The 230686-nt window shown below is 51.5% G+C and carries 189 protein-coding genes, 3 tRNA genes and 1 pseudogene (1 of these 193 only partly in view); 86 read left to right on the top strand and 107 right to left on the bottom strand.

All coding sequences use genetic code 11. The features are described 5' to 3' along the window. The 7 genes from HF324_RS09840 to HF324_RS09810 all read right to left on the bottom strand — a co-directional run. Nucleotides 1-1312, bottom strand: the beginning of a protein-coding gene (locus HF324_RS09840; RefSeq protein WP_168859683.1) for a PQQ-dependent sugar dehydrogenase. It extends 1781 nt beyond the left edge of the window; the window shows 1312 of its 3093 coding nt (coding positions 1-1312); its start codon is at nt 1310-1312; its stop codon lies beyond the left edge, outside the window. Between the two features lie 231 nt (nt 1313-1543). Beyond that, entirely contained in the window at nt 1544-3136 is a 1593-nt protein-coding gene (locus HF324_RS09835) for a RagB/SusD family nutrient uptake outer membrane protein (RefSeq protein WP_168859682.1), read from the bottom strand. A gap of 18 nt (nt 3137-3154) precedes the next feature. Continuing rightward, nucleotides 3155-6625, bottom strand: a complete 3471-nt coding sequence (locus HF324_RS09830) for a TonB-dependent receptor (protein WP_220101287.1) — start codon at nt 6623-6625, stop codon at nt 3155-3157. Between the two features lie 226 nt (nt 6626-6851). Next, nucleotides 6852-7895 (bottom strand): FecR family protein, encoded by a 1044-nt coding sequence (locus HF324_RS09825; protein ID WP_168859681.1) that lies wholly within the window; start codon nt 7893-7895, stop codon nt 6852-6854. Between the two features lie 145 nt (nt 7896-8040). Further along, a complete protein-coding gene (locus HF324_RS09820; protein WP_159456130.1) occupies nt 8041-8178 on the bottom strand; it encodes a hypothetical protein in 138 nt (45 codons plus the stop codon). 151 nt (nt 8179-8329) lie between these two features. After that, entirely contained in the window at nt 8330-8881 is a 552-nt protein-coding gene (locus tag HF324_RS09815; RefSeq protein ID WP_168859680.1) for an RNA polymerase sigma-70 factor, read from the bottom strand. A gap of 113 nt (nt 8882-8994) precedes the next feature. Next, nucleotides 8995-9876, bottom strand: a complete 882-nt coding sequence (locus HF324_RS09810) for an MBL fold metallo-hydrolase (RefSeq protein WP_168859679.1) — start codon at nt 9874-9876, stop codon at nt 8995-8997. 214 nt (nt 9877-10090) lie between these two features. On the opposite strand from HF324_RS09810, the gene HF324_RS09805 reads away from it, so the two are divergent. Continuing rightward, nucleotides 10091-12184 (top strand): heavy metal translocating P-type ATPase, encoded by a 2094-nt coding sequence (locus tag HF324_RS09805; RefSeq protein WP_168802306.1) that lies wholly within the window; start codon nt 10091-10093, stop codon nt 12182-12184. 26 nt (nt 12185-12210) lie between these two features. On the opposite strand, the gene HF324_RS09800 is transcribed toward HF324_RS09805, so the two are convergent. Further along, entirely contained in the window at nt 12211-12729 is a 519-nt protein-coding gene (locus HF324_RS09800; protein WP_168802305.1) for a DinB family protein, read from the bottom strand. A 143-nt stretch (nt 12730-12872) separates the two neighbouring features. Here HF324_RS09800 and HF324_RS09795 point away from each other — a divergent pair, with 143 nt between their 5' ends. Continuing rightward, on the top strand, nt 12873-13400 hold the full coding sequence (locus HF324_RS09795) for a DinB family protein (RefSeq protein ID WP_168802304.1): 528 nt from the start codon (nt 12873-12875) through the stop codon (nt 13398-13400). Nucleotides 13401-13569: 169 nt separating this feature from the next. Here the strand turns inward: HF324_RS09795 and HF324_RS09790 are convergent, their stop codons facing one another. Next, nucleotides 13570-14220, bottom strand: coding sequence for a hypothetical protein (locus HF324_RS09790; RefSeq protein ID WP_168802303.1), 651 nt, complete (start codon nt 14218-14220; stop codon nt 13570-13572). A gap of 132 nt (nt 14221-14352) precedes the next feature. On the opposite strand from HF324_RS09790, the gene HF324_RS09785 reads away from it, so the two are divergent. Next, nucleotides 14353-14769, top strand: coding sequence for a winged helix-turn-helix transcriptional regulator (locus HF324_RS09785; RefSeq protein ID WP_168859678.1), 417 nt, complete (start codon nt 14353-14355; stop codon nt 14767-14769). Here the strand turns inward: HF324_RS09785 and HF324_RS09780 are convergent. Next, a complete protein-coding gene (locus HF324_RS09780) occupies nt 14708-17083 on the bottom strand; it encodes an ABC transporter permease (protein ID WP_168802301.1) in 2376 nt (791 codons plus the stop codon). The genes HF324_RS09785 and HF324_RS09780 overlap by 62 nt on opposite strands. Nucleotides 17084-17292: 209 nt before the next feature. Between HF324_RS09780 and HF324_RS09775 the strand changes: the two genes are divergently transcribed. Beyond that, nucleotides 17293-18714: a S41 family peptidase gene (locus tag HF324_RS09775; protein ID WP_168859677.1), complete on the top strand. Its 1422-nt coding sequence runs from the start codon at nt 17293-17295 to the stop codon at nt 18712-18714. 6 nt (nt 18715-18720) lie between these two features. On the opposite strand, the gene HF324_RS09770 is transcribed toward HF324_RS09775, so the two are convergent. Both HF324_RS09770 and HF324_RS09765 read right to left on the bottom strand, forming a co-directional pair. Continuing rightward, nucleotides 18721-19209 carry a GNAT family N-acetyltransferase gene (locus tag HF324_RS09770; protein ID WP_168859676.1) on the bottom strand — a complete coding sequence of 163 codons (489 nt, stop codon included), beginning with the start codon at nt 19207-19209 and terminating at the stop codon, nt 18721-18723. A 79-nt stretch (nt 19210-19288) separates the two neighbouring features. Then, complete coding sequence (locus HF324_RS09765) at nt 19289-21703, bottom strand: ABC transporter permease (protein WP_168802298.1); 2415 nt, start codon at nt 21701-21703, stop codon at nt 19289-19291. 151 nt (nt 21704-21854) lie between these two features. Between HF324_RS09765 and HF324_RS09760 the strand changes: the two genes are divergently transcribed. Further along, nucleotides 21855-22598: a helix-turn-helix domain-containing protein gene (locus tag HF324_RS09760; RefSeq protein WP_168802297.1), complete on the top strand. Its 744-nt coding sequence runs from the start codon at nt 21855-21857 to the stop codon at nt 22596-22598. Between the two features lie 111 nt (nt 22599-22709). Further along, on the top strand, nt 22710-23549 hold the full coding sequence (locus tag HF324_RS09755) for a tetratricopeptide repeat protein (protein ID WP_168802296.1): 840 nt from the start codon (nt 22710-22712) through the stop codon (nt 23547-23549). A gap of 7 nt (nt 23550-23556) precedes the next feature. On the opposite strand, the gene HF324_RS09750 is transcribed toward HF324_RS09755, so the two are convergent. Next, on the bottom strand, nt 23557-24156 hold the full coding sequence (locus tag HF324_RS09750) for a DUF4974 domain-containing protein (protein ID WP_168802295.1): 600 nt from the start codon (nt 24154-24156) through the stop codon (nt 23557-23559). 579 nt (nt 24157-24735) lie between these two features. Between HF324_RS09750 and HF324_RS09745 the strand changes: the two genes are divergently transcribed. From HF324_RS09745 to bioA, 3 genes are all read left to right on the top strand, one after another. Further along, complete coding sequence (locus tag HF324_RS09745) at nt 24736-26685, top strand: LTA synthase family protein (RefSeq protein ID WP_168859675.1); 1950 nt, start codon at nt 24736-24738, stop codon at nt 26683-26685. Between the two features lie 185 nt (nt 26686-26870). Beyond that, on the top strand, nt 26871-29369 hold the full coding sequence (locus tag HF324_RS09740; RefSeq protein ID WP_168859674.1) for an ATP-binding protein: 2499 nt from the start codon (nt 26871-26873) through the stop codon (nt 29367-29369). An 18-nt stretch (nt 29370-29387) separates the two neighbouring features. Then, nucleotides 29388-30674 carry an adenosylmethionine--8-amino-7-oxononanoate transaminase gene (gene bioA, locus HF324_RS09735; protein WP_168802292.1) on the top strand — a complete coding sequence of 429 codons (1287 nt, stop codon included), beginning with the start codon at nt 29388-29390 and terminating at the stop codon, nt 30672-30674. Nucleotides 30675-30827: 153 nt separating this feature from the next. On the opposite strand, the gene HF324_RS09730 is transcribed toward bioA, so the two are convergent. The 5 genes from HF324_RS09730 to sppA all read right to left on the bottom strand — a co-directional run bounded on the left by HF324_RS09730 (nt 30828) and on the right by sppA (nt 35798). Beyond that, nucleotides 30828-31322 (bottom strand): DUF2911 domain-containing protein, encoded by a 495-nt coding sequence (locus tag HF324_RS09730; protein ID WP_168802291.1) that lies wholly within the window; start codon nt 31320-31322, stop codon nt 30828-30830. A gap of 212 nt (nt 31323-31534) precedes the next feature. After that, nucleotides 31535-32062, bottom strand: a complete 528-nt coding sequence (locus HF324_RS09725; protein ID WP_168802290.1) for an SRPBCC family protein — start codon at nt 32060-32062, stop codon at nt 31535-31537. A gap of 8 nt (nt 32063-32070) precedes the next feature. Beyond that, nucleotides 32071-32604 (bottom strand): SRPBCC family protein, encoded by a 534-nt coding sequence (locus HF324_RS09720; RefSeq protein WP_168802289.1) that lies wholly within the window; start codon nt 32602-32604, stop codon nt 32071-32073. A gap of 42 nt (nt 32605-32646) precedes the next feature. Continuing rightward, nucleotides 32647-33753 (bottom strand): ABC transporter permease, encoded by a 1107-nt coding sequence (locus HF324_RS09715; RefSeq protein WP_168802288.1) that lies wholly within the window; start codon nt 33751-33753, stop codon nt 32647-32649. A gap of 293 nt (nt 33754-34046) precedes the next feature. After that, entirely contained in the window at nt 34047-35798 is a 1752-nt protein-coding gene (gene sppA / locus HF324_RS09710; RefSeq protein ID WP_168802287.1) for a signal peptide peptidase SppA, read from the bottom strand. Nucleotides 35799-35884: 86 nt separating this feature from the next. Here sppA and folK point away from each other — a divergent pair, with 86 nt between their 5' ends. Both folK and HF324_RS09700 read left to right on the top strand, forming a co-directional pair. Then, nucleotides 35885-36379, top strand: coding sequence for a 2-amino-4-hydroxy-6-hydroxymethyldihydropteridine diphosphokinase (gene folK, locus HF324_RS09705; protein WP_168859673.1), 495 nt, complete (start codon nt 35885-35887; stop codon nt 36377-36379). A gap of 119 nt (nt 36380-36498) precedes the next feature. Beyond that, nucleotides 36499-37128 carry a deoxynucleoside kinase gene (locus HF324_RS09700; RefSeq protein WP_168802285.1) on the top strand — a complete coding sequence of 210 codons (630 nt, stop codon included), beginning with the start codon at nt 36499-36501 and terminating at the stop codon, nt 37126-37128. Nucleotides 37129-37134: 6 nt separating this feature from the next. On the opposite strand, the gene HF324_RS09695 is transcribed toward HF324_RS09700, so the two are convergent. After that, a complete protein-coding gene (locus tag HF324_RS09695; RefSeq protein ID WP_168802284.1) occupies nt 37135-38370 on the bottom strand; it encodes a BaiN/RdsA family NAD(P)/FAD-dependent oxidoreductase in 1236 nt (411 codons plus the stop codon). A gap of 130 nt (nt 38371-38500) precedes the next feature. On the opposite strand from HF324_RS09695, the gene HF324_RS09690 reads away from it, so the two are divergent. Next, nucleotides 38501-40945, top strand: coding sequence for an MG2 domain-containing protein (locus tag HF324_RS09690; RefSeq protein ID WP_168859672.1), 2445 nt, complete (start codon nt 38501-38503; stop codon nt 40943-40945). Nucleotides 40946-41111: 166 nt separating this feature from the next. On the opposite strand, the gene HF324_RS09685 is transcribed toward HF324_RS09690, so the two are convergent. The 3 genes from HF324_RS09685 to aspA all read right to left on the bottom strand — a co-directional run bounded on the left by HF324_RS09685 (nt 41112) and on the right by aspA (nt 45271). Beyond that, the gene (locus tag HF324_RS09685; RefSeq protein ID WP_168802282.1) at nt 41112-42275 is read right to left on the bottom strand and encodes a porin; all 1164 of its coding nucleotides are present in this window, start codon (nt 42273-42275) and stop codon (nt 41112-41114) included. 41 nt (nt 42276-42316) lie between these two features. Then, the gene (locus HF324_RS09680) at nt 42317-43657 is read right to left on the bottom strand and encodes an anaerobic C4-dicarboxylate transporter family protein (RefSeq protein WP_168802281.1); all 1341 of its coding nucleotides are present in this window, start codon (nt 43655-43657) and stop codon (nt 42317-42319) included. A 207-nt stretch (nt 43658-43864) separates the two neighbouring features. Then, nucleotides 43865-45271: an aspartate ammonia-lyase gene (aspA, locus tag HF324_RS09675; RefSeq protein ID WP_192023242.1), complete on the bottom strand. Its 1407-nt coding sequence runs from the start codon at nt 45269-45271 to the stop codon at nt 43865-43867. A 135-nt stretch (nt 45272-45406) separates the two neighbouring features. Here aspA and HF324_RS09670 point away from each other — a divergent pair, with 135 nt between their 5' ends. Next, nucleotides 45407-46510 carry a lipase family protein gene (locus tag HF324_RS09670; RefSeq protein WP_168802280.1) on the top strand — a complete coding sequence of 368 codons (1104 nt, stop codon included), beginning with the start codon at nt 45407-45409 and terminating at the stop codon, nt 46508-46510. Here the strand turns inward: HF324_RS09670 and HF324_RS09665 are convergent. Further along, nucleotides 46507-47049, bottom strand: a complete 543-nt coding sequence (locus tag HF324_RS09665) for a DUF8685 domain-containing protein (RefSeq protein ID WP_168802279.1) — start codon at nt 47047-47049, stop codon at nt 46507-46509. The genes HF324_RS09670 and HF324_RS09665 overlap by 4 nt on opposite strands. Before the next feature lie 192 nt (nt 47050-47241). Beyond that, complete coding sequence (locus tag HF324_RS09660; RefSeq protein ID WP_168859671.1) at nt 47242-48732, bottom strand: aminotransferase-like domain-containing protein; 1491 nt, start codon at nt 48730-48732, stop codon at nt 47242-47244. Between the two features lie 88 nt (nt 48733-48820). Between HF324_RS09660 and HF324_RS09655 the strand changes: the two genes are divergently transcribed. Further along, nucleotides 48821-49282 (top strand): carboxymuconolactone decarboxylase family protein, encoded by a 462-nt coding sequence (locus tag HF324_RS09655; protein ID WP_168802277.1) that lies wholly within the window; start codon nt 48821-48823, stop codon nt 49280-49282. Further along, complete coding sequence (locus HF324_RS09650) at nt 49279-49710, top strand: GNAT family N-acetyltransferase (RefSeq protein ID WP_168859670.1); 432 nt, start codon at nt 49279-49281, stop codon at nt 49708-49710. Before HF324_RS09655 ends, HF324_RS09650 begins: the two co-directional genes overlap by 4 nt. A 55-nt stretch (nt 49711-49765) precedes the next feature. Here the strand turns inward: HF324_RS09650 and HF324_RS09645 are convergent, their stop codons facing one another. Continuing rightward, nucleotides 49766-50971 carry a hypothetical protein gene (locus HF324_RS09645; protein WP_168802275.1) on the bottom strand — a complete coding sequence of 402 codons (1206 nt, stop codon included), beginning with the start codon at nt 50969-50971 and terminating at the stop codon, nt 49766-49768. A gap of 461 nt (nt 50972-51432) precedes the next feature. On the opposite strand from HF324_RS09645, the gene HF324_RS09640 reads away from it, so the two are divergent. The 4 genes from HF324_RS09640 (at nt 51433) to HF324_RS09625 (ending at nt 57650) form a co-directional block, all read left to right on the top strand. Continuing rightward, nucleotides 51433-51506, top strand: a tRNA-His gene (locus HF324_RS09640). A gap of 128 nt (nt 51507-51634) precedes the next feature. Then, nucleotides 51635-52210 carry a DUF445 domain-containing protein gene (locus HF324_RS09635; protein ID WP_168859669.1) on the top strand — a complete coding sequence of 192 codons (576 nt, stop codon included), beginning with the start codon at nt 51635-51637 and terminating at the stop codon, nt 52208-52210. A gap of 215 nt (nt 52211-52425) precedes the next feature. Next, nucleotides 52426-54999, top strand: a complete 2574-nt coding sequence (locus tag HF324_RS09630) for a TonB-dependent receptor (protein ID WP_168859668.1) — start codon at nt 52426-52428, stop codon at nt 54997-54999. Between the two features lie 167 nt (nt 55000-55166). After that, nucleotides 55167-57650 carry a TonB-dependent receptor gene (locus tag HF324_RS09625; protein WP_168859667.1) on the top strand — a complete coding sequence of 828 codons (2484 nt, stop codon included), beginning with the start codon at nt 55167-55169 and terminating at the stop codon, nt 57648-57650. 103 nt (nt 57651-57753) lie between these two features. Here the strand turns inward: HF324_RS09625 and HF324_RS09620 are convergent, their stop codons facing one another. Further along, nucleotides 57754-58407, bottom strand: coding sequence for a protein-L-isoaspartate(D-aspartate) O-methyltransferase (locus HF324_RS09620; RefSeq protein ID WP_168802271.1), 654 nt, complete (start codon nt 58405-58407; stop codon nt 57754-57756). A gap of 125 nt (nt 58408-58532) precedes the next feature. On the opposite strand from HF324_RS09620, the gene HF324_RS09615 reads away from it, so the two are divergent. Together HF324_RS09615 and HF324_RS09610 are read left to right on the top strand one after the other, a co-directional pair. Next, nucleotides 58533-60257: a phospho-sugar mutase gene (locus HF324_RS09615; protein WP_168802270.1), complete on the top strand. Its 1725-nt coding sequence runs from the start codon at nt 58533-58535 to the stop codon at nt 60255-60257. Between the two features lie 224 nt (nt 60258-60481). Beyond that, nucleotides 60482-61264 carry a DUF2279 domain-containing protein gene (locus HF324_RS09610; RefSeq protein WP_168802269.1) on the top strand — a complete coding sequence of 261 codons (783 nt, stop codon included), beginning with the start codon at nt 60482-60484 and terminating at the stop codon, nt 61262-61264. A 9-nt stretch (nt 61265-61273) separates the two neighbouring features. On the opposite strand, the gene HF324_RS09605 is transcribed toward HF324_RS09610, so the two are convergent. Then, the gene (locus HF324_RS09605) at nt 61274-61792 is read right to left on the bottom strand and encodes a phosphoribosyltransferase family protein (RefSeq protein WP_246269479.1); all 519 of its coding nucleotides are present in this window, start codon (nt 61790-61792) and stop codon (nt 61274-61276) included. A gap of 74 nt (nt 61793-61866) precedes the next feature. On the opposite strand from HF324_RS09605, the gene HF324_RS09600 reads away from it, so the two are divergent. The 11 genes from HF324_RS09600 to HF324_RS09550 all read left to right on the top strand — a co-directional run bounded on the left by HF324_RS09600 (nt 61867) and on the right by HF324_RS09550 (nt 72929). After that, the gene (locus HF324_RS09600; protein WP_168802268.1) at nt 61867-63189 is read left to right on the top strand and encodes a 4Fe-4S dicluster domain-containing protein; all 1323 of its coding nucleotides are present in this window, start codon (nt 61867-61869) and stop codon (nt 63187-63189) included. Nucleotides 63190-63212: 23 nt separating this feature from the next. Beyond that, nucleotides 63213-63992, top strand: a complete 780-nt coding sequence (locus tag HF324_RS09595; protein ID WP_168802267.1) for a (Fe-S)-binding protein — start codon at nt 63213-63215, stop codon at nt 63990-63992. A gap of 111 nt (nt 63993-64103) precedes the next feature. Further along, entirely contained in the window at nt 64104-64610 is a 507-nt protein-coding gene (locus HF324_RS09590; RefSeq protein ID WP_168859666.1) for a hypothetical protein, read from the top strand. Between the two features lie 263 nt (nt 64611-64873). After that, on the top strand, nt 64874-66286 hold the full coding sequence (gene miaB / locus HF324_RS09585; RefSeq protein ID WP_168802265.1) for a tRNA (N6-isopentenyl adenosine(37)-C2)-methylthiotransferase MiaB: 1413 nt from the start codon (nt 64874-64876) through the stop codon (nt 66284-66286). Between the two features lie 55 nt (nt 66287-66341). Next, entirely contained in the window at nt 66342-67592 is a 1251-nt protein-coding gene (locus tag HF324_RS09580; protein WP_168802264.1) for a sigma-54 interaction domain-containing protein, read from the top strand. Between the two features lie 16 nt (nt 67593-67608). Then, a complete protein-coding gene (gene lptE / locus HF324_RS09575; protein WP_168802263.1) occupies nt 67609-68130 on the top strand; it encodes an LPS assembly lipoprotein LptE in 522 nt (173 codons plus the stop codon). A gap of 217 nt (nt 68131-68347) precedes the next feature. Next, nucleotides 68348-69508, top strand: a complete 1161-nt coding sequence (locus HF324_RS09570) for a DUF8458 domain-containing protein (RefSeq protein ID WP_168802262.1) — start codon at nt 68348-68350, stop codon at nt 69506-69508. Nucleotides 69509-69513: 5 nt separating this feature from the next. Beyond that, on the top strand, nt 69514-69888 hold the full coding sequence (gene secG, locus HF324_RS09565; RefSeq protein WP_168802261.1) for a preprotein translocase subunit SecG: 375 nt from the start codon (nt 69514-69516) through the stop codon (nt 69886-69888). A 74-nt stretch (nt 69889-69962) separates the two neighbouring features. Then, nucleotides 69963-71006, top strand: coding sequence for an endolytic transglycosylase MltG (gene mltG, locus HF324_RS09560; RefSeq protein ID WP_168802260.1), 1044 nt, complete (start codon nt 69963-69965; stop codon nt 71004-71006). A gap of 118 nt (nt 71007-71124) precedes the next feature. Further along, complete coding sequence (locus tag HF324_RS09555) at nt 71125-72105, top strand: YihY/virulence factor BrkB family protein (RefSeq protein WP_168802259.1); 981 nt, start codon at nt 71125-71127, stop codon at nt 72103-72105. Between the two features lie 218 nt (nt 72106-72323). After that, entirely contained in the window at nt 72324-72929 is a 606-nt protein-coding gene (locus HF324_RS09550) for a redoxin family protein (protein ID WP_246269477.1), read from the top strand. Here HF324_RS09550 and HF324_RS09545 read toward each other — a convergent pair whose 3' ends face one another. After that, complete coding sequence (locus tag HF324_RS09545; protein ID WP_168802258.1) at nt 72930-75461, bottom strand: M14 family metallopeptidase; 2532 nt, start codon at nt 75459-75461, stop codon at nt 72930-72932. A 67-nt stretch (nt 75462-75528) separates the two neighbouring features. Between HF324_RS09545 and ggt the strand changes: the two genes are divergently transcribed. The 6 genes from ggt (at nt 75529) to HF324_RS09515 (ending at nt 85200) form a co-directional block, all read left to right on the top strand. Beyond that, nucleotides 75529-77235, top strand: coding sequence for a gamma-glutamyltransferase (ggt, locus tag HF324_RS09540; RefSeq protein WP_168802257.1), 1707 nt, complete (start codon nt 75529-75531; stop codon nt 77233-77235). A 117-nt stretch (nt 77236-77352) separates the two neighbouring features. Next, nucleotides 77353-77874, top strand: coding sequence for a DUF1572 family protein (locus HF324_RS09535; protein WP_168802256.1), 522 nt, complete (start codon nt 77353-77355; stop codon nt 77872-77874). 3 nt (nt 77875-77877) lie between these two features. Further along, nucleotides 77878-78300, top strand: coding sequence for a hypothetical protein (locus HF324_RS09530; RefSeq protein ID WP_168802255.1), 423 nt, complete (start codon nt 77878-77880; stop codon nt 78298-78300). A gap of 6 nt (nt 78301-78306) precedes the next feature. Continuing rightward, nucleotides 78307-79362: an aminotransferase class I/II-fold pyridoxal phosphate-dependent enzyme gene (locus tag HF324_RS09525; RefSeq protein ID WP_168859665.1), complete on the top strand. Its 1056-nt coding sequence runs from the start codon at nt 78307-78309 to the stop codon at nt 79360-79362. A 19-nt stretch (nt 79363-79381) separates the two neighbouring features. Then, a complete protein-coding gene (locus HF324_RS09520; protein WP_168859664.1) occupies nt 79382-80251 on the top strand; it encodes a TraB/GumN family protein in 870 nt (289 codons plus the stop codon). Between the two features lie 185 nt (nt 80252-80436). Further along, entirely contained in the window at nt 80437-85200 is a 4764-nt protein-coding gene (locus tag HF324_RS09515; RefSeq protein WP_168802252.1) for a translocation/assembly module TamB domain-containing protein, read from the top strand. A 78-nt stretch (nt 85201-85278) separates the two neighbouring features. On the opposite strand, the gene HF324_RS09510 is transcribed toward HF324_RS09515, so the two are convergent. Next, nucleotides 85279-86481: a bifunctional 3,4-dihydroxy-2-butanone-4-phosphate synthase/GTP cyclohydrolase II gene (locus tag HF324_RS09510; protein ID WP_168802251.1), complete on the bottom strand. Its 1203-nt coding sequence runs from the start codon at nt 86479-86481 to the stop codon at nt 85279-85281. A 400-nt stretch (nt 86482-86881) separates the two neighbouring features. Here HF324_RS09510 and HF324_RS09505 point away from each other — a divergent pair, with 400 nt between their 5' ends. Further along, on the top strand, nt 86882-90202 hold the full coding sequence (locus HF324_RS09505) for a TonB-dependent receptor (protein WP_168802250.1): 3321 nt from the start codon (nt 86882-86884) through the stop codon (nt 90200-90202). Nucleotides 90203-90242: 40 nt separating this feature from the next. On the opposite strand, the gene HF324_RS09500 is transcribed toward HF324_RS09505, so the two are convergent. After that, entirely contained in the window at nt 90243-90989 is a 747-nt protein-coding gene (locus tag HF324_RS09500) for an alpha/beta hydrolase (RefSeq protein ID WP_168859663.1), read from the bottom strand. Nucleotides 90990-91046: 57 nt separating this feature from the next. Here HF324_RS09500 and HF324_RS09495 point away from each other — a divergent pair, with 57 nt between their 5' ends. From HF324_RS09495 to HF324_RS09475, 5 genes are all read left to right on the top strand, one after another. Then, a complete protein-coding gene (locus HF324_RS09495; RefSeq protein ID WP_168802248.1) occupies nt 91047-91754 on the top strand; it encodes an esterase family protein in 708 nt (235 codons plus the stop codon). A 4-nt stretch (nt 91755-91758) separates the two neighbouring features. Continuing rightward, the gene (locus HF324_RS09490; RefSeq protein ID WP_168859662.1) at nt 91759-92841 is read left to right on the top strand and encodes a hypothetical protein; all 1083 of its coding nucleotides are present in this window, start codon (nt 91759-91761) and stop codon (nt 92839-92841) included. A gap of 81 nt (nt 92842-92922) precedes the next feature. Continuing rightward, the gene (locus HF324_RS09485; RefSeq protein ID WP_168802246.1) at nt 92923-94023 is read left to right on the top strand and encodes a carboxylate-amine ligase; all 1101 of its coding nucleotides are present in this window, start codon (nt 92923-92925) and stop codon (nt 94021-94023) included. Nucleotides 94024-94067: 44 nt separating this feature from the next. Beyond that, the gene (locus HF324_RS09480; protein ID WP_168802245.1) at nt 94068-94964 is read left to right on the top strand and encodes a type 1 glutamine amidotransferase; all 897 of its coding nucleotides are present in this window, start codon (nt 94068-94070) and stop codon (nt 94962-94964) included. A gap of 18 nt (nt 94965-94982) precedes the next feature. Further along, complete coding sequence (locus tag HF324_RS09475; RefSeq protein ID WP_168859661.1) at nt 94983-96179, top strand: hypothetical protein; 1197 nt, start codon at nt 94983-94985, stop codon at nt 96177-96179. On the opposite strand, the gene HF324_RS09470 is transcribed toward HF324_RS09475, so the two are convergent. The 4 genes from HF324_RS09470 to HF324_RS09455 form a co-directional block, all read right to left on the bottom strand. Next, the gene (locus HF324_RS09470) at nt 96176-96886 is read right to left on the bottom strand and encodes a hypothetical protein (RefSeq protein ID WP_168859660.1); all 711 of its coding nucleotides are present in this window, start codon (nt 96884-96886) and stop codon (nt 96176-96178) included. The genes HF324_RS09475 and HF324_RS09470 overlap by 4 nt on opposite strands. A gap of 235 nt (nt 96887-97121) precedes the next feature. Next, complete coding sequence (locus HF324_RS09465; RefSeq protein ID WP_168802242.1) at nt 97122-97304, bottom strand: hypothetical protein; 183 nt, start codon at nt 97302-97304, stop codon at nt 97122-97124. A gap of 45 nt (nt 97305-97349) precedes the next feature. Next, on the bottom strand, nt 97350-98153 hold the full coding sequence (locus HF324_RS09460) for a tail fiber protein (RefSeq protein ID WP_168859659.1): 804 nt from the start codon (nt 98151-98153) through the stop codon (nt 97350-97352). Beyond that, a complete protein-coding gene (locus tag HF324_RS09455) occupies nt 98150-98509 on the bottom strand; it encodes a hypothetical protein (RefSeq protein WP_168859658.1) in 360 nt (119 codons plus the stop codon). The genes HF324_RS09460 and HF324_RS09455 overlap by 4 nt, the downstream gene beginning before the upstream one ends. A 216-nt stretch (nt 98510-98725) precedes the next feature. Here HF324_RS09455 and HF324_RS09450 point away from each other — a divergent pair, with 216 nt between their 5' ends. Both HF324_RS09450 and HF324_RS09445 read left to right on the top strand, forming a co-directional pair. Continuing rightward, the gene (locus HF324_RS09450; RefSeq protein ID WP_168802240.1) at nt 98726-99841 is read left to right on the top strand and encodes a hypothetical protein; all 1116 of its coding nucleotides are present in this window, start codon (nt 98726-98728) and stop codon (nt 99839-99841) included. A 126-nt stretch (nt 99842-99967) separates the two neighbouring features. Then, nucleotides 99968-100354, top strand: a complete 387-nt coding sequence (locus HF324_RS09445; protein ID WP_168802239.1) for a RidA family protein — start codon at nt 99968-99970, stop codon at nt 100352-100354. 18 nt (nt 100355-100372) lie between these two features. Here HF324_RS09445 and HF324_RS09440 read toward each other — a convergent pair whose 3' ends face one another. From HF324_RS09440 to HF324_RS09425, 4 genes are all read right to left on the bottom strand, one after another. Next, nucleotides 100373-100669 carry a rhodanese-like domain-containing protein gene (locus HF324_RS09440; RefSeq protein WP_168802238.1) on the bottom strand — a complete coding sequence of 99 codons (297 nt, stop codon included), beginning with the start codon at nt 100667-100669 and terminating at the stop codon, nt 100373-100375. 46 nt (nt 100670-100715) lie between these two features. After that, entirely contained in the window at nt 100716-101522 is an 807-nt protein-coding gene (locus HF324_RS09435; protein ID WP_168802237.1) for a PASTA domain-containing protein, read from the bottom strand. Nucleotides 101523-101626: 104 nt separating this feature from the next. Next, nucleotides 101627-102616, bottom strand: coding sequence for a D-alanine--D-alanine ligase (locus HF324_RS09430; protein ID WP_168802236.1), 990 nt, complete (start codon nt 102614-102616; stop codon nt 101627-101629). A gap of 172 nt (nt 102617-102788) precedes the next feature. Further along, nucleotides 102789-103136: a 4Fe-4S dicluster domain-containing protein gene (locus tag HF324_RS09425; protein ID WP_168802235.1), complete on the bottom strand. Its 348-nt coding sequence runs from the start codon at nt 103134-103136 to the stop codon at nt 102789-102791. Between the two features lie 90 nt (nt 103137-103226). Here HF324_RS09425 and HF324_RS09420 point away from each other — a divergent pair, with 90 nt between their 5' ends. Both HF324_RS09420 and HF324_RS09415 read left to right on the top strand, forming a co-directional pair. Then, entirely contained in the window at nt 103227-104225 is a 999-nt protein-coding gene (locus HF324_RS09420) for an acyl-CoA reductase (protein WP_168859657.1), read from the top strand. Nucleotides 104226-104645: 420 nt separating this feature from the next. After that, a complete protein-coding gene (locus tag HF324_RS09415) occupies nt 104646-106223 on the top strand; it encodes a trypsin-like peptidase domain-containing protein (protein ID WP_168859656.1) in 1578 nt (525 codons plus the stop codon). A 337-nt stretch (nt 106224-106560) separates the two neighbouring features. Here the strand turns inward: HF324_RS09415 and HF324_RS09410 are convergent, their stop codons facing one another. The 3 genes from HF324_RS09410 to proS form a co-directional block, all read right to left on the bottom strand. Continuing rightward, a complete protein-coding gene (locus HF324_RS09410) occupies nt 106561-107322 on the bottom strand; it encodes a LytR/AlgR family response regulator transcription factor (protein WP_078672331.1) in 762 nt (253 codons plus the stop codon). Next, the gene (locus HF324_RS09405) at nt 107319-110243 is read right to left on the bottom strand and encodes a sensor histidine kinase (RefSeq protein ID WP_168802232.1); all 2925 of its coding nucleotides are present in this window, start codon (nt 110241-110243) and stop codon (nt 107319-107321) included. The genes HF324_RS09410 and HF324_RS09405 overlap by 4 nt, the downstream gene beginning before the upstream one ends. 167 nt (nt 110244-110410) lie before the next feature. Beyond that, nucleotides 110411-111886: a proline--tRNA ligase gene (proS, locus tag HF324_RS09400; RefSeq protein WP_168802231.1), complete on the bottom strand. Its 1476-nt coding sequence runs from the start codon at nt 111884-111886 to the stop codon at nt 110411-110413. Nucleotides 111887-112169: 283 nt separating this feature from the next. On the opposite strand from proS, the gene HF324_RS09395 reads away from it, so the two are divergent. Together HF324_RS09395 and HF324_RS09390 are read left to right on the top strand one after the other, a co-directional pair. After that, on the top strand, nt 112170-113204 hold the full coding sequence (locus tag HF324_RS09395; protein WP_168859655.1) for a hypothetical protein: 1035 nt from the start codon (nt 112170-112172) through the stop codon (nt 113202-113204). 210 nt (nt 113205-113414) lie between these two features. Beyond that, nucleotides 113415-114935 carry an OmpP1/FadL family transporter gene (locus HF324_RS09390; RefSeq protein ID WP_168802229.1) on the top strand — a complete coding sequence of 507 codons (1521 nt, stop codon included), beginning with the start codon at nt 113415-113417 and terminating at the stop codon, nt 114933-114935. Nucleotides 114936-115340: 405 nt separating this feature from the next. On the opposite strand, the gene miaA is transcribed toward HF324_RS09390, so the two are convergent. The 5 genes from miaA to HF324_RS09365 form a co-directional block, all read right to left on the bottom strand. Further along, nucleotides 115341-116186 carry a tRNA (adenosine(37)-N6)-dimethylallyltransferase MiaA gene (gene miaA / locus HF324_RS09385; protein WP_258539467.1) on the bottom strand — a complete coding sequence of 282 codons (846 nt, stop codon included), beginning with the start codon at nt 116184-116186 and terminating at the stop codon, nt 115341-115343. Between the two features lie 76 nt (nt 116187-116262). Continuing rightward, entirely contained in the window at nt 116263-116841 is a 579-nt protein-coding gene (locus tag HF324_RS09380) for an IS1096 element passenger TnpR family protein (RefSeq protein WP_168802228.1), read from the bottom strand. A 107-nt stretch (nt 116842-116948) separates the two neighbouring features. After that, nucleotides 116949-118385 carry a CCA tRNA nucleotidyltransferase gene (locus tag HF324_RS09375; RefSeq protein ID WP_168859654.1) on the bottom strand — a complete coding sequence of 479 codons (1437 nt, stop codon included), beginning with the start codon at nt 118383-118385 and terminating at the stop codon, nt 116949-116951. Between the two features lie 57 nt (nt 118386-118442). Next, a complete protein-coding gene (locus HF324_RS09370) occupies nt 118443-119012 on the bottom strand; it encodes an L-threonylcarbamoyladenylate synthase (protein ID WP_168859653.1) in 570 nt (189 codons plus the stop codon). Nucleotides 119013-119022: 10 nt separating this feature from the next. Next, nucleotides 119023-120150, bottom strand: coding sequence for a glycosyltransferase family 4 protein (locus HF324_RS09365; protein WP_168859652.1), 1128 nt, complete (start codon nt 120148-120150; stop codon nt 119023-119025). A gap of 85 nt (nt 120151-120235) precedes the next feature. On the opposite strand from HF324_RS09365, the gene HF324_RS09360 reads away from it, so the two are divergent. Next, nucleotides 120236-121048, top strand: a complete 813-nt coding sequence (locus HF324_RS09360) for a 2,3,4,5-tetrahydropyridine-2,6-dicarboxylate N-succinyltransferase (RefSeq protein ID WP_168802224.1) — start codon at nt 120236-120238, stop codon at nt 121046-121048. A gap of 112 nt (nt 121049-121160) precedes the next feature. Continuing rightward, nucleotides 121161-121244 (top strand) — tRNA-Leu (locus HF324_RS09355). Nucleotides 121245-121591: 347 nt separating this feature from the next. On the opposite strand, the gene HF324_RS09350 is transcribed toward HF324_RS09355, so the two are convergent. Continuing rightward, a complete protein-coding gene (locus HF324_RS09350) occupies nt 121592-122170 on the bottom strand; it encodes a hypothetical protein (protein WP_168859651.1) in 579 nt (192 codons plus the stop codon). Between the two features lie 246 nt (nt 122171-122416). Here HF324_RS09350 and HF324_RS33855 point away from each other — a divergent pair, with 246 nt between their 5' ends. Then, nucleotides 122417-122512 carry a hypothetical protein gene (locus HF324_RS33855; protein WP_168811525.1) on the top strand — a complete coding sequence of 32 codons (96 nt, stop codon included), beginning with the start codon at nt 122417-122419 and terminating at the stop codon, nt 122510-122512. Nucleotides 122513-122577: 65 nt separating this feature from the next. Beyond that, complete coding sequence (locus HF324_RS09340; protein ID WP_168802175.1) at nt 122578-123105, top strand: hypothetical protein; 528 nt, start codon at nt 122578-122580, stop codon at nt 123103-123105. A gap of 62 nt (nt 123106-123167) precedes the next feature. On the opposite strand, the gene HF324_RS09335 is transcribed toward HF324_RS09340, so the two are convergent. From HF324_RS09335 to HF324_RS09305, 7 genes are all read right to left on the bottom strand, one after another. After that, nucleotides 123168-124946: a UvrD-helicase domain-containing protein gene (locus HF324_RS09335; RefSeq protein ID WP_168859650.1), complete on the bottom strand. Its 1779-nt coding sequence runs from the start codon at nt 124944-124946 to the stop codon at nt 123168-123170. A gap of 102 nt (nt 124947-125048) precedes the next feature. Then, nucleotides 125049-126662: an alkaline phosphatase PafA gene (pafA, locus tag HF324_RS09330; protein WP_168859649.1), complete on the bottom strand. Its 1614-nt coding sequence runs from the start codon at nt 126660-126662 to the stop codon at nt 125049-125051. Further along, nucleotides 126659-127945, bottom strand: a complete 1287-nt coding sequence (locus HF324_RS09325) for a purple acid phosphatase family protein (RefSeq protein ID WP_168859648.1) — start codon at nt 127943-127945, stop codon at nt 126659-126661. Before HF324_RS09325 ends, pafA begins: the two co-directional genes overlap by 4 nt. A 13-nt stretch (nt 127946-127958) precedes the next feature. Beyond that, a complete protein-coding gene (locus HF324_RS09320; RefSeq protein ID WP_168859647.1) occupies nt 127959-129428 on the bottom strand; it encodes a SusD/RagB family nutrient-binding outer membrane lipoprotein in 1470 nt (489 codons plus the stop codon). Nucleotides 129429-129440: 12 nt separating this feature from the next. Beyond that, nucleotides 129441-132689 carry a SusC/RagA family TonB-linked outer membrane protein gene (locus tag HF324_RS09315; RefSeq protein ID WP_258539466.1) on the bottom strand — a complete coding sequence of 1083 codons (3249 nt, stop codon included), beginning with the start codon at nt 132687-132689 and terminating at the stop codon, nt 129441-129443. 116 nt (nt 132690-132805) lie between these two features. Next, nucleotides 132806-133774 (bottom strand): FecR family protein, encoded by a 969-nt coding sequence (locus HF324_RS09310; protein ID WP_168802170.1) that lies wholly within the window; start codon nt 133772-133774, stop codon nt 132806-132808. A 63-nt stretch (nt 133775-133837) separates the two neighbouring features. Further along, entirely contained in the window at nt 133838-134431 is a 594-nt protein-coding gene (locus HF324_RS09305; RefSeq protein ID WP_168859646.1) for an RNA polymerase sigma-70 factor, read from the bottom strand. Nucleotides 134432-134764: 333 nt separating this feature from the next. Between HF324_RS09305 and HF324_RS09300 the strand changes: the two genes are divergently transcribed. Together HF324_RS09300 and HF324_RS09295 are read left to right on the top strand one after the other, a co-directional pair. Further along, on the top strand, nt 134765-135664 hold the full coding sequence (locus HF324_RS09300) for an EamA family transporter (RefSeq protein WP_168802168.1): 900 nt from the start codon (nt 134765-134767) through the stop codon (nt 135662-135664). Nucleotides 135665-135666: 2 nt separating this feature from the next. Continuing rightward, nucleotides 135667-136206, top strand: a complete 540-nt coding sequence (locus HF324_RS09295; protein ID WP_168859645.1) for a prolyl-tRNA synthetase associated domain-containing protein — start codon at nt 135667-135669, stop codon at nt 136204-136206. A gap of 58 nt (nt 136207-136264) precedes the next feature. On the opposite strand, the gene HF324_RS09290 is transcribed toward HF324_RS09295, so the two are convergent. After that, the gene (locus HF324_RS09290) at nt 136265-136876 is read right to left on the bottom strand and encodes a hypothetical protein (RefSeq protein WP_168859644.1); all 612 of its coding nucleotides are present in this window, start codon (nt 136874-136876) and stop codon (nt 136265-136267) included. Nucleotides 136877-137072: 196 nt separating this feature from the next. Here HF324_RS09290 and HF324_RS09285 point away from each other — a divergent pair, with 196 nt between their 5' ends. Beyond that, entirely contained in the window at nt 137073-138485 is a 1413-nt protein-coding gene (locus tag HF324_RS09285; protein ID WP_168859643.1) for a baeRF3 domain-containing protein, read from the top strand. Nucleotides 138486-138506: 21 nt separating this feature from the next. Next, nucleotides 138507-139664 carry a zinc-dependent alcohol dehydrogenase gene (locus tag HF324_RS09280; RefSeq protein WP_168859642.1) on the top strand — a complete coding sequence of 386 codons (1158 nt, stop codon included), beginning with the start codon at nt 138507-138509 and terminating at the stop codon, nt 139662-139664. Nucleotides 139665-139670: 6 nt separating this feature from the next. On the opposite strand, the gene HF324_RS09275 is transcribed toward HF324_RS09280, so the two are convergent. Then, on the bottom strand, nt 139671-140708 hold the full coding sequence (locus HF324_RS09275) for a methyltransferase (RefSeq protein ID WP_168859641.1): 1038 nt from the start codon (nt 140706-140708) through the stop codon (nt 139671-139673). Between the two features lie 123 nt (nt 140709-140831). Between HF324_RS09275 and HF324_RS09270 the strand changes: the two genes are divergently transcribed. Together HF324_RS09270 and HF324_RS09265 are read left to right on the top strand one after the other, a co-directional pair. Further along, entirely contained in the window at nt 140832-142235 is a 1404-nt protein-coding gene (locus HF324_RS09270) for a tyrosine phenol-lyase (protein ID WP_168859640.1), read from the top strand. A gap of 229 nt (nt 142236-142464) precedes the next feature. Continuing rightward, complete coding sequence (locus HF324_RS09265) at nt 142465-143208, top strand: hypothetical protein (protein ID WP_168802161.1); 744 nt, start codon at nt 142465-142467, stop codon at nt 143206-143208. Here the strand turns inward: HF324_RS09265 and HF324_RS09260 are convergent. From HF324_RS09260 to HF324_RS09240, 5 genes are all read right to left on the bottom strand, one after another. Continuing rightward, nucleotides 143135-143758 carry a hypothetical protein gene (locus HF324_RS09260; RefSeq protein WP_168859639.1) on the bottom strand — a complete coding sequence of 208 codons (624 nt, stop codon included), beginning with the start codon at nt 143756-143758 and terminating at the stop codon, nt 143135-143137. The genes HF324_RS09265 and HF324_RS09260 overlap by 74 nt on opposite strands. A gap of 7 nt (nt 143759-143765) precedes the next feature. Further along, complete coding sequence (locus tag HF324_RS09255) at nt 143766-144743, bottom strand: SUMF1/EgtB/PvdO family nonheme iron enzyme (protein ID WP_168802159.1); 978 nt, start codon at nt 144741-144743, stop codon at nt 143766-143768. A 42-nt stretch (nt 144744-144785) separates the two neighbouring features. After that, nucleotides 144786-146198, bottom strand: a complete 1413-nt coding sequence (locus HF324_RS09250) for a COG3014 family protein (protein WP_168859638.1) — start codon at nt 146196-146198, stop codon at nt 144786-144788. An 83-nt stretch (nt 146199-146281) separates the two neighbouring features. Then, nucleotides 146282-146878 (bottom strand): penicillin-binding protein activator LpoB, encoded by a 597-nt coding sequence (locus tag HF324_RS09245; RefSeq protein WP_258539465.1) that lies wholly within the window; start codon nt 146876-146878, stop codon nt 146282-146284. A gap of 30 nt (nt 146879-146908) precedes the next feature. Then, nucleotides 146909-147373 carry a hypothetical protein gene (locus HF324_RS09240; protein ID WP_193114988.1) on the bottom strand — a complete coding sequence of 155 codons (465 nt, stop codon included), beginning with the start codon at nt 147371-147373 and terminating at the stop codon, nt 146909-146911. 122 nt (nt 147374-147495) lie between these two features. Between HF324_RS09240 and HF324_RS09235 the strand changes: the two genes are divergently transcribed. The 3 genes from HF324_RS09235 to HF324_RS09225 all read left to right on the top strand — a co-directional run bounded on the left by HF324_RS09235 (nt 147496) and on the right by HF324_RS09225 (nt 151723). Next, on the top strand, nt 147496-149034 hold the full coding sequence (locus HF324_RS09235) for an MFS transporter (protein ID WP_168862328.1): 1539 nt from the start codon (nt 147496-147498) through the stop codon (nt 149032-149034). Between the two features lie 37 nt (nt 149035-149071). Next, nucleotides 149072-150661: a serine hydrolase domain-containing protein gene (locus HF324_RS09230; protein WP_168859637.1), complete on the top strand. Its 1590-nt coding sequence runs from the start codon at nt 149072-149074 to the stop codon at nt 150659-150661. Between the two features lie 105 nt (nt 150662-150766). Next, nucleotides 150767-151723, top strand: a complete 957-nt coding sequence (locus HF324_RS09225; protein ID WP_258539464.1) for a bifunctional helix-turn-helix transcriptional regulator/GNAT family N-acetyltransferase — start codon at nt 150767-150769, stop codon at nt 151721-151723. Here HF324_RS09225 and HF324_RS09220 read toward each other — a convergent pair. Continuing rightward, nucleotides 151718-152425, bottom strand: coding sequence for a LytR/AlgR family response regulator transcription factor (locus HF324_RS09220; RefSeq protein ID WP_168859636.1), 708 nt, complete (start codon nt 152423-152425; stop codon nt 151718-151720). The two genes, HF324_RS09225 and HF324_RS09220, sit on opposite strands and share 6 nt — an antisense overlap. Beyond that, on the bottom strand, nt 152422-153444 hold the full coding sequence (locus tag HF324_RS09215) for a sensor histidine kinase (protein ID WP_168859635.1): 1023 nt from the start codon (nt 153442-153444) through the stop codon (nt 152422-152424). Before HF324_RS09215 ends, HF324_RS09220 begins: the two co-directional genes overlap by 4 nt. Nucleotides 153445-153683: 239 nt before the next feature. Here HF324_RS09215 and HF324_RS09210 point away from each other — a divergent pair, with 239 nt between their 5' ends. The 3 genes from HF324_RS09210 to HF324_RS09200 all read left to right on the top strand — a co-directional run bounded on the left by HF324_RS09210 (nt 153684) and on the right by HF324_RS09200 (nt 155772). Continuing rightward, complete coding sequence (locus HF324_RS09210; protein WP_168859634.1) at nt 153684-154505, top strand: DUF3108 domain-containing protein; 822 nt, start codon at nt 153684-153686, stop codon at nt 154503-154505. A 115-nt stretch (nt 154506-154620) separates the two neighbouring features. Continuing rightward, the gene (locus HF324_RS09205) at nt 154621-155064 is read left to right on the top strand and encodes an SgcJ/EcaC family oxidoreductase (RefSeq protein ID WP_168859633.1); all 444 of its coding nucleotides are present in this window, start codon (nt 154621-154623) and stop codon (nt 155062-155064) included. Between the two features lie 87 nt (nt 155065-155151). Beyond that, nucleotides 155152-155772 (top strand): LysE family translocator, encoded by a 621-nt coding sequence (locus HF324_RS09200; RefSeq protein WP_168859632.1) that lies wholly within the window; start codon nt 155152-155154, stop codon nt 155770-155772. Nucleotides 155773-155774: 2 nt separating this feature from the next. Here the strand turns inward: HF324_RS09200 and HF324_RS09195 are convergent, their stop codons facing one another. The 3 genes from HF324_RS09195 to HF324_RS09185 all read right to left on the bottom strand — a co-directional run bounded on the left by HF324_RS09195 (nt 155775) and on the right by HF324_RS09185 (nt 159251). Beyond that, complete coding sequence (locus HF324_RS09195) at nt 155775-157388, bottom strand: beta-N-acetylhexosaminidase (RefSeq protein WP_168859631.1); 1614 nt, start codon at nt 157386-157388, stop codon at nt 155775-155777. Nucleotides 157389-157452: 64 nt separating this feature from the next. After that, nucleotides 157453-158694, bottom strand: coding sequence for a beta-ketoacyl-ACP synthase II (gene fabF / locus HF324_RS09190; RefSeq protein WP_168859630.1), 1242 nt, complete (start codon nt 158692-158694; stop codon nt 157453-157455). Between the two features lie 11 nt (nt 158695-158705). After that, complete coding sequence (locus HF324_RS09185; protein WP_168802147.1) at nt 158706-159251, bottom strand: TetR/AcrR family transcriptional regulator; 546 nt, start codon at nt 159249-159251, stop codon at nt 158706-158708. A gap of 133 nt (nt 159252-159384) precedes the next feature. On the opposite strand from HF324_RS09185, the gene HF324_RS09180 reads away from it, so the two are divergent. Beyond that, nucleotides 159385-159468: transfer RNA gene (locus tag HF324_RS09180), tRNA-Leu, on the top strand. Between the two features lie 496 nt (nt 159469-159964). After that, a pseudogene (locus tag HF324_RS09175) lies at nt 159965-162091 on the top strand (TonB-dependent receptor). 53 nt (nt 162092-162144) lie between these two features. Here HF324_RS09175 and HF324_RS09165 read toward each other — a convergent pair. From HF324_RS09165 to HF324_RS09155, 3 genes are all read right to left on the bottom strand, one after another. Then, a complete protein-coding gene (locus HF324_RS09165) occupies nt 162145-165435 on the bottom strand; it encodes a right-handed parallel beta-helix repeat-containing protein (RefSeq protein ID WP_168859628.1) in 3291 nt (1096 codons plus the stop codon). A gap of 379 nt (nt 165436-165814) precedes the next feature. Continuing rightward, nucleotides 165815-166405, bottom strand: a complete 591-nt coding sequence (locus HF324_RS09160) for a TetR/AcrR family transcriptional regulator (RefSeq protein ID WP_168859627.1) — start codon at nt 166403-166405, stop codon at nt 165815-165817. A 5-nt stretch (nt 166406-166410) separates the two neighbouring features. Continuing rightward, nucleotides 166411-167991 (bottom strand): ABC-F family ATP-binding cassette domain-containing protein, encoded by a 1581-nt coding sequence (locus HF324_RS09155; RefSeq protein WP_258539463.1) that lies wholly within the window; start codon nt 167989-167991, stop codon nt 166411-166413. Nucleotides 167992-168238: 247 nt separating this feature from the next. Between HF324_RS09155 and HF324_RS09150 the strand changes: the two genes are divergently transcribed. The 3 genes from HF324_RS09150 to HF324_RS09140 all read left to right on the top strand — a co-directional run bounded on the left by HF324_RS09150 (nt 168239) and on the right by HF324_RS09140 (nt 169799). After that, nucleotides 168239-168400 carry a hypothetical protein gene (locus tag HF324_RS09150; RefSeq protein WP_168859625.1) on the top strand — a complete coding sequence of 54 codons (162 nt, stop codon included), beginning with the start codon at nt 168239-168241 and terminating at the stop codon, nt 168398-168400. Beyond that, a complete protein-coding gene (locus tag HF324_RS09145) occupies nt 168375-168602 on the top strand; it encodes a helix-turn-helix domain-containing protein (RefSeq protein ID WP_258539462.1) in 228 nt (75 codons plus the stop codon). Before HF324_RS09150 ends, HF324_RS09145 begins: the two co-directional genes overlap by 26 nt. A gap of 78 nt (nt 168603-168680) precedes the next feature. Further along, nucleotides 168681-169799, top strand: a complete 1119-nt coding sequence (locus HF324_RS09140) for an FAD-dependent monooxygenase (RefSeq protein ID WP_168859624.1) — start codon at nt 168681-168683, stop codon at nt 169797-169799. A 53-nt stretch (nt 169800-169852) separates the two neighbouring features. Here HF324_RS09140 and HF324_RS09135 read toward each other — a convergent pair whose 3' ends face one another. From HF324_RS09135 to HF324_RS09065, 15 genes are all read right to left on the bottom strand, one after another. Beyond that, nucleotides 169853-170266 carry a hypothetical protein gene (locus tag HF324_RS09135; RefSeq protein ID WP_168859623.1) on the bottom strand — a complete coding sequence of 138 codons (414 nt, stop codon included), beginning with the start codon at nt 170264-170266 and terminating at the stop codon, nt 169853-169855. A gap of 103 nt (nt 170267-170369) precedes the next feature. Beyond that, complete coding sequence (locus tag HF324_RS09130) at nt 170370-171413, bottom strand: M14 family metallopeptidase (RefSeq protein ID WP_168859622.1); 1044 nt, start codon at nt 171411-171413, stop codon at nt 170370-170372. After that, nucleotides 171410-172774, bottom strand: coding sequence for a DUF3526 domain-containing protein (locus HF324_RS09125; protein WP_168859621.1), 1365 nt, complete (start codon nt 172772-172774; stop codon nt 171410-171412). The genes HF324_RS09130 and HF324_RS09125 overlap by 4 nt, the downstream gene beginning before the upstream one ends. Before the next feature lie 10 nt (nt 172775-172784). After that, nucleotides 172785-174209: an ABC transporter permease gene (locus HF324_RS09120; protein WP_168859620.1), complete on the bottom strand. Its 1425-nt coding sequence runs from the start codon at nt 174207-174209 to the stop codon at nt 172785-172787. 1 nt (nt 174210) lies between these two features. Continuing rightward, entirely contained in the window at nt 174211-176502 is a 2292-nt protein-coding gene (locus tag HF324_RS09115) for a TonB-dependent siderophore receptor (protein WP_168859619.1), read from the bottom strand. Nucleotides 176503-176513: 11 nt separating this feature from the next. Then, on the bottom strand, nt 176514-177209 hold the full coding sequence (locus HF324_RS09110) for an ABC transporter ATP-binding protein (protein ID WP_168802125.1): 696 nt from the start codon (nt 177207-177209) through the stop codon (nt 176514-176516). A gap of 75 nt (nt 177210-177284) precedes the next feature. Continuing rightward, entirely contained in the window at nt 177285-177611 is a 327-nt protein-coding gene (locus HF324_RS09105) for a hypothetical protein (protein ID WP_168802124.1), read from the bottom strand. Between the two features lie 92 nt (nt 177612-177703). Continuing rightward, on the bottom strand, nt 177704-179545 hold the full coding sequence (locus HF324_RS09100; protein ID WP_168802123.1) for a carbon starvation CstA family protein: 1842 nt from the start codon (nt 179543-179545) through the stop codon (nt 177704-177706). A gap of 165 nt (nt 179546-179710) precedes the next feature. Further along, a complete protein-coding gene (locus tag HF324_RS09095) occupies nt 179711-180274 on the bottom strand; it encodes an AAA family ATPase (RefSeq protein ID WP_220101286.1) in 564 nt (187 codons plus the stop codon). Between the two features lie 18 nt (nt 180275-180292). Next, nucleotides 180293-181165 carry an ATP cone domain-containing protein gene (locus HF324_RS09090; RefSeq protein WP_168802121.1) on the bottom strand — a complete coding sequence of 291 codons (873 nt, stop codon included), beginning with the start codon at nt 181163-181165 and terminating at the stop codon, nt 180293-180295. Between the two features lie 152 nt (nt 181166-181317). Beyond that, entirely contained in the window at nt 181318-181989 is a 672-nt protein-coding gene (locus HF324_RS09085) for a GDSL-type esterase/lipase family protein (protein WP_168859618.1), read from the bottom strand. A gap of 19 nt (nt 181990-182008) precedes the next feature. Continuing rightward, entirely contained in the window at nt 182009-183412 is a 1404-nt protein-coding gene (locus HF324_RS09080) for a family 10 glycosylhydrolase (protein ID WP_168802119.1), read from the bottom strand. A 54-nt stretch (nt 183413-183466) separates the two neighbouring features. Then, entirely contained in the window at nt 183467-185143 is a 1677-nt protein-coding gene (locus HF324_RS09075; RefSeq protein ID WP_168859617.1) for a DUF5018 domain-containing protein, read from the bottom strand. Nucleotides 185144-185174: 31 nt separating this feature from the next. Continuing rightward, nucleotides 185175-186863 carry a RagB/SusD family nutrient uptake outer membrane protein gene (locus HF324_RS09070; protein WP_168802117.1) on the bottom strand — a complete coding sequence of 563 codons (1689 nt, stop codon included), beginning with the start codon at nt 186861-186863 and terminating at the stop codon, nt 185175-185177. An 18-nt stretch (nt 186864-186881) separates the two neighbouring features. Beyond that, nucleotides 186882-190067, bottom strand: a complete 3186-nt coding sequence (locus HF324_RS09065) for a SusC/RagA family TonB-linked outer membrane protein (RefSeq protein WP_168859616.1) — start codon at nt 190065-190067, stop codon at nt 186882-186884. Between the two features lie 574 nt (nt 190068-190641). Here HF324_RS09065 and HF324_RS09060 point away from each other — a divergent pair. Next, complete coding sequence (locus tag HF324_RS09060; protein ID WP_168859615.1) at nt 190642-191835, top strand: copper amine oxidase; 1194 nt, start codon at nt 190642-190644, stop codon at nt 191833-191835. Between the two features lie 49 nt (nt 191836-191884). Here HF324_RS09060 and HF324_RS09055 read toward each other — a convergent pair whose 3' ends face one another. The 8 genes from HF324_RS09055 to HF324_RS09020 form a co-directional block, all read right to left on the bottom strand. Continuing rightward, nucleotides 191885-192430, bottom strand: coding sequence for a gluconate 2-dehydrogenase subunit 3 family protein (locus tag HF324_RS09055; RefSeq protein WP_168802114.1), 546 nt, complete (start codon nt 192428-192430; stop codon nt 191885-191887). Then, nucleotides 192431-194131, bottom strand: a complete 1701-nt coding sequence (locus tag HF324_RS09050; RefSeq protein ID WP_168802113.1) for a GMC oxidoreductase — start codon at nt 194129-194131, stop codon at nt 192431-192433. A 30-nt stretch (nt 194132-194161) separates the two neighbouring features. Beyond that, nucleotides 194162-195001 carry an ROK family protein gene (locus tag HF324_RS09045; RefSeq protein WP_168802112.1) on the bottom strand — a complete coding sequence of 280 codons (840 nt, stop codon included), beginning with the start codon at nt 194999-195001 and terminating at the stop codon, nt 194162-194164. Continuing rightward, the gene (locus HF324_RS09040) at nt 194982-195737 is read right to left on the bottom strand and encodes a glucosamine-6-phosphate deaminase (RefSeq protein WP_168859614.1); all 756 of its coding nucleotides are present in this window, start codon (nt 195735-195737) and stop codon (nt 194982-194984) included. Before HF324_RS09040 ends, HF324_RS09045 begins: the two co-directional genes overlap by 20 nt. A gap of 23 nt (nt 195738-195760) precedes the next feature. Continuing rightward, on the bottom strand, nt 195761-196843 hold the full coding sequence (locus HF324_RS09035) for a Gfo/Idh/MocA family protein (protein ID WP_168859613.1): 1083 nt from the start codon (nt 196841-196843) through the stop codon (nt 195761-195763). 99 nt (nt 196844-196942) lie between these two features. Further along, entirely contained in the window at nt 196943-197758 is an 816-nt protein-coding gene (locus HF324_RS09030; protein WP_168859612.1) for a glycoside hydrolase family 16 protein, read from the bottom strand. A 39-nt stretch (nt 197759-197797) separates the two neighbouring features. Further along, the gene (locus HF324_RS09025; protein ID WP_168802108.1) at nt 197798-199333 is read right to left on the bottom strand and encodes a RagB/SusD family nutrient uptake outer membrane protein; all 1536 of its coding nucleotides are present in this window, start codon (nt 199331-199333) and stop codon (nt 197798-197800) included. A gap of 32 nt (nt 199334-199365) precedes the next feature. Next, nucleotides 199366-202443, bottom strand: coding sequence for a SusC/RagA family TonB-linked outer membrane protein (locus tag HF324_RS09020; protein ID WP_168859611.1), 3078 nt, complete (start codon nt 202441-202443; stop codon nt 199366-199368). 184 nt (nt 202444-202627) lie between these two features. Here HF324_RS09020 and HF324_RS09015 point away from each other — a divergent pair, with 184 nt between their 5' ends. Next, complete coding sequence (locus tag HF324_RS09015) at nt 202628-205501, top strand: ligand-binding sensor domain-containing protein (RefSeq protein ID WP_168859610.1); 2874 nt, start codon at nt 202628-202630, stop codon at nt 205499-205501. A gap of 257 nt (nt 205502-205758) precedes the next feature. Beyond that, complete coding sequence (locus HF324_RS09010; protein WP_168802105.1) at nt 205759-206076, top strand: putative quinol monooxygenase; 318 nt, start codon at nt 205759-205761, stop codon at nt 206074-206076. Here HF324_RS09010 and HF324_RS09005 read toward each other — a convergent pair. The 5 genes from HF324_RS09005 to HF324_RS08985 form a co-directional block, all read right to left on the bottom strand. Next, nucleotides 206031-206882, bottom strand: coding sequence for a helix-turn-helix domain-containing protein (locus tag HF324_RS09005; protein ID WP_168859609.1), 852 nt, complete (start codon nt 206880-206882; stop codon nt 206031-206033). The genes HF324_RS09010 and HF324_RS09005 overlap by 46 nt on opposite strands. Before the next feature lie 115 nt (nt 206883-206997). Continuing rightward, nucleotides 206998-208377 carry a SpoIID/LytB domain-containing protein gene (locus HF324_RS09000; RefSeq protein ID WP_168859608.1) on the bottom strand — a complete coding sequence of 460 codons (1380 nt, stop codon included), beginning with the start codon at nt 208375-208377 and terminating at the stop codon, nt 206998-207000. 195 nt (nt 208378-208572) lie between these two features. Then, nucleotides 208573-209796, bottom strand: coding sequence for a thioredoxin family protein (locus tag HF324_RS08995; RefSeq protein ID WP_168802102.1), 1224 nt, complete (start codon nt 209794-209796; stop codon nt 208573-208575). A gap of 75 nt (nt 209797-209871) precedes the next feature. Further along, entirely contained in the window at nt 209872-210498 is a 627-nt protein-coding gene (locus HF324_RS08990; protein WP_168859607.1) for a GrpB family protein, read from the bottom strand. A 69-nt stretch (nt 210499-210567) separates the two neighbouring features. Continuing rightward, nucleotides 210568-211434 carry a helix-turn-helix domain-containing protein gene (locus HF324_RS08985; protein ID WP_168802100.1) on the bottom strand — a complete coding sequence of 289 codons (867 nt, stop codon included), beginning with the start codon at nt 211432-211434 and terminating at the stop codon, nt 210568-210570. A 95-nt stretch (nt 211435-211529) separates the two neighbouring features. Here HF324_RS08985 and HF324_RS08980 point away from each other — a divergent pair, with 95 nt between their 5' ends. Then, nucleotides 211530-212357, top strand: coding sequence for an alpha/beta fold hydrolase (locus HF324_RS08980; RefSeq protein ID WP_168859606.1), 828 nt, complete (start codon nt 211530-211532; stop codon nt 212355-212357). Nucleotides 212358-212385: 28 nt separating this feature from the next. After that, nucleotides 212386-212880, top strand: coding sequence for a YdeI/OmpD-associated family protein (locus tag HF324_RS08975; protein ID WP_168802098.1), 495 nt, complete (start codon nt 212386-212388; stop codon nt 212878-212880). Nucleotides 212881-212889: 9 nt separating this feature from the next. Here HF324_RS08975 and HF324_RS08970 read toward each other — a convergent pair whose 3' ends face one another. The 4 genes from HF324_RS08970 to HF324_RS08955 all read right to left on the bottom strand — a co-directional run bounded on the left by HF324_RS08970 (nt 212890) and on the right by HF324_RS08955 (nt 216493). After that, nucleotides 212890-213462: a DUF4142 domain-containing protein gene (locus HF324_RS08970; protein WP_168802097.1), complete on the bottom strand. Its 573-nt coding sequence runs from the start codon at nt 213460-213462 to the stop codon at nt 212890-212892. Nucleotides 213463-213528: 66 nt separating this feature from the next. Next, nucleotides 213529-214239: a LytR/AlgR family response regulator transcription factor gene (locus HF324_RS08965; RefSeq protein WP_168859605.1), complete on the bottom strand. Its 711-nt coding sequence runs from the start codon at nt 214237-214239 to the stop codon at nt 213529-213531. Further along, the gene (locus HF324_RS08960; RefSeq protein WP_168859604.1) at nt 214236-215282 is read right to left on the bottom strand and encodes a sensor histidine kinase; all 1047 of its coding nucleotides are present in this window, start codon (nt 215280-215282) and stop codon (nt 214236-214238) included. The genes HF324_RS08965 and HF324_RS08960 overlap by 4 nt, the downstream gene beginning before the upstream one ends. Next, nucleotides 215279-216493 carry an acyltransferase family protein gene (locus tag HF324_RS08955; RefSeq protein WP_168802094.1) on the bottom strand — a complete coding sequence of 405 codons (1215 nt, stop codon included), beginning with the start codon at nt 216491-216493 and terminating at the stop codon, nt 215279-215281. The genes HF324_RS08960 and HF324_RS08955 overlap by 4 nt, the downstream gene beginning before the upstream one ends. Nucleotides 216494-216746: 253 nt before the next feature. Between HF324_RS08955 and HF324_RS08950 the strand changes: the two genes are divergently transcribed. The 6 genes from HF324_RS08950 (at nt 216747) to ric (ending at nt 222422) form a co-directional block, all read left to right on the top strand. Beyond that, the gene (locus tag HF324_RS08950; RefSeq protein WP_168802093.1) at nt 216747-217379 is read left to right on the top strand and encodes a DUF6000 family protein; all 633 of its coding nucleotides are present in this window, start codon (nt 216747-216749) and stop codon (nt 217377-217379) included. 150 nt (nt 217380-217529) lie between these two features. Further along, on the top strand, nt 217530-218930 hold the full coding sequence (locus HF324_RS08945; RefSeq protein ID WP_168859603.1) for a glycoside hydrolase family 28 protein: 1401 nt from the start codon (nt 217530-217532) through the stop codon (nt 218928-218930). Nucleotides 218931-218961: 31 nt separating this feature from the next. Beyond that, a complete protein-coding gene (locus tag HF324_RS08940; RefSeq protein WP_168802091.1) occupies nt 218962-219654 on the top strand; it encodes a GDSL-type esterase/lipase family protein in 693 nt (230 codons plus the stop codon). Between the two features lie 151 nt (nt 219655-219805). Next, entirely contained in the window at nt 219806-221104 is a 1299-nt protein-coding gene (locus HF324_RS08935; RefSeq protein WP_168859602.1) for a hypothetical protein, read from the top strand. 154 nt (nt 221105-221258) lie between these two features. Next, on the top strand, nt 221259-221648 hold the full coding sequence (locus HF324_RS08930) for a group III truncated hemoglobin (RefSeq protein WP_168802089.1): 390 nt from the start codon (nt 221259-221261) through the stop codon (nt 221646-221648). Between the two features lie 39 nt (nt 221649-221687). Then, on the top strand, nt 221688-222422 hold the full coding sequence (gene ric, locus HF324_RS08925) for an iron-sulfur cluster repair di-iron protein (RefSeq protein ID WP_168859601.1): 735 nt from the start codon (nt 221688-221690) through the stop codon (nt 222420-222422). Nucleotides 222423-222539: 117 nt separating this feature from the next. On the opposite strand, the gene HF324_RS08920 is transcribed toward ric, so the two are convergent. Next, the gene (locus HF324_RS08920) at nt 222540-223100 is read right to left on the bottom strand and encodes a hypothetical protein (RefSeq protein ID WP_168859600.1); all 561 of its coding nucleotides are present in this window, start codon (nt 223098-223100) and stop codon (nt 222540-222542) included. A gap of 235 nt (nt 223101-223335) precedes the next feature. Here HF324_RS08920 and HF324_RS08915 point away from each other — a divergent pair, with 235 nt between their 5' ends. Both HF324_RS08915 and HF324_RS08910 read left to right on the top strand, forming a co-directional pair. Then, complete coding sequence (locus HF324_RS08915; protein WP_168859599.1) at nt 223336-224160, top strand: ThuA domain-containing protein; 825 nt, start codon at nt 223336-223338, stop codon at nt 224158-224160. Nucleotides 224161-224280: 120 nt separating this feature from the next. Then, complete coding sequence (locus HF324_RS08910; protein ID WP_168859598.1) at nt 224281-224706, top strand: response regulator; 426 nt, start codon at nt 224281-224283, stop codon at nt 224704-224706. Here HF324_RS08910 and HF324_RS08905 read toward each other — a convergent pair whose 3' ends face one another. Beyond that, entirely contained in the window at nt 224707-225561 is an 855-nt protein-coding gene (locus HF324_RS08905; protein WP_168859597.1) for an AraC family transcriptional regulator, read from the bottom strand. A 109-nt stretch (nt 225562-225670) separates the two neighbouring features. Between HF324_RS08905 and HF324_RS08900 the strand changes: the two genes are divergently transcribed. Continuing rightward, the gene (locus HF324_RS08900) at nt 225671-226423 is read left to right on the top strand and encodes an NAD(P)H-dependent oxidoreductase (protein WP_168859596.1); all 753 of its coding nucleotides are present in this window, start codon (nt 225671-225673) and stop codon (nt 226421-226423) included. Between the two features lie 79 nt (nt 226424-226502). On the opposite strand, the gene HF324_RS08895 is transcribed toward HF324_RS08900, so the two are convergent. The 3 genes from HF324_RS08895 to HF324_RS08885 all read right to left on the bottom strand — a co-directional run bounded on the left by HF324_RS08895 (nt 226503) and on the right by HF324_RS08885 (nt 228470). Continuing rightward, nucleotides 226503-227252 (bottom strand): HvfC/BufC N-terminal domain-containing protein, encoded by a 750-nt coding sequence (locus HF324_RS08895; RefSeq protein WP_168859595.1) that lies wholly within the window; start codon nt 227250-227252, stop codon nt 226503-226505. Continuing rightward, complete coding sequence (locus HF324_RS08890; protein ID WP_168859594.1) at nt 227236-228060, bottom strand: HvfB family MNIO-type RiPP peptide maturase; 825 nt, start codon at nt 228058-228060, stop codon at nt 227236-227238. The genes HF324_RS08895 and HF324_RS08890 overlap by 17 nt, the downstream gene beginning before the upstream one ends. Nucleotides 228061-228134: 74 nt before the next feature. Then, nucleotides 228135-228470 carry a hypothetical protein gene (locus HF324_RS08885; protein ID WP_168859593.1) on the bottom strand — a complete coding sequence of 112 codons (336 nt, stop codon included), beginning with the start codon at nt 228468-228470 and terminating at the stop codon, nt 228135-228137. A 342-nt stretch (nt 228471-228812) separates the two neighbouring features. Here HF324_RS08885 and HF324_RS08880 point away from each other — a divergent pair, with 342 nt between their 5' ends. Then, nucleotides 228813-229544, top strand: a complete 732-nt coding sequence (locus tag HF324_RS08880; RefSeq protein ID WP_168859592.1) for a hypothetical protein — start codon at nt 228813-228815, stop codon at nt 229542-229544. A 74-nt stretch (nt 229545-229618) separates the two neighbouring features. Here HF324_RS08880 and HF324_RS08875 read toward each other — a convergent pair whose 3' ends face one another. Next, nucleotides 229619-230602 (bottom strand): LuxE/PaaK family acyltransferase, encoded by a 984-nt coding sequence (locus HF324_RS08875; protein WP_168802078.1) that lies wholly within the window; start codon nt 230600-230602, stop codon nt 229619-229621. Nucleotides 230603-230686 lie beyond the last annotated feature (84 nt).

Raw genomic sequence — 230686 nt, 5'->3', positions numbered from 1 at the left:
GCCATCCGAAGAAGCCCGGTTTTTTCGCCTGGTTGATTTCATCGAAGCTGAGCGTACTACCTTCCGCGGAAGGGACTTTGGTGTCCGGTCCTACATCGCCCCAGTACACGAAAGCATTTTTCATGTCTACTGAGAAGCGGTAAGGATTGCGGCATCCCATCACATAAATTTCCGGGCGGCCTTTGGAACCGTCTTTCGGGAAGAGGTTACCGTCAGGGATGGAATAGGTGCCATCCGGTTCCGGTTTGATACGCAGGATCTTTCCGCGCAGGTCCATGCTGTTGGCCGCACTGGCCTGGTCGTCTGACAGCTCGCGGCCCGCTCTTTCATCTACCGGCGTATAGCCGTGTGTCTCTTCTGCATTGGTATTATCACCGATAGACAGGTACAATAAATCCTGCGGCCCGAAGAACAGGTAACCCGCAGAATGGCAGCAATAGCGGCGCTGGGTAGGCACTTCCATCAATACTTTTTCGGAAGACATGTCCAGCGTATCGCCATGCAGTTCCAGCCGCACCAGCTTATTATACCATTTTTCGCCGGCAGGTGCATAATAAAAATACACCCAGTGATTTTTTTCGTAGTGCGGGTCCAGCGCAACGCCCAGCAAGCCGTCCTCAATACCGCTGAACACATCGAAGCGGCCGATGGTCTTTGTTTGCCGCAGGCGTGCGTCATACAGTTTTACCGCGCCTTTGCGCTCCACGAACAGCACGTTGCCGCCGGGCAGGATGGCCAGCTCCATCGGCTCATCCAGTCCGTGGTCCAATACCGTATAGGTGTAACGGCTAGTATCCGGCGGGGCAATAGTGAGGGTTTTGTTATAGTCCGGCCATGCATTGTTGCCTACGAGGTATCGGACTGCCGGTTGTATGGTTGCAGCCGTAGCTGTGGCAGGTACAATATACAGGCGGCCTTTATCCTGCTCCAGCGCTCTGCTCTCCGGCAACGTGTTCCATTCACGCAGCCAGGGCCATCCCTGTTTCACGGTACCGCTGTCTTTCACCGCGAGGATACCGCCGCCGCCAGCTTCCGCATACCGTTTCAACGCCGGTATGTCACGGTAGCCCAGGCTGTCCGTCAGCGAAAACGGTACGCATACTGCACTGAAATTCTTCAGGGAATCGTCCTGGAAATACTGTCTGTCTCCCGTAAACACGATCTGCCATCCTTCTTTTTGCCCTGCCTCCTGTAGTTGTTTTACCCAGGCGCTTTCTGTGTTTTTAGTGTAACATAAAATCCGGGTAACAGAACGCTTGGCCCCACATGCTGTAAGCAATGCGAGCAACACAGGCAACCATAGTTTTTTCATTTCTTTCGATTATAGAGTTCACTTATGACAATTACGAATTACGAATTACGAATTGGGGGCGTGTTTTACCGTAATAACCTGGTATTTGCCTTTACAGATAATAACCTGGTTTCTCCTTTACAGATAATAACCTGGTATTTGCCTTTACAGATATTTTCTTAACTGTTTTTCCAGGTTCATTTCAAGCCCTTGATTCATAGTCCACCCCAATTCGTAATTCGTAATTCGTAATTAATAACCGGGGTTTTGTTTAATGCCGCCGCCGGTGCGGTCTATTTCCTGTTGCGGTATGGGAAACAGGTATTTATTTCCGGAGGCAGGTGCTCTGAAGGCGCTGCCTTTACCGTTGGAATAAGGTCTGGTAGCATAGTCTTTCATGGTGGACACATAGATGTTCCAGCGCAGAAGGTCGAACACGCGGCCGTATTCGCAACCCATTTCCACGCGGCGCTCATGGCGCAGGGCTTTACGCAGGTCGTCTGCAGCCGTTACCGGCGGCAGTGGTGTGCCGGCGATCACCCTTTTACGGGACACTGCTTCCACATCAGTGTGGGACGAATTGCTGGCGCGGTTACGTACCATATTGATGTAGTTGGCCGCTTCCTGTTTGCTGCCACCGCTTTCGATCAGTGCTTCAGCGTACATCAGCAATACGTCGGCATAACGCACCAGGTGCATGGTCCAGGCATCGTTGCCCCATCCCTGCCCGCGGCGGTTGGCCGGCAGGAATACTTTACGGTTATGGTGACCGGTATTGGGATAGGAAGAGAAGTCCAGCGTTTCGCCGCCGGGGAACACATCGCCCTGATCGAGGACGGTGAAGAGGATACGCGGATCACCGGGTTCGTATTCATCCACCAGTGACTGTGTAGGACAATCGAAGCCCCATCCGCCCACACTGCGTGGAGAGCAGTAGATAGGCAGCGTGGTACCGTAGATAAAGGCGGCCGGATCGTCACCGAAGATAACCGGGAATACCGCTTCAGGGCTTTTATAGCCGTCTTTCAGGAACAACGCCTGGTATTGGGGATCGAGCGTGAAAGCGCTGGCGTCGATCACTTTTTTTGCTGCATCGCGGGCTTTGGCGTAGAGCGTCTTATCGTCTTCGGCAAAGAAGAGATAAGCACGGGCCTGTACCGCCCACGCTGCTTCTTTGGTTACGCGGCCCAGTTCACCGGCAGGAAGGTCCTTGCGGGAAGGCAGTGCGGCCTCATTACCCACCGCTTCCAGTTCATTGACGATAAACTGAAACACTTCATTGGATGCTGCGCGTACAATTTTGTTTCGGTCTTCCAGCTGCAGTGTTTTCGTCAGCAGGGGAACGCCGCCGAATATACGAACCAGGTCGAGGTAATAGTAAGCCCGCAGGAAACGTATTTCTGCGAGGTAACGGGCTTTGGTTTTATCGTCGAGCGGGTTGCCTTTATCATCCAGCAGTTGGGCTGCCGGCAGGCGTTCCAGTGCTACGTTGCAATTGCCGATGCCTTTGTAGCAGGCGCCCCATAGGCCGTTGAGCGTTTCGTTGGTTGCGAGCGAACGGCCCCAGCCCAGGTCTACCACAAAAGGACGGTCGTTGGCGTCTGAACCGCCTTTATCACTTTCGTCCGTGGCCATGTTGCCCAATTCGGCAATTGCGGCCTGGTATCCCCAGAATTCATAAAATCCGAGGTAACAGTTAACGACTGTCTTGAAGCCGGCGCCCGGCGAATTGTAAAAGTTTTCATCTGTTTGTTTTCCCAGCGGCGGCCTGTTCAGGTAATCCTTTGAACAGGAAACAGTCAGCAAAACCATCAACAACGGTAAAGTATATACGATCTTTTTCATTACAGACAGTGTTAAGGATTAAAATTTAGCGTTCACGCCTACCATAAAAGTGCGGGCCTGCGGGAAGTAGCCCTGATCGATACCGATCAGGCGCGGATCGGAGTTACCCATTTCCGGATCGAGGCCGCTGTAATTGGTGAAGGTGAACAGGTTCTGTGCACCTACGTATAACCGTAACTGTGGTATACGGGCGCGTTCCAGCCATTTTTCCGGGAAGTTGTAACCCAGCTGAATGTTTTTCAACCGCAGGTAGGAACCGTCTTCCACGAAGTAGTCCGACACGCTGCTGTTGAGCGCTGAATTGGAAGAGATGCGGAAATACTTGTTGGTAGAGCCGGGGCCGTTCCAGGATTTTTCCAGGAAGCCCTGGGGGGCATTGTACCAGCCGGTGCCGGACTCGGTATCATACCGCAGGATGTTCATCACATCATTGCCCTGTGATCCCTGCCAGAACATGCCGAGGTCGAAACGTTTGTAGTTCAGGTTGATGTTCAGGCCATAGACGAAATCGGGCCACGGGTTACCGATCATGGTGCGGTCGGCAGCGTCCAGTTTTCCGTCGGGGCCGGGCACGATGTTACCGTTGGCATCTACCCCGTTGATATCTTTAAAACGGATATCGCCCGGGCGGGAGCTGAGGCGCTGCGGGCTTTTGTCCACTTCTGCCTGTGTCTGGAAAATACCGTCTGTCAGCCATCCGAAATAGTAACCTACGGGTTTGCCTACTTCTGTTTTGCTGATCGTTTCGCCGAGGTGTGCGGTGGTATAGATAGGTTCTCCGCCGCCCATGCTCAGCACTTCGTTGCGGAAAGTGGATACGTTGAGGCGTACATTATACGAGAAGTCCCCGATATGATGGCTGTGCCCCAGTGATACTTCCCAGCCCTTGTTGACCATGCTGCCGGCGTTGGTCCAGAAATCCACCCTTGGGTATCCCATAGTGGTAGGTATGGGTACCACCACCAGCATATTGCTTACTTTCTTGTTATAGTAATCCACCGTCAGATCGAGCAGGCCATCCCAGAGGGTCAGGTCCAGCGCGAGGTCAGTCTGTTTGGAGGTTTCCCATTGCAGGCTGGGATTGGCCATGGTTTGCCGTTCTGCTCCCAGGTAACCTGTGCTGGTGTTGCCAAAAAGGTAACGGAAATAAGTGTTACCGTAGGTTGACAGATACAGTCCGCTGGTATTCACATACTGGTTGCCGATGGCGCCGTAGCTGGCTCTCAGCTTGCCGCTGGTCAGCCATTTCAGGTTAGCGTTTTTCATGAAGTTTTCTTCGGAGAAGCGCCAGGCGGCGGAAGCGGAGGGGAAGGTGCCCCAGCGGTAACCGTCGCCGAAGTTGGAACTGCCGTCCCGGCGCACATTAGCGGCCAGAATATAACGGTCCGCATATACGTAGTTGATACGGCCGAAAAACGACTGCAGGGCGCTGGAGTACGTAGAACCGGAAGCGCCGGGATTCATCGTGGCCGCATCGATGATACGCATGTCAGGCTCGTTGTTCACGATGTTCTGTTTGGAAGCGGCGTAAGACAATCCTTTTGTCAGTTCCGCGGAAATACCTGCCAGTGCTGTGATGTGGTGTTTACCGAAGGTCTTGTCGAAGTTCAGTGTATTCTCCCATACGAAATAGTTGCTCCAGCTGGAGCTGTTGCTGACGGTGTTATATGTGGCGTAATCAAATGAGTTCAGGAAGTAGGCCGGAGTGAATCCTTTGGAGAGGCCGCGTCCGAGGTCCATCCCGAAATTGCTGCGGAAAGTCAGCGGATCGATGATTTTCACATCCAGCGCTGCGCCGCCTTTGATGGCGATGCCTTCCCACACGCTCTGCTGCATACGCTCCACCTGGGCCACCGGATTGGGTTTGTTGGTAAAGAGGATACCGGCGTATTGGGAATAGGGGTTATTGGCTTCGTAGCCGGTCATGATACGCTGATAAAAAGCGGGGACGCTTTTCAGGTTATTGCGGTATACCGGTGTGATCGGGTCTGCCGCCATGGCGCTGAAAATGGTACCGGTGAAAGGGTTGTTCTCATCCACATTGCGACGGTTTTCATAGATCAGGCCGAAATTGGTGGTGAGTTTTACCCGGGAGCTGATATCGGCGGTAACGTTGGTGCGCCAGGAGAGGCGTTCGTAGTCAGATCCTTTCACGATGCCCTGCTGTTTCATATAGCCGGCGCTGGAAGCGTACACCAGGTTTTTGCCCGCGCCGCTCACGCCTACGTTGTAGCTCTGGACGGGAGCGTTCTGCTGAATAATTTCTTTCCACCAGTCGGTGCCGTCAGGACCGGAGTTATCGTTGACGAACTTCAGCACCTGGGCTACTTTTTCCGGTGTGTCGATATCTGTCGGCAGCGGAGCGCCGTCAGCTTTATAAGCCTGTGTTTTATATTTAATGAAGTCTGCTGCGTTAAGCATATGTGGCCGTTTCCAGGCGGATTGCCAGCCGGTGTAGGTATCCAGCGTTACGTGCATTTTGGTATCGTTACGGCTGCCTTTGCGGGTAGTGATGATCACCACGCCGTTGGAGCCCCTGGAACCGTAGATAGCGGCAGTGGAGGCGTCTTTGAGGATGTCCATCGCTTCGATGTCGTTGGGATTGAGCCATCCGATGTCTGTTTGCGGGAGACCGTCAACGATATACAACGGGGTATTGCTGCCACTGATGGAGCCGATACCGCGGATACGTACCACGGGGGCAGATCCGGGGCTGCCGCTGCTCTGTGAAACGGTTACGCCGCTCACCTTGCCCTGTAAGGCTTCCGCCGCATTGCGCACCGGCACGTTGCGCAGGTCTTTACTGCTGACGGAGCTGATGGCGCCCGTCACATCTTTTTTGCGCTGGGTGCCGTAACCGATCACCACCACTTCGTTCAGGCCGCTGGTAGATTCTTTCAGGGTGATGTTCATCAGCTGTTCGCCGGCGGATACCGGCACTTCCTGTGTGATGAATCCCATGTAGCTGATGACCAGTATAGCGCCCGGGCCGGCCTGCAGGGAGAAGTTACCGTTAACATCGGTGACGGCGCCCTGGCTGCCGCCTTTTACTTTTACGGACACGCCTACCAGTGGCACCCCTTTCTCATCGGCCACTTTACCGGCGACCCTGCCAGCCTGTTCTGATTTGGGGGAGATGACCACCAGGTTCCTGTCTACAATGCGGAAAGCCAGCGCGGAACTGTCAAGCATCCGCCGCATGACTTCAGCCAGCGATGCGTCCTTCACCTGCAGGTCTACTTTGCCCAGCTGCCGGATGGCGGTATAGTTATAGAAAAAACGGTAGTCGCTTTCCCGCTGGATCTTCGCAAAGATCTTATCAGCGTCCGCCTTCACAAAAGAGAGCGTGAATTTCGCCTGCGAAAAAACGGTGGCTGAAGCATGTAAACAGGACAATAACACCACAACAAAACATAACTTCATAATGAGGAGTAGTTTGACTGTCTGGCTGAGCGCATAGGAAGCCCCTCCAAATCTGCTTTTTTTCATAGATTTGTTTTAGAAAGGTTTGTAAAGAAGGGTGTAAGTGAAGTTTCTCAGGCTGACTTACCCCTGTAGATACACATAAGCCTTTTGGGGAAGAGCGTACCTCTTCCCTTTTTTATTCCGGATGAAGCTTATCTCATCCCTCATACATGCTTTCAGGTGACGCGTGCGTATAACAGTGTGTTCATTACAGGTGATTTTTGAGTTGATAAAATGTTGCGCTGATGTATTATCTGGACAGGTAAACCTGTTGCTGTACTATCCTATAATGGAATCCGGTGGTCATCTGCAACAGCCGCAGCGCCTTGTTGACATCCTCTTTTTCAAACACGCCGCTGAGTATTTCTTTCTTCAGTGTTTCGTCTTCAAAAACGATATTGACGTTGAACTGTCTTTCCATTTTACGGGCCACTTCCGCGAAGGTTTCATTCATGAACGCCAGCTTCTGGTGGCGCCAGGCTGTCTCCATGACAAGACCGGGATCCTTGCTGCTGGCCAGTTCCTGCACGCGGAAGCTGACATGTTGTATGCTGTCGTCTTCGTGGATAATGGTCTGTTGGTCGAGCGACAGCACCAGTTTTTCGCGGGGCAGCAGTACTACTTTTTTCTCGGGGCTGTTACGCATCATCACCTGTACTTTCCCGGTGATGACGGCTACCTCCGCTTTCTGATCGTCGCCATAAGCCTTCACATTGAAGGAGGTGCCCAGCACCTGGATAGCGAGATTATCGGAATGCACAATGAATGGTTTGTTATCATCTGCGGCCACATCAAAAAACACTTCACCAGTCACATTCACATCCCTGCTCTTGCCCGCGAAGCGCGCATCATAGCTGATTTGGCTGCCCGCGTTGATCCATACCTGCGTGCCATCCGGCAGCAATGCTTTGATAGTACTGCCCATCGGTGCACTGATCTGTTGCAGCGCCGGCGCTGCCGGTTTTTTCCGGGCCATCCGCCACATGCCTGTACCTGCAACCACCAATAGCACCGCTGCAGCGGCCCACCGGAAAGGACGCCTGGCAGACATGACCGGCGTTTCAGGCTTTTCGGGCGTTTGTGCTGATGTTTGCAGGACCGCTTCGATTTTCTCCCAACCGTCTCTTACGACGGCTGTGTCCTGCACCGGCGCCTCCACCGTGTCCAGCACGTTTTCCAGGAAACGGTAGTCCGGGTTTTCTGCCAGCAGCTGTTCCAGTTCTTCCAGTTCCGCCTTGCCTGCCGCTCTTCCGGCTTTCCGCGCCATCAGCTCCAGTATTCTTTCTGCTTTCATTGAATGGTTAGATAGTGTACCTGCGAAAAGGACACAGATAAAAACCGGTTTCCCTAAAAAGGAGGAAAAAAATTTGCGGCGGCTAAAAAGCAAAAAGGCCGATCCTGTCGGATCGGCCCATGTTGTTCGTTTTGTTTGTTTCGGTTTATACGAGACCGGTGGTTGTACACCAGAATGTATTTGGAGGAATAGTGGCTTTTTCGGCTTTCTTCTGGCCGGCTTCATTCAGTTTTACCAGTTTCATTTTGGTAATGTCGAGCTTTTTCTTTGTTTTCTTTTTCATAACAGACGGTTTAACGCGAAAAACATGGCGCCTACTCTTTTCTGAAGGTTTTCAGCTTTCCCTTGTCCCAATCTACAATGCAGGTTTCAGTGGCAGTGTAAAATCGATTTATCCGTCAATTTACAAAATATACCATGCAAAAATACCGCAGTCAGACGGTTGTGTGATGCAGGAAGGGTTGTAGCGAGGCCGACAGTTTTCTCAGCGCGATCATCAGTTGCGCGTCTACTGTTTTCGGTGAAATATTCAGGATACCGGCCACTTCTTTATAAGACAGCCCGTCTTCCTTCACCAGTTTGAAGATCATCCGGCATTTGGGAGGCAGCAGCCGGACGGCGGCTGCGATGGCGTTCTGCAGTTCGTGGGTGAGCAGGCGCTGCTCTGCGCCGGCGCAGAAACGCACCAGGGGCACCTGCACATTGTCCAGGTCGGCCTCCTCAAAAGGGTTGGCCGCCCGCAGCTGGTTTAACGCCGTATGTTTCACCGCCACATAGAGATATACCCTGATGTTGTCTATTTCATGCAGCGTATGGCGCCGCTGCCACAGCTTCACGAACACGTCATTGACAGCTTCCTCCGCCGGCTGATGCTGCTTGAGGAATGCCAGGGCAAACCGGTAAAGCGGGAACATCTGCTGCTGATAAAAAGCTTTAAATGCCTGTTGATCATCGTGAAATTGTATGCGGTGTAGCAGCTCCTTCATATTTCATCGTGCGTAAGCACAATATAAAAATAATTTATTAAACCAGAGTAGTTTTTAAATTATTTTTCTAAATAAAAAAGGATGAGCGGTTGGGAAAAGGCGGCTAAAACGAATTATTTGTTTACAGGAGTGTTATTCAGTATGTCCCTCACGGTTTGTCCGGGCAGCACCCGGAACACGGGGATATTCAACGCATGCCTTTCACACAGCTGCCGGATGCTTTGATCTATCTGCTCCGGCGCATACCGCGAAGAGAAATGCCCCAGTACCAGCTGCTGCACATTAGTGGCGCTTACCATCTCTATCACCTCCTCCAGCCGGCTGTGCAGGTTCTTATAGGAAGGATGTTCGATGACTTCGTCCCCGCCCAGGAAAGTAGCTTCGTGAATCAAAATTTCTGCGTCCTGCCAGGTCTCCGGGCTGGCGACCGGCGTATCCCCGGAATAGCAGAGAATATTACGGCGCACTTCCATCGTGGTCTTTTCCTTACCCTGCTCCTTGCCGATCCTTCGTATATCCTCCTGCGTTAGCCCCGCCAGTTCGGGCCGTAACTTGCGCCTCGTTTGCATCACCTTATACCCCAGGCTGCGCACAACATCAGGGGCGGCGCGTACATGTTCGTTCCGCAGCGGCACCACCAGTATGTCCTCCTTGATGCGGATTTCATCGCCGGGCGCTACCGGCATCCATACCGTGCCTGATACATGCGGGTCAAACCGTTTGCTGAAAGCTTCCAGCGCCGGGTAGGAACCTCCGTCCCTGGGGTAACAGATCACCGGAAAACCATCCCGTGCATTCAGCTGGTTGAGTTGTAACAAACCAGTCAGATGGTCCCTGTCGGCATGGGAAATAAATACATGGCTGATTTTTCTGCTTTTCTGCAACAAAGTGGCACTTACGCCGTCTCCCGCGTCCAGCAGGAGGCCCAGCTCTTCTACAAAATACCAGGTGGAAAACAAAGCCGTGGAATAGCCGGTAATCGTTAACGCTTTCATAACCCAAAGCTACGCATATTAACGACCGTTTTTTGCAACGACGGTGTAAAAATAGAATGGGCGGGCATCGGCGGAAATACTTAATTTTGTGCCATGCGGATCGTTCCTGTAATCATCCCGCATACCCTGATTATTTCCGTAAAACAAGCATTATTGAGACTGCCTGTGCGTTCCTGACGTGCAACAGCATTTTTGTGCCCATAAAAGCGTTATCATGAAAGAAAATATGACCGCAACGCCCACTGCTCCCAAACCGGCCCATGCCTGCGACGGCGGCCATCAACACAAGCCCGGAGAGAAACATGACCATAACCACGACCATGACCACGGTCACGCCCATACGATGATGATATTCGGTAAAAACACCGAACTGTATTTCAGCCTCCTGTGCGGCGCCACCCTGGCCATCGCCTGGATACTCGGACGTACGCTCGTACCCGCAGGCACCATGTCCGAAGGCGCATTGTTGCCCATCCTCATCGCCTCTTACGTTTTCGGCGGCTTCTACACCGCCAAAGAAGCCATCGAAACCATCTCCAAAGGTGGTTTTGAAATAGACTTCCTCATGCTGGTAGCAGCTGCCGGAGCAGCCATGCTCGGCAAATGGGAAGAAGGCGCCCTGCTCCTGTTCCTCTTCAGCCTCGGCCACTCCCTGGAACATTATGCCATGGAAAAAGCCCGTAAATCCATCACCGCGCTGGCCGACCTGGCGCCTAAAACCGCCCTGCTCAAAACCGGCAGCGGTACTAAAGAAGTAGATACCGCTGCACTGAAAGCCGGCGATATCATCGTGGTAAAACCCAATACCAAAATATCCGCCGACGGTATCGTTGTCGCCGGCACCAGCAGCGTGGACCAGGCGCCGATCACCGGGGAAAGCGTACCGGTCGACAAAACACCGGTCGACGATCCTTCTTCCGCCTTACAACAGGTAAAACAATTAAACGCCCGCAATAAAGTATTCTCCGGTTCCATCAACGGCAATGGCTCCCTCGAAATCATGGTGAGCCAGCCCGCCAGCGATTCCACCATCTCCCGCCTCGTAAAGATGGTCAACGAAGCCCAGTCCCAGAAATCGCCCACACAGCAGTTCACCGACCGCTTCCAGCGCATCTTCGTCCCGGCGGTACTGATACTGGTATTGCTTTTATGCTTCGCGTTCCTGGTGCTCGACGAACCTTTCAGCGCCAGCTTCTACCGCGCCATGTCAGTACTGGTGGCCGCCAGCCCCTGCGCACTGGCTATCTCCACCCCCAGCGCCGTATTAAGCGGCGTGGCCAGAGCGGCCCGCATGGGCGTGCTCATCAAAGGCGGCCGCCCGCTGGAAGACCTGGGCAACCTGACAGCCGTAGCTTTCGATAAAACCGGCACCCTCACGGAAGGCAAACCGAAACTGACGAACGTCCTCCCCATGAATGGCCACAGTGAAACCGATTTGCTGCAGGCAGCCGTAGCGGTGGAAGCCCTCAGCGATCACCCGCTGGCCAAAGCCATCGTTCGGGATGGTAAAGCCAAACTCGGCAATACCGCCTTTCCGGAAGCGCAACAACTGGAAGCAGTACTGGGAAAAGGCATCAAAGCCACCTGGCAGGGCGCACCGGTATATATCGGCAACCTCGCCCTCTTTCAATCACTCGATCAATACCACCCCTCTCCCGAACTGATCGCTGATGTGCAGGAACTGGAACGCGGCGGTCATACCACCATGGTGGTGCGAAAAGGGACCGTTTACGCCGGCATCATCTCTGTAATGGATACTCCCCGCCCCGAAGCGGCAGAAGTGCTTAAAACGCTTAAAAACGCAGGAATACGGCGTATGATCATGCTTACCGGCGACAACCAGCAGGTGGCCGACGCTGTGGCCAAACAAACAGGCCTGACCGACGCATGGGGCAATCTGCTGCCGGAACAAAAAGTGGAAGCCATCCAAAAACTGGCCCGCGATGAACATAAAGTCGCCATGGTAGGCGACGGCGTCAACGACGCCCCCGCCATGGCCAACAGCACCGTTGGCATAGCCATGGGCGCCGCCGGTTCAGATGTAGCGCTGGAAACGGCAGACATCGCCCTCATGGGCGACAAACTAACGCTCCTGCCCTTCGCCATCGGCCTGAGCAGAACAGCCAGCAGGATCATCAAACAAAACCTCTGGATGAGCCTCGGCATGGTAGCCATCCTCATCCCCCTCACCATTACCGGCATCGCCTCCATCGGCCCGGCAGTAATGGCCCACGAAGGCTCTACGCTGGTAGTGGTATTCAACGGACTACGGCTCCTCGCCTACAATAAAAAAATCCCGGGAAAATAAACCCCGGGATTTTTCCTTTATCACCATCAGGCATAATGCTTTCGCAAAAAAGCAGCGATCACCGTCAGGTGATGATTATCGTGTTCTGCTATGAAATACAATATGTCGGCCAGCGACATCTGCTGGCCCAAACGCGGATGCATCGCCCGCTTCTCCATATCAGCCGCGGAAAAATGCTCCACCTGTTTGAGGAAATTGTCCCGCACCTGCCGGAAATGATACACCAGCTCACTGATCGGGTACTGATTGTGATGCGCCTCCACTGTCGCCCTGTTTTCCGGGTCTGCCGCGGTCAGCGTCCTGCCCGCCAGCAAATCCTCCAGCCGCTTGTCATGCAGCAGCTCGATATCTGCAAGATGACCAATATGCTCTTTCACCGACCATTTGCCCTCATCCCGGATCTCCATGATGTCTTCCGGCACCAGCACCGTCATCTCATCCAGCCGCGGCGCCGTGGCCCGCAAACGCTCCATGAAAAAAGGAACATAGTCTGCCGTATGCCCCCACTGGAAACGGCGGTCCGTCCATTTTAATAATGCTGTCATAAATTAAAGCCTCCCGTATTGGTAACGCCTCACCAACGGAATTGTTGCCCCCTCTCCGTTCATAAATTTCTGTTTGCCCATACCACCCGAAGCTGTTACCTTCGGTCCATTATTCATCCCCAAAAAACAATTACAACAGCGTTATGAGAAAGCTACTCTCCGCATGGCTGATGCTGGCGTCCGTACAGGTATTCGGACAAACAGCCGCGCCTGATCTGAAATCTGTTTTACTGGCACAGCTCCGCAGTACCCACAACAGGGCGGAATGGTTCGTTCCGGCCAACACTGCCGTGGCCGGCCTCTCCGCCGAACAGGCCAACTGGAAAGACAACAGTGGCAACCACTCGGTAGGTCAACTGGTACAACACCTCGTTTTCTGGAACGAACGGCAGCTCAACAAATTCCTCGGAAAAGAAGTAAAAGACTTTAAAGGCGACAATAACGAAACGTTTGCCAACGTAGACAAAGCCAGCTGGGAAACAGCGGTAAAAAAACTGGACGAAATACTTACCGGGCTGGAACAATTCGTGGAAAAAGCGGATGAAAAAACACTCACCGCCGCAGCAGGCAACATCGCCAATATCTCCGCCCACAACGCCTATCATACCGGACAGATCATCTTTGTCCGCAAAGAACAGGGATCGTGGAACCCTGACAACGGTGTAAAATAATTACGAATTACGGATTACGAATTACGAATTAAAGTTCCGCTTATAGAGCGATTCATGAGTAACCGCGCTGACAGGGGCTCTCAATTCGTAATTCGTAATTGTCCTAAAGCCAGCTGTGAAAACGCCGGATAAACCAGCTTTTTATCCATTGGACCCACACAGCCGGATGCTATTTTCTGACCAGCTTGGTGATCACTTCGTGATTATAGTTGATCACAGACGGAAGTCCTTCCACTGAACTCGTTTTTGAAAAGGAAATGTGTGATTTCAATAACAGCGTATCTCCCTTCCAGCTCAATTTGGAAGCGATCGGCTGTCCGGTCATGGAACCCTCCATGCCGGGAAAAGAAGCCGTGGCGCCCTGCGAATACAGGGAGTCGTTGGCCCTCAGTTCGTAGGCTGCCTTACTTTCAGAAGGAGGCATGGTAATGCGCCATGGCATGTCCTGTGATGCCACCAGCTCACCGTTGATGTAAGTGGCATTTTTCACTTTTGAATCTATCGTATAACTGACGTCTTTGGACACCATCATACGTTCGTCGAACGTTACGGTACCTTTATTTTCGATGCTGATATAATCGGTGTTGGTGATTCCTTTTAGCGTATTACCCTCCAGATCGGTGGCAGCGGTGACCGACTGTCCTTTCAGCTCCACACCGGCGAACTTCCAGGTGCCCACCAGTTTATTACCGGACGGATTAGGATTAGTGCCCGGCGGATTTACAGTAGGGTCCGGATCAGGGCCAGCCATCGGACCTTTGGTACAGGAGGCAAACAACAAAGCGGCAGATACCGCAAGGAACAGATAGGTACGGGTCATCGGGTATTGGTTTAAACAGATAATACGACAAATCTAACACATATTACTTATAACGCATATTATTTCAGAAACAGAAATCTTACCGCGGGCAGAAAGCTTATGTTTATTTTTACGGACATTCATTTTATTATCATGAAAACAACTGTCAACCGCTATCCTGAGTGCGACTACAAAGGCAAGACAAGAGCCCTGAACGACGCCATGGAGCTCCTTCAGGGCAAATGGAAAGTATTGATTATTACGGTCCTCTGTTGCCGCGGACGGAAACGTTTCACCGAACTGCAGCAGGAAGTGGAAGGCATCAGCGCCAAAATGCTGACGCGCGAACTACAGGTCCTGGAGCTGAATCAGTTGGTGCAACGAACAGTTTGTTCCACCAAACCGGTGACGGTACAATATGAGATCACTCCTTACGGCAAAACGCTGGAGAAAATTGTCCTGCAGCTGATGGACTGGGGCCTTGGGCACCGCCGCCGTATTATGTCGGCTACATTGTCTGTAAGCTCTTTACCGGATTCCTCATCGCTGTGCGTACAGCCTGGTAGCTGACGGTGGCCAGCGCAATCACAACGGCCATACCTCCTGCCAGTACAAACACCCACCAGTGAATAGCCGTGCGGTAGCTGAACTGATCGAGCCAGTAAGCCATAATGCCCCATGCCAGCGGAAATGCGATCACTGCCGATAACATCACCAGCTTCAGGAACTCCACGGACAGCAGCCTGGCGATGCCTGCCACACTGGCGCCCAGCACCTTGCGGATACCGATTTCCTTAGTCCTTCGTTCGGCGGTGTAAGCCGCCAGCCCGAATAATCCCAGGCAGGAAATAACGATGGCCAGCGATGCAAATACTCTCGACAAGCGGCCTATCATCTGTTCACTGCTGAACATGGCATTGAACTGTTCATCTACGAAGCGGAAGGCAAACGGGTAACCAGGATTGTCCTTTGCCATCACCTGTTCTATTCCTTTCACCGCCTGCTCCGGGTCGGCTTTGGCTGCTATCCGGACATACATCATGCGGGGATCATTGTCGCGCTTGAAAAACGCCACCGGGTCCGGCTTGCCGTACATGTTTCCGTATACATAATCTTTCACGATGCCTACGATCCGGTAGGGGCGGTAGTTATTTTCTTCATCATCCGGTATCAGCAGGTTCCGGCCGATACTTCCTTCTGCTCCCATCAGGCGGGACAGCGATTCGGTGATCACAACGCTGAAGCTGTCTACCGCAGCGCCGGACAGGAAGTCGCGCCCCTGTGTCAGTTCCATGCCGGAGGTGAAAAAGAATCCGGGCGTTACGCTCCTGTGGGAGATCAGGAAACCGTTTTCCGGTGAACCGGGCCAGCGGAAAGCGTTGGTATTGTTGCCTCCGTATATGGTGGCATGGTCAGAGAGCGCTACATTTTCTATCAATCCTGTATTCAGCAGGTCCTGGCGAATAGCGGCAAAGTCCTGCCCCATCCTTCCGGTAACGTCCATTTCCAGCAGGTTGTCCTTGTTGTAGCCCAGCTTTCGTTGCTTCACATGTTCTATCTGCTGATAGATGATGATGGTGGAAACAATCAGTACAATAGACACCGTAAACTGCACTGTCACCAGTCCTTTGCGGATAAACGCCGCACTGCCGCCGGGTGTTTTGATGCCTTTCAGCACCTTCACCGGGTTAAACGAAGAGAGATACAGGGAAGGATAACTGCCGGCCACCAATCCGGTCACCAGCGCAATGGCCAGCAATGCCACCCAGTGCGCCGGATGCTGCAGCCCCAGCCCGATCTGTTTGCCTACCATGGCATTAAATGCCGGCAGCAGGAGGCTGATGACCGCCACCGCCAATACAGCCGCCAGCAAAGACATGAGCATTGCCTCCCCGATGAACTGTATCACCAGCCGGCCTTTCCCGGCCCCTAACACTTTGCGCACCCCCACTTCTTTGGAACGTTTCTCACTGCGTGCCGTCGCCAGGTTCATAAAATTGATACAGGCAATAAAAATGATGATCCATCCTATCACGGTAAACAGGCGCACATAGCCAATCCGGCCGCCTGTTTGCCTGCCATCCGTAAATTCATTCCGCAGGCGCCAGTCATTCATCGAAAACAGGAAAGGCGAACAAATAGCTTTCGGAAATTTCTCTTTCACATAACCCGCCAGCTGCCGGTTGAGCGCCGCTACATCGGCGCCCGGCACCAGCTCCACGAAACTATTGATCGCGTTGGCATCCCACGATGCCAGCGCTTTGTGCGCGTTAAGATAAGTCTGGAAAGGCGCCAGCCATTCAAACCGGAGGGTGGAATTCTGCGGCAGGTCTTTCAATACGCCCGTCACCATATATTCCTGCTGGTTGTCCATCTTCAGCAGCTTCCCCCGCACGTTGGCCGTTTGCCCGAAAAATTTACGTGCAGCCGTTTCCGTTATCACCAGCGAATTGGGTTGAGTAAAAGCGGATTGCGCATCCCCTTCCACAAAAGGAAAGGTGAACATGCTGAAAAGCGTGCTGTCTGCATACATCCCGGAACTATAATAAGCCGTCTGACCGTTGCTGAACATGGCGGATACTTCCCCCTCCGTAGTGCGGCAGGTGCGGGCTACGCCGGGGAACTCCGCCTGGATGGCCGGGCCCATCAATGCCGGGGTAGACCAGAAAGTACGTTTATAACCATCATACTGCCAGTGCTGTAAAACGGCATATAACCGGTCTTTCTTTTCGTGCATACTGTCGTATTGCACTTCGTCTTCCACCCAGAGGAAGATAATACCAGCACAGGCAATGCCTGTCATCAGCCCGAAAATATTCAGGAAGCTGTATACTTTATTTTTCCACAAGCTGCGGACAGCGGTCCGGATATAGTTGGTAATCATGCTAACCGGTTTTCCAATCGGATGCCAACAATAAATATATTAGTATCCAACAACATACATATTACACAATGTAAAAAATGTCCGCTTTTGAGACAAATTTTGTTCAATTGCGGATAGAAAGCCGGTAACGGCGCCGGCTACACGATCCTTTAAAGTTTCCCTAATTCACACCCTTTTAACAATCACTGTTTTTATATTGAAGTCAAAAAATGGTCCCTGCTATCCCCCTGCTGCCCCTGACCCTTTTTACGCTCCAGCCTGTAGCCGCCGACACGCCGTTGCGTTATCCCGCTGCCGCTGTTATCCGGTTGATAGATACGCTTTCCGGAAAGCTCGATGAAAGTCACCCCGGATATTACCGGTACCGCTCCAAAAGCAGGGTACAGCAGTATACCGATTCCCTGAAAGCCACGATCACGGCAGATTCGCTCACCACGCTGGAAATTTACCGCAAGGTAAAACCTTTTGTTTCCGCGATCGGTTGCCTGCACACGGGGCTGCAACTGCCACCGGCATATGTATCGCAACTGAACAGCCAGCCGAATTTACTGCCCTTACAGTTATTATTCGACGACAGGCAGGCAACGGTCACCACAAATTATTCGGCAGACAGCAGCCTGCTTCCCGGTGCCGTGATCACGGCCATCAACGGTAAAAGCATCCGGGATTTGCTGGCGGTACTGTTACCCGCCATTCCGGCTGACGGCTATAACCTGACCATGAAGTACAAAACATTGTATCACCAGTTTCCTTCCTGGTACCGCAGTATGATCGGGCCCGCCGGCACCTTTACACTGACGCTGTCCGATGGCCGTACCGTCATCATACCGGCTGCCCGGTTTGAGGAGCTGGCGCGCCCCGGCTTCCTGGAAGAACCCAGCCCCAGGGAAACGCTCAGTTTTACCCTGAAGGGAAAGACTGCCATTCTCACCATCCGTTCTTTCGCCGCATCGGACGTTAAAAGAACAGGACAACATTTCAGGAAGTATATCGATCGGGTATTTCTTCAGCTGCAGCAGCAAGGTATCCGGCAGCTGATCGTAGACCTCCGCGGCAACACCGGCGGCACCGATGGTAATGCCGTTTATTTCACCCGGCATTTTTTCGGGCAGCCATTCCGTTATTGGGACAGGATAGAAGTCACCCCAACGATAGCGGGGCAGATCAAAGGCTTTACCCGTCTTTTTTACCGGAAGCCTGCTCTCCGGGAAGGGACCTATCGTTGGAAAAAGTCCCCTGTCACCCGGGAGTTTGATTATTATACGCTGCAGCAACCGGCGCGGTCTGTTTATAACGGCAAGACCTACATCCTGACAGATGGATTTTGTATGTCTTCCTGCGCGGATGTAGCGGCTATTCTGTCATTTCACCGAAAAGCGGTTTTTATCGGGGAGGAAACCGGGGGCGGTTACCAGGGTAATACCAGCGGCATGATGCCGGTCGTTGAACTACCGCCCGTTTCGCTGTTGCTGACCGTACCGCTTCAGCAATATTATAATGCAGTAGATACGACGCTTCACCGGGGCCATGGCACGCCGCCGGACTATGCCGTGCCGTTGACGGCCAACGCTGTTATAAACGGCATCGACCAGCCTATGGAGCTGGCGCTCAGGCTGGCCGGTGCTATGTAGTTGTCATTATTGTGCAAGATAGGTGGGATTATCTCTCAGGTCCATCCGCATTTCAACCAGGTGTTTTTTGAATCCTGCTTTCTCGTATGCTTTTACTGCCGCTTCGTTGTCGGCATACACATCGAGGCGCAGTTCCAGTATGTCCTGCAGATAAGCCCATTCTTTCAGAAAAGCCACGATCCTGGCGTTAATGCCCCGGCCGCGAAAAGCCGGATCTACATACATGAAGCCAAGGCGGCCCTGTTTATCATGTTTGAGATATGGCCTGGATGCCGGCTCTATGCGGCAATAGCCGGAACCGACGATCTGTGTGCCCGCCACGGCCACGGCTACCTCGATATGATCGGCCGCTATAATCTGTGCGATGTCGTAATAATGAATGGTCCCGTCCTGCAAAGTGGGATCATAAGGCCTTTCCTCCGAGATAATGCCCTGCTCGAAAGTAAGCAGCAAGGGCAGGTCTTCCTTTACTGCCTTTCTTACGGTAATTTCCATATACGCTGATTGGATTTTTATACAGATAAACATTCACTTACATCATCGTAAATGTCGGATTTTATCTGTTGTGACCCAACTATTCAGACCGCAAACTATGCGCCGGGTTCACCAGCGCGGCGCGGATACTCTGGAAACTTACCGTCAGAAAAGCGATCGCCAGCACCAGGACGAACGGGATGGCGAACAGCCACCAGTACAGCTCTGTCCGGAAAGCATATCCTTTCAGCCATTGCGTAACACTGAACCAGGCCACCGGCGTGGCAATGCCGAAAGCGATCACGATCAGCACGGCAAATTCACGGTACAGCAACTGTACAATTTCAGGAACGGAAGCACCCAGTATCTTACGGATACTGATTTCCTTGGTACGCTGCACAATCGTGAAAGATGCCAGCCCGAACAAACCGAGACAGGCCACCAGGATGGCCAGCGCGGTGAAGATGCCGAACACTTTTCCAAACCGCTGGTCGGCCTTGTATTGTTCATCGAAATGCTCATCCAGGAAAAAATATTCAAAAGGACTGGCCGGGAAAAAAGTATTCCAGTTCCGCTGCACCGTAGCCAGGGTAGCGTTGAGGTTGTCCGCGGAAACGCCAACGGAAATATATCCCTTTACATCCGGCCGCAGGCGGAGAATGAGGGATTCATAGGCGTCATGCAGGGACTGCTGATGAAAATCTTCCACCACGCCGGCAATTCTCAACGTGTCTCCCCAGAAAAAAATAAGTTTACCGACGGCTGATTCCGGGTTATCAAAGCCCAGCCTGCGGATACCGGTCCTGTTGAATACTACGGCGCCTTCCGCTCCGTCCATACCGAAGTCACGGTCAAAATTACGGCCAGCCACCAGCTTCAGGTGATAGGAAGGTACAAAATCATAGTCCACGTGGATGGCCCGGAACTGTTTGCCCTCATTTTCGTTCTGCTCTATCAGGCGTATCCCCCCGACGTTCATGGAGGAAGCTTCACCCGGAACAATGGAAGACACCGTTACGCTACGGATATTGCTTTCCCGCATCAGTTGTTCTTTGAAAGCCTGTTGCTGCTGCATCCGGGTAGAATCCGTGTAAATGATCGGAGGTTTTATCACCAGCGTCTGTGCAATGTTAATGCCCAGCTGCTGTGAACGCATAAACTGTATTTGTTTAAAAACAGTGAGCATGCCTACCAGCAAAAACAGGGAAGCGGCGAACTGCACCACTACCAGAGATTTGCGCAGCGTGCTGCCCTGACGGGACGAGATCGCCTTGCCTTTCAGCACTACCACCGGTTTAAAACGGGAAAGCACAAACGCAGGATATAAACCAGACAGAAAAGAACCGGTAACGAACAAAGCCATCAATACGGTCCAGAAAAGCCGGTCATACAGTAATGAAAAAGAGAGCTGCTGACCTGTCACACTATTAAAAAGCGGGATAGAAAATACCACGAGGAACAGCGCCGTCACGACTGCCATCCCGTTCAGCATCACCGATTCGATCATAAACTGCGCCACCAGCTGAGACCGGCGGGAGCCAACGGCTTTACGCACGCCTACTTCCACCGCCCTGTTGATAGCGCGGGCCGTAGCGAGATTGATATAGTTGATCCACGCAATGCCGACAATAAACAAGGCGATCCCCATCAGCAAATAAACCGTGTTGCCCTGACCGTTAGTCTCCGCTTCCATCATCAGGTGGGAATACAGGTGAATATCCTTCAACGGCTGGAGAAAATATTTTGTAGTAAACTCTTTAGGTACGTCCTTGTAATACCTGTTCACCAGCGCAGGGAATTTTGCCTCCAGCTTCCGGGGATCGGCGTCCGCACGGAGCATCAGGTAAGTCAGGCAACCATCCCACTGCCAGGCCGTTTCGGGATTATCCGGCTTTACCATATCCAGGTAACTGGCATAGGAGTACATCGCTTCCGGCTTCAGATGGGTGTTGGATGGCATGTCTTTGTATACGCCCGTCACCTTGAAAACACGACGGTGATTTTCGCGAACGATTTTACCGATAGGGTCTTCGTTTCCGAACAATTTACGGGCGATGCTCTCCGAAAGCACGATAGTATTGGGCGCCGCCAGCGCCGTGGCAGGGTCGCCGCTGACAAGCGGCGTGGAAAACACCTTAAAATAAGCGCTGCTCGCCCAGTATACCGACGACACTTTTACGCTCCGTTGCCCGTCGTCCAGCAATACCTCCCGCTGTTTGACCAGCTTTACATAGTCTTCTATTTCAGGAAAAGCGTCCTTAAAATAGTTGCCTATTGCAAATGCGCCGGCGGCCCAGCTGGTGGTGAGTTGTCCTTTTTCATACCGCTCCTGCCGTACCCGGTAGATACGGTCTCCTTTTTCCTGCGACCGTTCATAGCTCAGTTCAAACGCCACGTATTGCAGGATCAGCAGGGAAGCGGCAATGCCGATGGCCAGCCCCATGATATTGATGACAGAAAACACCTTGTTGCGGCTGATATTCCGCCAGGCTATCTTGATATAATTTTTCAGCATAACAAAGAAATTCGCCCGGTGGGCTGCAATAAATCTGCCACCACCGGAAATCCTTATCCGGCGCGGCGTTACAGTGGGTACGCCAATCGGAAATGTTTCATTATCGCACACCTTCCGTCCGATAATGGACGTTTCTTTTTACCTTTATGACATGTACCGTCAATACAAACCACATCCGCTGCTGGAGCCCTATATCGACGCTTACTGGAGCGTTACTTCCGCAACAGGGTCGGCGGCTGTGGGCCGTATACTGCCCGATGGCTGCGTGGATATTATCTGCAATCTCGGCGATGCTGCCATAAGCGATGTCAATACACCGCAAGAGCAACTGCTGGCGTCGGAAAAAGCGTACCTGGTGGGCACGATGACGCGCTACGCCGACTCCTGTCAGCCCGGCATGACGCGCATGATCGGCATTCGTTTCAGGCCTGCCGCATTTAATTCCTTTTACCGCCTGCCGCTGCAGGACACGGCCGACGAATGCATCGAATTCGGCCAGGAACTCATTCCCCTGCTGCAAACGGCCGGCGATCATTTTGTTCCGGCGCTGGACCAATACTTGCTGGCGCGCGTTACCCACGCCTCCCGCGACATGCTGCCGCTGATAGACACCATCCGCCGGCATCAGGGCGTGATCCGGATCAGCGACCTGGCCCGCACCCATTTCCTGACGCCCCGTCAACTGGAACGGCAGTTCCTCAAACATACCGGCGTTACCCCAAAGGCCTTCGCCAATATCATCCGTTATCAGGCCGTACACCGGCATATCCGGAATAATCCCGGCAGCAGCCTCCTGCAGATCGCTTTCGACCACGGCTACTATGATCATTCCCATCTGACCAACGACATCCGCAAATACACCGGCAAAGTTCCCTCTATCATCATGGAAAAATAACGGGCAGAAAAAAAATCTGAAAATAATTGTCCGTGTTTAGAAGTGGTTAACAAATGCCAATTTGATTATCTGTAATCTTGCAGCATGGTTCATCGCTAAAAAACGGAGGATATGCCAGGGCTACCTTATTTCACGAAAGACGGCGACACATGGATGTTTCATCAGCCGGCAGTACTGGCCGCCTATCACGGCGAGCTGCTGTACGCCATGGACATGATGCAGGCAAGACCGCTGGCCGCAGAAAGAATATTCCGTAAAATCATCCACGCCTGCGGCCACAGCCATATCGACGCGCTGCTGTCACTGGCCGTAGTCCTCAACAGGAGCGGCCGCCATATAGAAGGGAACGCGCTCATACACAGGGCGCACCTGATTTGCATGGAGGCGCTGCCGGCGGATTTCCAGCCGGGCAGGGACCATATCTACTGGCACCTGCTCGAAAACCGGCCTTTTTTGCGCGCCATCCAGGCGGTCATACCCGAGCACATCAAAGAAAAACAATATGAACGGGCGCTGCATAAAATCAGTTTCCTGCTGAAGATCAACCCGCAGGACGACACCCGGGCCGCCGCCCTCCTGCCAGCCTGTTACATGCACCTCGGCCGTTATGAAGCTTACCTGCAATGGTATCAGCAACAGTCCGCCGGCGGTCATACCCTGGAAAATACCTTTTTCTCGTTCCTCGCCCTCTATAAACTGGGACTGGCCCCGCAGGCTAAAGCACGTTTCCTCGAAGCCCGCCAGGCATGGCCTCATATGGCAGACGAACTGCTCAAATCCAGCCATCAGTTTCCGGCAGATGAGTTTACCGAATACCAGCAGGAGATACCTTCCGGCAGCAGACAGGAAGCCTTCGTTTGCTGGCTGTCCTCCAGAGAGTTATGGCAAAAGGAAAAAGGATTAAAAAAATTTATACGCTCCGCCATCGGAGCGCCTGCAGGCCTCCCCTGATAACCGGTTACTGCGAAGCGCGGATATGGAGCGTAGAACCCTGGAAATAGTAATCCACGGCACTGCTGTATTTTACCACGTTCATAAACGCGTCCAGCGACTGGCATGGGTCCATGCAACCCGTAAACCGGCGCAAAGACATCTCCGGCTCATCAAAAATTACCTTGATCGCAAAACGTTTGTCAATCATTCCCCGGATCTCATTCAGAGAAGCATCGTGAAAAGTATACACGCCGTCCTTCCTTCTGGTTGCACCTGCCATCTGCAGCTCATGCGGGCCACGTAACGCCGCCCCCGCCCTTTCGTTAAAGGCCAGCTGACGGACCACCTCCTTTTCATGCCTGTTTTGCCACCAACCGCTCAGGCACAACCCCGCCAGGATGATGCTGATACATATGCCGGGTACGGTGTAGTTATACGATTTAGCCTCATCGCCCTGATTTAACTCATCCTCTATCGCCAGCCACCCGGCGCCGGCATCCGTTACATCTTTTTTCGGATCCAGCTTACCTTCCTTCATCAAACGCCGGTATTCCCGGGCCACCCTCCGTGCATTGGGTACCTGGTCCATCAGGTCAAACAGCTCTTTGGTTTCTTTGTCGCTCAAGGTCAAGTGTTTTTGAGTATCAAAACATCAGTGGTACCCGTACAGGCGTACCGGTTATCATCAGGTATAGTATAAAATGCAGACAATATGGGCCTGCCGGAATACACGGCATTATACCCCATAAACATCATACGGATAGTTCATGATAAGGGTTGTCATGGTAGTAAGGGATTCCATTTGTCAAATTACTCATCCTGTGTTTCCGGATAATCCTGCCGGAAACTTATATGCTACATGATCGTTGTGATTTATTTCAGGTATCTGATGATCGCCGGCCTTCCCTCCTTTCATTATCCTCCATTTCCGCCAGCCTTGTCCATGCGCCAGTACGTTGTCGTTTAAACTTCTTCCAAAGGTCTGTGATATAGCTGTGTTAGTATAAACGATAAATAATACCATCCGGATTTACTTTGATGAACATGATGCTTCTGACACACAACAAACTTATCATCATCCTGTAAAAAATACCATCAAATATAAATATCATAATCCATTCATATGTATTTTGATTTTGACGGTAACAATTTCTGCTTTTTCTTTCGGGGAACAGTGTACCTTTGCCGCCACATTTATACAGCCATGAAATCTGTCCAAAATCGGTATGCCGTCCTCTTCGGTTTTGCCGGCCTGTTCCTCGTACTATCCTTTTTAGTACGTACCGCGTTGTTAATCTGGGCTTTCCCGCAAGCGGGGCTTTCCATCACCGGTATCCTTTCCACCTATGCAAAAGGCTTCGTGTTCGATGCAGGCATCGCCCTCTTCTTCACCATCGCCTATGCCCTATACCTGTTGCTGCTGCCGCAAAAGCTCAACAACAGCCTCTTTAACCGCGTATTCACCTACACCGGTTTTTTCCTGGCCCTGATGATCGTGATCTTTTCGTTCTTCGCGGAGTTCACCTTCTGGGGCGAGTACGCCGGCCGGTTCGACTTTATCGCGGTAGACTATCTCATCTACACCTATGAGGTCATCAGCAACATCAACCAGTCATACCCGCTGCCTTTATTGATTGGCGGCGTATTGCTGGCCACCGCGCTGCTCACCTGGTGGTGCAGCCGCCGGGGCATGTTCCGCAACAGCTTCCGGTCACGCACCCCCTTCCCTAAAAGGATGGCCATCTTTGCGCTCCTGCTGGGCGGCCTGCTGATGCATGTTTTCCTGATCAGCAACACCTGGGCGGAGAAAAGCAAAAACCGTTATCAGCAGGAACTGTCCAAAGCAGGCATCTACTCTTTTGTTTCTGCCTATCTCAACAATGAACTGGCGTACGATAAATACTACCTGCTGGAAGATGACAACAAAGCTTTTGCCACCATGCGCCAACAGCTGCAGTCACCCGATGCCCGGTACCTCGGCAACGGCCACAGTATCTACCGCAGCATTACCGACACCCTGGCGCCGGTAAAGCCCAACATCATCATGGTCACCATCGAAAGCTTCAGCGCCGATTTCATGACCCGCTTCGGTAACAAGGGAAATATCACTCCCGTGCTCGACAGCATCGCGCAAAACAGCATCCTCTTTACCAACATGTACGCTACCGGCACCCGCACCGTGAGAGGCATGGAAGCGCTGACGCTCGCCGTACCGCCTACCCCCGGCCAAAGCATTGTACGCCGCCGCAACAACGAAAACCTTTTCTCTGCCGCCACGATCTTCCGCAAAAGCGGCTACGAGGCAACCTTCTTTTACGGAGGCGACGGCTACTTCGATAACATGAATAAATTTTTCGGCAACAACGGTTATGATATCACCGACCGCCTGCGGCATCGCCTGGTAGACGACCAGCTGGCGGGCAAACGGACCAACATTCCCGACAGCGCCGTTCAGTTTGAAAATGCCTGGGGTATTTGCGATGAAGACATCTACAAGGCCGCCATCAAAAGCGCCGATGAAAAATATGCTGCCGGCAAACCTTTCTACGACTTTATCATGACCACCTCCAACCACCGGCCCTTCACCTATCCCGGTGGTAAAATCGACATTCCCTCCGGCACCAGCCGCGAAGGCGCCGTTAAATACACCGACTATGCCATCGGCCGGTTCCTGAAAGCTATCCAGGATAAACCCTGGTATAAAAACACGGTCATCATTTTTGTGGCCGACCACTGCGCCAGCAGCGCCGGTAAGAACGAGATAGAAGTCAGCAAATACCACATCCCCTGCATCTTCTTCAATGTGCCCGGCGCCGCGCCACAGGAGATACCGGTCATGTGTTCACAGATCGATATCTATCCTACCCTGCTGAAAATGTTGCACTGGTCCTATAACTCCAACTTCTATGGTAAAAATGTGCTCGACAGCAGCTACCAGCCCCGCGCCATGGTGAGCACTTACCAGAAGCTGGCTTACCTCGAAACAGGTAAAATGGTGATTCTCAGTCCCCAGCAAAAAGCACAGTGCTTCTCCTGGAACCCTGCCAGGAACGAAGAGCAGCCGGCTCCCATGGACAGCACGCTGCTGTCGCACAGCGTTGCTCACTACCAGACCGCCTATTCCCTGTTTAAAAACAACGGTATGCGGAAATAATAAGATACTTATCTGATGTTTTTTTGTATATTTAAGGAGGGGATTGCCGTGGGCAATCCCCTCTCCTGTTCCATAACCGTTCGCCAGCCTGAGAAAACCTTTTTGTAACAATATTATTTAATCGCATGCAGCCTTTGCCAGGCGTATGCCGTGAATGTGCCCAAACCCTCTAAACCTGATTACGCATGCTGGTGAATCCCTTTTCTGGCAACAGTTCCAGGAGCCTTCCCTTAGCAGATGGTATAGATGACCATACCGGTTTTCCCCAACAAAAAGCACTCGATATCATCACCGCCCTGCATACCAGCTTTGCAGACAACAAACCGGCGCAGGTATGCCAGGAACTGCTGCTCGAACTGATCACCCTTACCGGCAGCGAAGGTGGTTTTATGGGCGCCATGGAAAAAGATTATTATCATCAGCCCTACCTCGAAGTACAGGCCATCATCAATATCCACTGGCATACCAACGTACAGCAATACTTCGGGTCCCGCCTCGAACGCGGACAGCATTTTACCAATATGGATACCCTTTTCGGTAAAGTGCTGCTTGAAGGGGAACCCGTACTCAGCAACCATCCCGATAAGGATGAACCCCGCTACCCGGCTGTCTTCCGGACATTTCTCGGTATACCCGTCCGTCACCATGGGGAAACCATCGGCATGATCGGGCTGGTCAACAAACCCGGCGGATACCACCCTTCCCTCATCTCCCTGTTGCAACCAATAGCGCTGACATATGGCACGTTGTTACACACCTACCGCAGCCGCTCCAGCCGGGAGAGCCTCGAAATGACGAACCAACAGCTGGTCACCGAACTGCATGCGCTCACCTCTTCCCTCGATGATATTGTATTTGAACTGGATGAAAAACTGGTGTTCACCCGCATCTGGTGCAATCAGCAACACCTGCTGTTTTTCCCGGAACATGAAATATTAGGTAAACCCATGGTGGACTTCGTGGGAGAACATGCCAACGCGTTCCGGCAGCTGGCCGACACCCTGCTGCGCACCGGCGATCCGCAATATTATGAATATGCTGACATCCGGCAGGAAATGCCGTACTGGTATGCCGTGAAAATGCGTATGATGCCCGCCAGCGACAGCTCTCCGCTGCGCCTCCTCATGTTTGTGCAGAACATCACCCAGCGCAAACGCAACGAACTGGAACTGCGACAGGTCAACGCAGACTATGCCCGGAACATCCAGATACTCGATATCACCCAACAGATGGCGCTCATCGGCGGATGGGAGTTTAACCTCATCACCGGACAGGTATTCTGGACCAGGCAGGTATACACGCTGCGCGAACTGCCGGAAAACTATGCCGCCATTTTTAACGACCTGGCGTTCTATCACCCGGAAGACAAACACCTGCTGGAAGAAGCACAGATACAGCTGCTGCGCCACCATCAGCCGTATTGCATCGATCTTCGGCATGTCTCGGCCAAAGGCACCGTCAAATGGGTGCGCACCACAGGGATCCCCGTATTCAACCACGACAAGGTCACCGCTTTCCGGGGTATTATCATGGATATCGACAAACAGAAAAGAGCCGACATAGAACTGGAAAACGCCGCCAGAAGCCGGAGCGAATTCCTGTCTGTCATGAGCCATGAAATCAGAACGCCGCTCAATGCCATCATCGGCATTGCCGGCACGCTGCAGGACCAGCCGTCAACCCTGCACCGCGAACTGCTGCAGAACCTGCACTTCTCCGCCAACCACTTACTGGGTCTCGTCAATGATATCCTCGACCTGAGTAAAATCGAAGCAGGGAAAGTAGAGCTGGAACATATCCCTTTCGACCTGCGGGAGCTGATACAGGGCATCAGCGGCAACTACCAGCCGTTGGCCGTTGCCAAGGGTTTACAAATGCATACCCATACAGATGCAGGCATCCCCCAACTGGTACAGGGAGACCCGGTACGGCTCGGACAGATCCTCAACAACCTCGTCAACAATGCGGTGAAATTCACCAACGAAGGATATGTAGACCTTGAGCTGCACATCGAAAGCAGCAGCAGTAACCATGTCACGATCGGCTTCAAAATAACGGATACCGGCATCGGTATCCCGCCCCATTTACAGGATAGTATCTTCGATACTTTTGTACAGGGCGATTCTGCTACCACCAGGGAATACGGCGGTACCGGCCTCGGTCTGGCCATCACCCGTAAACTGGTAGAGCTGATGAACAGCAGGATCACGGTAGAAAGCCAGCTGCAAGAGGGCACCTCCTTCCGGTTCTCCGTTACCTTCCAGGTACCCGCCGCCCAGGACATACCCGCACGGGAAGCCTGCATCGATCCGGCGAATATGCTGACCGGTATGCAGATGCTGGTAGTGGAAGACAATAAAATCAACCGGCAGGTGATGCAGCTGCAACTCAATAAAACCGGGGCCACTGTTACCCTCGCGGTCAACGGGAAAGAAGCTATCGCCAAAATGCAGGAACAGGCTTTCGATGGCATCATGCTCGACCTGCATATGCCTGAAATGAACGGCTACGAAACCATTCCATGGATACGCCAGCTGCAGCCCAACGCTTTTATCCTGGTGCTCACCGCCGATATTATGCCCGAAGCCACCGAAAAGCTGCGCCAGCTGGGAATCAGGGATATGCTGCCCAAACCGTACAAGGCCGAAGAGCTGTACCGGGTGCTTAACAGGTATAAAAAATGAATTCCCTACATTTGCCCCATGTCAACAATTAAAGGAAACCTGTCTGCCAGAGACCTCGAAGTGATCTGGCACCCATATACCCAGATGCAGACTGCTCCTGCTCCTATCGGCATTGTTCGCGGCGAAGGCGCCTGTTTGTATGATGAAGATAACAACGCCTATATAGACGCCACCTCCAGCTGGTGGGTCAACATTCACGGTCATGCCCATCCGCATATAGCACAGCAGCTGGCAGCACAGGCGCTGCAGCTGCAACACTGCATCTTCGCCGGTTATACACATCCGCCGGCGGTAAACCTCGCGGAAAGGCTGCTACAGGTCTTACCTGCCAACCAGCGCCGTGTGTTCTATTCCGACAACGGCTCCACCGCCGTGGAGGTAGCCATTAAAATGGCACTGCAATACTGGCATAACAAAGGACAACAGCGCAACAAAATCATCGCTTTTAAGAACGCCTACCATGGCGATACCTTCGGCGCCATGAGCGTCAGCGGACGCAGCGTGTTCACCCGCGTATTCGATAATTTTCTTTTTGAAGTACACTTCCTGGATGTGCCCACCTCCGGTAATGCCTCGGCGATCGTCGCCTCCATAGCGGCGCAACAGCCCGACCAGATAGCAGCGTTTATCTTCGAGCCGCTGCTACAGGGCTCCGGTGGTATGGTGATGTATGACAGGGACGGCTTTGAACAACTCCTGCAATACTGCCGGCAACAGCAGATCCTGCTGATAGCCGACGAGGTGATGACCGGCTTTGGCAGAACAGGCAGGAACTTCGCCATGGAATACATGCAGACCGCCCCCGATATGATATGCCTCTCCAAAGGGCTTACCGGCGGCAGCATGGCACTGGGCATCACCACCTGCACCAGCGATATCTATGAAGCGTTCCTTTCCAACGATAAACTGAAAACGCTGTTCCACGGGCATTCCTTTACAGCCAATCCGCTGGCATGCACCGTAGCCCTCGCCAGCCTCGACCTCTTTACCGACCCGGCCTGCGCGCTCAACCGGCAGCGGATACACGAAAATCACCGGCAGTTCCTGGAAGAACTGCAACAGGTAAGCGTCGTTAAAAATGCACGCCTCCTGGGAACCATCCTGGCGTTTGAACTGGTGACCGATAACGCCGACGGATATACGAACCAGCTGGCGGACCATCTCCACCGCTTTTTCCGGGCCAAACGGATCATGCTCCGCCCGTTGGGCAATACGCTGTACATCCTGCCTCCTTATTGTATTACGGACGATCAGCTGGCGGCTGTTTATGAAAGCATCCGCGAACTTGTCTCGCAAAGGCGCTAAGCAGCAAAGAGCGCAAAGAGAAAAATAAGAAAACAAAGAAAGCAAAGGGGCGAAGATCAAATTTGATCTTCGCCCCTTTGCTTTCTTAAAAAATCTTTGCGCTCTTTGCTGCTTAGCGCCTTTGCGTGAACCAAGCGAGCCGGCGAGCGTCAATTACTTAACAGGTACAGATACTTTCGTATCATCCCACTCAAACACCACCGCATTGGCCGGCAACGTGAAAGTCAGTTTTTCCACCGGTGTTTTCAGTGTTTCGCGGGGTACTTTCACCGATACCACGTCCTGGCCTTTTACTTTATCATAGTCGTAGGCGCCCCATTGTCCCAGTTTACTGTTCAGGATAACGGTCCATGTTTTGGGATCAGGAATAGAAAAGAGCGTGTAGGTACCTGCTTTCACCGGTTTACCACCGAATACCACGTCTTTTTTGAAAGTGATTTCGGTCGCTTCGTCAGCGCCGGTACGCCATACTTTGCCAAAAGGCTCGAGGGTGCCGAAGATCACCCGTCCTTTTTTGGATGGCTGACCATACACCACTTTAATGTCTTTATTTTCTACGTTTACATGTGGGCTTTTTCTGGCTTTTTCCTGGGCAAAACCGAGTGTGGTGGCCATACAGAAGAAAGCAGCCAATAAAAGGTGTTTCATTGCAGATGTAGTTTTTTTGTTGAGGAATGAGGTAATGACAACAATTTAGAACTATTAAACTGCTCCACCTTTAATTATTGGATAAATGGCAAAATTTAATTATTTAGTTATTTGGGTATTTGGGTATTTGGGTATTTGGGTATTTGGGTATTTGGCCATTAATTAAAATAAACCAAAAACCTAAATAACCAAATACCCAAATGATTAAACGGCTACTGTTCGCAAAGCCGGCTGAGGCGGGTGAGCCCGTCGGCCATGGCAGGGCCGTAAATACGGTCGGCCAGGAAGCCCCGGAGCTTCCACCAGGGCGCCAGGCCCAGTTTTATCTCCATATGCCAGAAGATAGCAGTGCCTTTGCCGTCGACGCTGGGTTTCAGTTCAATACCCCCTTTTACCGGGCGCATATTTTTGATGTCCAGGGTATAATGTACGCCTTTGTCGGCCTCACTGTCAACGATGGTGACTTTACCACTGTTGAACTGTCCCGCCCAGCTGTAGGAAGCGCCGGCGCCGGCGGTTTGTGCGGAGTACACGAGTTGAGCGGTCGTATCCGGGCGGCTCCATGGGTTCCAGTTTTCCCAGGCTTTAAGGTTGTTGATCTGTGCATAGACAGAGTCGATGGGCGCCTGGATCACCCCGGTACGTTCTACCACGGCGGTAGAGGGAAACATCAGCGACAACAGCAATACAAAAATGCCCAGTACAACGATGCTGATGCCTAACAATTTAAAAAGACGCATAATGCTGTTTAATTACGAACTACTAATCTTTTGATTCCTTCCAGTCCTTTTTCAAAGTCCTGCCCCACCCATTTGTCCATCATCAGTCCCATTACTTTCCTCAGCGGATGCTGGCCCATATTGCAGGTCATGCTCCAGCTGACCAGCGTGCCTTCCCCAACGGGGTCCAGCCGGAAAGTGCCTTTGGCGATGCCCATCCGCATAAAGTCGGTATCTGTGGCGATATATTGCCCGGGCCGGGATTCCGTGATGGTCATATGACCGTTGCCGATATTGCGGTGATGGCTCTTCCAGCTGTAGCTGGCGCCGGTACCGCTGTCTTTCTCGCCGTAGGTAATAGCCATATCGGGGTCGAGCTCTTTCCAGGGCGACCACAACTCCCAGTTGCGGACTACGTTGATGAGCGGGAAGATCCTTGCTGCCGGCGCAGGAATCATGAGCGAACGCTCCACTTTGACCATAGGGGGAAGAAACAAGCTGAATATGAAAAGCCCCAATACCAGGACGATCAACGCCCCCAGAAGAATAAAAAAGGCCTGCATGTAGCTGATTTTAGGTAAGCCAAAGCTAATAAAAAAACACAGCTACTCCCAACGGAATACTTTGATCGCCACGGCATATACCACTACTCCCCAGAGCGTTAAAATAGCGATGTCCCAGCCTACATGCCACAGGTGCTGCCCTTCAAACGCCACTTTACGCAGGGCATCAATCAGGTAGGTCAGCGGCATCACCTTACAGATAGGCTGCAGCCAGGCAGGGAAAGAGTCTATCGGGAAAAAGGTGCCTGCCAGCAGGAACTGTGGCAGCGTCACGATATTGGCCAGGGGAGGTATGGTGCTTTCATTTTTGGCGATGCTGCTCACCACAAAGCCGAAGCCCATGAATACCAGCAGCCCGAAAACAGACAACACCAGCATTTCCATGAAAGTAACCCAGCCGTGCACCAGCGTAAAACCGAAAGCAAAATGTCCCAGGCCGATAATCACCACGGAACTGATCAACTGGAAAATCATTCGGCTGAAAGCCTCTGCCAGTACTATATAGGTACGCTTGATCGGCGTGGCGAAGAAACGTTTTAAGACTAATGTCTGCCTTAAACTGTAGAACAGGAAGGCAGTGCCGAAAACGGCAGCGCTCATCAGCGCAAAACCCAGCTGGCCGGGCAGTATAAAGTCAATGGTTTTGAAAACACGCCCGGGTATCTCTTCTGTAGTGAAAGTCGCCACGGAAGCACGTGGGTACACCTGGTCATCGATACGGGCGGTCACTTCTTTCAATACCGACAACAAAATAGCTTTTTTGCTGGCATCGGAAGCCGTGGATGTTTTGATATTTACCTGGAAATGAGGCCGGCTGTCGGCTCCCTGCTGCGGTACAATATTCAGGATGGCGGTGATACGGCCCTTCTTCAGGTCGTCCTCCATCTCTGCCGCCGGCTGGTCGGTCACCAGTTTCAGCGTTTTCACCTTTGACAATCCTTCAAAAAACCGGCTGTTGATGTCGGTACGCCTGTCAACCCCCACTTTCACGGATACACTGCCGCCACCAATAAATCCGAATACGAGAATGAACACAAGCGGGAATCCCAGGCTAAAAACCACCGCTGAAGGGCTTCTGAAAATACCTCTTAAACTTCCTTTTGTTATAGCCAGCATGGCCCTCCATTGGCTGTACTTCACTCCATTCATCTGAGTCTCGTTTGTTAAAAATCCCGTAAAACTACTCAAAAAATTGACGCTCTGCCCGATTTTTCCCGTTGCTTTCGGGCGCTTTTCCCGGCTAAAGGTAGTTTTGGGTTGTTTTCGCCCGTTTTTATCGCTTTTTGACTGCTTTTTTGATGTTTTTTAGTGTTTTTACCTCCCGGAGATGATATCGGGGGAGATGACCGGGTAATTTTTAAGTGGATTTTAATGTCAGGGCAGACTAAAAAAAGGGGGATGAACAACGGTTGTTCATCCCCCAATAACAAAATTTATAAATCTTAAAATTTATAAATAAAAGGCAGTTTGGCCTGTATATCCCCGGGGATATGCTGGATGGCTTTCAGTTGCTGGTACAGGTCGTAGTTCACGCCCATTTCTCTTTTCACCATGCTCTCCTGTACTTCTCCGCCTACATTCTTCAGCAAGCGGAACAGTTTGTCTTTGACTTCCGGATACTCCACCATCCTGTAATCGGACACTTTAGCCAGGCGGGCGGCGCAATTCAGCGCCTCGTTCAGCCCCCCGATACGGTCCACCAGTCCGAGCTTCAGCGCATCAGTACCGCTCCATACACGGCCTTGCGCTATGCTGTCCACCACGGCGGCGTCCAGCTTGCGGCCGGCTACCACCCTTGATTTAAAGGAAGCGTAGATGCTGTCCACGCCATCCTGGATAAAACGTTTCTCCACATCGTTCAGCGGCCGGGACATCGTGCCCAGGTCGGCATAAGGCGCTGTTTTAACACCGTCGAACGTTACGCCCAGTTTATTTTTGAAGAAGTTCTCCATGTTAAACATGATACCGAATACCCCGATGGAGCCGGTCAACGTGTTGGGCTGCGCAAAGATGCTGTCTGCCATGCAGGAGATATAATATCCGCCGGAGGCGGCAAAATCGCCCATAGACACGACTACAGGTTTTACCTTCTTTGCCAGGGACAACTCGCGCCAGATCACCTCAGAAGCCAGCGCGCTACCGCCGCCGGAGTTTACCCGGAAAAGGATGGCTTTTACTTTCTTGTCTTCCCTTGCCTTGCGGATGCTGTAGATATAGTCTTCACTGGCGATGGTGGTCTGTTTTTCGGATTCACCGCTGATGATGTCTCCCTGAGCATAAATCACGGCGATTTTATTTTCGCTGGTGCCGTTGCTGAGGGTTACCGCGCTGTTGTATTTCAGGAAGGAAACCAGGTTGAGGTCTTCATCGCTTTTGACACCGGTTTTATTTTTCAGTTCACTCACTACCTCATCATCATATTTAAGCGCGTCTACCAGTTTGTATTTCAGCGCGTCTGACGATTCGCGGACCAGGTTTTCGTTGGCATAACCATGCAGGGTGGCGGTATCCAGCCTGCGGGCCTGGGCGATGCCATGGAGGTAATTGCCATACAGCTGTCCAAGGAACTGATGGGTTTGTACGCGGTTGGCCTCCGTCATCTGTGTTTCGCGGAGGGGTTCGGTAGCGCTTTTGAATTTGCCGCAGTAGAAAATTTCAGGTTGTATCTCCAGTTTCTCCAGTGTCCCCTTCAAAAATGTCACCTGTGTGGAAAAGCCGCTGAAATCAATGCCTCCCTTGGGGTTAAGGAACACCTTGTCGGCTGCGCTGGCGAGGTAGTAGCCTTGCTGGGACATCACTTCGCCATAGGCATATACAAATTTACCGGACTTACGGAAACGCAGGATGGCGTTGCGCAGCTCTTCCGTGCCGGCGAAGCCGTTGCCGCTACCATCTACCTTCAGGTAAATACCTTTAATATTGTCGTCGGTGGCAGCATGCTGGATAAGCCTTACCGCCTGAAACAGGCCGGGGATTTCGGAAGACTCATCTCCCATAAAAGAAGCCACGGGGTTCACCACTTTCTGTTCGTTAAAGGCCTGGCTGGTTTTCATCACCAGCACGGCATTGGGGGAAATCGTCACAGGCTCGCGGGAAATGGCTCTCCCGATGATCATCAGCAGCACCAGGAAGCAGAGGCCCGTAAAAACGATGAAGGCCAGGAGCGCTGCAAGGAAAGTTTTAAAGAAACGCATACGTTTTAGTTAAAATGAAAGGGAAATGGAAAGATACATTTTTTCAAAAATACGGAATATGGCTACTTTTGGGCTTCAGAATATACATGAATACAGCAATATTACTTATAGGTGGCAACCTGGGCGACCGTGTCGCCAACCTGCAACAGGCAGTAGCGCTCATCGGCGCATCCGCCGGAGAGGTGCTGAAGACCTCCGCCTTATACCAGACCGCCCCGTGGGGCTCCGTAGACCAGCCTGACTATCTCAATCAGGCCGTTGAAATACAGACCAGTATGGATGCACTAACGCTGTTGCATACACTGCTGGACATCGAGCGCCGGATCGGCCGTATCCGCCAGGAGAAATGGGGGGCACGGGTCATAGACATCGACCTGATCTTCTTCAATGACGAGGTCCTGTCCCTTCCTGAACTGAAACTGCCACATCCCCGGATGCATCTGCGCCAGTTTGTGCTGGTACCGCTGACCGAAATCGTGCCCGACTACCTGCACCCTGTGCTGCACAAAACCGTGCGGCAGCTGCAGCAGGACTGTCCCGATGATCTGAGCGCTGTTAAACTGAGCACGCAAAGCAGCTAAGCAGCCAAGACGCAAAGAATGATAGTTTCTATCATCTTACCATCCTACTTGTGACGCAAACTAATCTTTATCTTTGCTGCTTTGCTGCTTAGCGGCTTTGCGTGCAAAAACTCTAATCCATGCACTATAAATTCATTACTATAGAAGGAAATATCGGCGCCGGAAAAACCACGCTGGCCAATATGCTGGCCAAACATTTTTCTGCAAAACTGATCCTCGAAGAGTTTGCCGATAATCCCTTCCTCCCGCTTTTCTACGAACGCCCGCAGCAATACGCCTTTCCGCTGGAACTGTTTTTCATGGCGGAAAGATATAAACAGCTGAAAGAGATGCTGCAAACAAAAGACCTCTTTTCAGACGTGGTGATCTCCGACTACCTGTTTATCAAAAGCCTCCTGTTTGCCAAAATCAACCTGCCGGAAGAAGAATATTCCCTCTATCAAAAACTCTTTGACATCATCAACCCTCAGCTGGTACAGCCCGAGCTGCTGATATTCCTCAATGCGCCTGTCGCCAGGCTGCAGGAGAATATCAAACACCGGAACCGTTCCTACGAACAGCATATACCAGACGACTACCTGCTCAATGTGCATGATATGTACATGCAATATATCAGGCAGCATCCCGTCCGTACCCTCGTTATCGATACGACCAAAGTGGATTTCCTGCGGCAGCCGGAGGACTTTAAAAGCCTGCTGGCCGCGCTGGAGAAAGAATATGAGCCGGGGATGCACTATCTGAAACTGTGATGACGATCACAGTTTTGCAGCGATTGCTGTGGCGGCGACAAAGCCGCTGGTCCAGGCATGCTGGAAATTAAATCCGCCGGTGATGCCGTCTACGTCCATCACTTCGCCGGCAAAAAACAGGTTGGGCGCCAGCCGGCTCTCCATAGTGGAGGGATCTATTTCGCTGAGGGTGATACCGCCGCAGGTAACAAACTCTTCTTTAAAAGTGGTTTTGCCTTTTACAGGAAACTCCATGCTGACCAGCATTTTCATGAACCTGTTCTGGTCTTTCGCCGGAACGTCCGCCCAGCGCATATCTTCGGAGATGCCCGCCTGCAGCAGCAGGAACTGCCACAGCCGCTGCGGCAGCCCGAACGGGTTTTTATGATGTATTTTCTGTTTGCCCAGTTCCTGGCGCAGGGAAGGCCATTCTTCCCTCAGCGAATTTTCATGGTGATCGGGCAGCCAGTTCACCACCGCCGTAAAAGTGTATTGCATGGCTTGCAGCTCTCTGGCCCCCCAGGCCGACAGGCGCAATATCGCCGGGCCGCTCATGCCCCAGTGGGTGATCAGCACCGGGCCTGTCTCCTGTAGCCTGGTACCCGCAACCTTCACCTGTGCCGTAGAGGCCACGCCCATCAGGGAGGTAATGGGGTTGTTCGGCATATTGAAAGTGAACAGCGAAGGCGCCGGTGGCACGAACGTATGCCCTGTCTGCGCCAGCCAGCCGAACTTGCCGGCCTGCGCGTATCCGCCGGCAGCCACGCAGACAAAATCCGCCGTCAGCGTGCGGCCATCCTGCAACTGCAGCTGCCAACGCCCGTCGGCGCTCTTTTCCATCGTAGTCACTTCTTTATTGGTTTCTACCTTTACGTGGTATTTGTCCGCCTCCCGCAGCAAACAATCGATGATCGTTTGTGAATCGTCCGTCACCGGGAACATCCGCCCGTCTGCTTCCGCCTTCAGTTGCACGCCCCTTTCGGCGTACCATTCAATAGTATCCGTCACGAAAAAGCGGGAAAAAGCCTTCCGCACAAAATGTTGCCCGCGGGGATAACGTTTAGTCATGTACGTGATATCGGGCGCATTGTGCGTCACATTACACCGCCCGCCGCCACTCACCTTTACTTTGGACAGCAGCTTGCCGGTTTTCTCCAGCAACACCACCTCCAGCGACGGGCATAAACGCGCTGCGTTGACCGCACAAAAAAAACCGGCCGCACCGCCGCCGGCCACCACTAATCTTTTCCGGATTGCACTCATTAAAATCTTGTTAAAACCAACGCTTGAAGACGCAATAATAACAAACCTGCCGTAATCTTACCGTTTATTCTTTCGTAAGTTTATATTTGTCCTATTATTATATCCATTATTTCGGCTCAAAATACAGTTCATGCAAGTGCACAATACCAAAAAGAGACGCCACCTGAAGTGGATGATACCCGCTACCCTGCTGGCCGGAGTTATGGGCGCCGTGGCTATTATGCCGCCACCTGCCGACTGGTCGGATCACCTGGTTCAGGCTTTACAACAATACAACAACCGCTTCCCGCAGGAAAAAGTATTTCTTCATCTGGACAAAGACTACTACGCTGCCGGCGAAACCATCTGGTTCAAAGGCTATGTAACCCTCCAGGGCCTCCCCTCCACACAGGCGACCAACCTGTACGTAGAACTGCTCGACAAGAATAACAACATCGTACAAAAGAAACTGTTTGCCGTTTTCAACGCCGGCGCCCCGGGTAACTTCGAACTTCCCGAAGCACAGAAGCCCGGCGTGTACCAGCTGAGGGCCTACACCGCCTGGATGCTCAATTTTGACCCGGCCTTCACCTATACCCGTACCATCGAGATCTTCGATCCCGCGAAGAAAGGCGGCCCAACGGCCGATACTACCGCGGCCGATTTCTCCGTACAGTTTTTCCCGGAAGGGGGCAACCTCATTGCAGGCCAGCCTAACACCGTGGCATTCAAAGCGATCGACAACAACGGTTACCCCATCGAGGTGACCGGCACCATAAAAGATCCTAAAAATACCGCCATCAAATCCATACATGACGGTATGGGATCCTTCGAAGTAACCCCGGCCGCCGGCTCAGACGCCTACCAGGCCGTGGTGAAAAGCGCCAAAGGGCAAAGCAAAACCTTCACCCTGCCTGCTGCCCAGGCTACCGGCGCTTCCCTGAAAGTGTTCAACAAAGGCGCCCGTATTTTCTACCAGGCGGTTCCCGCCAATATGGGTGATACCGCACTGAATAAGCTGGTGGTTATCGCACAGATGGGCCAGCAGCTCGTCTACAAGGCGCTCCTCGATATATCCGAAGGCCGTATCAGCGGCTTTATTCCGGCCGACAAACTGCCCAGCGGCATCCTCCAGATCACCCTGTTTGGCAGCAACGGCGTTCCTCTCGCAGAAAGGCTCTCTTTTGTGCGCAGCAACGACCGCATGGAAATGGACGTGCTGGAGTCTGACGTAGCCCGTGACCCGCGCAAGAAAAGCACTTTCGTACTGCGCCTCCCCGATACGCTGCAGTCCAATATCTCCGTAGCCGTCACCGATGCCGACGCCGTGCCTGTAGATAAAAACGCCGCCGACATCGTGTCCACGCTGCTCCTCACTTCTGATATCAAAGGATTCGTATATAATCCCAACTGGTATTTCAAGGATACCAATCCCGCCACCCTGCAGGCGCTCGACCTCGTGATGATGACCAACGGATGGCGCAGGTTCAGCTGGGAGAAGATCGCTAAAAATGAATTCCCGGAAATACGCCACCCTTACGAACAGGGCGTTACCGTCAAAGGTGTCACCACCGGCGTTAACGGCAGACCTATCGTAGGCGGCAAACTGGACATGATCATCAAACTGCCGGTTGACAGCTCCTCCATGTTCGCTTCCGCCCCTATCGACGAGAAAGGGGAGTTCAACATCGCCAACATGGTGTTCCCTGATACGGCTTATATCTACTACCAGGGCAGCGACGCCAAAAAGAGCAAAGATGTCAACGTGAAGTTCGACATCCACTTCTTTGATCGCGCCACCCAGGTGAAAATACCTTACCCCCTGCGCGTTCCTCCGGCCATAGACAACAACTCCCTGAAGCTGTTCCTCGCCACCGCCGCGGAAAGCAACAAGGTTAACCGCGCTATCAACAACAAAACGGTATACCTGCAGGAAGTAAATGTCAACGCTAAAAAAATCAAACCGGAGGAAACCACCGAAAAAAGATATACTTCCGGTATGTTCTCCGGCGGCGATGGTTATACCTTCGATCTTACCAAGGAGAACCCTACTGCCTACAATATTTTCCAGTATCTCCAGTCTAAAGTTGCGGGCCTGCAGATCACCGGTGACCTCAGCAACCCGGCGCTCTCCTGGCGCGGCGGCAAACCCGGCCTGTATCTCAACGAAATGCAGACCGACGTGAGCATGCTGAGCACCCTCAGCATCAATGATGTGGCCCTGATCAAGGTGTTCCGCCCTCCATTTATGGGTGGCTTCGGCGGCGCTAACGGCGCTATCGCGGTATACACCAAAAAAGGAGGCGACAACCCGCCTGCCAACGACCCGTCTATCAAAGGCTTCCAGCTGTATAAAAAAGCAGGTTATGCCATAGTGAAAACTTTCTATTCTCCGGACTACTCGGTGAAAAAAGAAGTGCACGCCCTGCCCGACAAACGCCTGACACTGTACTGGAACCCCAATGTGCCGGTAGATACACTGACACATACCGCCAAAGTGGAATTTTATAACAACGATTTCTCCAAACGCTTCCGCGTAGTGGTACAGGGTATCACTGACGAAGGCACGGTGGGTAAGTTTGAACAGGAGTTTTAATCACGCAAAGCACGCAAAGTTTTTTATTGTCTGATTAAGAACGCAAAGGAGCGAAGACCATATTTTACCATCCACCTTTGAGAAAAAGTGGGCAGTAAAATACGGTCTTCGCTCCTTTGCGTTCTTAATCTATATAAATATCTCTGCGTTCTTTGCGAGAAAATGCTTACAAAATCAGCAGCGGCGTAATAAACCCTATCGACACGCGGTAAGTATCATCGTTCACCAGTCCGAATTTCGTTTGTGCGTAGTCGGTATACCGGTACACCCGGCCGACCATGTTCAGGAAAATTTTCAGGTCGTATTTATCAAATGGATATACTTCAATGGCCGGCACATATCCCCATGCCGTGCGGAGTTTCTTTTCCCTGTTGGGATCGGGGTTGCCGTTCCAATAGGCGAAATCCACGAACCCTGTAGCGGTGAGATGCACGATCCTGTTGAGCCGTACGTCGGCCCTTACCCAATGGCTCATGTAGGTTACGCCCTGAACGGCTTTCATATCAGGTATCCAGTTGGAGACGATGAACTTGCGGTCCAGGTTTTCCATACTGAGCTTAAAATCATAGTCCAGTTTGAAATTGCGCAGTATCAGTGAGTTACCCAGTGCGATGTAATTCATGTACTGGTGGGTGGCTTCTTTGAAAATGCTGTAGGACCAGATGGTAGCCACTTTTCCGTTGAACAAATGCCCGCGCCAGTTGACCACCGCGGCAAAAGGGAATTTGCTTTCGTGGATGCCCGGGATGGAGTCGTACAGTTCTTTGAAGGTTTTGGTGCGGCTGTTGAGTAACTGAAAAGTGAATTCGTGGTTGTTATTGGGCAGATATCCCACACCGGCGCCGGACAGGAAGTTGTCCGAGTTTTCGATGATATCAGAGTATTCGTAGATCTGTATGGGGTTATCGTCAAATTCCACGCCGCCCCAATCGGCACAGAGTTTACCTGCATATATTTTCCAGTGTTCGTTGGGGTCGAAACGCAGATAGGCCAGATCGGTGGAGCGGCTGAGATTATCTACCGACTGGGTTTGGGGGTCGCGGGTGTAGCGGTCGCGGAAGCGGAAATAGAGTTTATCGAGCACTTTCCCTTTTATCTCCAGCCGGAACTGTTCATTGACAAAGCGCGAGCCGGTGTAGGTACCTTTATCAAACTCATTCCGGAAGGCATAGCGCATATTGGCGATGAAGTCTATGTTATTGAGCAACGCTACCTTGTTAATGGGAATGAGGGGCTTATAGAGCGTATCTTTCTTCGATTCCTGGTGCTGTGCTGTTGCAGCAAGCGGAAACAACATCATGCAGGCTACCAGCCAATTGCGGATATGCATAAAGGTTAAATTTGGGAGTTAAAGAAAAAAATAAGGTCCGTCTATAGAAGGATGCCTGCCAGAAAGAACCCGGCGGCAACGGATACGGCTACACTGACAATCCCCGGAATCATAAAGCTATGGTTGACCAGGTATTTCCCGATTTGGGTGCTGCCGGTGCGGTCAAAGTTAATGGCCGCCAGCAGCGTCGGATAACCTGGCAGGAAAAAATCCCCGTTTACGGCAGGGAACATGGCCACCAGGTGAGCCGGCAGGATGCCGAGGGACAGGCCCAGCGGCATGAGGGCTTTGGTAGTGGCAGCCTGGCTGAAAAGTAAAGCGCTCAGTATGAACAGGGCGATGGCGAACGTCCAGGGGGCCGCTCTGACCATGTTGCCCAAAGTGCTTTCAATAATTCCCGTATTGGTTTGCATGAAGGTGGCGCTCATCCACACCACCCCGAAGATAGATACGACCGCCTGGGCACCGGAGTTAAAAAGGCTCGCTTTAGCCACCGCGGCAGCCGTAGTACGGCAAAACAGCATAATGGCGGCAGCAGCGGCCAGCATCACCAGTTCAATGACCGCAGCCATTTTGATATGCCCGGTGGCGTCTACCGCCATATTGCTTTTCCCCTCACCGAAGGAAGGCAGCAGATTGGGGAAGGCGCCTACCAGCACGATCAGCAGTACGGCCAGGCCAAATATCAGTACCGAAGCTTTGGCGCCCGGCGGCAGCGGGGCTTTGCTTTCCTGGACGTCCGCCTCCATGCTGGCGGCGAAGTCGGGGTCTTTCATTTTTTCCAGGAACACCGGATCTTTTGCCAGGTCCTTCCCTTTTTTCCAGCATACCACTACACCTGCCAGCGTGCCGATGATGGTGGCCGGAATACATACCCGCAGGATATCGAGCAGTTCAATTTTCCCGCTGAGAATGGTCAGCAGCGCGGCGGTGGCCGCAGAGATAGGACTGGCAGTAATCGCCAGGTGCGAAGAGATAACGGAAATACTCAGCGCACGCTCCGGTCTTATTTTTTTCTTGGTAGATACTTCCGCAATAATCGGCAGCAGCGAGTAGGTAATGTGGGCGGTCCCGGCAAAGAGGGTAAAAAAATAAGTGACCAGGGGCCCCAGTAAAACGATCAGGGAAGGTTTGCTCCGCAATATCTTTTCTGCCAGCCGCACCAGGTAATCCATCCCACCGGCAGCCTGCAAAGTGGCGGCGGTAGTCACTACCGCCAGGATGATCAGCATCACGTCTATCGGCGGGTCGGCCGGCCGCATGCGGAAAATAAAGATATAAACCGCCAGCGCCACCATGCCCATTACCCCAAGGCCAATGCCTTTCATACGGGCTCCCACCAGGATAGCGGCGAGTAATATTGCGAACTCTAACCAGATCATATAAAAGAATATCTGCTGCTGAAGATAATCAAAACCGATATTAATTTATAACCTATAACCGTCCCTGTTTTGTTCCGGCGTGCTAACAGCAAACGGCTACAAGATGATAAAGGTTATTGTGATTATAAGATTATCGTGGTTACATCGCCGGCGCCACACCTGCATGCGGCGCCGGCTTTTCGCGGAGCTGTTATTTTTAAAAAACTACTAGCGATTGATGAACTGCGGTCTGATCATATTGTCAAACGTAAAGATCTCGTCCCATTTTTCCTGCGTAATCAGTTTTTTCTCTTTCACGGCGATATCGTGCACGGACTTACCGGTTTCCAGCGCTTCGCGGGCGATGCCGGCGGACTGCTCATATCCAAGGATCGGATTCAGCTGGGTCACAATACCGATGCTGTTCATCACCATCTGTTTGGTATGTTCGGCATTGGCGGTAATACCCAGGATACACTTCTCGCGCAGCGTACGGCAGGCATTGCCCATATAGGTAATGGCGGTAAACAGCGCGAAAGAGATCACCGGCTCCATGACATTCAGCTGCAGCTGTCCGGCTTCCGCCGCCATGGTCACGGTCAGATCGGCGCCGATCACATAGTACGCCGTCTGGTTCACCACCTCCGGTATCACCGGATTAACTTTGCCCGGCATGATGGAAGATCCCGGCTGCATCGGCGGCAGGTTAATTTCGTTGAGGCCTGCCCGTGGTCCGGAAGACAACAAACGCAGGTCGTTGCATATTTTGGACACCTTCACGGCTGTACGCTTGAGCACCCCGGAAAGCTGTACATAAGCGCCGGTGTCGTTGGTCGCTTCTATCAGGTTCTCTGCCAGCTTCAGGTCCAGCCCGGTTACCTCGCACAGGTACTGGGTCACCAGTTCTGCATACCCCTCCGGCGCGTTCACACGGGTGCCGATAGCCGTAGCTCCCATATTGATCTCCGCGATCAGCCGCCTGCTGCTGTCTACCCGGGAAAGCTCTTCTCTCAGGTTGATGGCAAAGGCATGGAACTCATCGCCAAGGCTCATGGGCACCGCGTCCTGCAGCTGTGTACGCCCCATCTTCAGCACGTTCTGGAACTCTTTCCCCTTGGTATCAAACGCATCTGCCAGCTTGCCCAGCTCTTCTTTGTAGGCGGTCAGCTTCAGGATCAGGGCTATACGAAAAGCAGTAGGATATGCATCGTTGGTGGACTGTGAGCAGTTCACATGGTTGTTGGGGTGGCAGAATTCGTACTCCCCTTTCTGTTTGCCCATCATCTCCAGGGCCACATTGGCAATCACTTCATTGGCATTCATATTCACGGAAGTACCGGCGCCGCCCTGTATCAGGTCACTCAGGAACTGATTGTCAAACTCTCCGTTGATTACCCGGTCACTGGCCCTGATAATGTATTCCGCAATATTTTTGTCCAGCACTCCCAGGTCCCGGTTGGCCATAGCCGCCGCTTTCTTCACATACCCCAGGCTCTTTACAAAGAGCGGCTCCACCTTCAGCGGAATACCGGTAATGTGAAAATTCTCCAGCGCACGAAGTGTCTGAATACCATAATAGACATCCTGCGGTATCTCTTTCTCCCCCAAAAAATCGTGTTCTATTCTCTTGGACATAATTTTTGATTTAGGGCCGGAAGTTAAACGCTTTTAGAACAACATAATACTCATAATTGTTGTAGTTTCATCTAAAGATTTTTCATTACGCTGTTGTTCTATTCGTAAATCATAATTGGCAATTTGTAATTTCTCATGATGTTTCGCATTTCACTGGTTTGTTATCTATTTTTAGTTTTTTCAGGAAAGATCCTCTCCGCACAACACCTGGCGCCACATTTTGATCCCCGGGAATACCACGAACTGCTCGATCTCAGCTCTCTGCAACGGGACACGTCTCTGGAACAAAGCAATGCCAAAGCACCGGAAAACTTCCGCGTCGTTTACCGCTCCCCGGAGGTAGGCCTCAAAAACCGCTGGGACTTCTGGATCGACCGCAGCCGTGCCCTCGGCGTCGTCTCCATCAGAGGTACTAATGGCACCGCCACCTCGTGGATGGAAAACTTCTACGCCGGTATGATCAGCGCCAAAGGAACACTCCAACTGAATGACAGTACTACCTTCACGTATAAACTGGCGGAAGACGACAAAGCTTTCGTACACGCCGGCTGGCTGCTGGGCCTCGCCGCCATGGCGCCGGACATCGTGCAACAAATCAAACATGCCTATCAGGAAGGCATACACGAATTCATCATAACAGGCCATAGCCAGGGCGGCGCCATCGCTTTCCTGGTGCGCTCCTACCTGCAGTACCTCGACGGCCTCCCGAAAGACATCGTCTTCAAAACCTATTGCAGCGCAGCGCCTAAACCGGGCAACCTGTTCTATGCCTATGACTATGATCACATCACCCGCGACGGCTGGGGCCTCAGGGTAGTCAACGGGCGGGACTGGGTGCCGGAAGTGCCTTTCTCTATACAAACGCCCACCGACTTTAATACCATCAACCCTTTTGCCAACATCAGAAAAGCTTTCCGCAAACAGAAGTTCCCGGCGAGGGTAGCGCTGTCCTATATGTACGGGCGGCTCAACCGCCCCGCCAGGAAAGCCAGCCGCCGCTTTCAGCGGGTATTGGGTAAAATGATATACGGCCGCGTAAAAAAAGTACTGCCGGAGTATAACCGGCCCGTTTTTGTCGACAGCCACAATTATACCCCGGCAGGTACGCCGGTGATCCTATACCCGGTAAAAGGATATGATGAGAAATTTCCGTTCGACGGTAAGAATATTTTCGTGCACCACTCCATCGACGCGTACCGATGGGCGCTCGATCACATTTACCCTGCCGGCGGACATTAGTCGTTACCGCTCTTTTCGCCGGTAAACCAATGTTCCTTATCCCGGAACAACACATTGAAAGTAGTGAGCGATCCGTAAATCCGGGTGATGTACTGCTGCAGGTTGATCTTCTCTTCGTCTGTCAGCACCTTATGGCTGTTGATATTCTGCTCCAGCACCCGCAACCGGTCGCGCAGCATCACGATCTTATGGAAAAACGTTTCGATAGGCACCTCTTTCGCTTTCAGGGAGGAATCGCCCGGCTGCAGCACCATAGTGCCGTTCCGCCAGCGATCGCCCAGCGGTACCACCTCCGTAATACCGCCCCATAAACGCAGTATCTTCAGCAAAGAGGTCTCCATATCCGACGCCGTTTCCACTTCAGCCGTCTGGTTTTCCGCAACCAGTACTTCAAACAGCGGATCGGTTTTGTCGATCATTTTGATACCATGGTCCATAAAAGTGACCCGGTACTGTGCATATTTAACGCCTACAATAACGCCCGGCCCAAAATGTGCGTGTTGTACCCTTGAACCCACGCCCAGTGTCAGTTCTTCCATGTGCTGATATTTTTTGGTATCAAACTTACTCTTTTCACGCAAAGGCGCAAAGATTTGATAAAGCAGATGATGTTTTGAGATAAATTAAGAACGCAAAGGACCGAAGACCATATTTTATCACCTGCCTTATTATCAATATTTATGGTATAGGTGAACAATAAAATATGGTCTTCGGTCCTTTGCGTTCTTACTCTATTTACCAAATCTTTGCGCGCTTTGCGTGAGCACTTTTTCCAGGATCCCCACCGCCTTTGCCAGCTCCCTGTTGTTCAGCGATGCGAATCCGAAGCGGATAGCGTTCAACGGCCTGGTGCCGTGGCCATACTGCTCCCCGTTGCTCATCAGTAGCCCCATGGCGGCGGCCTTCACAGCTACCTGTGTCAGCGGGTAACGTTTGTGGAAGGTGAGCCAGGTAGCCATGCCGCCGGCGGGCTCGGTAAACCTTACTTTGTCGCCCAGGCGGTTTTGCAGCAGTTGCGTGAGCTGGTCGCGCCGCTCATGATAAAGCTTGTTCGACTTTTTCAGGTGTCGGTCGATGGTCCCGTCGGCCAGGAGGGCCGCCAGTGTTTCTTCCGGCAGGTTATCGCCATGGAGGTCCATTAGTTTGCGCAGTCTGGCCATTTCTTCGAGGAACGGCGCCGGGGCCACGAGGAAGCCGCTGCGGATGGAGAGTCCGAGCAGCTTGGTAAAGGAGCCGACGTAGATCACGTTGCCGCCGTGGTCTCCGCTGGCCAGCGGTAATATCGGCGCAGAGCTGTAATGGTAATCGTAATCGTAATCATCTTCCAGCACTGCCAGCCGGTGGGTGCGGATGATGTCCAGCAGCCGCATTCTGCGTTCAGCGCTGAGCGTGACCGTTGTCGGGTGATGGTGATGCGGTATCACATACAACATCCTTACTTTATGGGTACGGCACAACCGCCCTACTTCCTCTGCATCGATGCCTTCTGCATCTGTGGGAACGCGCAGCAGGCGGGCGCCCAGCTGTTCAAAGCATAGGTCGGCATAAAAATATCCGGGGCTGCCCACGATCACATAGTCCCCTTTTTCCAGCAGCATGGCGGCTGTCAGGTAGATGGCCATCTGCGCCCCCCGGGTGGTCATTACATTGTCGGCCGACAATGAAAGGCCCCGTGTATGCGTCAGGTAATGCACCAGCTGCTGCCGCAGGTGCAGGCTGCCCATCGCCGAACCGTATGTAAGCCGCTGGTGGTAGCGCGGCCGGCGCACCAGCGCGCGGCTCTCTTTCATCCACGCTTCCAGCGGCGCTTCCCGCATATCGGCAAAGCCGTCGTTGATGATCAGCTGGCCGGACTGTAACCGATCGTAGCGGGAAGTGGCCACAGACGGAATACTGTTGAATGAAAATCCCGGCCCCGCCGCATACGGGGATGCCGGCGCCTGAAAAGAGCGAGGCCTGATATCCGGCAGATTGGTCGCTACCATCACACCTTTCCTTGGAAGGGCGGTGGCCCAGTCCTGGCTCACCAGCTCGTCGTATGCCGCAACAACGGTTTTGCGGTGCAGCCCTAACTGTAATGCCAGTACACGGCTGCCGGGCAGCAGCAATCCCGGTTTCAGCACCCCTTCGCGGATCAGGCTGGCAAAGCGGTTCGCGATCTGCTGATATACCGGCTGCCGCGCTTCCCGGTTGATGGTGATCAGTGTTTTATATGGTAGCATCTGGACTATTGGCCGATTTAAATCTGGACTACATGGATAGTCCAGGCAAAACTAATTTTACAGTATCAATAATGCAAAAACAATCGTGATGAAAGAAAGATTTTTTATGCAGGAGGTGCTGCCGGAAGCCTTCAAAACCATGGTGGCGATGGACAAATATACTACCACCACCAACGTATCTCCCCTGCACCGCGAGATGATCAAAGTAAGGGCGTCCCAGTTGAACGGCTGCGCCTATTGCCTCGACAAACACTCCGCCGACGCCCGTAAGCTGGGCGAAACGGTAGAACGCCAGTTGTTACTCAGCGCATGGCGCGAGTCGCCACAGTTTACCGAAGAAGAGAGAATTATACTGGCCATGACAGATGAAGTGACGCTTATCAGTCAACGCGGACTCACGGAAGAGACTTACAACAAAGCGCTGGCCTGCTTCGGCATGGAAACCACCGCTCAACTGCTGATGCATATTATCTGTATTAACGCCTGGAACCGCATCGGGATAGCCACCCACCGGGTACCGGGCCAACACTATCCAATTGCCGCCCAATGAGAACAGTAAGAACAGCCGCCACCGACGCCGAAATACTGGCCTGCCGCGAGGTCATCCTCACCCTGCGCCCGCATATAGCACCCGAAAGCGTGCTGCCACAGATACGGGAAATGCAGCAGGAAGGCTATCATCTCCTGTATTTGCCAACAGATGACGATCCTTCAAAAGTAGCGGCCATTGCAGGTTACCGGCACAAACACAATCTCCACAGCGGCCGGTTTATCTATATCGACGATCTGGCCACCCACCCCTCCTTCCGCGCGCAGGGTTATGCCACGCTGTTGCTGCATCATATCCGGGAAATAGCGAAAGAAGAAGGGCTCTCTATTGTACAGCTGGACTCCGGGCACGGCCTGTGGCCGGCGCACCGGCTATATCATGAACAGGGCTTCTATATCTCCGCCCATCATTTTACGCAGGTGGTATAAAAAAAAGCAGCGAAGACAGGTGTCTTCGCTGCATAAAAACATCACAACAAAAAAACTATTCCTTTACCTTATTCAGGAAAAATGATAGCTTGAACAATAGTTCATCCTGAAGGCCTGCTCTCAGTTTAGCCTCATCGTCGGTGATACCCAGGCGGCGCAGCCGCTGATAATAGACGTAAGAACCGCCGATGAGCTCCAGGCATTCCTGTATCTTGCGTTGCACCTCTGCTTCTTTGGTGCGCTTTTCATATTCTTTTTTAGTCAGTATTTTATCCACAAAGTAGAAGTTGTCTTTGTCTTCCACCCATTTATTGCCTTCGCGATGCTGTGGCTTATACACTTCAAGATAACAATTATCCAGCTTTAAAACATCACCAAATTCTGCGCGTATATCTATAACCGTTGGTTTTTCCGCTGCAGGGTTGGCCAGCCGCTTTTTAATATGGTTGCTGATCTCTACGCCCAGCTCGTCGCTGCTCATGAGAATCTGGTTGAGTTCGGAAAACTCCAGCCCGATGGTGATGCGGGTGTATCCCCTGCCGCTTTTGATTTTACCGAAAAGGCTGGGTGTGGTATGTTCATCAAAGATGATGTCTTCCACCTGCACCTTGGTAATGGTTTTATAGTCGGGCTTGTACCCTTCTTCCGCCGGCGTAGGGCGTTTGTTCACCAGCCGTGCTGTCTCCTGGCGGCGGCTGTGCTGGATATAATCATCGATGAAACGCAGCTCGTGCTTTTTGAGCTTGGTGTATAACTCATGATGAGAATAGTTGTTCATTTTGCTCAACAGGGCCAGATCATTCCAGCTGTGGAAGTGCTGCATTTTCTTCAGCTCTTCCAGGATATCTGCTGCCGCCATGTTACGGCGGTAATATAATTCTCCTATCAGAAAGAGGGCGTATTCCTGCGCCGGATAGCCCAGTTCGGGCAATACGTCGTAAGGGCTGCGCTTCTGGTCACGCGCCTGCTCCAGCAGGTCCACGTCCGACATCACTGGTGCCAGCAGGTACTTGCGGGCTGCCGACCGCAGTTTCTTGCTCACATAATCCAACAGCTGGTCACTCACCTGGCTGTGATGTACAAAGTCATGCAGAATCTGTACAAAGCGGCGCGAGGTAGGTAATCCAAACTGTGTGAGAATATCATTTTCCAGGTCCAGCACCTCCTCTTTGGCAGGCTCCTCTTTGCCAGGTTTTACCTTCTGCTCCATCTGCTGGTAACGCTGATAATACTCCTGTAACTTCAATTTAAGCTGATCCATAATATATATACAATTAATTATTAAACTAGTTCACTTTCCTATGGCCGGTCCGGGGGGATTTGTCATTTTTCCATCGTTTTGTCATCCGGGCTAACATATCTTTCCCCTGTGGTCAGCGAACGGCCTGAAATAAGCCTGCTCTGAGTGGCCATCAACCAAACATTCTGTTGACTTTCAACAACTTAATAAAATGGGAATTATAATGGGAAGTGCGCAAAGATACGCCTTTTAATGCAGTGCGCAAAGCCTCAAAACGGCATCTGGCGTGGATTACATTAGCATATAATAACAAGCGTCGGCGAGATAAAATGTACCGCTATGATTATCATATCACTCCCTGTTTTTTCGTGATATATAACTTTCTGAAAAAAATTTTCGAAAAGTATTTGGAATTTAAAAAAGCTTTGTGTTATCTTTGCACTCCCAACAACGAAATAACACACGCTGGACGGGACAAAACGGTGGTTGTAGCTCAGTTGGTTAGAGCATCAGATTGTGGTTCTGAGGGTCGGGGGTTCGAGACCCCTCATCCACCCGAAAATGAAAAAGGCTTCTTACACAGAAGCCTTTTTTCGTTTTATGACGTTTTATTTTTGTTGCATGATTCAGAAATTCGATAGAGGGAAAGTATCTTCGCAACATTGTAAATAATATTCCGATTCAATGAATTATCTGTTTCCCATAATAGCCGCCTGCCTGGTACCCGTTGCCACTGCCCTGCTGGGCTGGTTTATCCATCACCTCGCCGCCAGTACGTTCTTCAACCGTATTCTTCCGGCACGGCAACAAGCCCTGGCACAACAAATAGGCGCTTTCGCGGGGCAACAGCTCTCTTTCAGCACCATCAAATCCAAACTGACAGATCCGGACAAAATAAAAAATATCATCCCGCTGGTTGAAGCACATCTCGACACCTTCCTGCGTGAGAAACTGCCCAAAGCCATGCCGGTACTCTCCATGTTCATCGGCGACAGTATCGTGAACCAGATCAAATCACACCTCGTGGCAGAACTGGACACCCTGTTCCCCGTAATGATCAATCAGTATCTCGACAACGTAGAGAAAGACCTGAACATCGAAAAGATGATCACCGATAAAATAGCCGGCATCTCCGCAGAACAACTGCAACAAATCAGCCGGCAAATGCTGGGAGACGGAATTGCCGGATTTAAACTGCTGGGCGCCCTCACAGGCTTCTGCTGTGGCCTTGTGGCGTTACTATTCCTGATTATTTTTTAATCGTCCCGTTTAGCGGTGCTTCCTGAAGGAAGCACCGCGCACTGTTAACTACTGTTAACCGGAAAGCTTTGTTAACTACTGTTAAGACCTTCTACGGGTCTTTTTTTTGATTTCCTGCGGGAAAAATTCCATTCATCACAATATCCGACCATTCACCACTACCCACCGATACATTTGCTGAAATCTGACAAACAGTGCGGATAAAAAACAGCAGGATGAAAAAACGGTATCTACTCCTCGCCGGCATTTTAATGTGGCAGGTACAATCCTTCGCGCAGGCGCCAGCGGCCGGGAAACCGGCAGCAGCGGCCAACGGCCGGGGCGCCGGAACACGGCCCGACATGCCGCAGATAGGCAGGCTTTACGGGAAACTGATAGACGCCTCCAATGGTAAACCTATCCCCTACGCATCCGTAGCCCTGTTGCGGCAGCGGGACTCCTCGGTGGTGACCGGCATGCTGACCAAACCCAATGGGGAATTTAACCTGGAAAGTCTCCCCTTCGGCCCTTTCCTCGTACGCATCAACTTCATGGGCTACACCAGCCTGCAGAAAAAAGTAAGCATCACCCCGCAAACCACCGAACAGGACCTGGGCAATATTAAAATGCAACCCAACGTAAAAACCCTGCAAAGCGTGGAAGTGACCGGCCAGAAAAGCGCCTTCACCATGGGCATCGACAAAAAGGTGTTCAATGTGGAACGTAACCTGACCAGCGTAGGCGGTACCGCTACCGATGTATTAAAAAATATCCCTTCCGTCAATGTGGACCTCGACGGCAACGTCAGCGTACGCAACGCGGCCCCCAATATCTTTGTGGACGGCAAGCCCTCCACCCTCACCCTCGATCAGATACCCGCCGACGCCATCGAAAGCGTGGAACTGATCACCAACCCCTCTGCGCGGTACGACGCAGAAGGCATGTCCGGTATCCTCAACATCATCCTGAAGAAAAACCGGAAAGCCGGCTTCAACGGCTCCGTACAAGCCGGTATCGGCACCGGCAATAAATACAATGCCGGCGGCAACATCAGCATCCGCCAGGGTAAATTCAATGTATTTGCCAACTACAACATCAACGCCAACAGAAGCTGGGGCGAAGGCACCACCTCCCGCAGCAACTATAAAAGCGGCAATGCGGCAGATACCAGCTTCCTGCTGCAGAACAGCAACAGCACCAGCAAACCGCTGTTCCAGTTCGGCCGCTTCGGCCTCGATTACCAGATCGATAACCGCAATACCATCTCGCTGTCACAGAACATCGTTGCAGGCGACTTCAAAAACAATGAAGATCTCCTCAGCACTTTCTCCAACAGCCAGCATAACATCACCGGCCTGAGCGACCGCCAAAACAACAACAAGTTCGGCTTCCGCAATTACACCACAGCATTGGGCTTCAAGCATACATACGCCAAACCCAACAAAGAATGGACAGCTGACTTCAACTACAACAGCAGTTCCAATGACCGTAACGGCGACTACCTCACCCAGGCCATGAACGCCCAGGGCACGCCGCTCGGACAGCCGCTGTACCAGACCAACAACGCTGCCGGCAAAACAACGTTCATTACGGTCCAGACAGATTATACCAACCCAATAGGCAAAAACGGTAAACTGGAAGCCGGCGCGAAAGTCACGCTGCGCGATTACTCCAGCGATTACCAGGTATTCGATAAAGACACCCTCAGCGGACATTTTATTCCGAATGCCATGCTGTCTACCGCCTACAAATACAACGAAGAGATCTATGCCGGTTATGCGAATTTCTCCAATACCATGGGCAATTTCGGCTACCAGGCCGGTCTGCGTGTGGAACAATATGTGTATGCCGGCGAAAACCAGGGCGTACATTACAAACCAACAAAAGCAGTCCCCGGCTTCTTCCCGAGCGTATACCTCTCGCAGAAACTGAAGCATGACCAGGAACTGCAGTTGAATTATTCCCGCCGCGTGAACAGGCCGAATTTCTTCCAGCTGATACCCTACCGCGATTACAGCGATCCGCAGAACCAGCGGGAAGGTAATCCGAACCTGAAACCGGAGTACATCAACAGCCTGGAGTTTTCCTACGCTAAAAACTGGCAGAACGCCAACCTGCTGGGAAGCGTGTACTTCCGTAATGTCAACAACATGATCTCTACCATCAGCACGCCGATTGGCGCCGATACGCTGCTCACCCAGTTTATCAACGCCAACAGAAGCAATTCCTACGGCGCGGAGATCACACTGAAGAACCAGGTCCTCAAAGGCTGGGACCTTACCTCCAACGTAAACCTGTACCAGACAGATATGAAGGTCAACAGCAACGGGCAGAACTTCAACAACAGCGGTTTCAGCTGGCTGGCGAAGATCAATTCCGAAACGAAGCTGCCGGCTAATTTCACCGTACAGGTGACCGGCACCTACCAGGCGCCAACGATTGCGCTGCCTGCTTCCGGCGGTGGCGGCGGCCGCGGCGGAGGAGGTGGTGGTTTTATGATGATCCCCACTTCTTCACAGGGTACCATCAAAGGCTTCAGCACTGTGGACGTAGCAGTGCGCAAGGACTTCCTGAAAAACAAAGCAGCTTCGCTCACACTGAGCCTGTCAGACGTTTTCAACACACGCCAGTATGAGCTGAACCAGGCTACGCCTGCTTTCGCACAGGATTATATCCGCAAACGCGAATCCCGTATCCTGAAGCTTAACTTCAGCTACCGTTTCGGTAAGTTCGACACTTCCCTGTTCAAAAAGAAAAAGCAGAATAATAACAACGACATGCAGATGGGTGACCCGATGCAAAGTTTTTGAGTTAATAAAGAGGGTGAATGCAAGACCACAGCCGGTAGACAGCGAATAGTGCCTCTGCCGGCTATCTTTTTGAATATACCATTCATCCCAATTAGTCAACATTTTAAACACCGGCAGTTATTTTTATGGTCATAGATCAGCCAGAATAAAGGATGCGAACATTACGGATGCTAAGATTAATTGCAGGGGCAACCCTGCTGCTTGTTGCTGCTGTGCCTAACCTCCACGCACAAACGCCGGGAGCTTCACCGGTGAAAATGAACGGTAAAGTGGCGGATGCAGTGACCGGCAAACCGGTGGAATATGCCTCCGTGGTATTACTCCGCCAGGCCGACTCCTCCATGGTGACCGGCATGTACACCACTCCCGCCGGCACCTTCACTTTCAACAGCGTTGTTCCCGGCATTTACGTGCTCCGTGTTACCTTCATGGGTTACGAGAAGCTGGAGAAAGCGGTGAAAGTGGCGCCCGGCAAACCAGCGTTCGCCGGCACCTTACGTCTGCAGACTGCCGGCAAGGTGCTGAACGCTGTAGAGATCAAAGCGGAAAAACCAGCCTTTTCCATGCAAATAGACCGGCAGGTGTTCGACGCCGGCAGCATGATCAACGCCGAAGGCGGCACCGGCACAGACATCCTAAAAAATATTCCCAGCGTAGACGTAGACATCGATGATAACGTGACCCTGCGCGGCAAAAGCGTGACCATCTACGTAGACGGCAAACCGTCGCCCTTCGGGGATGCGAAGACAGCCCTGCAGATGATTCCCGCCGAAAGTATCGACCGCATAGAAGTGATCAATAACCCTTCCGCCAAATTCGAGGCACAGGGCGGCGGTGGTATCATCAACATCGTCCTGAAAAAAGATAAAGCCATCGGGTACAATGTGATGTTCAACGCCGGCGTGGCCACCCGCGGGCAGGTCAACGGCAGCGCCAACGCCAGTCTGCGTATGCGCCGCTTCAACTTCTTCGGCAACTACAACGCACGCTACGAATCCATCGGCGGCAGCGGCTACAGCTACCGGCAGAACCTCGTGCCCGACAGCAGCCACACCACCTTCTTCTCACAGGACAGCCGCAACACCAACCGCAATGGTAACAACGGCGGCCGCTTCGGCTTCGACTATTTCCTCGACGACCATAACACCTTCACCATCGCACAAGGCATCAATCATAACTTCAGCAGGAACGAGGATGACATCTTCCTTAACTACCTCGATGAACAAAAACAAACGCTGCGCAACGGCGAACGGCATAACACCGGCCGCAATGACGGCTATAACAACAATACCAGCCTGAATTACAAGCGTACGTTCAAAAAACAGAACCAGGAGCTGACCGCCTATGTAAGCTACAGCGGTAACCGCGCCGCGAGCAACAGCGACTACCGTACACAATACCAGAAGCCCGGTCAGAGCGCCCTCCCCAATCCCAATTTGCAGGACAACACCGGCAAAAACGGGAACCGCTTCTGGAACCTCCAGTCAGACTATACCATGCCCCTTGGCAAAAAAGGAAAGCTGGAGGCAGGCGTGAAAAGTACGCTGCGGCATATCAGTAACGACTATACGGCGATGTTGTATGACTGGGAACTGCAGGATTTCCGCAAAAGCAACCAGCTGTCCAACCAGTACGACTATGAAGAAGATATCCATGCCGGTTATCTCAACTTCGCCAATGCTATCGGCAACCTGGGCTACCAGATCGGGGTAAGGGCCGAACAGTCCTACCTGAAAGGCTACTCCTTTACCCGCGACACCACAGTGGACAACCGGTTCTTCAACCTGTTCCCCAGCGTGTTCCTGAAATACAATCTGCCTAAAAACCAGAACCAGAGCCTGGTGTTCAACTATTCCACGCGTATTGACCGGCCCAACTTCGACCAGTTGCTGCCATATATCAATAACTCCGACCCGCAGAACATCCGCACGGGCAACCCCGAGCTGCAACCGGCGCTGTCGCATAAGTTCGAAGCCAGTTATTCCGTTTATTACCCCAGGTCCAACAACTATTTCAGCACCAGCACCTACTTTGCGCAAACCAATGACAACATAGACCGTATCAGTACGCTGGACACCGTCACCGGCGTGACCACCACCAGGCCCATGAACCTGGCCACCCAGCAGAACATCGGCGGCAACGTGTCTTACAGCCTCAATATTTACAAATGGTGGAAAATCAATGCCAACCTGAACCTGGAGTACAACCGGCTCTCCAGCGTAACGCTGAACAATGAAAACTTCAGCTACGGGTTGAATGCCAATACCCAGTTCAGGCTGCCGTCCCGTATCAGCATAGAGCTGAGCGGCCATTACCGCTCCCCCCGGATACAGCCGCAAGGCACTTTCCGGGCCATGAACGGCATCGATTTCGGCATCCGCAAGGAAGTGCTGAAGAACCGGGCGCTGGTGGTAGCGCTTAATATTTCCGATCTGCTCAACACACAACAGTTCAGTTCCCATTACGAAACACCGGTGTTTATCCAGGACTACGAGCGCAAACGCGCCACCCGCTTTATCCGTATCAACATACGCTATCGTTTCGGTAAGATGGACCCTAATCTCTTTAAAAAGAAAAAACAGCAACAGCAGGAAGAGGAAGAAAAGCCGCAGGAAGAAGAAGAGAAGCCTAAAGAGCGGGGAAGGTTATAAAAAATTACGAATTACGAATTACGAATTGAGGGCTCCCTTATAGAACGGTTATTTAGTAACCTTTTTATAAAGGAGCCCTCAATTCGTAATTCGTAATTCGTAATTATTTTTTTCCGGCCAGCATGGGCACAAAGGAGAAGTTGTCGAACAGTTCCTGTTCCGTCTCCGTATCACTTATTTTAGTAATACGCAGCATCCGCTGTACTTCCTGGCCGCCCACGGGGATGACCATTTTACCGCCGATTTTTAACTGCTGGACCAGTTTTTCGGGGATATGTGGCGCTGCCGCGGTCACCAGGACCTTGTCAAACGGCGCATAGGAAGGTAATCCTTCGTAGCCGTCGCCATAAAACAGGCGCAGGTTGGGGTATTTGCTTTTAAAAGGAAAGGCTTTCACCTGGTCGAACAGGCGTTTCTGGCGTTCAATGGTAAAAACGTTCAGTTTCAGCTCCGCCAGCACGCAGGCCTGGTAGCCGCTGCCGGTACCGATTTCCAGTATTTTCTCAAACGGCCGGGGTTCCAGCAACTGTGTCTGATAGGCTACCGTATAAGGTTGGGAAATCGTTTGTCCCTCCCCGATAGGAAAGGCCCTGTCATCGTATGCAATGCTCTCGAAAGCCGTATCAAGAAAAAAATGCCTGGGAATATTGCCGATGGCCGCCAGTACGTTTTCATCGGTAATACCTTTCTGACGGATACTATCAACCAGCTGTTTGCGTAATCCTTTTTGTTTATAAGTATCTTCATACCGCCTCATGGTGCAAAATTAACCATTACCTACGATTTTCAATGAATTTGCCCGGCCGGAATTTCCCACATTCATTTTTTTATTTTTACTTTACAACCTGGCCGGGCTATAAAGGCCCGAAAAACAATACGATTATGGATATAAATATTCAAAACAAAGTATCGCAGTGGCTCAACGGTAACTATGACGCCGAAACCATTGCCACGCTGAAAAAGATGCAGGAAGGCAACCCTGATGACCTTAATGATGCTTTTTATCGTAATCTTGAGTTTGGTACCGGTGGATTGAGAGGAATTATGGGCGTAGGTACCAACCGCATGAACAAATATACCGTCGGCATGGCCACGCAAGGCTTTGCCAACTATCTCAAAAAGACGTTTGAAGGCGAGGTAAAAGTGGCCATCGCCCACGACAGCCGCAACAATTCCCGCTTTTTCGCAGAAACCGTTGCCAACGTGTTCGCGGCCAACGGCATTAAAGTATTTCTGTTCGAAAGCCTCCGCCCTACGCCGGAGCTTTCTTTTACCATCCGCCATCTGCAATGCCAGGGCGGCGTGGTGCTCACCGCTTCTCACAACCCGAAAGAATACAACGGCTATAAAGCTTACTGGAACGACGGCGCCCAGCTGGTGCCTCCGCACGACAAGAACGTGATCCGGGAAGTGGAAAGCATCCTCTCCCCCGACGACGTGAAATGGAGCGGCGGCGAAGCCAATATCACCCTTATCGGCAAGGAAGTGGACGAAGCCTACCTGAAAGAGTTACAGGGCCTGTCTATCAACCCGGAAATCAACAAACAACAGCACGACCTGAAAATCGTGTATACGCCTATCCATGGCACCGGCATCACCATGGTGCCGGAAATACTGCAGCGCTTCGGTTTCACCAACGTCAACGTGGTGGAAGAACAAGCCACGCCGAACGGCAATTTCCCGACGGTGGTGTATCCTAACCCTGAAGAGTCGGAAGCCATGAACCTGGGCCTGAAGAAAGCCCAGGAACTGGATGCGGATATCCTGCTGGGCACCGACCCCGACGCAGACCGTGTAGGCATCGCCGTGAAAGACCTGAAAGGCCGGTGGATATTACTGAACGGTAACCAGACCGGCGTACTGCTGTTCAACTATATCGTGGAAGGCCGCCGCAGAAAAGGACTGCAGCAGTCGAACGATTATATCGCCAAAACCATAGTGACCTCCGACCTGATCGACGTATTCGCCGCTAAAAACAATATCAACTGCTACAACACCCTCACCGGCTTCAAATGGATCGCTGACCTGATCCGCCGGAAAGAGCCGCAGGAAACTTTCATCTGCGGCGGGGAAGAATCATATGGTTATATGATCGGCAACAATATCCGTGACAAGGACGCTATCTCCTCTGTGGCCATGATCTGCGAAATGGCAGCTTACGCCCGCAGCCAGGGCAAGTCCCTGTTTGAACTGCTGGTGAACGTTTACCTGCAGTACGGTTATTATAAAGAGCACCTGATCTCCATCACCAAAAAAGGTATGAAAGGCGCCGATGAAATTGCTGAGATGATGCGGGGCTATCGTGAGAATCCGCCGGCCACGATCAACGGCTCTCCGGTGGTGACGCTGTACGATTACCAGCTGCAACAGGTGAAAGACATCAAATCCGGCGAAATCAAACCGCTGGACCTGCCGAAGTCCAACGTGCTGCAGTTCGTGCTGGCCGATGGCAGCAAGATCTCTGCCCGTCCGTCCGGCACCGAACCCAAAATCAAGTTCTATTTCAGCGTGAACGCGCCGCTGGACAGCGTAGACAGCTATGATGCCGTTACCGCCGATCTTGACAAAAAGATCGAAGGCATCATCAGCGACATGCAACTGAAATAATAAAACATCTTCTTATCACAACATTAAAAGAGAATACTGCCCGGTTAGCCTCCCTCCCTTACGGGGGAGGCCTCCTGGCGGGAATCTTCCTGGTCCTTCTGAATTCCCTGGCTGCACCCGCCCAACAGAAGACACCCTTTTTCTCCTTACCTGATACCACCGTCAAAGAAAGAGTATGGACCCTTTCCGGCGCCACCGCCGTCGTTTACGGCAGCAGCCTGGCAGTGCTCAGCAGCGCCTGGTACAAAGGTTATTCCCGTTCCTCTTTCCATTTTTTCAATGATGCAGGGGAATGGAACCAGATGGACAAAGCCGGACATATTTTTGCCGCTTACTTTGAAGGGAAATACAGCCGTGAAATGTGGCGATGGTCGGGCCTGCCGCGCAAGCAGCAGATCTGGATCGGTGGCCTCAGCGGCTTTGCCTACCAGTCGGTAATAGAAGTACTGGACGGTTTCTCTGATAAATGGGGCTTCTCATGGAGCGATATGGGCGCCAATGCCGTGGGTTCCGCCCTGCTGATCAGCCAGGAGCTGGCGTGGGACGAGCAGCGGATACAGCTTAAATTCTCTTCCCATCCTAAAAGTTATCCCGAAGGCCCGGTGCGGGAGAAAGCGAAACAGCTCTTCGGCCACACTTTCTGGGAAAGAACGCTGAAAGATTATAATGCACAGACGTACTGGGTGTCTGTCAACCTGTACTCCTTTCATAAAAATTCCACCTGGCTGCCGCGCTGGCTGAATATCGCCGTGGGATACGGCGCCGAAGGAATGTACGGAGGGCGCGATAATACCTGGACAGACCCGCATGGCCAATACTACGACTACAACCAGGTGCGCCGTATCCGGCAGTTCTACCTGTCGCCGGACGTTGACTTCACCAGGATCCGCACCCGAAAAAAAGGCGTCAGGGTATTGTTCCAGGTGCTGAATATGATGAAGTTCCCGGCGCCAGCCCTTGAAATCAATTCACAAGGCGGCGTAAAACTGCACCCCATCTATTTTTAACGGAAAAGCTTATTCAAAATAAGCAGCGATAATGTCTTCTCCCTGCATGTCCACCAATACCATGTCCTGTAAGGTAGTGGCAAGGGAATAACCTACAAAGTCAACCGACAGCGGGAAAGATTTGTGCCGGCGGTCTACCAGCACAGCGGTCTGTATTTTCTTCGGAAGATAAGCCAGCAGCGGCTTCAGCGCATAGAGCATGGTACGGCCGGAGTTGGCCACGTCATCTACCACCACGACTACCTTATCATTAAAATCAATATCTTCAGAAACTTTTACTTCCCCCGGATGTTGTTTATCCAGGTGCAGGGAAATGATCCTTGTTTTCAACGGAGAGATCTGTTCCAGTACGGCGGCTATTTTACGGGCCACGACCATGCCCCTGTCCCAGATACCGGCAAGGATGATCTCTGTGCCGTCGCTGTTCAGTTCATAGATCTCATAAGCGATCCGTTCGATTTTTTTCTGGATGATATCCTGTGTAAGAATAATGTTCCTGCTTTCCATAGGCGCAAATATAACGTTCATTTAGATCAAAATAATCGCTCCTTCAAAAGCCGGGAACCAAAAAAGACATAAATTAGGGAGTCAAATCCAAGATAATGCGAATTCTACAAGAGTTACTGTTTATTATTGCCTTCGGGACGGCAGTATACCTATTTTCCACGAAAGTGCGCCAGATCAGGAGGAATATCCTGCTGGGGCGCGATGAAGACCTCAATGACCACCCTGACCTACGCTGGAAAAACGTTCTGTTGCTGGCTTTCGGCCAGAAAAAAATGTTCCGCAATCCACTGGTGGCTGTATTACACTTTTTCGTGTATGCAGGCTTTATTATCATCAACCTGGAGATCCTCGAGATTATCCTGGACGGGATACTGGGCAAACATCGTTTATTCGTGCCCGTATTAGGCGGACTGTATCCCATACTGATCAGCGCTTTTGAAGTGCTGGCCGTGCTCGTGGTCCTGGGCTGCGCTATCTTCCTGGTACGCAGGAATATCCTGAAGCTCCGCCGGTTTATGAGCAGGGACCTCAACGGATGGCCGCGCTCTGACGCCAATTACATCCTTATTACCGAGATCGTGCTGATGCTGCTGTTCCTGACGATGAACGCCGCCGATCAGCAGATGCAGCTGCGTGGCAGCGAACATTATATCGCCACGGGTAATTTCCTGGTCAGCGGCAGCCTGGCATCCATCTTCAACAGCATGCCGGACGGCACGCTGATCGCTATTGAGCGTACCTGCTGGTGGCTGCACATACTGGGCATCCTCGCATTCCTTAACTATCTGCCTTATTCCAAACATCTTCATATTATACTGGCCTTTCCAAACGCTTACTACGCCCGCCTGGAGCCTATGGGCGAAATGGAAAACATGCCTGCCGTACAGCGGGAGGTACAGCTGATGCTGCAACCGGAGCTGGCGGCCAATGAACCTGCGCCGGAAGGTATGCCCAAGTTCGGCGCCAAAGACGTATTTGACCTCAGCTGGAAAAACCTGCTGGACGCCTACAGCTGCACCGAATGCGGCCGCTGCAGCGCTGCCTGCCCGGCCAACATTACCGGCAAAGCGCTCTCTCCCCGTAAAATTATGATGGATACCCGCGACCGCGCCGAAGCAGTAGGCCGTAACATCAATGAAAACGGCGCTTTCAAAGACGACGGCAAAACCCTGCTGCGGGACCATATCACAGAAGAAGAACTGCGCGCCTGCACCACCTGCAACGCCTGCGTGCAGGAGTGCCCGGTAAGTATCAGTCCGCTCGATATCATCGTGCAGCTACGCCGCCACCTCGTGATGGAAGAATCCAGCGCACCAGCCGAATGGACCGGCATGTTCAGCAATATCGAAAACAACATGGCCCCCTGGAAGTTCAGTATGGACGACCGCGACAAATGGGCTGAAGAAATGAATCAATAACGAAAAGCTAAAAGCGAAGAGCTATGCAGATAAAGACAATGGCTACATATGCCGCCAATGGTGAAACACCGGAAATACTGTTTTGGGTAGGTTGCGCCGGCAGCTTCGACCAGCGGGCACAGAAGATCACCAAAGCTTTTGCCACCATCCTTGAAAAAACAGGCGTTCAGTTTGCCATCCTGGGCAAAGAAGAAAGCTGTACCGGCGATCCGGCCAGAAGAGCGGGCAATGAATTTATTTTCCAGATGATGGCGCAGAATAATATACAGTTGCTTAATATGTACGGCGTGAAAAAAATTGTCACCGCCTGCCCTCACTGCTTTAATATCCTGAAAAATGAATACCCCGCCCTTGGCGGTAATTATGAAGTGATACATCATACCACCTTCCTGCAGTCGCTGATCGACGAAGGAAAAATCAGGATGAAGGAAGGCGGCGCTTTCAAAGGCAAAAAAATCACCTATCACGATTCCTGTTACCTCGGCAGAGGCAATAATATTTACGAAGCCCCCCGCAAAGTCCTTGAAACCCTTGATGCAGAACTGGTGGAAATGAAGCGCTGCCGCAGCAAAGGCCTCTGCTGTGGCGCCGGTGGCGCCCAGATGTTCAAGGAGGAAGAAAAAGGCACCACCCGTATCAACATCGAAAGGGGCCGGGAAGCCGTTGATACCGGCGCTTCCGTTATCGCCTCCAACTGTCCTTTCTGTATGACGATGCTGACAGACGGCGTGAAAGAGACCGGCAAAGAAGACGAAGTGAAAGTGCTGGATATCGCAGAACTGATTGCACTCCACCTCGAATAAAATTACGAATTACGAATTACGAATTAAGGGCTGTTTTATGGAAAGGTTAGTTAGTAACCGCTCTGCAAGGAAGCTCTCAATTCGTAATTCGTAATTGTTTAAATTTGCATCATGGATACACAGGCAATCAATTTCCCTACCGGGTTTTCTCCGGCATCGAGGGTTTGGATATATCAGAGCAACAGACCATTCAATGAACAGGAGATCAAAGAAATCGACGAACAGCTGTTACAATTCACCGAACAGTGGAACGCCCACGGCGCGCCTGTAAAAGGCTGGGGCCGTGTAGTGCTGGGCCAGGTGGTGATTTTAATAGCAGACGAAACAGACACTACCGTCAGCGGCTGCAGCACCGATAGCTCTGTGCGGGTCATCAAAAGCATTGAGAAACAATACAATGTGAATATGTTTGACCGCCTGCTGCTGGGTTTTATTGTGAAGGACAAGGTGCAGCTGTTGCCCATGGCTCAGCTGGGTTACGCCATGGAACAGGGGTTTATCGATGAAAACACCCTCTATCTCAATAATACTGTACTGACGAAAGCCGACCTGGACACCAAATGGCTGATACCGTTGAAGGACAGCTGGCTGGCCGGCAAGGTATTGAAAGTCAGCTAAGGCGCTAATAAGAACCGATAAGCGCGAAAAGGACGAACCTGATAAGAGCGAAGACAATAGATCTTATAATCTATTATCTTCGCTCTTTTTATATATTATAATTTTAAATAAATTTAAAAAATCAAATTCTCCCGGAACCACCAGTGGTCCGCTTTGCGTTCTTTTAAAAACCGATAAGTTCCTTTGCGATCTTTGCGTGATGACATATTGTCATTTTTTCCGTTTTTAATCCTTATTTTTGCTCTCCAAAATTTTTGTTAGGAATGCTGGACCAGGTTACTAAAGTGCATGATGAGAGCCGTCAGGGAGAAGCTTTTGCTCCCGGGACGACTGACAGCCAAACATATAGTAAGAAATTTTATATAGAAAGCTATGGTTGTGCAATGAATTTCAACGACAGTGAGATCGTTGCCTCCATTCTGAATAAAGAAGGATTTGGCGCTACCCGTAATGTGGAAGAGGCCAGTCTGATCCTGCTCAACACCTGCTCTATCCGGGAAAAAGCGGAACAGACGGTACGTAAGCGCCTGACGGAATTCCGCCGGATCAAAAAATCCACCCCCGGACTACTCATCGGGGTGCTGGGCTGTATGGCAGAGCGGCTTAAAACCAAGTTGCTGGAAGAAGAGAAGCTGGTGGACATGGTCGTGGGACCTGACGCCTACCGCTCTCTCCCTTCCCTGATTGCTGAAGCGGAGACCGGCCAGAAATCGGTGAACGTATTACTGAGCCGCGAAGAAACCTATGGCGATATCAGTCCTGTCAGACTGGACAACAACGGGGTCACCTCCTTTGTATCTATCATGCGGGGCTGTAACAATATGTGCACCTTCTGTGTGGTGCCTTTCACCCGTGGCCGCGAACGCAGCCGCGATGCGCACTCTATCGTCAGGGAAGCCACAGAACTGTTTGAAAACGGTTACCGCGAAGTAACGCTGCTGGGCCAGAACGTAGACTCCTACTACTGGACCAGCGATGACGACAGCGAGACCGTCACTTTTGCGCAGCTGCTGGAGAAAGTGGCGCTGATCAACCCGCTGCTGCGGGTGCGTTTCAGCACCTCCCATCCCAAAGACATCACTGACGAAGTGCTCTTTACCATGGCGAAATACGAGAACATCTGCAACTATATCCACCTGCCGGTACAGAGTGGCAGCAACCGGATACTGCAGCTGATGAACCGTACGTATACCCGCGAATGGTATATGAAGAAGGTGGAGCGCATCCGCGAAATCCTTCCCGACTGCGGGCTTTCCACAGACGTCATCTGCGGCTTCTGCAGCGAGACAGAAGAAGAACACCAGGAAACCATGGACATCATGCGGTTTGCCGCTTATGACCTGGCCTACATGTACTTCTACTCCGAACGCCCCGGCACACTGGCGCAACGCCGTTACCAGGACGATATCCCGGAAGAGGTCAAAAAAAGAAGGCTTGCTGAAGTGGTGGAACTGCACCGCAGGCAGTCAGAACAAAACATGAAAAACGATGTCGGCAAAACCTTCAAAGTGCTGATAGAAGGCACTTCCAAACGTTCCGAAGAACATCTGTTCGGCCGTAATGACCAGAACAAGGTGATCGTTTTCCCCCGCGAAAACTTTAAAAAAGGGGAATACGTTATGGTGAAGGTGGACAGTTGCACATCCGGTACACTTATAGGAACGGCAGTACAGTAGCCTACCCGCTGCTGCCTGCTCATTTTTGGACCATTAAACAATCGGGTTACCACTTATGGACATACAGGCTATCAAAAACAGGTTTGGCATTATCGGAAACAGTCCCGCATTGAACTACGCCCTGCAGGTGGCCGCACAGGTGGCCAATACAGACCTCACCGTACTGATCAACGGAGAGAGCGGCGTGGGTAAAGAAGTATTTTCCCAGATCATCCACGCGCTCAGCGCCCGTAAACATAATCCATTCATCGCTGTCAACTGCGGCGCCATCCCTGAAGGCACTATCGACTCCGAATTGTTCGGCCACGAAAAAGGCTCCTTTACCGGGGCGGTAGACAGCCGCAAAGGTTATTTTGAAACCGTGAACGGCGGCACCATCTTCCTCGATGAAATCGGGGAAATGCCACTGGGCACACAGGCACGCCTGCTCCGCGTACTGGAAACCGGCGAGTATATCCGCGTAGGCTCTTCCAAAGTACAGAAGACAGATGTGCGCGTGATCGCCGCCACCAACCGCGATCTGCTGGAACGCACGCAGCACGGTAAGTTCCGGGAAGACCTCTACTACCGGCTCAACACGGTGCCGATCCGCGTGCCCGCCCTGCGCGACCGCAAAGAGGACATTCCGCTGCTGTTCCGTAAATTCTCTGTCGATTTCTCCGAAAAATATAAAACCCCCTCCATCCAGCTGGATGAAGAAGCCCGTCAGGTGCTGGTCAACTATCCCTGGCGCGGTAACGTGCGTGAACTGAAAAATATCGCCGAACAGATCTCCGTGCTGTCGTCCGATAAGCAGGTCACCGCCAACGACCTGAAAAGGTTCCTCCCGGAAATACCGGAAGTCAACCGCCTTCCGATGCTGGCCGCGCCGCAGCAGCAGCCTGGCAGTGGCGGCGACTTTGCCAGCGAAAGGGACATCCTCTACAAACTCTTCTTCGACATGAAAAAAGATGTGACAGAGGTTAAAAAAATGTTCTTCGATATCCTGCAGAATCCCAATATGGCCCACGCCGCAGAATACCATCATCCGGAGAACCATGTATTGCACAGCTACCCGGCCGGCAACGACATGCCCGTGGTACCCTCTTCCGGCATCAGCAACGCCCAGCCCATCATCATCGCCGACAATAAAATCGATCATCACGAAGAAGTGGAAGAAACCCTTTCCATTGCCGACAAAGAGAAAGAACTGATCGTAAAAGCGCTGAAGAAACACAAAGGCAAACGTAAAGACGCCGCCCTGGACCTGGGTATTTCAGAAAGAACACTTTACCGCAAACTGAAAGAATATAACATTGCCGAATAAACGAATTTTCAGCAGCATGACCACTACCATCCGAACATTCATCGCTCTTGCCATGATAGCGCTTCTTGGCGGTTGCAGTGTACATTATTCCACCACCGGCGCCAGTATCGACAATGACGCCAAAACGGTGAACATCCGTTTTATTGAGAACAGGGCGCCGATCACCAACCCTACCCTCAGCCAGAAAATCACCCAGAAGCTGCGTGATAAGGTCACTTCACAGACCAGGCTGATTCAGGTAGGCGATAACGAGCCCCGCGCCGACTACGAATTCCGTGGCGCCATCACCGGTTATTCCTTCTCCAACGCCGCCGTTACCAACGTAGACCAGGCCGCCACCTCCCGTCTGAACGTGACCATCAATATCACCTTCATCAAACGGGTAGGCGACAAAAAAGGCTTTACCCAGTCCTTTACCCGTTCAGCCGACTTTAATGCCAACCAGCTGCCCTCTACCGTAGAAGGTCGCCTGCTGGATGAAAATATCATCCCCGGTATCGTAGACGATATTTTCAACAGGGCATTCGCTAACTGGTAATACTATTGGGTTATTTTTCTATTTTATTAATTTGATTATTGATTTACGGATTTTGGGATTTATTGATTTTGGGATTTACGGATTTTGGGATTTTATGCAAGATTTGATAAATATGATTTCCAACCCCCAAATCCCAAAATCCGTAAATCCCAAAATCCATAAATCAAATAACAAAATGGTCAAATAACCAAATAATAAAATTTACTACATTAGGACCATGATCGCAAACACTATCATCGCACACGTCTTTTTGCAGGCAAGCCTGCACCAGGTAGATGTGGCCGCCATGGAACAGCTGGTAGCGGAATATCCCTATTTTTCTGCTGCCCGGCTCCTGCTGGCCAGAAAAGTATATCACCAGCATGGCGACCTTCATGATCCCGCCATCAAAAAGGCGATGCTGTATAGCGGTCAACCACACCATTTTTATCATATCGTGACCCATGAACCGGTACTGGAAACCGTGGAAGATCGCATACCGCCGGCCATACCGGTCGACGCCCTTCCCGGCGACCTGCCTGTGGCCCCCGAAGCAGCTGTAACGGAAACACCGGAGCCCGCGCCGGCAGAAGCACCTGCGGATGTAACCGCAGCAGCGGAAAGCGCGCCCGAAGGACTTACGGAAATACCCGTAGTGGCCCCGGAGATGGCCTCCACACCGGAAGGATTGACTGAAATACCGGTGGCAGCACCAGCAGCCGAAGAATGGCCCGAAGCACCGGTGCCCGGGACTGAAAACGGAACAACTTCCCCGGAGCCGGAAGCGGCATTATCCGATATTCCCGAACCGGCTGACATGCTGGCAGCACCGGAAGTCAACCACATGCCTCATCCCGCAGCCACAGCGGAAGCTACAGAACAGACCACAGACACCGAAGACGAACGGCCGATTAAAATATTCCCATTGGAAATCAGATCAGGAGAAGAAATAACAGAAGAAACCGTCCTCACCTTCCAGCCACTATACACCGATGACTACTTCGCCTACAAACGGCTGAAAAATCCGGAAGACGCAGACGAGCTCAGCGTCCAGGGCGAAGCAGAAATGAAAAGCTTTACCTCCTGGCTGCGGCAGATAAAGGACAATTTCTCCGGCAGGACCAGCAAAGACTGGTACCACCAGCAACTGCACCGCATTTACGAAGAAGACGAGGAACCGGAAGTATCTGAAACCGTCGAGAAAATGGCGATGGAATCCATCACATTCAATAACGATATCGTGTCTGAAACACTGGCAGAAATCTGGGTACGCCAACACCAGTACCAACAAGCGATCAGGATATATCAAAAATTAAGTTTGCTTAATCCCGACAAAAACGCTTATTTTGCGCAGAAGATACAAGAACTAAAATCTTTAATAGATAAAAGCAAACATTAATATTTATGTTAATCATTTTTGGTATCCTGATCATATTAGCCTGTGTGTTGTTGGGCTTTTTCGTGCTGATCCAGAACCCTAAAGGAGGCGGCCTGTCCGGTTCTTTTGGCGGTATTGGCAATCAGGTGATCGGGGTGCGTCAGACTACTGACGTTTTGGAAAAAGGTACCTGGATCCTGGCGACTATCATTGCTGTACTCTGCCTGACAGCGCCGTTCTTTATCGGCAAAGCCGGTAAAGTATCCAATACCGCACCTACTGCCATCGAAAGAGCTGGCGGTGGTACACCAGCTCCGGCTCCTGCACCGGCCCAACTGCCTGGTACACAGCCGCAACAACCGGCGCCGCAGCAACCGGCACCGTCTACTCCGGGCAAATAATCATTTATTCCGAATAATATTTCATAAAACCTCGCCGTTAAAAGCGAGGTTTTTTTAATCACTACCCGCTACGAATGGCTAAGAAACGAAAACCTACCAACGTATGGCTTAAACGCAGCCTCGTCATCGCCGGCTGCCTCGCCGCAGGTGCCCTCGTATATTTCTCCTACCGGGTGTTCGGCCCCAATACCAAAGCTTTCGGTGACTCCAAATACTTCTATGTCCGCACCGGCAGCACCTATAACGATGTGCTCGACGGGCTGGAAGACCAGGGCATCATCCGCAACCGCAACAGTTTTAACTGGGTGGCCAAAGAGCTGGGCTATCCGTCCCGCGTAAAAGCCGGCCGGTACAAAATAGCCCATGGCATGAGTAACTTCGATATCGCGAAATTGCTCCGCTCCGGCAAACAATCACCGGTAGTGCTGGTGATCAATAAGCTGCGTACCAAACAGGACCTGATCAAAAAAGTCAGCAATAACCTCGAAGCCGATTCCAACGCGCTCCGCGCCCTGCTGTCTGACCAGGTATACCTCCGCCAGTTCAGTCTCGATACCAATACCGCCATGTGCGCTATTGTGCCCAATACGTACGAGTTCTACTGGAACACAAATGCAGAGACCGTCTTCAAAAAACTGGAAAAAGAAAGGGAAGAATTCTGGACCAGCGAGCGCCGGGAGAAAGCCAAAGCCCTGAACCTCACCCCCATACAGGTGACCATACTGGCGTCCATCGTAGAGGAAGAAAGCAACAAGCTGGATGAAAAACCCATTATTTCCAGCGTATACCTGAACCGCTTCCGTAAAGGCATGCGCCTGCAGGCCGACCCTACGGTTAAATTCGCGCTGCAGGACTTCGGCCTGAAGAGAATACGCGAAGGACATACGCAATTCGACTCTCCGTATAACACTTACCGTTATGAAGGTTTCCCGCCGGGCCCCATCTGTACGCCGTCAGAAAAAACATTAGACGCCGTGCTGAACACACCGGAAACAGATTATTTGTACTTTTGCGCAAGATCTGACTTCTCAGGCTACCATGCTTTTGCAGCCACCTACGCGGAACACCTGGTAAACGCCAGAAAATATCAGGCTGAACTTAACAAAAGAGGATATTGATATTTGGTTATTTGGATATTTAGATATTGCGGTTGCATGACCCGTTTCAATAAGCAATGACCCAATAACTAAATATCCAAATAATTAAATAATAAAATAACTAAATAGCAAAATCGCTTTGGTTTTTAAACCCGAAAACATCATCTTCCGTTCCCGTCCTTACCGCTGGCTGGTTGAGAGGAGCAAGACCCTTATCCTCCCTGGTTTTGAAGGACTACCGCTGTATGATGTACTGAAATATTTCGGGCAGGAAACCAAAGCAAGAGGACTGGGAGACAGGGCCCGGGCCATTTCCTTTAACTTCCTGCTGGCCATTCCGCCCTTTTTTATCTTCCTGTTTACCCTCGTTCCCTATGTGCCGGTAAAAAATATAGAACCTACGCTCTATGACCTTGCACAGGACCTGACACCGAACTATAACACTTATATGATCGTGCGGGAAATGATCCATGACTTCCTGTACACCCATCGCAACGGCCTGTTGTCCGTCGCTTTCCTGATGGGTTTCTTTTACTCTTCCAATGGCGTAATGGGTATCCTCCGCTCCTTTAGCAAGATAGAAGGCGCCGGCTTCCGCAAACGCAAATGGTGGCAAAACCGCCTGATCGCGCTGCAGTTGACACTGATACTGGTGGTACTGCTGCTGGTGACGGTAGCGCTGATCATCCTGCAGGGCGCCACCCTCCGCTGGCTGTTCAATCTCACCGGCGTGCAGAACGCACGGCTGCTCAGTCTCATCGATGTGGCCCGCTGGGTGTTTATCGTGATGCTGTTCTACTCGGTCAACTCTGTGTTGTACCGTATCGGCGCCGCCACCACAAAAAAGTGGAAATTCATTACCGCCGGCGCCACCGTGAGCACCGTCTTTATGATACTGGTCACTATCGGTTTTTCCTGGTTTGTAAACAACTTCGGCAATTACAACAAAATCTACGGCTCCATCGGCACCATCCTGATCCTCATGCTGTGGGTGTTCTTCAATTCATTCATCCTGCTGGTGGGCTTTGAGCTTAATGCCAGTATCCGCGCGCTGAGCGATGCGCGGCAGGAGCATACGCACGAACAGGAAAAAGCGGCCAACAGCCCGCTGCTCCGCTAAACCGGCGCACGAACTGCCGCCTGGTGGCAGCTAAATCACACCCTCTTTCGGCTTCCGCACCATAGCTCCTCCGACAGTCGTTCCCTATCGCCCAGACATCTTCCGGAAATTTTTATTTTAACTTTTTTTACCATATCTTTCTTATAATTTCCTGTCAACTGCCAGGGAAATAACTGTCGCGTTGATTATATTTATACTGGACACGAAATTCTCATGATATGATGAAGTCCGCTCTCTACCTTGCCTGTGCCTTCGCTTTGACTTCAGCCTGTCCGGCTGGCGAAATTCCACTTGATCCCGGCGCTCCCCTTCCCAAACCAGACATGAAATGGATGGATGTTTCAGGAAAAGAAATTTCCCTGAACGGTGCAAAAGGCAGCAACGGGCTGCTGGTTGTTTTTGGCAGCAATCAATGCCCTTATATGGTCCGTAACCAGGACCGGCTGCGCAGCATCTGCGCGTTAGCGCATAAAAACAATATCGGTGTGGTGATGGTCAATTCCAATGAGGCCAATCGTGCGGACGGGGATTCGTTTTCGGCCATGAAAGCCTATGCCGCGCAGCATAGTTTCCAGTATTATTATATTCTCGATAAAAATGCGGAACTGGCCGACGCCTTTGACGCCAACCATACGCCGGAATGTTACCTGTTTGACAAAAAGAGCCGCCTTGTGTATAAAGGCGCTATCGATGACAGCCCGGGGAATGCCGAGGCCGTAAAAACGCGCCATCTGCAAAACGCCATAACAGAACTGGTGGCCGGGAAACCCGTTACCACCAGTACTTCCAGCACGCTGGGCTGTAATATTAAAAGAAACCGCTGATTATTGTCCAACGAGGAACACAGCGTTGCTGAACATCAGTTTACCATTTTCCCAGAAGCTTCTGAACAGCGGATTATCGGCGAGGATCACCACAGATCCGTTGCCTATTTCCTTTACACCGAACAGCAGACCGTCTTTCAGTCGGTTACGGGTATCGGCGCCCACGAAGCCGCTGAGGTAATTATCTTTCTTTAACACGCCAACGTTCCAGCCGTTGTTATCAATAAACTCGTACAACCGGCTATCCTGTTTAAGCGTGTAGTAAGTGCCGGGATAACCAAAGGCCAGCGGGTGCGTAGTGTCCAGCTGTACTTTAAAGATAGCGCCCGGGATGAACTGCCGTACGCTTTCTCTTTCCCGGTTGGCATAAGGTTTCAGCACATCATAGGGAGATTCGTCTGACAGTTTATCCTTGTCTGTCGCCACTTCTTCTTTTTCCTTTTTCTCCCTGATACCCCAATCGGCCCCTGCGATCTGTGCGGCGGCGCTTTCCAGCGCAATCAGTTTACCGCCCTTGCTCACCCACTCTTTCAGCCGTTCGGTCGCCGCTTTCTCTGTAAATGCTTTATAGTCGCCATCCGGCAGGATCAGCACATCCGTCTGGTCCCAGTTCACGCCGCCCATATTTCGTTCATTCACGACCGTTACCGGGTAGCCCAGCTGCTGTTCGAAGAAATGCCATACTTCGCCCACGCCGAGGGAAGAAACGCCGTCGCCCGTCAGCAGTACCACTTTCGGCGCTTTTATATAACGTATTTTATCAGAGCCGAAATCAGTGCCTTTCTCTACAAAACCGGTTGCTACTGCGTCCAGCGTGATCTTGTATTTATCTGCCTGCGACGTAACATATGTATCGAAGGAGGCGCCGTTGCTGTTATTGCCGGTACGGGTAATCACCAGCGTGCCTGCGGGAAATGTTTTACCTGCTGACGTGAAGGCCGCTTCCGTGAAGCGTACTTTCATACCGCGTTTGAGCAGCGCAGCAAGGAACTTCACATCCCGGAGGCTGTTCCACTGCGCCAGGTAAGCGTAGGGATGTTGTGCCGCCAGGGCCGTATTGGCCGGCGCGGCCGGTGCATCAGCGGACGGTGTCAGCGGTTGTTTCACGGCATAAGAGGTAAGGCCGTACACATAAGGCAATGCCCATGCGGTAATATCATATGTCACCGAATCGGTGAGACGTGAAGTAGGTTCAAACAGCACACGCAACATATTGGAGCGGGGCTGGTAGGCGTTGATCACGATGTCTTCCCTGGTGACAGAGAAAGCTTCGGTTTTGCCCGTAAAGTAGTTAAACCCGCTGGCGTTGCCGGCATTGGCGCCGTAGCCGAAAGCGATGTTGTTTCTGCGCAGCAGGTCAGCCAGCGCATTCAGTTTCTCAGGATTGCCGCCGGATTTGATCACATAGGATTTAAATCCGCCCTGCGGGTCTTTCTTCGCGGTTTCAAAATACTGCACATACTCTTTCAGGATGCGGTCCGCCTGTTGGGAGGCTACTTCTATGGTGGACAAGCCGGTTGTAAAGTGATGTGCGATACGGTCTGTTAAGGTGAGGGTATCGCCGTCCCTTTTCAGTACCGCTACGCCGGCACGGCCACTGCCGCCCTGCTCGTAGGTCATACCGATAGCGCCGTTATACATGGGATAGGTATCACCGTAGCTGGGATAGAACAGGTCGAAGCGTTCTTTGGTAAAATAGAGCCATCCTTCCTGGTCGAAATATTTAGCGTTGTTTTTACCGATCATCACCTGGACTTCGCGCTGCCAGGGGGTGATGGCGTCGTGGAAGGGTTCCGCCGCCGGCGCAAAATAGTAGGGCGCCTCGATTTCCTGCTCATGGAAATCCACATGCAGCTGCGGCATCCATTGGTTATAGCGGGTTACCCGCTGTTGTGATTCCTTCTGCGTTTGCCAGGCCCAGTCGCGGTTCAGGTCAAAGTAGTAGTGGTTGGGCCTTCCGCCGGGCCATGGTTCGTTGTGCTCGCGGGAGTAACGGTGTACGTCCGGTTGCAGGCTGCGCACGGAGTTATAGAAATTGACATACCGCTCACGCCCGTCAGGGTTGAGGCAGGGGTCTATTACGACAACAGTATTCTGCAGCCACTGCTGCGTTTGTGCATTACCGTTATTCACCAGTTCATAGAGTGTTTTCATGGCAGCTTCAGTGGAAACGGCCTCGTTGCCATGCACGTTATAGCTAAGCCATACGATCACCGGCTGGTCGGCAGACTGTCCGCCTTTAGCCATGGACATATCGAGGCTTTTCTGCCGGATGTCGTCCAGCCGGCTGAAATTGGCGGGAGAAGCGATGGTCGCGGTAATGAGCGGACGGCCTTCATACGTGGTGCCGTACTGTTCCACTTTCACGTTTTTAGCGGTAGCGGCCACCTGTCTGAAATAGTCAAGTACGCGGTAATGCGGGGTAAACTGGCTTCCCAGCGGGTAGCCCAAAAACTGGTCAGGAGTAGGGATCTGGGCCATGGCGGTCGTAAAGCCAAGCAGCAGCAGTGCCAGAAGTAAGTGTTGGCGCATAGCAACAAATAGTTTGATACCGTAAGATAGGGATTGTTTTGTTAATTTACACGCAAACAGAAGTATCATGCGTCTCCTGATCATATGGGGCCTGGCACTGGGCAGTATCTGTACTGCCGGCGCCCAGACACAGCCCCAACAGCAATGGCCTTACGACTACCAGGTTGAAAAGAACATCACCGTCTCTCACAGCGCTGTGGTTTCGGCCCATCCGCTGGCCAGCATCGCAGGCAGGCTTATATTACAGGAAGGCGGCAACGCCGTAGACGCAGCCATCGCCACGCAGCTGGCGCTGGCCGTAGTATATCCCGGCGCCGGCAACCTGGGCGGCGGCGGTTTTATGGTGGCCCGGCTGGCCAACGGTCAACAGATAGCGCTGGACTACCGGGAGACGGCGCCCGCCAAAGCCCATCGGGATATGTACCTCGACAGCGCCGGCAATCCCGTCACCACACGGAGCCTCGACGGCCACCTGGCGGCCGGTGTCCCCGGCACTGTAGCAGGCCTCTTCGCCTCCATGAAATATGCGAAGCTGCCTTTCTCCCGGCTCATAGGTCCGGCTATCCTGCTGGCTGAAAAAGGATTCGTGATCACCGCCTCCGAAGCGGCCAACCTCAACGCTTACAAGGCCGACTTCCAGCGGCTTAACACTGCGCCCACCGCATTTGTAAAAGACCAGCCCTGGAAAGCAGGCGATACCCTGGTACAGAAAGACCTCGCTCATACGCTCAGGCTTATACGAAAAAAAGGCGCCGCCGGCTTCTACCAGGGAGAAACAGCCGCCAATATTGTAGCGGAAATGAAACGCGGCAAAGGCATCATGACCCTCGCCGACCTGAAAAATTACAAAGTACGCGAAAGAAAAGCCCTGGCTTTTAACTATAAAGGCTATACGATTGTGACCATGCCGCTGCCCTCCAGCGGCGGCATATGCCTGCAACAGATGATGGGTATGATGGAAAACTACCCGGTGGCGGAATGGGGTTTCCATTCTCCCCGGGCCGTACAGCTGATGGTAGAAGTGGAAAGAAGGGCCTATGCCGACCGTGCAGAGTTCCTCGGCGACCCCGATTTTGTGAAAGTACCGGTAGCCCGGCTCACCGGTAAAAAATACCTTGCCGCCCGCATGGCAGATTTTGTACCCGGTAAAGCGGGCAGCAGCGAAGCCACCAAAGCCGGCACCTTCCCCGAAAGCGAAGAAACCACGCACCTGAGCATCATCGACGATAAAGGCAACGCAGTCGCCGTAACGACCACGCTCAACGGCCACTACGGCAGCCGCACCGTGGTAGGTAAAGCCGGTTTCCTGCTCAACAACGAGATGGACGACTTCAGCGTAAAGCCCGGCGTACCCAATATGTACGGCCTCGTAGGCACCGAAGCCAACGCCATCGCTCCCGGCAAACGCATGCTCAGCTCCATGACGCCGACCATCGTATTACAGGGAAAACAACCGCTTTACAGTCTTGGTACTCCCGGTGGCTCTACCATCATCACTTCTGTCTTCCAGATGCTGATGAACACACTGGAATTTGGCCTCTCTCCGGCCGATGCCATCAACAAACCGAAATTCCACCATCAGTGGCTGCCCGACGAGATAGCCGTGGAAAAAGACTTCCCGGAAACAGTCATCACCGCGCTGCAGGAAATGGGGTATAAAGTAGTGAAACGCGGCCCCATAGGCCGCTCTGAAATTATTAAACGGACGCCCGGTACCTTCGTTCTCGACGCCGCTGGCGATAAACGTGGCGACGACAGCGCGGCGGGTTACTGATTTACGGATTTTTTGATGCAGGGATTTAGGGATTTTTTCGAGTATGAAAAACCGGCGCCATCACACCTCATCCCCAAAATCAAAAAATCAAAAAATCGAAAATCAAAAAATTTAAATATGCAACTCTATTTAGACAGCGCCCTGCAAAGATTCCGCAGCTATTATGATATGGGCACCAAAACCATCGAGCGGCTGGATACGGCGCAGCTGCACTGGCAACCACAGGGAGAGCCCAACAGCATCGCCATGATCGTTAAACATCTCCGCGGCAATATGCTGTCCCGCTGGACCGACTTTCTCACCACCGACGGCGAAAAACCCGACCGGCAGCGGGATGAAGAATTTGAAGAAGACCAGGCCACCAAAGATACCGTGCTGCAACGCTGGCATGAAGGGTGGGACTGCCTGCTGAAAGCCGTCGGCAGCCTGACGCCGGAAGACCTGGAGAAAACCGTGTACATCCGCGCAGAAGCTCATTCCGTGCTCGATGCCATCAACCGGCAAATGACTCATGTGCCCTACCACGTCGGACAAATGGTATATATCGGTAAAATGATCCTTGGCGACCACTGGCAGAGCCTTTCTATTCCCAAAGGCCAGTCTGCAGCTTTCAACAGGGAAAAATTCGGGAACAAATAAGTTATGAAACTACGTACTATCTTTACCGTTATCCTGCCCGCAGCCGCTTTGCTGGCCTGCAATACCAGCAAAACGGACAAGCTGCTGAAGCACAAGAAATGGCGGGTATACGATGTGAAAGTGCCCAAAGGTGATCCGTACAACAATACCCAGATCATCCAGGCCAAAGACCTGAAAGACGGCTACTACAGCGACGTGTACTACCAGTTCCTCGACAACGACGTATTTGTGGCCACCATTGCCGGCAAGCCTGATTCAGGCAAATACTTCCTGCTCAGCAACGGCAAGGTAATCTCCGTCACCGCTTCCAACGGTTCCCGCACCACGGAAAACCTGGTCACCGTGGAACTGCTGGACGAGGACCACTTTGATATGAAAGTAACCTCCGGCGACTACCATTTTATTCTGCGTACCCGAAAAGAATAGCCACCTATGCTTCTACACACCGATATTACACCGGGAAGGACCGCTACTGTCGATGGTCGCAGCTGCCTGTTCTTCTCCGGCTTTTCCTATCTCGGTTTACATCAGCAGCCTGCTTTTAAGACAGCTTTCTGTGAAGGCGTCCAGCGCTATGGGACACTCTTCCCCTCTTCCCGGGCCGGCAACGTCCGGTTGCCGCTCTTCGAAGAAATGGAGCATGCCCTGTGCGCCCACCTGGAACAACAGGCGGCCGTAGTGCTCTCCTCCGGCTACATGGCGGCACAGGCAGCCGCGCATTATGCCGCCACCCGCGGCCAGCTCTGTTATGCCCCGGGCGCCCACCCGGCATTATGGCTGGGCAATCCGCTGCTGCCGGCAGGCAGCAGGGCACAGTGGGAACAGGATACCGTGGCCCGGGTGAACAGCCAGCCGGACCATCATTATGTGATTGTGACAGACACGTTGAATCCTATCACCGGGGAAGTATATTCCTTTGACTGGCTCCGCCTGCTGCAGCGCAAAGTGCTGGTGCTGGCAGACGATTCGCACGGCATTGGCATACTCGGCCCGCGCGGCCAGGGCAGCATTCACCTGTTGCCAGGCACCGACCAGGTACGTTATCTCCTCACCGCATCACTGGCCAAGGCTTATAGCGTAGAAGGCGGCATGGTAGCCGGTCATGCAGCGGATATCGCCGCATTGAAAAAGAACGGGTTCTTTACCGGCAGCACTCCCATGATGCCGGCCGGCGCACATGCCTGGCTGCAATCTGCCGACCTCGTCCGGCAGCAACGGATGTTACTGCAGCAGAATGTCGCCTACTTTCTGCACCTGTCGGCCCACTCCGCCATTCATAACCCACATGCGCTGCCGGTGTTTATCCTGCCGCAGCCGGCAGAAAAACAACCGTTGGTAAACTATCTCGCTGAGCGGGATGTTATTATTTCCAGTTTCCCTTACCCGTTTCCCCACAGCCAACCGGTAAACAGGGCCATCATATCTGCATTGCATACCCAGCAGGATATACTGACCCTTTACCAGTTCCTGAAAGAATATGGTTATTAACAATAAAAACTACCAGCTGATGTTACGCCTTATGAAAAGCTCCGCCCTCCTGTTAACCGTGCTGCTCCTGCAGCTTTCCGGCCATGCGCAGGGCAAATCCCTGTTATGGAAGGTAACCGGTAAAGATCTCAACGCCCCCTCCTACCTTTTTGGCACCATGCACCTCGTCTGTAAAAACGAGCTGTCATTTTCCCCTGCCGTCACCAGCGCGCTGCAGGGCGCCCAAACCATGTGTATGGAAATAGACCTTATGAACGAAAACAAAGAGAAAATGCAGTCACTGATATACAACCAGGATGACAGCTATTCCCTGCGGCAATTGTTCGATTCAGGCCAGTACCGGATGGTAGACCGATTCTTTCAGGACACGATGCACTTTGGCCTGGCCCCCCTGGATAAAGCCAAGCCTTTTATGCTCACGACCCTGCTGATGATGAAGCAGGTGCCCTGCCCCAGCCAGGATATCGCTGCTCCCGACAGGGAACTGGCAGCTATGGCCACCAACAGGAAGATCCCTATTGCCACGCTGGAAACCGTGGAGTCCCAGATGGCCCTCTTTGACAGTATCCCCGATAAAGCGGAAGCGGAGATGATCGTGCGGATGGTAAAGGATATACAACGCAACGATAACGAAACCCGTGTAATGATGGACTTCTGGAAACAACAGGACCTCGACAAACTGTATAAGATGGTGATACAGGCTCCTGATCTCAAAAATTACCAGGACCTGATGCTCTTTCGCCGTAATGCCGCATGGGTACCGCAACTCAAACAGCTGATGTCCCGGGGACCGGTGTTTGTTGCCGTAGGTGCCGCACATCTGGCAGGCGACAAAGGATTGATCGCCCTGTTAAGGAAAGAAGGTTACAAAGTGGAGGCAGTCCGATAACATTTAGGGATTTTGTGATTTACGATTTTTTGATTTACGATTTTTTGATTGAATGGTCCGCCCAAGCTCTCCTTTAAATCCCTAAATCGCAAATCAAAAAATCCCTAAATAACCCCTATTTTTGCCGGATAAACTTTTGCTGCCTGAAAAAAGTTCGGAAAATACTAACTATCATTTTACTGTGTTTGTTAGGCCTGATCATTCTGGTGGGAGTATTAGTCAATATACCCGCTGTCCAGAACCTGTTGGTGAGGGAGGTGACATCGCGTTTGTCCGATCAGCTCCACACACGGGTCGAAATAAACCGCGTCACGTTACGGCTGTTCAACAGTATGCAGCTGGAGGGAGCACTCATCGAGGATCAGCGCAAAGACACCCTCCTGTACGCGGGCAAGTTGCAGGTGCGCATTACTGACTGGTTCTTTTTTCAGGATAAACCCGTTATCAAATTCGTTGGACTGGAAGATGCGCAGGTAAACCTGCTGCGGCCACGCAATGATTCTGTCTGGAATTACCACTTCCTCGAAGAAGCTTTTTCCGGCCCGCCCCGTTCCAAACCTCAAACCCCTTCCAAAGGCATCTCCCTCGACCTCAAAAAAATAGATCTCCGCAATATCCGTATCAATCAGATTGACGCCTGGGTAGGCGAAGACATGCGCGGCTACGCCAAACGCATTTTTCTCGATGCTAAAAACCTCGATCTGCAGAGGCATAACATCGATATCCAGGAGCTGTTTCTCGACAACCCTTACTTTATTATCAGCAGCTACTCTTCCTCGCCGCTGCGGCATAAGCGGCCGCAGCTCACAGGCAACCCGGTCCCGGACAGCACTGCCTCCGGCGAACTTCGCTGGAATTATGGCAACTGGAAATTGCTGCTGAAAGAACTGCATATCCGCAATGGTATGCTGGGCGTGGACATGCCCGATGACAGCACCAAAGTGGAGCCGGGCTACTTTGCCCCCAACCATATCCGCTTCGGGGAGATCAACCTGTCCCTCACCAATACCAGCCTGGTAAAGGACAGTATCATCGGCGACCTGACGCTCAGCACCAAAGAACGTTCAGGCTTTGAAGTGAAAAAACTCACCAGCCGTTTTAAAATGTCTCCCGTGGAAATGGAGTTCTCCCGGCTGGACCTGCAAACGAACCGCAGTCATATCGGTGACTACTTTACCATGCAGTACTCCGATATCAGCGACATGAACGACTATGTGAACAATGTGTTCATGCAGGCGCGGTTTAAGGATTGCAGGCTATCATCCGACGATATCGCCTTTTTTGCGCCACCCCTTTCCACCTGGAAAAAAGAAATAACCCTCACCGGTAAAGCCCGTGGCCCCGTGAGCAACCTGAAAGCATCCGAGATAGAACTGGAAGCCGGATCCACCACCCGTCTCAAAGGCAGTATCGAGATGCGCGGCCTGCCGGATATTTACGAGACCTTTATCGATTTTCATACAGAAGAACTGGTCACCACCGGTGCGGATGTTATGCAGATCATGCCAATCGTCAAAGACGTGAAAGCCATCCGCATGGACAAGCTGACCTCCATCCGTTTTCAGGGAAGTTATACCGGCTTTATCAATGACTTTGTGGCCTATGGCCAGTTTCAGACCAACCTGGGCAAACTCAGCTCCGACCTTAACTTCAAAACCAGCCGCGACGTACCCGTTTACTCCGGAAGCCTCACCACCACCGGCTTTGATGTAGGCACGCTCTTCGACAACAGTAACCTGTCTACCCTCACGCTCAACGCCAAAGTAGACGGCGCCGGTTTTAACTTCAAGACACTGAAAGCCAGCGTAGACGCCGACGTGCAGGAAATCAGCCTGTTCGGTTACACGTACCGTAATATCAAAACCAATGGCACCATGAGCCGCAAGTTCTTCAATGGCTCCCTGGCGTCCAAAGATCCCAACCTGGATATGGATTTTGCCGGCACCATTGATTTCAACGAGGCGCTGCCGGTATTCAATTTCCATTCAGACCTCCGCAGGGCGGACCTGAAAGCGTTGCATATCGTGGAAGATTCCGTTACCCTGCAGGCCAAGCTGGACCTGAACTTTGCCGGTAATAACATCGACAACTTCGATGGTACCGCCCGTATGCATGAAGTGTCTGTATATAAAGACGGTAAGCGGCTGGAGTTCGATTCCCTCCGCGTAGCCACCCATATGCAGGACAACCAGAAGGTGCTGAGCCTGAACGGCAGCGAGGTAAGCGGTTATGTCAAGGGCTCTTACAAGCTGATGGAGCTGCCGGACGCTTTCCAACTGTTGTTGTACAAATACTATCCCAGCTACTTCCTTGCGCCAACGCGGGCAGACATACAGGAAAATTTCACCTTCGCTTTCCAGTTCGGTGAAGTGGAGAAGCTGCTGAAAGGCTTTACCAATAAATTTACCGGCTTCGACAACTCGTCTGTGCAGGGCGGTCTTAATACCATGAATGGCGGCAACCTGTCGCTCAACATCAACGTCCCGGAAGCCGGTTATCTCGGGTACCGGGTACAGGAGCTGCAGGTAAAAGGAGAAGGTAATTTCAACAAAGTCAATATCAGCACCAGCATCGCCAGGGTATTGTCCGGCAACAACACTGTCCTGCAAAACCCGCTGATACTGGCCAGCTCCGGCAACGACACCTCTTATCTCAAAGTAGACCTGCAGGCGCAGGACACCTCTTCGCTGGATGGTTTCTATGCGCGCGTGGTGACCGTTCACCAGGGCGTGAAAGTCAATTTCCTCAACAGCGCCTTTACCGTCAACGAGCGGCAATGGAATGTAACACCGGGCAATGAAATATTCTGGAGCAAGGATTTTCTTACCGTGCATAATCTGCGGGTTACCCGCAACGATCAGAGCATCACGGTGGAGACCAATGAATTCAACCCGGACGAATCGCGGTTTATCGTGACGCTGAAAAACCTGAACCTGCCGGATGTGATTCCTTCCCAGCTGATCACCACCCGTATTGAAGGTATTACCGACGGGACTATTCATATCACCGATCCAACGCAGGACCTGGATGTAACCGCTGCGCTGCGTACCCGGGAGCTGCGGATAGACAACGATTCCATCGGCATGCTGAATATAGACGGTACTTATCTGCATCGCACCGGCACCGCCACTTTCCTGGTGAAATCCGACAACGAGGGCAAGAACTTCCAGGCGCAGGGTAAAATCGGTCTTTCCGCCACCAACAAGGATATCGACGCTGCCGTGGATTTCAATACCATGTCCATCAACCTGCTGAGCAAATACCTCGCAGGGTATGTTTCCGATTTAACCGGCGCCGTGACAGGCAAGGTGAATATAACCGGTACTACGGACCTGCCTTCCATGCGCGGCAGCCTCCGGCTGGACACCGTTGGCGTGACGGTGGACTACCTTGGCACGCGTTATAAAATACCGCAGCTCAATGTCAATATTGATGATAACCTGATAGAATTCGGCAATTTCGCCGTTATTGATAAATATGGCACCAAAGGCAACGCCAGCGGGTATATCAGCCATGATCACTTCAACAAACTGAATTTCGACTTTGATGTCACCGGCCGCAATTTCCTGTTCCTTAACACCACGTCCGCCAGCAGCGACCTGTTTTACGGGGATGTACTGGCAGATGGCAAGGTTTATTTCTCCGGCCCCCTCAACGATATGCAGATGCATATCCTGGCGCGGCCGCTGAAGGGCACACATTTTTATCTGCCGATGTCTGACAGTAAAGACATTGGCAAATACGATTATATCATCTTCAAAAGCTATGGTACAGAGATCAAGGAGAACAAGCGGAAGAAAGACAATACCAAACTGACGGTGAAGCTGGACATCGCCGCCAATCCGGATGCCCAGATAGATGTGATCCTTGACGCTACCACCGGGGATATCATCTCCGCCAACGGCAGCGGTAACCTGCAGATCATTGCCAATACAGAAGGGGATTTCAGTATGTTCGGCAACTACGAGATCAACAACGGGTCTTACAATTTCACGTTCCAGCGCCTGACCAGCTGGAAGTTTGACATAGAAAAGAACAGTACCATCACCTGGAATGGCGATCCACAGGAGGCCAAGGTGAATATCACCGCCAAGTATTCGTTGCCCAAAGTGAGCCTGTATAACCTGCTGGGGCAGGCTGCCACCGTCAGCTCCAACGACAAGCTGGCTACCCGTACCGAGCGGGTGGACGTGCTGATCAACCTGCGCGGGGCGCTGATGAAACCGGACATCTCTTATACCATTGAGCTGCCGGACGTGGGCAGCCTTTCCTACGAGAGTGGTGTAGCTGCCAAGCTGAAGGAGATCAACAACGACCAGAACAAAGCGTTGCTGCAGATGTACGGGCTGTTGCTGTTCAACCAGTTCCTGCCGGACGATGCCACCACCAATGCCGCCGCCAACGTGGGTATTACCGGTAAAAACAGCGTGGGACAGGCCTTGTCCGCCCAGGCTTCCGCTATCCTCAACAATATTACCGGCGCACTGCTCAAAGGCAGCGGTATCGGTGTCAATGTGAACTACCGCGCATATAACGTAGGCGGGCCTGGCGGCACTGCCGATAACAGTTCCGTAGACCGTAACCAGGTGAGCGCCGGTATTACCAGTACCCTGTTCAACAACCGTTTCCGGTTGTATGCCGGTGGCGACTACGACTGGGGCAAGTCATCCACCTCCGCCAACGCCAACCGTTTTGCCGGCGACTTCCGGATCGAGTATCTGCTGACGCCGGACGGCCGTTTCCGTATCAACGCCTTCAGTAAATCGGATTACGACGTATATAACCTCAACAACCGTACGAAATCCGGGGTGGGCATTTCCTACATCCGTGAGTTCAACCGTCTCGGGGAGCTGTTCAATAATCAGCGCCGCAGCCGTACCCCGCTCATGGATTCACTCCGCAAGGCCGCTGCGCTGAAGCCGAAGGAAGATTCCACCGAAAAGAAATAATCCGGGCTGAAGTTCCGGGGCAAAAAAAATCCCGGAGCGGCCTGCTCCGGGATCAGTGTTTATCTATATAATATTATATCAGCCTTTCAGGATTTCGTGGCCCAGTTTGTCCCTTTTAGTCCGCAGGTAATTTTCATTGTACGGGTTGGGATGTATTTCGATGGGTACGTTTTCGATCACCTCGAGGCCGTAACCGCTGAGGCCGGCGCGTTTGCGCGGGTTGTTGGTGATGAGGCGGAGTTTGGTGATGTTCAGGTGCCGCAGGATCTGGGCGCCGACGCCGTAGTCGCGTTCATCCATTTTAAAGCCAAGTTCCAGGTTGGCTTCGACGGTGTCGAGGCCTTCTTCCTGCAGTTTATAGGCTTTGAGTTTGTTCATGAGACCGATACCGCGGCCTTCCTGGTTCATATAGAGAATGAGGCCTTTGCCTTCTTTTTCCACCATTTGCATGGCAGCGTGCAGCTGTTCGCCACAGTCGCAGCGCAGGGAATGGAGGATATCTCCGGTGACGCAGGATGAGTGTACGCGTACGAGTACCGGTTCATCTTTGGTCCAGTCGCCTTTTTTGAGCGCCATGTGTATTTCGCCGGAATTCAGCTGTTTGAAGGCGATCAGTTCGAAGTTGCCGTATTTGGTAGGCATTTGCACCCTTACACCTTCTTCGATCAGTGTTTCGGTGCTGAGCATGTAGGAGATGAGGTCCTGGATGGAGATCAGTTTGAGGTCGAATTTGTCGGCTATTTCCCGCAGTTGTGGGAGGCGGGCCATGGAGCCGTCTTCGTTCATGATTTCTACCAATACGCCTGCGGGCTCAAAGCCTGCCAGTCGTGCCAGGTCTATCGTTGCTTCTGTGTGGCCAGCCCGGCGCAGGACTCCGCCGGTTTTGGCTTTTAAGGGGAAGATGTGCCCGGGCTTGCCGAGTTCTTCCGGTCTGATATTAGGATCGATCAGCGCTTGTACTGTTTTGGCTCTGTCGTGTGCGGAGATGCCGGTAGTGCAGCCGTGGCCGCGCAGGTCTACCGATACGGTGAAAGGTGTCTGATGCAGGGCGGTATTGTCTCTCACCATCAGTTCCAGTCCCAGTTCTTCGCAGCGTTCTTCTGCCAGGGGAGCGCAGATCAGGCCACGGCCGTGTGTGCTCATAAAGTTGATGATCTCCGGCGTAACATTACGCGCTGCGGTGATAAAGTCACCTTCATTCTCGCGGTCCTCATCATCTACTACGATTACCAGTTTGCCGTTCTTGATATCTTCTATTGCTGCTGCTATTGTATCTAACATATATTATCCCTCCGGGTCAATGTTGAATGACCGCAAAGTTACGACTTAAACACGGGAAATGGGCAAGGAAACATTCTGTCCGGAAACCGCAAAATTGACTGGCGATTTGATAATTATACAATCAACTTTTAACAAATAAGAAATTAGTGAAATAAGTTTGGCGCGTAACAACTTAATATCCAATAAAGTTCAGTCTGGACAACGATTTTATGCATTAGTAAATAGGTCGATTTGAGGATTCATAATTTTTTTAGAAATTCCTGAACAAACATCCTGCAAATGCGAATTAACCTGTTAAGATATCAAAAAATTTTATCGAGGTTTACAGGATCTTTCACGACTTAACAATTTGTTAATTCCGCGTTAAAATTTTCCCAAACTTTTTTGGCACCTTTGCGCCATGAAACAAACTTCTCTGATCATGGGATTTAAAAAATTACTCTTTACCTTATCCTTATTACTTACAACGATCTTTACCTATGCACAGGTTACGACCTCTGGTATGAACGGTAAGGTGACCGGTACAGACAATGTTGGTTTACCCGGTGCAACAGTAGTTGCCATTCACCTTCCTTCCGGTACCAAGTATGGTACAACAACCGATGCCGAAGGTTTCTACCGTTTGCCAAACATGAACGTAGGAGGCCCGTACAAGGTAACCATTTCCTACATTGGCTTCAACGAATTTTCCCAGGACAACATCTCGCTCGCGCTGGGCCAGACGTTTAAACTGAACGCTAAACTGGCTGACAAAAGCCGGGAAATCAAACAAGTAGAAGTGGTTGCACAGCGTAACAACGCCTTTGATCCAAACCGTAAAGGTGCCCAGACAGTGATCAGCCGCTCCCAGATTGAAGCCCTGCCTACCGTTGGCCGTAACTATACGGACTTTGCCCGTTTAACACCTCAGGCAAGGCTGACCAAAGACGGTAACGGAAACAACGGTATCTCTATTGCCGGTACCAACAGCCGTTACAATGCTATCTTCGTAGACGGCGCCGTACAAAACGACGTGTTTGGTCTGTCCGACAATGGTGCTAACGGTGGCCAGATTGGTATTTCCCCTTTCAGTGTGGACATTATCGATCAGATCAACATCAACGTTTCTCCGTTCGACGTAAAGCAAGGTGGTTTTGCCGGCGGTTCCATCAATGCTGTGACCCGCAGCGGTACCAATAACATAGAAGGTTCTGCTTACTACTTCTTCCGTAACCAGGACCTCGCTGGTAAAAGACCTACAGACACCAAAGGTGCTGACCGTCCAAAGCTGCCGGACTTCACCTCCCAGACTTACGGTCTGCGTATCGGTGGCCCGATCATTAAAAATAAACTGTTCTACTTCGTAAACGCAGAATTCCAGAAAGACGAAACACCGCAGAACTTCGGTTACGATACTTATGCTGCCAGCCTGAAAGCTAATGCCGCCAGCCGTGACCAGCTGGACGCTATCAGCGGCAAACTGATGAAAATGGGTTATGATCCCGGAGGATATGAAAGCAACATCCGGAAACTGGACGGTACTAAACTGTTCGTTCGCCTGGACTGGAACATCAACAGTGTTCACAAATTCACCATCCGCCATCAGTACAACAGAGGTGTAAGCACCAGCCCTGCTGTATCTAACCAGCGTAATATCTTTTACGCCAACAGAGGCGTTTACTTCCCTTCTACGACCAATGCTACTACCGCCGAGCTGAAAAGCATGTTCGGTAACAGAGCCTCCAACTCATTGCTGATCGGTGTAAACCGTGTACGTGACGATCGTGGCGTGATGGGTAACCCTTTCCCTAACGTCTTCATCACCAAAGAATCTATCGGTTTTGGTTCTGAAGCATTCTCCGCAGCTAACCTGCTGCAACAGGATGTGATCACCCTGACTGACAACTTTGAGTTGTACAAAGGCAAACACACCATCACTATTGGTACCAGCAACGAATACTACAATCTGAACAACGTATTCATCAGAAATAACTTCGGCGCCTATACTTACGCCAACGTGAACGATTTTCTGAACGATAAATCCCCTATCCGTTTCCAGCGTACTTTCTCTGCTGTTGACAACGGTATCGGCGACGACACCAAAGCTGCTGCTAAATTAAAAGCCATGCAGCTCGGCTTATATGTTCAGGACGATTACCAGATCAGCGACAACTTCAAACTGTCTTATGGTCTGCGTGCCGACCTGCCTATCTTCCTCGATAAACCTCGTGAAAATGCCGGTTTCAACGAAAACGTACTGCCTAAACTGGAAGCTGCCGGCTGGGATCTGAACGGTGCCAGAACCGGTGTAAAACCTGACAGCAAAATCCTCCTCTCTCCCCGTATCGCCTTTAACTGGGACGTTACCGGTGACCAGAGGACCCAGATCCGCGGTGGCGCCGGTATCTTTACCAGCCGCATTCCGTTTGTATGGGTTGGTGGCATTTACAACAATAATGGTGTGACCCTCGGTGAAATGGACGTAAAATACGATCCTACCAAACCAACCGCTCCGGGTAACCAGCCGATCGTGTTCAATCCGGCTTATGACAAACAGCCTTCTATCACTGCTGTTCCTTCCGGCCAGATCGACCTGTTTGCCAAAAACTTCAAATTCCCGCAGGTATTCAGAACCAGCCTCGCTGTTGACAGAAAACTGCCCTGGGGCATGGTTGGTACCCTCGAAGGTATCTTTACCAAAACCCTCAACAACGTTAACTACTACAACCTGGCATACGTAAAGAACGGTAACCAGACTGTTACCGGCAATGGTGGCGACAACCGTCCTATTTACAGAAAGATCGGTACTGACACCCTCGGTGCTTATCCTAACATCTACTACGCTGAAAATACCAGCAAAGGTTACACCTATAGCTTTACCGCCCAGTTGCAGAAAGCTTTCCGCAATGGTCTGAGCGCCAATGTTGCCTATACTTTCAGCCGTGCAAAAGGCCTGAACGACGGTCAGTCTTCCCAGAACTCTTCCCAGTGGCGTATGCCCAACGTAAGAGGTAAAAACGACCTCGATATGGCTTACTCTATCTATGATGGCGGTTCCCGTATCGTAGCTTCCGTATCCTATAAAAAAGAATACGCTGGCTTTATGGCGACCACTGTCAGCCTGTTTTATACCGGCCAGAATGGCGACCGCTTCTCTTATGGTTACAGAGACAATGCCGGCAACCTGAACATCACCAAAGATCTGCCTGGCTCCGGCGACGCTGGTCTGAGCATCATGTATGTTCCCAGAGATGCGAGCGAAATCCACCTCGTGGACTACAAAGACGCTGGCGGCAACACAGTATCTGCTGCTGATCAGTGGAACAGACTGAACAGCTTTATCGAAAACGATAAATACCTGGCTTCCCGCAGAGGTCAATACGTTGAAAGAAACGGCGTGAGAGCTCCGTTCTCCAACATCTTCGATCTTCACCTGGCACAGGATTTCTACATCAAACAGAAAAATGGTGTAAGACATACCCTGCAGTTGACTTTCGATATCTTCAACCTCGGTAACCTGATCAACAAAGATTGGGGCAGACTTTACACTGCACGTACCGGCATGAGCTACAACAACTATGGTCTGATCGACTTCGTTGGATTTGAAGCTGATGGTACCACACCGAAATTCAACTACACCGGTCCGGCTGCGAAAAACAAAACCGTTGCCCAGATCGATGACATTGGCTTACAGACTGCCCGCTGGCAGAGCCAGGTGGGTATAAGATATACTTTCAAATAAGCAGGATCTCATCCACATAAAAAAAGCTGACCAGTGATGGTCAGCTTTTTTTATGGATCAACCCCAAAAACACCTCCATCGCCCTCCCCCACGTTTCCTTATCATGCCGTCCGCCGGGCACCTCCAGGTAAGTAATATCCTCCGGCTCCCGGTACCCTTTCTTCACCAGCTCCGTTATCAGATCGCGCGTATCATCGATACTGTCAATGATACCGTTGCCGTTACGGTCCGCTGTTTCATCCGCGCTCCCGCATTCAAAAAAGAACTGAAGCCCCGGCCGGTAAGTGCTTTCCCGGATACGGCGGTGTATAATACGATCACGCTCATCGCTGTAAGCGGCATCCAGCGGGCGGCTCCGCCACCAGAGGGCGCCGGAGAACACACCGGCCATACTGAAATGCTGCGGATGCTGCCACACGATGTCCAGCGCCGACAACCCTCCCAGCGAAAACCCCGCGAACGCCCGTTTTACACCGGCCAACGAAGGATACTCCCGCTCCAGAAAGGGTAGTAATTCTTTTATCACAAACTGGCTGTACACCGCTGCCAGCGCTCCATCCCCCTTGTAATCGGCCACACCGGCCACTCCATACTCCTGGCGGCGCTGCGGCCCGGCATGAACGGCTGCCACCCATACCCCCGGCGGTATCGCTGCAGGCGGCACCGGCAGGTCCTGCCCGTCATTCATCAGCAATAAAACATGCGGCCCCCCTTCGGGTTGATATACGTCCAGCGCGACTTCCCGCTGCAGTCCCCTTGCAGGGACCCTCCGTCGATCTATTTGCATCCCAACAATTTACCAATAAACCAATAATCTTCTTTAAATTTAACTAAACACTTTCCCATGACTGAAAACTACTATAAATGGCATTCACCCAACCTGGGAAAGGAATTTGAGATGCTGGTATTCGGTGACAGCGGATATCCGCTGCTACTTTTTCCCACCTCCATGGGCCGCTACTACGAAAGCAAAGACCGCGGCCTCATCGACGCTATCCGATGGTTTATCGACGAAGGACGCGTAAAAGTGTACTGCCCCGACAGTATCGACGCCGCCAGCTGGTACAACAGGAGCATCACTCCCCAGTACCGGGCGTATAATCATACCTGTTATGACAAAATGCTGATAGAGGAAGTGATGCCGCGCATAGAAGCGGAAACAGGCCGGCAGCGCATTGTGGCCGCCGGATGCAGCTTCGGCGGATATCATGCCGCCAATTTCGCCTTCCGTTATCCCGGCCGCGTGTCTTATCTCTTCAGCCTCAGCGGTATCTTCGATATCAAAGCCCGGGTGGATGACTATTACGACGATCACGTGTATTTCAACAACCCGGCCGACTTCATGCCGGGCAACAACGACCCGGACCTCTGGCGTATGGGGATCGTACTTGGCGCCGCAGAAACAGACGTTACCCGCCCGCAGAACGAACAGTTTTCACAACTGCTGGCGGCCAAAAATATTACCCACTGGCTGGACATCAGGCCGCACGCCCACCATGACTGGCCAGTATGGCGCGAAATGCTGCCACACTATCTGTCACTCATCAAGTAAGCGTATGAAAAAAATCGGCATTCTATTCGGACAGGAAAATTCTTTCCCGCAGGCGTTTGTAGACCGCGTTAACCGCATTAATCCCCCTGGCATCTTCGCGGAGTTAGTCACCATCGACAAAGTGCTGCAGGGCGCCGACAGCGGTTATGCCGTTATCGTAGACCGCATCTCACAGGACGTGCCTTTTTACCGCGCTTTCCTGAAAAATGCCGCCATCGCCGGCTGTGCGGTCATCAACAACCCGTTCTGGTGGAGCGCCGACGATAAATTCTTTAACAACGCACTGGCGCAAAAGATAGGCGTAAACGTGCCCCGCACAGTACTCCTGCCCTCCTATGCCCTGCCGGACAATACCACGGATAAATCGTTCCGCAACCTCGTTTACCCGTTCGACTGGAACACCATCTTCGATTATATCGGGTTTCCCGCCTTTATGAAGCCCTTCGCCGGCGGCGGCTGGAAACATGTGTACCACGTGGAAGACAAGGACGATTTTTTCCGTCAGCACGCAGAAACCGGTCAACTGGTAATGATGCTGCAGGAAGAAATAGACTTCACCCAATATTACCGCTGCTTCTGCATCGGCGGCAACCAGGTGCGGATCATGGCCTACAACCCTAAAAACGCGCCCCATCAGCGCTACCAGTCCGATTTTAAAGGCAGCGATACGCTGATGCAACAGATCACCGAACAGGTGATAGCGCTCAATCAATACCTCGGCTACGACTTTAATACCGTGGAAATCGCCGTCAGAGGGGAAGTCCCCTATGCGATCGATTTCTGCAATCCCGCACCGGATGCCGACATCAACGCCATCGGAGAAGAACATTTTGAATGGGTGGTGGAAACCAGCGCCCGCTATGCCATCGAAAGGGCCGTTGCACAAAAACCCGGGAAAGACAACCTCACCTGGGGACGTTTTGTAAGGCAACACACCAGCAAAAAAGCTGCCGTCCCAACAGTCAAAACCATTAAAGCCGCTAAAACGGCCAAAGCCCCACCCGTGAAAGAGAAAGCCGCCTCCGCTAAAAAAACGGGCAAAACATCCGCATCGCCTAAAAAAGCCAAACCGAAAGAAAAACAATAAACCCACCACACTCATCTCCCGATAAATGATCGGGATACATTTCATAATGTCTAATTCGTAATTTCGGGAAAAATTTTAATCATGTTCAGAGCGTTTACGCTGGGTATAGAAGAAGAATACATGGTCATGGACCCCACCACCCGGGAGCTCCGGTCCCATGAGCAAAAGATTGTGGAACAGGCCCATAAAGTGATCCGCGACCAGGTAAAAGCTGAATTTCACCAGGCAGTGGTGGAAGTGGGCACCCAGATATGCGCCAACATACAGGAAGCACGTGAAGATGTGGCGCTGCTGCGCCGTACCATCACCCAGATAGCCGGCGACCTCGGCTTCAGCATCGGCGCCTCCGGCACCCACCCTTTCAGTAAGTGGGAAAAACAAATGATCACCGACCATCCCCGCTATTTTGAGATCGTCAATGAAATGCAGGACGCCGCCAGGTCCAACCTGATCTTTGGCCTGCATGTGCACGTAGGCATGGAAAACAGGGAAATGGCCCTGCATATCGCCAACTCCGTCCGCTATTTTCTGCCGCATATTTTTGCCCTCAGTACCAACTCTCCGTTCTGGGAAGGCCGCAATACCGGCTTCAAATCCTTCCGTACCAAGGTTTTTGATAAGTTTCCCCGTACCGGCATCCCCGATTATTTCGCCAGTATCGAAGAATACGACAACTATATCAAACTGCTGGTCAAAACCAACTGTATCGATAACGCCAAAAAGGTATGGTGGGACCTGCGGGTACACCCGTTCTTCAACACAGTGGAATTCCGCATCTGCGACGTACCACTGACCATAGACGACACCATCACCCTGGCAGCGCTCTTCCAGGCCGTATGCGCCAAAATATACAAGCTGCGCATGCAGAACCTGAACTTCATCATTTACAACCGGGCCCTTGTCAACGAAAACAAATGGCGCGCCTCCCGCTACGGCATCGATGGTAACCTCATCGATTTCGGCAAAGAGATGGAAGTCAACACACGATCGCTCATATACGAACTGCTCGATTTTATCGACGACGTAGTAGACGATCTCGGCAGCCGCGATGTGATCAAAGCCACTACAGACATCCTGGCCAACGGCACCGGGGCGGACAGGCAGCTGAAAGTATTTGAAGAAACCCAGGACCTCGTTGCCGTAACAGACTACATTCACAGCCAGTTTCTGAAGAACTGCTGAGCCGGAATGACGGATTACCCGGCCGTAATTTGTAATTTTGCAGTATGCATCCAATTAAAAACAACTGGAAAGTAGCAGTGCTGGATATGTATGAGGGCGTGGCCAATGAAGGTATGCGCTGCATCCGGGAAATACTGGTGCAATATGCAGCGATGCACGCACTGGACCTGCAATTCGATGAGTTTGAAGTCAGACTGCAACAACAGGTGCCCGACACCTCCTATGACATTTATATCTCTACCGGCGGCCCCGGCAGCCCGGTAGACAGCGAAGGCAGCGTGTGGGAACAGAAATATTTCTCGCTGATAGAAGATCTCCTCGCCTGGAACCGTACACAGGAACAGAAAAAACCCGCTTTTTTCATCTGTCACTCTTACCAGATCATGTGCCGCTACTATGGTATCGGCAACGTCTGTAAACGCAGGTCGCCCGCCTTCGGGGTTTTCCCGGTGCACAAAACCGCCGCCGGCCTCTCCGAAAAAGTATTTACCGCCCTGCCCGATCCGTTTTATATTGTAGACAGCCGCAACTGGCAGGTAATAGAACTGAACCACGAACGCCTCTACGCTATGGGCGGACAGGTACTGGCGCTGGAAAAAGAACGGCCGCATGTACCGCTGGAACGCGCTACTATGGCCATCCGCTTCAATGACCACTTTATAGGTACCCAGTTCCATCCGGAAGCAGACGCCGATGGTATGCATATGTATCTCCGCCAGGAAGAAAAGAAAAAACAGGTGGTCGACCATCACGGCATCGAAAAATACAACAGCATGCTGGAACAGCTCACCGATCCGGACAAAATCATGCTGACGCACGACCGGCTGATCACCGCTTTCCTCGACTACGCCGTTTACGGGCAAATGAGCGACCGGCTGGCTGCCATTGAGCACCTGGAAGGCGTCCCCGCCCACAACGACGATGAAAACACGTTTTTCTAATCCGTTTATTTCAATATTATGATACCCAAGGTCAGACAGGCATACAACCAACAGTTCACCGACGACCGCTACCAGGCCTTCCTGGAAGGCATTGCACAGGATGCCGGCATAGCGCCCGATTTCCGGGTGGCCGAAACACCGGTATTTGTACCCGCCGACCTGACCAGCAAACTCATACAGGCCTGCGAAGAAATTGTGAATGTGGTCCTGCGACCGGACTTTAAATCGATCACCAAAGACGCCATTCCCCCCGATCTGAAAGTGCCGCATGAAAATGAACATCCGCACTTTATCGTGATCGATTTTGCCGTATGTCAGGACGAAGCCGGCGCCTACTCCCCCCGGCTCATCGAGCTGCAGGGCTTCCCCACCATGTACGCCTTCCAGGACGTGATGGCGCGGCAATTCAAAAACCACTTCCCTATCCCCGAACAACTGAGCAACTTTTTCAACGGCATCAACGAAAAAACCTATTACCAGCTGCTCCGGGAAATGATCGTAGGCAATCTCCCCGCAGAAGAAGTAGTATTACTGGAAATAAAACCGGAAGAACAAAAAACGCGTATCGACTTTGCCAGCACAGAGAAGTATATCGGCATCCGTACGGTATGTCTCACTAAACTGATCCAGGAAGGGAAAAAACTGTTTTATATGCGTGATGGTGTTAAAACACCTGTCCAACGCATCTTTAACCGCATCATCTTCGATGATCTCCAAAAACAGTCCGGCCACCTGGAGCCGCATGTGAACCTGTTCCAGGACCTTGATGTGGAATGGATCACGCACCCCAACTGGTTTTACCGGATCAGCAAATACACGATGCCTTTTATTCACAGTGAATTTGTACCCAAAAGCTGGTTCCTGCATGAACTGCCGGTAGTACCCGCCGACCTGGAAAACTATGTGCTGAAACCCCTGTTTTCCTTTGCCGGACAGGGCGTAGTGATCGATGTTACCAAACAGGACATCGACAATGTTAAAGATCCGGAAAACTGGATCTTACAACGCAAAGTAAAATATGCCCCCGCCATACAAACCCCCACCGGACCCGCTATCTGTGAAATCCGGATGATGTACATCTGGCCGGACAGCTCTCCGCGGCCGATCCTGGTACACAACCTGTCCCGCATCAGTAAGGGCAAAATGATCGGCGTAGGTTTCAACAGTACCGACACCTGGGTAGGCGGCAGCTGCTGTTTCTTTGAATTTGCTTAGGTGGCGGGCGATAAGCGCAGCAGGTCTTCTTTGGAAAATTTTTCCTGATTGATACTCAGCTCAATGGTATTCAGGTGTTTGAGCTCCGGGAGAACTTTAAGCAGGGCTTCTTTTTTGTCGTTTTTTATCTTCCGGTTGATGAAAAACTCCCGGATGTAGATCTTCGCGGAAGGATTGATTGTCGCCAGTTCCGAAAGCCCCTGTAAATGAAACATATTGGTCAGCCTTAATTCTCTCATCTGCTTCAATGGTGAAAAATTCAATAACCGACGGGTGCTCAGCTCAAATAAGGATAACTTTTCCATGGCTGAAAAATCTTCTAAAAAAGCCAGGTCATTGATCTTGGCCACGCCTGAAATCTCTACGTTTCTTAATGATGGCAAAACAGGAAAAGTCAGATTTTCGGTCTTCGACGTAAAGCCCTCCAGTTTTAGCGTTTCCAGCGAAAGCTCCCGTAAAAAATCCAGCGTATTTACGGTTCCTTTAGTGCTGATCGTCAGTGCCGTCATTGATTTACACTGGGACAACGGTGAGTAATCTTTAACACTGCCTGCTATAAGCAGGCTTTTCAGGTTTTTGAGTTTTGATATGAATTTTAAAGAAACACTGGTGTAGATATAGAGGTTCAATGTGTCGATATCATCTGTATTGTGAGTCTTCAGCGCATCTATGTCTTTTGCACTGTTTACTTCAATGTCCACCGTCATTGTTCTGGCTGTTTATATTTATTTTTAGGGTTAGTACCGTTTTTCTCCGGCTGTTTCTGATGTGTTTCGTTTCTCTTTTTTTTCCTGGCGAACAGGCACCAGAAAAGCGTTATCACTATTAACGCTGTCCAGAGCAACGGGTAAACAGATTTTTCTTCCATGGCTATACGCAAACTTGTGTACAACTACCTGCATTACGCAGGTAGTTGTGTGTTCATTGATAAAACAGCCTGTCTTAAAAAAATTGTTTTCCTGTAATAATACCGTACAGGGAGAGTACAAACAGAATGGCCACGGCCAGCAGGTAAAATGGTTTATACCGGAACTCCATGCCTTTTTTCTGTGCGTATTTGTAATAAAGGAAAGTTCCGCCCAGGTACAAGCTGGTAAACAGTAATACTAAGTAATTAACACCCATACTTTTTTGTTTAATAATTGGTTTTTTATTGTTTTTGATTGATGATTAAGGTCGTTGTTCCAGTGCAGCGATTCTCTTTTGCAGGTCGATGATATACAGCGTCAGTTCTTCCACCTTCTGCACCAGCTTCCGATTCACTTCACCGAGGTCATGCCCGTCCCTGGCCACTTCAGCAGCAGCCGGCATGTCCGGCAGATGTTGATGTTGGCGGATATAGTTTTCTACTTCCTGTAAAGAAGGCAGTACATAATTTTTGCTGAAGACATAGTCCGGCCAATCGGCTGCGGCAACTGTTACTTTTACCCGCTGGGCGAGGACAGTGCCTTTCACGGCCAGTTTTGCCTGCGGGTTCAGGGTGCCAATACCTACATTGCCATTTACGCCGACATGAAAGAGATTGGTCCAGATTGAATTATAGCCTTTTTCCCAAATCTGCCAGGCTTTGCTCATAGGGCGTACGCCGTATCCCAACACGCCATTCTGCAAATCTGTCCCGCCTTTGTAATTGGAAAAAAAATCACACTGGGCGGATGTTGAATCTTTCGTCATAAAAACCAAATCACCGTCTGTCCGGCCGATGCTATTGATGTTCAGGATTCCGTTTCTTACGGGTTTTCCAAGTGAAAGCCCTGTAGAGTCGTAAACAAAACCAGTGACATCCGTGTAGGGCAGCTTCTCGAACCTGTTGTTGTCAAAATCACATTTTAGCCCGTAGTAATCGGTCCTGGCCAGGAAGCCGTTTGGTGGCACCAGTGTCTGGCCATAGGTGCCGCCGGTAAGGGGGCTTTGGTTCGTCAACAGGTTAGTGGCCTTTACGTAAATGCCTCCCCACTGATAGTTTGATCTCATCCACAGCGCGTTGTTAAACACAAAAAAACAGCCGCTTTGGGATTGCCCGATGTACACTGGATTTCCATACCATCAAACCTCCTTGAGCTTTCCCATTTATCGATGCGAATGAGATAAGTGCCCTGCCGGTCAAAAAAATTAGCGTCACCCTGGACGGAGACTTCTACCAGGGAAGCATATCTGTGCGTGCTGTCATTTATCTGCGCGATTTTATAGTAAAAGAGATTGTAATTATTTGTCCAGTCCTGCGTTGCTCCAATGAGCTTCCAGGGAATTTCTTCCTGGGCGTGCACAATAGCAGGACAAATACCCAGGGCTATAATAAGCCAGCCGCTTAGTAATCGGTAAATTTTCATAAGTATATGATTTAACGGGATATTTCATCAAGAGTGGGAAAGGTTAACATACACATGCATTCAGGCCACGAAGTAGCATAAAAAATCAAAACCCCGCCATCACACAAACGTTGTATTTATCAAATATCCCTGCGCACAAATACACTGCGTGGCGGCTTCTTACCTTTACAATAAATATTTAACTTTATATCAATATGTCAACTCAATAACTATCCTATGTTTAGTAATCTTGCCATAGATGTGGCACTGGGGCTGATATTTATTTATTTGCTGTACAGTTTGTTAGCCTCCATTGTGCAGGAGATGATCGCGCGGCTGTTCAATGCCCGGGCGCGGGTATTAACAAAGGCTTTGCGGCGTTTGCTGGAAGATGATGACCGGAGTGGCGACCTGGGTGTTTTCGGCCGCTTTACTTTTTTCAACTGGTTTTACGAACTGGGCTGGAGTGTGGTCCATTTCTTTGCTCCTTTTCAGAACGGCCCGTTTTTGAAGAAGTTTTACCAGTCGCCCTCCATTCGTTATTTGGGGGAAAACAGTGCTTCTGCCCGGCCGGCGTATATCAGTCCGCAGATATTTTCGCAGGCGATGGTCCACCTGTTACGCGGCCAGCCGGAAGGACAGCAGCCGGAGACCGCCGCCATCCGCGCCAGCCTGGCGCATAATACGCTGCACCTGGCGCCGGACACGCTCACTCACCTGCGCAATCTTTTTGAAGATGCCCATCATCAGGTACCACAGTTCCGTATCAACATGGAAACCTGGTTCAACGAGACCATGAGCCGCGCCAGCGGCTGGTATAAGCGGCAGACACAGGTATGGCTGCTGGTCCTTGGCCTGGGCATTGCCGCCGTTTTTAACGTAGACACTATTGCCATTGCCCGTATCCTGATGAAAGATAAAAATGTGCGGGAGCAGATGGTGCGACTGGTAGCCAGCCGCGGGCCTTCCTATACGGTGATAACTGATACGCTTACACGAAAACACCTGCTGCACCGCGACAGCAGTTACTTCCGGCAGGACACAGCAACTTCCATGCTGTTAAAGGATACCGCTCTGATAGGGGTATATGCAGTGCTCCGGCAGGATGCCGGCGACGCGAAAAATGTACTGGGCATCAGCCGCGCATGCGTGACCGACACTACCGGCGGCAAAAAGGAACTGCATTGTGGATTTACCCATCCCTATCAACAGAATGGCTGGCTGGTACTGGGCGGATGGGGCATCACGGCCCTGGCCATCTCGCTGGGCGCGCCTTTCTGGTTCGATCTGCTGGGCAGAGTGGTGAAGTTCCGTAACCTGCCGCCGCAACAAGGGAATACTAAAGGAGAATAACGGGGCTGCCAACGTTCCGCGCTGACCAGCCTTTCCCACACCCCGCAGGTCAAAAATGCGTGTTCCAATGTCCTTTAAAGCGTACTTTTGAAGCGTCTTCTTACCCTTCTTCAAAAACATAATTGTATGAAACGCACCCTTTATTCTTCCGGCGCACAATGGGAAAACAAAGTCGGTTATTCCCGTGCAGTACGGGTAGGCAATACTATCGAGGTTTCAGGAACAGTTGCAGTAGACAATGATAAAGTAGTAGCGGAAGGCGATGCCTATGAACAGACCCGCTTTGTACTGGCTAAAATAGAATCGGTCCTCATCTCCGCAGGCGCTACCCTGCATGATGTCGTCAGGACCCGTATGTTTGTGACCGATATTTCCCGCTGGGAAGAGTATGGCCGGGCGCACGGCGAATTTTTTAAAGCCATCAAACCCGCCACTACCATGGTAGAAGTGAGCAGGTTGATAGACCCGCGATACCTGGTGGAAATAGAGGCGACCGCCGTGGTGATGCCATGATGTTCCCGGCCATGATAATTACGCCTGCCAGTTGAGCATACCGCCCACCAGGTTCTTCACATTGGTGAAACCCATGGTTTCCAGGAGCATGCAGGCCTGTCCGCTGCGGTTGCCGCTGCGGCAGTATACGATAACTTCCTCGTCTTTCAGGTGTTCTATTTCATCTACCTGCATTGTCTGCACGAGGCCCAGCGGAATATGAAAGCCACCGATATTGAATTCAGCGCGTTCATGTGGCTCACGAACATCGAGGATGTTCAGTTGTTCACCGGCGTCGATGCGTTGTTTCAGTTCTTCTTTTGTGATATTCTGCATGATATAAAGTTTAAGTTCAGTTTAAAAATGGTGGTTTTGATGGTGGTTATTCCTGTACAGGCACCTGTGTTGAATCTTTCACCGGTTTGGTAGCAGACAGCCACAGATCGATGCTTTCACCGGCCCTTACCATGTTGAAATCGCCGATTTCGTTTCTGCGGGCTGGCACCTGCTTGATAATAAATGCATTGGCAGTGTCAGTTACCCCGGGATCGATTATAATGGTACCTGCGCTCAGGTTGTTCGCATTGAGCATTTCGCGGGCTTCCGTGAAGGTAAGACCTACGAAATCAGGTACGGGATTTTCGATGCTGCCGGTGCCGCTGCTGATAATCAGGGTGATATTGCTGCCTTCTGCAACAGGGGTGCCCGGTTTGATGCGTTTGCCGTTGAGCAACTGCTGCAACACCGTATTGGTAGCGAAGTCCGGCCTGTAGATAGTATCTCCTACATTGAGACGCATGCTTTTGAGCATCATCTCCGCGCTGCGGAAAGTAAGCCCTTCCAGGTCGGGCATTTTCACCATGGGAGCCACTACCTTGTTCACCGTCAGGTAGATCGTTCTGCCGACTTTAACGCGGGCGCCTTTATCGGGAGTCTGTACCCATACAGACAAGGGAGGGATACTGTCTATGTAGATGGAGTCTCTTACATCGGCTTCGAATCCTTCCTTTTCCAGGAGGGCGATGGCTTCTTTTACACTTTTCCCGCGCACGTCCGGGACTGTCAGCTCTTCATTATGCCGGGTAATTACCCCTAACAGTGAGAAAAACAACAGTGCCAGTCCAAAAAATAACGCTATCACGACCAACAGGTTAATTCCGAAAGAGCGTTTGGTAATAAAGTCGAACATATTTTAAAATTACGAATTACGAATTACGAATTACGAGTTAGGAATTACGAATTACGAATTAAGCATCCGCTTATATCCGTAATTCGTAATTCGTAATTCGTAATTTATTTCTTCATGCATTCTTCCAGCACTTCGCCATAGAACGCCTGCAGGGTTTTGCCGGCAGCCCTTACCTGCTGCGGCACCAGGCTGTTTTCTGACTGGCCGGGCATGGTGTTGGCTTCGAGGAAGTACAGTTTACCGGTAGCTTCTTCATAGATAAAGTCGATCCGGGTAATACCCTTACAATTCAGCTTGTTATACAGGGTGGACGCTGTTTGCTGCACCAGTGCGGTAATATCGTCCGGTACCGGCGCCGGTGTGATCTCGTTGGATACCCCCGGGGTATATTTGGCTTCATAATCGAAGAACTCCTTGCTGCTCACTACTTCTGTGATAGGCAATACGTTGAGAACGCCATTGGCGCGGTAAAGACCGATGGTCAGTTCGCGTCCCTTGATGAACTCTTCGATCAGCACCTGGCTGTCTTCCTTAAAGGCTTTTTCGATGGCGGCGGGCAGTTCTTCAGCCGTTTTTACTTTAGACATGCCGATGCTGCTGCCCCCTTCGGCCGGTTTCACGAAAACGGGTAAACGCAGTTCCTGCAGGATAGCAGCCGGATCATGCGGCTGGTCGCGGAAGATGTGGACGGATTTAGACACGTTTACCACATCGAGGGCGGCCACCACTTTATTGCAATAGCTCTTATTGAAGGTCAACGCCGAAGTCACCATACCACAGCTGGTGTACGGGATATCCAGCATTTCGAAGTAGCCCTGCAGACGGCCGTCTTCGCCGGGGGTACCGTGAATACCGATGAACACCGCATCAAATTTTATTTTATTACCGCCGATGGTCAGGGAGAAATCATTTTTGTCGATCTCACAGACAGTTCCGTCAGCAGCCGTATGGCGCCAGCCTTCACGGGTGACAATGATCTTATACACCTCATATTTACTGCTGTCCAGGTTCTTCTGTATGGTTTCAGCGCTCTGTACGGATATTACATATTCTCCGGAATATCCACCGGCTACCAAGGCGATGTTCTTCTTCATAAGATAAATTACAATAAGCGGGTAAAGTTAAATGTTATTTGTTAATTGTCAACAGCGGGTCAGCCGGCGATTTCGTTAATTTCAGGCGGCCGGAGGCCCGGGGGAGGCCGGCAGGCATAAAAAAGCCGTCCGGAGGCTACCGGACGGCTTCCAATTAGGTGGCTCGCATATATTAGAGGTGCAGTCTGTCTTTCTTAGCCATCAGCTCATCTACCGTTTCCTGGTACATTTCGTCCGGAACGCAGCAATCTACCGGGCAAACAGCCGCACATTGCGGTTCTTCGTGAAAACCCTGGCATTCTGTACACTTGTTCGGCACAATATAATAAGTATCAACGCTGATCGGGGCATTACGCTGATCGGCGTCCATCTGGCTACCATCCATCAGGGTATAGGCACCTTTTACGGTCGTACCATCGGCCAGCGCCCATTCCACACCGCCTTCATAAATGGCGTTATTAGGGCATTCCGGTTCACAAGCGCCGCAATTTATACATTCATCTGTTATCTTAATTGCCATAGAGTAAACTTTTTTAGTAGTAAGCCATTAATTTTGTGGACAAAAATAAAAATTCCCGGTTTAATTAAGTCAAATATTTATAACAGTTTCATGAACATAGCAGAAAAAGAAGCAGCGTTGGTACGCCTGGGCCAGTATCTGGCCGGCAATAGTCCGGAATTGACAGCAGTAAAGGAACGTGCTTATTTAGCCAATGGCTGGTTCACGCCTGCATTTATTGATCAGTCGCTCAACAGCATCTGCCGGTACTACCTGGACCCGGCCGCCCTGCAGACCTGGCTGCAGCAGTACCCCGCCACCGCACAGGAACGCAACCCTAATAAGGTGGGTATCGTAGTGGCCGGTAATATCCCGCTGGTAGGGTTTCACGACTGGCTCTGCGGATTTATCAGCGGCCACCATATCAAACTGAAACTCTCCTCCAAAGACGAGGTGCTGATGCGTCATGTGCTGGACAAAATGACCGAATGGTACCCGGAACTGGCCGAACAGACGGAAGTGCTGGAGATCCTGAAAAACTGCGATGCCTATATTGCGACCGGCAGCAACAATTCCGCCCGCTATTTTAACTATTACTTCTCCAAATACCCCCATATCATCCGGCATAACCGTACCTCCGCGGCTATCCTTACCGGCGGGGAGAACGCAGCCGAACTGGAAGCGCTGGCGGATGACGTCATGCTTTATTTCGGCCTCGGATGCCGTAACGTGACGAAAGTAATGGTACCGGAAGGCTATGACTTCGAGCCGCTGCTCAAAGCCCTCGGCAAATACGACTACCTGGCAGACCATCACAAATACAAAAACAACTACGACTATAACCTGGCGCTGTTCCTGCTCAATAACAGCGCTTACCTGACCAACGGCAGCATCCTGCTTCATGAGGCGGCTTCCCTGTTCTCTCCCCTCAGTGTACTGCACTACGGCTATTATAAAGACATACAACAGCTCCGGGAAGACATGGCCGCCCAGTCAGACCTGCAGTGCCTCGTAGGGCAGCAGTTCACCCCCTTCGGCAAAGCCCAGCAGCCCGCCCTGGCGGATTATGCAGACGGTGTAGATACCCTGGCGTTCCTGCTGGAACTGTAGTCACGCAAAGGCGCTAAGCAGCAAAGAGCGCAAAGGATTAAATAAAGTATTTTAAGAAAGCAAAGGAGCGGAGATCAAATGTCATCTCCGCTCCTTTGCTTTTTGTTGCTTTTCGGTGTTTTCTGTTCTCTTATTTTTCTTATTGATCTTCAAAATCTTTACGCCTTTGCTGCTTAGCGCCTTTGCGTGACTAACTTTTTGTCTCTCTTTTTTGTTATATTGTCATTGCCCTGTGTTATCCTGTCAGCCTGTTTTTAGCAGTATTTAACGATTGATATAAAAATCTGTTAAAGTAAATATGTCACGATACGTTTCAACCGCTACCGCTACTAAATTTGTATCAGGGGCATATAAATTGATCTTACTTAGATTATTAAAAAAATACTTTATTTGGTATCACAACGCTAAACACACTATAATATGAAATTAAAGCAAATTGTTACGACAGTGTTGATCAGTGCTGTTACTGCCGTTGCTGCCATATTTGTGTATGGCAAATACTTCGAAGGCAGACGCCCGGGCACTTTTCAAAACGGTTCCAATGACATCCCCGTAAACTATGCAAGGTATACTATGCCGGGCGCCGAAAGCAAAGCCAATGCCGTTCCCCCTTCCGATTTTGTGACCGCTGCCAGAACAGCTGTTCCCGGCGTAGTCCACATCAAAACAAAGATCAATCCGCGGCAGGTAACCAATGGACTACAGAAAAGACGCAGCATCCTGCAGGACCTCTTCGGCGACGAATTTTTTGGTGATGAGTTCAACGGAGGCGGAGATGGCCGCCGCTATTATATCCCCGGCCAGATGGCTTCCGGTTCAGGCGTACTCATTTCTGACGACGGCTACATCGTGACCAACAACCACGTGATCGCCGACGCCGACGAAATCACCGTTTCCCTCGCCAATGAAAACAAGACGTTCAAGGCCAAGCTGGTAGGCACAGACCCCAGCACCGACCTGGCCGTGATCAAGATCCCCGGCAAGAGCCTGCCCTACCTGCTGTATGGCAACTCCGACAACGTGGACATCGGTCAGTGGGTACTGGCTGTCGGTTACCCGCTTAACCTCGACGCGACCGTTACCGCCGGTATCGTCAGCGCCAAATCCCGCTCTATCGGTATCAATAAAAGCGGCGGCAGGATCAACAACTCCATCGAGTCTTTCATTCAGACCGATGCCGCTGTGAACCAGGGCAACAGTGGCGGCGCACTGGTGAATACCGCCGGTGAACTGGTGGGCATCAACTCCGCCATCGCCTCCCCTACCGGCTCCTACGCAGGGTACTCCTACGCTATCCCGGTAAACCTTGTCCGGAAAGTAGTCAACGATATACTGAAGTATGGCAGCGTACAGCGGGCATACCTCGGCGTTAAATACGCCTCTCCGGCTGCTATCGCATCCATGACAGACGACCAGCTGCGTGAAATCGGCGTAAGACGCGACGTCAACGGCGTGCAGATCACCGAAGTAATGGACAATAGCTCCGCCGCAGCCGCAGGCCTTCGCCAGGGCGACATCATCACCAAAATCAACGGGGTGAGCGTAGCCGGATCTTCCCAGATGAGCGAACAGGTGGCCCGTTATAAACCCGGTGACAAGATCAGCATCACCTACACCCGCGGCGATAAGGAATACACCAGCAACAACGTTACGCTCCGCAACCTGCAGGGCAACACCGACGTGGTGCGCATCACCAACCTCGACAGACTGGGGGCAGACCTTTCCGACCTGACCAAAGAAGAGGCTACAAGTATTGGAGTAAAAGGGGGTGTAAGGGTCAATGATATCAGCACCGGTATCATTAAAAAACAAACCAGCATGATCCCGGGCTTTGTGATCCTGAAAGCAGGCAATACGCCCGTGACTTCCGTCAACTCGCTCAGCGCCATCCTGGACAAAGAGAAAAACATCCAGCTGGTAGGTTTCTACCCGCAAAGGGGAGGAAATATCTACTATTACAATATCAATACCGGCGGCGCAGGCGCAGAAAACCTGTAATACTCCGCTGCTGATACCTTTAGCCCGGTGTTTCAGTACCGGTGATGGCTTTTTACTCCATCCCGGCACTGAAGCGCCGGGCTTAATTTTTCAGGGGTAAAAGCGCCTAAAAATAAAGAGACCGACCATTTGGTCAGTCCCTTTTAAAAAAGTACAAGTAAAGTCTGGACAAACTAACAAGTAATAGCTAGATCTATGAAAACCCATAATGAAAATAAGATAAGTATATGAGGTTCGGTTACATGACCTCGTGAACAGCATATTCCATACAGGGAACGCATAAAAAAGCCGGTTAAGCGCAAGGCCACCGGCTAAAAAACTTCAGTATCAGACAAACTTACAGGTTGATCACTCCTTTCAGCTGGGTGAAAAACTCGTCTTTTTTGCGGGAAGAAATCGGAATATTTTTCTGGTCGCTCATCACCACAGCGGTACCTAACCCCTTGATAATCTTCACAATATGGTGAATATTGATGAGGAAGGATTTATGTACGCGATAAAATCCCTTGTCGGACAACATCTCTTCGTATTCTTTCAGGGATTTGGAGATCAGATGGGACACGTTGTTGATCAGCTGGATTTTGGTATAGCTGTCGAAAGCTTCACAGTAGATAATATCCTTGAGGTCAATCACGTTATAGCCGTCATTCACGGGGATTACTATCTTGGAGAAGGCGTTATCGTTGTTTTTTACGTAGTCTTTCAGAATGGAAGCCAGTTCGTTGAGCCGTCCTTTTTTGCTTTTCTTCACTTTTTCCAATGCATCTTCCACCTCGCTTACCTTGATGGGTTTGAGCAGGTAGTCCAACGCCGCAAACTTGATGGCCTGTAAAGCATATTCCTGGAAGGCAGTGATAAAAATAACCTCAAAGTTCAGCACCGGGAACATCTCCAGCAGCTGGAAACCATTATGCGGAGGCATCTCAATGTCCAGGAACAGTACGTCAATGGGGTTGTTTTTAATCATTTCTGCCGCCTCATTGATATTCTGCGCCTCTCCAACTACGGTAACGTCCTTACAATAGTTCTCCAGAATATTGCGCAAAATATGAATGTTGCGGACTTCATCGTCTACAATGGCAGCTTTTATATTACTCATAACATCTTAACAATGGGAATCAGAATTTCAACTAAGGTACCTTCCTTATTGCCGAAACCAGATTTAAATTTATCAATAATTTCTAACTTTCCAACACTTCCATTAAAAGATTTTATAATCTGCAACCTTTCCTTTATCACGCTCAGTGCGGTAGATTCGTGTTTGATCAACCGGGAGCTTTTGATACTATTGGACTTGTCCCAACCGATGCCGTCGTCATCAACGGAGCAATAGAGCAGATCATCCACCATTTCTATCCGGATCTCCAGGTACCCGGCGCTGTTTTTGGGCGCCAGCCCGTGTTTGATGGCGTTTTCCACGATTGGCTGAATAATCATGGGCGGAATATATATGGTATAGTCTTTTAACGTGTTTTCCATGATGAAGTGGTAGGTAAAGGAGTGCGCAAACCGGATTTTTTCCAGCTCCAGGTAGCGGGTCAGGAAAGCGATCTCCTCTTCCAGCGAAATATAGGATTTCCGGGAGTTATTGAGCATCTGGCGCATCAGCGTGGCGAAATCCGCCAGGAAGTTGAGCGCCTGCTTTTCCTCTTTCTCCAGGATGAGGTGCTGCACCGAGTTCAGCGAATTGAAGATGAAATGGGGATTCATCTGATTGGTGAGCGCTTTGGCCTCCAGTTCCGCGATACGGCGGTTGTACTCCGTTTTTCTTTTTTCCGCCTGTTTGATCCTTTTCACAATAAAACGCAGCACAACCAGGATCACCAGCAGTCCGGCCAGCAGGAGGATGCCGCGGGCCCACCATTGCTGGTACCATTGCGGCAGTATGTTTACGTTCAGGTTGAGGGGTTTGGACCAGTCGCTTTTGTATTTGCGGGCCCTGACCATCAGTTTATAGTTGCCAGGCTGCAGGTCGGGGAACGGGATAATGTTGGACATGGTGGTGACCCATCCGCTGGTGGTGTCTCCTGAAAAATTATATTGGTATTCCACCAGTTCGGGCAGGTCGAACACGATGGTGCCGAACTCTGCTTCGAAGGAGGCTTTCCTTTTATACAGATGTACGAAGTTGTCTCCTGGCAGGTAAGTACTGTCGCCATACCGGATATTGCTGAGGTAGATCACGGGGGGTACGGTATCCACCGGCAGGTGATCGCCTTTAAAGTAGCAGAGGCCGTTGGAGGTCGCGATGTACAGGATGCCGTCGTCGGCATATACCCCGCGGATGTCGTCGGACATGAGGCCATCGTTGGAGGTGATATTGCGGGTGATGTGCTGTTCTTTTACATTAATCACCGAAACGCCTTTGTTGGTGGCCACGTACAGGTTCTGATACCCGTCGTAATACAGTTGCTGGCAGATGTCGCTGGCCAGGTTATTGGCGGATGACAGGTGTTTGACCACCGTATCGCCATGTACAACGTAGATGCCCTGATCGCTGGTGCCGATCCACAGGTAGCCGTTGATCCATTTGAGGTCTTTGATGCTGAGCGTGCGCAGTGAGTCGTTAGTAGACGGTTTCAGCCTGCGGGTGCCGTCCGTGCAGGTGTAGAGTCCGTTGTTGGCGCCGACGAAATACAGGGAATCGTTGACACTGGCGATGGACGTCACGATCATGTCGAGTTCCGTGATTTCATAGTCATCCAGTGCGATGACCTGGTTTTTGGCTGCTATCCTGATTTTTCCTGCGGGGGAGATATCCACGTCTTTCAGCATTTTCACTGCTTTGAGCTGTGAATACTTCTGTGTAGCGGTATTAAACAAGAGCAGTCCGTTGTCTGTTCCGATCAGGGCTTCATTTTCCCTGTAGGGCAGGATGGCGAGGAGGCTGTTGCGGCCGCTGGCGGTGTCCAGGGTGAACTGCCGGATGACGCCGTTAACGCTCATGGTATTGAGGATGCCTGCATTTTGTCCGATCAGGAGCAGGTCATTTTTTTTGTCTTTGCTGATGCTGAAGATGGAGTGGGAATACAGTCCGTTGGTATTATCCAGGTAGCTGAAGTAGAAATTTTTATAGGGGATATTATATACGCCGTCGCCGAAGGTGGTGATCCAGATGTTACCGTCGCGGTCCTTCAGCAGGGAGGTAATGTTATGGTTATCCAGCAGTTTGGTGATCTTTTTATCTCCCTTAAAAAAACCTTTGATATAATACAATGCGCGCTGGGTACCGATCCAGAGGTTATCGTTATCGATACACAGGTTACTGATTTCGTCTTTGATGCCCCAGTCGGCCCCGTTAAAAAAGCAGCTGATTTTCTGGGGCGTATAGGCGTACAGGATATTGCGGACCATCAGGATCGGTCCGTTTTTTACCGTGTCAGCATTTTCGCTGTCAAAAGGGTACGGGCATACGGAGGATATCTCCTGTTGGGGATTGGTGGGATCGTGGAGGGAATTTACATGAAAGGCTTTTTGCAGCGGGCGGTATACGCGGCCGTTGCGCAGCAGGTACAGGAAATTGGTTTCTATGTCCCGTTTGTCGTATTCTGTTTTTTTACCGTTATAGGTAACGATGCGGTTATTGGAATTGAAGAAATACACGAAGCCGGCGTCTGCCTCGAAGGCATATTGCATATAGTGGCTGCGGCTGTTGAATTTCAGGGAGGAGTCGTTGTCTTCGTTGTGGATATAGGTATGATCGTAAAAAGAGAGTTTACCGTTGAGCGTAAAGAACCATAGTCTTCCTTTACTGTCAGCGGCGAGCTTGACAACGTCGTTGTCGGTGAGGCCGTCTTTTTTGGCGTAGTTACGAAAACGTTTACCGTCGAACTTACTGACACCGGTGGGTGTAGCAAACCAGATGAATCCGTCTTTATCCTGTACGGCGGCGTATACAGTAGCATTAGCCAACCCATCTTTTACATTGTAGTTGCGGATCATCAGGCCCTGGGCCCATGCGTTGTAACCTGTGCAAAAGATGACCAGCCACCATAACAGTATGAAACGGGTAATGGACATCAATGATGAATTACGAATTACGAATTACGAATTACGAATGAAGACTGCTATGCCGAGGGGGGCGTTAGCGGATGGTCATTGGTAATTCCTTTAACTACAAATTACGAACTACGAATTACAAATGGCTTTTTCATTCGTAATCCGTAATCCGTAATTCGCAATTGATTTTAGTATGCTCTGGCAAACAACACCCGTTCTTTGGACGGTTTACCTGTGAGGACGCAGGTACCTGCTTCCTGGGGGTTGTCCAGTGGTATACAACGGATGGTTGCTTTTGTCAGTTCTTTGATTTTCTCTTCCGTTTCGGCGGTACCGTCCCAGTGGGCGGACACGAAGCCAGTTTTTTCGTCCAGTACTTTCTGGAATTCCTCGAAGTTATCTACACGGGTGATATGTTCATCGCGGTAGGTTTTGGCTTTGGTGAAGAGGTGCTGCTGAATTTCTTCCAGCAGTTCGCCGATGCGGCCTGCCAGTCCGTCGAGGGAGAGGCTCATTTTCTCTTTTGTATCGCGGCGGGCGACCTCGGCCACGTTGTTTTCGAGGTCTCTTGCGCCGATGGCTATACGAACGGGAACGCCTTTCATTTCATATTCGGCGAATTTCCAGCCCGGGCGGTTGTTGTCGGAGTCGTCGTATTTCACGCGGATGCCGGCTTTTTTCAGTTCAGCCACGATGCCGTTTACTTTTTCATCGAGGGCAGTTTTCTGGTCGGCGCCTTTATAGATAGGTACGATCACCACCTGCAGCGGAGCGATGCGGGGGGGCAGTACGAGGCCCTGGTCATCGCTGTGCACCATGATGAGGCCTCCGATCAGGCGGGTAGATACGCCCCAGGAGGTGGCCCATACGTAGTCCAGTTTATTTTCTTTGTTGGAGAACTGTACATCGAATGCTTTCGCGAAGTTCTGGCCGAGGAAGTGGGAGGTACCGGCCTGCAGGGCTTTACCGTCCTGCATGAGGGCTTCCACGCAGTAGGTGTTTACTGCTCCGGCGAATCTTTCGCTGGCGGTTTTAACGCCGCGGATCACCGGTACCGCCATATATTGTTCGGCGAATTCAGCGTATATGTGCAGCATCTGTTCTGTTTCCGCGATGGCTTCTTCTGCTGTGGCGTGGGCGGTATGGCCTTCCTGCCAGAGGAATTCGGCCGTGCGGAGGAAAAGGCGGGTGCGCATCTCCCAGCGTACCACGTTGGCCCACTGGTTGATCAGCAGGGGCAGGTCGCGGTAAGATTGGATCCAGTCCTTATAGGTGTTCCAGATGATGGTTTCCGAAGTGGGTCGAACGATCAGCTCTTCTTCCAGTTTGGCTTCCGGGTCTACCACTACCCCGCCGCCGTTGGGGTCGTTTTTCAGGCGGTAGTGGGTTACAACGGCGCATTCTTTAGCGAAGCCTTCCACGTGGGCGGCTTCTTTGCTGAGGAAGCTTTTGGGGATAAACAGCGGAAAATAAGCGTTCTGGTGACCGGTTTCCTTAAATTTACTGTCCAGGACGTCGCGCATGGCTTCCCAGAGCGCATAACCATATGGTTTGATCACCATACAGCCTCTAACGGCAGAGTAGTCTGCCAGACCGCCTTTCACCACCAGGTCATTGTACCATTTCGAATAATCTTCCGAACGGGCTGTGATCTCTTTACTCATAAATAAAAATACTAATTTATATACCTTTGTCTTTTAGTTAAAAATTATTGAATTTGTCTAGCAAAAATTATCTTCCCGTCAGCCGGAAAACAGCCTCAAACTGGCTTAGTTTTTGTCACAAATATTTAAAAAGAAAATGTTACAAACCTACATGAAAATCATAAAGGTGCAAATAGTCCGGCCAAAATAAAATAACCCGTTCTGTTATTGTAACTTTGTTCCCTTAAAATCCGTTATAAAAGTGTAAATTTACTATATAAATCACGCTAAAAATATATTTCAAATGAAACCTATACTATACATTGCACTGGCTGCTGGTACGTTCGCTCTGGGCGCCTGCTCCAGTACATATAAGACGGCCCAGACACCGGACGATGTATATTATTCTCCGCGCCAGCAACAGCGCACCTATGCTTCCAACAACGGTTCTGACGGAAATTCTGTACAGGATGAGAATGGCAGGTATACGGATGCGCCCGATGACGGTGGCACTTACGTGACCTACGATGATGATCAGGGTGATTATCAGCGCCGTATCAACCGTTTCGGCAGCAACGCCAACACTTACAACGGCGGTTACTGGGATGGTTACAATGCAGCGAGCAACCTGTACATGGGCGGCTGGGGCGCTGGTTACGGCTACGGCCCATACAGCAGCTTCGGTTACAGCAGCCTCTGGGGTCCGTCCATGACCCTGGGCTTTGGATGGGGCGGCGGATTTTACCGTCCCTGGAGCTATGGCTTAGGCTTTGGCTGGGGTGGTTATCCTTACTATGGTTCTTACTGGCCTTATTATGGCGGTTACTATGGCCACTACTATCCGTACTACGCAGGTGGTTACTATGGTGGCGGTTATTATGGCGGCGGCCACTACGGTGGTGGTTATTTCACCCGTCGTCCGGCCAACTCCTACGGACCGGTTAGAAACGGCAACGAACGTGTTCGTACAGCCAATTATACCAATAACAGCGGCGGCAACACCGGCGGCGGTGGTTACTACCGTCCGGCGAGAGGCGCGGTAGCACCGGCAAATGGTGGCGGCAACGGTAACTATATACCGTCCAACACTGACCGTCCCCGTCGTGTGTTCCAGCAGTCCAGCTCAGAAAGACCCGTTATTTCCCGTCCTTCCTATAACAACGGCGGCAACTACAATAATAACAACGGCGGCTATTCCCGTCCTTCCAGAGTGGAATATTCCCGTCCTTCCACACCTGCACCGAGCTACTCCCCTCCCAGCGGCGGCGGTGGCGTACGTAGCGGCGGAAGCAGCGGCGGTGGCGGAGGCTACAGCCGTCCTGCAAGAGGCGGACGTTAATCACTAACAAACGAATTCAGGATAAGCGTAGCAAAAAAACTACGCTTATCTTTTTATAGGACATAAGTTTTCCTGTTTGTGAACGTTATATCTGTCGCAGCACGTTATTCACCAGACATTCTGCCAATACATCTCAATTTTTAAGTATATAGAATTATGATTAAAAGAATTTACCCTCTTTTAGGAGGACTCTTTTTATCCGTTACCGCAATGGCGCAGAGCTCGAATGACGCTTTGCTTTACTCCCCCAATCAACCATTCGGGACAGCAAGAGCACAATCACTGGGTGGAGCAGGCATCGGCCTGGGCGGCGACTACTCCTCAGCACACACTAACCCTGCCGGCATCGGCATGTTCAAGACCGGCGAAGTGTTCATCTCAGCAGGATTAGGCCTTACCAACAACAATTCCACCTACCTGGGCAACGGGCAGCTGGACAACAAAGGCAACAAGACCAATTTCCAGATACCCAGCATCGGCGTGATCTTCGCCTCCAACAAAGGCACCGGCGACAAAGCCTGGAACAACGTAAGCTTCTCGCTGGGCTACACCCGCCTGGCCAACTATAACAATAAAATAGTGGTGGCCGGCTACAACGACAAATCATCTTTCTCAGATACCTGGGTAGACCAGATGTGGTACGCCGACTCTGCCGGTATCGTCAACGACTACCCGCTGGGCGGCAGCATCGGCTACCGCGCCGGCCTGATAGACCGCTTCCGTCACCCCGACGGCGTGGTAGACCCGATGAGCAACGCATCCCCTACCCGCCCTACCGGCGGCCTCACCGCCATACAGCAACGCGGCATCCTCGAAACACGGGGAGGACTCAACGAATTTGCGTTCGCCGTAGCCGGTAACTACGGTAACCGTTTATACATCGGCGGTAGCATCAATGTGCCTAATGTAAACTACCGCGAAGACTTCACCGTAATGGAAGACGACGCCACCAACAACGGCGCCAACCAGCCTAACAACGATTTCGGTTACTTCGACTACCGCCAGTACCTCAGAAGAACTGGGCTCGGTATCGGCGCTAAAATAGGCGTATTGTACAAGGCCTCTCCCCGCTTCCGCCTGGGCGGCGCCTTCCACACGCCTACCTACTACAGCATGCACGACAGCTATACCGCCGACATCGACGTTAACACGGAAAATTACCTCGGGAAACAATATGCCCATTCCGACAATGTGACCGGCGGTTACCCCGTGGAATTTGACTATAACTACGTAGCACCGCTCCGCGCCATGGCCGGCGCCACCTACTTCTTCGGCGATATCACCCACGTGAGCAATACACAGGGCTTCATCACCGCCGATTACGAGTACGTGAACCAGTCCTCCGGTAAATTCAAAATGAGCGACTACCGCGATGACGAAAAAGCACTGAACCAAAACATCAGCGCCATCTATAAAGCCGTTTCCAACGTACGTGTGGGCGCCGAACTGAAATTCGCCACCCTCTACGCCGTAAGAGCCGGCTTCGCCTGGTATGGCAACCCGTACAGCAACGACGAATACAACGCCAACACCGACGCCTCCCGCAAAGTGTACAGCGCCGGCTTCGGCTACCGCAACAAAGGCCTGTATGCCGATCTGGCCTACAGCTACACACAAGGCAATGACCGCTACCGGTTGTATACCAGCACCACCCAGGGATTAACACCTGCGGCCGCAACCCTGGATTACAACAGAAGCAATGTGGTATTGACACTGGGGCTGAAATTTTGATTTTCGGGGATTTGATCTCAGGGATTTGATTCCCCCCTTCCCCTTCCCCTCCCCCTCCCCCCAGGGCTCACACCCTGGGCAACAATGTTGTTCAAAGCCCAAAGTAGGCGAGGATGTTGAAGTTTCGGCAACAGGATTTGAACTTGGGAAGTGAATGAAGTGGTGAATAGTGAAGCGGTGAAGCTAAATCGAACGAAACAACGCCCGGAGGGATGTAATGTCCGGGCATGATCTAATAAAAAAAAGCTGGCCATGCGGCCAGCTTTTTTTTATGCGAAGATTACGAATGAATTGTGTTTGATGGGGAGGCGCTTATGCTTATACCTATACCTATACCTATACCTATACTTTTACTTATGCTTATGCTTATGCCTATGCTTAGGCTTATGAGCCTGATGTTTGTGATCAGGAGGGCTGTTGCAATTGTTGTTGCAGCCAGCTGATGATCACTTCCGGATAGCGGGGATCGAACCAGTGGTAATCCGGGTCTTTGCGGAACCAGGTCAGTTGTCTTTTGGCGTATTGCCGGGTATGTGTTTTAATGTCTTCCACTGCCTTTTCGAGGGACAGCGTGCCGTCGAAGTAGTCAAATATCTCCTGGTAGCCTACAGTACGCAGGGCATTATGTTGCCGGAAAGCTTTTACACTTTCCACTTCTGCGAGCAGGCCGGCGTCCATCATGAGGTCTACCCGTTTGTGGATGTTTTCATGCAGCAGTTCCTTCGGCAGATTAATGCCTGTTTTGATAATACGGAAGTCCCGCTGCGCTTTGGTAGCGGTACGGAAGGTGGTGATAGATCTTCCGGTAGCCTCAAGGACTTCCAGTGCGCGGATGAGGCGTTGCGGATTTTGTGTTTCCGCGGTGGCATAAAACGCCGGATCGCGCAGCTGCAGTTGTTCCTGGAGCCAGGCGAGGCCGTTTTCCGCATATTGCACGTTGAGCTGTTCCCGGATGCCCGGCGGGATGGCCGGCATATCGTCTATTCCTTCGCAGAAAGCGCGGATATACAGGCCGGTACCACCGCACATGATGGCCACATCGTTGTCGCGGAAGATATCGCGGGCATATTGCAGGGCCAGTTGTTCGTAGATACCGGCATTCACTTCTTCCCGGATGGAGTGGGAGTTGATGAAATAGTGCGGGGCGGCTGCCAGTTCCGCTGGTGTGGGTTTAGCCGTACCGATGCTGATTTCCCGGTAACACTGCCGGGAGTCGGCAGAGATCACCGAAGTGCGGTATAACTGCGCCAACCGTATAGCCAGCGCCGTTTTACCGGAGGCCGTGGGGCCTGCTATGATAATGACTGTTTTCAGGTTAGATCAGTTACTAGTAGTTATTTTCATCTTCACCGCCGCCGCCGAAATCATCAGCGCCGTCGTTGTTGGTTTCCTCTTCTCCTTCTTCACCGAAGCCTTCTTCGTCCATGCCTTCCTTGTTAAGGTCATATTTTTCTTCCATTTCCACGAGTTTATCGCCCACCAGGCCTTTGGTACCGTACTGGCTGGGGGCCAGGCCTTCCTTGCGTACACATACCGGGTAGGTCAGTTTGGCGTTCTCATCTTTGGAGACGCCGATCAGTTCAACGAGGAATGACCAGTTTTTGGCGAAGTCGTAGAGGTAGATGAATTTTTGGTTGGGTGCTTTCACCGCGGCGGCGATGGTGGTTTCCGCCATCAGCAGCGGCTCTACTTTACGGGGTTGCTTATCTTCCTGCAGGATGATTTCCCGGCCGCGTTGCCAGTTATCATTGCTACGGAAGAAGGTGGCTCCATGTTTGGTATCAAATTCAAAAGCCTGCAAAATGGCCGTATGTAATGCTAAAAAAGTCTGATTCGGCTTAATGGAAATGTCTCTGTAAACACTTTCATCTTCTTCCCAGTATACTCTGAATTTCAAAACCGGCATGACAATTTGGTTATAAGTTAGATAAATATATTAATTCCCAACGCATGGTCAAGGGCGCTGATAACAATTAATCGTTTCTTAATTCTGGTTATGTAAAATTACCAATTTTATTTAACTGGGGTAAGGTCCAGGGCTTTTGCTTTTTCCAGCATAAAAGCGTAGGCGGCTTCGTAGGTGTTTGCGATTTCGCCGTCGAGGATAGCTTCCCGGATAGCGTTTTTGAGGTCACCTACTATGCGGCCGGGCTTCAGGTCAAAGGTCTCCATGATCATTTCGCCGGTAACGGGGGGTTGCCAGTTGCGGATACGATCGCTTTCTTCCACTTCCTTCAGCCTTTTGCGCACCAGTTCAAAATTCTCCAGATAACGTTTCACCTTGGATTTGTTTTTGGAGGTGATATCGGCTTCGCACAGCATCATGAGTGATTCGATGTCGTCGCCGGCGTCGAACAGGAGCCTGCGGATAGCCGAGTCCGTTATATTCTCTTTCGTGAGGCTGATCGGGCGCAGGTGGAGTTCCACCAGTTTTTTGACCAGCTTCATTTTATCGTGCAGGGGTAATTTAAATTTGGTGAAGATACGGGTCACCATCTTCCCTCCCACCGCATCGTGACCGTGGAAGGTCCAGCCGTGGCCCGGTTCAAATTTTTTGGTGGCGGGCTTACCGATATCATGCAGCAGTGCAGCCCAGCGGAGCCAGAGGTCGCGGGTATGCACGGAGATATTATCGACTACCTGCAGGGTATGATAGAAATTATCTTTATGTCCTTTCCCTTCATACATCTCCACGCCTACCATGTCTGTCATCTGGGGGAAGATGATTTTAAGCAGACCGGCTTTATAGAGCAGGTCGAGCCCCACGGAGGGTTTGGGAGAGAGCATGATTTTATTGAATTCGTCGGAGATCCTTTCCTGGGTGATGATGCGGATACGTTCCGCATTTTCCTGGATGGCTTTAAAGGCGTCATCGGCGATGGTGAACTGCAGCTGGGATGCAAAGCGGATGGCCCGCATCATGCGCAGGGGGTCGTCGCTGAAGGTTTGTGCCGGCTCCAGCGGGGTGCGGATCAGTTGTTTATCCAGATCTGCCATTCCGCCGAAGGGGTCGATAAGGGTGCCGTAGTCGGCCTCCCGGAGGCTGACCGCCAGTGCGTTGATGGTAAAATCGCGGCGGTTCTGGTCATCTTCGAGGGTGCCGGCCACTACTTCGGGGTTTCTGGATTCCCGGCGGTAGCTTTCTTTGCGGGCGCCTACGAATTCGATTTCGAATTCATGCCATTTCACCTGGGCGGTGCCGTAGGTTTTAAAGAAGCTGACGGGGATATTGTCGCCCAGGGCAGCAGCCACCTGGTGTGCCAGGGTGATGCCGTCTCCCACGCACACGATATCCATGTCTTTTGTTCTTCTTCCCAGTATTTTATCGCGTACGAAGCCTCCGATCAGAAAGGCCGGCACCCGTAGTTCATGGGCTGCCAGCGCAATCTTCTCCAACACTTTCCGTTCCTGCAGGGAGCAGGGAATGTCTAATGGCTTGCTGCTGATCATATTAAAATTTTGTTCCTTTCGCTGAAATCAGGGCGCAAATGTAATAAATAATGCCGTTTAATCCCGGATTATGGCTATCGATCCGTCTTTTCCTATCCTGATAATCCTGGAAGCCACGCCGGCAGCGGCTTCTTCCTGGCGGTATTTTACCACATAGTCCACGCCGTTCACGATCGCGGGGGACACGTCGCGGAAACTGGCTGGGCTGGGTTGACCGCTGATATTGGCAGAGGTGGACACCAGGGGTTTCCGGAGGCGTTTGAGCAGGTGGCGGCAGAAGGTATCCTGCACGATGCGGATGGCTACTGTCTGGTCGTCGCTGACGGCGTTGGCCGCGAGGCCGAGGGCGCCTTCGTAGATGACTGTCGTCGGCCGGTCGAAGCCGGCCAGCACCTCCGCCATGTCCGGCCGCGGGTTAGACACATAATACAGCAGGTCGCGCACATCGGGCAGCAGGATCACGAGGCTTTTGCTTTCGCTGCGTTGTTTCAGTTCATAAACTTTTTTTACGGCAGCTTCGTTGGTGGCGTCGCAGCCGATGCCCCAGATGGTATCTGTGGGGTAGAGAATGAGTCCGCCATTGCGCAGTACCGGCAGGGCGGCATTAATATCTTGTTCAAAATCCATGGCTGTTCATTTATTTTTCCAGGTCCACATACACTTTCATCATATCCGCCGCGCATTGTTCCGGTGTGAAGCGCCGGGCGTGTATCCATCCTTTGCGGCGCATGTCTTCTGACAGCGAAGATTCCGCCAGTATGCGGCGCATGGCGCCGGCGATGTCGGTGGCGCTTAACGGGTCGACATACAGCGCAGCGTCTCCCCCTGTCTCCCCAAAACAGGAGCCATGGGAGGTGATCACCGGCGTACCGCTCCAGAGCGCTTCCAGAATGGGTATGCCAAAACCTTCAAACAGGGAAGGGTACAATAAGGCCGCGGCGCCCTGGTAGAGCAGGGGTAAGGCGCTGTTGGGCAGCCTTTCCTGTTCATTGAGCCATATCACCTGCTGTGAGAGGCCGTTGGCCGCGAGGTATTCCTTTACTTTCTTCTTATAACCGCTCCCGTTGCCCAGTACCACCAGTGGAACATTTACGGCGCCTTTCAGTGTATTCATCGCCGTTACGATGCCCAACAGGTTTTTCCTTTCAATGACCGAGCCAACATATAAAAAATACTGGTCGGGCAGCTGGTAGCGGCTGCGGAAGTCCTGTATTTCGGCGGTGGTGTGCGGCACGGCGAAAGCGGGGTCGCAGCTTTGGTATACCACTTCTATTTTATCCGGATCGGTATGATAGTAGGTGATGAGGTCCTGCCGCGTCTGTTCGCTGATGGCGACCACTTTGTCTGCTTTTTCGCAGGCATAGCGGGCTTTACGGCGATAGGTAAGCACGTCGATAGGGTTGTATTGTTGCGGGTACCTTTCAAAGATCAGGTCATGCATGGTCACCACCGATTTCACGCCGCTGCCGGGGATGCCGAAGGGTATTTCATGACTGAGGCCGTGGTACAGGTCGATCCCATACCGTTGCAGGTCTTTTACCACATAGCGGCTCCGCCAGGCCGATTTAAACCAGCGGTGCCAGGCTTTTCCGGGTAATATCACCGGGATGCCCGGTGCGTTGTACATATCTGTTTGTTTAGGAGCGAACAGGAAATACTGGTGCTCCGGGAAGCCAGCTGCCAGGGAAGAAATGAGGGTCCGGCTGTAGTTGCCCAGTCCTGTATCATTCTGGAAAGCACGCTTGGCATCAAAACCAATCTTCATATGTTGCGAAAATACGAAGTCCGGGAAAGAAATTCGTTATTCGTTATTTCATTTATTAGATATTACTTTTGCGAAAAAAGCACAAATGGATTTACAACAACAAATACAGGCTGCCTGGGCTGACAGGAGCCTGTTGCAGGAAACGCAGTATACCGATGCTGTAAAAGCGGTGATAGAAGCAGTAGACAAAGGCACGCTGAGAGTAGCGCAGCCTGCAGAAAGCGGCTGGGTAGTTAATGAGTGGGTAAAGCAGGCTATCCTGATGTATTTCACCATTCAGCCGATGGAGACCATGTCTGTTCCTCCGTTCGAGTTCTACGACAAGATGAAGCTGAAGACCAACTATAAAGACCTGGGCGTGCGCGTAGTGCCGCATGCTATTGCCCGTTACGGTGCGTATATCTCCAAAGGTTGTATCCTGATGCCTTCCTACGTGAACATCGGCGCTTATGTAGACGAAGGAACGATGGTAGACACCTGGGCTACCGTAGGCTCCTGTGCGCAGATCGGCAAACACGTGCACCTGAGCGGTGGCGTAGGTATCGGCGGCGTACTGGAACCGCTGCAGGCCAGCCCTGTGATCATCGAAGACGGTTGCTTTGTGGGCTCCCGTTGCATCGTGGTAGAAGGTGTGCACGTAGAGAAAGAAGCCGTGCTCGGCGCCAACGTGGTACTGACCCAGTCCACCAAGATCATTGACGTGAGCGGTCCTGAGCCTATCGAATACAAAGGCCGTGTACCAGCCCGCAGCGTGGTGATCCCCGGAACTTACACCAAGAAGTTCCCTGCCGGCGAATACCAGGTGTCCTGCGCGCTGATCATTGGTCAGCGTAAAGCCTCCACCGACCTGAAGACCAGCCTGAACGACACCCTGCGTGAGTTCAACGTGGCCGTTTAATATCGTTGAGAAGCAATAAGTTAAACCGACTTATTGCTTCTTTTTAAAATAAATTTGGTTGGTAATATAAAAAGCCTACCTTTGCAATCCCTTTAACGAGGGACACAGCCCTGCCCAGATGGCGAAATTGGTAGACGCACTGTGTTCAGGTCGCAGCGCCCGCAAGGGTGTGCTGGTTCGAATCCAGTTCTGGGCACAAAGAGCTTGTAAGTTTTGGCTTACAAGCTCTTTTGTTTTGCATCGGTGTCAATTTTTTTTAGACTCTCGCGCTTTCTCCCACTATCGTTGACACACCTAATCCCTGTGTTGGCAGCAGAACACGACCAGCACGTTTATCCCTCAGCTGGTTTGATAGCCTGCATGTCAGGGACTGGTTTTAAAATATTGGTTCGCCAATTAAATCGCTTCTCGGGGGGAACTGACTATATTTATTTAAACATCCTTGTGTCGCCTTCTTCAGCTGTTCGGAGTGGATTTTGATCACTCCGATTTTTAATATTTACACAGTTTATGAGATAGTGTCGTTGTAAGGTATAAACAATATCATTCATTATTCTCAAAATATTTTTCCCAAATCGGATCATTCCAAAACCGCATGTCATCAAAGTTATATTTGTATATATATTCACCATTCACTTCTCTAATTGTAGCGAACTGGGTAAAATACATGTCTTTAATAGCTTCAGAAGCCTTTTCCCTGTCGTAGAAATTTATTATATTGAATGAGTCCATCCACTCTAATTTGAATCCGTCTTTTTGTCGTATACCCAGATAACAAAAGGCATTATAATACCAATAATAATTCTTAGCAGGCCAAAGCTGTCTGCGGATTGGATTCTTTGTAAGAACAAATACTATCACCTTTTGATAGTCTCTACTATACAATATAGAATCAATTTGTAGCACTGTCGAATCATAATATTCAGCACTATGAAAGGATTGTTCATGTTTAATCATCAATTCCCTCATCTGATGCGCTAATACGTCTTTATCCTTCACGTAGCTATCTGCATCTCTCTTTACAGTATTCAGAAACGCTTTAGGTGTGCGTATCCTCTTTTCAGTGCAGGAAAGGGCTAATAAACCGAATGCAAAGAATATAATTAACTTATGCCTGATCATGTGTTTTTATTTAATTTCCCGCTTTTATCCATCTGGCACCATCCCATTTGGAATACCCGTGGCATTATTCACCGGCGTAATTGTTGCTTCAGGTTTTTGGGCACAGTATTTTTCAGTACTGCTTTGCCCGGAATTTGCCCTTGCATAAACAGCCTGCCGCACAAGGATAAATATACAAGGAATAGGACTTGTAAAGCTCTCACAAGTAAAAGTTTCCGATATATTTAACATAGGTTATCATATACTCTGCTGTACCAGGGAAGGTCGCTCAAAAAAATAATCCTCGAGATGGAAGACTGGGGTAAAAAACACCGAAAAAAAATAATGGAGAAGGCACCATAGCTTTTTGCGTTCTATATCCGCTATGATCTTATATTTGGCATTCGAATTTTAAACTAAAATAAAACATGAAGTTATCTCTTCTCTGTACCGCTCTCTTTTTAGCCTTGTTTGCTTTTCACCCGTCATCTGCCCAGCAAAACGGCCCTGCGCTACCTGTAAAAAAATTATTTACGTTACTGGAAAACCCTAACAGTCCCGTCAATCAGGAAGACCAATGCTTCAAAGAAGTAGATGGCATGGACATCCTGAAGCTGAACAAACCCAGTATTAAAACGTATTTAAACAATCTCAAAAACACAGGCATCTTCTCCCCCGCTTATTTAGCAGAAAAAGAAAAATACTACCAGGAGATGGAGCAATACATCAAAAAAGATGGTTATGCCAGCGGCAGGGACAGCGACGAATACACCCTGAGCCAGGACCCGCCCGAGCATAAAGAAGTGCTGGCGGCTTTGCAGAAGACAACACCTGTAATTACAGGCAATACAGCAACGATCACCCTGCGGTTTAAAAATTATCCCACCTATAAGCTGATTTACAAGCTGGTGAAAGTGAATAATGACTGGCTGATAGATGGTATTCGTTCGAATTAAGTCAGCCCTTTAAAACGTTATAAAACAAATGACCGATGTATACTACATACACCGGTCATTTGTTATTTCCCTGGCCCGTAGATAGACTCCAGGTCCAGCTTTTTTATCCTCGATCTGATGGCTCCTTCCGTTCGCCCAAAGTGTATTGCCATCTCCTTTATCTTTCTGCCTTTGCAATAAAGCTGGGTCAGTTCATTATCCTGTTCCTCTGTCCAGGGCATATAAGCGCCTTTGTGTTTTAATCTGACTTCTTCAAAGGTATATGTCTTTTCAGTAGCTGTTTTATAACCTTCCGTCATCGCCGGATTTACAAAAGATGCCTTATTTGTTATTTCGGGTTTTTCCTCTTTAAGAACAGTAATCTGTGAAGAAGGGAAACCGGATGGAATCATGGACTCCGGAATTTGAATAATATCGCGGGTCCGGGTAATAGCAACATACAGCAGGTTGATTTCCTCATTCAGTTTCGAGACGTTCATTTCCTCCTTTTTCATTTTCGTGAGCTTCTCCTCCGTCACAAAATCATCTGCCAGGATAACCTTGTCATACTCCATTCCTTTGCTCCGGTGAACAGTCGAAAAAATAACTGCCGCTTTCTTTTTATCCGTATCGTCTACATGTTTGTCTTTAAGCGTTCTGATTATCGATGGAATATCATCGCCGTATTCCCTTACGATCTCCAGCATAGTAGCCAGTTGAATATCCTCCGTATGTTCAATATACTCCTCCAGTTCCGCCATGTTTTTCATCTCCCGGATGAGATGGTCCTTTACAAGGTACCGCTTATTATTAATGAAGTTCAGCAGGTCGTAAAGAGAGGTTCCATCATCCGCATAGGCATAGGAATTAATATTTCCTTCAAAATATATATGCCTGACGTCCACATTCTTTTCAATGTACGCTATAGCATTTAACAATAACCCAAGGTTCGTTCTCGCAATGACTGCCACGCTACTTCCTTTATCCTGCCCGCCATTACCTGTAATAGAAAAAGGCTTATATAAACCAAGGTATTCTTTCCATTTTAAGACTTCAGATGCAAGATGTGCTATGTCCGGTCCAAAACGAAAGCTTGTCGACAGGTGAAAGGTCTTGAAATCCACTTTCTCCAGAGAATTAACTGCATACCGCCAGCTGTAAATTTGCTGATGCGTATCTCCTACTATCACTTTTACTGCCTTTTGCCGGAGAAAGATATCCAGCATGGCAGCGGAGGCGTCCTGACCTTCATCAAATAAAATATAATCAAACTTTAAATCCGGATGTTCCAGCTGGAATTTTTTCAGGTAAAAATCATGCGTGATGTCAATTTCCCCGGCATCCATTTTCTGGTATAAACTTGCAGCCAGTTTCTGAATATCGTTGTAATAGGTTTTAACGAATGACCGGACTTTTTTATCCGTAACAACGTCCAGATAGTCCAGTTCCTCCATGGTCATTTTATCACTATTGCAGAAATAGCTAAAAAATTTATTTATGTGATTGGCTACGATATACTTTCCATGTTTCTCTCCACTTCCTGCTATTTGCAATAATTCCGCAATTTCATGTGTACGATATCCCTGATTACGCACATTATAACCATCTCTGAAAACAATCCGTTTGTAAGCCAGTGAATGAGCTGTCTCCACTTTTACGTTTGTCAATCCGCAGTTTTCAAATTTAGCTATAGCGTCATTCCTGACTGACTTATTAAACGCCAGATACAGTATTTTGGCGTGGCGAGGCCTGCTTTTGGCGTATTCAATGATTGTTGTTGTCTTACCAGAACCGGCTACTGCATTTATTTTAATATTACCGGCAGACTGAATAATGTCAAGCTGCTCCTGAGTTAACTGCATAATGGGTTAATATTGAGGGTGGACAAATGGCTTACATTACAATAGACTATAAATTAGTCATTTAAGCAGAATTCACCAAGTACCATTTTGTCCGCCCCTCTTTTATCTCCCCATCACTTCTTCAATTACCTTCCCTGTACTTCCGCCTGGCATCTGTATCCGCAGCAAAGCACATACAGTAGCTGCAATATCTGTCATCCCGATATGCCTGTAACTAACACCGTGCTTTATCCCCCACCCGAACCATATCAAAGGAATGTGCGTATCATAAGGATACATGGTGCCGTGGGTCGTTCCCATGATGCTGCCGTTCTTTACGCCCGGTGCGGGTATTACCATCATGTCGCCACTGCGTTTGGCGTGCCAGCCGTTGAGGTACATGTCATTAAAGGGCGCAGGAAGATAGCCGTTGTGCATTTCTTCGGCGATCATCACATCGCTGATGCCGGGAAGCGCTTTCAGCTGCGCTTTGATCAACTGCTGCACCGTTACCAGGGGGACGCCGGCCTTACTGATGGCGGCGGTATCCAGGTACAGCTGTAAACCGGCATCGGAGAGGATGGCTTTAGGCACGCCCAGCAGCCTGCTGACGGCTTCATTGAGCGCAGCGGCCCTGCCAATTTTTTCCGCACTGCCCGGCAGGTGGTGGTCCTGAAAAAAGCCCGGTGAGTTGATAGCGCCGTGGTCCGCGGTGAGAAACACCAGGTAGTCATTACCGTAGCGCTGGTCCAGCCAGGTAAGGAATTCGCCGAGTTCTTTATCCAGCCGCAGGTACATGTCTTCCATTTCGATAGCATCTGGGCCGAAGCTATGACCGGCAATGTCCGGCGTGGAGAAGCTGAGGCAAAGCATATCGGTGGCAGTACTGCCTAAGGCGTACCCCAGAATGGCAGCTTTCGCAAAATCCAATGTCAGCGTGTTGCCCAGCGGCGAGTATTTCAGCAGTCCATAGTCTTGCCCTTTGCTGAACTGATGGATGAACACCGGCTTGTCTTCTCCCGGCAGGGGCACTTCATAGTGTTTATCATCTGCCGTGCTGGCGGTATAGGAAGCAAGAGGATATAATGTTTTCCATGGCTGCTGTATATATTTTGCAGCGCGTTGTGCTTTGTTGAAGGCTGTTGCCCATACAGGCAGGCTGTTCATATACCAGGTGCTGGTGATGAAATTGCCCGTGGCATCGTCGTACCAGAAGGCAGCATTGGCGCCGTGGCCCGCGGGCAATATCGCGGCCCTGTCTTTCAGTGCGATGCCTACTACCCTGCTCTGAAAGCCGGTGCCGATACGCAGTTCATCGCCGATGGTGGTGCTCATCAGGTGGCGGGGCGACATGCCTCCTGCGGCTGTTGCAGCACCGCCGATCGTGCTGACCGCGCTATCGTATACACAGTACACAGACTTACCGGCCCGACGGTCATACCAGTCGTTACCGACAATACCGTTCACCGCAGGGCCTGCGCCGGTATATACGGCGGCATGTCCGCTGGCCGTAACGGACGGTACATAGTTGATCATGGTTTGCTCACAGCTGAAACCTTCCCGGAGTAACCGCTTAAACCCCGTATTGCCGTAACGGTTATAATACCGGTACAGGTAGTCCCACCGCATCTGGTCTACCATAATGCCCACGACCAGCTTAGGCCGCTTTAGTTGTTGCGCGAAAAGACTGTTGCCGGCAAGAAGTATTGCCAGCAACAGTATAGAACGGGTTTTCATGAAGGTCTGTTGTCTTTGAATTTGTTAAGCTTACCGGCGCGTTTCTCCAGCACAAAGGCGTCGAACAGTTCACCGGTGGCGAGGTACGCCCTGAAATCAAGGCGGTTGCGATCGATGGTGATCAGATGGTACATCTGCAGATGCCCGGTAACAATATCGGCCCATTCCATTTTCTCATAGTCATACATTTTGGAGCCGCTCACAGACACGACATAGGCGGTACCGTAAGGCGCTATCTGCCGCATCCCCCTGCCATAGGCATGATCGTGCCCCTGCAGTACGATATCTACTTTATACTTATCAAACAGTGGTTTAAACCATGTCCTTACTTTCTCATTGCTCCTGCCTTTTTTGGTAGAGAATACCGGGTGATGCATCGTTACCACGGTCCATGCGTGCGGGTTGGAAGACAGCGTACGCTCCAGCCACTGCTGCTGCGCATGGAGCAGCGATTCCGCGGTGGCTTCCTCCATCATCATGGTGTTGAGGCTGATAAACCGCACACCTTGTATGTCCGTATAGAACACGGAGCCTTCCAGCTCATCGAGACCGGTACCGTTTTCCGGGAGGGTGAAGTGCTTTTTCCAGTGAACGGACAGGTGCGGAAAACCATCTTCATGCGTGTATTCATGATTGCCCGGCGTTACCAGCGATGGCACACTTCCGTGGATATATCCGCCGGCTTCGAACCATTGGCCCCATTCATCGTCGTTGTTGGCACGGTTGACAAGATCGCCGGCATGAATGACCAGCTGCGCGTCCGGCAATTGCGCATAGGCTTTGCGGAGCACGCGGCTCCAGAACGGCCTGATGCCTACCTGCGCATCTCCCAGGTAAATAAAGGACAGCTTTCCGGTTGCCGCTGCCGTGCGGAACTGGAGCCATTCGCTCCAGCCGTTATCGTTACCTACGCGGTAGGTGTACAGCGTATCCGGCTGCAGGCCTGTCAGCGTAAAGCTATGATGACATACATCCAGCAGCGGTGCTGCTTTCGCCGTCACCCGCGCAGCCTTCGCCGCAAACGCCGGACGGGCGTCCGCTATTGCATATTCCACATAGGCCGTAGCGGCGCTGTTTGAACGCCAGGTGATGGCCGCCATGGTAGACGGATCTTTTGTAATATTCAGAATAATCCGGTCAGGGACCGCCGACGCTTTATAAGCCCCTCCTTCCAGCGGCGCCGCCACAGCAGCTAACACCGGCGTTCCTGCCAGCGGCAGCAGTGCGCCGGCTTTCAGGATACCTCCCAGGAAATTCCTTCTCCCTAATATTCTCTTTTCCATATGTTGATCGTTCTTATCTCAGGTACCACATTTTTGTGTTGATATCATCCGCGCCAAACACCTTGATCGCTGCGTGATAGTTGTCCAGGTTCACATCCTGCTCCGTCATAGGCCAGGCGTACCTTACCGGGAAAGTCTTCTGAAAAGCCATCGGACCGGCTACAAACGCAGGGTGGCCGGTACGGCGAAAATCAAACCATCCTTCTGCGCCCCGGAAAGTCATCGCGATCCACTTCTGGGTGATCAGCTGTTCCAGCGTGCCATTGTATTTTACGATGGTCTGATCATAGTACTTGCGTTGCTGCGCTTCCGGCTGCAGTCCATAATATTCCATAGAGGACCTGATGCCGTTGTTATACATGCTCTCTGCCGTAGCCCCCGCCATGGTTACTTTGCCTGACTGCATCGCCTCCGCAATGATGAAACACACTTCCGTATACAACATCAGGCTGGCTTTGTAGGTGGCAGGTTTATTCTGTCTGAAGAAAGAAGACAACGTAGACTGGTGCGCTTCACCGCCGTTGTAATCTCCCGGATTCGTATAGGCGTGCGGGATACCAACGTATTTATTTTTGTCGACGGTAGCGCCCTCTGTGCTGCTCACCGGAGCGATCCATAGTTCCAGCCTGGGATCATTGCGCGACAACAATGCATCTACCAGCTCCTTGCTGGCTTTCGTTTTCTGAAAATCATTATCGATCATATTCAGCGGTCCGCCGGCCCAGCTGTCATCTTTTTTCACGCCCAGGTAACCTACTTCGGCATTATCGGCGTTACTTTCCATGACCGGATACTCCGCTTTATTGTTCAGGATGGCCTGTATCTCCGTCCAGGCGTTGGGGTAGTTTTTGGAGCAACGGAGCAGCATCCGCAAACGCAGGGAGTTAGCCAGCTTACGCCACTTCAGGGCATCGCCGGCGAACATGGCATCGGCCTTTGCGTCGATACCGGCGCCATTATTTTTTAATGCTGTATTGGCTTCTTTCAGCAGGTCCAACAGGCTGCCGTAGATATCTTCCTGTTTGTCGTAGGTGGGTTTGATGTTACCATTCTCTACTGACTGCAATGCTTTGGAATAAGGAACATCGCCATAGAGATCTGTCAGGTAGGCTATATTAAACGCCATCAGCACTTTGCCCGCCGCTACGTAAGCCGGTTGTTTCATATCGGTGGCTTCCTGCTGCATGGTTTTCACGATCATCGCGCGCTGGTAAATATCCGACCAGTCCACGGCCGTCCAGCGGAACAGTTCATAATCGTTATTCCTGATCAGGGTGATGTACCTGCCCAGTGCTGCCGGTCTTCTGGCAAACCCGTTCTCCGCATAGGCATAAGCCGTTTGTGTGATCGCTTCTGTCAGGTGGTACTCCGGCCGGGTAACAGACGGATTATTAGGATTGGTATTGATATCTTCAAAGTCTTTCGTACAGCCGGTAAATGTTAGTGCTGTCAGCAGACCTATAATTATTTTATACGGTTTCATGATATGAATGAATTAAAAATTGCAACTCAGTTTAGCGCCATAAGATCTTGTTCCCGGCAGCGTCCAGTGCCCTACGCCCTGGTAACGCTGGCTCGACAGGCTCATCGTAATTTCCGGATCATACCCGTTATTGGCTGCGGTCCAGGTGTACAGGTTATTGCCGATCAGTGAGAGCGACAGGTTGCTCAGGAAATGGATGCGGCGCATCACATTACGGCCGAAGGCATAGGTAACGGACACTTCTTTCAGCTTCACATAAGTAGCGCTGTAGGTTTCGTTCTCATAATATTTCCAGTATTTATTATCATAATAATCGGCTGCCGCGATGATGACGTCGTTGGGTTTATAGGTACCGTTGCCTTTGTCGATCACCCCTTCCATGAGCATGCCGTCATCCCGCTTTACGCCGTTGGCGTCTGTCCAGGTAAGACCACCGTGTGCTGCATCCCTTCCGTACAGCGTATTGGTGGTACGCCCGTCCTGGATAAGGCTTTTGGCCACATAAGAGTAATAGGAGCCGCCCTGGCGCCAGTCGATCAGGAAATTCACCGTCAGGTTTTTATAGTGGAAGTTGTTGTTGAACCCTACCATAAAATCGGGGTTGTAGTTACCGATCTTCACCAGTTCCGGGTCCTGTTGCTGCAGGCCGTTGCTGTTCAGCAGGGCTTGTCCGGCATAAGGGCCTTCTTTCACTTTCACCCAGCTTCTGCTGTAAAAATCCCCCATTTTAGTACCTTCTTTTATCAGGTAGACGATATTGCTGCCGTCGGTGCTGCCCAGCATGTAGCTGGTCACTGCAGGCGTGAGCGAGATGACTTTATTCTGGTTACGGGTAAAATTGACATCAGACTTCCAGGTAAGTTTTCCTTTTACCGGCACTGTGTTCAGCGCTATCTCCCAGCCGCTGTTCTGGATATTACCGGCATTGATGAGCATACTGCTGGCGCCGGAAGCAATGGTGGTGGGCACCTGGATGATCTGGTTCCGGTTATTGGTTTTATACCAGGTAACGTTCAGGCCTAAACGATCTTTGAAGAAACTAACGTCCAGCCCTCCTTCGTAGGAAGTGGCAATTTCCGGCTTCAGCAGGCTGTTACGCTGACTGAAGCTGATGGTGGCGCGTTTTACAGTGCCCCAGTCGGTATCGAACGGTACGGTATTGAAGAGCTGGTAGGGGTCTGTATCAGCGCCTACCTGTGACCAGTTGGCCCTCAGCTTCAGGTAAGACAACTGCCGCCATTGAATGTTCAGCATCTCGGAGAGGATAGCGCTGACAGATACGGAGGGATAAAAATAGGCGTTATTGGATTTGGGCAGCGTGCTGCTCCAGTCGTTTCTCGCAGTAAGGTTGAGGAAGATATAATCGTTGTAGCTGATCTCGCTCATACCGTAGATACTGTTGATCCGTTTATGAGATCTTGACTGTGTATTGATCACTGATCCGGCCGCAGCATTTGAAAGATTGTAGATCCCTGGCAGGGTAAGGCTTCCGGCCGACTGCTGGTTGGATTGCAGCTGCTGGTCCATGCGGTTGCCACCTACAGCGACAGACAGTTTAAAATTATTTTTCAGTTCCGGTTTGTAGGTGAGCAGGAAGTCGCTGTTCTGTTCCCTGAACTGGCTGTTACCCAGCACAAAGGCGCCTTTAGGGGTCCTTTTGGCGCTGAACGGCCGCTTCTGGTCTTCCGACAGGGAATAATAATCCAGCCCTGTGCGGAGCATCAGGCTCAGGTCTTTCCGGAGGTCCAGTTGCACCTGTACGTTTCCTGTGATGCGGTTACGGTTATAGCTGTTTGTTTCTTCGTAAGCGATCAGGTAAGGGTTATCGTCGCTGCTATAGGGATTGTACTGCTGCAGGCTTTCTTTTCCCGGTACCCAGTAGTTACGCAGCGCGTGGATGTCCACGTTGGGCGCGAGCTTATATGTCTGCATGGTTACGCTCTCCGTGTAAGCCGAGGGGCGGTTATCGCTGGTACTGTTCGTATAGGCGATATTGCTGCTGACATGAATGGATTTATTCAGATGGTAGGTGCCGGAGAAAGTCAGGTTATTGCGTTTCAGGTCCGTGTTGGGGACGATGCCCTGGTTCTGCATATTGGCGTAGGAGATCCTGAAGTTGCCGGCGTCGCCGCTTTTGGACACCGCAATGTTATTGGTGATGGTACGGCCGGTGCGGAAGAAGTCTTTGACGCGGTTGGGGTAGGCTTTCCATTCCAGGGGGACCGGTTTACCGTTTTCATCGAGGGGACTGTTCCACTGTACCAGTTTACGGCCGGTATTCAGTTTCGGGCCCCATGCGGCGGTGCTGAGGGTGTTGTCTGTCCCGGCCCAGTCGCCGCTGCCGAATTCGTTCTGGAAGTGGGGGAACATCCATGCTTTATCGAACATCGCGGTGGAGTTGAAGCTTACGCCCAGGCCTTTTTTGGCGGCGCCGGATTTGGTGGTGATGAGGATTACGCCGGAACCGGCGCGGCTGCCGTAAAGCGCGGCAGCGCTGGCGCCTTTCAGTACGGTGATGCTGGCGATATCGTCGGCGCTGATATCGCTGATAGGGCTGCCGTAGTCGACGGTCTGTTTACCGTCTACCGCCTGTGCGGGGTTCTGGATGGCGGGAGCTACGGGCACTCCGTCGATCACGTATAATGGCTGGTTGTCTTTGCTGATGGACGATTGTCCGCGGATGGTGACCATTACGCTGGAACCGGGGTCGGAGCCGGTGCTGCGGATGCTGACGCCCGGCACGCGTGCCGCCAGGCTGTTCATCACATTGGGTTGGGGTACGTCGCTCACATCTTTTGAAGAGAGCTGGGAGATGGAATAACCGAGGTTACGTTCCGCTTTTTTGATGCCCAGCGCTGTTACCACCACTTCACCCAGCGCCTTTGTGGAAGGTGGCGGCAATTCAGCTGCCGGTGCAGCCGGGGGCGCCTCCTGCTTTTTAACGGTGGGGGCTACACTGAGGATAGCATAGTTATTGACGATGCGGCATTGTATGGATACGTCCGATGCCAGCCAGCCGAGCGCTTCTTTCAGTGTGGCCGTATGTTTGCGGATGCTGACGGTACGGGACAACAGGGCGTTAACTTCCTCATCGAACGTTACCTGCAGTTGCTGCTGGCTTTTCATCTGCTGGATAAACTGCCTGACCGTCAGCGTGGCGCCGCTGAAATTCAGCGTACGGTCGTGCTGCGCCAGCAGCCGGATGCTGACCGACAGGAGAAAAAACAGCATCAGTATCCGATGCAATAAAAATGTTTTCATTATTTTACAATTGATTTTAGGTGCAGGTGGTTTACGCCTGCATTTCAGGTTACTTGGCTGACAAACCCGTCAGTTGCTATTTTAAGCGCCCCGTTGCACCGGGGCGTTTAATTTTTTTAGTAGATCACGATCGTATCTTTTTCCTGCCGGTAGCGGAACCCTGCTGTTTGTGAGAGAATGTCCATCACTGCGGGCAGCGGCAGCTGTTTGAACTCCGCGGTAATCCGCTTTTGCAGCAGTGCTTTCCCGGCGATGCGGATCTTTACGTTGTACCATTGCTGTAAGTCTTCGCACACCGTATTTAATTTCTCCTGGTCAAAGGTGAGCTGGCCGGTGGTCCAGCTGGTGGCCGCATCGGCAGCTACGGCGGACAGGCGGAAGCTTCCGGCCTGTTTATCGACGATGACCTGTTGGTGTGGTTGGAGATCGGTGAGGCGCTGACCGTGGTAGCCTAACAGTCTTACTTTCCCGGAGAGGAGCGTTACAGTGAGCCGGGTCCGGTCGTCTACCTCAAAAGCGGTACCCAGCACCTGGGTGGTATATTTCCCTGAGGTAACGAGGAATGGCCTTTCAGCGGCGGTGGAGATATTAAAAAAGGCGCGGCCGGAGAGGCGGATTTCGCGGATGGCCGTGTTAAATTCCGGGATATAACTCACAGAGGAACCCGGGTAGATGGTCACCTGCGAGCCGTCCGGCAGCTGCAGCTGGCGGGGTGTACCCGGTGCGGCGGTGATGGTTTGCCAGGCCAGCGCGGGCGGCTGGGGCTTCGGCTTAAAAAACAGCCAGGCGGCCACCGTTACGAGCAACAACAGGGTGGCGGCTGCGGCCATCTGTGGGTATAACATCCGGCGTTGGGCAGTGATGCCTGCCAGGCGGCGGAACTGTTGCCAGTCGTTGTCTGATGCCTTTTCAGGGGCAGCTGCATTGCCGGTGCCGGCCCATGCCGCCTCCATGCAGGACTGGACAAACGCCGCGTCTTCACCGCTGGCGATATAAGCCTCAATGGCCGCGCGGGTGGCGGGATCGGAAATTTTACCTTCGAAATAGCTGGTCAGCAGGCGGCTGTCCGGTTGAAAATCTGCCATAGTGATCGATTCATCCTTAAGGACGCCGGTCGATGGCTGGTCAAACTATCGGGGCAGCCGGAATTAATATTCAGTTAACATTGGCACCAGCACAACGGCGGCCAGCATGAGGAAATCGGCGTAGTCATGCAGCTCTCTCCTGATGAACTTCAGCGAGGCGGCGATATGGTTCTGCACAGTGAAGATGGATACATTCAGCCGCGCCGCGATCTCTGCATAACTCATGCCGCGTTCACGGTTAAGGATAAACGCTTCGCGGCGGCGGGGAGGCAGCTTGTCGAGGCAGGCGCGGTAGCGGGTGAGCAATTCCCGGTAGCTGACTGTTTCGCTGATATTCTCGGTGGCGGGTGTCTCTTCTTCGCGTGCGCTGAGCGTCACCAGCGTTTTTTTGCGCCGCAACATGCTCACCGTCTCGTGGCGCATCATGGTAAAAAGGTAGCTGTTGAAATCATTGAGCGTGGCGATCCTCGATTTCTGCTGCCATACCTTCAGCATAACATTCATGGCCAGTTCCTCGCTGATGGCCGGATCATCGGTATACCACATGGTATAGCGTTTCAGCCGGGGGAAATAATATTCGAAGAGTGGTTTGAAGTGCTGGTCATTTCCGGCCAGCCAGTCGTGCAACAGTATTGGAATCAGCGTGGAGTCTTCCATCAGACAGCTCATTTTTGATGGAAGCAAAAGTAACGTTGGAATATTAAGGGATTATTAAGTCATTTTTTAACTTTATGGAACTACTGCCTCACGGGTAAGCAATAACTGATTTTTTATTATCTTTAACGGATAGATCAATGTACTATGCAACGTTTATTCTCTTCCAATACACCTCCGCCGGTAGCCTGAGGGCTGAATAACCGGATGACGCATGACATTCCCGTTTGTGTAACGGGAATAGATCCTCGTATGTTTTCCTTTCTGTATTTCAGGGTTGTTTAGCCTCTGCTTAGCATGTGGTTATCTTTTAGTTTTTATCAGACAAATCCTGAAATGAAAAATTTTAAATATTCGCTCATGGTCCTGTTGGGAGGGACCATGTACGGAACGATGTCCTCGTTCGTAAAGCTATCCTATGCATCGGGCTATCATGCCGCCGAGATTGCTTTTTCGATGTCCCTGATATCTGCGCTGCTGCTGGGGGTGGTACTGTTGTTTTCCGGGGGTAAGGCCACCCGGGTGAGGCTGTCAGGCAGATCGGCGATCTCATTGCTGTTAGTGGGAAGTCTCATCGGGCTGACGAACTTCCTGTATTACCTGTCGGTAAGCTACATCTCCGCGTCGCTGGCGATCGTGATCCTGATGCAGTTCACCTGGTTCAGCTTATTGCTGGAATGGCTTATTTTCAGGCAGCGGCCGGGCAGGCTGGAGCTGGTGACCGTACTCTTTATCCTGGCGGGCACTGTTATGGCGGGCAACCTGCTCCGGGCGGAGGCCTTGTCGTTCTCCTGGCGGGGAATGTTTTTTGCCCTGGCCTCATCTTTCACCTATGCAGTGTATATTGTGGCCAATAGCAGGGTGGGCACGGAAATAAAGTGGCAGTCCAAAAGCACGCTCATTATGATCGGTTCTGCGTTGATTATCTTTATTGTCAACGCCCGCACGATTGTCACCGACAGCCACCTGGACCATACCTTCCTCCTATGGGCCGTGTTCCTCGCAGCAGTGGGCACCACTATTCCCACCGCGCTTTTTGCCGCCGGCATTCCGAAAATCGGCGCCGGTACCAGCGCCATCCTGATGACCGTAGAATTTCCGGTTGCCGTTTTATGTGCCTATATTGTTCTGCATGAAGCTGTCAGCCCCGTGCAGATAGCTGGCATCATCGTGATGCTGGCCTCTATCGCGGCTATGAACTATTACAAATCATCAAAAACAAAAAAAGAAAGCTGAGCATGTTTTATATCAGTGAAGTAAAAAATACGCCGCCGGCGACCTTTAAAACAACCTTACAGGAGATGGTCTACCGCCTGCTACAGGAGCAAAACGTGCCGTTTGAGCGGGTAGACAACGACGAAGCCATTACCATGGAAGATTGCATTATCATCAATCGCCAGCTGAACATGAAAACGGTGAAAACACTGTTTCTGTGCAATCGCCAGCAGACCGCTTTTTACCTGTTCGTCACCACCGCTGACAAACCTTTTATCACCAAAGATTTCAGCAGGGTGATGGATATCCCCCGGGTATCTTTCGCCCCGGCGGAACTGCTGGATAAAATGTTGGGCACCACCATCGGCGCCACTACTATCTTCGGCGTGTTACTGGACAAGGACAACCAGGTGCAGGTAGTGATTGACAAGGATGTGCTGTCAGAAGAAGACTATGGCTGCAGCGACGGTACTACCACGAGTTATATGAAAGTCAGCCGGGACTGGATTATGGGAGATTTCCTGGCGTATGCCGGGCATGTACCGAAGATGATTGAGATATGAGTAAGAATACAAAAGGTTGTAAGGTAACGCTTACAACCTTTTGTTTATAGCAAGTTGTTTAGTGTCCGTATCGCTGTATAAAACGTGGATATTCAAAACATTCAAATCCCAGGTATCCTTTTCTAACGGCTATCTCCACGCTATCCACAGTATTCAAAGCCATACTGTCGGGCAGTGTAAACTTCCTGGATACGTTGTGCTTTTCTATTTTAACCCAGTAGTAGGTCCTACCCTTTTTATAACGATCTCCCCGGCTTGCTACCGGCAACGTTTCTTTCGAAACAGCTTTATCAGCCAGCAGGAAATTGGTGCTTAGTACCAGTGCAGGAGGAATCCACGATACCATTAAGAGCATAACACCGATATGCATAATATTATTATCAATACCGTCAAATACACGGGTAAGCCAGCCACGGCATTTCCGGGCTGTCCACCAGGCAAGTGGCAATCCACCGAACAAAAACAATGACAATGGTAATGTTACTGGTATAAAGGTGGAATAGCAAAACAACCATTGCAGAACATGAAGCATCATAAAGAAAAATGCTGCTATCAAGAACCAGGTTCCTTTCAGAATTGCTCTCCGGTTAATTTTCTCTTTTTTGTCTCCAGACATAGGGGCTTGATTTCCATTCAGGAAAAATACAGCTTTTGAACCTATTTCCATCATCAGCAGGAAAATGCTCCACACTCCACACTCCACAATTCTTTTGCAGGTCTGCAAGGCATTAACGGAAACATCCCTGCAACGCCTGACAGGCCGCCTGTTTTTGCTTTACACATGAGGCTGCACCGCGTCTTACGGCCTGCTCCGTCAGGCGATGGTATGTTATTTGGCCCGCTATACCGGACCAAGCTATCATCTTATGGGAAAGGACAAACATGGAAGATTTATTCCTCCTAAAGGAAAACCTTCCGGTAATCACCGTGAAAGTGAACTGGGCCTGCGGGAAAATATGCCGCCGGAAGCGCTGGCGCAGAACCAGGCCATGACTGAGAAATATACTGCCGGAGAAGATACGCCCGCGGCGAACCTGCCTTTCCGGCATCACAACCGGCACACGCATAACGATCAACCGGCAAAAGACAAACAAAATCAACCCGAAAACCCGGGTAACCGGGAAAAGGTGTATGAAGCAAGTGCCCCGCCGGAAGGTAACAACATTACCGGCATGGACCGGGCAACGTTCACCCTGCTCGCCCGTTTCCGCTCGTTTCCCTGTATCACCATCGTGATGCCTACGCACCGGTACGGCATGGATGTAAACGAGCAGAAAGACGTTGTAAAATTCAAAAACTATCTGCAACAGATACGGCACCGGCTGACGCAGCAGCAATGGGAACCGGAGGCAACGGAGCGCCTGCTGGCGCCATTGCAGTCCCTGCTGTTGGAAGAAAATTTCTGGCACCGGCTCGATAACGGACTGGTGGTATACCTGGCAAATGGTTTCTGCCGTTACTATCTGCTGCCGGAAACACCCGAACCGGGCATATACATTAATCACTCGTTCAATATGAGCCCGCTGTTGTCGTTAATGAATGACCGCCGGCATTTTTATCTGTTAGCGCTGGGAAAGGAACGTGCCAGGCTTTATAAAGGCGATGCGTATGGCATGGAAGCGGTTCCGCTTCCGCAACTGCCGGACGGCGACGCTACACAGTTATACCGCACTACCGCCGGCGCACGTAACGAGGTGCATCATGAAGCCTCGCGGGAACCTTTCCAGGGCACTTTCATGCCGGGCTACCTTCGGGATATTGACGAAGTATTGTGGAAAAACAGACTGGCCAACGAACATGCGCCGCTCATGCTGGCGGCGGTAGATGAGATGGTGGCCCAATACAAACAGATCAGCCGGTACCCGTACATCCAGGAGACTGCGTTGTATGGCAACTTCGAGAACGCGCGTACTGACGAACTGTTCGGGCAGGCGCGGCCAAAACTGCAACCTTATTTTGACGCACCGGTACAGCAGGCGCTGGCCAACTATATGGACCATAGCGCCACCGGCCTTACTTCTTCCATAGCAGCAGATATTATTCCGGCCGCTTATTATGGCAGGGTATCCTATCTGTTTATCTGCAAAGGGGAACACCTGAGCGGCCGTTTTGATGCACAGAACAATCAGCTGGAGATATACGATCCGCCGAAGCATGATAACGATTGCCTTTGTACACAGGCAGCGGTGGAGACTATTCTGAACAGCGGTAAAGTATATATACTGGATAAGGAAAAAATGCCCGCAGACAGCGCCATGGCAGCGTTTATGCGGTATTGACAAACTTTTAAAAACAATGTGATGAAAGCAGCCGTTTTTCACAAACCCGGTGATATCCGCGTGGACCAGATACCTGATCCTGCCATTGAGCAACCCGATGATATTATCCTGAAAGTCACGTCAACCGCTATATGCGGTTCGGACCTGCATATTTACGATGGTTTTTTTCCACAGGTAAAAGACCTCATCATGGGTCACGAATTCATGGGCATCGTGGAAGAAACCGGCGCCAATGTCAGCGGTTTACGAAGGGGTGACCGCGTGGTTGTACCTTTTCCGATCGCCTGCGGCCACTGTTTCTTCTGTAACCATGGCCTGCCTACCGCCTGTGAACATTCCAATCCGGAACACTATGGTCCTGCCGGCGACCTGATGGACAGCAAAGGCGGCGGCCTGTTCGGCTATACCGATCTCTATGGCGGTTATGCCGGCGGCCAGGCGGAATACGTAAGGGTACCCTATGCCAATTATGGTCCGCGCAAAGTTCCTGAATCACTGACCGACGACCAGGTACTGTTTCTAACAGATATTTTTCCCACCGGATGGTCTGCCATCGACTGGGGAAATTTGAAAGGCGGCGAAACCGTTGCCATCTTCGGTTCGGGCCCGGTAGGCCTGATGGCGCAGAAAGCCGCCTGGCTGATGGGCGCAGGACGGGTGATCGCCATCGATCCGTTACCCTACCGCCTGGAGATGGCTGCCCTGCAAAACCGGGCAGAGATCATCGACCCGCACCAGGTGGACGTGGTGGAGGCTATCCGCGAGGCCACCAACGGCAGGGGCGCCGATGTTTGTGTAGACGCTGTAGGCATGGAAGCAGAGCGTTCCTTCGGCGATAAGCTGAAGGCCGTTATCAATGTGGAAAAAGGAACAGACAAGGTAATGGAGACCTGCTTCAAAGCAGTACGCCGCGGCGGAACGGTGACGGTGGTAGGCGTATACGGCAGCCCCTACGACAACTTTCCCATCCATCGCATCTTCGATAAAGGTCTGACCGTACGCTTCGGCCAGGCTAACGTGCACGAATATATTGACCAGCTGTTTAAACTGGTACAGGAAGGCCAGGTACGGCTCGACGATATTGTGACGCACCGGCTGCCACTTCAGGAGGCTGCCCATGCCTATCACATTTTTAAACACAAGGAAGACGACTGTGTAAAAGTGATACTTAAACCATAAGCCGGTCTATATCTTCTCCCCTTCTACGATGCTTACCTCGGTAATATCGAGGTCGATGACCCGTGTGAGCCGCAGCCCGGAACGACGGAACAATTCCCCAAATTCCGCGGCGGTCCTTTCTTTGCCGCCTGTTACTACCAACATGTTCACATCCATGAATTTGGCGCCGTGCAATGTGTTGCCTTCGGGAACAACGCCGTCGACAATCAGGATTTTGCTTTCCGGCTTCATTGCTTTGCTGACAACGCTCAGGATGCGTACAGAATCTTCATCATCCCAGTCATGGATGATCATTTTCAGCAGATAGGCATCGCCCCCTGCCGGTACCTGTTCGAAGAAGTTGCCGCTGACGGCAGAACAACGGTGGCGCAACAGCGGGTCGGCAGCCAGCAGCGCAGCAGTTTGCTCCACCACATAAGGGACATCGAAGACAATGCCAGACGGCCCCGGCGTACGTTTCAAAATCGCGGATAACAGGGACCCGTTGCTACCGCCGACATCGATGATCGTTTTGAAAACCGAGAAGTCATACTTGTCCAGGATAGCCGGACTCAGAAAACTGGTCACCGCCGTCATGGCTTTCATAAAGTTCAGTCCTCTGTCAGCATGTTTTTTATAATGCTCCCAGAGATTTTCTCCATAATGCTCATCAAAGGCGGTTTTTCCCGTTCTGACGCTGTCGACCAAATTCCCCCAGGGCACGTAAAATTCGCCCATCTCTGCCAGCAGGAAGGCTTTCATGCTGCCTTCGATATCGCCGATCAGCGCGATGGAATCAGGCGTATTGACAAACACACCGGGCGTTTGTTCTTCAAAAACACCATTGGCTGCCAGGAGTTTCAGCAGGCGGTGGAGCGATGGCGCATGGGTGCCTGTTTCGGTCGCCAGCGCGTTTATCTCCATCGGCCCGGAAGAGAGTATTTCAGCAATATTCAGCCTGGCGGCGGTATATACACTACAGGAAACCCAATGATTGGTAATATGGCGGAGGATGTTTCCCGTATGTTCAGCGGTGGCACGTAAGCCGGATAGATCAGTTCGCATAGGATAGTTTTTTAGAAAAATATGGTTATCTTAAATTTAATCATACTGCCTGTTGTTCTCGCTGCAGTGACGGTACTTATTTTCAGGAATATCGCCTTCACCCAAAACAATCTTAACTATCTTATGAAAAAATCTCACTGGGCAGAGCCCTACAAAATCAAGATGGTAGAGCCGCTCCGAAAGACCTCCCGCGAAGAACGCAAAAAACTGATTGAAGACGCCGGATTTAACACATTTCAGTTAAAATCTGCAGATGTGTACATCGATCTGCTGACCGACAGCGGCACCAGCGCCATGAGCGACCGCCAGTGGGCTGGCCTGATGATGGGCGACGAAGCTTATTCCGGCAGCCGCAATTTCTATCACCTGGAGGCGGTAGTACAGGAGTATTACGGATACAAGTATGTCGTTCCCACGCACCAGGGCAGAGGGGCGGAACACCTGATCGCCCGCCTGCTAATACGGCCCGGCATGTATGTTCCGGGTAACATGTACTTCACCACCACACGGCTGCACCAGGAACTGGCCGGCGGCAATTTTACCGATGTCATTACTGACGAAGCCCATGATCCCGATTCCGATTTTCCCTTCAAAGGCAATATAGACCTGCAGAAGCTCGAAGACATCATCCGGAAGGCAGGCGCAGCCAATATCGCCTATCTCAGTTTAGCCACCACCGTGAACATGGCCGGAGGACAGCCCATATCACTGGGAAACATGAAACAGGTACGAAAGCTCACACAACAGCACGGTATCCGCATCATCCATGATATGGCCAGGGTGGCAGAAAACGCCTTTATGATCCAGCAACATGAAGCCGGTTATGCCGACAGGACCGTCGCTTCCATCGTAAAGGAAATCTGTTCGCTAACAGACGGCGCTGTCATGAGCGGTAAAAAAGACGCGCTGGTCAATATTGGCGGGTTCCTCGCGCTCAATGACGAAGGCCTGTACGAAGAAGCCAAAAACCTGGTGATCGTATACGAAGGCATGCATACCTATGGCGGCCTTGCCGGACGTGACATGGAAGCCATGGCCATCGGTATTACCGAGTCGGTGGAAGAAGCTCATATCGCCGCCCGTGTTTACCAGGTGCATTACCTGGGCAACCTGCTGAAAGAAGCCGGTATTCCTGTATTGAACCCTATCGGTACCCACGGCGTATTTCTCAACGCCCGCACTTTTCTGCCACATATCCCGCAAACCTCCTTCCCTGCCCAGGCATTGACCGTAGCGCTATACGAAGCCGGCGGCGTACGTACGGTGGAAAGAGGCATCGTGTCTGCCGGCCGTGATAAAGAAACCGGAGATCACCACTACCCATCGCTGGAGCTGGTGCGGCTTGCCATCCCCAGAAGAGTATACACCCTCTCTCATATGGACGTGGTAGCAGATGCCATCATTGAAACATATGAAAACAGATACAACATACCCGGACTGGAGTTTACCATGGAACCCAAATACCTTCGTTTTTTTCAGGCGCGGTTTAAACAGCTGACGCCCGAACCAGCCAGCACAACACGTTAATTATTATTCAGGTATAATGAAGAATAGCCCTCCTGATGGGAGGGCTATTTCGTTTCTAAAATCGCCCTGCAACACCGGACGCAGGAAATATCATTGACCGGCATACATAAAACCGTTTACTGCTTCCTGGTGATCACCGGGTATACCTGGCTGCTTTTTGGCGCGCTGAACTTTTTCACTCATATCGGCCTGATTGTACCTACCATGGGATAAAATTGTAAGTTGCAGTGTGATGACCGATTTTTCTTCCTTACTCCAGCTCGACAAAGAAGCGCTCGCCACATTGGCCAACGCTTACAGCAGCTATGCCACCTACCTCGACGCGGGACAGTCTGACGATCTGCCGACGATCGCCGGCAGCTATATGAAGGCCGCCGGCTATGAAATGCTGTTCGACCAGGCCACCGCTAAGAAATGGTATTTCCGGGCGACGGACTATTTCATCCGCGCAGCAGACACCTACGGCATCATCGCTGCGATCTGCTGCAACCAGTCCCCGGAGATGGAAGTCGGCCCCACCCCTACGCCAGACCTGCAATTTTACCAGTTATTAAGCGGGTATTTTAAAGATACGCCCGTGGACATCACCGCCTGGCAGGAGCCCGTAGGACGCCTGCAGATCCCTATGCGGCTGTATCTCGAAGCATTCGACGCCACGGAAGAATGCACTGCGGCCACCGAGCTGCCCGCCGCCTGGAAGCCGCTTCTCACGCGCATGCATACACGCCCGAGATTACTCAGTAAAGATGTCAAACGGTGGCGCAGTCTCGAAGGGACCATCAACCCCATAGAACCGGAAACGATCGCCACCTGCGTGACGTTGCTGACCGTCGCACACCGGCAGGGGATTACATGGGAAAGTATGAAGGAAGAGGTGCAGCAACAGCAGGATGTTGCGTTTATTGCGGTGAAGCTGGCGTTATCCCTTCTAAATCCCACTCCGCCTCCACATACCGGCTACAATCATTCCTGAGCTCATCATAGTACTCTATCAGCAATGCGGTACCTCCACCGCTGACATGCTTTTTCACCATGTCATGTATAATATACACTGATTCCGGCCCTACGGCGCGTATGTCATAGGCAATATAACGATGACGTCCTAACGTAGCACACAATGCTAATAACTTCCGTGGACCGCCCAACAGCGTATGTACTTTCGTATGTGGTCTAATGCGATAATTAGCGCCGCACATATCGCGGTGCTCATAGATTTTGCCCGCGTATTCGCTGGCGGGATCTACATTCTTTTCCAGGTAAGTGGCTACAGACATGGGGTTAAAACGCCTGCGGAACCATGATTGCCGGAAAGGGGATACGTATGTCAGCGGATGATGTACCGCTACCGCAGGATGGGTAGCTTTACCGGTAATGATGTCGACAAAAAAATCCTGTACGGCGGGACCATAAATGGGGTTCTTCAGGTTTAGTACCACCAGTTCTCCTTCATGTATTCGAAATGGCGGGATAAACCATTCCGCCGCGCTGATACCTTTATTTTCCAGTATTAATTGCCTCGCCATATAACTCCTATACGCGTTTTATCCGTCGTATGAAAGTATAGTCACCGGTGATCTCTTCCTCATAATTCAGGTCTTCATCGAAGATGCTGCTATCGCGGAAATAGGTGCTGACACTCAGGTATCCCAGATCGAGCCCACCGCCGCCACAGAGGTTACAGCCGCCGTCACCGCCTTTCAGGAACCATTCGCTGTCCATCATTATCTCGTAGCGGTAAGGGTTATTGGCGATCACCAGCCCGAAATGATTAGGGGTGTCGAGGTAAATTTCCGGTTGATCATTCTTCTTGAAATACAGGTAATCCTTATCATAGTCGATGGCGTCGCCCCATGGGTAGAGCGTGCGGGAACCGCCGCCACAAAGGTATTCCCATTCGTCTTCTGTAGGGAGCCGGAAACCGGTGGCTTGTATCTCCCGCAACAGTTCTTCCCGGGAAGCGCCCTGGTATAACCATGCCGTTATCTTGTCTCCGTTTTTTACCAGCCGGAAAGAATCGTTGACGGTATAACTCCAGTGTTCACGTGTAGAAGCTTTTACTTCGGCGAACGCTTTCTCAAAATAGTCATCGGACGTGAGGCGTTCATCTGTCAGCTCCACGGGGAAATAACCCGTTGGACGATACTCCCGTTCCACGATCATCGGGCCGATGGTCACGGTGCGTACCGGCGACAGCCGCTCGCGGATATAGTTATCCATCTCCCCGGCATTATCCTCAAACATGGCCGCCATATTATTCCTGTTTTCGGTCGCCATGTTCCAGGAATCGAGTCCCAGCACGACAGTATCACCGGGCACAAAAACGAATTCCGCGCCATCATACTCCAGAACAGAGGTATAAGTACGCTGTCCGAATTTCTCGAATGTCTCAAAGCGTTTGATGGTGAATCCGGGAAATTGTGTATTGACTAATTGATGCAAGATAACTTCCGCTTCCCGCTTTGGTAGTGCATTCCACGCCTGTCGGTCATATAGTTGGGTTACGCTCATAACAATAAAAGATGATTTCTGCCGGCTAATGTAGCTAAACTTTCACGATTTCTGCAATGAGGCGTAATGCAACGTCTGCAGGCGGCCATTGCCTACCACATTAAACTCTACTTTCTGGGTATTGTCCTTTCCTTTGAGCGTGAGCGTGATTTTATTATCTCCTTTTTTCAGGGGAATGCGGGAATAATAGATCGAGTGCGGCAGGCTTTGCCAGTTACGGGTATCCGCTTTTTCTGCCAGCAGCGAGATGAGGTTGAACAGTTCTCCCGCCACTTCATCATTTTTCCGGATCTCGTATTCCGCCAGTTTTTTGATGGCCAGCCGCGTCAGCGCCAGTCCCATTTCTTTCAGAAAACGTTCCTGCAGCGTGCGGAATGCCAGCTGGTTCACGTCTTCCACCTTTTCGAGGGTGGTGGAGAAAGTGCTGTCCCGCTGTATGTCGGCGGCGGTATAGTAGAGCGGTTGCTCCACATAGCTGGGGAAAGCCACGCGGAAGGCTTCCAGGTGACGACGCAAACGGTCACAGGAATCCCGCGGGAAAAGATTAAAATCGAAAGGAATAAAGATCCGGGAGTTGGGATCTGTAAACACAAAATTTCCAGGCCCTCTTTCGGTGAGCGTAAAGAAAAAATTGCTTTCCGCTTTTACCGGCGCCAGTCCGTTTTCCCAGAACACGAGCACAGAACCGCCGTCGTTGTCGGCGGGGCGGTGGTACACACGGCCAAACTGCTGTTCATAATATTGTACTTCCTGCTGAAAGCCCAGCTGATCAGCGGTACGCAGGAGATCTGCCTGTAACTGTGCGGGCATGTCCACACCGTAATAACGCCGGTCGGGCGATTTAAGGAAGATATCAGCGGCATTGCGGTAGGAAATAAAAGCGTTGTTCACATCTCCTGCGCTTTCGTACACGATGCCCTGTACGATCAGCGAAAAAGCGTCGTTGCTGTATTTTTTATCATTGTTTTTCTTCCGGTCGTTGAGAGCGTAGTTACCCAGAGAAATGCGCCGGGCTTCCACTTCCGCATCTTCCAGCTGATGTAGTTGCAGATAGTTGACAGACTTATAGTAATGAATCAGTAATCGTTCAAAATCTTCCCCCTGGTAGATCTGCATAGCGGGGTTGACTACCAGTCCCAGCGTCTGGTCCAGTATCCTGCTGCCCCGGTAACCTGACAAAATGGAATCGGCGGCGTTAAAATACAGGTTGCTTTCGTGATAGCGTCCCTGCAGGAAAGCGGTCTTGCCTTTTTCCATGTTAAACAGCAGTTTGTTGCGGCCATAACGGAAAAAGCGGGCTTTGTCCAGCTGTGTGGAAGCTTCATCGAAGCGGCCCTGTGACACAGCCTGGTAATACGGCGCCACGGCGCTGTTATAGGTACGGCATGAGCAAAAGAAAGGTATGGCCAATGCCAGTGGCAGCCACCACTTCCACTGACGAACGGAAATAAACATAATATGCGCTTGAGATAAAAATGTGCGCCGGCAACACAGACAACCGGCGCACGGTCACCACAGTGGTAACGAGTATGTAGGTCCTAATTCTTCACATATTTGGCAATCTTCTTATTGCCTATCCATTTTACTTCGTTGCTTTGCAGGTCGGTCAGTTCCAGGTCTACCTGATAATACACCACCATTTGCCTTTTATGTGAATCTACGATAGCGTTGATGCTACCTTGCAGCATATAGTCCGCTCCCACTTCGAGTCCCCATTTTTTCATGGTAGACACGGAAGCGTTTTTCTGCTGATCTGCCCGTTCGCCGCGCAGTTCCTCTCTTTTGGCGCCGCCCTGTACCAGTCTTACTTTCCGGGTGGTGACAAACGTGCGTTCCATATCTTTGATGAAGGTTTCCGCATCGATGTGTTCATGGCTTTTGTTGGCGACCATGCCTACGATCACGACCGGCTGCTTGCCTCCGTGTTGTTGGGTAAATTCTGACAACCAGTTCTCCCCGAGGGCGCTGGCGATCATTTCTTCCGCTGTGAGCCGTGAATCGGTATTGTTCCAGCGGCCGCTGATATCGATCTGTTGTTTCTCGTCTACCCGTGTCACCTGGCGGGGAGCACATCCTTGTATGACAGCAGCGGACATAAGTATCCCGATCAATGCGGGAGCATTCATTTTAAACATCAGGTTGAAATTTTTTATACGATGATTTTATTAGCGGAAGAGCAGGTAGGCGCCCATAGCCAGCGCGGTCACGGTCGCCAGGTCATACCACTGGAAGCCCGGTGAATAGCTGCGATGATGTCCATAGTGGCCGAAGCTGTAGGACGGATAGCCGTATCCATAAGTATACGCCGGATATCCCCAGGTGTCCCATGACGATCCCCATCCGTATCCATAGGCGTAGGCGCGCCGGCGTTCACGGCGGTCCTGCCGCCGCTGTTCCTTCCGCTCCATCTTGGCTTCCATGAACTGGTATGCTTTATAGGTCTGCTGCACGGTAGTGCCTTCACGCGCCGTCAGGGAGTCTTCGTTGATCAGGTACAGCTGCATGCTCTCCATATAACGGGGGTTCTGGTCGGGCAGCAGTTTCTGCTGCGCCATTGCGGGCATGGCCATAACAAGCAGGCAGGCGATAAAACCGGTCCTGAAGCGGTGTTTACTGATACAGTACCTCATAACATTCGTTGTATTCACTATAGTGACGCAGCCCAAAAGATCTCCCCCTACGGGGCAGGCTGTTAAAAAACCGTTAAGGTGGAAAGCGGAACATTTTACGATGTACGGGCGTTATGCAAGTTATGTCGACCGTATCACTTCGCAGCTCCGCCGGCAGATGGGTAGTCACCTCCTCTATCCTGGCTTCCGCCATGGCTTTCATAGACGGCACCGCGCTGAACGTGGCATTGCCCTCCCTTCAGCGCAGCCTGCATGCTTCGGGCGCTGAACTGTTCTGGGTACTGAACGCTTATATGCTGATGCTGGCGGCCCTGATCCTGCTGGGTGGTACCCTGGGCGACCGGCTGGGGCGGAGACACATTTTTATGACCGGCATCATGATTTTCATCGCCGGCTCCGCCGCATGCGGACTTGCGGGCACCGTCACCATGCTGATCATCTTCCGGATAGTACAGGGTATCGGCGGCGCGCTCATGATTCCCGGCAGCCTCTCCCTTATCTCTTCCGCTATTGATGAAGCTGAAAGAGGTAAAGCGATCGGCACCTGGTCGTCTGTCACTACGCTGGTAACTATCGGCGGTCCGATACTGGGCGGCGCGCTGGCCGACGCCGGCCTGTGGCGCTATATCTTCTTTATTAATATACCCATTGGCGTTATTACGCTGTTATGCCTGTGGTGGAAAGTAGCGGAACAGGAAATACCCGCCGATGCACCTGCACAGGACTATCCCGGCGCTGTCCTCATCGTAGGCGGACTGGCACTGCTGAACTTCGGCTTCCTGCGGGTGCCGGTCGCCGGCTTCGGCAGCCCCACGGCTTATGGTAGCATCTCCTTAGGGGTGCTGTTGCTGGTAGCTTTTATTATGACGGAACGGCGCAGCCGTCACCCGATGCTGCCGCTGCATCTCTTTAAGAACCGGACCTTCACCGGCGCCAACCTGCTGACCTTCTTTTTGTATGCCGGCCTTAGCGGCAGCATGCTGTTCCTGTCGCTCAATATGGTGCAGATGCAGGGTTACAGCCAGCTGGAATCAGGGCTGTCTTTTCTTCCCTTCACCTTGCTGATGGTCTTTCTCGCACGGCTGGCAGGCAGTCTGGCTGACAAATATGGGCCGCGGTGGTTCCTCATCATCGGACCTTTCCTGGCAGGCACGGGTATGTTGCTGATGTCGCTGGTAGGACAGACCACCGGGCCGTCTTCTTACTGGACCACTTTTTTCCCCGGCATTATGGTACTGGGCATGGGCATGACGATTACGGTGGCGCCACTGACCGCTACCGTGATGGGCTGCGTAGGCAGCCAGTTATCCGGCACCGCTTCCGGTGTCAACAACGCCATTACCAGGATTGCCGGCGTATTTGCCGTAGCCGTTTTTGGCGCGCTGGCGGTAGTGTTTTTTGCCGGATCTATGCAGCCTTCGCTGCAGGAGCTGTCGCTGACTGCTACACAGAAAACCGCTATCATGGCGCAGACGGCCAACCTCGGCGACGCGGCGGTACCCCAAGGGTTACCACATCAGCAGCAACAGCAGGTCATCCAGCTGTATCATCAGCATTTTATCCGGAGTTACGGTAAAATCATGGCCATGTGCGGATTGTTAGGATGGCTGGGGAGTCTCATGGCGTGGATATTTATCAAGTCTCAAAAACCGGAACGATAATTATGATTTCCCTGTAGCTTTGTTTCAAACTACACTTATGCGGTATTTGTTATTTGCCCTGTGTCTGTGCCTCCCCCTCCCCACCCTATCCCAAACTCCCGGAAAGATTGTCTTCACCAGTCAACCGGCTGCCAACGTCACTATCAGCACTCCTTACACGCTTACGCCTAAAAGCGACCTGTTTTTCACCGTTCACCTGGACAGTCCGCTGATCCGCTATCTGCAGGCATTAGCGCCTGACGCCGACCAGGAAACGGTACTAAAGCAGGGCAACTATCAGTTCAGCCTATACGTAGACGGCCGCCTGTGTTACCAGAGCAACCTGCATCCCGGCGCACCGTCCGCCGCAGCAAAGACCAGGGATACTGTTTTAAGCCGGCCGCTGATCAATTATAAAGCGGCTTCCGCTTCGTGGAGCGAATATTACTGGATGCGGTTTCTGCGCAACGGCGGCGACAGCGCCCTTACGGAAGGTCCGCATTTGCTGCGCATGGAGATAAGACCGTACGTCAGCGATCCTGTTAAAGGCATAAAAACCGGCGGACTGATAGCCAGCGGCGAACTGCCGCTGATCGTGAACCGCAAGCCCTTCATCGATACCGCGAAAATCGTTTTAAACACACCGACGCCCTATAATGGCCTGGTGGTGTCACATGGCAACTTTGACCGCAATACCGTCAAGCTGCTGAAGGGCAACATTGAAGCAGGCGTTTTCCCGAAGGTCACCAGCATTGCCGTGATCCGCAACGGACAACTGATCATTGAAGAATATTTCAACGGCTCCGGCCGTGATTCCATGCATGATGTGCGGTCTGTCGGCAAATCCTTTGCGGGCGCCATCACCGGTATGGCCATCCGGGACGGCCACCTGAGAAGTGTGGACCAGCCACTGTCAGACTTCTACGACCTTCATGCATTTGCTAACTATTCCGCAGATAAAGCACAGACCTCCCTTCAATCGCTGCTGACCATGAGCAGCCCCTTCGACGGTGATGACAATGATGATCAGTCGCCAGGCAATGAAGAAAACATGTACCCGGCAGACAACTGGGTGAAGTTTGCACTGGACCTGCCGGTCAATACCGTACGCCCAAAGGGAGAATGGCACTATTTCACCGCAGGGGTCGTGGTGCTGGGCGACGTGCTGCACCGGCGCTTGCCGGGCGGACTGGAAAAATATGCTGACCAACAGCTGTTCCGGCCGTTAGGCATCAGCCGTTACCAGTGGCAGTATACCCCGCAGGGCGTGGCCAATACTGCCGGCGGTATCCGTATGAACACCCTTGATTTTGCCAAATTCGGATGGCTGTACCAGCAGCGGGGCCGCTGGCAAGGCAAACAGGTACTGCCCGCCAGCTGGGTGCAACAAACTTTTACCCGGCACAAAAGTATTCCCGGCCGGCAGGAAGAATACTATGGTTACCTGTTCTGGAACAAAACTTTCCATATAAACAACAAAGCTTACGAAGCCTTCTACTGCTCCGGCAACGGCGGCAATTACATCCTCGTTTTCCGGAATACGCCGCTGGTCATCGTTATTACAGCAGAAGCCTATAACCTTCCTTATGCGCACCCGCAGGTAAATACCATGTTGCAGCAGTACCTGCTGCCGGCCGTGCTCCAATAACCACACTATTTTTTTGGCCAATTCAGAACTCGTTTCTATATTTACGTAACCAGTTACGAAACCAATAACAAAAATATCAAAATTTCTAAATTTCCAAATTCGTAAATGATGACGGGCTTTTTCGACACTACCGGCAAAATGGCCATCGGCAGCAGGCTGCGGCTGCTGACCGACAAAATCACCGAAGACGCGGCCCAGGTGTACAGTTTGTACGGCGTGCCCATGCAGCCTAAATGGTTCCCGGTATTTTATGTACTGTCACGCGGGGAGAGCAAAACCATCACCGAGATAGCCCGGGAGATAGGGCATTCCCACGTATCGGTGAGCAAGATCGTCCGCGAGATGGTGCAAAAGGGATTCATCAGGGAAAAGAAAGACAAAACAGACGGACGTAAGAACCTCGTAGGGCTTACCGCCAAAGGTCTGGAGATCAATGAAAAAATTGCGGCGCAGTATATTGATGTGAACAATGCCATTGAGGAACTGACATCACAAACCAAACACGATCTCTGGAAAGCCATGGAAGAATGGGAGTTCCTGCTGGAGCAGAAATCTTTGCTCCGCCGCGTACAGGAGCAACAGAAATTACGGGAGAGCAGCCAGGTGAAAGTGGTGGCTTATCAGCCAAAATACCGGCAGGCGTTCTATGATCTCAATGAAGAATGGATCTCCACCTATTTTAAAATGGAACCGTCTGACTACAAAGCGCTGGAAGATCCGGAAGGGCATATTTTGAAGAAGGGTGGTCATATTTTCGTGGCGCTTTATAACGATGAACCGGTAGGTGTGTGCGCGCTGATCCGCATGAATGATCCGGACTACGACTTTGAGCTGGCCAAGATGGCGGTATCTCCGCGGGCACAGGGTAAAAGCATTGGCTGGCTGCTGGGCAAAGCCTGTATGGAGAAAGCGCGCGAACTGGGCGCATCCAAACTATATCTCGAAAGCAACACTATCCTGAAACCGGCTATCAGCCTGTATCACAAGATGGGCTTTCAGAAAGTGGCGGCCAGGAAATCGCCGTACGAACGCGCCAACATCCAGATGGAGCTGGTGTTATAAGAAACGTTGTTGTATCAGCGCCATAAAATCGGGGCGGAACTTTTCGCTCAGCGGGATACGTTTGTCCGCAATGTGAATATGATTGTCGAGTACCCGCTCTATCTGGCTGGTGTTAACGATATAGGAATTATGTACGCGGATAAAGGGCGGTCCCAGCTGTTCTGCAATTTCTTTCAGCCGCTTGTATACCAGCACCGCTTCTTTCACGGTCACCACCCGCACGTATTCCTTCTCGCCTTCAAAGTACAGCAGGTCCTGCAGGCGGATACGTTGCAGCGTTTTACCCGACTTCACAAAAAAGTAATCCTGGTGGTCGTCTTCCTTTCTGTCTGCCTGCGCAGGCGAACGGAAGGCGGCTTCAATCTTCTGGCGGGCAGCCAGGAAACGCGTCAGTGTAATGGGCTTCAGCAGATAGTCGAGCGTCTGGTAATTATAACTGGCGGCAGCAAATTCAGAATAGGCAGTGGTAAAAACAATTCTGACATGACTGGGCAACAGGCCGGCCAGCTCCATCCCGTTGAGGCGGGGCATATTGATATCGAGAAATACCACATCTGTCTTTTGTTGTTTAAGGCATTCCAGCGCCTCCAGCGCATCATAACATTTGCCCACAATACGCCAGTTGGTGGTCTGCTGGATATGCAGTTCCAGCAGCTTCACGGCATTGGGCTCGTCATCCACGATCAGGCAATTTAGACTCATAAGGGAACGGTTAAAGAGGCATTAAAATGGTTATCTGATCTTTCAGTCTTCAGTTCAAATTTGTCTCCATATAATAGTACCAGGCGCTTGCGCAGGTTATCTATCCCCGATCCGCGCTGGCCGGAGACTACGGGATGCCGTGGCAGTTCATTACGGGTGTTGAAAATGAGGTGGTTGTCCCGGCATAACAAAGTGATCGCTATCTGATTTTGTGTACTGCTTTTATCGATACCATGCTTGAAAATATTCTCCACAAACGTCATCAGCAGCATAGGAGGTATGCGATAATCATTATCAATATTCCTGGTAAACGTTAAGCCAATTTCATGCCGGATGCGTATTTTTTCCAGCGCGATATAGTTTTCGATGAAATTAATTTCAGTAGATAAATTGACTTTGTCTTTCGGGCTTTCATCCACAAAGTACCGCATAATGTCTGACAGTTTTTCGATGAGCAGTGCGGTATGAGGCGCCTCCCGGAAGGCTTCGTAATAGATATTATTCAGTGTGTTAAACAGGAAATGCGGCTGCACCTGTGACTTCAGCAGCTCCAGCTCCGTTTGGGCATGTTGCTGCTGCATTTCCTCTGTCTTACGTTTCAATACAAAATAAGCAATAAAAATCCGCAGAATGAAACTCAGCAGAAAAATCGTCAGCAAACCGGATACATTACGTACAAAGATCATGGTAGTCATCGGCGCCGGGTCCGGTTTTTCATTGAAAAACGTATTGTATATCCAGACCATCCCGTAGCTCCGGAGCAGGCTGGCAAGCAGCAGTCCCGCTACTACTGCGATGAAATACAATACCTTCCTGTTTTTCAGAAACAGGCGGGGATATAAAAAACTAATATTGCCATACACTACCAGCGCATAAAAGGCCGTATTCGTCAGGGCATAGGCGCCTGACTGCCAAAAGCCGTCTTCCGGCAGCAGCGTAAAAAACAACAGCAGCATCAGCAGGCACCACAGCCCCCACTGAAGCCGGCTGGTAGCCGGCATTGCTTTAAAAATTCCCATGGCTGAAAATACTGGGTTTAGATACTATTCGTCAAATGTACCGGATCGCCTTTTCTGAAGACCGCTTTTTTCAATGGTTGCCCTGTTTGGATTCAACCATCACCCCGTTTTCTTCAATCCCCCGGTCATATGGGAGATGACTGCCAGCGATTGAATTTATGCCGGTAAGGATTGAATAAACTTGATGCGCTTACGCGGATGACCAACATTTGTGCTGTCCAAAAAATGTACATCCGCTTATGACAACGCGCCCTTTTCTCCGACTTTTACCGGTTTTGTTGATCCTGTTGTTTGCCCTGCAACAGGTATCTGCCCAGGCTGATACGATCAGCCCCCGGCACCGTGCCCTGAATACCGCCCTGCTGCGACCGGGGCTACGCCAGTATCTCGTTTATTTCCAGTTTCCCGACAAACCTAAAATGCTCAACTTCTCCCTCTGGATGCGGGAGATCAGCAAAAGTCAGCACAACGGGCAACCCGTCTTTGAAGTTAAACAAAGTTGGTACAATGCTGACAGCAACTATTTCAGAAGTTTTCATTCCATCAACAGCGCACAGGACTTCTCCCCGCTGTACCACTCCGATGGCGGTGGCACCGGTATCAGGGCCTATAACTGGTCGGCCGCCGGCGTAAAAGGCACCGATAGCGTGGCTGGCAATAAAGCCGCCGGTTACTCGCTCAACTTTGACAGTCCCAATTACAACTGGCATCTCGATATCGAAACGTTCGAAATGCTTCCCCTGGCCGCCGGCAAAACCTTTTACATCCTGTTTTATGATGCAGGCCTTGATCCGCCGGCGTACGTAAAATACACCGTTACCGGCAGTGAAATGCTGACTACGCTGGACAACAGGCAGGTGGACTGCTGGATACTCCACACCGGCGGCACGATGCCCCAGGGCGGCACCTATGAGCAGTCCTTCTGGATCAGCAAAGCCGGGCATGAGCTGCTGAAAGAAGCGGACAGTTTCAGTGGCATGTTCCGTTACAAGATAAAATTACCGGGCCTCACGCCCAACTTGCCGGAGGTAGTCCGCCAGGTGACGGCAAAAAAATCCTGAATTCCCGTTTACCGATAAAAAACCCGTTTTCGCCGAAAGGGTGATGCCTTCAACTGAAAAAGCCTGTTCTGTGGTGATCGTCTCCAGTAGTTTTGTATCATCAAAAACAGGTATTATGAACAAAGTAATCGAAATGAAAGCTATCCGGCAGGTCAATGATGAAATTTACCGGTCGTTTGAAACGCTGGATTTCAGAGGCGCGGCTACCCACCTTACGGAAGACTGCGACTACATTACTTTCAACGGCATGCACCTGAAGGGACGGGAAGCGTACATCGCTTCCCACGAACAGTTGATGAACAATTTTATGTTCCGTGGCGCCAGGCTGGAAGGAGAGATAGACCAGATGCGGTTTCTGAACGACCGTACCGCTGTGGTGATTGCCCGTGGCGCTATCCGCTTCCGCTGGCAAAAAAAAGCCCCTCAAAGCCGCCAGTCTATCAATACCACCCTGTGGATCAAAAACAATGAAGACCAATGGCAGATGGCCGCTTTCCATAACTGCCGTGTCAAAAAGCCCGGCTGGCTGAAAACTGTGATGACCAGGATTTTAGACTGATTCTCCTGATAGGCGAAGATGACACCGATTTTAATTATTTTTATGGGTCTCTTCGCTTACCAGGAGCGTCAGTAAACCTTCGTTGCCATGCTGCTACTTTTTGCCTTTGCCGCACTGATAATGGTCCTCACACCGGGCCCCAACATGATTTATCTCGTCACCCGGTCGGTGACACAAGGCAGGAAAGCCGCCATGATCTCGTTGCTGGGCGTTGCCTGCGGTCTCCTTTTTCATATCACGCTGGTATCTTTCGGCCTCACCAGCATCCTGATGGCCATCCCCTACGCATATACGACCCTGAAGACGATCGGAGTGATGTACCTGCTGTATATGGCGTGGCAGGCGGTGAAGCCCGGAGGAAGGGCGGTATTTGAGCGTGCCGGCCAACTGAAACACGATACGCCGCTCCGGCTGTTCAGTATGGGACTGTTTACCAGTATCCTGAACCCCAAGATCGCCGTTTTTTACATGTCTCTTTTTCCCCAGTTCATCAAACCGGAATACGGACCGGTGTTATTACAGAGCCTTACGCTTGGCTTTATCCAGCTGACGATCAGTTTCACGGTCAACAGCCTGATCATCTTTTCCGCCGCAAAAGTAACACGCTGGTTCAGCGCCAATCCCGGCTGGGTACGGACCCAGAAATGGCTGATGGGAAGCGTTTTTGCGGGACTGGCACTGAAAATGGCGCTGGACAAGGGCAAATAACCCTAATCGATAAAACTCTTCTGATCGGTAGGATTGCCGGACTCCACATGGCGGGAGGGGGCAAAATAATCGTAATAGTAAAGGCGTGCCTGTTCAAACAGTTCCATCTGTGGTTTCAGGCGTTCTATGAACTTCGGGAAGTTCCGGGAGGCCGGTTGCGTCCATGCCGCTTCGGCGAATGCCGTGATGCGGGGGAACAACAGGAAGTCCAGTCTTTTTGCGTTGGAGATGGTCTCGGACCACAGGCACGCCTGTACGCCCAGTACCTGCCGTTCGTATCCTTTCACTGCAGGCAGACCGGCCACTGAAAATTCGTATACTGATTTCAGGTTGTTGTACTCCCCTGCTTTCCATTTGCGGCCTGTTTTGTGGGTGCTGTCCTGTACAAAGTCGAAATAGAAAGGCAGGCGCGGACAGATGATCACGCTATAGCCTTTGCCCAGCGCCATTTTCAGGTTCTCCGGTTTTTCCTGTCTCCACCAGCAAACGATGGTTTTATTAGCCGGCAGTGTGGCCGTAGCGATTTCATCCCAGGCCATCACTTTGTTACGCAGGCTGAATACGGTATCGGCCATACGCTGAAAGAAATAATCCTCCACCTGTTTACGGTTCACAAAACCTTTGGCTTTGATGAGGCTGATGACCGCCGTATCAGTATCCCAGGCTTTGTTGCCGAAAGACACTTCATCGCCGCCGAGGTGGATCATGCCGGACGGAAAGAGCGACGCTGTTTCCTTCAGGATATCCGCCAGGTACTGGTAGGTGCCTTCTTTGCCGGGATTAAAGGTGAACGAGGGGTATTTCTCCGTGCCGCCGCCGTCGAAGGCAGGATAGGCCCTGTTGGCAGCGCTGGCGTGGCCGGGCATGTCTATTTCAGGGATTACCTCTATGAAACGTTCTTTTGCATAGGCTACGATTTCGCGGATATCGTCCTGGGTGTAGAAGGCAGCCGGCGCTTTGGGATCGGTGTGGTTACCGATGCCGCCAACGGTGGTGAGCAGGGGATATTTTTTGATTTCCAGGCGCCAGCCGGGGGCGTCTGTCAGGTGCCAGTGAAAGCGGTTTAGTTTGTAGAAAGCCATCCAGTCGAGGATAGACTTCACTTTCTCTTTACCGAAGAAGAAGCGGGACTCATCGAGCATAAAGCCGCGCCAGGCGTAGCGGGGCGCGTCGGTGATGTTCCAGCAGGGTATGTGGCGGGACGTGCCGGTGGGCATGGTTGTTTCCGCCAGTTGCAGCAGGGTGGTGATGCCGTTGAAAACGCCCTGGGGGCTGCCCGCGGTGATGGTGGCGCCGGCTTTGGTCATCCGGAGCGTATATGCGTCCGGGTTAGCGCCCGCTTTACCGCGTTCAAGGGCGATGACGGTCACTTTACCGGATGCCCGGCTTTTTTCCGCGTTGGTGATATTAAACCGGCGCTGCAGTTCATGGCTGAGATAGGTGGCCAGCACCTGCAGGCTGTTGTCTTTGGTCAGGATGACCACTTCCTCGTTGAGGACCATTTCACCGTTGGCACGGGAAGACTGCGCCGGCAGCGGAATAACGGGGCAGGCCTGTTGCGCATGCAACTGCAGGCAACAGGCCCACATCAGGATACTTAAAAATATTGGCTTCATTGTTCGGTTGATGATTTCAGGTTGATAGTTTCGGAAATGATCAACGCACAATATACAGTTTTGCCTATATTTTTCTGAATACTACGATGCCGTTGTGGCCACCGAAGCCAAAAGTATTGCTGACCGCCACTTTCACCTCTTTCTCTATCGCAGACTGCAACACTATCTGCAGGCTGGATGGTATCTGCGGGTCCAGCGTGGTGGTATTGATGGTAGGTGGTATAATGCCGTTGGTGATGCTTTTGATGCAGGCGATCGCTTCGATGGCGCCGGCGGCTCCCAGCAGGTGGCCCGTCATGGACTTGGTGGCGCTGATGTGCAGATGATCCGGGGCGGGTCCGAACAGCCGCGTGATGGCCGCTATTTCGCTGAGGTCGCCCACTGGTGTGGAGGTAGCGTGCGCGTTCAGATAATCCACTTCCTGCAGGTTGATTTCCGCTTCCTGCAGCGCACTTTTCATGGCCTGGAAGGCGCCCAGTCCTTCCGGGTGGGTGGCCGTCATGTGATAGGCGTCTGCCGTCATGGCGGCGCCGGCCACTTCAGCGTAGATATGGGCGCCGCGGGCTTTGGCATGTTCGTATTCTTCGAGCACCAGGGCGGCAGCGCCTTCCCCCATGACGAAGCCGTCGCGGTCCGTATCAAAAGGACGGGAGGCATGGGCAGGGTCGTCGTTTCTGACAGACATCGCTTTCATGGCGCAGAAGCCACCAACAGACGCCGGTGTGATGGGCGCTTCAGAGCCACCGGTGATCATCACTTTTGCTTTGCCGAGGCGGATGTAGTTGAGCGCGTCCATGATCGCCGTATTGGAAGTGGCACAGGCAGAAACGGTGGTGTAATTGATGCCCATGAGGCCGTATTTGATGGAGATCATGCCCGACGCCATATTGGTGATAAGGCGGGGCACGAAGTAAGGGCTGAACCGCGGGTTATAGCCGCCCGTTACATATTCCGTTACCTGTTCCTCGAACGTCTGCATCCCGCCCTGGCCGGAGCCCCAGATCACGCCGGTATCGAAGGGGTCCATGGCGGAGAAGTTGAGACCTGCGTCACCGATAGCTTCCGCGGCGGCGGAGAGGGCATATTGTGTGAAGGGGTCGGTCTTGCGGATTTCCGCTTTATCGAGCGCTGTGGCCGGGTCGTAGCCTTTCAGTTCGCAGGCGAATTTCGTCCGGAAGCGGGTGGCATCGAAACGGGTGATAGTAGCGGCGCCGCTGGCGCCGGCCACGAGGTTGTCCCAGAAGGCAGTCACATTGTTGCCTAAAGGCGTTACTGCACCCATACCGGTGATAACAACTCTTTTCATAGTAGCTGATTTTATGAACGTAAGTCTTCCAGCAGCTGCCGGCCGATCCTGTCGAATGCTTCAGGGCCCATGACCCTTGCCAGCAGCAGTGAAGATTGAAGATTGGAGATGACCAGCAGGGCCCTGTCGCCCGCGGCACCTTTGAAGTGAAAGCGTTTGTGTTTACGGCCCTGCTCCAGGCAGGCTGTCACCCATTCCACGATGGCTTCCGCCATTTCATTTATTTTTTCCTGCATCGGTGGTGTCAGCGTTTCGTAGTCGGGCGCCAGGGAGCCCATCAGGCATACGTTGCCCGCATAACAATGTTTGCGGAATACGTCTACCAGCCGGTCCAACTGCTCGTCTTCCGGCAGCTGCCGCCACTGCTGTACGCTGTGTTGGAAGCGTTGCATCTCTTCTGTTATCACCGCCATTCCCAGGTCTGCCTTGGACGGAAAATGATAATGCACCGCTGCGTTTTTCACCGACAGCGGGTCGGCAATGTCTTTATAACTGAAAGCGTTAAATCCTTTTACCCGGATCAGCTTGTCCGCCAGCGTCACTATTTTATCTTTCATGAGCGTCATTTCAGGCTGCGTTAAAACCGGCTGCAAATTACTTACTTACCAGTAAGTAAGCAAATATTTTAAAAAAAATTTGGTGAATTAAAATGAATGTGTACTTTTGCATCCCCTGATCACAATATCAGTTGCCCAGATGGCGAAATTGGTAGACGCACTGTGTTCAGGTCGCAGCGCCTGCAAGGGTGTGCTGGTTCGAATCCAGTTCTGGGCACGTAATAGGTTGTAAGTATTGACTTACAACCTATTTTTTTTGTGTCAATGTCGGTTTTGTACGCTTTTGCCAACTATTTACGACACATAATTGACAAACGACATGACACACGAAATTTTACCTTTTTCCTAAGCTGACAGTCAACGTAATTTTTTTGTTGAATGTATATCGAGCGACGAATTCCCTAAATAATATATCTTTCTTTGCCAACAGTTTTTCTTCAGACTCCTGGCACATTTCATTTGGTACACAACAATCTACCGGACATGCGACTGCACATTGAGGTTCCTCATGAAATCCCTGACGCGCTGTACATTAATCTGAAACAATATAGTACAGATCGGTGGACAGGGGTGTGTTACGCTGTAACCAGATGTGAATCCGGCTCTGGTGTTTTCCCTTTTTGAACATTCTTTTTCCCGATTGCGTAAACCAGTTCCTCCTCCACTGGATAGCTTTGCGCCCTGATCAACGAAACATCTGATCAACGAAAAACATGCGGATTCAATTAGGTCTTTTGCCGGTGATGATAATAGCAGGATTACCAGCGTTTTCTCAACAAGACGCCAGCCGGCAGGACAGTGCTTTACAAAAGGATGCACAACTGAAAGAAGTGATCGTTTCTGCCAGCCGCAGAAAGGAAACACTGGACGAAGTGCCATCTTCTGTTACCATCTTAAAAGCGAAGGACCTCGCCATACAGAAGAACATTAACAACAACCTGAGTGATATATTGGCCAATACCGTACCCGGTCTCGGATTTAACAGCAACAATAGTTATAACCTCGGTCAAACCTTGCGGGGACGTACGGTGCTGGTTATGATCGACGGCATCCCGCAGTCGACCCCCTTGCGCAACAGCTTACGTGATATCCGCTCTATCGATCCGGGCGTAATAGAACAGGTGGAGGTCATCAAAGGCGCCACCGCCATTTATGGCAACGGGGCTACCGGTGGGTTGATCAACTACATTACTAAAAGGCCCGCCACCGGCAAGGCCTTTAGCGGACAAACATCTATGGGCGCAAATACCGCCCTCAAAGATGCCCGGCATACGGGTGGTTGGCATGTTGGTCAGATGCTGACAGGTACGGTAAAGCGTTTTGACTATGTGATATCTGGTCGCTATGAACAAACCGGCGTGATGAAAGATGCGAAAGGCCAGGTACTTTCACCTGACTATGGACTTAACGAACTGCAAATGTGGAATGTATTTGCAAAGGTTGGCTACAATGTCGACAACCGCAACCGCCTTGAGCTGATGTATAACTATTTCAGCAGCAAACAACGTACAGATTATATTGTAAAAGCGGGAAGATTTGGCAACCGCGACTCAGCAACCACCGGTACGCTGGGCGTTCGCCCCGGTGAACCGGAGGGTACTCCCCATAATCACAACGCAAGCCTTCACTTTACCAGCCAGGAACTGATCGGTGGTACAGATCTGGACATTAATCTCTATATGCAGGATTTCAGTACGCTCACTCCTTACACTAACTTTTTTGAGAATAATGGTCAATCCGGTATCATCGCCCAAAAGAAGGGCCTGCGCCTGAACCTGAACAGTCCCTTTGTTATCAGCAGTACCTGGAACGGCAACCTGGTGTATGGCGCCGATGTGCTGGCAGACAAAACCTCGCAGGTGCTGACAGATGGCCGCGTATCCGTTCCTGAAATGAATATGCGCAACCTGGCTCCCTATCTGCAGGTGAAATCTGTCTTCCTGCAACATTTAGTATTGAAGGTGGGAGCGCGTTTCGAAAACATCAATATCAGGGTGCCAGCATACACTACCATTAAGATAATTAACTATAACACCGGCGGCTACTCCGGCGGCGTCACCGTTAACGGAGGATCCCTCAATTACAACGCTTTTGTTTTCAATGCGGGTTTACGGTATAATAAACTGCCATACTTCAAGCCGTTTGTCAGCTTTTCCCAGGGCTTTAGCGTACCCGAGCTGGGCCTCATACTGAGAGGGGCCAAAGAGAACACCCTCGCTGATATAACAGCCAGGGCGGTAACGACAAACAATTACGAAGCGGGGTTCAACAGTACAATCGGAAAGCTGAACATCGAAGGCGCAGCCTATATCAGCACCTCTGGCCTTGGCGCTTCCTATGTAATGGTGAATGGTAAATTTGAGGTTGCCCGCTCCCCCGAAAGAGTATATGGCTTTGAGTTGTCCGCAGATTATGCGCTACTGGATAAGCTTTAGTTCGGCGCTTCCTGGTCGTATGCCGAAGGCAAAAGAGAAGTCGGCGATCAGACGGTTTACCTGGGCGGCGATCGTATTGCACCTCCTAAAGCAACGGCATATATAAACTATACGTGTATACCAGGCTTGCTCATACGCCTGCAGATGCTCCATGCCGGCAACCGCAAACGGTTCGACCCTGTTAATGGTCGTTACAGCTACGGTACAGGGCCCATAAGCGGCTTCACCCTCTTTAACCTGTACACCGGCTACGATTTTGACAATCATAGCAGTCTGAATCTTGGCGTGGAAAACTTGTTCAACAGAGACTATTTCACCATACCCTCTCAGTGGCAGGCGGATAACCTGACTTATGTAAAAGGAAACGGCGTCAGGGTCAACTTTAGTTACACATACAGGTTCTAAGCGGCAGGAAAATCCATCCCCCTGAATTTTTAAACATTTTCCAGGAGCAGTACCTATCTTATCAATACAACAGATCCCTTTCTGGAAATGATGCTGCCATCCATGCCGATGCCTTCTGTTATCCATACAAAAGCCCCGGAGCCTTGCCGGGTACCGTTAATGCTGCCGTCCCACCCGTAACGCGGATCTGTGGTATAAAACACACGGTGCCCCCAGCGGTTATAAACCGCAAAGAATTTAAATTCACTGATGCCAAAAGGTAATGCCCTCAACACGTCGTTCCTCCCATCATCATTGGGCGTAAATGCATTGGGGACATAGATATCCACGTTGTGAATAACCTTAATGGTCACTTGGCCCGTGCTTTTGCAGCCATTGGGGTCTGTGGCGGTTACCGTATAGATAACGTCTTTGTCGATGGTGGCAACAGGGTTTGCAATGTCGGTCCTGTTCAGGCCATAATCCGGCGACCAGTCGAAACGGGTAAACCCGGTATTGTCCACGTCCACTGCATTGAGTTGTAACGGCCGGTTCTTCAGGACACTGGTATTATTGCCGCCAGAAACCCTTCCTGCTGCGGTGGAGGCGGCAATGTTTGCGCTTACCTCAGCTATTAATCCACCAACGTCCTTTACGCGTACCTTGTAATCACCCGGCGCAAGTCCGCTGAAAATGTTGTCTGACTGATACGTTCCTCCGTTCAGCGCATACAGGTACGGAGGGACGCCGTTTGCTGCGTTGGCGGTAATTGTTCCGTTATTTTGTCCGCAGGTAGTTGCAGCGGGCATCACCTGCAGATTTAAACACGCGCCTGCACTTACAACGACGCTGACAGTGACTGCCAATCCGGTGGCATCTTTCATGGTGACATTATACAGCTGTGCGGCAAGGCCGCTGAATACGCTACCGGCCTGATAATTAACGCCGTCGATGGAATACTGATATGGTGCCGCGCCGCCCGTGCCGGTAGCCCTTATTACCCCGTCGGTTCTGCCGCAGCCTGCCGGCGTAGCTACAAGATCCAGGCAAAGATCGGCAGTGACAGTGACAGGAACCGTCACAACCGTACCATCCGCATCTTTTAATGAAACCCGGTAAGACCGGGACGCAAGACCGCTGAATACGTTACCGGCCTGATAATTGACGCCGTCGATGGAATACTGATAGGGTGCGGTACCACCGGATGCGGTAGCCGTGATGGTGCCGCTGGCCTCCTTACAACCTGATGGTGTGGTAGCCACCTTTAAAGCAAGGCACCTGTCGCCGGCTGCGGTCAATTCCAGTGTAGCGGCACTATCGCAGCCGGCCCTATTCGTTAAGTGGACCGTATAGGTGCCCGCCGTCGCGAAATCCCTGCCATTCCATTGAAAAGGAAACTCGGTAGGACAAACGGTCAAACGGGTAAGGCTTGCGGTGGCTTCGTATACCTTCAGCACCAGCGTTACCGCACTATCACAGCCGGCCGCGTTGGTTAAATGCACCACGTAACTGCCGGCAGCAGTGAACGTCTGGCCGTTCCACACATAAGGGAGCACTGCCCGGCATACGGCGATGTCGGTGGTACTGGTGGTTGGCGCGCAAGCGGCTTGAAGGACCACTGTTTTAGTGGCGGTGTTGCTTGAAAACCGGCCGTCATTAACGGAAAAAGTAACCGTCCGGTTAGCGAGGCTGGCAGATGCATTCGTGTTGCTGTATGCAACTGCGCGCAGCGCGGCCTGCCACTGTGCGACGGTAGCGGTGCCGCCGGCGGAAACCAACGTCAGCTGACCGGTGGCTGCATGATAGCTGCCGGTAATGTTACCCATTCCTGCGGCGTTGGTAAACGAGAGCACGTCCCCCGCGGCAAAGCCGGCGCCGATAGCAACCGTACCTGTTGCCAGCGTGGCGCTTCCGGTATTCGTAACGGTTACGCCTGCATCCACCGTTACCGGAGGTTGCTGCACTGTATAAGGGGTGGTGGCCGGCGTAGTGGTCACTACCGGTCTTTCCACTGCCACATATTCATACGCTCCCTGGTCTACCGTACTGTTCAAAATTCTTGCCCCGGTCTTGATGTCCATCGTAAGGCTGGATGGTACAGCTGTATTCTGGCCCTGATCAATAGCCGGACTACCGGGTTGCAGTTCAAGCCCGTCGTCCGCAGTGGCCCATACGTTATCGGGACCGATGGCGTTTGCAGGGTCCACAAAGAGCGGGTCCGCACTGACGACCTGGTTAGCCGGATCGTCCATACCCTGCACAATGGAGAACCTGAATACCGGCGGCCCGCTATTGACAGCCCTGATCAGGTTGGTAGCCACATTATTGTATATAATGGTATTGACGAAACTAAAAACTGAAGCAGTTGTTACGTTTGCAAACAAGCTCCCCGTAGGCGATGTTGAAACATTGTTATTGCAGATAGTGCTATTGACAATGGCTACTGTCCCCCCGGCATTGTAGATCAACCCACCTCCCGACGTATTGTTTGCCGTATTGTTATAAATAAGGCATCCCGCAAGCGTAATAGCAGTGCCACTTTCGCCGGACGAAGCGCTTAATATGCAATAGGGCCCACCGGTGTTATTGGCGAATACGCAATTAGAGAAAAACGGAGTTCCGCCTGAATGACCAAGCAGCCCCGCCCGGGAAGTGTTATTAAGAAACAGGCAACGATCTATAACCGGCGCACCTTCGTTGAGAAAATTGATAATGCCGGCGTTGGAGGTGCTTCTGTTGTTCGAGAACACACAGCTGCTTATCTGGGGAGAACTGAAAAAACTGACGATAACGCCCCCCTGTGCAACGCTGTTATTATTCTCGAAAATGCAGTCTTGGATCACCGGAGCGCTTTCATTCAGGAAAAGGATTCCGCCCTGGTTGATGGTATTAGTATTATCAAAGAACCGGCAGTTTGCAATGCGTATGTCTGCGTCATATAAGTAGGCAATACCTCCCTGCTCTGAGCTGCCCCCGGTCATATGAAAACCATCCAGTACAGTTTGCGCGGTCATGAACATCGGGTTCCCGAACAGCCGGCGAACCCCATCGCCCCTCAGGATAGTCTGGAACGACATCCAGTTCCTGTCTGCAAATACAGGGTCACCGCCATGCGGGAAGCCGCCATATAGTTTTACGCCTTCTTTTAACCTGAAGGAGGCGCCCACAGCCGGTTGGTATGTTCCGGCGGCCACATAGATCTCATCACCAGCAACCGACAAATTGATCATGGCCTGCAGGTCCCGGGAAGCGTTCAGCCAGCTGGAACCATTATTAGCCCCGGTTGCCGCTATGTCTACATAACGTACAGCCCCCGGGGCCAGTAAACAATGCAATAAAACCACGATGGTAAAAAATCCTTTCATATATATAAAAAAGTATTCGCGTGGTAGCATGGCTGCATGGTGTGCTTTTTTTAATCCGAACGGCGCGACGGTCAGTCTTGCCTTGGAGTTTATGCCGGGTCAACCTGTTGTTCAGAAACAAAGTCTGTCATGTTATCTCAAAATTAACGCTTTGCAAAAGGAAAATGAGGTTATCTGTAGACGCGTCTACAGCTTTGTGCGTCTACAGGATAGGATAAGGTGTCTACCAAATAGTGGATGCTGTGGCCATGCGTTTTATCGCTTCCCTTACGCAGAAAGGCTATCGGGGATGTTGCCCGGGAAAGCGGCCCTATTGTATCCTGTACAAAATATGTTCATCCCGTAGACGCTTTGTAGTTGCGCCTACCTTTTAAAATCATTATTTTTTAAACAACAACCCCGTAATCATCTTCCCCCGCTCATCTATCAACGCTTTAAACTCCTCTCCTGACAACCCGAACAATTTCTCATAAAGCGGCGCCATGATCAGCGGGTAAGACAATAAAGAAAATAAGTTCATCAGGAAATGAATGGGATTCATCTTCGCTATCGTTCCTTTCTTCATTTCGGCCGCCGCCTCCTCTAAATAGGACATGACGGGCCCGGAATGAATATCTGCCATCAGCTGCTGCCCTAATGTGTTGATCTCGGTCACCAGGAATGTTTCCTGGTAAGGGAAGGCAATCATATGCCGGAGGAAAACGGCGATGATATTTTCTGTTTTAGCTCTAAAAGGCTGATCGGCAGTCATACATTCATTGAGGCGCTGGCTCAGATCATGCATGGCATCCTGGAAGATGGCAGCGATCAGCTGGTCCCGGGACCGGAAGTAATAGTGCAGCGCCGTCCTGTTGACGCCGGCCGCATCTGCTATTTCCTGCGTGGTGGCATGGAGTTTCCCTTCTGCAAAAAGCAGGCGTTTCGCGGTATCTTTTATATGCTGTTCCGTTCCCGTATTTTTAAGCGGCATCTTTTTTAAGTTAAACTTATGCTATAGTCAATTCCAATTTCGTTGATAAAATAATCATCATGCGAAATTACCAATAACGTACCCCGGAAATTTTTTACTGTCAACGTCAATATTTCCAGGCTTTTAACATCGAGATTATTGGTCGGTTCGTCCAGTATCAGCACCTCCGGCGCCTGCTGACCGGCCGACAAACAACTCAGCGATAATTTCATTCGCTCTCCCCCACTCAGCCACGCGCATTTTTTATCAAAATCTTCCGGTTTAAACTGGGAATACGCCAACAGTTCCGCTAATTCATGCTCTTCCAGGCCGCTCTTATTGTACGCCTGTATTTGTTCATAAACACTCCATTCCGGATCTATCATCGAATAGTCCTGGTCCAGGTAACAATAAGAGAACGCGGCGCTGTTATAGCTGCCTTCCGAAGGTGACAGCTCCCGTGTGATAATTTTCAGCAGGGTGGTCTTCCCGCTTCCGTTCGCACCGTCTATCCGTACCCGTTCGCCGGATTTAACCTGAAAGCTAAGATTATTCCATAATAATTTGTCACCGTACTTAAAGTTGACAGCGGCCATATCGATGAGCAACTGCCCGGGAGGCAGCTCGGGCGACTGAAGATCGATTTTAAGCGTTTCATACTCCTCGATCTGCGCCCTGATCTCTGCTATATTATTCAGCAGCGTGGCTATCTTCTCTTCGTGTGCATGGAGCATCCTCGCCGTACTGCGTTCTGCCTTGCTTTTTAAGCCCCCGGCAATAATACGCGGGATGGAGTTGCTCAACCCTGCCGACCGGCCTTTTAATTCCTGCTGCGCCCTTTGGCCGGCCATATCGGAGGCTTTTGTTTCGGACGCTTTCAATGCTTTGGACTGCTCGTTCAACCGGGCGCGCAGCGCATTGACTTTCTCTATCTTCTTTTGCTGGTAAAACTCAAAATTGCCGCCAAACGTTTCGATTCCCTTCTCACTCAGCTCCAGCGTTTTGTTCATAAGATTCAATAAGGTCCTGTCATGACTCACGATCAGCATGGTGGATTTGCTTTGGAGGATCATCTCATACAGTTTCTTCCTGGTTTTGAGGTCCAGGTGATTGGAAGGTTCATCAAACAAAATCAGCTTCGGGCTGTTCAGGTCCATTGCCGCCAAAAAAACCTTCGTCTTCTGTCCACCGCTCAGGCTTCCCATCAAACGGCTTTCACCGATATGACCAAGCCCCCATTTCTCAAGCACCATTCTCACTTTGTTTTCGATGTCCCAGTCGTCGTCCAGTTGTTCGAAATGCTGCGCATCCGTGTCTCCCGCCAGGATAGCCCGGAGGGCATCCAGCTTTTTATCGGCGCCCAGCGCCCTGGCGACAGACCACGCATCGAATTCTCCCAAATGTTGGGGAACATACCAGGGTGTCTCCGAGCAGGCGACCTCGCCTGATGTTACCTCCAGCTGCCCTGAAAGGATACGCAGCAGTGTTGATTTACCTGCCCCGTTGATGCCCACCAATGCAGCCTTCTCCCCGTCATTTAAAATAAAGTTCAGGTCATTGAACAACTCCGCATTATCCGGATGAACATAATTCAATGATTTTATCATTAAGCCCACGGATGATCTGATTTTAATTGTAAACACTTTTTACCCGAAAGACAAAGATGGTTTTTTATATTCATTTTTGTTAGACAAAATTGTTAAAATAAAGAAATCATCGGTTGTCTATTAATAGATAAGTAATTATAAATATTAATATTATTTAACTTTTTAAACAGAGATAGAAAGACTACCCTGCCACAGCATCTGAGATACAACGCTAAACGCCTATCTTTATCAATCGAATCAGGAAAACATGCCCAAAAGAAAAACATCCATCCCGGTAAACATCATGGCAAACGAGTTTGGCCTGGGCATCGTCATTGAAAGGAACCAGGTGAAAAATCTGCGATCGGCCGGTTTTGAAGACGCGCTTCAGCCACACCGCGAAGATGGTTATTCTTTCTTTCTGCGTTAAAGCCACAACAGGCCAGTCCGTTTCCTGGCATATACAGCAGCGCGTCATATTGGAAGCCAAACGCCTGCTGCGCCATTCCACGAAATCGGTAAAAGAAATTGCCGCCGAATTAGGGTACGATGATTACCCTTATTTTTCGCGGTTGTTTACCAAAATCACCGGCATGTCCGCCCTGGCTTTCCGTAACAAAAACTCCGGTTAGTCCAATACTTAATCAGTATGACCATTTTTTACGCACACGGTCCCCTGTTCCTTTGCAGGGTAAATAATCTTGTATAAAATGGCATCAACAAAAAGGAAAAAAGTACTCATTTCCGGGGCAAGCATAGCCGGGCTTTCCATGGCTTTCCAGATGAATAAAGCCGGCTACCAGGTAACGATCGTGGAACTGGCGGAAGCCCCGCGGACGGGAGGCACAGCGGTCGACTTCCGCGGGCCCGCAGTGGGCATTGTGAAACACATGGGGATCTTTGAGCAGCTGAAATCAAACGCGCTGCAGCTGGAAAGGATTGAATTTAAAAACAGCGACGACGTAACGGAAAACTCAATGCTGCCGGCAAATAACAAAGAAGAACAAACCGGTGATGAAATAGAAATTGAACGGACCGCCGTAATAAACATCCTGTTTAATCAAATTAAAGATGACGTTACGTTCATATTCAACGACAGCATCGCCACATTAACCGAAACACCGGACCACATCACCGCTGCTTTCAACAACAGCCCCGCAGCACCATTCGACCTTGTGATTGGCTGCGATGGCACCCATTCCAACGTAAGAAAAATATGGTTTGGCGAAGAAGCGGCTTACACTCACTTCCTGGATGCCTATTTTTCTATCTCAATTATCAACAAATCCCTGATACCACCGAATACCATGCAGTTTTACAATGTTCCGGGGAAAGCGTATATGCTAAATGCCTATAAAGACAAAACAGATATCGTTTTCTGCTTTCATGCAGACAACGATATTCCATACGATTATCGCAACACCGTTCAGCAAAAGCAGATCACACTGGACCAGTTTGCCGGGCATGGATGGAGAACGGCAGCACTGCTGCAGGAAATTGCACATTCCGACAACTTTTACTTCGATAAGTTCTGCCAGATAAAAATGCCCTCGTGGACCAAAGGCAGGGTGGCGTTAACCGGCGACGCCGCCTACTGTGCCTCTCCTGCTGCCGGGACCGGCGGTTCGCTGGCAGTGCAGGGCCCTGCCGCACTGGCAGAAGCCTTAGTAAAACATGGTGAAAATTTTGAGGCGGCGTTTGCGGAATACAATAAGAACCTCCGCCCGTTTATTGAAGCAGTGCAGGCCGATGCGGAGCTGAACGTAAGGGAGCATTTTATTCTACGGACAGAAGAAGCGATTCGCAGGAGAAACGCGGAGGGATTTTAAAAAAGACCGGTACAACGAAACATTGCACCGGTCTTTTTACTCTCGCAGGTAATCTATTCCACCCAATACGTTAATGCTACCACGATGTAGCCATCGGGACCTACATTTCCGCTGCTGAGCGTCACAGTTTTGGAAACAGCGCCGTCCCAGTTACCGGGATATGCACCAAAAGTGTAAGTACCGGCAGGAAGGTTTTCAAATTTGTCTTCATCTTCCTGTCCGCCGGGGTAATAATACTCACCGGTCGCTACGTTCTGCGCCCAGTAGCCGCGCAGGCCGCTGCCACCGGTAACCGGCGCTCCATAAATATCCACCAGCGTTATCCGGACATTAAATGTCGTGGAGATCTTGTTGGCAGGTTGAGCTGTGGTAACAGCAGGAGCTGCAGCGTTTTCGCTCACAGTAGCGGCATGGCTTTGTACAAAAAATAAAGCTGACAGGCAACTTAAGATAAGGGCTTTTCTCATGGATTAAAATTTTGAAGTTCAGGTTTTCAAATACCTCTTTAAGGTAATTTTTTTTCCCCGGATACAGTATTATTTTATGATGAAAAAAGCCGGCTTTATTTGATCATTTTGGCAGCACCCCAAAACTGAATACCCCCTCCCCTTTATTCACCGGCGGCGTTTTCAGCATGTACACGATCACACCATCTACCGGCGCTGTTATCTCCTGCAATACGCTCCCTGTAAAGTCCGTCACCGTGGCCAGCTTCATGCCTTTGCGCACCAGCATGCCGGCATAGGCAGCCGTTTTAAGCATACCGGTATGTTCACTCTTCACGCTGGCCCGTTCGGTAATGGCAAATGGCTGGTTCGCTTTCAGCGGTTCGCCGGACTGCATTTTCAAATGCCGCATAATACTCAGCAAAGCGCCTGTTATCCTGTCCACGCTTCCGGCGTCCGTTTTTCCCAGCCGGCCACATTCCAGCGTCAGTGACGGGATCTCCTGCAGCGCAGCCTCCCGGTTGCAATACAGCGCCTGTTCCCCTTTGGCCAGGTTCGCCGGCGCCGGCATGATCCAGTCAAATCCCGTGGCATACGCCATCTCACGGGAAGCAGCGGCCTGTTTCCCATATTCATAATAACCGGCATACGGATGCAGGTCTTCATTGCCATCGCCGGAATGATTGTCGACCACATAATTACACCTGCTGAACAGGTCATGCGCAATAAACCAGGCGATGCGTTCGGTGACAGTCCCGTCCTGTTTGCCGGGGAAAGACCTGTTCAGGTTTTTCCCGTCTGCCGGATTATAGTAAATACTTCTGCCGCTGAACGCCTGCACATTGGCAATATGCAGCACGATCACCGTTCCCCGCAACGCCTGCACGTCCACCAGGTCCGGCAACTGTTGTAAGGCCAGTATCGGCGTGTATTCATACCCGTGCACACCGGCAATCAATCCTAATACCGGCCCCGGCTCCGTGCCGTGGAGAACGGTGAACGGCAGCCGTACACTGTCACCGGCGCCGGTGGCCAACGGCACTGTAAACGAAGCCCGCGTACCGGCAGGTATCACCTGTCCTTTGAACATAAATGGTTTAGGCTGTGCGTATGACATTGTTATACCTGCTAACAACAGTAACGCGGCAACGAAAATATTTTTTCTCATAAAGGTTGTTTTAATGTTTGCCTGAAATTCCTGGCAGCCATGGCCCACAGGACTATCGCCAGCAACAGGATGGAAGCCTGTCGCCAGTCGGGGCGCTGGTCATGTGCTTCAAAATAACGGAGGGCAAATTTGTTCCAGTCCGCCTGTGCGGCTTTACCATCGCTGAATACCATCGGATAGAAATACATCCTTACCTCTTCATGCAACTGCTGCAATGCCGACTGGAATTGAAGATACTGCTGCAGATCGGTACCTGCCACCTGGTTCAGCCGCAGCGTTGTCTGGATACCGGGCAGCATTAGGGCTGCGGCGTTGCTGAAGCGTTGCCGTTGCTGCAGCTTTTCGCGCATGGCTTTTGTACTTGCCGCAGCTTCGTCATCACCCATCTGCTGCATCCCGTAATACCAATACCAGCTGAAGTCCTGAGAGGAATCAAACGGGTACTTCCTGAACTGAGGATAATGTGCGAAAAACTTATCCATCGTTACCGACTTATCCATGTCCCACTTTTCATGATAGCCTTCCCGCTGCCGCATCGCCGTTTCCATGGCTTCGGGCACGGGATAACGCCAGCTGGTCCAGATATTGACAAGCGCGGGCGCCAGCATATTCAGCAACACCCAGCAGGCGACCAGTGCTGCCAGGTTAAAGCCCGATGATCTCCCCCAGGAGATAACCCAGCAGGATAAGGCAAACCAGAACAACAGGTAACTAACCAACAAAACAGATACCCACAACAAACGGCCGTCCAGCGGCAGGCGTAAATACACTACTGCCGACAACAGCAGCACCAGGGCCACGCCCAGCACCACCACTGCCCTTACCAGCAGCTTACGTCGTATCAGCCGCTGCGGATTGTCCGCCTGCGCATGGATGATGCGCCACACGCCCGATTCCTGCTCTGCCGATAATACGTTGTAGGTAAAAGCGATGATCACCAGGGGAAACAGGAAAACGAATACGAACGCCAGGTCTATATTTCCATACAGCAGGCTGACAGGATTGTTCAGGTCCGTATCATACATCTGCCCCTGCAAACCCAGCATACTCACGGTAAGCATCACCGGGTTAATATCCCGCTGCCCCGTGGCAAAAGCCGCCCAGGGGTCTGGCTGGTTCACCAGCGTATACTTGTTATGGTATAACATCAGCCCCAGTTCGTTCCCGAAATAACGGAGATTGCGTTGGGTATTCTCCGGTTGCAGCACTGCCGCTTTTTGTATCACCGATCGTTGTTTGTCGATAAAGGATTTACCGAGATACAATCCCGCCGCGCCACTCAGCAATAGGATCAGCACTCCCCACCATGCCGCCTGGGTCCTGAAAAAAAGTATACATTCAAACTGATATAGTCTTTTCATTTTTCCACATTTAAAGCGTCCTTGCCCATTTGGAGGCAGTCAACAATCCAACGGTCATCAATCCCAGCCAGCAAACCAGCGCCATGATGGTGGCCCCCTGCTCCTGCAATACTGACCCCGCCGTTTTGAACCGGTATCTGAAGTCCGGCATTTCCGCCCAGTGGTCATGACTAATGACCGCCGGTTTATTGTTGCCGATGTATTCCATCTGTAACCTGTTCATCCGTTGCGCCAGCTGGTACCTGTATTGTTCGGCCTGTTCCTGGAAACTGGCATAGGTGGCAAAATCCGCCGCCGTTAAGGCCATCGACAGGTTCCGGATGGACAGGTAAGGATTGATATAACTGGCCGCTACGGTGAAGCTGTTTTGCTGCTGGTAAATTCTTGTCAGCCGGCGCAAATGATCTGCATAAATGCCCGCAGATATTTTCTCTCCTTCCGCCATCACATAGCCGCCGTAGTTAAACGGAAGCTCTTTCACGTCCTTTACGTTATACTTTTTCAGCACCGCCGCTTTCATACCGGCATAATGCGGATCGTCCGGGTTGTGGCTGTCACCCTGTTTGTGCAGGTCTTCTTCGATGGCCGCCGCAAATTCAATTTTCGAAGGGGCCGGGTAGATGTTGGCGCCGGCCGCCTGCGTCAACCGCGGCAAGATGACGAGAAAGAAAATCCAGCTGCCCAGTAAAATAGTCAACGCCCCTTTGGAGCTGCGGCTCACCGCAGACACCAATACCGTGATGCCCGCGCAGATGGCGAAGTACGCGGCGTAGGCGATCAGTAAAAGCAGCAGCCGCAGGGCTGCGTCAGCAGTAATTTGCCCCTGGCTCAGCATGGCCCATAACACGATGGTCAGTACGATCACCGGCAGGAAGAGGGTGAAGCTAACGGCGATAATACCCAGGGCTTTACCGACCATCAGCTGACGCCAGCTAACACCCTGGCATAAAAGTATTTTCAGCGTGCCGGACTCCCGCTCACCGGCGATAGCATTGTATCCCAGGAAAAAAATCAGCAGCGGCACCAGCAACTGCAGCACCATCGCTACGCTCATTTCCCCGAAACGCAGGGTGCCATTGGAGAAACCAGCTTCGCTGAAATTGACGGTGTTCTGCTTATGCGCCTCCAGGAATATGGAGACGCCGGAAAAACTTTCTATTCCGAAGTCAAAAAAGCTGAGCGGATGTTTATCGCGGAAAACAAGGTAGCCGTAGTGCGCCATGCGATGCGGATGTTTATCCGGCTTGGACACCCATTTCTCCCGTACCGCTTTGCTGTACTGCAACCGTTGCTGTTGCTGCGTTTGATAGTGCTGCCAGCCTATCCAGGTGGCTACGCACAAGGTAATACCCAGTAAAACCGTCAGCCAGAACGATGCCTTGTTCCGGAGAATGGTTTTCCAGGTTTGACCGGCGATCAGTAAGATGGTCTGCATATCAGAATTTATAGGTTACGTTAAACATCACATTTCTGGGCGTACCGGGAAACAGGCGCAGGTAATTCTGTGCGCCCACCCAATACGTCTGATCGAAAATATTATTCACGTTGACCGCCAGCTGTACTTTAGACTGCGGCGGGGTGTAATAAAGGGCCACGTCTGCCACGGTGTAGCCGGGAATTATGAAATCGCGCGTATACCAGGGTAGTTTGGACCCGCTGTATTGCACGCCGGCCCCGATTCCTATGCCCTGCAGTATTTTGACGCCCCGCATGTTGTAACGGGTCCAGAGGGCGGCGGCATGTTGCGGCGTATTCTGCACGCGGGTGCCTTTCAGTTTGGGGTCGTTGTCGTCGGTGATCACGGCATCGATGTAACTGTAGCCGGCGTTGAACTGCCAGTTGTCCATCACATAACCGGATGCCTCCACTTCAATACCGCGGCTGCGTTGCGCTCCGCGTTCTATCAGCTTATTCACATCCACCGGGTCGTTGGCATTCATCAGCAGATTTTTCTGATTGATTTCAAAGGCGGCCATGTTTATTTGCAGTTTATCATTCAGCCAGCCGGATTTAACACCGATCTCCTTCAGATCGCTTTCCAGCGGTTTGAAGTTGGCGCCGGCAGGCGGCGGCACTACTACCAGCGTAGCAGTGTTCCCCTGCGGCTGATAGCCGCGCAGATAAGTGCCATAAACATTGATATGGGAAGTGGCTTCCCAGGTAAGGCCTACACGGGGGATCAACTGCTGATGGGATATCTTCGTCTGGTTAACCTGTTTGTACTGGTTGAAGTCTTCATACCATTCCTGCCGCAGCCCGAGGGTCAGCAACAGTTTGCCGTACCGGACCTGGTCCTGTAACCACACGCCGTTGACAAGGTAGTAAGCCGGCGGGATCTCATTTTTGGCAAAGATGTATTCATTCAGATTAGCCACGAAATAACCCGGTCGGGCGAGGTCAAAATGCGGTACGTTGGGCACCGGCATGGTCACGCCGTTGACGGTTCTGAGAAGGTACAGGTCCTTTTTGGCGGGATCGTACCTGGAAGCGATGGTACCGTCTTTCAGGCGGTAGCCGGCAGCGCTGTTTTCGCCGCCGCCCCTGAATTTACGGGTATTGATCCTGTCATAGCCCAGTACCAGCTTATGCTCCAGCGGACCTGTATTTTGTTTAACGGTGAAGTATATACTGAGATTGTCCGTATTCCAGCGTTGCTGCCGGATGACAGCGCGCATACCTGCGAGCGTTGGAATGGCGGCGCCGTTTTCATCCACGGCAAATGCATTGGTGGTACGGTGTTCCTGTAAGTCTTCATCCCAGGTTTGTTTCATATAGGCGACGTTGAAACCAACCTTCTCTGAGAAGGAATGGGCGAAATTGGCCATCAGCATCAGGTCGCGGGTATTGAAGTGATCGTTGCTGCTGCCCATGTTAAAATTGATGCCGGTGCTGTTCAGGTCCGTTTTACCGGCGATAGCGCCGAAGATGGCCTGCCCCCTGTCGAGACGGGTATTGTTATTCGTCATCACCATCTCCACGTTCAGGCTGGTGCCTGCGGCAGGCACATAAGAAAAGGAAGGTGCTACCAGCAGCGCTTTGCGGTACTGCATGTCACGGAAGCTCTTGCTGTCTTCATAACCTACGTTGAGCCGGTACAGTAAGGTCTTTTCTTTGTTCAGCGGGCCGGTGAAGTCCAGTGCGCCGCGAATGGTGCTGAAGCTGCCCGCCGAAATGCTGACTTCTCTGCGGCTTTCTTTCAGTGGCTTTTTTGTCACCAGGTTGATGCTGCCGCCGGGGTCGACGCTGGAAAACATAGCACTGGCGGGGCCTTTAATGACCTCCACGCGTTCCAGGTGATTGGTCAGCGGCTGGGTAAAAAAGTACTGGCGGGTACGCATCCCGTTGATGATGGTGCCTTCTTCATTCTGACTGATGCCGCGGATGGCAAACTGGTTATAGAAGCTGCTTTGTGAAACGCCTGTCACCGTTTTAACCGCATCCGTCAGCGTAAAGGCCTGTCGGTCGGCTATTAACTCCTTCGATACGGTGGAGATAGCCTGCGGGATGTTTTTATTTAATGTGGCGATTTTGGTAGCGGAGAAAGAATAATCGCTGAAATATTTACGGGTGCGGGTGCCCATTACTTCTACTGTCTGCAGTTCTTCTTTTGAAGCAGGGACAATAGTAGTGTCTGCCGGTTGCTGCGCGTAGGCAGACACTACGGACAAAAATCCCGCGCAGCATAAACCGGTCAGTTTATACTGGTATGGCAGTGTGAAAATCTTCACGGAAAAAATGTTTAAATAGTTTGCAGATACAGTTGTTGCAGGTCGTTGGCGTTGATGTCGGCGGCTTTTACCGTGTGTACCAGCTGCCCCTGGCGCATGATGCCGATGTGCGTTCCTAAGTTGACGGCATTAAAGATATCGTGCGTGGCCATGAGCACCGATTTCCCCTGCTTTCCCAGCTGCAGCACCAACGAGGTAAACTCGTCCGTCGCCCTCGGATCGAGGCCGCTGGTGGGCTCGTCCATCAAAATAGCTTTTGCATTTTTGGCCAGTGCTATGGCGATGCCTACTTTCTGGCGCATGCCTTTACTGAAGCCGCCCAGCGCCCGGTGATGGGCATCAGTCTGTAAGCCGCATTGGGAAAGGAACGCGGCGAGCTCGTCTTTATGACAGGTAACCCCGGCCAGCCGGCTGAAATAATCCAGGTTTTCCATGGCCGTCATCTGGCCGTACAGCATCACCACTTCCGGGATATAGGCAATATCCCTGCGGGTAGCCACTGCGCCGGGAACGACGTCCTTTCCGTTGACCAGCGCGCGGCCGGAGGTGGGGGCGGTGAATCCCAGGAACAGGTTGATAGTGGTGGTTTTGCCGGCGCCGTTCTGTCCTAGTAAACAAAAAACCTCTCCCGGCTTTACTTCGAGGTCCAGCTTTTGCAGCGCCTTAAAGGAGTTGTATTCTTTCGATAATGAAATTGCTTGCAGCATAAGTTTTGTTATGACACAGGTGCGTACGCGCCCCATGGCGGTACAGGGCCCGTGTTGTCAATGAAATATGGAGAATTACACAAAGGTGGCTGCAAGGCTGGGCGGACCTTTGTTCGTATAGGCTAAAGCGTAGGTAGTATATAGCGGAGTGCTGAGACACTCAAAATGAACAAAGTGAATGGTATTGAGCAGGACCGGCAGCTGCCCGGGCAGGAGAAACGGCTCATGGCCGTGGTGGTTGACAAGTTCGCAGATGTGACATGCTTTTACCGTGGCATACACTTTTCCCGTTGCGTTCGTAATGCCGCTGTCATTCACCTGCCGGTAATGGTGATGATGCAGCAACCCCACTACCTGTGGCGCTATAAACCATAGCAGCAGCAGGAGCGCTTTTATTCTCATCAGCGATATGTCCCGGTTCCGGCGCATTCTGTGTAAACAGCCTGCAAATTATGCAATAAATTTTAAATCGCAACATAGTTGCAATTTTAAAATTACCGTTCTACCAGTTCCTTTACCTGATCTCCGTAGAAATCTGTCTGCACCGTATCTATTTTCAGAAGCTTAAACCAGCGTTTAAAAGTATTGATGAAAACCAGCAGCATCAGCAGCATGGCCAGGATGGCCAGCACGGCCAGCAAATACTGCCCTTTGGGAAGATATACGTGTTTTACCTGCTCATATCCGGCCCAGAAGGTGATGATGGCCATAAATACGCCTGGAATGGCGGCGCACAGGGCATACTTCTTCCTGTTCATGCGGATCAGCATCGTAGTGCATACGATCAGGCCGCAGGCAGCCAGCAGCTGGTTGCTGATACCGAACAAGGGCCAGATACTGCTTACGTTGCCGGTATACACCAGGTATCCCCAGGAAAAAGTAAACAACAGGCTGCTGATGATAATACCCGGCATCCAGTTTTTATCGTTGAACTTCGGTATCACGCTGCCCAGCATTTCCTGCAGGAAGAATCTGCCGACCCTCGTGCCGGCGTCTATGGCGGTGAGGATAAATACCGCTTCAAACATGATGGCGAAATTGTACCAGTACGCCATCACGTTCTCCATAAAAGGGATCTTGTTAAAAATATGGGCCATTCCCACCGCCAGCGACACTGCCCCGCCGGTCCGGCCTTGCAGTTCCACGCCTATTTTCTGGCTGAAGTAGTCCAGCTCCACCGCGTGTAAGGAAGGATTGTTAGCCAGGAAACCGGCATAGGCGTCCGTAGGCGTATTGATCGCGAAATAATCGCCCGGCGCCAGTGTGCAGGCGGCTATCAGAGCCATCAGCGCTACAAAACCTTCTACCAGCATGGCGCCATAACCCACAAAAAGTATTTCTCTTTCGTTGTTCAGCATTTTCGGGGTGGTACCGGTAGCAATTACCGCATGGAAACCGGAGATAGCGCCACAGGCGATCACGATGAAGATAAAAGGCAGTACGGGTCCGCCGATCACCGGGCCGCCGCCGTTCACAAAGCTGGTGATGGCAGGCATCTCGATGGTAGGATGTACTAATATCACCCCTATCGCCAGCATAATGATCGTTCCTATTTTAAGGTAGGTAGATAAATAATCCCTTGGCACCAGCAGCAGCCACACCGGCAGGATAGACGCCAGAAATCCGTATACCGTAATAGCGATGGAGATGGTCCCTGTTTTCCAGTGAAACAGGCTGTTCAACGCCTCAAACTTCATCAGTTCATGCCCGCCCACGATAGCAGCGATAAGCAGGACTCCTCCCAGGATACTGGCGAAGGTCACGCTGTTTTTCCGGTAACGCATGATCAGGCCCATGATAATAGCGATAGGCATGGTGGCGATAACGGTGAATAAAGACCAGGATGCTTCATGCATGGCGCTGATACAGGCCAGCGAGAGCCCGGCCAGCGTAAGGATCAGGATAAAAAGCACCGCCACGCCCGCTATCAGCCCCGTGCCTTTGCCGATTTCCTTACCGGCGATGGTGGCCAGGCTTTGCCCTTTATGCCGCACAGAGGCGAACAACACCACCATATCATGTACGCCGCCTGCGAGCACACAGCCGATCAAAATCCATAAAGTGCCCGGCAAGTACCCGAACTGGGCTGCCAGTACCGGTCCTACCAGCGGCCCGGCCGCTGCTATCGCCGCAAAATGATGCCCAAACAGTACGTTTTTATTCGTCGCCACATAGTCTTTTCCGTCTGCAAACTCCACTGCCGGCGTCAGGTGCGCATTATTGAGCTGCAGCACTTTATTGGCCATGAAGATGCCGTAGAACCGGTAAGCAATCGCAAAGATGAGCAACGCCGCAAAGACGAGGGTAAGCGCATTGGCGCCGTTTAAAAAATCCATTATCAGTTTAAAATTATCGTGATTGATCGGCAGGTACCGGCAAAAGCCGCATGGGCCTGCCATCTGACAGGACTTTAAGATAATACCGATTTTTTAAATCTGAAACAAAATCTCCTGCGGCGGTATCATTCCCTGATAACGCTAAACTGTACATACCCGGTATATTCACTGTGGAATATTCCCGTTACTTTTTATCTGAGGGTGCTTCTCAAGGGATTCGATATTTTCCAGGATAAAATCCACCCGTTCTTCCGGCGGCATAACCGGCACCCGCACTACGGGAAAAGGCAGCGACGAATAAACGTCAATTAACAGCTGATGTATTCTTTTTTGCGCCGCTGCGTCCTCACTGCGGGCATAATCGTTCACCAGGGGCAGAACATCCAGTATAAACACTTTCTTATAGGAAACAGTCTTTAAGGCATCATTTAGTTTTTCATCGGGCTCCAGCCCCATGAAACGATAATAAGCGAGCGAATCAGGAATAGCCCTGTCCAGGAAAACAGTATCTTCCGGAGACATCGACCTTTCCTGCTCAAGTTGCATGGCAAGGACTTTTTGTTGAAATTCCCGCTGGTTGCTCCTGATTTCCATGACCGACTTTCCGCCAATGCGTTGTGTATCTATATAGTGACGGGCATGCTCAATCGTAACATGGTAGTTTCTCTTCGCCAGGATATTGATGGTGGTAGTTTTACCTGAACCCGGCCCCCGGTAATGACGTACCAATTGGTTGATGACTGTTGACTACTCATGGATGTGATCTTTTGGAATCATTCTTTCATCATGCACGGTCATGTTTCCCCTGCTGATATTCAACGCCTCTTCTGTTATTCTCTGCGCCCGGGATTCCGAAATGCCAATTTTGCCAAGTACTTCCGGGGTCTTAGCGAGGTCTTTGCACAATACAATATTCGCGGCCAGCAATTTTTCTTTTTCCTCCCGGCTGAGGGAGGTGATACACGTTACCGGATAAAGACCACTGGCATCAATCCGTTCCCGCAAGCTCTGGCCGGCCGGGAAGTTCCAGCTCATCAGCGCCAGTCCTGAACAGATACCGTATTGTTCGGCATCAGCAGTAAGGCGGGTATTGGTTACCAGCCAACCTTTAAACAGTTTGCTATCCTTCCCCTGCTGCGCCGCTAATTTCTTCTCAATATCCCAAAAACGGGCACGCACATACAAAGCAGTCTTAACATCACAAACCGTACCCGTACGGCTGTGAAATTTGCATTCCATCATAAACTGGTCCTTTCCGTTGTCTGCAATCACGTCTACCTCATGTTTAACGCAATGCCCCTCCACCATCTCCCCGGTGATGACCTGATAGCCGTCTGCCCTGAACAACGAAGCGACAAAACTTTCAAAAGGAAAGCCGGTAGGACCAAGCTCCATAATGGCGTTCTTCAGATGGTACTTGCCCGCCGCAGGGCGTCTGCGTTTTTGCAGCTCATTAAAAACTATTTTATATAGTTTCCTGGTGGTGATGTTATCGTATACCCTCTCGCCCACCTTTCCGATGATAGTGTCCACCATGTCCGGAGCCGTCCCGGACCTTATTAAAGAGCGACGGATTTTATCTTCATCGAATGGTTCGGTATCACCATTGGCTTTAATCACCGAAATTATTTTACTATCCTTCCGTTTCCGCATATTGATCTGACTGCGTTTCTATATTAAATTTAATAAATATAGTTTAACGGGCCAGTAAGAAAGAATGACGGCTGTCAGGGGGCAGGAATGATTGTCATCATCCCTGCCGTGCCGCTGCATCAGATGAGCCGCCGTTGCTTCAGCAACTGCACCCATTTCAGATAACCTTCCCCGGAGAGATGCAGCCCGTCGTAGGTGTAACGGGCATCCATCTGCCCGGCGTCATCGAGCAGCGAAGTATAAACGTCCACAAAAGTGACGTGCGCATCTGCCGCCATGGCTTTGAGCATTGTATTCAGCGCCGTGATCTGTTCATTCGTGCCGCTGTAATACTGCCGCCCGATGAGCTGATTGTTGATCGGCAACACACTCTGTACATAAATACGGGTATGGGGAGACGCCTCCTGTACTGCGTTGATGATGCGCCGGTAGTTGGCCACGATGGAAGCTGCCGGCATATGTTTGTTGAGATCATTGGTACCCACGAGGATAAATAACCTCTCCGGGCGATGCCGGACCACCTCCTCCACCCGCGCCAGCAAACCGTTGGTGTTATCGCCGGCAATGCCCCTGTTCAATATATTCGCTTTTCCAATAAACTCGCACCAGTCGCCCCATTGCGTAATACTATCACCGAAAAAGACGACCGGCTTCCTGGCTGCCGGCAGCTGCCGGAAATAAGCGGTACGGCTGTCATACAAATAATTATGATAACTGGAATCCTGCGCCTGCAGCGAACCAACGCCACCAATGCATCCCAGCAGCAGCAAAGGAATATTTTTCAACGTCATCGTACGATGTTTTACAGATCTATGGTTGCAACCCTGCCTTTACTTCATCCCACAGTGGTACGCCCAGGCGGTTGTATTGCGGGGCGTACAGGTGTACGAGGTCAAAAATCATCACCCCGGATGTTTTGGACAAAATCAGTTTAATGGCTTTACGGATATCCGATTTATTATTCCATGGCGTGTTACCGGCATCAATGCTGCCAACCAGCGGCACCCTGTTTTTGGTAACATACCGTCCGCCATTCAGCGATCCCTCCAGGCTCCACCAGTTGTAGGTCAGTCCTGCTGTAGCCGGATTATCGGCCAGCATGATCTGTGCAAAGTAGTTGCCTGTCATCAGCAGCCCCAGTTCTTCGGCATAACCATAGTCTTTCGTTTGCGGATAAGCCCAGTCCATGCGGATCACCGGGTCATTGAACGGATCATATTGCTGACTGGCCCAGTTGACCCCTACCGGATAATAATCGCCATACCAACCGCCAACATAGGCGCCGAACAAGGCGTCCGCGCGGGCAGCCCTCACGGCGGCATGCGCTTTCTTCACAAAGTTGTAGATGACGCTCATACGCCATGCCAGCCAGCGTTTGTAGTATTTACCGGTGGCAGCGGGCGTTACCTGCCCGTTCTCCTGTTTCCAGGAAGAGACAATATCTGTCGGGAAATTGATAAAATTGGCGTTCTGGTCGTTGAATACCGTTTTCAGGTATTGCACGAACTGTGTTTTGCTGTAGTCGGAGAAATCCGCGTCGATATTGGCATAACGGGCGTAGTCAAGGATCACGCCATCGACAGCGTATTTCGTCACTATCTCTTTCAGGATGTTGATGATACGGTCCTGTACTTCGGGGTAAGCAGGGTTCACAAAACCCGGCCGGCCGGTTTCCGTGATGGGCACCCGTTTGCCATTGACATCGCATACAACAGACTGGTATTTATCCCTAAAAGCAGGGTCTTCGAAAACAGCGCCGGATTTCCTGTCGTTGTCTCCCTCCACGAAAGTCATCACAGAAGCGTATACTTTCATATTTCTCGCTTTGGCAGTCTTCACGATGAAGTCGAGATAGTCAGCATTGGAAGGCAGTGACTTGCCGTTACGGCTGGTCACCTTGCCGGTAAAGGCGCTGGGGTAAACGGTATGCCCGGAAGACTCTTTCACATCCACCACCAAAGCGGTGATGCCGGTTTGCTGCAGCGTGTCCAGCGTTTTACGGATCGACGGCGTATCATTGAAGCGGCCATAAGTGCCAAATACGTTGGCGTTGAGGTCTATCCATACAATTGCTTCCTTTTTGCCGCCGGGCGTCACCAGGGTATCGGTACCTTCTCCGGGGCCGGGAGCGGTGGGTGTATCATTATTCTTTTTGCACGCGGCCGCTGCCAGCAACAACAGCAACAATGCAGGAAAAAGCGGTATTCTTTTCATAAGGCAATACTTTAAAAAGCCGGAGCACAGGATGCGCTGTGCCCCGGCAGATGATTAATAGGTGGTAAGCTCGTATCCGATGATCCCTACGTTGGTCAGCAGCATGTAGATGTATGCGCTGGACCGGTCCGGTGCAAAAGACACACATACGTCGCCGGTACCGTTACCATTGTCGGCAGCGCCGGCAATCGCTTCCGAATTAAAGACGTTAAACGCACCGTACGCCGGGTTGGCGGGCGACATGCTCACCGCAGACGGATCAGTCACGTCGAAGAGGGCTATGTTACCGTTATTGAGGCTCCAGGAATTGTATTTCACAAAGGCCAGGTAGCTGGCCCCGTTAAAGTTGAAGTACACAGACGGCGCATGAAAAATGTAACCGGCGGCATCTGCATGGAAAGCCGCGATACGCGCGTTGCTGCCGCCGTTGACCATCGCCACTTCGCTTCCGTAGTTCATGAAATAAGTGCCGGAGAAAGACGCCGCGGTCGGCAAAGCGTCTGCCAGGTAGCCAATGTTGTCCGTACCTTTATAGGTAGCCACCACGGGTGCGGCATTGATGTCCGGCGTATTGGCGGCGTTGACGATTTTACCATTATGAATGCGCCACTTGTAGATATCGGCTGTTTGAGACGCCGTAGCATAAATCACCGCGTCCTTGTTGAGATCGCCGTATATGCGTACCCGTCTGCCTATACCGGCCCATGCGGTGGTGTTGTTCCATTCGAGGATTTTTTCCGGCGCCGGATCGGTGGCGCTCTTCCAGCGGTACAGGGTGAACTTGTCGTTCAACGCCGCAAAGCTGGCGCCTACCAGCGCTCCGGCCGTGTCGTTCTGCATCTGGAAAGAATAGAAATTACCAGCAGGCAATGGCATATCCTGTACATAATTGCCCGTAGTCCGGTTAAACAGGCGAAGCCTGGAGGGGTTCGTATTGCTGACAACCACCAGGTAATCGCCGCTCACCGCCATACTGGTTTCTGTATAGTTGGTACTGATGCCGCCACCGCCGGAAGCGGCGCCCAGCTTCACAAACAGCTTACGGGTGATGCCGATGCCGTAAGGTTTTTTCACCGGCGGCATCACTTTCAGCGTGTATTGTTTGATGATGCCGTCTATGCTTTTTACGGTAAAAGGCACGGGGTTGGAGAGGTTGACGGTCGAGCCACCGGCTATTGAAGCAGTAGAGTGACTGTTAACGGTCACGCTGACCTTCGCCTTAGACACATCTACCCCCGGCAGTACATAAAAGATGACTTCATTATCTTTTACAACGGCATCCACGGTTGTATTCACGCCATCCAGCAGGTAATCCATCGTGGCGTTCTTCACGCTCACGTCGCCCACTTTTTTGGCCACGACCACCAGTTTGCTTTTCTGGCCGGTGCCTCCCGTAATTTCCAGGTCCACCGGCTTCGATAGATCCATCAGCGTACCTACCGCAGGGCGCATAACGGCATCCAGCGGCAGATTGGCCCGTAATATCAGCTTGCTGATATCTGTCTCATTATCTGATTCCACCGGGTAGAAATAAGGCACTTCAATGAAAGCGCTGTCCCTGGCGGCATTGTATACCGGCTCGAAAACAGCGTCTTTTACGCCGGGCAGCTCCAGCCAGATTGACTGAGGCTTGCTGTCTTCCTTCGGAAAGATGGCTTCCGGCTTGTGACAGGCCGCTATGGCCATGGACAGCCCCATGATGACGGCTGGAATGATATATATGTTTCGCATGTACAAATCATTTATTGTTACGCATAGCTGATTACCAGCCCTGAATTTGTTTCATGGCCGGGTTGGTCACAATTTCGTTTTGTGTGATCGGCAGGTAGTAGAAGGAAGCAGGGAAATAGCGGTTTTCTTTGTCGCAGTCTACTTCCGTATAGTCGAACCCGTTACCGCTGGACGTCACTTTGTGTCCGTGAAAACGTACATTGTTTAATACAATATGCGCTTTGCGCCAGCGGCGCAGGTCCCAGTAACGGTGGCCTTCAAATGCCAGCTCCACTTTCCGTTCGTGCTCGATGGCCGCCATCATGGCTTCCGGCGTAGCGGCGGGCGTACCGGGCAGGTTTACCCGCGCCCTTACTTTATTGAGGGAGATTTTAGCGTCCCCTATTTTGCCCAGTTTCGTCAGTGCTTCCGCATGTATCAGTAATATTTCAGCGTAGCGCATTTCTACCCACGGCTGGTTACTGTTGAGCACAAGGATGTCGGTATTGGTTTCATCCAGCATTTTGCGCCGGTAGTAGCCGGTGACTGTTTTGCGCGGATCGGCGGTGACTTTAAAGTCGATGTATCCTTCTTTGTCGTCGTCCGGGGTGGTATTGATGGTGCGGCCTTTCCAGGATGCGCCGTTATAGATCACGGAAGCGTAGAAACGAGGCTCTCTGCCCGCATAGGGATCGGCTTTCATGTCTGCTTCCGACCAGGAGAATTTCCGGCCGTCCGCCATTTCATATTCGTTTACCAGTTCAGCCGTAGGTACGCCGGTAGCGCCGCCGCCGGCCACGTCTGCCGGTGGCGCGAAGTAAAAGTCCAGCTGATGGGTAACGCCCGGGCGCTGGTAATACAAGGCGAAGATGGCTTCTTTGCTGTTGTTGTTGGAGAAGGCTTTGGCATAATCCGTTTCCAGGTCGTAGATCCCCAGCCCGATAACGGCAGCAGCGGCATCGGCGGCGTGCTGGTAGTATTCCGTTTTTTTGGAGGAAGGCACGCCGGTAAGCGGATCTTTATTGAATTGTTTATTATCGTAGTCCGCCACCGAAGCTGCATATAGCCATGCCCGTGACAACAACCCGTAGGCGGCGCCCTGGGTTACCCTTCCCTTCTGCGCAGCGGGCCATTGCTTGGGTAAATGCTGCGCGGCGAAGTTGAGATCGGCTGCAATGAAATTCCACACGTCATCTTCGCTGGAGCGCGCCTGGCTTTTATCGACAGGAAGTTTATCCATAATGATCACGCTGCCGTTGACACGCGCCAGCCAGAAATAGTTGTAGGCGCGCAGGTAGCGCACTTCCGCTTCGAATTGTGTTTTTTGCTGATCGGTGAGTTTGGCATACAGCTGCATACCGTTCAGAAATTCGTTGATACGGCGGATGTTTCCATAGGCGTCGTCCCAGACAGAGATGCCCGGTGAAGCGGCATTCACCTGTCCGGGATTATAGGCCAACCTGTTCACTGTCCCGTTGCCCATGGAGTTGGACGTATATTTTTCGATATCGGTAAACGCATCTGTCGCATTGCTGTAGCCGATGGGAAACTGCCCGAAGGTGTAGGGTTTAAACTGATCGTATAAACCGTAAACGTACAGATCGACATTGGCGGCGTCTTTCCAGATGGCCGCATCGGTATAGCGGTCGCCGGGCATGCCGTCCAGTTTGCAGGACTGTATACCGCCTGCCAGCAGCAACAGTAGTAAAGCGGTTTTTATATTAGCGCGTAATGTAGTCATGAGTAATAGCTTTTCCGTTTAGAAAGTAAGGTTAGCACCGAAAGACATCATCTGTTGCTGCGGATAGAAGCCGTTATTGGCATTGGGCATCTCAGGGTCCATGTACTTCAGGTGATCGAAGGTGAGGAGGTTGAAGCCAGCCAGGTAAAAACGGCACCTTTCCACGTTCAGGGCCCTCAGTACCGACGCCGGCAGGGTAACGCCCAGCTGCGCGGATTTAAGGCGCACATAGGCGCCGTTTCTTACCCATTGCGAGTTGGCCCAGCCGTTGTGGTTCGGGAATCCGGCCCTGTCGGCGGTTAAACGGGGATAACGCGCATTGGGATTGTCCGGCGTCCAGGCTTGCTCCACCAGGTAGTAGGGGCTGTTGCCGCCGCCGTAAAACGGGCGGGTAAACGGGGTGTTGTCATTTACGCCCCAGGTGCCGGAGGAACCTTCGTATTCACCGCCCAGCGATACGTCTCTCAAACCGGCGCCCTGGATGAGGGCGGAAAAATCGAAGATGCCATACCGTACTTCCAGGTTCAGCCCGTACATGAGCTGTGGTATGTTACTGCGGCCCATATACGTAATATCGTCGGTGGTAATTTTACCGTCGCCGTTGATGTCCTTATATTTGATGAACCCGGGCGCGGCGCCGCCGCTGGGAGAAGAAGCCCAGTTATTTACTTCGTCCCAGTTCTGGAAGAGCCCTTCTGAAATAAAGCCTTTCTTTTCACCGATGCTTCTGCCCGGACTTCTTTGCCATGCCGGCAGTCCGTCGGGATCGTTCTTCACGAGTATCTTGTTGCGCGACCAGTTGAGGTTACCGGTAACGGCATAATCGAATTTGGCATTTACCTTATGCCGGTGGGTCAGTTGCAGATCGAAACCTCTTACGTCGGCCATGCCGCGGTTCACCACCTGCGGATAATAGCCGCCCATGGAAGGGGGAAACAGGTTGCCCTGCAGATCGAGGATATCTTTGGTGAGCTTATAGAAATATTCTGCTGATACGCTTAATCCGCCATGGAAGAAGGTTGCATCTACTCCTACGTTGGTATTGTAGGCTTTTTCCCATGTCAGGAGGGCGTTGGGAATAGCGCCGGAATAGATACCGGAAACGGCTTTATCGCCTACGACCATCACTGGTTTGGAAGACAGGGAGAACGTCTGCAGGTATTGATAATCGCTGTATCCCTGGTCGTTGCCCAGTTTACCGTAGGAAGCCCGCAGTTTCAGGAAATCAACTTTTTCCTTCAGCTGGCTGAAGAACCCTTCTTCACTGATCACCCAGGCGGCAGAGGCGGCCGGGAAGAAACCCCAACGGTTATACGTAGGGAAGTATACAGACCCGTCATAGCGGGACACCAGTTCCAGCAGGTATTTGTTTTTATAGGCGTAGTTGATCCTTGTCACGAGGCCGGCGCGGGCGTTGGTGCCGCTGTTGCCGGTAGGCTGTACGATGTATTTATTATCCTGATCGCGGAAATCAATTTCCTTCAGTTCTGTAAGCGGCAGGTTGGCGCCGCCGGCGGAGAAGCCGTTGTTGTCGCGACGGGAGTATTCGTACAAGGCCAGCGCTTTAATGCTATGGTGGCCAACTTCCGTGCTATAGTTAATGCTGGGCTGAAACGTTTGCCGTGAGTTATTGGCCTGTGACTGACGGATGGTGTTGATGGTGATGCCCGGCGGGGTGGAAGGGTTCCAGTACCAGCCGGTGCTGCCTTGTTCCCTTACCATGAGGGTGTAGGGCGCCGTCCATCCTCTGAATTCCTGGAAAGACTTGTCGTAGGCCGCCATCAGTTTCAGGTCCAGCCCTTTTACATAGGGAACATGGGCGGTAAAGGTAATGGCGCCCTGGAAGGTGCTGGTAATATACCGCTGCCAGCCAGAGTTGTCGATGGCCGCGATGGGGTTCACGATGCCCGAGTTGGAGCGTGTGGCGGTTGGCACATCGTTGTAGGTGGCCGGGATATTCGGCAATGTTCTCACAGCCTGGTAGAAGGGGTTCATATATTCACCGTCATCAGCGGGGATACCGGTACTGTTGCGGGTTTCCTGGCGGGCGCCGAGGTCCAGCGCAACCGCGAAGACCTTGCTGATGTTAGCATCGAGGTTGGTGCGCACATTGTACCGCTTGTAATCGGAGCCTTTCACCACGCCTTCCTGGTCGAGGTAGCTGGCATTGGAGAAGTAGCGCACTTTATCCGAACCGCCTCTCACGCTGACGCTGTGGTGCTGCGCCATTGTTTTGCGGCCGGTGAGCATACCGGTCCAGTCAGTGTTACCGAGAAAAGGATCTTTATTGGTGCCGTTGCGCAGTGCGGCGATCTGTGCATCGGAATAGGTATAGGGAACAGGATCTCCCCCGGTAGCGGTGAGGTAGTCGTTATCCATTTGCTCTCCTTTCTTCAGCCAGTACATGTAGTCCGGCCCGTTCAGAAATTTGGGAAAGCGGGTGAAGGCGGTGCGGGTCACTTCCCCGTCGTAAGACACTACAGGTTTGCCGGAGGCGCCTCTTTTGGTGGTGACGAGTATAACGCCGTTGGCTCCCTGCACGCCGTAGGTAGCGGCAGCCGCAGCATCTTTAAGGATGGAAATGCTCTCCACTTCAGAAGGATCGAGGTTGGCGAACGATCGTTGCACCCCGTCTACAATCACGACAGGGCTGTTATTGTTATAGGTACCTTGTCCGCGGATGAGCAGGGAAGCGTCATCAAATCCCGGCCGGCCGGAAGTTTGGGTGGCTACAAGCCCCGGCAGACGGCCCGCCAGCATATTGGTCAGGTTCATGGCGGGTGTTTTCTTCAGCTCAGCTGAAGAAATCTGTGCCACGCTGCCGGTAAGGGAAGATTTTTTCTGCGTGCCATAACCAACGACCATGACTTCATTCAGCTCTTTTGCATTCTCTTTCAATACAGCATTAAAAGGCACTCCCGGTGTAGCCGTCACCGTTAGGGGCGCAAAGCCGGTCATAGAAATCACCAGGGTGACGGGGGCGTCGCCGGCATAGAGACTGAAGGTACCATCTGTATCAGACACCATACCTTTCTTTGTATCTTTTACCAGGATGGTGGCGCCGGGAAGAGCGTTCCCTTTTTCATCCCTGATGGTGCCTGTCACATTTTTCTGTTGCGCTATCGACAGCGTATGCTGCATGACAAAGGCTATCATCAGCATCAGTGTGCGCCACATCAGCACATTTAGATTTGGTTTACTCATAACTTTTAATTTACAGGAAGGATGCAAGCATTATTTATCTGTTAGTGTTTCGCTGATGTCAGACGGCATATATCCGTACAGGGAAGTCTCCTTTTCTGTTTTGCCGCCTTTGTGTTGCCATACTTATCCTCTCAACCTGTCCGTGGCAATATTATCGAGTAGCGTGCTGTGTACAGGGCTGATATTGCCGACTTTGTTCAATGCTACCGATGTTCGTTCCTCTATGGCCGGCCCTATCCGCTACTTTTGGTTGACTTTCTTTTTAAATTATTTTATTTACCAGCGACAATTTATAATAAATTTAATTACAAAGAAACAAATACTAAATAATTTTATTAATTCTTTTCTCTTTTAAGACAACCGGGTTGACAGTATACAAATCCTGCTTCAGCAGGCATTCCAAGCAAAATCGATATTGCCGCAGGCGCAGGAAAGCTATCAGCCCAAACGGCCCGGTAATACGCTACTGGTCATACGCTTGCGCATGATTGCCTCCGTCTATCAACAGCTCATTTTATTTTATAAATTATTTTATTAAGTTTGTTTTAATTAAAAATAATATTAATTATATATCATGAATATATTCCCTGCCCACAGAAAGACTTTATTAGTCAGCTATGCTCTGCTAACGGGCTTCCTGTCGCACGCACAGCAGCCGACGACCACCCTGAACGATGTGATCACGCATACGCCACAGGGGCATACCATGCAGGTGCCCGGCCTCCTCAGCGGACAGATACCCTCGCTCTCCTATCAGAAAATCATCCTGCCCGGTCCACAGTACCTGATTTCAGACGACCCGGAATATATTCGTGTGCCCGAAGGCGTTGCCCTGAGAGAACCGGTGCAACCAGGATCGGTAAGACTATACCTCTATAATGTGAACGGCGTGCAGCAGCCGGAAAAAATGGACCGTAAAATAGCGGCGGTGATCAAAAACACGGGAAATCAGTCCATGCATATCCGTATGCTGAAATACTCCTCCCAAAAACCGACCACCAACTATTTTTTTGCCGGCAAACAGGGGCTGGCCGACTTCTTCAGCTCACAACCGGAAACAGTGGCCCGTGAAGTGAAGCCCGGCGCCTCCGTCTGCCTGGACCCCAAACAGGACAAAGCCGTAGTGAAATATGATGAGCTGGTACATGGGTTCTATGAATTTGTCATCGATCAACCCGGTGAAATCAGCATTGTGCAAACCGACCTGAAAACGCCCGCTACTGCAGCAGCAGCCCGCATAAAAGCTCCGCTCGACTCCAAACAATATGCAGGCGCGGGCCGTGGCACCTATGGCGTGAGCAATTATCGCATTATTGTGGACGATACCCTCGACACTCAAAACGGTATGACACAGCTGCTGGTAGCCGATGGAAAAAAAGATCCCTGGGTGATCGGAAAAGAAGCCTCTACCGGCGAACTGAAAAGCCTGGCCGGCAACTACGGCGTTATCTATAACATTGAAGTGTCGTGGAAAAGTACAGATGGGAAAGCGCTCGCGCTGATAACATGGAACCCGCATGGCGACAACAGCCAATGGTGTGGCGGCATGGCCAACACCATGATCGTCAGCGGCGGTAAATTCAAAGAAGGCATTATCCAGTTGCCCGGCAATCAACTGGTCACCACCAAAGCACCGGAAGCCATCCTCGTGCAGATATTTACGCCCGCTGCCGGAGGCGGCGTACAGAAAGCACACTTCACCTACTCCCCGCCGGGAGCATCCTGTTTACCTACACCGCTGGTATTGGTACCGGTAGACCTGAAATAAACCCGGTACTTCATCAGGAAAGCCGGCGGAGTTTCCGCCGGCTTTCGCATTATCCCCAGGCCGTCTCCCCGTTATAATCCACGCATCCGTGATAAGTGCCGGGCACCGGGAGATGCCGCAATACCTGCGTAGCACCGGCTTCCGAGGTAAAGAATCCCAGCAGCGTCAATTGCTTCATGAGCGTAAAGTAATGCACCGGCGCATCTTTCCGCGCTTTCTGCCGGCGTGCTTCTTCCTGGATATCTGTCAGCAGGGACAGTTTTTGCGCTGTAGTCAGCTGAACAAAGGCGCGCCTGAATTTTTTCTTTGCCGTGTTATTTATCTGCGTAATTCCCTGTTGCAGCGTTTGCTGCTGTGCGATGTCATAACAATCGGACGCATATAATACCATGAATTTCCCCACTTCCGCATCCTTTGCGCCCGGCGTGTCGGTACGGGGTATAATGGTTTCCGCCACCTCGTCGAAGAACGCAATATCCTCCTGACTAAACAGCGCTTTGTTTTGTTCCCTGCATCCGGAGAGAAAAAGGTCACCGCCCACAAAGGCAGCTCCTGTCAGCACGGCGATTGTTTTTATCAGTTCCCTGCGGTCCATTTACAACGCTCCTTTTTTTAGTTGCTCCACGGCATAGTTAGCCGCGCGGGCGGTTAATGACATATAAAGAATGGAAGGGCTCTGATTGCCGGTACTGGTCATACAGGCGCCATCGGTAACGAATACGTTCTTACAGTGGTGCAACTGGTTCCATTCGTTGAGTAATGAAGTGGCCGGGTCTTTGCCCATGCGCACGCCTCCCATTTCGTGGATGTCCAGCCCGGGCGGCTGACGATTGTCGTTCACGACGATGTTCTTCGCGCCCGCCGCCGCCATCATGGCCGTTCCCTGTTCTATAAAATCCTTTACCATCCTGTCGTCGTTATCATCATAATCCACGGAGGTGATCAGCAACGGAATGCCCCATTCGTCTTTTTTATCTTTGCTCAGTCTTACATGGTTGCTCGCCTTAGGAATGGTTTCGCCCTGCATATACATGTAAGCGCCCCATTTACCGGGTTTGCTGATAGCCTCCTTGAAAGCGGCGCCCAGCACGGCCGGTACGTTTTCGTCATTCAGCTTCTCCCGGTAGCCGGCGCTGAAAATAACGTAGCCGCCCACAAAATCCGTATCCTGCTGATAGACGTTCCTGAAATTGGGGATAATACATTCCGAAGGTTTCGACACCTTATAGTATTTATCCTCAAAGCCGTCGAATTCACCGCTGACAGACGCCCGGTAGTTATGAAAACAGATATACTTACCCAATAAGCCATTATCGTTGCCCAGTCCGTTCGGAAAACGTTCAGACACAGAGTTGAGCAATATGAGATTGGTGTTTAAAGCAGATGCGTTGAGGAAAATGATTTTCGCGTGATAGATGATCTCTTCTTTTGTTTGCGCATCGATCACCTTTACGCCGGCAGCCTTGCCGGACTGTTCATCGTAGATGACAGAATGTACCACCGAAAAGGGCCGGATGGTCAGGTTGCCGGTTTTCTCCGCCCACGGCAGCGTAGACGCGTTGGAGCTGAAATAGCCACCCAGCGGACAACCACGCATACAGAGGTTCCGGCTCAGGCACTGGCGGTGCTGTTCCTTATGAATTTCCTGCGGCTGCGTCACCTGCGCCCATCTGCCGGACACATAGTGGCGGTTGAACTTTTCTGCTACCACCTCTTTCAGATGCTGTTCCACGCAGTTCAGTTCGAATGCCGGCTGGAACTCGCCGTCCGGCATGGTGTCTATGCCGTCTTTGTTACCGCACACTCCGATGAATTTCTCCACATGGCTGTACCATGGCGCGATGTCATCGTAGCCGACAGGCCATTCGATACCATAACCATAACGGTGCGGCGCGGTGAAATCCATCGCACTCCAACGGGCACACGCCCGTCCCCATATGAGTGACTTTCCGCCTACCTGGTATCCCCGTATCCATTCGAAAGGTTTCTCCTGTATGTAGGGATGATCTGCGTCTTTTACGAAAAAGTGGGCGGTGCTGGCATCATAACCGGCGGCCCTGCTGATATAAGGGTTGGCATCCAGCACAGATTTCGGCAGCGCGCCGCGGTACTTAAAATCCCATACCGGCGTGCTGGCGGTAGGATAGTCCCTGATGTGTTCTACATTCCTGCCCCGTTCCAACACCAGCGTTTTCAGTCCTTTTTCGCACAGTTCCTTTGCTGCCCATCCGCCACTGATACCACTGCCTACGACAATAGCATCAAAGTGCGTAACGGCATCCTTGTTTTCGGCCATACACAAAAGTTTATTTCATTGTTATCAATCTTATCGTTGCTGAAGATGCAGCGCTGCCGCACCTAAAATATTACTGTTGATCAAAGAAGACGCTTCGATTTTCAGGGAAGAAACCGAATGCTGAAACCCAAAATCACGGACCGTTTCCCACATACCGGCAGCATAAAAAGGAAAAGCTGCTTTAACGGCGCCGCCAATGACAATGCATTCCGTGTCCAATGCATAAAGAATCATTTTGATCGCTTCTCCCAGGTGGCGCCCGAAATCTTCATATATGTCCAATGCCTCCTTATCTCCTTCCAGCGCCCGCCGGTACACCACTTCTCCCGCCGTTTTATATACCTGTCCGAAAAAACGGCCGCTGACATAATACTCTATGTTTTTATCGAGGTAGCGGACCATCCCAAACTCGCCGGCTCCGCCATGGCGGCCGGTAAACAGCCGACCTTCGGCTACTATCCCCGTTCCGAGGCCGGTCCCTATCGTCAGTCCGACCATCGATTGAAACGAACGCCCCGCACCGTAGTGAAACTCTCCCCATGCAAAACAGTTGGCATCGTTCTCTATCTTCACCGGCAGCCGGTACCGCTGTTCCAATATGGCCCGGACATCTGTATCATTGAGGGCGGGGATATTCACTACGCCCTGTACCTTCCGGGTGAGCGGGTCTACCAGGCCCGGCACGCCGATGCCGATGGCCGTCACTTCCGGATGCAGGAGCTGATCGATAACGCCGAAAATCTGCTCAAGGACTTCCGTGCTGGTGCCACGCATCTTCAGTGGCTGTGACACTACCGGCTGCAGTACGCCGTCCTGCACCACACCGGCCCGTAGATTAGTGCCGCCGAGATCAATGCCTATTATCTGCATATGCATCTCTGTTGGTCAGGCCGGAAGCGGCATCTTCATCCAGAAAGATCGTCACGGCCGGATGGCGCTGCAGCAGGCTGGCCGGCAGGTCATTGGTAGCGGGACCCTCCAGCAGTTTTCTGACGATCCCCGCTTTGTGTTTACCGCTTACCATCAAAATAATATGCCTGCTTTCGAGCAAGGTGCCCATGCCCAGGGTAATCCCTTTTTCCAGTTCAAGGTGCTGCTGAAAGTACTTCTGGCCTACCTGTTTGGTCACCGGATGCAGCGCTGCTACCTGTGCCCTGCCATCCGCCGCGCAACCGGGTTCGTTCATGGCGATATGCCCGTTCATACCCAGGCCCAGGATAGCCACATCGATACCGCCCCGCGCCTTGATGAACCGCTCCGCCGCCTCGCATTCCTGCGGGAGGTCGGCAGAACGGCCATCAAAAAAACAGATATTTTCTTCGCTTACCTGCAAAGGCTGAAATAGTGCTTTGTCAATGGAATACCGGCAGCTCCCCTGGTCTGTTCCGTTGAGTCCCACCCATTCGTCCAGTCCCACATAACGCCAGCGGGCAATATTGCCGGGCTGTTGCCGGTATCTTTCCGCCAGCACCTGGTATAAACCGGCCGGCGTATCGCCGGAGGCGGGACAAAGCAAGGGTTCATCACAGGCAGCCATCAGCTGTATCACCTGTTCGGCCACTTTTTCAGAAAGCGCCTCATAGGTGCTATAAATCTCTACTTTCAAGGTTTCCACTTTTTAATGATGACTTATGGGTTCAACCATAAATCGATTGGTTTTTCCACCTTCGGGGCAAACGGGAGCATGATTTTTTTACCCTGCCCGGCGGATGCATAAGCGGCATAAATAATTTCCAGCACGGCGCGGCCGTCTTTGCCCGTCACCAGCGGTTCACGGTCATGTATCACGCAATCGATAAAGTGTTTCAGTTCCTGCGGATACCCCTGGTTGAAAGCTTCTTCGAATATGCAGAAGCTCCAGCCCACTGTGGTGTCGGTCTTCTCCATGGCATAACCATAACCGTTGCGGCTATACGCCAGTACGGAGTTACCGATGAACAGATCCGCATAGGCCACGCCGCCGGTACCGTAAATCTCGCTGCGGTCGTCCATACCGCCGTGTTTGGCCCATGAGTTTTCCACCACGCCGGTGACACCGCCCTCAAATTCGATGATGATGATAGAATTGTCTTCCCCTTTTGTTCTTTCCTTGTGAAACACGGTACTCATCGACGCTGTCACACTCAGGGCTTTCCTGTTTTTCAGCATCCACCTGAACCATTCGATGCCATGGCAGCCCATATCCATCAGCACGCCGCCGCCGGACTGGTTGACGTCGTAAAACCAGTCGGAATGCGGGCCGGAATGTTTCTCTGACTGCTTTAACATGTAGATGTCGCCTACGCCGCCTTCTTCCACCAGTGCCCGGGCCCGCTCGTACTTCGGCGCAAAACAAAGTTCCTCTGCATACATCAGTTTCACGTTGGCTTTTTCACAGGCAGCAATCATCTCGTCCGCTTCTTCCAGCGTCACCGCCAGCGGCTTTTCGATGATAATGTGTTTACCGGCAGCAGCGGCTTTTAAGGTCGCCTCTTTGTGCAGGAAGTTAGGGAGACAGATGTCCACCACATCAAAATCAACATTTTTGATCAGCTCATCAATAGAAGAAAAGGACCGGGCGATATGATGTCTCGCAGCAAAAGCCTGTGCTTTTTCCGCGTTACGCGCATACACTGCCACAATTTCCGCTTCCGGCACAAACCGGCTGTAACTTTCCATGTGGATATCTGCAATAAATCCGGCGCCCAGGAGGGCTACTTTTACCTGTCTCATGTTATTGGATGTTTATTAAAGAATGTTAGTAATATATACAATTACATAGTTTTCTCCACTATGTAATTGTATATATGCCACTACTGCATGGCGGCGCCGCTATTCCACGTAATCGTACATCCGTACATAGTCCACCTGCATGGCTGCCGGGAACACCGTTTCGTCCACGCCTTCCTTCCCGCCCCAGTTACCTCCTACGGCCACGTTGAGCAACAGGTAAAACGGCTGGTCAAACGGCCATCCCTCATGTCCTTTGTGCTCATTGGCCACCTGGTAATACACCTTCCTGTCCAACAGGAAGGTGATATGATCAGGCGTCCATTCAACGGCATACACATGAAACTTATCATATGGGCGCTTAATAAAAACGCCTTTTGTTTTCTGGGTACCGATAATATGGTTGTAGGTCTTGCTGTGCAGGCTACCGAAGATGCTGTCCTTCATATATCCCACATGTTCCATCACATCGATCTCGCCGCTTTCGGGCCAGCCGCCATACTTATTGTCTGTGGACAGCATCCAGATGGCGGGCCAGAGTCCCCTGCCGCCGGGCAGTTTCGCTCTCACTTCCAGTTTTCCGTACCGCCAGTCGCCTTTGTTTCTGGTGATCATCCGGGCCGACGTGTATTGACGGTCTCCGCTGCCGTTGTTTCTCGCCGTAATGTACAGCTTACCGTTTTCCACTTGGGCATTGCTGGTATCTGCTGCGGTATAAAACTGCAGCTCGTTGTTGCCCCAGCCGGAACGGCCGGTCTGGTATCCCCACTTAGTGCTGTCCGGCAGCCCGCTGCCATTAAATTCATCGCTCCAGGCCAGTTGCCATTTCTTGTGGCGTTTGATGGATTGGGCCTGTACGCTGGCCATATAGCAGCAGCCGGCCGCTATCAGCAAAAGACAATAAATACTTTTTTTCATCTACCTGAAATATCGTTTATGGATTCGGGTTACTACGCACTATTTAAGTTTTGGGTTGACGTCTTCCTGAGCCTGGGGGATAGGAATGTATTCGCTCTGCCCCTTTACAAAACCCGGCAGTACGGTGGCTGCCTGATCGGTCCTCACCAGGTCGTTGAAGCGCTCGCCCCACCATTCGCAGATCAGTTCCGCATGGCGCTCGTCCAGCACCTGCTGCAGCGTAACATTGGCGATAGACGCCAGCTTCACCCTGTTTCTGACCAGGTTGACAGGCGCGTCCCCGTTCTGTCCTTTACGGATTTTTGCTTCCGCATTCATGAGCAGCACTTCTGCGTAGCGCATGATACGCACGTTGTTGTTCGCGCCATAGTAATCGATCCTGCCGGGTGTCATCTGCGAACGGGGAGTATAGGCTTTCCCGTTAAAATACTTCTTCCTGGACGCATTGCCGGAAATGGTGTCTCCGTCAGGCGTTACGGAATAGGTTCCGGGGGCGCCGTTCACCCCGCAGTACCGGATGGTGGTTTTCAGCCGGATGCTGTCGTTACGTGAGGTCAGGAAATCGACCGCTTTCTGGGTAGGCACCATCCATCCCGGGCCGGTGATCACAGGGCTGTACGTATTTTCAGGGCCCTGGAAGAAAAAGAAGTTGCCCCATTCTTCGCCGGGACCGCCGGAGATAACGATGTCGCCGGTAGACTTTCCGAAATCGGAATACTGCAATTCAAGGATGGATTCGTCGCATAATTTACCGGGCATTTTAAAGAGCTGGTAGTAATCGCTGAACAGCGAGAATTTACCGCTGTTGACGATCTGGTTGGTACAATCCAGCACTACGTCCCAATAGGTGCTGCCGTTGTTGTTACCTGCCAGGTCCATGGCAGCTTTCGCCTTTAACATCAGGGCCGTGTATTTTGTCACCGCGCCGATACGGCTGGCGGCATTGGGCCGGGCATCTTCCAGGTTGGCAATACAGAAGTCCATTTCAGAGATGACATGTTTTTTTACATCTTCCACGCTGCTTTTGCTGGCCTCGCCGAAGCTGGCGGGGTCATTGCTTTCTATGCCCAGGATAGGTACCGCACCGTAGGTCCTGCAAAGCCAGAAGTGCGCCAGCGCCCTATAGAAGCGGACTTCCGCCTGGTACCTGGCCAGCAGCTTCATTTTTTCCGCGTCGTTGGCGGGAATATTTTTACCGAATTTGTCCAGTTCGGCCAGCGCGCTGTTCGATGCCAGCACTACGGCGTACATGCTGATCCACATATCGTTGATGCCCCAGTAACTTTTTACGGTCACATCACTTTTGAAGTTATGGATAGACACCTGCCCGGCGTCGTCGTTGCCCGGCGCCACATCGTCGCTGTGCGAAGACCGGATGGCGACGCTGATCCATTTTGCAAAAGTGCCGCTGGCCGCTGTTCTGTACACCCCCGACACCGGCTGGTACATCAGTGATAAATCAGCATAATTGATACTGGAAGATTGTGCCTGATTTTCCTGCGGGCGGTCTAAAAATTTGGAGCAGCCCGTAGCTACCAGTATGATCAGGAAAGAGATGGATATATAACTTCTCATGATTTCATTTTTTGTTGACAGGAAACATTTCCTTAAAAAGTAGCGGTAACGCCTAAGCTGTAAGTGGATGAAACCGGGTACACATTGGCATCGTAGCCGGAAACAGAAGCGCCGTTGCCGGTATAGGTGCCTACTTCCGGTGTAAAGCCGTTGTACCGGGTAAACATAAACGGCCTGTCGGCAGTAGCGAATACCCGCATACCGATGGGGGATTGTTTACCTACCTTAAAGTTATAACCCAGCTGTATATTCTGTACCCGCAGATAAGCACCGCTCTCTACAAAGAAAGAGTTGCTTACTTTAAACCATCCCTGTCCCAGTGCATAGGCAGAAGGGTAGGCATTCGTGGAGCCGGGACCGGTCCAGAGGTTGCTGGCAAATTTTTCATCGATATTTAAAGAGGTGGATGCTTTGTACAGCCGGCCCCTGTTCAGGTTGAATATTTTATTGCCGGACACGCCCTGGAAAGCCACGCTGAAATCAAATTGTTTATAGTTCAGCGCAATGTTAAAGCCGTAGGTAAATTTAGGGAGATAGCTGCCCATATTGATACGGTCTTTATCATCGAGGACACCGTCGCCGTTCTGGTCTTTATATTTCGGGAAGCCGGGCACAATCGGCGATGAGGCGCCCTGGTTGTAGTGTTTCGCTATCGGGTCGCCATCGATCTCCTGTTGTGTCTGGTAAACACCGGTGAACTCATAGCCGTAGAAATAATTAATAGGCTCGCCTACCAGGATCCGGTTGGGGAATTCCGCGGTCCATTCAGGGAAGCCGCCGGTAGAACTGGGCAATGTACCTAAACTGGTGACCTTATTTTTCAACGTGGACACATTGCCGCCGATCTGGTATCCTACCTGGCCGATTTTATCGCTCCAGTTCAGGGCGATGTCCCATCCGCTGTTCACCATATCGGCCCAGTTGCCGTAAACGGTGCGGTAAGTGAAGGAGAACGGCCGATAGAAAGCGGCCTTGGTGGTTTTCCTGTTGTAGTAGTCGACAGAGCCTTTTAATTTGCCTTTAAACATTTCGAAATCGATACCGGCATCCCACTCTGTCACCACTTCCCAGGTAACATCTGTAAAAAACCGGTCTACAGTGTACCCCGGCACATACAGCCCGTTAGCACCGGCAGTGCTGCCAAAAACGGCGGAATTGCTGTTACCGGTCTTCACGATGGCATAACCGGCGTTGCTGTTCACCCCGTCATTGCCCAGCTGTCCCCAGCTACCCCTGAGTTTTAAGAAATCAAATATTTTCTGGTTTTTCATAAAGGCTTCCCTGCTCAGTACCCATCCAAGACCTACAGAAGGGAAATAGCCCCATTTTGTCTGATATTTGGAGCTGCCATCAGCGCGGAAGGTGGCCGTGAGGAGGTATTTATTATCGAAGTCGTAGGTAGCACGGGTGAAATAGGAAAGACCTGCGTTGCGGGTACCGTTCTCTCCGTAGTAAGCGGCACTGGACGTATACTGGCCGGTATACCACGATTCTTCCACGTTGGGAACATCATCGGCTTCGGTCCGTGTCTGGCGCCAGCGTTCTTCCCTTGTGGACTGCCCCAGCAGTATGCTCCAGTGATGCGCGCCTTTGCCGTCTTTATAGGTGAGAAGGTTATCGAGTATATAATTGGTAGTGCGCTCCTGGATGGAGGTCAGGTGAGATACGGTAGAACCGGCGCCGGGGCCCAGGTTCATCTCCGGCCGGTATTTTGTGCCCAGCAGGGAACCATATACCTGGCTCAACTGTGACCGGAAGGTGATTTTATTTTCCCAGAAGCCTGCTTCCGCATATAAAGTAGGTAATATCTGAAATGCCCTCGACCGGTCGTAATTATAATAGGCGGAGGCCATCGGGTTTTTGTCGTCAGACCTGCCTATTACCGACGCAGCGGTAAACTTCACCGGGAAAGCGTTGACGTTGGTGCTGTCATACACCGGGAACAACGGCGAGGCGGTGTAAGCATCCAGGAAAGCAGCGTTATTGGGATTGAAAGTAACGGAGTTGTTAAAGATGGCGGAGAAGCCTACTTTCAGCCAGGGGAAAGCCCGGGCTTCGAGCTGCAGCCGTCCGTTGTACCTTTTGAAATTGTTCAGGGCATTTAAAATACCGTTCTGGTAGGTGTAATTCAGCCCCATTGAGTATGTGATCTTGTCGCTGCCACCCTGCACATCTATGCCGTGGTTGGTCAGCATGGCGCTTTTCCTTAATATAACATCGTACCAGTCCGTGCTGGTGGTAGGATTCAGACCACTGCCGCCATATTTTTGGGAAGATAACAATACGGTACCGCTGTCGGCCACCGATCCTCTCTGCAGCGAAAAGGAGGTGTACTGTTGCCCGTTGGCCATTTTCAATACATTTGTCGGCTTCTGTACGCCCACATACCCGGTGTAGGTGACGCGGGTCTTCATATTCGTTTTCCCTTTTTTGGTGGTGATCAGCACCACGCCGTTCGCGGCACGTACGCCATAGATGGCGGCGCCCGACGCATCCTTCAGGATGGACATATCGGCAATATCGTTAGGGTTCAGAAAGCTGATGTCATTAACAAACATTCCATCCACCACGTATAGCGGATTTTCATTATTAAACGATCCTACCCCTCTGATACGGACATTCGGGGAGCTGCCGGGGGCGCCGCTGGTCACCACCTGTACGCCGGGAACACTTCCCTGCAGCGCTTCCATGGGCGTGGCCGTGGTCCGCTTCAACATATTTTCTGTGTTAACCGTAGTGATCGGGGCAGTGAGGTCGGCTTTTTTCTGCGTACCATAACCGACTACTATCACCTCATCCAGTTTGGTCCTGGAAGACTCCAACTGAACGTTAACGACGGCGCCGGTAATGGCGACCACCTGCCTGTTAAACCCTATTGCCGACACAACAATAGAGTCTGCGCCCGGAGGCACGGACAAGGTAAATCCCCCTGCTTCATTCGTGGAGGTACCGATTACCGTTCCTTTTACACCAACAGAGGCGCCAATGACCGCTGCATTTTTGTCATCCGTCACGGTGCCTTTTACAATTTTGTTTTGGGCATCGGTGGTTAAATGAACGATAACAGACAGCACAAGGAGGAGAAAAATTCTGGAGAACTTTTTTTTCATACGTAAAATTTAGTTTTTGGCTTCATTCCTTAAATGTGGATCGTGGAAAAACAAAAGTAGAGCACCCTGTCAGAAAACAGGAAGAAAACACTACTTCATTACTACGTCTTATCCCGTAATTGTCTATTTTTATGGACGAACGTACTACTACAATACTACTACATCCGCGTGTGGGGACTCATATATGAATAAGATTCTGCTTAACATCCTGTTGTTTCCGGTGCTGTTGTCAACTGTCGGTCACGCTGTTTATGCACAAAACGGGACCGGCATTCCTGCCGTTATCAACTACACCAAATTTGATTATCACAGCGGCAGCCAGAACTGGGACATCGGTCAGGACAAGCAGAAAGTCATGTATTTTGCCAATAATGAGGGTTTGTTACGTTTCGATGGCAGTCACTGGAAATTGTATCCGCTGCCTAATAATACGGTGATATGGTGCCTCGCCATCAGCGACGACGGGAAAATATACGTGGGCGGCCAGGATGAAATAGGGTATTTCTCTTCCGGACAGAATGGCATTTTGACCTACACCTCCATCAAAGACAAAATTCCACCGCCGCATCAACGGTTTGCAGACGTGTGGCATATCGCCGTCCTGGGCAAGCGGATCTTCTTCCAGGCCCACGACAGGATCTTTGAGTATAACGGTCAGTCCGTCCATGTGCACCAGCCTAACTCTCAATGGACTTTTATGGCGCGTGCCGGTGACCGGATCTATGCCGCCGACCGTGCCACTGGCATGCTTCAACTGAATGATACCCGGTGGGAGCCTGTGAATGATGGTAAAAAGCTGGCAGGTGTGCTTATCGCCGGCATGTTCCAAATGAGAAAAGATAGTATTTTCATCGTCACCAGGACAAATGGAACATTTTTATTACAAAATGGCACCATCTCCCTCCAACACAACAATCCACAACACGATCTCTATATCAACTCCGCCACTAAAATAAATGACGATGAATTTGTCATGGCCACCGCTGCTGGCGGTTGCCTTGTGGCCAATATCAGGCACAACGGGCTACAACGTTTCTCTGATGAACAGGGCCTGCAAAATAATAATACGCTGAGCGTTTTTATGGACGCCGACAAAAACCTGTGGACAGGCCTTAACAGCGGTATCAGTTATATCAATTATAATTCAGCCATCCGGTACCTGCAGATTGGCAAAGCCAATAACCTGTCCGCGTATTCCACACGTATTTTCCACAACAGGCTGTATGTGGGCACTTCCAACGGGTTATACAGCGCCGCACTGGCTGATAATAATAACCTTCATGTCACGAAAAACGACTTTGCGCGTGTCGCCAACACAGAAAACCGTGAAGCATGGAACCTTCGTGAAGTCAACGGACGCCTGGTGCTCGGCAATGACATCGGTATTTATGACGTGCAGGGTAACGATGCGCAGCTGATTTCCGGCGGCGAAGGTTGCTGGTATTTCCTGCCCTTGTCATCCGTGTTTCCGGTACAGGACGTCGTGGTAGGCACTTACAACGGCCTCAAAAGGCTCCGCTATGAAAACAGCCGCTTCCAGGACGCCGGTAAAATAGCGGGCGTTCCCGACTCTTACCGCTTTCTGGCCCTCGACAACAACGGGGATATCTGGGCCTCCCATCCCTACCGGGGTATTTATCGTTTCACCTTATCGGAGGACAAAAAAAAATACACCGCCCGCCTTTACACTACGAATGACGGCCTGCCATCGGCGTTAAACAACTTTGTTTTCAAAATAAAAAACCAGGTCCTTTTTGCGACCACCAACGGACTTTACGAGTTTAGCGCCCAAAGCAACCGGTTCGTTCCTTCCGGCTTCCTGTCTGCCGTTTTCGGGAAGATGAAAATGCGGTACCTCACTGAAGACGATGAAGGGAACGTATGGTTCTGCAACGAAAAAGGAACAGGCGTAGTGCATTTTTCGCCGGCAGATGGCGTCAGCGCGCCCACCGTCACCTACTTTCCTGAACTGGCTGGCCAGCTCCTTTCAAGGTTTGAGAACATCTACCCCTATAACCGGGAAAATATCTTTATCGGCTCAGAAAACGGGTTGATACATCTTGATTATAAAAAATATACCGCAGTCAAGCCCCGTGTGACCGTCCTCCTGGGAATGGTCAAAACCGCCGGCAAGGCAGACAGCACTATCTTTGGCGGCTATCATGGTCCGCTTACCGGTAATATACCATCCTTGTCCGCCGCCTACAACGCTTTTCATTTCGAATACAGCGCACCGGCGTATGAATCCCACAAACACATGGAGTACAGCTACCAGCTGGAAGGATACGACCGCGAATGGTCTTCCTGGGACCGTAAAACGGAAAAGGACTATACCAACCTCTCCAACGGTACCTATACCTTCAAAGTAAAAGCCCGCGACCAGCAACAGCAGGAGTCAGCAGTGGTGTCTTACACCTTTGTCATAAGAGCCCCATGGTATAAGACCGTCTGGGCCATCCTTGGCTACCTGGCCCTTTTTGCCGGCCTGGTATACCTGATACAAAAACGCCAGAAGCATAAACTGCTCGTGCAACGGCGAAAATTTGAGGAAGAGCAGAAAAGGCTCAATTACATCCATCACCTCGAGCTGGAGAAGAACGAAAAAGAAATCATCAAGCTTCAAAATGAAAAGTTAGCTCAGGAGGTACTGTTGCAGAAAAAAGAACTGGCCAATACCAGCATGCACCTGATGGAAAAAGCGGACACGCTCACGAAGATCAAAGAAAAAGTATCACGGCTCAACAGCGAAGAAGATATTAAAAGCATTACAGACCTGATCAGGGATACCGAAAAAATCAATGCCAACTGGGACGTGTTTGCCGCGCATTTCGATGAGCTGAACGATGGTTTTCTCAATAAGCTTAAAAAACAATATCCGCAGCTGACGAAAACGGATTTAAAAATGTGCACCTATATCAAACTGAATCTAACGACCAAAGAAGTGTCACAGCTGCTTAATATCACCGTGCGGGGCGTGGAAGTGAGCCGGTACCGGATCAGGAAGAAGATCGGGTTGCCGACGGAGCAATCGCTGAGCCAGTTCCTGAACCAGATATAACCAGGTGCAGGTTAATCCCTCCTTTTGCATAACAGAGTCCAGCGCATCGTTGGCAGAATTATACAATTTTCCCGATGCGATGAAAACTAGCTTTGCGGGACCATCAAATCACTCCATTAATTATGAATCGCACGAAAACACTTTTATGGCAGTTTACCTGTATGACATTAGCTATCCCTGGCTTCAGCCACCCGCCGGCACACCGCTTTGATGATAACCGCATCAAAAAAATATCATCTGTCCAATCATCCCAAACAATGAATGTCGAAAAATTCGTCATCGCCAAACTATACATCCGACCGGAAGCCACCACCGAATTTCGCAGCGCACTGGATACCCTGGCTGCTCTGACAAGAAAAGAGCCTGGCTGCATCGCTTACACCTGGTATCCCGAGCCGGGAGAAGCGGGTGCTTTCACACTGATAGAACACTACAGGGACCAGGCAGGGCTTAAATATCATTTTGCACAGCCTTACCTGGTTGATTTTGTTAAAAAGATGGAAGGGTGGAAAACAAAGGACCTGAAGGTTTATTTTCTTTCTGCCAGTCCTGATGCGCTGCAAGAAGATAAGTAAAAGTGATGATCGCAGCCTGTGGGCGACAGGATAGCGCGCGGCTTATCACCGAAGTACTTCCTGCATGCCCTGATAAAATGTGACTGGTCATAGTACCCGAAATCAAATGCTACCGGCAGATAGTTATGGATGCCGCGGAACAGGAGGTATTTCAACGTATTGTTCAGCCGCGCTGCCTGTTGAAACGCCTTGGGCGTAACACCCACATGTTGTATAAAAAGCCGCTCAAACTGACGGTAGCTGCTGCCCAGAGCGGCGCTGAAAGCAATCATGTCGGGGAGCTCACGATGATGATACAATCGCCGGACGGCTTCGTCTGTTAATACGTGCGGACGATGGTATTTACGCAATAATCCCGACAGGAATACGCTGATCAGCTCCAGTTGCTGCGCGGTACCTTTACTGCGCTGTAAGCCTTCTGTCAACCTTTGACCTTCGTCGCCATAAAGGAGATGGACATCGGGGAAACATTCAATAATTCCGGTTACAGGCAGCGGGCAGAAATGCCTGATAGCACCGGCTTTAAAACGGACGGCCACAAAGCGGTGGGTGTTATTGATCATCGCCCTGTAATGCTGATGACGGACACAGTAGATGGCCTGCGGGGGTGGTGTTAAAAGCATGTTGCCATTCGAAACGATCGTCATGGGTGCTTTAAGCTGAAAGATCATTTCCGCCCCGGTGCCCATGGCCATGGTTGGCTGTGCATAAGCAGCAGCAGTGCCTTCGCAGGTCCAGAAGCGGTCTATGTAAGGACGTAACGGAAATGGTGGCAGATAAGAGGTTTTTATTAACAGCGCATCCATATCCCAAAGATATAGCTGTTTGCACACATATGGCAGGAAACGCCCCCTGCATGGCGCGGAGGGCGTTTCCTGCTCTTTTACTTTCGGTGGTGTTCCGTATCAGAACCGGATAACGCTACTGAATAACAACGCCTCCCGGGTTGTAATAATGATTCAGTATCCACCGGTAGTCTTTATCGCTGGCCCAGAAGCTGGAGCCCCACTGGCACATGCCCCTTCCGTGGCCGTTGGTGGCCCGTCCGGCACATCGTGCGTCCGAGATACAGGGCCATGAGCTGCCGGTGCCGCTATAGCCATTGCCGCAACCTGCGTTGTTATTTTCGGCAGAATACTCCGAGCGGAAAACAGCCCCGTTTTGGGAGAGGTAAATACCGGCAGTGGCATTCGCCGCGTTGATGGTAGAGGAAGCGGTTTCGCTGCCCCACGCCTGCGAGCAGGGCGTACTGGAAATATCATAATTGGAACGTATCGGATGCAATACATGCCATGCACCATAAGAACGGTAGGCGACAGCGCCGGCCTGCAGGGAAGCGGCCCTCCAGCTGGAAATCCATTCGTTGTCAAGTCCCGAAGCGGTATAGGATTCAAGGCTCATCACCTGCACGGTGCTACAGGTAAGGCAGGAACAATTGCGCCCTACACGGATACTGGACGGTAACGCCAATGCGGTTGCTTTTCCATAAGCAGCGGTATTGTTTTCCGCTGCCACGGCAGCGGCCTCACGTTGCTGCATTTCGTCAGCAGTCCTGTCCAACAATCCCTGACGCAGGTATTCCACTTCCTCAGTGCCCGTTCTGCCGTTTTGCTGCGCCGACGGTGAAGCTGTTGTGCGAAGCGCTATTTTAAACGTATAAGCGTCCGGCAGGAGGTAAAAATTTTTCAGCACATGTGTTATGTACCCCGGTTTAACAGCGCTGATGTCCATCTGCGCTGGCTTCGCCAAAGGATCTGCGGGGAGCTGGCCAACGGGAAAACTGGCGGTAAAATATCCTCTGCTGTCAGTCCGGGCGGTATAGGCGCCCAGTTGAACCTCCACGCCGGCGAGCGGCGTATGTTCATCCGCATCGCTGATATATCCGCTGATCGTGACCGCGGAAGCATCGCCTTTTTTCCCGGCAACGGCCACTGCAGGGTTGACCTGTGGGTCCAGATGAACTTCCGCGCGGACCAGTGAGTCTTCGCCGCCGGAAAAATAAGTCTCCAGCGGCCGGTATCCCTCCCCGTTTATCACGAAGGAGAATTTTCCATTGGCGGCAGGAAAAGAAGCGACACCGTTTTTTCCGGCTGTCAGCCGGCTTTCTTTTCCATCAGGAGAGGTGACGGTAATGGTGGCGCCAGGAACGGCGAAACCGGTAATGCCGTCTGTAACGGTGAATTCAAAACGCGTGGCCGGTGTGGCGGCAGGACCGGCCGGATGATCAGCGGTGTCCCGCTTTTCACAGGAGCTGATAACGGCGCACCCGGCAAGGGTGATCATCAGGAATTGTTTTCTCATGTATGTGGATTTTGGGTTGAAGGTTTTTCAGGATATCGGTTTGGGTTTAAGTATCGTGGAATCTGTGGAATATTCGTGTTGCGTTATACTGAAGCTACAACCTGTTACTGCAACAGCATTTCCGGACGGGTATAACCAACAAAAAACCGCGCCTGTAACAGGCACGGCTTTATAATTACATATTAAATGCTCAGGCTAGTTCCAGTATTTCTCGCCTTTTTTCATTTTCTCCAGGGTAGCCTCATAGTTCTTTTTCTCGTCTCCTTCTGCCTTGTTCATGGCTTTCTCTTCCCATACCAGCGCCTCAGCCTTTTTACCGGCTTTGTACAGCAGGTTAGCATACGTGTCCATGAAAGCGGGATACTCGTTGTCTTTGAAAGAACGTTTGCTCCACTCCAGCGCCTCCTCTATGCATTTCTGATCGTTGCATTTTTCGAAGATGGTCCATGCATACTCATTCAGTGCCTGCGGATCTGCTTTATGACCGTATTTTTTCATATAGGCAACGATGTTAGCCACCGCGTTATCGGCGTCTTTCATGTAGCTGAAATATTGAATCTTGGTTTTCAGCATCAGCTCTTCCGCGATAGCAGGGTACTTGGCTTTCACAGTTTTTTCGATGGAAGCCCAGTCCGGCGCACTCTCCTGAGGCCGCAATTTAGAATATACCTCTTCTCTGGCGGCGATCTCCATTACTTTCGCTTCTGCTTTGCCGGCGCCCAGTACTTTATTCACTTTGTCGGCATGATGCAGGAACATATCAAAGCCGGGATCTTTTGAGCTCTGGGTGAATTTCGCTACAAAGTTGATGTTGACAGGTGTATAAAGGTCTTTCTGTTGACTGATGTATTCTTTGGCTACAGCTTCAGCGTTTGCCTGATCGTATTTGTCCAGGGCGAGCAGGGCCAGCTTACGCAGGAAAGCAGTGTCTTTCTGACCGTTTTTATATTTCGCCAGCTGCGGATAATATTGTTTGGCAGGATCGAGGGAAGCGGCGCATCTTTCGATGAACATGTCCGCATCGGCGCCGCCTACCTGCCGGTCAACGATCTGGCCGTCAGGCGCGAAAACCAGGAAAGTAGGATATGCGCGGATAGTATAATCCTTGTCAATCTGCTCTGCGTCAGCATACCATTTTTTAACGTCTTCCCCATCCTTGGGCGTCTTGTCCATCTGCACCTTTACGTTGAGATATTTCTCATTCATGAAGTCTCCCACTTTTTCCTGCGGGAAAATGTTGGCGGACATGTATTTGCAGGGGCCGCACCAGGTAGTGTAGCAGTCTACAAAAATGTACTTGTTTTCTGCTTTGGCCTTGGCTTTGATCTCTGCCCAGGAGCCATGCTCGAAATGCATGCCTTTGTCCTGTGCTACAGCCATCAGCGGTAGGAAAGCGGCTAACAACAGTAATTTTTTCATAATGTGTTGGTTTAAGTTATGCTCCAATTTAAGGGAATTTCATATATGGCAGAGGGTTATATCGCCCATTCTTATCTAGCTCACCAGTCCCAGCGCCCGGTACATCCGGTCATAAATAGCTTTTACCACGGCGTTCTTTTTGGCGTTGTAATCACCGGCGTTATCCACGCCTCTGGCTGCTTCATACTTGATGGCAGCATAACGCTCCCTGTCTTCGGGATGCTGGCGGAGCCAGTTGCGGAACAGGATATGCCGTACCGCCTCGGGGCATTCAGGACCGAAAATATGCAGGTTCACCCGCGGTTGCTCCAGCCGGAACATACGATGCTGGTACCATGAAGGCTCCCGCACCTCCAGCCGGTAGCCAAGCGCTTCCAGGGCGGGGACATAAGCAGCTTCGTCAACCGGATCTGCTACTATCACATCCATGTCTATCACCGGTTTGGCGGGCAACTGCTCCACTGCCGTTGAACCGACATGCTCTATGTGCAGAGCCGCAGCACCGAGCGCCTGCTGCACCCTGGCTTTCAGCTGCTCAAACCATACGGGCCACTGCGGGTTATAATCTTCAATGTGAATCTGTTCCCGTACAGGAACGCCTCTTACCCAGGGCACTTCATCCGGGTCTGATTCCGCCTGATGAATGATATCATCTACAGAAAGGGAGGCTGGAATATAATACAGGTTACGGTCAACAGACATCTTCTTAATTTTTACATAAAAAACAAAATAACTGTCCCGCTGAACGGGACTAAAATACATCAGCCATGATCAGGCCACAACTCCTTTCACCGCTGGTTTACGGAAAACGGTAGGGCTCACGCCATGTTGTTTTCTGAATACCCTGTTGAGATGACTTTCATCGGTAAACCCAAACTCGTCGGCGATCTGCCCGATCGTCAGCGCACTGTTGAGCAACCGCTGTTCTACCAGTTTCATCCTGTATTGGCTGATATATTGCTGCAGCCCCACGCCGGTAAACTTCTTGAAGTATTCGCTGACGTAGTTGGCTGACAAGTGGAAACTGGCGGCCAGAAACTCCATCTTTAGCCGGTCCGGCTCACCGATATGCGTGTGGATATGCACCAGCATTTTATTGATCAGCGGCTCTTCCCCATCACGGGCGCTTTCCCGGGTGCTGTCGGCCACATTGCGGGCCAGTATGTTGAGCAACAGGGAGATAAAATGTTGCATATTCTCCTGGTAGTGGTCTTTCTGCTGATGATGCTCTTCTATCATACTGTGGACCAGCTGCCCGATAATACGATGATCTGCCGGATCAGTGATCTGTATACACTGAAAGCGGTTATGCTGAAAGAAAATATGCTCCAGCTGCTTCAGCCACCGGAGCGCGCGCTCCTGGTCCTGTGCCTGTTTATATTGGGAGATAAATATTTCTGAGAAGCGGATGGAACAGAAACGGGTAGGTGTTTCGCTGAGAAATCCCCTGCAGTCCAACGGTGTAAAAAGAAAAGTATCTCCCTTGGCGTAAGACAGTTTATTCAGGTTTACCTCCCTTGAGCCGCTGCCTTCCAGTATATGCACAATCTCAAAAAAGTGATATACCAGCGGGCGTTTCTCCCACTGCTCTTCTGCTGACACCTGTAAATCAAACGGCCGGTAAAGTAATTTTTCCATACCTGTAAATATACTGAATAAACCCGGGGATATACCTCCGTCACCAGTTCCGGCCGTCCTAATTTTGACTTGTCAATAACACAAAACATACAACGATGAACAATACACTTAGCACAGCAGCCGGCGTCATTTCAGGCCAACAACAATATTTCACCACCGGCGACGGTGTACGCATTGCCTACCAGCTGGACGGCAACGCCGGCAACCCGGTACTGGTATTTTCCAATTCCATTGCCACCAACTATCACATGTGGGACGCGCAGATAGCGGCCTTCAGTCCCTATTTCCGCATACTGCGTTTCGACACCAGGGGCAACGGCGCTTCCGGCGCTCCGGCCGGCGATTACTCCCTCAGCCGTATGTCCCTCGACGTTATAGCGCTGCTGGACCACCTCGGCATTGAACGGGTGCATTTCCTCGGGCTTTCCCTCGGCGGCTTCATTGCTCAGTACATCGCCACGCATGCGCCGGAGCGGATAAACAAACTCATACTGGCGCATACTGCCGCCCATCTCGGTCCGGAGGAAGGTTTTAACAATAACATCCGCTCCCTGCGCCAGCATCCAGATATGGCCGCATTTGAAAACATGTTTATCCGCAACTGGTTCCCCGCCGCCATGATCGACGCTGAAGATCCCCGCATTGCACCGTTCCGGAAAGTAATCCTGGCCATGTCTCCCACCGGGCTGGCAGGCTCCTTTGCGGCTGTACGCGATGGCGACCTGCGCAAAACAGCGCCGCTGATACCGCACCAAACGCTGGTTATCGGTGGCGACGATGATACCGTAACTTTACCGGAGCACAGCGCATTCCTCGCTGTAGCTATCCCCGATGCCCGGCTGGTCATGCTGCCGGCAGTACACCTGTCCAATGTGGAGCTGAAGGAAACATTTAACCAGACAGTGCTGGAGTTCCTGCAGTAGCGAAATTTAGCTATCTTGCCGGCCTGATATGGAAACACCACTGGTCGACCAGGACCTCTTACTCGAACGTTTCGACGGCAAAGGCGGATGGACTTTCATCCGCCTGCCGGATTTGCCCCAGGGCGACAAAGGCTATTTTGGCATGCGCAAGGTACGTGGCTTCATTGATCAATACGAACTGCCGCCCTGCAACCTCATGCCCCTCAAAAAAGGCGTGATGATGCTGCCGGTAAAAGCCGCTATCCGTAAACAGATTAAAAAGGAAGCCGGTGAAAAGGTCAGGTTAGTACTATATCCCGCGGGTCAGCAAACAAAGGAAATCATCCCCAATGATTTCCTGGAATGCCTTCACGACGAACCGGCCGCGCTGCGTAACTTTCAGGCGATGCCGGCTGCTGAACAGGAAAAATGCCTGCAGTGGCTGATGGAAGTCAGTGTGCCCGATGCCCGGATCCAACGGATGGCAGATGCCATCAATCACCTGGCCGAAGGCAGAAGTTACCTGGGTACAAAAATGAAATAAGTTTTTCGTTTAATCGTGGGAGATATCCCTGTTGTTCATCTGTTTACGCATATCTTCCAGGATTTGAACCGCCTCGTCATAACGTGCGCTGGCCACCGGTAACGTTCTTTTGACATAAGAACTGATGGCGGTATCTTTCGAATCAGTATATCGTTGCAATCGCTGGACCGTACGCTTCTGTTCCTGTACCATCCGCTTGATATAAGCCCGGTCCATATTATCACGGTCACGCATAGACGCTATTTCATCCTGGTCATTCCGGCTTAGTTCTGGCGCCAGCGTAGTTCCTTCCTGGCGGGCTATCTCCTGCAGCTGCAAAGTGGACGCGGTGCGTTCTTTAACGATCTCAGCCCCGAAAGTTTTCACCCTTGCGCTTTTAGCTTTCTGTGAAGCCAGCTCTCCCAGCCTGATCTCTTTCAGATCAGACGCCGCCATGTGCCCCACAAAAGTCCGTTCATCCACCGGCTCCACCGTTTCCGGCGCAGCGGCGGTACTGTCCTGTCTTTCTTCCTGTGCCGGTTTCGACTGTTGTCCGCAAGCCATCAGCACAATAGCCAACACAGGGATACAAAGCTTTTTCATAATCATTCTTTTAGGAAAAAGCCTCAATTGCGGTGCCAGTTGTAACAAGGTCTGTCATCCGGCGGCCTATTTCCGCAGCAGCCGGTTGTTGACAATCTTCTCCAGCACCTCTTCTTTCTGGTATTTACTGATAGGTACCTGAAAAGCGCCCACATGCAGGATGTTCCCTTCAATAGCGCCAATATGTTGCATATTGACCACATAGGATTTATGCGGCTGAATAAACTGCTGGGCCGGCAGCATCTCTATCACGGACTTCAGCCTGGCATGCGTGAGTATTTTCCGGTCCGTCGTATATACGGCCACGTAGTTTTCCAATGCTTCTGCAAAAAGAATATCCTGGTATAATACCTTCTCCAGCTTTTTGTCCGACTTTATAAAGAAATAGGGAGACTGCTGCGTGCGCTGCGCTGCAAAGTAATCGTACGCTTTGTTGGCCGCCTTCAGAAAACGCTCAAAAGAGATCGGCTTCAGCAGGTAGTCCAGTACGTCCAGTTCAAAACCCTGCATGGCATAGCGCTCATAGGCGGTAGTGAAAATCACCTTCGGCGGCTGCGGATAATTTTTCAAAAATTCAATACCGGAGATATAAGGCATTTCAATATCCAGGAACAACAGGTCTGCCGGCTGTTGTTTTAACACGGCGTTCAGCTGCACCGCATCTTCACAAACAGCCACCACCTCCAGAAAGCCGGTCCGTGCTGCATATCCCATGATACCTTTGGCAGCAAGCGGCTCATCGTCGGTGATCACGCAACGTATGGTTACAGGGTTCATGCTTGTAATGTAAGTTTTAATTCAGCTACAAATTGATGTTCTTTTACGCCCGCAGAAAAATAATGCCTGTCCGGATACAACAGTTCCAGGCGCCGCTGCAGGTTCTCCAGCCCGATACCTTTTTCCCGCACTACCGGCAAACCGTCTATCTCCGGCGCCACAACAGGGATGGAATTCTGTACCAGGAAACTAATCTCCTTACCTTGCTTGCGCAGTTCCAGCTGCAACAGGTAGTCGCCGCCGATGTATTTAAAAGCATTTTCCACCAGCGGAAGGAACAGTAACGGATACACTTTTTCGTCCTGCAACTGTTCGTCAAACTGCAACTGCAGCCGTAACCGGGGAGAAGAACGTATCTTCTGCAGATCGATAAACCGCTGCATGTATTGTATCTCCTGGTGAATACCCACCATCTCCTGCTGGTCGTACAACTGGTACCGCAGCAGGTCTGCAAACTGCTCCACCGTTTTTTTGGCGGCCACCACATCATCGTCCATCTGAAAATAAATGGTGTTCAGCGCATTGAACAGGAAATGCGGATGGTATTGCGCCCGCAGGAATTTTAGTTCTGTTTCCAGTTTATCGTTGGTGATCTTTTCCAGCTGCAACCGGTTCTGCACATAGGCCTGAAAATAAAGATGGCTCCTTCTTACGCCATAATAAATCAACGCATAAAACAGGGGAATGAGATTCACATCTACCAGGTCATACCATTGCAGCCCGTCGTCTGTCAATGCCACCATGGGGGTCAGGAAAGTATTTTGCACCAGCAGGTTGATCAGAAAAACGCCCAGCACTTCCTGTCCGATCCGTTTGGAAGAAAAATCGTGCTGCCACCGCCGGTCATAGTAGGCAAACAGGCGGTTATACGCCCAGATGAACACATAGCCCATGATCGCACTGAACGTCATCTCTATGCCGTTCAGCATCCAGGAGCGCCGCCAGAACAGCATCCCCGACACGGAGTCTGCCAGCAGGCGGATGGTAAAATACGCCAGCAGTCCATATAGCGGAGGGAATATATATTTCGTAAAGAACCTCATGTCAGCGGTACTGTGTGTGGTTGTAAGGCAGGACTATCCGGCGTTCCTGTCGCTGTTCCTGTTTTAGCCTCCCGGCGGGTGGCCGGCTTCATGCCGAACAGAAAGCGCATCGGCGCGTAAGGCCGGATAAACAAATGGAAGATACTCATACTTATCATGAAAGTCATCACAACGGTAAAAATATATTTCAGCCCGATATCCTCCTGCAGGGTGGACAGGTAGTAGGTCAATATGACGATCACCGTCTGGTGCAGGATATAAAACGGATACACCGCCTCGTTGGCATAAGCCAGCATCCGGCTTTTGCGGTTAAGGTACCTTTTGCCGTACCCTACAGCGGTAAACACCCACATCCAGGCGCTGACCACCGCCAGCGCGGTATAACACCAGCCCGCCCACCCCGGCCAGCCGTGTGCCGGCTCCAGCCCGTTCCACCGGAAATAGTTGATCGTGATGATGCTCACGAACGCCAGGGCAAAAGAGCTGCGCCGGTTGCGCTCCAGGCTGTCCATCAGCTGCGGATGGGCGATACAGACAAAACCGGCCACCAGGTATAGCATCCAGTAAGGGAAATAAGCATAATCGTGGACCAGGTCGTTGGTGGCACCGAACATACGGGACAGAAAAGCGTGCGAGATCACGCTGGGCGCCATCAACAGGTAGATCCATTTGCCGGAGGCCAGCCCGTTGAGCTTTTGCAGCCATTTTTTCCCTGCAGGAGATGACCACCAGACAAACAATGGAGCACACAGGATATCATACACCAGCAGGTAACAGATAAACCAGAGATGATGCCAGCTCATATTGCCCTTGGGATAAGCGCCGGTACGAAACATTCCGGCATAAAACTGCCAGAAATTACCTTTATAGCCCTGTGTCACCCGCTCGAGGTACACCTGTGGCGGCACAATCACCAGTATGCCCAGCAGCAGCGGCACAAACAAGCGCCGGAACCGGAGGCCCAGGAAACCGCTCCCGCTACGGCTCTGCAGCATGTAATAGCTCACGGTGCCGGAGATAAAAAACAACAGCGGCATCCGGAACCGGTGCAGAAAATCATTCATTTCCAGTAATACGTGGCTGGTAGCATTGTTTTTAATATGCCATTCCCAGTAAGCCACATAGGGCATGGCGGAATGGAAAATCAGCACGCCGGCGATGGCTATGATCCGCAGCCAGTCCAGATAAGTTTGTCGGGAAGAGGTTTGCATGAATATCAATTTTACACAAACCTAGCCGCTGTCAGGGCCGTGGTAAAAGATATTTGACGTATGGACAGTTTTGGGGGGTCAACAGACAGTGTGGCTCAAAAATCTTTATCAACCAGGCCATGTCTCCTCCGGCACATCTCTTTATCTACTACGTATAGGGGTTTCCGTGGAGTTACGGCGCATACCGTCATCTTGTCACTTGTTATTTTAATGCAATCCCTGTAAATTACCCCCAATTAAGCTATCCTATACCATGAATGACTTGCAGCAAGTGACCGACCTGCACGCGGCCGGAGCTATTATCAGACACCTGTCCCCTTTTGCCAGCCTGACTTCACACGAAAATGGCTTTGAGCTGCCCGCTGCTATTTACCAACAATGGGTGAAGCCCTACTACATGAATGTCTGTTCCGGGAATGATGAATGGATAGAACCTTTTTACCGGGTTAAATCGCTGATCACACACGACTTGACAACTTTATTACTGGGCGATGCCCACTGGCCGGCCAGAAAAGTGGGCGCCTATTTCGCCGCTATCAACCAGTACACCGACCTGGTAGATATCATCGGCACTCATTTCCTGAAAAGTGAACTGCCCTGCGTAGGCAATACGTACACACTGGTGCTGGCCAGCTTTAACAACGAGAAAAGCGTGGCGTACCTGGACAAATACCTGCATTACTACCTGAAAAGGCCCGACCTGCATTTCGACCAGCAGGCCGCCATGGAAGCCTCCCTCTACCTGGACGCCATCAACGGCACCAATCATACCAGCCAGCATTTCCCCAACTGGGAAAAACTCCGCCAGCAGTGGCTGCATTCGCTCGGGCTGTCCCTCCATCCGCTCGAAGAACAGCTGGCAGTAATTAAAAATCTGCGAAACTGATGTTATGAAACAACTATCATTGCCCTGACCATCGTGCTACCGGCCTGGCTTCCGCGCCGGAACGGTTCCGCCGGAACAATTGGAATTTTATAACGCAGTGTCTATTTTTACCGGATGGCTATGACCATCCGATAAAATTAAGATGCCGTTATGAAAACAGTTTTATTAACACTACTGGCCGTAGCGTGGCTTAGCACCGCCGCCATGGCCGGCTCTATTAACATTGCAGACCGCGGCGCAAAAGGGGATGGCCGCACGGATAATACCGCCATTATTCAACAGGCCCTCCGCGATTGCCGGCAGGGCACCCTTATCATCCCCGCCGGTAATTTCCTCACCGGGCCGCTCACCTTGCCTTCCGACATCCGCATCTACCTTGAGTTTGGCGCTACCCTCACCGGCATCGCCGACATGAGCCGTTATCCCAGGCCGGCCCATGGCGCTCCGGCGCTGATCTCCGCCGCCGGCGCCTCCAATATCACCCTCTGCGGCGAAGGCACCATCGACGGCCAAGGACATCATGCCAATTTCCAGCTGGGCGACGACAGTAAAACAGGCGCCATCCGCCCCATGCTGCTGCATTTTGAAAACTGCCGGCATATTGAAGTCAAAGACCTCCACATCCGCAACGCCGCCTACTGGGTACAGAAATATGAAGGTTGTGACGATGTAAGCCTCCGCGGCCTAAAAGTCTACAGCCATGGTAATTTCAACAACGACGGCATCGATATCAGCGGCAGCGCCAACGTCATTATCTCCGACTGCAACATCGACACTGATGACGATGCACTCTGCCTCAAAAGTGAAATCAGCGCCTCCTGCGAAAACATCGTTATCAGCAACTGCCTCCTGCGCAGTAACTGCAACGCGCTTAAATTCGGGACCGGCTCCTATAGCGGTTTCAAAAATATTACCGTCAGCAATATCGCCATCCATAAAGCGTCGGAAGAAAACCGCCGCCACTGGAAACAAAGCTTTCCCTGGATGGGCACCACCGCCGATACCAGCGTGATCGCCGGCATCGCACTGGAAGTGGTAGACGGCGGCAGCATGGACCAGGTCATTATCTCCGGGGTTACCATGCAGGATGTGCAAACACCCATTTTCATCCGCCTCGGCGACCGAAAAAAAGGACCGGGCAACACCGTCAGCTCCCTTAAAAACGTGGTCATCAGCAACATCATCGCACGCAGTGTCAGCCGGCTCAGCTCCTGTATCTCCGGTATCCCCGGCCACCCGGTAGAAAACATCAGCATCAGCCACGTACGTATCTTCGCCCCCGGCGGCGCCACCGCCACCGATGAGACAAACATCCCGGAAAATATACAGGGCTACCCCGAAAACAGGATGTTCAACTCCATCCTGCCCGCTTCCGCTTTTTATATACGCCATGCGAAAAATATCTCCCTGGAAGACGTACAGGTGCACACCCTGGAACCAGACGCCAGAAAGCCTTTCCTGCTGGACGATGTCGGCAGCTTCGAGGCCAGACGCTGCCGGCTAAACGATGTCGCCATAGAAGCGGAAGAAATACAACGGGTACGCAGATAACACACTGAAAAACTGAATGAGGACTATAATTATGAACAACACATTTTGCAAGTGGCTCACCGGGGCCGTTCTGGGCCTCGCCCTTTATGCCGGCAACGCACAGGCGCAGGCGCCCGCCTGGGACAGCACCCACCGCCCCGGTAAATACAAGGAACTCGTGGCGAAATTCAACGCTGAAAAAATCACCCGGAAAAATTTTGTCTTCCTCGGCAACAGTATCACTGCCGGCACCAACTGGGCTAACCTCCTGTCGCTGCCCAATGCGGTCAACAGGGGCATTTCCGGCGATATTACCTTCGGGGTACTGGAACGGCTCAACGAAGTCATCGCCGGCAAACCCGCCAAAATATTCGTACTCATCGGCATCAATGATATCTCCAGGAATATACCCGACAGCGTGATCCTGCGGAATTACAAAACGATCATCAGCCGTATCCGCAAAGGATCCAAAAAAACACAGATCTATTTTAATACGCTGCTGCCGGTAAATGCGTCTTTCAATAAATTCAAAAATCACTACGGTAAAGATGAGCACATCCTCTGGCTGAATGAACAGATCAGGCAGCTGAAAGGCAGCCATGTGACCATCATCGACCTGTATCCGCATTTCCTGGACGCAGACAAACATCTGCGGGCTGAACTCACCATGGACGGGCTTCACCTTAAACCGGAAGGCTATGCCGTGTGGGCAGATATCCTGCAAAAAGGTGGATACCTCCGCTAGCTGATCTCTCTGTTCCCGGGCGATGCCCGCCCGGGAATTCCCTCCCCTGCTACCCGCTCCGTATCATTGTTTTACTGTAAATTACACCCCGGAACTTACCTCCTTTTCTTTCAATTGCTGGTACCTGTCCGCATTAACGAACAAACGCAATATGAAAACTTTCCTCATGGCCGGCCTGTTGTTGGGCTGCACCGCCGGCAACGCCTTATGCCAACAGTCCGATACCGTTATTGCCCTGGCACAGCGTACCTTCCGGGACGCCGCCGCCGCTACCAAAAAGCAACAACGCCTTTGGGGCACTGACCTCTACGGCCCCATGCTGCTGGTCAATACCGCCACCCGGGAACTGTACGCCAATATGCCCGACAGCTCCGGGCTGCTGCAAAAGCAGGGAGATATTTACACCGGTAAACTGCCGTCGAGAATTAATATCGCCAATACATCGCTGCACTGGGAAGGCCGTCACTGGGCCATGGTACAACTGCCGCTGCCCGCAGCACAGGACGACCGCATCAACCTGATCGCGCATGAATTATTTCACCGGTCACAACCCGCGCTGCACTTCCAGCCAACCGATCCCACCAATAACCACCTCGATAAAAAAGACGGCCGCATCTACCTGCGCCTGGAACTGGCAGCACTGCAACAGGCCATCGCCGCCACTTCTGCGGCAACGCGGCAGCAGCACCTGTTGCATGCAATGACGTTCCGCCGTTACCGTTATGAGCTGTATCCCGGCGCCGATACTACTGAAAACGCACTTGAGCTGAATGAAGGCATCGCCGAATTCACCGGCATGATGATTTGCAACCGTGATAAAGCCGCGGCTGTAAAGCACTTCGACAAATCTCTGTACGACTTCCTTCATTATTATCCCACTTTCGTACGGTCGTTTGCGTATCAGACCATTCCCATGTACGGCTACCTGCTGTCGCAGGTGAAACCGGGCTGGAACCGGCAACTGAACAGCCAGTCACAGTTGACCCCGCTGATCATAAAAACGTTCGGCTTAGCCGTTCCGGCCGATGTGAAAACCGCCGCCACCAGTTATGCACAAGGGTACAACGGAGAAGCTGTTGCACAGGAAGAAACAGCACGCGAAAAGAAAATACAGGAACAGATCGCCGCTTATACCCGGCTGTTTATCCACCAGCCCCATACCGAACTGCGGTTTGAAAAGATGAATATTTCCTTCAATCCTTCCAATATTGTTCCGATAGACGGCTATGGTACGGTATACCCTACCATGCGTATCTCCGATGCATGGGGCATCCTCACCGTTACAGAAGGCGCCCTGATGAGTAAAAACTGGGACAAGGTCATCGTAGGCCTGCCAGACACTTTCGCCGACCAGTTGATCACCGGCAAAGGCTGGAAGCTGGAACTCAACAAAGGATACCGCCTGGAAAAAAATGACGCCGGCAATTATGCACTGAAAAAACAGCAATAAGATTAAAACGGCGTCCATGGCGGGCGCCGTAATTTTCATCAAAATAAAAGATATTTTAGTCCTTTATTATAGTAATAATGCCTACTTTTGTCCCGCATCCTTATGCCGGTCGTCAACGCGGCACTTAATTAAGGACAAAAATGTATTTAATTATATGGAAAACAGAAAGGATATCACTGATCTCACCGATATACAAAGCATGGTAGACACTTTCTACGGGAAGGTACGGGAAGATGAGCTACTGGGGCCTATCTTCAACAATCTCATACAGGACCGCTGGCCGGAGCACCTGGAAAAAATGTACCGCTTCTGGGACACCATCCTGCTGGACAGTCACACCTATCACGGCGCCCCCTTTCATCCGCACGCTACCCTGCCGGTCAACGGGCTTCATTTTGACCGCTGGATGCAATTGTTCCGCACCACGGTCAACGGGCTTTTCACAGGCCCTAAAGCGGAAGAAGCCTGCTGGCGCGGTGAAAAAATGGCGCAGATGTTCCTCTCCAAAATTGAATATTATCAGGGCCAGTCACCGCTGCGTTAGCGGCCACCGGCCTGTATACCTATAAAAACAGCTTTAAAGATGGAAATCACTGAAAACACCATCGTTGGACAACTGGTAGCCGCAGACTACCGCACTGCCGACGTGTTCCGCCAGCATGGCATCGACTTCTGCTGCAAAGGCAACAAACCCATTGGCGACGTATGCCGTGAGAAAAAACTGGACATCGCGCCCATACTCCACGAACTGGAGGAAATCTCGGCGGTACCTGCCTGCACCCTGCAGAACTTCAGCACCATGCCGCTGGACCAGCTGGCAGACCACATCGTCCGCAAACACCACAACTACGTACGGGAAAAAATACCGGTACTGCAGCAGTACCTGCGCAAGGTCTGCCAGGTGCACGGCGAGCAGCACCAGGAATTATGGCAGATAGCAGCGCTCTTTACGGCATCTTCTGCTGAACTGTCCAACCACCTCAACAAAGAAGAACTGGTCCTCTTTCCCCGCATCCGGGAAATCGCCCGTAAACAGGCTGCCGGCGAGTATATGGACGACAGCATCAGCGCCGTGGAAAGACCTATCAGCGCCATGATGGAGGAACATGACCACGAGGGCGACCGATTCCGCAGAATCGCTGACCTTAGCAATAACTATACGCCGCCGGCAGAAGCCTGCAATACGTACCGCGTTACCTATGCTCTGCTGAAAGAGTTCCAGGACGACCTGCATCAACACATTCACCTGGAAAACAATATACTGTTCCCGCGTGCCATGAGCACGGAGAAAGCACTGACCGGCAGCTGCCGGCTGTAAAACAGGAATGGCCGGCAAAGCTTCCGGGGGGTAGCTTTTGACCGGCCATTTATCCAATTCTCACGATGGATCCGTATTATTTATTTATTGAATTATTGGATTATTTATTTATTGGGTTTATTTATCATGGCCATGTCCATGTCCTTTGCCATGGCCCTTGTTACCCTTATCTTTAAATTTCCCCTTGTCGTTGTGCTTTCCCTTGTCATTGCCTTTTCCGGGACCATTGCCGTTATTTCCTTTCCCATACATCGGATGCCCCTTCACCACATAGTATTTACTGTCCCTGCTGTCTCGGATGATGTCCTGTTTGCCATACCAGCCCGGTCCCTTATAGCGGGCATAACGGCCTCTGTATACGTCGGGATGCAGCCAAGGCTTAGGTTCGTTGACCACCACCTTGTAGCCCCGGTACACATCGAAATGATATCTGGCTGGCAAAGCCGGGGCAAACAGCCAGCTGTTGCCATTTAAATACACATACTGTCTCCGCGGAATGTCGTAATACACGTCAATATCCGGGAAGTAATAATATTGCGCATAATCATACCCTACCGGACCCCATACCGGCTGGTTGCCAATATTCACATTCACGTTGAGTCTCACCTGTGCCTGCAACGGCCTCAAAAACGCTAACGCACTGATAATCAATAAAGCAAGAAATGATAGCTTTTTCATGATCGTGTGTTTTTATCATGATAAGACAAAGGTAGTGCCAGTCTCCGCAGGAAGGTCCGGGCCACGCTCTGCTGCCGGAATCGGCAAAAAAACTGCCGGCTACCCGCAGGGATGTGGATGGTAAAACAGTGGTGCATTGCCGCCGGACCATCTGTGACCAGGTGATAGCGCCGCTGAAAACCAACTACCACAAATCCTCTAATAAATATCCGCTGCAGCGTTGTATTTTGTATCTATGAAATTCCGCGCAACCAGCCGCCTGCTGCTGGCACTATTGTTTTGCAGCCCGGGCAGTACCGCCCAGTCACCGGCCTTCCGGGTCATCGCCTTTTTCACCGCGGCGGAAGACGCCGCCCATATCAGCTTTGTCCGCGAAGCAAACCAGTGGTTTCCAAAAATGGCAGCCCGTTATCATTTCTCCTATGACACCACCAGCAACTGGGAGCACCTGAACGAAAAATTTCTCTCCCATTACCAGGTAGTGCTGTTCCTGGATACCAGGCCGGAAACCCCTGCGCAGCGGGCAGCGTTTCAACAGTACGCCGAAAAAGGAGGCGCCTGGATCGGCTTCCATTTCGCTGCATTCGCGCTTACGCCCTCTGCCGTACCGCAAAACTGGGACTGGTACCACAACACTTTCCTTGGCGCCGGTTCCTATGTCAGTAACACCTGGCGGCCTACCGCCGCAGTACTGCATGTGGATAACCGGCACCCCGTCACCCGCGGCCTGCCGGAACGCTTCCGCTCCGCCCCCAACGAATGGTACCGCTGGAGCGGCCCTCTCCGGCAAAACCCCGATATTACAGTGCTGGCCTCGATAGACAGCAGCAGCTTCCCGCTGGGCACCGGCCCCAAACCAAGCGAAATATGGCATAACGGCGATTATCCCGTGGTGTGGACAAACCGCAGGTACAGAATGGTCTATTTCAATATGGGACACAACGATATGGATTATGAACACGGTACCCGGCAAACACTGTCACATACCTTCAGCAGCCCGGCACAAAACCGGATGATCTTACAGGCGCTGCAGTGGCTAGGCTCGGAAAGAGGACGCTGATATTCTTCCTCAATTTGTTGCGGCACAAGGACAAAGTAACTGACGGATACCCGCTAAAAAGCCGTCTTGCAGGAAAGGCATTCGCTTTGTAGAGGAAAAAGAACAAACTTTTATCCTGACATGCAGACGCACCCACAGATTCTGATAGCCGACGACGACCCCGAAGATGTATTTATCATGGAAATGATGTGTAAAGAGCTTTCCTTTTCCGAACATATCCATTTTGTCCAGGACGGCGTCACTGCCCTGGAATACCTGGACGCACTCCTTGAAAAGCCGCTCCCCGCCCTGATCATTCTCGATCTTAACATGCCCCGCCTGACGGGCACACAGACGCTCGAGCTGCTTAAAAAACATACACGCTACCACTCCATCCGGGTCATCATCTACTCAACTTTCCTGAATGAAATTCAAAAACAACAATGCATTAACCTCGGCGCAGAAGCGTTCGTCATCAAACCGGACACCTACGAAGAAGGATTAGAGATCATGCAACAGTTCCACGATTGCAGCCTCGGCAACTATTCTTTCCCTATAGCCAGCTGATCAGTTAAGCACAAACTGCCTGCGAAAAGCAGACGGATTCATACCCCGGTGTTTCCTGAACAATCTGGTAAGATGGCTTTCATCTGTGAAGCTCAATTCCGCGGCAATTTCGTTGATACGAAGATCGCTGTGTTTTAAACGGGTCTCCACCAGCTTCAGCTTGTAATGCGTAATATAGTCCTGCAGGTTTTCCCCCGTATGTTTTTTAAAGTAACGCCCCAGGTAACTGAGAGAAATATGGAAATGTCTGGCGATGACCGCCGCCCGTAATGCCTGCGGTGAATAAATATGCTCCTGTATATAACCGATGATATCCAGTACAGGCGTGGCCGTGTGGTCGCCCACCTGTGCCGGCAGCTTCATGGCAATATTCCTGGCCACCACGGTAATGAGGGTATTCACCAGCTGCCTTACTACTTCGTTGTGATACAGCGGCTTGCCGGCCTGCTCCTGTATCAGCCCGGCTACAATGGCCGGCACCAGCTGCTTGTCGGGCTCATGATACACAATGCAGCCCGGCCGGTGGCTGGCATGCTCGAGAATAAACTCCATCCGGCGCGTCCATTCCTTCGAATATAACAAGGCCGTCTCCTGGTTTTGCAGGTATATCTTATTAAACCGGAGGAAAAAAAAGTGCGTCTCTTCCACTACCTCCAACAGGTGTTTGTCTTCCGGCGTCACAAGGAACAAATGTCCCTTATTGTAAGTAAACTCATTATTGTTGATAAATTGCCGCCCGCTGCCCCTTACGATATAGATCAGTTCAAAGAAATTGTGCCCGTGCTCGTCCAGCGGACAACGGTCTGTGATCATCTCCACGATCTCAAAAGGCTGGTGAATATTCTCCTTCGGCATACTATCAACAGTTTGTTACAGAAAAATGGAAAAATTATACAAATAAACTACCATACAAATTGTACAATTTTACGTCGTCAAAATTACTGTAACAACAAAACATAAAAAAATGAAAGTATTAATCGTATTAGCGCATCCCGAACCCCGCTCCCTCAATGCGTCCCTGAAAAACGCCGCTGCTGAGATACTGCAACGCCACGGCCATGAAGTGGCCATCACCGACCTTTACCATCAGCAATGGGAAGCCTCCGCAGGCCGGCAGGACTTTCCGGCGCTGCCTGCCGATGAACGGCTGATCTATAGCGCCGTTTCCAAAAAAGCCTACCTGGACAACGAGCAGTCGCCCGATATCAGCGCCGAACAGGAGAAAATAAAATGGGCAGATGTGATCTTGTTGCAATTCCCGTTATGGTGGTTTGGCATGCCGGCGATCCTTAAAGGGTGGATAGACCGTACTTTTACTAATGGCTTCGGCTACGGCACCGGCGGCCGCTACGGCAATGGTACCCTTAAAGGCAAAAAAGTGATGCTGATGATCACCACAGGCGCCACTGCAGAGCAACTGGGGCCTCACGGCATCCACGGCGCTATTGAAGACCTCATGTTCCCGGTGCACCACGGCGTGTTCTGGTATGCCGGCGCCGCTTCCTTGCCGCCGTTTGTGGTCAACAGCGCCAACCAGGTGTCTCCTGAACGGTATGCTACCATCCTGCAGGACCTGGAGCAACGCCTGCTCAGCATCCCGGACACCGCTCCCATCCGTTACCGGGTCGGCAAACAGGACTATGATGAAAAGGAAGTATTGCAACCGCACTTTGCAACAGGCAAGAGCGGCTTTGCACTGCATCTGGCAGATGAATAGCGCACTTAACACGGCCGCCCGGGAAGGTTAAAAATCTTTACTGCATTCGGGGCTAATGCCGGCGCCTGATGGCATATTATCAGGGCTGAAAACCCAATATAAACTGTCGCTGGTGCATGTCTCTTAAAAATGCTACGGTATCCGTTTCCAGTTCAGCCGTTACCGTTATACCCAGCTGTGGCGCATATTCCAGTATATCCTTTACCGTTATACCCGCCGCCAGCTGCTCTGTAACGAAGGCCAGCCAGGGAGAAAGACCGGTAAACTGCACATGGCCGGTGACCGGTTCACGGTGCAGCAGCACAAACCAGGCGCCCTGCTGCTTCAGTAGCCGGCGACGCCTGGCCTCCTGGTGAACAGGGTACCTGAAAGAGAGCAGCCGGTATTCGGGGTTCAGTACCAGCGGCGTTTCACGCCAGTCGCCCGTAGCAACGAAAGCAGCCGGCTCCGCGTCTTCCATATTGAACACCTCTATCTCCGCCCATTCAAAAGCCAGCAAGTCGTTCAGGTAAGGGATATCATACATTTCGTCCCAGCTGTTTTCCACGGCATAGGTATAAAACTCCAGCGGGAGTTTCCACACCTGGTTGGAGGTACATGCATGGCGCGCAAAAAATGTTTTGACCATATGGTCCCATTTCCGCCGGGGGATATTAGCGCGGGTAACCGGATAGGCGCTCTCCATGGTGTCTTTCACCATATGGAAAATGGCATGGCGGTAGTGCGCCAGCCGGTCCGGGGCCACACCGGGAATAGTGGTCCGTACCCCGGTACGGAGATGTGTTGTAAACCGCTGCTGTAGCTGGCGGCTGTCAGGCAACGAGTTCATGATGTTTCCATTGTTGGTGGCAGATCCCTTTAAGCCGGGTCAGCTCCGCCTGCAGCTCCTGCATCTGCGGGATATTAAAATCGCGCTCCAGCAGCACCGGCACAGGCGCTATTTGCCCGATCGTCCATTCAAACAGCGCATATACCGGGTCGGCGACAGGATGCCCGTGGGTATCGAGGATCATATCGGGCGCCACCTGCTCATGCCCCGCCATATGGATATAAGCCACCCTGTCCAGCGGCAGCTGTGCGATAAAGGCTTTGGCATCGTAGTGATGATTGAAGGCGTTGACGTATATATTATTCACATCCAGCAGCAGCTGGCAGCCGGAACGCTGTACCACTTCGTTGATAAAGTCGGCCTCGCTCATTTCCGGCGCCACCGGCGTGTAATAGGAGATAATCTCCATGGCCAGCGGCCGTTGCAGGTAGTCCTGCACCTGCCGGATGCGGTCTGCCATATGCCTGGCGGCGTCCATCCGGAAAGGCATGGGCAGCAGGTCATACAGGTGGGCGTTGTCACATTTGGAATAGCTCAGGTGTTCGGAATAAATACGCACTTTATACTCTTCCAGGAAGGATTTCACATACCGGAGGAAGGTCATGTCCGGCTCCTCCGGGCTGCCGAGCGACAGGGAAAGGCCGTGGCACAGTACCGGGTATTTCTCCACCACCCGGTGCAGCATTTTCTTCCAGTAACCGCCGATGTTCATCCAGTTTTCCGGCGCAAACTCTATAAAGTCGGGGGTGATCTGCGTTCCGCTGATCATCTCTTCCGCAAACTCGCGGCGAAAGCCTAATCCTACCATAATGAATTGTTTGTGATGACAGGAAAAAGAGAAAGGCCGGTCCGGGTAATGTTCCGGCCTTTCCTGTGGAAAGATTACGAGCCGGATTTGGTCGTATCGGACTTGTGCTTGTCGCCTTTTTTGCCTTTGGCCTTTTTGGGACCGCCTACACATTTGCCTTCAGCGCATTTGCCCTGTGCGCATTTGTGTTCTTTGGATTTGGTGGTGGAAGAGTCTTTGGAGCAGGCCAGCTCTACGGTATTAACTGCAGACGCAGTGCCGGTCAGCACGCTTCTGACAGCGGCGCCGGACCCCAGGTGGGTGTAGCTAACCGGGTTGGCATTGGTTTGCAGGCCAGTCAGGCCCAGGATGGCGCTGGCCACCAGTGAGCCGGAGAACAGCACTTTTTTGCTGATTGATTTGTTTCCCATTTTTCGTGAATTTTTAAACTGAGTGAAAAAAGTCGGAGCGTATGAAAACAACAGCGGGAGGCGCTGTCATGTGCTGAGGAGAGTCTTCATTCGAAAAATGCCTATGCCGGCCTGTACCGTGGCCGGTTCGTATAGCCTTGCTGTGTAGGTGAGGTCATCGGAAACGCGGAAAGAACCCATCAATTACTGCACCAGTTTTAACGGGGAGCCGCCACTTTTCCCGCTACCCGTAGAAAGCTTACGGAAAATTAAATGTTTTAGTTTTCCACAGCTGGCAAATATTTTGTTGTCTAATTTATCCTATTTTTGGCCTGAAAGCGAATGCGCGAACAAAAAAGGCCCATGAAAGATAAGACGCCCCCTGTAACCTCTGTTTATTTTATTGGTTTGCTGAAGGCTTACTTACGCGGAACTAAAACTAAACAGGAAGTCCTGCAGGACCTGTACGGAGAAATAAACCTGCAACCCACTGACCTAGAAGATTCCGGAGAAGACGTTACCCGCCTTTTGCTGAGGACAGCTACCGCCGTGCATGAAGACTACTATCAGGAAATAGTAGGCGCCCTCACACAAGCGACCGATTCCACGCCTACCCGCGAAGGCGTGATTCACCAGCTGGAGGCGCTGCTGGCAGGTAACAGTACACCCGAAGCGCTCCTGCAATGGGCCACCTGGCATAACGATCCGGGAGAAGACAACGGCGTCAGCTACTTCGACGACCTGGCGGTGGACTATTTCTGCACCCAGCTGTTGCCTGCCCCGCCGGAACCGCTCACCCACGCACACTACGCGCAGGCGCTGAAAATATTCAAAAACCCGCTCCGCGATCAGCTGAAAGACAAAGTAGCGCTGGTACTGCTGTTTGAAAAGGAAAGACAACGTTTTCTCTTCTATGTGGGCGATTACATACAGGGCCATACCGCACCCGAACAACTGGACGTTTACCTGCTCAATAAATTCGGCATGGACCATTATTCTTTTCCCTATATGACCTCCCTGGCCAGCATCATGTACGACCCGTCCAAACTGCCGGCGCTGCTGAAAATGGCCGCCAACAGCCCGGAATCATTTTGAAATTTTGAAATTTTGATATTGGGTTACCGCTCAATAATCAATCTACTAAATATCAAAATAACCCAATAACCAAATTAAACGGCCATCAGGCTGCAGCCGCGCAGGGCTGAATTATCGAGGCGCCCCAGCACCTCAAAACGGCCGTCGGCATGAATTTTCCCGATATCTTCAGTAGCAATAAAAGCACACGAGTAAATATTGGCCAGGTCGATGACGTTCATCACCCCCGACCCTTTGCCGGCCGTCAGCTGGAAAGGATCATTTTCATCCCGCAGCAGCACTTTCATCCAGGAAGGGGCCTCGAAATAGCCCTGTCCCCGGGAATACGCCTGCGACAACAGTTCAGTCATTCCATATTCGGCATGTACAACGGTAACGCCTAACCTTTCTTTGAGGAAAGCATGCACCTCGTCACGGGTCCATTCTTCCCGGCGGCCTTTCATGCCGCCCGTTTCCATAACAATGGTATGCTGTAAGGATAACGTATATTTTTCGGCAAAATCGAGCAGGCCGAAAGTAACGCCGATCAGCAGCACTTTCTGCTGCCGCGCCTCCAGCCATTGCAGCTGCTGGTACAGTTTATCATGCTCGTACAGGTAAAAGCCGCTTTCTTCATGGCCGCTGCGGACGATCATCTCCTGCACCATACATACCAGCGAGGAATGCTGCCGCTCCAGGTAGGAAGGCAGTAAGCCCACCACCACATAATCCGTTACCGGCCCGTAGAACTGCTCAAAAGCCGTCATAAAGCTGCGGGTATAGATGGCGGCGTCTTTCACCAGGTGCCGGCTGTTGACCGTCTGGGTGGTACCGCTGCTTTCAAAGATCAGCTGCGGCTCAAACTGTCCGCACACCACGGAATGGGACTTAAAAAACTGGATGGGCAGGTAGGGTATCTCCAGGATGCTGGTCACCCTGCCCGGCTGTATCCGCAGGGCGTCGGTATAAGCCCTGTAAAGCGTGTTCTCCTGGTACTGGTAACGAAACAGTTCCAGGGCGGCGGTCTCCAGCTCTTCCGGCTTCAGGGAAAATATATGATCGGGCGAAACTACGCGCATGTATATCGGTCTTTAAAGATCACAAAGGTAGGGAGAAGAATAATTTTAGCCGAAGCAAGTAACAAATGTCCCAAAAAAAACGTT

Source organism: Chitinophaga oryzae, assembly GCF_012516375.2.
GTDB lineage: Bacteria > Bacteroidota > Bacteroidia > Chitinophagales > Chitinophagaceae > Chitinophaga > Chitinophaga oryzae.
The sequence above is the reverse complement of the archived record's forward strand: the minus strand, read 5'-3'. Positions and strand labels throughout refer to the sequence as shown.

Coding starts and splice junctions, on each gene's coding strand:
- HF324_RS09055 (WP_168802114.1), bottom strand. CDS start 192,430: ATGGACCGCAGGGAACTGATAAAAACAATCGCCGTGCTGACAGGAGCT.
- HF324_RS09250 (WP_168859638.1), bottom strand. CDS start 146,198: ATGTTTATTTCCGTTCGTCAGTGGAAGTGGTGGCTGCCACTGGCATTG.
- HF324_RS09295 (WP_168859645.1), top strand. CDS start 135,667: ATGTTTTATATCAGTGAAGTAAAAAATACGCCGCCGGCGACCTTTAAA.
- HF324_RS09395 (WP_168859655.1), top strand. CDS start 112,170: ATGAAACCTATACTATACATTGCACTGGCTGCTGGTACGTTCGCTCTG.
- HF324_RS09730 (WP_168802291.1), bottom strand. CDS start 31,322: ATGAAACACCTTTTATTGGCTGCTTTCTTCTGTATGGCCACCACACTC.
- HF324_RS09475 (WP_168859661.1), top strand. CDS start 94,983: ATGATACCCAAGGTCAGACAGGCATACAACCAACAGTTCACCGACGAC.
- proS (WP_168802231.1), bottom strand. CDS start 111,886: ATGAGTAAAGAGATCACAGCCCGTTCGGAAGATTATTCGAAATGGTAC.
- HF324_RS09820 (WP_159456130.1), bottom strand. CDS start 8,178: ATGAAAAAGAAAACAAAGAAAAAGCTCGACATTACCAAAATGAAACTG.
- HF324_RS09700 (WP_168802285.1), top strand. CDS start 36,499: ATGCACTATAAATTCATTACTATAGAAGGAAATATCGGCGCCGGAAAA.
- HF324_RS09240 (WP_193114988.1), bottom strand. CDS start 147,373: ATGAGGTACTGTATCAGTAAACACCGCTTCAGGACCGGTTTTATCGCC.
- HF324_RS09070 (WP_168802117.1), bottom strand. CDS start 186,863: ATGACTACATTACGCGCTAATATAAAAACCGCTTTACTACTGTTGCTG.
- HF324_RS09260 (WP_168859639.1), bottom strand. CDS start 143,758: ATGGCGAGGCAATTAATACTGGAAAATAAAGGTATCAGCGCGGCGGAA.
- HF324_RS09195 (WP_168859631.1), bottom strand. CDS start 157,388: ATGAAGCCAATATTTTTAAGTATCCTGATGTGGGCCTGTTGCCTGCAG.
- HF324_RS09785 (WP_168859678.1), top strand. CDS start 14,353: ATGAAAACAACTGTCAACCGCTATCCTGAGTGCGACTACAAAGGCAAG.
- HF324_RS09235 (WP_168862328.1), top strand. CDS start 147,496: ATGTCGACCGTATCACTTCGCAGCTCCGCCGGCAGATGGGTAGTCACC.
- HF324_RS09815 (WP_168859680.1), bottom strand. CDS start 8,881: ATGAAGGAGCTGCTACACCGCATACAATTTCACGATGATCAACAGGCA.
- HF324_RS09030 (WP_168859612.1), bottom strand. CDS start 197,758: ATGAAAAAAAGTATTTATTGTCTTTTGCTGATAGCGGCCGGCTGCTGC.
- HF324_RS09520 (WP_168859664.1), top strand. CDS start 79,382: ATGTTACGCCTTATGAAAAGCTCCGCCCTCCTGTTAACCGTGCTGCTC.
- HF324_RS08935 (WP_168859602.1), top strand. CDS start 219,806: ATGAAAACTTTCCTCATGGCCGGCCTGTTGTTGGGCTGCACCGCCGGC.
- HF324_RS09775 (WP_168859677.1), top strand. CDS start 17,293: ATGGTCCCTGCTATCCCCCTGCTGCCCCTGACCCTTTTTACGCTCCAG.
- HF324_RS09305 (WP_168859646.1), bottom strand. CDS start 134,431: ATGGAAGACTCCACGCTGATTCCAATACTGTTGCACGACTGGCTGGCC.
- HF324_RS09830 (WP_220101287.1), bottom strand. CDS start 6,625: ATGAAAAAAAGCAGATTTGGAGGGGCTTCCTATGCGCTCAGCCAGACA.
- HF324_RS09600 (WP_168802268.1), top strand. CDS start 61,867: ATGCGAATTCTACAAGAGTTACTGTTTATTATTGCCTTCGGGACGGCA.
- HF324_RS09755 (WP_168802296.1), top strand. CDS start 22,710: ATGCCAGGGCTACCTTATTTCACGAAAGACGGCGACACATGGATGTTT.
- HF324_RS09320 (WP_168859647.1), bottom strand. CDS start 129,428: ATGAAACCGTATAAAATAATTATAGGTCTGCTGACAGCACTAACATTT.
- HF324_RS08970 (WP_168802097.1), bottom strand. CDS start 213,462: ATGAAAAAGCTTTGTATCCCTGTGTTGGCTATTGTGCTGATGGCTTGC.
- HF324_RS08945 (WP_168859603.1), top strand. CDS start 217,530: ATGAAAACAGTTTTATTAACACTACTGGCCGTAGCGTGGCTTAGCACC.
- HF324_RS09480 (WP_168802245.1), top strand. CDS start 94,068: ATGCATCCAATTAAAAACAACTGGAAAGTAGCAGTGCTGGATATGTAT.
- HF324_RS09080 (WP_168802119.1), bottom strand. CDS start 183,412: ATGAAAAGAATACCGCTTTTTCCTGCATTGTTGCTGTTGTTGCTGGCA.
- HF324_RS09145 (WP_258539462.1), top strand. CDS start 168,375: ATGGTTATTCTTTCTTTCTGCGTTAAAGCCACAACAGGCCAGTCCGTT.
- HF324_RS08895 (WP_168859595.1), bottom strand. CDS start 227,252: ATGAACTCGTTGCCTGACAGCCGCCAGCTACAGCAGCGGTTTACAACA.
- HF324_RS09445 (WP_168802239.1), top strand. CDS start 99,968: ATGAAACGCACCCTTTATTCTTCCGGCGCACAATGGGAAAACAAAGTC.
- HF324_RS09015 (WP_168859610.1), top strand. CDS start 202,628: ATGAATAAGATTCTGCTTAACATCCTGTTGTTTCCGGTGCTGTTGTCA.
- HF324_RS09605 (WP_246269479.1), bottom strand. CDS start 61,792: ATGAACGTTATATTTGCGCCTATGGAAAGCAGGAACATTATTCTTACA.
- ric (WP_168859601.1), top strand. CDS start 221,688: ATGGAAATCACTGAAAACACCATCGTTGGACAACTGGTAGCCGCAGAC.
- folK (WP_168859673.1), top strand. CDS start 35,885: ATGAATACAGCAATATTACTTATAGGTGGCAACCTGGGCGACCGTGTC.
- HF324_RS08950 (WP_168802093.1), top strand. CDS start 216,747: ATGAATGACTTGCAGCAAGTGACCGACCTGCACGCGGCCGGAGCTATT.
- HF324_RS09645 (WP_168802275.1), bottom strand. CDS start 50,971: ATGGATCAGCTTAAATTGAAGTTACAGGAGTATTATCAGCGTTACCAG.
- HF324_RS09100 (WP_168802123.1), bottom strand. CDS start 179,545: ATGGATTTTTTAAACGGCGCCAATGCGCTTACCCTCGTCTTTGCGGCG.
- HF324_RS09340 (WP_168802175.1), top strand. CDS start 122,578: ATGAAGTTATCTCTTCTCTGTACCGCTCTCTTTTTAGCCTTGTTTGCT.
- HF324_RS08960 (WP_168859604.1), bottom strand. CDS start 215,282: ATGAGGTTCTTTACGAAATATATATTCCCTCCGCTATATGGACTGCTG.
- HF324_RS09045 (WP_168802112.1), bottom strand. CDS start 195,001: ATGCAGATAATAGGCATTGATCTCGGCGGCACTAATCTACGGGCCGGT.
- HF324_RS09635 (WP_168859669.1), top strand. CDS start 51,635: ATGAATTATCTGTTTCCCATAATAGCCGCCTGCCTGGTACCCGTTGCC.
- HF324_RS09350 (WP_168859651.1), bottom strand. CDS start 122,170: ATGATCAGGCATAAGTTAATTATATTCTTTGCATTCGGTTTATTAGCC.
- HF324_RS09390 (WP_168802229.1), top strand. CDS start 113,415: ATGGCGCAGAGCTCGAATGACGCTTTGCTTTACTCCCCCAATCAACCA.
- HF324_RS09005 (WP_168859609.1), bottom strand. CDS start 206,882: ATGGATGCGCTGTTAATAAAAACCTCTTATCTGCCACCATTTCCGTTA.
- HF324_RS09150 (WP_168859625.1), top strand. CDS start 168,239: ATGCCCAAAAGAAAAACATCCATCCCGGTAAACATCATGGCAAACGAG.
- HF324_RS09450 (WP_168802240.1), top strand. CDS start 98,726: ATGTTTAGTAATCTTGCCATAGATGTGGCACTGGGGCTGATATTTATT.
- HF324_RS09460 (WP_168859659.1), bottom strand. CDS start 98,153: ATGAGATCAAACTATCAGTGGGGAGGCATTTACGTAAAGGCCACTAAC.
- HF324_RS09065 (WP_168859616.1), bottom strand. CDS start 190,067: ATGAGTAAACCAAATCTAAATGTGCTGATGTGGCGCACACTGATGCTG.
- HF324_RS09000 (WP_168859608.1), bottom strand. CDS start 208,377: ATGAGAAAACAATTCCTGATGATCACCCTTGCCGGGTGCGCCGTTATC.
- HF324_RS09205 (WP_168859633.1), top strand. CDS start 154,621: ATGAACAAAGTAATCGAAATGAAAGCTATCCGGCAGGTCAATGATGAA.
- sppA (WP_168802287.1), bottom strand. CDS start 35,798: ATGCGTTTCTTTAAAACTTTCCTTGCAGCGCTCCTGGCCTTCATCGTT.
- HF324_RS08930 (WP_168802089.1), top strand. CDS start 221,259: ATGGAAAACAGAAAGGATATCACTGATCTCACCGATATACAAAGCATG.
- HF324_RS09790 (WP_168802303.1), bottom strand. CDS start 14,220: ATGACCCGTACCTATCTGTTCCTTGCGGTATCTGCCGCTTTGTTGTTT.
- HF324_RS09360 (WP_168802224.1), top strand. CDS start 120,236: ATGGATTTACAACAACAAATACAGGCTGCCTGGGCTGACAGGAGCCTG.
- HF324_RS09135 (WP_168859623.1), bottom strand. CDS start 170,266: ATGAGAAAAGCCCTTATCTTAAGTTGCCTGTCAGCTTTATTTTTTGTA.
- HF324_RS09545 (WP_168802258.1), bottom strand. CDS start 75,461: ATGCGCCAACACTTACTTCTGGCACTGCTGCTGCTTGGCTTTACGACC.
- HF324_RS09805 (WP_168802306.1), top strand. CDS start 10,091: ATGAAAGAAAATATGACCGCAACGCCCACTGCTCCCAAACCGGCCCAT.
- HF324_RS08890 (WP_168859594.1), bottom strand. CDS start 228,060: ATGGTAGGATTAGGCTTTCGCCGCGAGTTTGCGGAAGAGATGATCAGC.
- HF324_RS08885 (WP_168859593.1), bottom strand. CDS start 228,470: ATGGGAAACAAATCAATCAGCAAAAAAGTGCTGTTCTCCGGCTCACTG.
- HF324_RS09835 (WP_168859682.1), bottom strand. CDS start 3,136: ATGAAAAAGATCGTATATACTTTACCGTTGTTGATGGTTTTGCTGACT.
- HF324_RS09410 (WP_078672331.1), bottom strand. CDS start 107,322: ATGAGTAATATAAAAGCTGCCATTGTAGACGATGAAGTCCGCAACATT.
- HF324_RS09665 (WP_168802279.1), bottom strand. CDS start 47,049: ATGGAAGAACTGACACTGGGCGTGGGTTCAAGGGTACAACACGCACAT.
- HF324_RS08920 (WP_168859600.1), bottom strand. CDS start 223,100: ATGAAAAAGCTATCATTTCTTGCTTTATTGATTATCAGTGCGTTAGCG.
- secG (WP_168802261.1), top strand. CDS start 69,514: ATGTTAATCATTTTTGGTATCCTGATCATATTAGCCTGTGTGTTGTTG.
- HF324_RS09215 (WP_168859635.1), bottom strand. CDS start 153,444: ATGGGAATTTTTAAAGCAATGCCGGCTACCAGCCGGCTTCAGTGGGGG.
- HF324_RS09680 (WP_168802281.1), bottom strand. CDS start 43,657: ATGATCTGGTTAGAGTTCGCAATATTACTCGCCGCTATCCTGGTGGGA.
- HF324_RS09140 (WP_168859624.1), top strand. CDS start 168,681: ATGGCATCAACAAAAAGGAAAAAAGTACTCATTTCCGGGGCAAGCATA.
- miaB (WP_168802265.1), top strand. CDS start 64,874: ATGCTGGACCAGGTTACTAAAGTGCATGATGAGAGCCGTCAGGGAGAA.
- HF324_RS09120 (WP_168859620.1), bottom strand. CDS start 174,209: ATGCAGACCATCTTACTGATCGCCGGTCAAACCTGGAAAACCATTCTC.
- HF324_RS09590 (WP_168859666.1), top strand. CDS start 64,104: ATGGATACACAGGCAATCAATTTCCCTACCGGGTTTTCTCCGGCATCG.
- HF324_RS09660 (WP_168859671.1), bottom strand. CDS start 48,732: ATGCTACCATATAAAACACTGATCACCATCAACCGGGAAGCGCGGCAG.
- HF324_RS09430 (WP_168802236.1), bottom strand. CDS start 102,616: ATGAAGAAGAACATCGCCTTGGTAGCCGGTGGATATTCCGGAGAATAT.
- HF324_RS08910 (WP_168859598.1), top strand. CDS start 224,281: ATGCAGACGCACCCACAGATTCTGATAGCCGACGACGACCCCGAAGAT.
- HF324_RS09595 (WP_168802267.1), top strand. CDS start 63,213: ATGCAGATAAAGACAATGGCTACATATGCCGCCAATGGTGAAACACCG.
- HF324_RS09685 (WP_168802282.1), bottom strand. CDS start 42,275: ATGCATATCCGCAATTGGCTGGTAGCCTGCATGATGTTGTTTCCGCTT.
- HF324_RS09060 (WP_168859615.1), top strand. CDS start 190,642: ATGAATATATTCCCTGCCCACAGAAAGACTTTATTAGTCAGCTATGCT.
- HF324_RS09690 (WP_168859672.1), top strand. CDS start 38,501: ATGCAAGTGCACAATACCAAAAAGAGACGCCACCTGAAGTGGATGATA.
- HF324_RS09415 (WP_168859656.1), top strand. CDS start 104,646: ATGAAATTAAAGCAAATTGTTACGACAGTGTTGATCAGTGCTGTTACT.
- HF324_RS09620 (WP_168802271.1), bottom strand. CDS start 58,407: ATGAGGCGGTATGAAGATACTTATAAACAAAAAGGATTACGCAAACAG.
- HF324_RS09085 (WP_168859618.1), bottom strand. CDS start 181,989: ATGACGTTGAAAAATATTCCTTTGCTGCTGCTGGGATGCATTGGTGGC.
- HF324_RS08955 (WP_168802094.1), bottom strand. CDS start 216,493: ATGCAAACCTCTTCCCGACAAACTTATCTGGACTGGCTGCGGATCATA.
- HF324_RS09745 (WP_168859675.1), top strand. CDS start 24,736: ATGAAATCTGTCCAAAATCGGTATGCCGTCCTCTTCGGTTTTGCCGGC.
- HF324_RS09130 (WP_168859622.1), bottom strand. CDS start 171,413: ATGAGAAAAAATATTTTCGTTGCCGCGTTACTGTTGTTAGCAGGTATA.
- HF324_RS09200 (WP_168859632.1), top strand. CDS start 155,152: ATGCTGCTACTTTTTGCCTTTGCCGCACTGATAATGGTCCTCACACCG.
- HF324_RS09010 (WP_168802105.1), top strand. CDS start 205,759: ATGAATGTCGAAAAATTCGTCATCGCCAAACTATACATCCGACCGGAA.
- HF324_RS09075 (WP_168859617.1), bottom strand. CDS start 185,143: ATGCGAAACATATATATCATTCCAGCCGTCATCATGGGGCTGTCCATG.
- HF324_RS09275 (WP_168859641.1), bottom strand. CDS start 140,708: ATGCGAACTGATCTATCCGGCTTACGTGCCACCGCTGAACATACGGGA.
- HF324_RS09160 (WP_168859627.1), bottom strand. CDS start 166,405: ATGCCGCTTAAAAATACGGGAACGGAACAGCATATAAAAGATACCGCG.
- mltG (WP_168802260.1), top strand. CDS start 69,963: ATGGCTAAGAAACGAAAACCTACCAACGTATGGCTTAAACGCAGCCTC.
- HF324_RS09535 (WP_168802256.1), top strand. CDS start 77,353: ATGCAACTCTATTTAGACAGCGCCCTGCAAAGATTCCGCAGCTATTAT.
- HF324_RS09165 (WP_168859628.1), bottom strand. CDS start 165,435: ATGAAAGGATTTTTTACCATCGTGGTTTTATTGCATTGTTTACTGGCC.
- HF324_RS09270 (WP_168859640.1), top strand. CDS start 140,832: ATGAAAAAATCTCACTGGGCAGAGCCCTACAAAATCAAGATGGTAGAG.
- HF324_RS09670 (WP_168802280.1), top strand. CDS start 45,407: ATGATGTTTCGCATTTCACTGGTTTGTTATCTATTTTTAGTTTTTTCA.
- fabF (WP_168859630.1), bottom strand. CDS start 158,694: ATGAAAAGAGTTGTTATCACCGGTATGGGTGCAGTAACGCCTTTAGGC.
- HF324_RS09570 (WP_168802262.1), top strand. CDS start 68,348: ATGATCGCAAACACTATCATCGCACACGTCTTTTTGCAGGCAAGCCTG.
- HF324_RS09370 (WP_168859653.1), bottom strand. CDS start 119,012: ATGGATTTTGAACAAGATATTAATGCCGCCCTGCCGGTACTGCGCAAT.
- HF324_RS09365 (WP_168859652.1), bottom strand. CDS start 120,150: ATGAAGATTGGTTTTGATGCCAAGCGTGCTTTCCAGAATGATACAGGA.
- HF324_RS09050 (WP_168802113.1), bottom strand. CDS start 194,131: ATGGCCGAAAACAAGGATGCCGTTACGCACTTTGATGCTATTGTCGTA.
- HF324_RS09580 (WP_168802264.1), top strand. CDS start 66,342: ATGGACATACAGGCTATCAAAAACAGGTTTGGCATTATCGGAAACAGT.
- pafA (WP_168859649.1), bottom strand. CDS start 126,662: ATGAAAACCCGTTCTATACTGTTGCTGGCAATACTTCTTGCCGGCAAC.
- HF324_RS09300 (WP_168802168.1), top strand. CDS start 134,765: ATGAAAAATTTTAAATATTCGCTCATGGTCCTGTTGGGAGGGACCATG.
- HF324_RS09650 (WP_168859670.1), top strand. CDS start 49,279: ATGAGAACAGTAAGAACAGCCGCCACCGACGCCGAAATACTGGCCTGC.
- HF324_RS09530 (WP_168802255.1), top strand. CDS start 77,878: ATGAAACTACGTACTATCTTTACCGTTATCCTGCCCGCAGCCGCTTTG.
- HF324_RS09440 (WP_168802238.1), bottom strand. CDS start 100,669: ATGCAGAATATCACAAAAGAAGAACTGAAACAACGCATCGACGCCGGT.
- HF324_RS09740 (WP_168859674.1), top strand. CDS start 26,871: ATGCTGGTGAATCCCTTTTCTGGCAACAGTTCCAGGAGCCTTCCCTTA.
- HF324_RS08965 (WP_168859605.1), bottom strand. CDS start 214,239: ATGAACCCTGTAACCATACGTTGCGTGATCACCGACGATGAGCCGCTT.
- HF324_RS09110 (WP_168802125.1), bottom strand. CDS start 177,209: ATGCTGCAAGCAATTTCATTATCGAAAGAATACAACTCCTTTAAGGCG.
- HF324_RS09335 (WP_168859650.1), bottom strand. CDS start 124,946: ATGCAGTTAACTCAGGAGCAGCTTGACATTATTCAGTCTGCCGGTAAT.
- HF324_RS09185 (WP_168802147.1), bottom strand. CDS start 159,251: ATGAAAGATAAAATAGTGACGCTGGCGGACAAGCTGATCCGGGTAAAA.
- ggt (WP_168802257.1), top strand. CDS start 75,529: ATGCGTCTCCTGATCATATGGGGCCTGGCACTGGGCAGTATCTGTACT.
- HF324_RS09470 (WP_168859660.1), bottom strand. CDS start 96,886: ATGACGGTGGACATTGAAGTAAACAGTGCAAAAGACATAGATGCGCTG.
- HF324_RS08980 (WP_168859606.1), top strand. CDS start 211,530: ATGAACAATACACTTAGCACAGCAGCCGGCGTCATTTCAGGCCAACAA.
- HF324_RS08995 (WP_168802102.1), bottom strand. CDS start 209,796: ATGAAAAAATTACTGTTGTTAGCCGCTTTCCTACCGCTGATGGCTGTA.
- HF324_RS09630 (WP_168859668.1), top strand. CDS start 52,426: ATGAAAAAACGGTATCTACTCCTCGCCGGCATTTTAATGTGGCAGGTA.
- HF324_RS09510 (WP_168802251.1), bottom strand. CDS start 86,481: ATGTTAGATACAATAGCAGCAGCAATAGAAGATATCAAGAACGGCAAA.
- HF324_RS09220 (WP_168859636.1), bottom strand. CDS start 152,425: ATGAGTCTAAATTGCCTGATCGTGGATGACGAGCCCAATGCCGTGAAG.
- HF324_RS09035 (WP_168859613.1), bottom strand. CDS start 196,843: ATGAGACAGGTAAAAGTAGCCCTCCTGGGCGCCGGATTTATTGCAGAT.
- HF324_RS09760 (WP_168802297.1), top strand. CDS start 21,855: ATGTACCGTCAATACAAACCACATCCGCTGCTGGAGCCCTATATCGAC.
- HF324_RS09105 (WP_168802124.1), bottom strand. CDS start 177,611: ATGAGAATAAAAGCGCTCCTGCTGCTGCTATGGTTTATAGCGCCACAG.
- HF324_RS09455 (WP_168859658.1), bottom strand. CDS start 98,509: ATGAAAATTTACCGATTACTAAGCGGCTGGCTTATTATAGCCCTGGGT.
- HF324_RS09695 (WP_168802284.1), bottom strand. CDS start 38,370: ATGAGTGCAATCCGGAAAAGATTAGTGGTGGCCGGCGGCGGTGCGGCC.
- HF324_RS09325 (WP_168859648.1), bottom strand. CDS start 127,945: ATGGAAAAGAGAATATTAGGGAGAAGGAATTTCCTGGGAGGTATCCTG.
- HF324_RS08975 (WP_168802098.1), top strand. CDS start 212,386: ATGGAAACACCACTGGTCGACCAGGACCTCTTACTCGAACGTTTCGAC.
- HF324_RS09625 (WP_168859667.1), top strand. CDS start 55,167: ATGCTAAGATTAATTGCAGGGGCAACCCTGCTGCTTGTTGCTGCTGTG.
- HF324_RS09725 (WP_168802290.1), bottom strand. CDS start 32,062: ATGCGTCTTTTTAAATTGTTAGGCATCAGCATCGTTGTACTGGGCATT.
- HF324_RS09210 (WP_168859634.1), top strand. CDS start 153,684: ATGACAACGCGCCCTTTTCTCCGACTTTTACCGGTTTTGTTGATCCTG.
- HF324_RS09485 (WP_168802246.1), top strand. CDS start 92,923: ATGTTCAGAGCGTTTACGCTGGGTATAGAAGAAGAATACATGGTCATG.
- HF324_RS09280 (WP_168859642.1), top strand. CDS start 138,507: ATGAAAGCAGCCGTTTTTCACAAACCCGGTGATATCCGCGTGGACCAG.
- HF324_RS09500 (WP_168859663.1), bottom strand. CDS start 90,989: ATGCAAATAGATCGACGGAGGGTCCCTGCAAGGGGACTGCAGCGGGAA.
- aspA (WP_192023242.1), bottom strand. CDS start 45,271: ATGTCCAAGAGAATAGAACACGATTTTTTGGGGGAGAAAGAGATACCG.
- HF324_RS09315 (WP_258539466.1), bottom strand. CDS start 132,689: ATGAAAACATTTTTATTGCATCGGATACTGATGCTGTTTTTTCTCCTG.
- HF324_RS09495 (WP_168802248.1), top strand. CDS start 91,047: ATGACTGAAAACTACTATAAATGGCATTCACCCAACCTGGGAAAGGAA.
- HF324_RS09800 (WP_168802305.1), bottom strand. CDS start 12,729: ATGACAGCATTATTAAAATGGACGGACCGCCGTTTCCAGTGGGGGCAT.
- HF324_RS09715 (WP_168802288.1), bottom strand. CDS start 33,753: ATGAATGGAGTGAAGTACAGCCAATGGAGGGCCATGCTGGCTATAACA.
- HF324_RS09720 (WP_168802289.1), bottom strand. CDS start 32,604: ATGCAGGCCTTTTTTATTCTTCTGGGGGCGTTGATCGTCCTGGTATTG.
- HF324_RS09795 (WP_168802304.1), top strand. CDS start 12,873: ATGAGAAAGCTACTCTCCGCATGGCTGATGCTGGCGTCCGTACAGGTA.
- HF324_RS09255 (WP_168802159.1), bottom strand. CDS start 144,743: ATGAGCGTAACCCAACTATATGACCGACAGGCGTGGAATGCACTACCA.
- HF324_RS09020 (WP_168859611.1), bottom strand. CDS start 202,443: ATGAAAAAAAAGTTCTCCAGAATTTTTCTCCTCCTTGTGCTGTCTGTT.
- HF324_RS09425 (WP_168802235.1), bottom strand. CDS start 103,136: ATGGCAATTAAGATAACAGATGAATGTATAAATTGCGGCGCTTGTGAA.
- HF324_RS09225 (WP_258539464.1), top strand. CDS start 150,767: ATGATGACGGGCTTTTTCGACACTACCGGCAAAATGGCCATCGGCAGC.
- HF324_RS09780 (WP_168802301.1), bottom strand. CDS start 17,083: ATGATTACCAACTATATCCGGACCGCTGTCCGCAGCTTGTGGAAAAAT.
- HF324_RS08940 (WP_168802091.1), top strand. CDS start 218,962: ATGAACAACACATTTTGCAAGTGGCTCACCGGGGCCGTTCTGGGCCTC.
- lptE (WP_168802263.1), top strand. CDS start 67,609: ATGACCACTACCATCCGAACATTCATCGCTCTTGCCATGATAGCGCTT.
- HF324_RS09405 (WP_168802232.1), bottom strand. CDS start 110,243: ATGTCCATTACCCGTTTCATACTGTTATGGTGGCTGGTCATCTTTTGC.
- HF324_RS09155 (WP_258539463.1), bottom strand. CDS start 167,991: ATGATAAAATCATTGAATTATGTTCATCCGGATAATGCGGAGTTGTTC.
- HF324_RS09125 (WP_168859621.1), bottom strand. CDS start 172,774: ATGAAAAGACTATATCAGTTTGAATGTATACTTTTTTTCAGGACCCAG.
- HF324_RS09025 (WP_168802108.1), bottom strand. CDS start 199,333: ATGAGAAGTTATATATCCATCTCTTTCCTGATCATACTGGTAGCTACG.
- bioA (WP_168802292.1), top strand. CDS start 29,388: ATGTCAACAATTAAAGGAAACCTGTCTGCCAGAGACCTCGAAGTGATC.
- HF324_RS09550 (WP_246269477.1), top strand. CDS start 72,324: ATGATGAAGTCCGCTCTCTACCTTGCCTGTGCCTTCGCTTTGACTTCA.
- HF324_RS09490 (WP_168859662.1), top strand. CDS start 91,759: ATGAAAAAAATCGGCATTCTATTCGGACAGGAAAATTCTTTCCCGCAG.
- HF324_RS09655 (WP_168802277.1), top strand. CDS start 48,821: ATGAAAGAAAGATTTTTTATGCAGGAGGTGCTGCCGGAAGCCTTCAAA.
- HF324_RS08990 (WP_168859607.1), bottom strand. CDS start 210,498: ATGTCTGTTGACCGTAACCTGTATTATATTCCAGCCTCCCTTTCTGTA.
- HF324_RS09290 (WP_168859644.1), bottom strand. CDS start 136,876: ATGATGGAAATAGGTTCAAAAGCTGTATTTTTCCTGAATGGAAATCAA.
- HF324_RS09765 (WP_168802298.1), bottom strand. CDS start 21,703: ATGCTGAAAAATTATATCAAGATAGCCTGGCGGAATATCAGCCGCAAC.
- HF324_RS09505 (WP_168802250.1), top strand. CDS start 86,882: ATGAAACAAACTTCTCTGATCATGGGATTTAAAAAATTACTCTTTACC.
- HF324_RS09380 (WP_168802228.1), bottom strand. CDS start 116,841: ATGCCGGTTTTGAAATTCAGAGTATACTGGGAAGAAGATGAAAGTGTT.
- HF324_RS09285 (WP_168859643.1), top strand. CDS start 137,073: ATGGGAAAGGACAAACATGGAAGATTTATTCCTCCTAAAGGAAAACCT.
- HF324_RS09375 (WP_168859654.1), bottom strand. CDS start 118,385: ATGATCAGCAGCAAGCCATTAGACATTCCCTGCTCCCTGCAGGAACGG.
- HF324_RS08875 (WP_168802078.1), bottom strand. CDS start 230,602: ATGCGCGTAGTTTCGCCCGATCATATATTTTCCCTGAAGCCGGAAGAG.
- HF324_RS09810 (WP_168859679.1), bottom strand. CDS start 9,876: ATGAAAGCGTTAACGATTACCGGCTATTCCACGGCTTTGTTTTCCACC.
- HF324_RS08880 (WP_168859592.1), top strand. CDS start 228,813: ATGAAAGATAAGACGCCCCCTGTAACCTCTGTTTATTTTATTGGTTTG.
- HF324_RS08905 (WP_168859597.1), bottom strand. CDS start 225,561: ATGCCGAAGGAGAATATTCACCAGCCTTTTGAGATCGTGGAGATGATC.
- HF324_RS08900 (WP_168859596.1), top strand. CDS start 225,671: ATGAAAGTATTAATCGTATTAGCGCATCCCGAACCCCGCTCCCTCAAT.
- HF324_RS09770 (WP_168859676.1), bottom strand. CDS start 19,209: ATGGAAATTACCGTAAGAAAGGCAGTAAAGGAAGACCTGCCCTTGCTG.
- HF324_RS09615 (WP_168802270.1), top strand. CDS start 58,533: ATGGATATAAATATTCAAAACAAAGTATCGCAGTGGCTCAACGGTAAC.
- HF324_RS09525 (WP_168859665.1), top strand. CDS start 78,307: ATGCTTCTACACACCGATATTACACCGGGAAGGACCGCTACTGTCGAT.
- HF324_RS09825 (WP_168859681.1), bottom strand. CDS start 7,895: ATGAAAGCAGAAAGAATACTGGAGCTGATGGCGCGGAAAGCCGGAAGA.
- HF324_RS09435 (WP_168802237.1), bottom strand. CDS start 101,522: ATGTTCGACTTTATTACCAAACGCTCTTTCGGAATTAACCTGTTGGTC.
- HF324_RS09465 (WP_168802242.1), bottom strand. CDS start 97,304: ATGGGTGTTAATTACTTAGTATTACTGTTTACCAGCTTGTACCTGGGC.
- HF324_RS08985 (WP_168802100.1), bottom strand. CDS start 211,434: ATGGAAAAATTACTTTACCGGCCGTTTGATTTACAGGTGTCAGCAGAA.
- HF324_RS09420 (WP_168859657.1), top strand. CDS start 103,227: ATGAACATAGCAGAAAAAGAAGCAGCGTTGGTACGCCTGGGCCAGTAT.
- HF324_RS09245 (WP_258539465.1), bottom strand. CDS start 146,878: ATGTTTAAAATGAATGCTCCCGCATTGATCGGGATACTTATGTCCGCT.
- HF324_RS08915 (WP_168859599.1), top strand. CDS start 223,336: ATGAAATTCCGCGCAACCAGCCGCCTGCTGCTGGCACTATTGTTTTGC.
- HF324_RS09230 (WP_168859637.1), top strand. CDS start 149,072: ATGCGGTATTTGTTATTTGCCCTGTGTCTGTGCCTCCCCCTCCCCACC.
- HF324_RS09310 (WP_168802170.1), bottom strand. CDS start 133,774: ATGGCAGATTTTCAACCGGACAGCCGCCTGCTGACCAGCTATTTCGAA.